The following is a 169,881-nucleotide window of genomic DNA, read 5'->3' as shown; positions in this document are numbered from 1 at the left end:
AAGTTATTGACTTCAGGTTTCACTCGATTCTTTAAATCTTATTTTGTGCTGTACAACATTATGTCAATGTACGTGTTGTTTCTTCTTGCAAGAGCCTTATCGTCTCATTTGCGGGTGCAAAGGTACGGCGTTTTTTTAATTCTGCAAATTTTTTGACAACTTTTTTTGAAGTTTTTTTGAGGGAAATTGTTAAGTGGTTGGAAATCAGTGGTTAGGGAAGTGAAGTTTTTTGGGAGGAATGGGAGGATTGAGAAGGCTGGGAGGGCTGGGATGCGAGACGCATAGGCGATTGTGGGACAGGTGGGACAGGTGGGACGGGAGGGACGAGTGGGAACAAAAAAAGCTGCTTTTAGTAAGGCAGCTTAATTCTTTATTATATACTAATTATTTAATTATTCATCATCTCCATCAAAGTAGTCTAAAAACTCTTTGATAAGTTTGGTAGGGTTGGCTTTTTTCGTCCAAAGGATAGGAGTTTCTTCAAATTCCTGTTGGTGAATAATAATAGGTATATTACGTGTGAAAACCTTCTCTATTTCTCCTTCATCTATAAGACGTTTGGCAAGTGCTATCACCTCTTTGATAAATTCTTTAGTGAATCTATCGCCTTTTTTGAGAATCTTTTCATATAACTCTTCGTCTTCCTCGATAGCACGGTCGTTTTCTTCGTCAGAATAAAAATAAGGTGTTTTAGCAAACCACTGTTTGAGTTGTTTATCTTTCTTACCTCCTATAGTTTCAATTTCAGTTTGTAACCAATAGTCATAATTCCACTTTGCATCTTCTTTTGATGCAGCATTATAGCTTTCTTCTTTTACATTTGAAAGGGTATTATAGCTCAGTGTAACCTTAGGAAATCGCAAGTCTTCATCATCACAAGTATAGCAGAGAGACAAAACGTATACATCTTTTCTATCTTCTTCATTTACAATTTCTTGAATTGCATTTTTCAGCTTCTCATAACTCTTCTCAGTAAAATTCTTTCTTTCCTTTTCCACTATTAATTTGTTATTTTAGTTATATTTTGGGACTGTGTTTTTCTAAAAATTGCCCGCAAAAGTAATTCTTTTATTTTAGATAGTGAAACTTTTTAAGCTATTTTTTTTCACTAAAGATAATGTGATAAGGAAACGAACTATTTATGACTGTATTCTATAGCTATTCGTAAGTTTTAGGGCTATAATGTTTTCGTATGAGGTATCGCTTTTTACTAACACTTGTCCGTCTTGGGTTTGCAAACTGAGTGAAAGTTGCAAGAAAGGATGAAGCTCTGGGTTGATGAGCGCCGTAAATTTTACATTGAGCATCTGGGTAAGCTGCAGTTGGTGACCTGTGATTTGCTCGGTGAGGTTTTTGACGATTTGCATCATACACACCCCTGGTGTAACGGGATTATTAGGAAAATGACCTTTGAATATAGGGTGCTCAGCATTGAGGGTTAGCGTACAAAGATAAGTGTTAGCTGCTATTTGTTGTAAGGTATTGAGGGTATAAAAATCTTTTAACATCTTTAACAATTGAAAGTTGGCAATTAATAATTATGAATGGGTTCTAAAACTATTTGAATCTTAAGGGTGTGGTGCTCTATAGTTATATTATCAGGGGTATAGGTAAAGGTTGTGTATAAGTTTTTGGCTTTCATATTAAGCTGCTTAGAAAGGTTAGTGCCTGAAGTAAACAGATAAACTATATCACTTCCAACGCTACACTGTTGTACCTCTGTAGTGCCATCAACATATTTTTGAATGACAACAAAATGAGTTTGCAGTAATTTCTGAAAATCGGCTGTAAGTGTATTGATTATAACTTTGCGATTGAGGTCAGGAAGGGCATAATTGACCTCTACCCTACCCTCTTTCTTTTCGAAATCAAAAAGAGTATTGCCAAAATCGGTAGTGAGAGCCACTCGCCAAGCGTTATCAGCAGTGATTTTAGCTGCTAAAAGTCCGCTAAAAGTATGTCCATATGCCGTTATAGTAGCACGATAGAGGTATTGTTCGCCTACTGAAAAATGCGGATTCTTGACCGTTTCTGTAGTTTTTGGTGCTAACTGGTATTGTGAGGGGAGTTGATAAGGCGTAGAACAGCCTACAAGTAACAGCAGACTATATTTTAAAATTCGCTTCATCAATAGAGGTATTTAGTTTTTTGTTAGTAAAAATAATTTCGGTATAATCGGCAGTAGGTTCGATGAGTTTCACGCGGTCTACTAAATATTGGGCATCAAAATAAAGGTTAATCTCGCGTATATACTTCAGCAGGGTTTTATCTTTAGGCAACAACTTCACAAGAGTATGCTTGCCTGATTGCGAAAGACTGATAGTAAACTCTTTCTCGTCAAACATATCACCGGTAACTGAGCTGATAATAAGATGATTAATTTTCTTAAAAACTTTGTTATCAGCTTTTATTTGTGATACTTTACCAGCATCATTCACCGTAATATTATCTTTCTGAAAGATAATACGATATTGGTAGGGCTTAGTGTATTGCCAATTGAGTTGTGAAGGTTTAGCAAAAGCCATTTTGCCAAAGGTCTCGATATCTTTGCTCATAAAATCGAGGTGTTTCTTCTGCTGGAAATCTGCTTGCATTGTTTGTAACGTACGAGTTTTAGCGATAAGCTGTGCTTTGAACTGGGCAGATTGTTCGGCAGTAAGGGGCTGGGCTATAAGGAAAAAAGGAGCGCAGAGGCTCAATAATAAGAAAAGAGTTTTCATCAGAAATCTGTAGTTATTGTATAATTGTTATCTTTGAGATATTGCAATAAGCGTTCCAAAACGTGCAGACTGCGCTCGAATTTATCGTGCATCAGTATAATATTGCCGGCACTGAGCTTGCGGGTGATACGCCTAAAAAGCCGGTCTTCATCAGTAATGACCGTATCTAACGAACGGATATCCCAGCCGATAGTTTTTTTATGAGTAGCGCGAATGGCACGAGCTAAAGGAGGATTGGTGATACCATAAGGCGGGCGAAAAAGAGGAGTGTGTATACCTAACTCTGCTAGGACAGCATCAGTGCGTTTAATCTCGTCTATAAGTCGTTGGGTATGCAGTAGGTTTCGCGGTTGGTGACTAAACGTATGATTCGCCACAAGATGTCCTTCGGTTTTCATATGATGCACCACTTCGGGGTATTTTTGTATTTGTTCGCCTACGCAAAAGAAAACGGCTTTGGTATTGTATTTCTTCAGTAAGTCTAAGAATTGAGGCGTAAGTGCTGAAGGACCATCATCGAAAGTGAGAACAACCGTTTTAGAAGGTCGCCCCTTTAGGCAGTATTTAGTAGGAATAAAGTAGGAAAGACGGATATCGAACACTCCCCACGAGAGCAAGCCCAAATATAAGAGGAGTCCCACACCATATATATAGATAGGAGCTTGCCACAGTACCGCAGCGAGTACTGCAAATACAAAAAAAGCCGTTATATAGAAATGTTTGTTCAAGATGATAAATTTGAATATGGGGCAAAAGTAGTATTTTTTTCTGTTTTTAAGCCTATTATTAGACACTTATTTTTCGCTTTTTCTTCGCTTATCCTTTGGTGTAGATGGCTTGTTCGTATATCTATTGTATAGGGTAAGTGGCTATAGAAAATTTTTCTATTACCTTTTTAAATATAACCAGCCTATCTGGCGTTGTAACTGCCGGTTTTCATCATAATATTCTATTAAATAAAAATAAGTGTCTTGAGGTAAGTGGGCTGTGTTAGACAGAGATACCTCCCCCTCGACAATTCCTTTGAAGACTCTTTGACGATTGTCGTAATGAGATATTGTGAAGACTTTTTCTCCGTTACGGTTATATATAGTCACTTGATTATCAGGATAATTCTCTATTCCTACGATATGGAAATAGTCATTTTTGTCATCACCATTCGCAGACATTGCATTATCTGGCACAACTCTGTGAGTAACTTTGATCGTAACGGTAGCAGTGGTGCAACTTTGAGAGGAGGGCGTACATAGCTCATAGATAAAATAGTCAGTACCTATAAAGCGCACACGGGGACGGTAGAGTATCGTGTTATCTTCTTTGACAAAAGCATCGCCATTTGTTGGAAAAATAACAATCTTTGGGGAGGTAGTATAGGGCGTATCATTATCCAACACGGCGATACGTATGGGGGTATTCATAGGAGTAGTAACACTGTCTGGCACCGCTATAGGCTGATTAGTAGCACTTTGGGTAGTAGAAGAAGTATCCGTTTCTACTGTGGCGGAGACTGTGGGGGTAACAGGAGTTTGTAAAATAGTAATGGTAATAGTCGCGGTTTGACAAATAGGTTTTGGGTTCTTGTTTTTTGAGTCACAAATACGGTAGTTTAAAGTGTAACGCCCTATAGGGGTTTGAGCTGGAACAATGATGTTGCCGTCCTTAGTGATAACAAAAGAGGTAGGTGTTGATTGCGGTAATAAGCTAAAAATTACTTTTTGGATATCAATAAGTTTTCCGTTTAGGCGGTCGTTAGTGAAGACACTACCGACAGTTGTAGCGGTAATAGTGGTGCTTTCGGTAGTAGTAAGGGTATAGGTATCGTCTGAAAGGGTGATAACTGTTGGAGTGACTATTGTAGGGGTAGTAGTAGTGGTGACGGTGGTGCTTGTTGCTGTGGTTGGGGTAGTAACTGATTGTAGCACTGCAATGGTTACAGTTGCCGTTTGACAAATAGGCTTGTGGTTCTTGTCCTTTAAGGTTTGAGAGTTGTCGCAGATGCGGTAATTTAAGGTGTAACGCCCTGTTGGTGTTTGGGCTGGAACAATGATGTTGCCGTCCTTAGTGATAACAAAAGAGGTAGGAATAGATTGTGGCTGCAAACTAAAAATTACTTTTTGAATATCAATGGGTTTTCCGTTCATACGATCATTACTAAAGACACTACCGACAGTTGTAGCGGTAGTAGTGGTGCTTTCGGTAGTAGTAATAGTATAGGTATCATCTGAAAGGGTAATAACAGTTGGGGTAACTACTGTGGGCGTAGTGGTAGTAGTGACAGTGGTGCTTGTTGTAGTGGTGGGGGTAGTAACTGATTGTAGTATTGCAATGGTTACGGTTGCAGTTTCACAAATTGGCTTTAGATTCTTATCTTTTAAGGTTTGAGAGTTGTCACAAATACGGTAATTTAAGGTGTAACGCCCTATTGAGGTTTGGGGTGGGACAATAATGTTGCCGTCCTTAGTGATAACAAAAGAGGTAGGTGTTGATTGCGGTAATAAGCTAAAGATTACTTTTTGGATATCAATAGGTTTTCCGTTTAGACGGTCGTTAGTAAAGACGCTGCCGACAGTTGTAGCGGTAGTAGTGGTGCTCTCTGTGGTTGTGAGGGTATAGGTGTCGTCTGAGAGGGTAATAACGGTAGGGGTGGCAGTAGTGCTTGTTGTAGTGGTTAGGGTAGTAACTGATTGTAATATTGCAATAGTTACGGTTGCTATTTGACAAACAGACTTTTGACTCTTGTTTTTTAAGGGTTGAGAGTTGTCGCAGATACGATAATTTAAAGTATAGCGTCCTATTGGGGTATGAGAGGGGACAATAATGTTGCCGTCCTTAGTGATGATGAAAGTATTAGGAGTAGATTGCGGTAATAAGCTAAAGATTACCTTTTGGATATCTATTGGTTTTTCATTCATACTATCATTGGTAAAGACACTGCCGACAGTTGTAGCGGTAGTGGTGGTGCTTTCTGTGGTTGTGATAGTATAGGTATCGTCTGAGAGGGTAATAATAGTTGGGGTAACTACGGTCGGGGTAGTAGTAACGGTAACAGTAGTATTTGTAATAGTGGTAGGGGTAGTAACTGATTGTAACACTGCAATAGTCACAGTTGCTGTTTGACAAACGGGCTTGTGATTTTTGCTTTTTAAGGTTTGAGAGTTATCACAAATACAATAATTTAAAGTATAGCGTCCTATTGGTGTTTGAGCAGGAACAATGATATTGCCTGCTTTAGTAATAACAAAATAGGTAGATGCAGATTGCGGTAATAAGCTAAAAATTACTTTTTGGATATCAATAGGTTTTCCGTTCATACTGTCGTTAGTGAAGACGCTGCCGACAGTTGTAACGGTAATAGTGATGCTATGTGTGGTTGTGATAGTATAGGTGTCGTCTGAAAGGGTAATAACAGTTGGAGTGACTACTGTGGGCGTAGTGGTAGTAGTGACAGTGGTGCTTGTTGTAGTGGTTGGAGTAGTCGTGGTGGGGGTAGTAACTGATTGTAATACTGCAATAGTCACAGTAGCTGTTTGACAAACAGGCTTTTGGTTCTTGTCCTTTGAGGGGTGAGAGTTATCACAAATACAATAATTTAAAGTGTAACGCCCTATTGGGGTATGAGGTGGGACAATGATGTTGCCGTCTTTAGTGATCACAAAAGTATTGGGAGTAGATTGCGGTAGTAGGCTAAATATTACTTTTTGAATATCAATAGTTTTTCCGTTTAGGCGATCGTTAGTAAAGACGCTGCCGACAGTTGTAGCGGTAGTAGTAGCATTTTCGGTAGTAGTGAGGGTATAGGTGTCGTCTGAAAGTGTGATAACTGTTGGAGTGACTACTGTTGGGGTAGTAGTAGCTGTAACAGTAGTATTTGTAGCTGTTGTTGGGGTAGTAACTGATTGTAGTATTGTAATGGTTATGGTTGCTGTTTGACAGATTGGTTTTTGAATCTTGTTCTTTGAGGTTTGAGAGTTGTCGCAGATACGGTAGTTTAGGGTGTAGCGACCTTTAGGGGTTGATGCTGGGACAATGATATTGCCGTCCTTAGTGATGATGAAAGTATTAGGAGTAGATTGCGGTAATAAGCTAAAGATTACCTTTTGGATATCTATTGGTTTTTCATTCATACTATCATTGGTAAAGACACTGCCGACAGTTGTAGCGGTAGTAGTAGCGCTCTCTGTGGTTGTGAGGGTATAGGTATCATCTGAAAGTATGATAACTGTCGGAGTGGTTGTGCTTGTAACAGTTGTTGGAGTAGTTGTAGTTGGGGTAGTAACTGATTGTAGTATTGCAATGGTTACGGTTGCTGTTTGACAAATAGGCTTTTGGTTCTTATCTTTTAAGGTTTGAGAGTTGTCACAAATACGGTAATTTAAGGTGTAGCGCCCTATAGGGGTTTGAGCTGGAATAATGATATTGCCGTCTTTAGTAATAACGAAAGAAATAGGAGTTGATTGCGGTAATAAGCTAAAGATTACGTTTCGAATATCAATAGGTTTTCCGTTCATACTGTCGTTAGTGAAGACACTACCGACAGTTGTAGCGGTAGTAGTGGTGCTCTCTGTGGTTGTGATAGTATAGGTATCGTCTGAAAGTGTAATAACGGTAGGGGTAATAGTAGCGGTGACAGTGGTGCTTGTAACAGTTGTTAGAGTAGTTGTAGCTGAGGGTGTTACTGATTGTAGTATTGCAATGGTTATGGTTGCTGTCTGACAAACAGGTTTAAAGTTCTTGTCTTTTGAGTTTTGAGAGTTATCACAAATACGGTAATTTAAGGTGTAGCGCCCTATTGGAGTATGAGGGGGGACAATGATGTTGCCGTCCTTAGTGATGACAAAAGTATTAGGTGCAGATTGCGGTAATAAGCTAAAGATTACTCTTTGGATATCAATAGGTTTTCCGTTTAGGCGGTCGTTAGTGAAGACACTACCGACAGTTGTAGCGGTAGTAGTGGTGCTCTCGCTAGTTGTGAGAGTATAAGTATCATCTGAAAGCGTGATAACAGTAGGCTCCTCTTTCGGATGAAGTAACTTTGTCTCCTCTTTCGTTTCATAAAAACGCAATGTATTATCGCCCCAATAAGTTGCATACTTTATAGGACAATTCGCTTGGCAATTTGCTACTATATAATGCTCATATATTACTATTCTATGTTTCTTTTCGTTAAAAAATGTCCCTTCTACCCTGTACAAAGGAGCTCCTGCATTAGCATAACCTGCAGGCACTACTCCTATAGGAAGTATCTTTTTCCCTTTATATTTTAAATCTATAAGAGACACTTCTTCAGGGTAATCTACTGAAAAATAAATATCTTTAACCCCTCCTATACCCGTATTGCTAAGTACGAAAAAATCATTATGTTCACCATCTTTTTTATCAAACACTATAGTCGAAGGTTGTAAAAGCAAAGATGGTGAGTGCAAGTAATAGCTATTAGAAAGCTTTGTGTCATACAAGCGCTCACCAACTTTTAATTTTACAGTATCTTTGAGTTCTCCTTTAAGAAGCAATGCCCGAGAAGTTACTTCCCTATTAAATTCAAAAGTAATAGTGTTACTCTTGTTAATAGTAACTACAAATGTAGGTTGAGAAAGTAAAGTTCCTGCTTTTTGTATTATTTTAGCCTCTCCTTTTGTTATAACAGCAGTACCTTCAGCGTATTCTACCCCTAAAGGGAGTGTAATTTCCACTTCTACTGTTGTTATACCTTCAGGCACTGACAAACGAACTATTTCCTTTTCTTGAAAATTATCTAATGCAAAATGTAAATTAGTGGAAGTAAGAACATTTTCTATAGTTTGTCCGTCAGCAAATTGAAAAAATATAATGGTTAATACAAATAAAAACCTTATTAATAGAATTCTATATAACTTTTCTATCTTCATCATCCTAATTCTGTTGGTAAATTTTAGGACAAAGATAATGCTTTTTTACAATAACAAAAAGTTTTTTATACTATTTTTTATATTTTTATTTAGAACCGCAACCCTACACCTATTTGAATTTGTTGTAAAGTTGCCTTTTCAGAAAGGGCTTTATTGATATCTGAATACCCCCACGCATACCTACCATACACATACAAAGGATTTAATATTTTCACCTCTAAGCCTGCTACTATAGAGAAGTCCGTGTCTTTAAAAAGCTTCTTACCGTTCTCCCAAGTGCTATCCTCACTATTAGTTAAAAAACTGAACTGAGGCCCTGCGTGTAACGACAGAAATTCATTAGGATTATACTTCAATAATACTGGCACACTCACATAATCCAGCGTTTTGTTCTTATTAAACTTTTCGTCCCACACTTGTTTGTAACTATTACGAATCTCTGTATTGCTTTGGTTAAAGAGCACTTCGCCCTGCAATCCCCATTTGTCAGTAAAGTCAAATTCTAGAAATCCTCCTATTTGATAGCCCAACTTAAAATTATCTTTATAAGCAACCCCTGCTATCTTTCCTAAGTTAGCCCCTGCTTTAGCTCCTATGTGAAACTCTTGAGCATAAGTTGCTGTGGTGAGTAGCATTAATGCAATAATAGCCGATAGTTTAACTAAGTTCTTTTTCATACATTATTATTGTTTTAAATATTTTGTACTGAATAAAGGACAAATAATATGCCAATTTTTCAAAATTACTGATTTACTAATTTGCTAATCAGCAAATTATTTGTACCTTTGGGGCGTAAACAATTAAAATATTAACAAGCCAATGATTATACACCATTTGGGTGAAGAACCCTCAGTACTTAATCGTTTTATCGCAGAACTCCGCGATGTAAATATTCAATCAGACCGTATGCGTTTCCGTAAAAATTTGGAACGAATAGGTGAAGTATTATGCTATGAGATGAGTAAGTTCTTGCATTATCGCAGTGAGATTATCACTACCCCATTAGGCGAGAAGAAAGTACAACTACCTAAAGATGAAATAGTGATATGCTCTATCTTGCGTGCTGGATTAGCACTCCATCAGGGGCTGATGAATTATTTTGACAATGCCGATAATGCTTTTATATCGGCTTATAGAAAACATACCTCTGAGACTGATTTCGACATAATGGTAGAGTATTTAGCATCGCCCTCTTTAGAAGGAAAAGTACTCTTCTTAGCTGACCCTATGTTAGCTACAGGGCGCTCATTTGCTAATGTGTACAATGCTTTAGCTCCTTTAGGAAAGCCTAAAGAAGTACACCTATTTGCTGTGATTGGTGCTCAACAGGGGATAGAATATTTAGAAGACAAATTCCCTGAAAGCACTCATCTCTGGATTGCCACTATCGACCCTAATCTAAATGAATACGGTTATATAGTACCTGGTTTAGGTGATGCTGGCGATTTAGCTTTTGGTGATAAAATGTAAGGTAAGTAGCGCAGCGGGTAGTAAGAGTAGTAGCCATAGCACAGTCTCTTTTAGCCACCATATACGTATTTTCTCCACGTAAAGGGCAAAAATAATAGCTATAGGCGCAAAACAGTAGAGCACTTCTTTAGAAACTATGGCTACTATTATGGCTACCCAAAGAAACTGAATTACTACAAGGGAGCTGATACTATGATAGGTAGTCTTGAAATAATACACTATCAGCGACACTACGAACAAAAGTCCTAAACAGCCTAATGCTACTAAAGTAGGCAAAGGGTATGAAGGAAAAACTAAAAGACGCTCTATATCTGTGTAGAGTTTCTGATAATAGTCACTCAAAAAAGAAGTGTAATCAAAAAGGATAAGCGTTGCTCCTAACAATATACCTACGATGAGAATAGCTAAAAGAGGTATAAACCAATAACGGCGCTTCTGAGCTCCGTAGAAAAGCAATGAAATCCAGATGTTTAATAAGAAAATAAGTGCCCAAGGGTGCAATATCCCAGCACAAACAATAAGTAAGGAGGTATCAAACAATTTCTGTGAGATACCTTCTCCTGTTTTTAGCGTAAGCACCCGCCATAAAGCAGCTATTATAAGGAAGTTAGCCCCTACTAGTTTTACTTCTTGAAAAAGAGATGGAAAAAGCACTACAAAAATACTAAAAAAAGCTATCGAATAACAGTTTTTTGTCTCCGTTAGCTCATTCCACCGGTCTATTTGGTGCAAAAGTAATAAAGAAAACCAAAATAGTACAAAAGTGATAATCAGTGTAGTAGTATGCGGACTATTAAAAGGAGCTATTTGTAAAATTTCATATTGATATAACCCATCACCTATCAACAGAGCCATAAGCACGATGATAAAAGTGATGGGTTTAGTATTTTCAAAACGTTCTGAAAGCATTAGTTACTAATAGTTAAAATATTACCTGCTACTGAAACATTATAATAGAGCATATGATAAGGTGAAGTCACTTTGTCTATCGCAATAGGGCTTCCATTCACAAGATTATACACAGTGCCATCACAAGGACATTGTACAAAAATAAACGAATGGGTATTAGTATCATCACAACGCTCAAAGGTATTCCCTCCTCCTGACTTCGAAGCACAATGCAACCGCTCGCAAGTATTAGCAACGTGATTAGGACAAGCTGCCTCCCAAGCGTAATACGAACTACCGTTATAAGTTACAAAAAAACCTTTAATACCTCCGTAAGGTACAAAAACTGTACTCATCGGTGTTTTTAACGAATTGTACAGAGGTAAGTTCATATTGATAGTGTAGGTAAAGTGAAATTCACCTAAATAAGGGTTTCTAGTGCGTTGTTCTTTTTCGCAACCTAATAAAACACCTAATACGAAAATGAAAATTATTTTTTTCAGAGCTTAAAATATATATCCTACTCCTAATGAGAGGGTTCTATTCTTAAAATTATAATCAGTACTGAAAGGTACGTGATTTAAACTACTATCACTTTCAAATATATTGGTAAGCCCTTGTACCCAGCGCAATTCAAAAAACCAACCCGATTGGGTAGTATAGCCTATACCAGCAGTCAGTGCTCCATCTATCATATCAATAGCATCGTCTTTTACACGGGTTACAGGGTCTGTACCATCAAAATAGAAGTTAGGTTTATCAATGCGATATTCTAATTGAGGCCCTACGTGCAGATTAATACCTTTCCCTACATTAAAGCGTGCCAATACAGGAGCTGATAGATAATCTAATGCTAATTTTGCCTTACCATAAGTACTATTTCTTATATTGGCGCCGCGTCTGTTATAGATGCCTTCTATCTGTAGAGAGAATAATTTAGAGAGAGGAAACTCAAGAGTAAGACCTGCATAATACCCGTGATAAGGATTTACACTACTATCGCTATTCACATTACCGCTTAGGGTAGCGTAATTATACCCTCCTTTGATGCCTATGTATTGTGCTTTTGCACTCCACAGTCCTAATAAACATACTGCTAATAATATTATTTTCTTCATTGGTTATATATTTTCGTTGATATTTGACTTATTATAAAAAAAACTCAAAGTTTCTTTGTAGTTATAATCTTCACAGGACAGGCTTTTTGGGCTTTCTCACAATCTTCATAAATACTATCATCATAACTCTTCAGTGTAAAGAACCCTTTCTTATCAGTAGAACGCAGTAGCACGCTCTTACCATCTTTCTTAGACATCTGAAACTGCTCAGGAGCCGCCTCCACACAGTAGTTGCAGCCTATACACTTCTCACGTTGTAAAGTTACTATTACCATTTATTAGTCGTTAGCCTTTAGTCGTTAGTCTCTAGTCGTTAGTACGTTAGTCTCTAGTCGTTAGCCTTTAGCATATTAGTTTTTAATCTCTAATCTTCAAGTCGCTTTCTAACGACTAACGACTAATTTACTAACGACTAATTCTTCACTATTTTATACAATTTATCTGATAAGCGTACTCTAAAATCAGTTTTGATGGTGCACGAATCTCCTTTTTTAGCGCGTTCGGCAGGGACGTCATTTACCATCATACTTGTTAGTTCAAGCTCTTGCACTCCTGTAGAAGGCCCTGTGATAAGCAGCTTGTCGCCTATCTTTATATCAAAAGCCTCAATAGCAAACTCAGCTATACCTGTTTTAGGAAAATAGTGCTTACCTTGGCCTATATACACTTTCTTTTGGGTAGCATTAGAGCCTGGGTTCTCGCTCCATTCGCCGAGTTTTTGTCCTAAATAATAACCACCCCAGAACCCGCGATTATACACTGTCTTAAGGGCTTCTATCCACCCCTCAAATTTATCTTTGCTATAAGTACCTGCGTAATAAGCATCTATCGCCTCACGATAGGTACGGATAACGGTAGCCACATACTCAGGCGCGCGCCCACGACCTTCTATTTTTAGCACCTTCGCCCCCGTATCGATTACTTGGTCAAGGAAGTCTATAGTGCAAAGGTCTTTAGGCGACATCATATACTCATTATCCAATTCTATCTCAAAACCGCTCTCTTGGTCAATTACGGTGTATTTCTTCCGACAGTTTTGCTTACAAGCCCCTCTATTAGCTGATGAGTTATGCGAGTGCAAACTTAGGTAACACTTGCCCGACACTGCCATACAGAGGGCTCCGTGTCCAAATATTTCTACTTCTACCAAATTGCCCGAAGGCCCCTTTATTTGCTCCTTTTCTATCTGCTCGCATATCTTTTTGATTTGTCGCAAACTCAGCTCGCGGCTCATCACCATCGTATCAGCAAACATCGCGTAGAAGCGTACGGTTTCTATATTAGTAATATTTATCTGGGTAGAAATATGCACCTCCATCCCTATCTGCCTTGCATAGGCAATTACAGCCTGATCCATAGCGATTACTGCTGTAAGCCCAGCTTTTTTAGCAGCATCGAGCAGCGTTTTGATGATAGAAAGGTCGTGATCGTAAATAATAGTATTGAGGGTGAGGTAAGTGCGAATACCCTTAGGGGCACAACGGCGTGCTATCTCATCAAGGTCAGCAATAGTAAAGTTGATGCTCGCCCTTGCCCTCATATTCAGCTGGTCTACCCCAAAATATACTGAGTCAGCACCGTTGTCTATCGCCGCTTGTAGCGACTCAAAGTTACCCGCAGGTGCCATTAGTTCAATTTTTCCTGTATTTGTCATTTTATAGTGAGTGAGGGTGCAAAGATACAACTTTTATTTATATAATAGGTATTTCTTTCTTATTTCTTTGAATTTATCGAGGTCTTTCTGCCAGCTTTGGCGTATTTCGGCCTCAGTTTTCCCCTCAGTGATTTGTTTCTTCAGTAGGTCGTTGCCAGCTATTTTGTTGAAAGAAGCAGTAAAAAAAGATGTTTTAACGCCTTTCCCTTGCTCAAATGCTTTTTTTAGCCACGTCAAATTCAGTTGTGATAAGGGGGCTGTCTTGCTCAGGTCTTCACCGTAACATACTTTGCCATTAAACTTCGGACTTTTATCGCCGGCATTGGGCTTAGGCGTAAAGTGAAACGCGGTCTTATCAAAGTAAGGAGCTCCGTATATTTGAAACTGCTTATTAGTGCCTCGCCCCATACTAACATTCGTCCCCTCGAAAAAACACAAACTGGGGTACAAATTAACTGAAGCCTCATTAGGCAAATTAGGCGATGGCTTCACCGGCAAACTATAAGCCGTTTGGTGGGTGTAATTAGCAAGCGATATAACTTTTAAGTCGGTTGTAACTGACTTGGCAAGCCATTTTTCGCCATTAATCATCTGCGCATACTCGCCTATGGTCATTCCATAGACTACTGGCACAGGGTGCATACCGATAAAGCTTTTGAAAGCGGGCTGCAACACAGGCCCATCAATGTAGTGTCCATTAGGGTTAGGGCGGTCTAAAACAATAAGCGGAATATGCGCCTCAGCACAAGCCTCCATCACATAATGCAAGGTAGAGATATAAGTATAAAAACGGGCTCCTACATCTTGCAGGTCAAAGAGCATCAGCTCAATACCTTTTAGCTGCTCGGCAGTAGGCTTCTTATTTTTGCCGTATAGCGATACTATTGGCAGCCCTGTGTGGGTATCTTTACCATCTTTTACCACTTCGCCAGCATCGGCTTCTCCTCTAAAACCGTGCTCAGGAGCAAATACTTTAGTTAGCTTTATTTTCTTTTTTAGCAGCGTATCAACCAAATGTACATACTTGCCTTTTTCGGTCTTTACGATGCCGGTTTGGTTAGTGACAACCCCTATATTTTTATCCTGCAAATCTTTAATATACAGATACATACGGTTAGCCCCCACCACTACTTCCTTACTGTGTTTCTCTGCTTTTTTCTCAATAGTAGTAGCCGACTGCTGCCCATTATTTTTGCACGAAATGAGCGTACATAAGAAAAAAAGTGTAATTTTGGCACTTCTAAAATTGATTATCGAATTGAATGTTGAATTTTTCATAGCGAAAAGAGTTATTTTCTCAAAAGGCGACAAAAGTACAATATCTTCACCAATTATCAAAATGGCAGTAGCTGCAATTGCCGTTGGAATGGTGATGATGCTCATCGCTATTGCCACTGGTATCGGTTTGCAGCGCAAGATTCGGGAGAAGTTAGTAGTCTTTCACGGGCATATACAAATTTTTAATTATGACAATAATGCCTCTGAAGTTTCTATCAAACCTATCTCTATCAACCAAGATTTTTATCCTAACTTTAAAAGCGTACCACAGGTTACCCACATTCAGGCGGTAGCTACTAAAGGGGGCATTATCCGTACCCCCGATACCTACGAGTCTATCCTTGCTAAAGGGGTAGGAAAAGACTACGATTGGTCGCTGATGCGCGACTTTATCACCCAAGGGCGTGTACCTAAGGTTGATGGTGCAGAGGTTACCGATGAGATACTGATGTCTACCTATTTAGCCAATCGTCTGCACCTAAAATTAGGCGACCGCTGTCAGGCTATTTTCCTAAAAGACGAGGCAGCACAAGCCCCTAACCAACGTAGCTTCAAAATAGTAGGCTTGTACAACAGTGGTTTCCAAGAGTTTGATGCGTCTTATATCTTCACCGACCTGCGTCAAATACAGAAAATAAACAAATGGCAAGCTGACGAAATCGGCAGTTTCGAACTCTTCATCAGTGATTTTAACCAAATAGAAAATATAGGTAAACAAGTCTATGCCCATACCAATTACCACCTCGATTCGCAGACCATTATTCAGAAATTCCCTTTTATTTTTGAATGGTTAGGAATGTTCGACTTCAATATCTACCTCATTATCGGCATTATGATTATCGTGGGGGGCTTCAATATGATAACGGCTATATTAGTACTTATCTTAGAGAAAACCCCTATGATTGGCACCCTCAAAAGTATGGGGGCTTCTGATAAAAGTATTCGCAAAATATTCCTCTATAACGCTGCCTATATCATTGGATTAGGACTGCTATGGGGCAATGTACTGGGCTTTGCACTGCTCTATCTACAGCAGCGTTACAGCCTTGTAAAATTAGACCCTGCCACCTACTACGTAAGCGAAGTACCTATAGCCTTTACCCCTATGTGGATTGTATGTTTAAACATTGGGGTGCTACTGCTCTGCCTGCTGATGTTGTTAATACCTACTTATATTATCACCAAAATTTCACCTACCAAATCAATGAAGTTTGCTTAAAAATAACTTTTTAGTAACAAATAAATATATCAATATGAAAAAACTTTTTCTTAGCCTTGCTTTTTTAACGCTGACCTCTTTGGCTATGGCGCAGAGTACTAACATCTTGTCGCCTGCTTACCAAAGTAGTGCTAACTCACCTATAACCTATGGCGGTAATGTAGGTATCAACTTTACCACTTACGGTTTGAGTTTAGATTTATCACCCCGTATAGGTTATAAAATCACGAATGATCTAGAGCTCGCCCTCAATGTAAACGGCTCTCTACAACACACTGAGTACTACCGCAGCCTCTCTCTGGGGGTAGGCCCTTCATTAGCCTATTATATCGGAAGAGCAGCCTATCTGAGTAGTTCTTTTCAACACTATTTTGTATCGCTCAAGAACAAAAGCACTAGTTACACCCATAACACCGAAGAAGACGCCCTTTACCTCGGCGGAGGTTATATGCAGCAATTGAGCAATAATACCTATTTGCAAATAGGTGCAAGCTATAACGTATTGTACAAAAAAGATAAAAGTATTTTCAGTTCGGGCTTAGTACCTCACGTAGGTATCGTTATCGGACTGTAATCGAGCAACTACTTTTTTTCTGAATAATGATAATTTGCTAATTATATACTTGCTAATTAGCAAATTATCATTATCTTTGCCCCGAAAATAATAACAAGAGGACAAATTTGTACTGATTGCAACCTCTTGGGGTACTCCCCAAAAAATGCTAAAACAGTAATCTTTTATTACTTCTTTTTTAGTAGTACCCCATTGATTAAGTGCTAATTATCCTCTACAAATCACATATAACAATGGGATATCTTTTTACCTCTGAGTCCGTTTCTGAAGGACACCCTGACAAAATCGCTGACCAAATTAGCGATGCTCTTATCGACAACTTCCTCGCTTTCGACCCCCACTCTAAGGTGGCTTGCGAAACCCTCGTAACCACTGGACAGGTAATTCTTGCTGGCGAAGTAAAATCAAACACTTACATTGATGTGCAGCAAATAGCGCGCAACGTTATCAAACAAATAGGCTATACCAAAAGCGAATATATGTTTGAAGCGAACTCTTGCGGGGTGCTATCAGCTATACACGAGCAGTCGCCTGACATCAACCAAGGCGTTGAGCGCGGCAAGCCTGAAGAACAAGGGGCTGGCGACCAAGGTATGATGTTTGGCTATGCGGTAAACGAAACCGACAACTATATGCCGCTTGCTTTAGACCTATCGCACGCCTTGCTAAGAGAGTTAGCCGAAATACGCCGCGAAAACCGCGAAATAACCTACTTACGCCCTGATGCTAAAAGCCAAGTAACCTTAGAATACAGCGATGATAACAAGCCTGTGCGCGTAAATACCATAGTAATTTCAACCCAGCACGACGACTTTGATACAGAAAGCAAAATGCTTAAGAAAATCAAAGAGGATATAGTAAATATACTTATCCCTCGTGTGATTAAGAAATACCCTCAGTATGCGCCTTACTTCGACGAAAACATCATCTACCATATCAACCCTACAGGTATTTTCGTTATCGGAGGCCCTCACGGCGACACCGGACTAACAGGACGCAAAATAATAGTCGATACCTACGGAGGTAAAGGTGCTCACGGAGGGGGTGCTTTCTCAGGCAAAGACCCTAGCAAGGTAGACCGTAGTGCTGCCTACGCTATGCGCCACATCGCCAAAAACTTAGTAGCAGCTGGCGTTGCTGATGAAATATTGGTGCAAGTCAGCTATGCCATAGGGGTAGCTGAACCTACCGGTGTGTACGTAAATACCTACGGCACAGCCAAAGTAAAGCTAACCGATGGCGAAATAGCTAAGAAGATACAAGAAATCTTCCCGCTACGCCCTTACGATATAGAACAACGCCTGAAACTGCGCAACCCTATCTATAGCGAAACCGCTTCGTACGGACATATGGGTCGCACCCCTAAGGTAGTAACTAAAGTGTTTTCATCACCTTACCACAGAACTAAGAAGATAGAGGTAGAACTCTTCACTTGGGAAAAGTTAGATTATGTAGATAAAGTGAAAGAAAAATTCTTCAACTAATTATCAATTGTCAATTAAAAAAAGACTGTCTGAAAACTTTTCAGACAGTCTTTTTTTCTTTTATCCCTTCCCTTTAGCTCAGATACAGGAACGATATAAGAACAATACAGAAACACCGAACAACCCACAAAGTAGAAACAACTAACTAACAGCCAAAAAACAGAAAAACTATCTACAAAAATCATAAAACTGTCATTTTGTCACCAAAAACTGTCATTTTGTCAGTTATTAAGCATTGGCACAACTATTGCCTTACCCTATGCGAGATTGTTGAACCCTAAAAAAGAATTTAATATGAACTTCAATACATTTACTATCAAAGCGCAAGAAGCGGTACAAACCGCTCAGCAAATTGCCCAACAATACGGGCATCAGGAATTGCAATGCGAACACTTCTTTAAAGCTATCGAGCAAGTAGACGAAAACGTGTTGCCTTTCCTCTTTAAAAAACTGAACATCAACCGCGAACAGCTCAGCAAAAACTTAGAAGCTGCCTTACAGTCTTTTCCAAAAGTAACGGGGGGTAGTATGGGCATCTCTCGCGAAGCCAATACTATGCTCAACGAAGCGGCTAACATCGCAAAAAAATGGAACGACGAATACGTATCGTTAGAGCACTTGCTTTTAGCTATCTTCAAAAGTAATAGCAAGATAGCACAAGCCCTCAAAGACCAAGGTGTAAGCGAAAAAGAAATGGAGAAAGCCATTCAAGAGCTGCGCAAAGGCGAACGAGTAACTTCCGCATCGGCTGAAGATACTTATAACTCGCTTAACAAATACGCTAAAAACCTCAATCAGCTGGCTGATAGTGGCAAGCTCGACCCTGTGATTGGTCGTGATGAGGAGATACGCCGCGTGCTACAAATCCTTTCGCGTAGAACCAAAAATAACCCTATGCTGGTAGGTGAACCAGGGGTTGGTAAAACTGCTATCGCCGAAGGTTTGGCACACCGTATCGTAAAAGGCGATGTACCCGAAAACCTTAAAGACAAAGTAATTTACTCGCTCGATATGGGTGCCCTTATCGCAGGAGCCAAATATAAAGGTGAGTTTGAAGAGCGACTCAAATCGGTAGTGAAAGAGGTAACCAGCTCTGACGGTAGCATCATCTTGTTTATTGACGAAATCCACACCCTTGTAGGGGCTGGTGGTGGCGAAGGTGCTATGGACGCTGCCAACATCTTAAAACCGGCTTTAGCTCGTGGTGAACTACGTGCTATTGGGGCTACTACCCTCGATGAGTATCAAAAGTACTTCGAAAAAGACAAGGCGCTAGAACGTCGTTTCCAAAAAGTAATGGTAGAAGAACCTGATACCGAAAGTGCTATTTCTATCCTTCGTGGTATCAAAGAAAAATACGAAACTCACCACAAGGTGCGCATCAAAGACGAGGCTATCATTGCAGCGGTAGAGCTTTCTGAACGCTACATCACCAATCGTTTCTTGCCCGACAAGGCCATCGACCTAATGGACGAGGCGGCTGCTAAACTGCGTATGGAAATCAACTCTAAACCTGAAGAGTTAGACGTACTCGACCGCAAGATAATGCAGCTCGAAATAGAGATTGAGGCTATCAAACGCGAAAATGATGAGGCTAAACTCAAAATACTCAACGTAGATTTGGCTAACCTGAAAGAAGAACGCAACGCTATTTATGCTAAATGGCAAGGCGAAAAGGGCGTGATTGATGAGGTACAAGCCACCAAAGAAGCTATTGAGCAGTACAAACTAGAAGCGAGCAGAGCCGAACGCGAAGGCGATTACGGAAAAGTGGCTGAGTTGCGCTACGGCAAAATAAAAGAAGCTGAAGCTAAATTGGCTGCTTTGCAAGAGAACTTAGACAACAAAAGTGAAGCTAATAGCTTAGTAAAAGAAGAGGTTACAGCTGAAGATATAGCTGAGGTAGTAGCTAAATGGACAGGCATACCAGTATCGAAAATGCTACAAGGCGAACGCGAAAAGTTATTAAAACTCGAAAGCGAATTGCACAAACGTGTAGTAGGTCAAGAGGAGGCTATAGAAGCGGTATCAGATGCCATACGCCGTAGCCGTGCAGGCTTGCAAGACCCTCGTCGCCCTATAGGTTCATTCCTTTTCTTAGGTACTACAGGAGTCGGTAAGACGGAACTTGCCAAAGCCTTGGCTGAATACCTCTTTGACGATGAAAACGCAATGACGCGTATCGATATGAGTGAGTACCAAGAGAAACACGCTGTAAGCAGATTGGTAGGCGCGCCTCCAGGATATGTAGGTTACGAAGAAGGTGGTCAGCTAACCGAAGCCGTACGTCGCCGTCCGTATTCTGTCATCTTGTTAGACGAGATTGAAAAAGCACACCCTGACACTTTCAATATTCTTTTGCAGGTGTTAGACGAAGGACGCTTAACCGACAATAAAGGTCGTACTGCCGACTTCAAAAATACCATTATCATTATGACCTCTAATATGGGTAGTCAGCTTATTCAAGAAGCGTTCGACAAGTACGCCAATGACACTGAGCGCGCTATTGAAACCTCTAAAAACGAAGTGCTACAACTGCTCAAACAGACAGTACGTCCTGAGTTTCTGAACCGTATTGACGACATCATAATGTTTACACCGCTCAACGCCAACAATATCCGCAGTATCGTGCGTTTACAACTCGATGCAGTTATCAAAATGGTAGCTAAAGAAGGTATTCTTATAGATGCCACCGACGAAGCGGTAGACTACTTAGCACAAAAAGGCTTTGACCCTCAGTTTGGTGCCCGTCCTGTAAAACGTATCATTCAGAAGGAAGTGCTCAACCGCCTTTCTAAAGAAATACTAAGTGGCAATATCCACAAAGACAGCACCATACTCTTAGACGCTTTCGACGGAAAATTGGTATTTAGAAATTAGTATTTAGTTATTCGTCACTTGTCATTCGTAGTTAGTATCTTGTCGCTTTCTAACGACTAACAACTAATCACTAACGACTAACTACTAAAAAATGACATTTTGTCAGTTTTTAGTGCTTTGGCACAATCATTGACTATCTACTAATGAAATTAAAAATAAATGTTGAACTAAAAACGATAATTAATTAATATGAGCAAGATTATAGGTATAGACTTAGGAACCACCAACTCGTGTGTTTCTGTTATGGAAGGTAATGACCCTGTAGTAATTACTAATGCTGAAGGCAAACGCACTACTCCATCAGTAGTAGCTTTTGTAGACGGAGGCGAAATAAAAGTAGGTGACGCCGCTAAACGTCAGGCAGTTACCAACCCTCACAAGACTGTTTATTCTATCAAACGTTTTATGGGGAACAAATTCTCTGAAATAGGAAAAGAAATAGCACGCGTACCTTACAAAGTAGTGCGCGGTGACAACGATACTCCTCGTGTAGATATTGACGGACGTTTGTACACTCCTCAAGAAATTTCAGCTATGATACTTCAAAAAATGAAGAAGACCGCTGAAGACTTCTTAGGGCAACCAGTAACTAGTGCGGTTATCACCGTACCTGCTTACTTTAATGATGCACAACGTCAGGCTACTAAAGAAGCGGGCGAGATAGCAGGTCTAAAAGTAGAACGTATCATCAACGAACCTACAGCTGCTGCCTTAGCTTACGGTCTTGACAAAAACCACAACGACCACAAGATAGTAGTATTCGACTTTGGTGGTGGTACTCACGACGTGTCTATCTTAGAGCTTGGTGATGGTGTGTTTGAAGTACTTGCTACCGATGGTGATACGCACCTTGGTGGTGATGACGTAGACGAAAAAATCATCAACTGGTTAGCTGAAGAGTTCCAAGCCGAAGAAGGTATCGACCTACGCAAAGACCCAATGGCACTACAACGCCTCAAAGAAGCAGCTGAAAAAGCTAAGATTGAACTTTCATCATCTACTGAAACTGAAATCAACTTGCCTTACATCACCGCTACTGCTTCAGGTCCTAAACACTTGGTGCGCAAACTCTCTCGTGCTAAGTTCGAGCAACTGATAGACGACTTAGTAAAACGCACTATCGAGCCTTGTAGAAAAGCACTACAAAACGCAGGTTTAAGCGTAGGTGATATAGACGAGGTTATCTTAGTAGGGGGTTCTACTCGTATCCCTGCTGTACAAGAAGCGGTAGAGAAATTCTTTAATAAGAAACCTAATAAGAGTGTAAACCCTGACGAGGTAGTAGCTATAGGGGCTGCTATACAAGGGGGGGTACTTACCGGTGATGTGAAAGATGTATTGCTCTTAGACGTTACCCCTCTATCATTGGGTATCGAAACTATGGGCGGTGTGATGACTAAACTCATCGATGCTAACACCACTATCCCTACTAAAAAGTCGCAAGTATTCTCAACTGCTGCCGACAATCAGCCAAGTGTGGAAATACACGTACTACAAGGAGAGCGCCCTATGGCTAACGACAACAAAACGATAGGTCGTTTCCACTTAGACAACATTCCTCCTGCTCCACGTGGGGTACCACAAATTGAGGTAACTTTCGATATCGATGCTAACGGTATTATCAACGTATCAGCTACCGACAAGGGTACTGGCAAATCGCACAACATACGTATAGAAGCCTCATCAGGACTTTCTAAAGAAGACATCGAAAAGATGAAACGCGAAGCTGAAGCTAATGCCGAAGCCGATAAGAAAGCTAAAGAGAAAGCTGATAAGCTAAACGAAGCTGACGCGATGATTTTCCAAACTGAAAAACAATTGAAAGAGTTTGGCGATAAGCTACCTGCAGACAAGAAAGGGGCTATAGAAGGCGCGCTAAGTGAGTTAAAAACAGCTTATGACAGCAAAGACCTTGGCAACATAGAAGCAGCGTTAAACAAAATCAATACTGTTTGGCAACAAGCTTCAGAAGACCTCTACAAAGCACAACAAGGCGGTGCTACCGGACAACCTAACGCTGGCGGACAACAACAGCAAGGCGGTAACACCGACAACGTCCAAGACGTAGATTTTGAAGAAGTAAAATAGTCCGTAGCACGGATAGGCAAATAATAAAAAGCACCCTCAGTAATGGGGTGCTTTTGTATATTTATAAGTTTGTATGTTTGAAAAAAGATTGTTACCTTTGCACGCTATAATTCTGTAGAAATAAATTAATAAGAGATAAAAACAAATGTTTTATAAACTTTTACAAAGAAAAAGAGATGAATGGTTAAGGCAAGAAAATTGTCCTGTAAATTCTCTACTATCTTATATACAAAATAGAGGAATGATGCGTGACGCTCAAATAGAAGCTATTAAAACGTATCTTTTTTTGAAAATAAGCTGCAATAATAAACCTTTGTGGAAGCTTTTTACCGAAAATAACTTCTTATCTATAGATGTTGATAGCATTAGTCTGACTTCTCTATGTCGAAATATTCTATTAGATAATAATGCAGCAGCAACACTTTATGAATATGCTTGCCTAAAAGATGAGAGAGGCAATACTTTGATGCCTTCGCTAAAAGATTTTATCGAAAAGAACCCCGACAAAATTGATTACGAACAAGTATTTAAAGCGTTATTTTACAATGTAAGCTATCCCGACTATATTTTTAGTCTTCCGATGGGGGCAGGAAAAACTTACTTAATGGCTGCCTTTATCTACTTAGATTTGTATTTTTCACTAAACGAACCTGATAACAAGGCTTTTGCTCATAACTTTATGATATTAGCCCCTTCAGGACTGAAATCATCTATTCTGCCAAGTATCAAAAATATTCAAGACTTTGACCCTACTTGGATTTTACCAGAACCTACTGCTTCTCAAATTAAAAATGAAATTCAGTTTGAAATACTCGATGAACAAAAAACAGCTAAAAAAAGTAATCTTGTAAAAAATCCTAATGCACAAAAAATAAGCAATCATCAACCTTTTGAATACCTTCGTGGTTTGGTAGCTATTACCAATGCAGAGAAAGTTATTCTTAATAAAATAGACAAAAGTGATGCTCAAAACTCTCTTTTTTCAGAAAAAGAGTTAGAAGAGATAAAAAACTCTAATGAGTTGCGCAATATCATTGCCAAAATTCCTAATCTTTCCATATTTATCGATGAGGTTCACCACGCTTCGGATGGAGATATTAAGCTCCGACAAGTAGTAAACAAATGGATGGAAACTGAAAGTTTTAACTCAGTCTTAGGCTTTTCGGGCACACCCTATTTAGCATCAGCAGAATCGGTTAAAATAAGTAATGAATTATCATTACAAAATAAAAACCTTTCTAATGTGGTGTATTATTATCCACTTATTGAGGGGGTAGGCAATTTCTTAAAAATACCTACTATTAAAATTTCGGATAGTGGTTATGACGATATTATACGAAAAGGCGTAACCGAGTTTCTCGATAAATATGCCAATACAATCTATGCTAATGGCACTTGTGCTAAATTAGCTATCTATTGCGGACAAATAGCCCATTTAGAAGAAAATATTTATCCCATCGTATCAGAGCTTATATCGGCACGAGGGCTTACCCCTCATACTGCTATTCTAAAATATCACGGAGGAAATAAAGAATACTCCGTATCACAAGAAGCTGCTACCGAATTTGCTTCGTTAGACACAAATTTATCAAAAATTAGAGTAGTATTATTGGCACAAATAGGTAAAGAAGGCTGGGACTGCAAGAGCCTTACCAGCGTTATATTGCCACAAAAAGGAGCCTGCCCGCAAAATATGGTGTTACAAACCTCTTGTCGCTGTTTGCGACAAGTGAAAAAAAACACAACTGAAACAGCACTTATTTGGCTAAATGAAGATAACGCAAAGATACTAAACAAAGAGTTAGCCCAGCAGCAACACACTTCTATAGAAGCTCTTAGTAATGCTAAAACTACTCATCTGTACACATTACAACGCTTCTCTCGTATGGAAAAACTACGTGTACCCCCTATTGACTTTTACCAGCTAAAAGTTTCTTATCAAACACTAATAGCAGAAGAGAAGCTTAATACTGCTGACGAACTTAAAAAAGATACCATCCTTAAGAAATCCGATGATATACTTATCAAACAGCAGGATTTAAAAGGAAAAATCACCCATAAGCAGCTCGAAATAGTACAAGATGAGGAGCAACATACCCCTATCACTTTCAGCAGTTGGCTACATTTAATTGCAAAAGAAAGTTTTGGTACACTGAAAAAAGATACACTTAGCCAGTACGCAGAGCTACTTAAAGGCACATTCGATAATATTACCGAAAAAAAAGAAGGTGTGTATTATCCTAAAGGAATATATAATCACAAAGAAATTCGAGCTAATATTCGCAAAGCATTTATACCCAATCGCTCTATAAAAGTAAAAGAAGAGGTAATCCCCGATAAAGCAAGGTTGTTAGCCATAGAAAAACTTACTTCGCCTATTGCTGTAATGAGTACCCAAAATTACTATCCCTCAGAAAATGAAGTGAAACAAATTATAGAAGCCGATAAAGGAAAGAAAACCTTGAAAGCTGCTATTAGCACCACTATACAAACCCTACAAACCTTAGGTAATCAGGGGCAAACTATTGAGAAATTACTCAATAATCCTGATAATTACGAAGCTATTGATGAGCAACTTTATAGTAAAACCTATCATTATCTGCCTTATAAGTTTGACAGTAGGTTTGAAATTGACTATTTCAGCACTTCGCTCCAAACCATCATCAGAGACAAACAATTGGAAATGTATTTCAATGGTGATGATGAACTTACCGAGTTTAAGATACGTTGCTACAAACAAAAAGGTAAAAATTGGAGCTATATAGGCGAATATGTACCCGATTTTCTTTTGCTAAACCGCAATGAAGAAAATAACATCAATCAAGTAATTATCATTGAAACCAAAGGAGAAGGATTTGCTCAAAAATTCGCAGAGCGAAAAGCTTTTATGAGTGAGTTCGTAAGGCTAAATAACGAAAAATTTGGATATAACAAATTTGATTTCCTATATATAGAAGATACCCTTAGCAAAACAGAACAAGACACTCTTACAATCAATGCAATTAATATTTTTTTTTAAAATAGAAAATAATTATGGCAATTAAATATATACCATATTACCCTACTACCCTTCAGGGGCAAGCAATGCTCGACAATTTTGTACGTACACAGCGTATCCTGCGCTATCGCGATAACGACAAAGTAATAGAACGTATAGAGCGAGGAATGCCTCTTTATGAGGTAGAAAAACAAGAAATAGTAGGAGAAAATCCACATAACAACACTATTATCAGAGGAGAATGCCTTTCAGCTTGTGCCTATCTAAAAGAAAAAGGCATAAAAGTAGATTTGGTATACATCGACCCTCCCTTTGCCAGTGGTGCCGATTATGCCAAAAAGGTTTACCTTCGTCGTAATCCCAAGGTAGCAGAAGCTATTAAGCAAGCCGAAACAGAGATAGACAGCGATGAAATTCGTGGCTTTGAAGAAAAAATGTATGGTGATGTATGGGATAAAGAGCGTTATCTCAACTGGATGTACGAAAACCTAATGGCTATAAAATCAGTGATGAGCGAAACTGCCTCTATCTATGTACATTTAGATTGGCATATAGGGCATTATGTAAAGATATTGTTAGACGAGATTTTTGGAGAAGATAATTTTATAAACGAGATTATATGGTGCTATACAGGACCAGGTTCTCCAGGTATGCAACAATTTAGCCGTAAACACGATACAATATTCTGGTACTCAAAAAGTGAATCACATATATTTAATGGAGATGATGTAAGAATCCCTTCAAATGTCCATTCAGGAGGTTTTAATGGAGAAATGAATAAAGATGATAGTGGAGCTTACTCCAATAAAGGTAAGATTCCTGAAGATTGGTGGGAATTTGCTGTTTCCTCACGCTTTAGAGTTGATGGGATTAACAGAGTAGAATACGCTACAGAAAAACCGTTCAAATTGTTAGAACGTATTATCAAAGCAAGCAGCAATGAAGGTATGCTCATTGCCGACTTTTTTGGAGGTAGTGGCGTAACAGCTACGGTAGCCCATAAGTTAGGCAGGCGTTTTATTCAGTGCGATATAGGTATCAATAGCATTGAAACTGCTCGCGATCGATTGCGCAAAGCAGGAGCGGTATTTGAGGTATTAGAGGTTAAAGACGGCGTTTCACTCTATCGCAATCCCGTACAGACAATGGATAAACTCAAAAGCCTGATTTTAGGGTTGCGCAATGAAGACCGTCTTGATAAGTTCTGGGAAGGAAGTATCAACGATACCAAAGAAGGGATGATGCCCGTATACCTGCCTAACCTAATGGATAGCAGTACCCGCTTGCTCGATACTGCCCTAATGAACCGTATCCTTAAAGAAGCTATGCCCGACTTGCCTGATGATACTAAAAAAGTGATTATATACTATATAGATATCACCAGTAAGGAAGAAATAGAACAATTTATCAAAGAACAAAACGATACTCTTATAAAAATAGAACTTAGAGACCTAAAAAACATACTCGACAATGTAGTTGTAGAAGACGAGGCAACATTTAAAATAAAACAAGTGCAGCCCGAAGGTCAGGTGTTTAAAGTATGGCAAGTATATATAGAACGTTTCTTTAGCGACCGAGTAAGTAGAAAGATTGACGAATATAACCTAAAAGGACAACAGCAAGCTCTTAAAGGAAATAAAGAATATGTTCCTATTACAATTAGTGAAGAAGGACTTGAAACGATTGAGTTTCTTAGTCTTGATTGTACAGCAGCTGAAGGTACTTGGCATAGTGATGCCGAAATTCTTATAAACAGATTAGGCTATGTTCGCAAGAATGGTATAGATACTAAAGAATTTTGGGACGGAGCTATAACTTCCGAAAATAAACCACTTCGCCTAAAGATACGCAATATTTGTGGTGACGAGAGTATTTATTTACTATAAAATAAAAAACAAGGAACTTATATTTAACATTATAAAAACATAATAACTATGAAACCTCCTTTTTTTAACCTAATAATTCATACAGAAGAGGCTACAATTCCTATTTTACATGGAATATGTGCGGGATTTGAAGCAGGAGAATGGAGAAAGGAAGAGTTGGTAAGACATTTGTTTACTTATCTACCTGAATTTGCTTTAACTTATCAGGAGTATTCTACTATTAAAGGTGAAGATGCTGTTGAGAAAATACAAAAAGCTGCTGCAAATGTATATCAAACTGGAAAATTTGAAAAAAGAGGTGAGTTTGGAGAGTTATTGTTGCACGCTATAATTAAAGAATCTTGTAATACAATTCCTGCTATTAGTAAGATTTATTATAAAGATGGTCCTAATGAAACAGTAAAGGGCTTTGACGCTGTACATGTCGTAGTAACAGATAATGACTTAGAATTATGGTTAGGAGAAGTTAAATTCTATGACAATATTAATAATGCTATTTCTGATGTTATAAAGGAATTAAATGCACACATAGAGATTAAATATATAAAAAATGAGTTTATTGCTATAACAAATAAAATAGATAACAGCTGGCCTTATGCCAATAAATTAAAGTCTTTGCTTCATCCTAACACCTCTTTAGATAATGTATTTTCAAAAACTTGTATTCCAGTACTTCTTACCTACGATTCAACTATCCTTGCAAAATATAATAATAAATCTAATGAATATATAGTTGAAATAGAAAAAGAGTTTAAAAAACTACATCAAACTTTTTGTCAGAAAATAGGTAGTTTTAAATTAACAATACATCTTTTCTTATTACCTTTAAATACAAAAAAAGATTTGATAAGATCTTTAGAGGAAAAACTTAAAACATGGCAAAATTTATGACAATAGAAAAATTACGAGATATATTAAGAAAAGATATTCCTACTAATATAGATAAATTTCAAGTTATAAAGGAAATAACAATTCTTGTTGCCTCAAATCAAATTGTGGGACAAGAGTTTGTTTTGCGTTTATTAGCTAAGAGAACAGAGTTTAAAGGATTTGACTCTATGATTGATACTTTGGTAAGACAGGTAGGTAGGTCTTTTTCCTTATTTAGATGAAGAGAAATTGTCTTTAAAAGATACAATAGCTTATGAAATACATCGACCTACAGGATTTAAAGAGAGTGTTGTTTTTCATCACGCTCAAGCTGAAGTGTATTACACTCTTTTAAAAGGAAAGAATGTTGTTTTAAGTGCCCCGACAAGTTTTGGAAAGAGCCTTATTATCGATTCAATTATAGCTTTTCAAAAGTATTTAAATATTATCATTATAGTTCCTACAATAGCATTGATTGATGAAACACGAAAACGTTTGTCTAAATTTAAAGATTTATACAAAATAATCACTCATCCAAGCCAATCTTATTCTAATAAAAACGTATTTATTTTAACTCAAGAAAGAGCAATAGAAATAATACCAAATATAGATGTAGATTTTTTTGTGATAGATGAGTTTTATAAATTAAATTTTCAAAATACAGATCAAGATAAGGAAAGATGTCTCGTTTTGAATCAAGTGTTTTATATGTTAGTAAAGAAAAATGCTCAATTTTATCTTTTAGGGCCAAATATTGAAGAAGTAACAAGAAAATTGTTAGATAATATTGAATTTAAATTTATAAAAACAGATTATAAAACAGTTATTTCAGAGCATCATAATGTAAATTTAAAGAAAAGAGAAGAGGCTATTACACGCCTTATTGAATTAGCTTCTTCTTTGGAAGAACCAACATTAATTTTTTGCCAATCTCCAGCAAGTGCTAATAAAGTTGCCAAAGCATTTTTAGATAGCAAAGGATTTGAAAAAACAAATAAAAATGACGAATTAGTTGATTGGTTAAAAAATAACTATCATTCTGAATGGATTTTACCAAATAGCTTAGGATATGCAATAGGTATCCATCATGGAGGTGTTCCTAGAGCAATAGCTCAAAAATGTGTTAATTTGTTTAATGAAGGAAAAATAAAATACCTTATTTGTACTTCTACTTTAATAGAAGGTATTAATACTAAAGCAAAAAATGTGATCATCTATGATAATAAAATAGCAAAAACTAAGTTTGATTATTTTACATTCAATAATATTTGTGGACGTTCAGGCAGAATGTTTTCTTATTTCGTAGGTCATGTATATCTTTTTTACGAACCACCTGTAGCAGAACTCCCTCTAGTAGAGTTTCCTATTTTTTCTCAACCAAAAGAAGTTTCTGAAAATCTACTAATCAATATTGATGAAAAGGATTTAAAAGAATCTTCAAAAGTTAAATTGAAAAAATATACTGAACAAGATATTTTATCTCAAGAAATATTAAAGAAAAACTCATATATAGATTTAAATAAGCAATTAAATCTAGCAACTTTCATTCATAGTAAGGTTGATGAAATACATAGTTCAATGTATTGGAAATCAATCCCTACAAATAACCAATTGAAATTTGCATGTGAGTTAATATGGGAATATTTTGTAAATTCAAAGAAAAAATATGGAATAATATCAGGGAAACAATTACATTTTAGAATAAATCAGTTTAGATATGCGAAAAATATAAAAAATTTTATTGCTGACGTTATTAAAACTGATAGAAATGTATTAGATGTTAATGAAGCAATTGAATTAGCATTTAATATTCAAAGGTATTGGATAAATTTTAAATTTCCACGTTACCTAATGACTTTGCAGGACATAGTCAATGATGTTTTTAAAAAATATAATCTTCAATTATGTGACTACTCATATTACGCTAGTTTAGTTGAATGTTATTTTATTTCTCCTTATGTTGTTCCATTAGATGAATATGGATTACCTATACCTATATCAGTTAAGATAGGCAAGACAGAAAATATTTCATCTAATATTGATGAGGCTTTAGAACAATTACGAAATTTCACTCCTTCACAACAGAATTTCTTAAAAGTGGAACGAGAGTTTATAAATGATTTTAAATTATATATATAATGTAACTCTCTATTTTCTAATGCACTAACTCCTAACTTCTAACTCCTATATTCTTTTTATACAAAAAAGTTTTGGTATTAAAAAAAATAGTTGTACCTTTGCGCCCTGAATATAAATAACATATTAATAAATAGAGAAAAAATGGCAAGAGTTTGTGACTTAACAGGCAAAAAAGCATTGGTGGGCAACAACGTGTCGCACGCAATGAACAAAACGAAACGTAAATTTAATGTAAACCTCCGTACCAAACGCTTCTTCATTCCTGAAGAAAACCGTTGGATTACCCTAAAAGTATCGGCAGCTGCTATCAAAACTATCGACAAAAAAGGTATCTACGAAGTGCTTAAAGAGGTAGAACGTAACGGATATATTAACTAAATTTTAAAAACAATAGTAAAATGGCTAAAAAAGGAAATAGAATTCAGGTTATATTGGAGTGCACCGAGCACAAAGAATCTGGCTTACCAGGAACTTCTCGTTACATCACTACCAAAAACAAAAAAAATACTCCAGATAGATTAGAACTTAAAAAGTTTAACCCTATCCTAAAGAAAGTAACTGTTCATAAAGAAATTAAATAATTAAAACGTTATGGCAAAGAAAACAGTAGCAACACTACAAGGTAAATCAAAAAAGCTTACTAAAGCTATCAAAATGGTGAAATCACCTAAAACAGGTGCCTATACTTTCGTAGAAAGCGTCATGGCTCCTGAGCTCGTTGATGAATTTTTGAAGAAGAAATAATTAAATTTTCTCTATTTTTATCATATCTGAAAAGCTGTCGTGAGACAGCTTTTTTGCATATATAAACCTTTTTTATTACCTTTGCCCGAGTTTTTAGATTATAGTATAGTTATGGCATTTGAGTTTTTAAAAAATATCTTTTCTAAAGAGAAGAAAGAAACCCTAAACAAGGGCTTAGAAAAATCAAAAAATAGCTTTTTCGACCGTCTCGGCAAGGCTATTATTGGAAAATCAAAGGTAGATGAGGAGGTGCTTGATGACCTTGAAGAGGTACTCATCGCCAGCGATGTAGGGGTTAATACTACCCTAAAAATTATTGACCGCATAGAGGCACGTGTGGCTAAAGACAAATATTTAGGCACTTCTGAACTTAATAAAATCTTACGCGAAGAGATTGGTAGTCTACTGTCGGAAACGCACACTGGCGAGGCTACCGACTTTTCTCTCCCTGCTGACAAAAAACCATACGTAATGATGGTAGTAGGCGTAAATGGGGCTGGAAAAACAACTACTATAGGCAAACTAGCTAGTCAGTTTACTAAAAAAGGACTAAAAGTAGTCTTAGGGGCTGCCGATACTTTCCGCGCAGCAGCGATAGACCAGTTGCAAGTATGGGCTGATCGCACGGGAGTACCGATGATTAAGCAGCAGCTGGGTAGCGACCCTGCCTCGGTAGCCTACGATACTCTCACTTCTGCTGTAAAACAAGAGGCTGATGTAGTAATCATAGATACAGCGGGACGCTTGCACAACAAGATAAACCTGATGAATGAGCTAAGCAAAATAAAGCGTGTAATGCAAAAAGTAGTACCCGATGCTCCTCACGAAGTGTTATTAGTATTAGACGGCTCGACAGGACAAAACGCTTTTGAACAAGCTAAAGAGTTTACCAAAGCGACTGAAGTAACCGCCTTAGCCGTTACCAAGTTAGACGGCACTGCCAAAGGCGGCGTAGTAATAGGCATTTCAGACCAGTTCCAAATTCCAGTAAAATACATAGGCGTAGGCGAAGGAATTGACGATTTGCAAATATTCAACAAATATGAGTTTGTAGACTCATTCTTCCAACAATAAATACTATTTTAAGAGATAAAAAGAATCACTTTAGGTTATTTTAATTGAAAATATTAACTTTTCAAGAAGCCATAAATATCTGAAGTGATTCTTTTTTATAAAATAAAATCACTACATTATTTTATATCCAAAAAATATTCGTATATTTGTCGCCAAATTTAACAAAACTAACTAATATTTTTTTAGATATGTCAAACGACATCCGCATTCGAAAAGGGTTAGACATACTGTTGGAAGGGAAAGCTGATAAGACTACTAAGCAGCTCCCTCTTTCGGCATTGTATGCCGTTAAACCCAGTGATTTTCACAGAGTTATCCCTAAACTTTTACTACGTGAGGGGAATGAAGTGAAGGCAGGTGAAGCATTGTTCTTTTCTAAGAGTGATGAGCGTATCTTGTTCCCATCTCCTGTAAGTGGTACTATCAAGGAGATTATACGTGGCGAAAGACGTAAGGTCTTAGAAATACGTATAGCACCCAGCGAGGAGCAATCGTTTAAGAGCTATGGTGAAAAGAATGTGAACGAAATGCAGGGCGAAGACATTAAGGCACACCTACTTAGCAGTGGTTGTTGGCCTTTTATTAAGCAGCGCCCTTATGACGTAATTGCCAATCCTGACACTACTCCAAAAGCAATATTCGTGTCGGCTTGCAAAACTAACCCGCTTGCCCCAGACTACGACTATGTGCTAAAAGGTAAAGAAGAGGTGCTACAAACAGCCCTTACTGCCCTTTCTAAGCTAACTTCTGGCAAGGTGCACGTATCAGTGTTTAAAGACAGCTCTCTTTCTCCTTTCCGCAACCTCAAAAACATTGTTCTTCACAATGTTTCTGGACCTCACCCTGCTGGTAACGTCAGCACCCAAATAGCACGCATTAGCCCTATCAACAAGGGTGAAGTGGTATGGGTGGTTACTCCTCAGGACTTGGTAGTTATTGGTGAGCTTTTCCTTACTGGTAAACTCAACCTTACACGCACTGTAGCGCTTACAGGTTCTCGTATTGAAAACCCTCACTACGTAACCGCTATTGCAGGCGCTCAAATTAGTGGCGTAGTAGGTAGCCAAGTGAAAGACGTTGCTAACACTCGTATTATCAGTGGTGATGTACTTACTGGCACTAAGGTAGGTGAGAATGATTTCTTAGGTTTTTATGACGACCAAATCACAGCTATCCCTGAAGGAAATGATTATGATTTATTCGGTTGGGCAAAACCTATAGCTAACAAAGTATCTCTTACTCGTTCGCTTACTTTCTCGTGGTTGAATCCTAAGAAAAAGTACGACCTTAACACCAACACCAATGGCGAACACCGCGCTTTTGTGGTAACAGGTATGTATGAAGAAGTTTTTCCTTTAGATATCTATCCTATGCAGCTACTCAAAGCCTGCCTATATAAGGATTTAGACGAATTGGAAAACCTTGGTGCTTACGAAGTAGCTCCAGAGGACTTTGCGCTTACTGAATTTGTATGTGTGTCTAAACAGCCACATCAGCAAATTATCAGAGACGGACTTGATTTAATGATTCAAGAATTAGGATAATAACTTATAAACAGTAATACATCAGAAAATGTCAAACTATTACAAGCCTTCAGGAAAATTTTCACCCATAGCTTTTGCATATCTTTTATTAGTGTGTGCTATAGTAATGCCTATTTTAGGTACTATTTATGCATATGCTACGTGGTATATACCTATTATATACGTAAACTTTCTCATTACCTTTGGTTTTGGAGTTAGTATCTCTTTTGCAGTAAGCCTTTTAGTCATCAGATTAGGTAAAGTGCGCAACTATGGGCTTTCAGCACTTTTTGCTATTATTGCCTCATTGGTAGCTTATTACAGCCAATGGGTAGTATGGGTAGACTTAGTGCTAAACGCAGGAGAGGTTTACGGCAATAAGCAAATAGGCATATCAGTAAGTAATGTTCAATTTGAGCAACTGCTTTACTTAGCCACCCACCCAAGTGATCTTATTGATTTGATAATGCTTATCAATGAAGAAGGTACTTGGGGTATAAAGAGTATGACTGTAAGTGGTATTTTCCTTAGCATTATTTGGTTAATTGAGTTTGGAGCTATTATGTTCTTTGGTTTTATGGCTGCAGGTCGTTCAAAAGTACCTTTTAGCGAAGTTACCGAAGAATGGTTTAAAGAAGAAGAGTTACCCGCTTTTACTTATATAGACAACCCTAATAGCTTTAAGCAAGCCGCTGAACAAGGTAATTGGGAAGCATTAGCTGAAACTTTGCAGTTAGCAGATAGACAAGCAAGTCATAGCCTTTTTACGGCATACGTATCGGGGAATGATTACTACCTTTCTGTATATAATGTAAAGGCCAAGACAAATAGTAAAGGCAAAGTAGAGTTTGATACTGATGAGTTTATGAAATACTTACATATCAATAAAACTATTTATGATATGCTGAAAGCAAAAGCCTAATTTTAAGCTTTTGTTCTAATTCACAAATCAAAAGAAATAATTAACTTATTCATTAAGAAAATGAGTTTAAAAAGTAAATTAAATACATTAAAAGAAAAGTATAAAGGAACGAAGATGGAGACAACTTTCAACGCGCTCCACACATTCCTCTATACGCCTAATGAGGTAACCCACGGGGGTACCCACATTAAGGCTGCTGACGACCTAAAACGAACTATGAATATGGTGGTAATGGCACTTATTCCTTGTTTGATTTTCGGTATTTTCAATGCTGGCTATCAGCACCAAGTCGCTTTCGGAACTATTGAACCTCAGGCAGGTATGGCTTTCTGCAGCGGCGATTTCTGGAACTGGGCTAACTTCAGTATTGGTATTACTAAAGTACTTCCTTTAGTGATAGTATCATACGTGGTAGGTTTGGGCATTGAGTTTATCTTTGCTACTATCCGCAAACACGAAGTAGAAGAAGGTTATTTAGTAACCGGTATGCTAGTACCTCTTATCGTACCTATTGACATTCCTCTTTGGATGCTAGCTGTAGCTGTAGCTTTTGGGGTAATTATAGGTAAAGAAGTATTCGGTGGTACAGGTATGAACATCTTGAACCCAGCACTAACTATTCGTGCGTTCTTATTCTTTGCTTACCCTACCTCTATGACAGGTGATAAAGTATGGGTAGAAGGAGCTGTACAACGCGCTAAAGACATAGCTGCTGGAGCTAATTTAGATGCCGTATCAGGAGAAACAGTTTTAGGTAATTTAGCACAAGGACAAACGGGTACTTACCAAGTATCAGACTTGTTTTTTGGTTTTATACCTGGTTCAGTAGGTGAGACCTCTACCCTACTCATTATCTTAGCTGGTCTATTCCTTATTTATACCAAAATTGCTTCTTGGCGTATAATGGTAAGTATGTTTGTAGGTGCTTGGGTAATGGGTGCTATCTTCAACTGTTTAGCCCCAAGTATGGAAGGCACACAGTTTTACGCTTTGTGGAGTTTGCCTGCATATGAGCACTTACTTATAGGAGGTTTGGCTTTCGGAGCTGTATTTATGGCTACCGACCCTGTAACAGCAGCACAAACTAATACAGGTAAATATATCTATGGATTCTTAGCAGGTTTTATAGCGATTGCTATCCGTTGTTTCAACCCTGCCTACCCAGAAGGTGTAATGCTTGCTATCTTATTGATGAACGTACTGGCTCCTACTATCGATCACTTCGTAGTACAAGCCAATGTGTCTCGTAGAAAAAAACGTTTAAAATTATCAACTGCTAAAACCGCATAATTATGGCAATCAAGACAGAAAGTAATTCGTATACAGTGATTTTCGCCATTATAATGGTGGTAATCGTAGGTGCGTTGCTCGCTGGTATCTCGTCAGCGTTAAGTAGCGATATCAGCAACAATAAAAAGTTAGAAAAGAAACAGAATATCCTCTACGCTATGGGCGTAAATCACAACGAAGGTGAGCTCGGAGGAGGTAAAGTAGAGTTTCTTTCTACTACCGATGCTGAAAAAGAGTTTCCTAACTATGTGAAAGAGCAATACCTTATCAAAGGAAATACCGCTGAAAAAGTAGAAGGTGCTAACGACCTTATCAACTTCAATGGTCATCGTGAAGGTTTACCTCTTTACGTAGGTGAAAAAGATGGAGCTACCCTCTATATAATTCCCGTAAGCGGACGTGGTTTGTGGGATGCTATTTGGGGATATATAGCTGTAGATAAAGACCTTATCGTACGTGGTGTTTTCTTCGACCACAAAGGTGAAACTGCTGGTTTAGGAGCTAACATCAAAGAACGTTTCTTTATGGACGACTTTATTGGGGAACATTTATTGGATGCCGCAGGTAACTTCCAAAGCATTCAAATTTCAAAAAGTAATGGTGACCCAGAAAACAAACGTAAAGAAGATGGGAAAATTGATGCTATTGCAGGAGCTACCCTTACTGGTAATGGAGTGCAAGCGATGATAAGCGATGGCATAGAGCCTTATATATCCTATATTAAAAGTTTAAACAAATAAGAGACTATGGGACTATCAAAAAAAGATACAAAATTAGTAACTGACCCTCTATGGGATAACAACCCCGTAACAGTACAAGTGTTAGGTATCTGTTCTGCCTTAGCGATTACAGCTCAGCTGAAAGCCGCTATCGTAATGAGCCTTTCATTTACCTTTGTGCTTGTAATGGGTAACGTAACCATTTCTTTGCTTAGAAATGTGATTCCACCAAAAATTCGTATCATCGCTCAGCTGATAGTAGCTGCTGCCTTAGTAATTGTGGTGGACTTTGTTCTGAAAGCTTATGTATATGACCTTAGCAAACAGCTATCAGTATACGTAGGGCTTATCATCACCAACTGTATTTTGATGGGACGCTTTGAGGCATTTGCTTTAGGTAACCCTCCAGGAAAATCGTTCTTAGATGCTATTGGTAACGCAGGTGGTTACTCTATCGCCTTGCTTATCGTAGCCTTCTTCCGCGAACTATTAGGTTCTGGCACTTTGCTCGGCTTCCAAATATTAGGAGACCCTATCAAGAAAACAGGAGCTTATGCCTTAGGCTACGAAAACAACGGTTTTATGTTGTTAGCTCCTATGGCTTTGGTAACCTACGGTATAGTAGTGTGGGTACAACGCTCACGCAACAAAGCCTTAATAGAAGACAGTCATTAATCATTTAAAAAGAAAAGAAAATGTTAGAATATTTAACACTGATTTTTAAATCAATATTCGTAGAGAATATGATTTTCGCTACCTTTTTAGGTATGTGTTCGTACTTGGCTGTATCTAAAAAAGTGTCGACTGCTATAGGATTAGGAGCTGCCGTAGTATTTGTACAAACCCTAACAGTACCTATGAACTGGTTACTCAATGAGTACATACTCAAAGAAGGTGCTTTGCGCTGGTTGGGTGAAGAATATGCTAATTATGATTTGAGCTTCCTTACCTACATTTTGTTTATCGCTACTGTAGCTACAATGGTACAGTTGGTAGAGATTATAGTAGAGAAGTTCTCTCCATCATTGTATAACTCATTAGGTATCTTCTTGCCACTGATAGCCGTAAACTGTGCTATCTTAGGAGGTTCACTCTTTATGCAATCGCGTGCTGAAGTGATTCACTCTTTCGGGCTTTCAGTAGCTTACGGGGTGAGTTCAGGATTAGGTTGGGCTATCGCTATCTTGGCGTTGGCAGCTATACGCGAAAAGATACGTTATTCGCACGTACCAGCTCCTTTGCGCGGCTTAGGTATCACTTTCATCACCACAGGGCTTATGGCTATTGGCTTTATGAGTTTTGGTGGTATGCTAACAGGTGGTAGCAGCAAAAAAGAAGAGCCTAAGAAAGAAACCACTATCCAACAAGAAGTTAAAACTGATAATTTAGCCAATAACACAAAAGATTTAAGCAATGATATTAGCAAGTGAAATATTAACAACTATTGCAGTAACGGTAATAGGGTTATTAGTAATAATCCTTCTGTTAGTAGCCGTTTTACTATATGTAAAGCAGAAACTAACCCCTTCCGGCCCTGTAAAAATCACTATCAATAAAGATAAAGTAATAGAAGTGCCTATCGGTGGTTCATTGCTTTCTACTTTGGGTAACGAGAAGATTTTCTTGCCATCAGCTTGTGGTGGTAAAGGGTCTTGCTTGCAATGCGAATGCCACGTATACGAAGGGGGTGGCGAAGCCCTCCCTACTGAAACCCCTCACTTTACTAAAAAAGAACTTAAAGAGGGAGTACGTTTGGCGTGCCAAGTGAAAGTAAAACAAGATATGCAAATAGGTGTACCCGAACAAGTATTTGGTATCAAAAAATGGGAAGCTAAGGTGGTAAGCAACTACAACGTTGCCTCTTTCATCAAAGAGTTTGTGGTAGAAATCCCTGAAGATATGGATTACAAACCTGGTGGATATATACAAATAGAAATCCCTGCTTGCGAGGTAAAATACACTGACATCGACATCACTGCACACCCTAAAGAACACCCAGGTGAGCCTGATAAGTTCAAAATGGAATGGGATAAGTTTAAACTATGGCCTTTAGTGATGAAAAACCCAGAACCTGCAGAGCGTGCTTACTCTATGGCTTCTTATCCTGCTGAAGGACGTAGAATTATGCTAAACGTACGTATCGCTACACCACCATTCGACAGAGCTAAAGGTGGCTGGATGGATGTAAACCCTGGGGTAGCCTCATCATACATTTTCTCTCGTAAACCAGGTGATAAGGTTACTATATCAGGCCCTTATGGTGAGTTCTTCATCAACGAATCTAATGCCGAGATGCTTTATGTAGGGGGAGGTGCTGGTATGGCACCTATGCGTTCGCACTTGTATCACCTCTTCAAAACCCTAAAAACCAATAGAAAAGTTACTTATTGGTACGGAGGTCGTTCAAAACGCGAGTTGTTCTATGTAGAGCACTTCCGCGAATTAGAGCGCGAGTTTCCTAACTTCAAATTCTTTATCGTACTTTCTGAACCGCTACCAGAAGATAACTGGAAAGTGAAGAAAGATATCAATGACCTTGAAGGTGATGGATTCTTAGGATTTGTACATAATGCTGTAATCAAACAGTATTTGAAGAAACACGATACCCCAGAAGATATAGAATTGTACTTCTGTGGCCCTCCGATGATGAACAAAGCTGTTCAGAAAATGGGACAAGACTTTGGTATGCCCGATGAAAATATTCGTTTCGACGACTTTGGTGGTTAATAACTATCTACATTATACAAAATCCGACTTAGTAATAGGTCGGATTTTTTTATGATATAGATAAGGTTTCTTTTCGTTCTTTTATAATTGTGGGGTGACTGATAATCTCTAAACTCATAACTTTATCTGCCAGATTAATACCAACGCTTAAAAGTCCTTTTCCTTCATTGATGTAATAATACCATATCTTTCGGTCAGTAAAAAGTTTTTCATCAGTATAGAAAGGGTGTCCTAAGGTAGATTCGACAAGAAGACTATCATCTCCAAAACGGATGGGAATATACAGTGTTTGTAAAATATGATTAGCTATTTCAGTAAGTTCTTTATGCGGTAAAATATCCTCAAAACTAATAGCAGAGAGAAAATCACTATTTCTTTCCTTAAAACAGATAATATAATACCCCAAACAATCGGCTATACCTTCTATGCTGGCATAATAAAAAGGGATAGTTTCAACAGAAGAAATGAAATTAATAAGACTAAAATCTTCAATATTTATATTCATAAAATGAATTGTTGTTTCCTATGAGAGGTCTTTTGAGTGCAAAAATAGGAATAATTGTTAGAATTAGAGGGATTTCCAAAAAATATTGTACCTTTGTCAATATTTTTAAATCATAGTGTTATGAAAAAGATATTTGCAATCCTTGTATGCGCCTTGGTGTCGTGTACCAATCCAGAAGAAGCAATAAAGGCTTATCTGCAACAAAAAGAAATCATAGGCTTACAATCAGCTGAAAAACAAAATGAACTCTTAGGGCAATCTCCTATGGCTTTTAAACAAAGTATGCAGGCAATAGCCCAACAATACACCGAAATACTCAAGAACTTGCCAGCAGATTTCGTAGCTAAAGAAGAGAAAGCTAACCGCTATCAACAGTTGGTTATAGTATCGGAATATCTGTTGAATCACCGTAAATATACTGAAGAAGAAGCTCCTGCTATCAAAGAGTTACAAGATTTATGTACTGCAGTAGATTTAGACAATGCTACTGATTTTAATGATTATCCTGAGTATCAAGCTTTAGTACACAATATTTTTAAGCTACGTATCTATTCTTATAAAGTACAATATGAGTTCAATGACCCTTGGGGAAAGATTTTAGCTGACTTCAAAACAATTAAATCAGAAAACATCAAGGAAGCACTAGCCCCTTTGCTCATAGAAGGGGTTTCACCTACTTCGGCAGCTACTACTAACGAAGAATTAATGGCTTTAATACCACAAATAATAAAAAACACTGAGCTTCTACAAGAACTCAACCAGCGAATAAATTTGGTTAATAAACTCAAATCAGGACAACCGTTCCCACCTTTTGAAGGAGTAGTAGATATGAATGATAAGTCCATAAATTTTGAGCAACTAAATCTAAAAGGAAAAATGCTCTTCATCGATATTTGGGCAACTTATTGTCCTGATTGCAGAAAAGAACTCCCTTTCTTAGAAACCTTACAGCAAACTTATAAAGGCAAACCCGTTACTTTTGTAAGTATTTCGGTAGACCGCGATAAAGAAGCGTGGAAAAAAATGGTAAAAGAGAAGAAACTAAGCGGTATTCATCTCTATGCTTCACCAGAAACAAAAGAATTATTCAAAAAACTATATGATTTGCGAAGTATTCCGCGTTATATGTTAGTAGATAAAGAAGGTAATATCATTTCTATCAATGCTCCAATGCCAAGTAAAAGTACAGCATTAGAAAGCCTCATCAACTTATAAGACAAATTTTAGGATTTTTTTTTGGTCTTTAACAAAATATTTTGTAATTTTGTTGCCGAAAAATAAGTTTATAGTCATAAATAAACCAACAGCTTTATGAAAAGATTGTTACTTTTATGTGGAATATGTTGTTCTACATTTGGTTTTGCACAAAGCAAACCTAACATTGTACTCATCGTATCTGATGACCATTCTTATCAAACCATTGGGGCTTATAACAACGGGCAAACCGATGCCACCCCTGCTATTGATAAGTTAGCTAAAGAGGGAGTTACTTTCAACAAAGCATTTGTAACCAACTCTATTTGTGGCCCTAGTAGGGCTTGTATCTTAACGGGGAAATACAGCCATAAAAACGGATTTATGGATAATGAAACCTCGCATTACAACTCGTCTCAGCAGCAGTTTGTTAACCTTCTACAACAAGGTGGCTATCAGACCGCTTGGATAGGTAAATATCATTTAGGTGATGACCCTAAAGGCTTTGACTTCTTCAAAATATTGGTAGACCAAGGCAGGTATTTCAACCCCGACTTTATCATTGAAGGTAAAAAACGTGTACGCGAGCAAGGGTACGTGAGCAATATCATAGAAGACGAAGCAGAAAAATGGCTTGATAGACGGGATATGAACAAACCTTTCTGTTTAGTAGTAGGACACAAGGCTGTACACCGCACTTGGATGCCTGACCTACCTGAATTAGGAGCTTATGAGCATGTTAATTTTCCCCTACCAGACACTTTCTTTGATGATTATGCTACTCGTGTGCCTGCAAGTATGCAAGAAATGGCTATTGGAAAAGATATGCGTATGGGTTATGATTTAAAAATGTTTAAAAATGAGAAAGATGTAGCACAAGACGCTAACTTCTCTCGAATGACAACTGCTCAATTTGCTGCTTATAACGATTTTTACAACCCTATCAGAAGTGAATACTTCAAGGAAAACATCAGCGGAAAAGAATTAGCAAAATGGAAGTTCCAACGGTATATGCGCGACTATCTTTCTACTGTAAAATCAATGGATAAGAACATTGGGCGTATGCTCGACTACCTTGAAAAACACAATTTAAAAGACAATACTATTATTATTTACCTTTCAGACCAAGGTTTTTATATGGGTGAACACGGATGGTTCGACAAGCGTTGGATGTACGAAGAATCTTTCCGTACCCCTATGATAGTTTCATACCCTAAGCTCTTCCCTAAAGGCACTACTAACGATGATTTTGTATTAAACATCGACTTAGCTCCTACTTTCTTAGAACTAGCAGGAGTAAAAGTGCCTGAAGATATACAAGGTAAATCTTTCTTGTCTTTATTTGCTAAAAAAGCAAAACCTATCCGTAATCAATTGTTCTACCACTATTACGAAAATGGAGAACATGCTGTATCACCACATTTTGGGGTTCGTACTGACCGCTATAAACTTATCCGTTACTACAAACGTTGTAATACTTGGGAATTATTTGACCTTAAAAAAGACCCTAAAGAATTGCAAAATGTATACGGACAAAAAGAATATCAGAAAATCACTAAAGAATTAGAAAACTTACTACTAAAAGAAATTCGCGATAAGAAAGATGACCTTGCTGAAAAAGTATTCTTCAACAAAGAATTCCCAATACAAAAATAACTATGCTGCGACAGTTTTTACTCTTGTTATTCCTATGGGTATGCGGCAACGGATATGCTCAGACCTTAGATTCTATTTTTGAAAATCCGGCAGTACAAGAAATAAACCGGATGCCAATGCGTGCCTCTTATTTCCCTTTTGATGAAATAAGTAAAGCAAAAAATGGGTTGCCTTCTAATTCTACACGCTATTTAAGTCTGAATGGCGAGTGGTCATTCCTTTGGAAAAACGATTATAAGCAACTTCCTAAAAATTTCTATAAGAAAGATTACAAGGAAGAGAAATGGGATAAGATAACTGTACCTGCCAATTGGGAGATGAAAGGTTATGGCATTCCTATTTACGTAAATGCTTCATATGAGTTTAACCAAAAGAATCCCACTCCTCCTGATATTCCTGATGATTTAGCTCAAAATGCAGGTGTATATCGCAAAGTATTTGAGCTACCTTCTGCTTGGAAAGACGAAAAGGTTTACCTACATTTAGGAGCTGTAAAATCAGCATTTAAACTCTATATCAATGGTACTTTTGTAGGAGTTGGCAAAGACAGTAAGTTAGCTTCGGAGTTTGATATCACTCCTTATCTAACCTCTGGAAAGAACCTAATAGCTATGGAAGTAAGACGATGGACGGATGCTAGTTATTTAGAGTGTCAAGATATGTGGCGTTTTTCGGGTATTTCGCGTGATTGCTACCTATATATGCGCCCTAAAACACACTTTTATGATCTTAATATACAATCAACCTTAAGCAATAATTACGCAGATGGACGACTCATTGCTTCGGTAGAGGTGTGGAATGAAACCATTCAAGATAAATCAAAATATCAAGCGGAACTATCTGTATACTACAAAGATAAGCTACTTTATCAGGAGAAGAAAAATACTACAGCCTTAAAAAGAGCTTTTGGCAAAACAGAGTTACAATTTCAAGCAGACTTTCCTCAAGTGAAAGCGTGGAGTGCAGAGTTGCCCCACTTGTATAGGTTGCAAATGGTGTTATACGATGCTGAAGGTAAAGTAAAAGAAGTCATTAGTCGCCCTATAGGTTTTAGAACTGTGGAAATAATAGGCGCTAACTTATTAGTAAATGGCAAGCGCATCTTGATAAAAGGTGTAAACCGACACGAAACAGACCCTTATACAGGTCAGGTAGTATCGCGTGAAAGTATGGAAAAAGATGTAATGCTAATGAAAGCTCTCAACTTTAATGCAGTACGTACTTGTCATTATCCTGATGACCCTTATTTCTATGACCTATGTGATCAATACGGACTTTATGTAATGGATGAGGCTAATGTAGAAAGCCACGGAATGCATTATGAAGTAGATAAAACACTTGCTAACGATACCCAATGGGAATACGCCCACCTATTGAGAATGCAACGAATGGTGATGCGTGACAAAAACCACCCTTCTATCATCATTTGGAGTATGGGCAATGAGGCTGGTAATGGATGGAATTTCTATAAAGGTTACAGAATGATGAAAGGGTTAGACCCTACTCGTCCTATCCATTATGAGTTGGCTCATTACGACTGGAATACCGATATTGAATCGCGTATGTACAGACGTATTCCTTTCTTATTAGAGTATGCTTTGAGTCATCATCAAAAACCTTTCTTACAATGTGAATACGCTCACGCTATGGGCAATAGTTTAGGAAACTTTCAAGAATATTGGGACGTTTATGAGCATTACCCTAAGCTACAAGGCGGTTTTATATGGGATTTCGTAGACCAAGGTATATATAAAACACTACCCAACGGGAAGAAAATACTGACATACGGAGGAGATTATGGGGATAAAGACACTCCAAGTGACAATAACTTTCTTATCAATGGAGTTATAGCTTCAGACAGAAGTTTACATCCACATTCTTACGAAGTACGAAAGGTACAACAAGAAATAGGATTTCAGTACAAGAACAATGTACTTACCCTGCGTAATAAGCACTTTTTCAAAGATTTGTCAAATTATGAAATACAATGGAAGTTACTAAAAGAGGGTAAAGAAGTACAAAAAGGTAGTATCACCAACCTTGTAGTCTTGCCTCAAACTGAAGCTACTATTGCAATGCCTAACAACTTATTGGTAGATAAACAAGCAGAGTATATACTACAATATACTGCTGCTTTGAAAGAAGATGAAGGGTTATTAAAAAAAGGAACTGAATTAGCCTTTGCTGAGTTTCCTTTGACAAGCTATCAGCCAGCAAAAGTAGAAGAAGATAGCACTCCTATTAATATAGAAGAAACATCTACTTATATCTTACTAACAAACAAGAATTTCAGTTCTAAAATTGATAAAACAACAGGTAAATGGACTTCTTTCAAAGTGAAAAAAGAAGAGCTTTTTGCACCCGAAGGTTTAGAAGTAAATCTATGGCGTCCAGGTACTGACAACGACTTTGGTGCTGGGCTACCTAAGAAATTACAATATTTACAAAATGCTGATAGTAAAGCAAAAGAAATAAAAGTTAGTGCTGAGTCTCTACCTTCAGAACAAGTAAAGGTAACCATTCAAAAACAATTAGTGGAAGGGAGTATCGCATACAAACAAGAGTTGCTTTTTGATGGAAAACCTTCTGTAATAGTAAGTAATACTTTTAAGCCTTTAAAAGATGATAAAACACTTACCTTTAAAATTGGGAATCACCTTACTCTATTGCCTTTTGAACGCATTCAATGGTATGGAAGAGGTCCTTGGGAAAGTTACCAAGACAGAAAAACCTCTTCTTTAGTAGGGTTATATGAAGGAAGTATTGAAGCGCAAGCACATCCTTATGTACGTCCACAAGAAACAGGAAATAAAACAGAGGTGCGCTGGGCAAAACTAATGAAAAAAGGCGTTACTCTTGCTATATATAGCACTGACAAGTTGCTAAATGTAAATGCTTTGCCTTATAGTCCTGAGCAATTATTTCCTGGTATTGAAAAAGGGCAAACACATTCAGGTGAACTTACTCTAAGCAAAAACACTCATTTAGACATTGATTTACAACAATTAGGTCTTGGAGGAGATAATAGTTGGGGCAACCTACCTATGGAACAATATTTATTGTATTTGTATAGACCTTATAGTTATTCTTACAGATTAGTCGCTGAATAAATTATTATCTTAACTCTATTCCCTAAAAATTAATATGGGGGTATTTCATAGTAAATATCTCCATTTTTTGTTGTAATTGTATTAAAAATTGCTGATGTTTTTCTGTATCAGGGTTAAACGGACGATGTAGAAAAGCCTTCTGAATACTTTCTGCTTGCTTCATATCCATTTGAGTAGCTGTATCTATATAAGTAGCTACCAAGCGCTCCCATATATAATTTATTGCCATTTCTGAAGGATGCACCATATCATTAGCATAAAATCGATAGTCGCGAAGTTCATCTAAAAGCAACTCATAAGCTGGAAAATAAGTATAATAACCAGAAGTAATTAGAGGATAAAGTGCCGAGAAAAGTTGCGACTTACTTACTTGGTTTTCTAAAAAACCATCTTTAATATGCCGTACAGGAGAAATAGTAATAACTAACTGCATTGAAGGATTAATTTGCTTTAGCAATTGAGCTATACGAATAAGACTCTCTCCTATTTCTTCTATTGATAGAAGCCTTTTAGAAAAATGTTGTTGAGGAAGTTTATGGCAGTTAGCTACTATTCTATCAGTACTATTATAGATATACACCCAAGCTGTACCAAGCGTAAGAAAACAGAAATTAGCTCTATGCAATGTATCATAAAGCAATGTCTGTTGCCTGTTAGCTAAAGATATTGACTCTTTGAGTGAAATATGACTCATATCCGAGTGAAAATCAAAACTATGCCATAGTTCATTATGAAGAAAAAAGTCTTCAGCTATATAAGGTATTGACTGTAGAGCTCGAGTAATAATATTCTCAATAGCCAAAGGATGAAAGAGAATGCCAAAGGGATTAAGTGTTATCGGAAACTTGTAATAAGCAAACTTCTCACCCATATTCACAGCAAAACAAGAGCCTAAACTCACAATACGACTATGATAAGTAATAGAAGTATCAACCTTAGAAATAGGAATAATTGTTCTAAAATCCACTGATATAAAAAATTATAAGTTTTGACGCTCAAGGTCTAATAAAAACTTCTTTCTATCAAGACCTCCTGCATAACCTGTAAGCGTTCCATTAGTACCAATCACACGATGGCAAGGTATTATTATAGAAATACGGTTCTTCGCATTAGCATTGGCTACTGCTCTTACTCCCTTAGGATTGCCTACTGCTATTGCCTGCTCTTTATAAGTACGAGTTTCTCCATAAGGTATTGTTTGTAGTACTCTCCACACTTCTTCCTGAAAAGAAGTACCAATAAGCTGTATAGGAAGCGTAAATTCCTTTCTTTCTTTAGCAAAATATTCATTCAATTGGTGTGCTAATTCTAAAAGCAATGGCGTATCTTTCTCCTCATCATCAGTAATTTTAAAATGTTGCATTGCTATAGTTTGGTCTATTAGTAATGTTTTACTATCGAAAAAATCAAGTAAGCAGATAGCTTCATCGGTTGCCATTGCTATCATCACTCCTATTGGAGTTATAATTTTCTTTTTATATAGTTTTTTCATTAACAGTTTAGGACACAATTCTTTCAACAATATCTCATTTCTAACTTATAAAACTCAGCAGTGCCAATTCGTAACTCTTCATACCAAAACCTACTATGCACCCTTTCACTACTGGCGATAGATACGAATGATGCCTAAAAGCCTCACGAGCAAAGGTATTTGATATATGCACCTCTACCACTAGTGTAGATACTGCTTTTACTGCATCTGCTAATGCCACTGAGGTATGCGTATACCCTCCTGCATTAAGTATGATACCATCATAAGTAAAACCTATTTCTTGTATTTTATCAATAAGACCCCCTTCACTATTGCTCTGGAAATAATGTAATGCTACTTCTGGGTATTGAGTTTGAAGCAGTGCTAAATAATCTTCAAAAGTCTGACTTCCATATACTTCTGGTTCTCTTTTACCTAAAAGATTTAGGTTAGGCCCATTTATAATCATTATTTTTTTCATATCTATTTATTTTTCTTCTTTATTTATTACTTCCCTCACTTTATTTAAAATTGCCTCTACTGTAATTGTTTCTATCGCTTTATCATATCCTTTAGGATATTTCTTGCCATAAACTGAAGTAGGAACAAGTGGAAAATGTGTTCTATCTGCCAAAAGAGCATTTTCTATCGGCTGAGCATACGGATAAAAACCAGCGTATGGATGGGTCACGCCCCAAATAGTAATAGTTGGTACTCCATACATAGCCGATAGATGTGCATTACCGCTATCCATAGCTACCATCACATCTAACCTAGAAATAAGTTCTAACTCTTGCTTAAATGATAGCTTCCCTACCATATTCTCAGCATTAGGTAAGCATATTTGCTTTACTTTTTCCTCTTCTTTCTTTCCTCCTCCGAATATATATATTTTACCATTAGGATATTGCGCTGAAAGTTGCTGAATCACTTCACACATCTTCTCAAAAGGGTACTGTTTCCCCTCATACGAAGCAAAAGGAGCCACCCCTATATTCACTGTTTCACTTAACATTCTTTGTACTGTTTCACTTATATCGGGCGGTGAAAGCAGATAATTTTCTGTTAGATCTATAGGAAATCCCAAAGTAGCAAACACATCAGCATAACGCTGATAAGAGGGCTTTAGAGGGTGAAATGACTTAAAGCGGTAACGAGTAAGTGCCTGTTTTTCTATGCGTCCCTTATTTATTTGGGCAAAAGGTATCCCACTTCCTTTGAAATACAATCTCAAAACATTAGTACGCAATACGTTATGAATATCAGCCACTCCATCTATTCCTTTAGCTTTCAACTCCTTATACAGTCTATAGAGTCCACATAGTCCTGCGTGTTTGCCATTTAGCTCAGGCGAAAACACTTCCAAATTAGGAATATGTGCAAACATAGGAGCAAAGAGTGGACGCGTAACATACGTAATTTTCACCTCTGGATATTGGTCAGCAAATGCAGTTACTATAGGTACACTGATAGCTACATCTCCCATTGCTGACATTCTAAAAATAGCGATATGTTCCATTTTGTTTTGGTATTAAATATTTTATTGTTACTTTTGGCAGCTGAAAAACACCTACTTGTAATCAAAAAAACAGGGTTAACTATAGTGCAAATGTAGTAATTATTTTTTAATTTTTATATATTATGAAGCATTTATTTTTAGTTTTTTTTATTGCTCAGTGCATCTGGGCACAAGAGCCAAGCGTTTTTGACTTTTCTAAGAGCCTACGCATCGACTTCAATTTGCTTACCGACGCCCAGCATACTGAAGTACTTTTTCAACAACTGAAGAAAGAACCATATTGGGGTGGCCCCACTCATCAGCTTATCGCACCTAACTGGGGTAGTTTCAGACTGCTGGTATTAGATGGTTCAAAAATCGTCTTTTCAAAAGGTTTTAACTCACTTTCTAACGAGTGGGCTGCTATCGATGAGGCTAAAAACGAAAAACGCCTCTTTTATCACGCTATTCAAATTCCGTTTCCTAAAAAAAATCTAAGGGTACAGATTGATCAACGTGACCGTGAGGGTGTTTTTCACCCACTTAGCAGCCGCGAAATACGCCCTGACGATTATTTTATTAAGGTAGAAATGCCTATCAATTACCCTTCAAAAGACCTACTAATAAACGGCTCCCCTTCTGAAAAAGTAGATTTGGTTATTCTTGCTGAAGGTTATACAGCTGCTGAAGCCGATAAGTTTTATGCTGATGCCCAGCGTATGACCGACTATATGTTCACTATTCCTCCTTTCGACAAACTCAAAAAAGACTTCAATGTGCGCGCTATTGCTGTACCTTCTGCTGAAAGTGGTACTGATGTGCCCGGTAAAAATGTTTACCGAAACACAGCGTTCAATTCTTCTTTTTACACTTTTAATCAGGAACGTTACCTCACTACCAACAGTCTGAAAGAAATAGCTGATGTAGCGGCTGCAGTACCTTATGACCAACTATATGTATTAGTCAATACCCCTATTTATGGCGGAGGTGGTTTTTACAATCATCTTAATTTAGGCACTGCCGACAACGAACTCTCTGAAAAGGTGTATATACACGAGTTCGGACACGGTTTTGTGGGACTTGCCGATGAGTATTACTACGATTGGGATCCTACTTTTCAGGATATGTACAACCAAAAAATAGAACCGTGGGAAGAAAACATCACCACTTTAGTTGATTTTGGTAGTAAATGGAAAGATATGGTGGAGAAAAATACCCCTATCCCTACCCCTCGTACTAAAAAATACAAAAAAGTAGTAGGTGCTTTTGAAGGAGGAGGGTACACCAGCAAAGGGGTTTATAGCCCTATGCAAGACTGCCGTATGAAGTCTAATGAGCCTAAAGGTTTCTGCCCTGTCTGCGAAAGAGCCATACAGAAAATTGTTAATTTTTACACCAAATAACAACAGCGTACAAATAAAAAACTTTGCCAAAGCCTTTTACATCCTTGGCAAAGTTTTTTATTTTATTTTATCTTCTAATCTTTTGGCAAAATGCCTTTACTATTTCTGCCGAAATCCTACCTGCTTCTTCTACAAATTCGTTATACGAAATAGCATTACCTTCGCCAGCTTTGTCTGATATAGCACGAAGCATCACAAAAGGGACTCCTAACAGATAACAAGTTTGAGCTATAGCAGCAGCCTCCATTTCTACCGCTTTGGCTTGCGGAAAAGTATTAGCGATCTGCTGCAAACGTTCAGGTGATGAAATAAAAGCATCACCACTCACTACTTGCCCATAATGTAAGCGATACTGATGTTGTGCTGCTACTTCTTTCAGTTGTGCTGACCATTGAACATCTGCTATAAAAGCGGGAGGCATCTGCGCCTGCTGCCCTATTTCATAACCAAAAGCCGTTACATCTACATCGTGATGACGTACTTCAGTAGCTAAAATAATATCGTGCACTGAGGTATCAGCTAATCCTCCAGCAGTACCTGTATTAATAATAAGTGAGGGGTTATATTTTTCTATTAACAAAGTAGTAGCCACTGCAGCACTTACTTTACCGATACCCGAAAGTAGCACTACAACCTCTGTACCACAGAGTGTCCCCTCATAAAATGCAAAACGCCCTATTTTTGTTTCCTTACAATCTATAATGGTAGCCCTGAGAGTATTAATCTCCAGCTCCATAGCGCCTATAATTCCTATCATTACAATAAATTAAAAAAAGGGACTGCTCAGTTTCAAAAGAACAGCCCCCTACTATAAATATGAACTTTATCTATTATTTCTTTTCTACCAATAGTGGTTTTAAGTTTTCAGTTATATATGTTTCTATCTTATTATCCTCTCCACTATATATTAAGAGTGCTTTTAATTCCGGATGTTTTGCTAAAAACTCCTTACTTTTTTCAAGACCTATAAGCATAAACATAGTAGCATACGAATCTGACTCGCGTGCAGATTTGGTAACTACGGTAGCACTTAGCATTTCACTTTCCAAAGGTTTACCTGTAGAAGGGTCGATAATATGCACAAAGCGTTTCCCTGTACCATCTATCCACACACGGCGGAAGTTTTCATCAGTAGAGACAGCTTCGTCTGTGAGTTTTAGAGTCACTTCAGAATAATTAGAGTCTAATTCGTAAGGGTCTATCACATTTACTACCCAAGGTTTTCCTTCTACAGTATTCTTACCACTTACTTTTATTTCACCGGCTACTTTTACCACATAGTCATTAATGCCTTTACTTTGTAAAAAGTCTCCAATTACATCTGCAGTATACCCTCTTACTACAGAGGTTAGATCTATCTGAATAGCTTGATAGTCTTTTTTAACATAGTCATCACTTCCTATTTGCACTTTATCAAAACCCACATATCGTTTTAGACTATCTAGTTCTTGATCTGTAGGTAGTTTAGAGATAGGCTGTACCATTTCACGACCAAATCCCCATACTTTTACAAGTATCCCCACTGTAGGGTCATATTTTCCTTCACTTTCTTTCCACACCTCACGAGTAGCTGTATATACTTTTTTGAAGTGCTCATCTGCTTTGATAGGCACATATCCCTTATTAATTTTTGAAACAATAGACTCTTCGTTATAAACAGAAATCGAGTTGTCTATAGTTCTCACAATTGAATCAATAGAAGACTTTAGACTAATGGTGTCTGTAGAGATGTACTTAACTCGGTATTCCACAGTTCCGGCTACACCTTCTATTTCTTGATATTTAGGAGTTCCTTTTTTCGAATCACAAGAGAATAATAGAAGTCCTCCTAAGCACAATGTTAAAATTCTTGTTTTCATATTTGCTTATTATAAAAAATTATTTAGTTTTTTTTATTAGTGAATTATTAATTTTTCAAATGATTTCGTCTTATAGATTGCTTCCTGATGCTTGTCATCACTATACACTAATAGAACTGCAAAATCAGGATGTTTTTCTAAAAAAGCCTTGCTTTTTGCGAATCCCATCACCATAAACATAGTAGCATATCCATCGGCTAACATTGTTGAGGGAGCAACTACAGTAGCACTTAGCACATCGCTCTGGGTAGCCCTACCTGTTATTGGGTTGATAGAATGTACGTATTTACGTCCATTGCTATCTATCCATACTTTTCTATAATTACCAGAGGTTGCTAATCCTTGGTTAGTAAACTGAATAGTAGCTACTAAATCGCGATCATCTAATGGTTTTAACGGATTCTCAACGCCTATTGTCCAAGACTTATCTTCAACTGTATTCCTACCTTTTAAGTACATTTCGCCGGCTATTTCTACTATGTAGTTCTTTATTCCTCTTGCACTTAAATAGTTAGCAACTACATCCGAGGTGTAGCCTTGGGCAATAGCGTTGAAGTCAAAAAGTATTTCAGTATATCGTTTTTTTATAAGGTTCTTTTCTGTAAGCGCCACTTTATCAAATCCTACGTATTTTCTAAGACTATCTATTTTTTTATCAGTAGGAAGGTCTGCTTCGCTTATTTTTTGTTTACCAAATCCCCAAGCATTTACTAATACACCCACTGTAGGGTCAAACAGTCCTTCACTTTCTTGCCATATCTGCTGCGAAGCTTCAAACACTTTTCTAAAATGCTCATCTACCACCACCGTAGTATCTCCCTGATTAATCTTCGAAATAGCCGAATCAGGACGGTAGGTAGACATTGAGCGGTCTATCACTTCAAGTATCGAGTCTATGGCTGGTTTGAGATTTTCATCGCGCTCAGCTATGTACTTGATGTGGTAAGTAGACCCTTGTGCCTCTCCTTCTATTAAGTATACTTTTTCGTTTACAGAAGGCTGGCAGGCCACCATTACCATAGTAAGTATAAACATTAAATATTTCATTGTTTAATCAATATTGTGCGCAAAGATATATTTTTTATTTATTCCCTCCAAACTTTTTGTTAATTATTTTTTAAAAATTAACACTCCTACTTATTATTGTTTTTTACATAGTGGTAAAATTTCTTGCGGTACTATCCGATAGCGTTCTATCTCCTCTGCTGTAAAATGCGTTGAATAGGCTATTTCTTCTACCTCAAACCCCACTTGTCGCAACTTATCAAAGTAATCTAACCCGTACACGCGCACGTGGTCGTACTGTCCAAAAATGCGAGTGCGCTCAGCAGGGTCGGTAATAGTATCATCTTCAAAAGTATGTATCCTATTTATATCTTGGGGTACCTGAAATATTCCCCAGCCTCCTTTTTTCATTACGCGGTACAATTCGCGCATTGCTTGTGCATCATTAGGGATATGCTCTAACACGTGATTGCAAAATATCACATCAAAACTATCGTCTTCAAAAGGCAAGGCACACAAATCAGCTTTTACATCTGCCAAAGGTGAATAAAGATCTGTGGTGATATAGGTCAGATTTTTCTGATTTTTAAAGCGCTTATAAAAAGCTTGTTCTGGGGCTACGTGTAGCACTTTCAAAGGTTTTGAGAAAAAATCAGTTTCTCGGGTAAGGTACAACCACAGCAAGCGATGCCGCTCTAACGACAAAGTAGAGGGCGAAAGCACATTGGCACGTGGACTACCATAACCATAGGGCAAAAACTTTCTAAATGTTTTTCCATCAATAGGATCTTCATATTTTTTACCTCTCAAATATAGTGCCAAAAAAGGACGTACCCAATAACTCATCTTTATTAGGTACGGACGTGGTATAGTGTTTAAAATGTATTTAATTACCGACAAATTCTAATAGTTTTTAGTTTAACGATACAAGGTAAGTCCAAAACCTTTCATTTCAGCAGAATAAACAGGATAACATACCATCTGAACAGAAGATTTTTCTTCAGCCGAAAACCATTTAGAAGTATAAGGCAAAAGCCAATAAGCGGCACGAGTACTAAGGATGCCTATTCCTGCTCCTACGCACACATCACCTGCCCAATGGCGATTATTATGCAGACGCATACCTGCTACTACAGCAGAAAGTGCATAGCCGCTGATTCCTATCCATACACTTTCGTCTTTATATTCCTGCCAAAGCATTTCCATTCCTGTAAAAGCTGTAGCTGTATGTCCCGAAGGAAAAGAATTATAGCTGCTATTGTCAGGGCGGCGTATGCGTGTAGTGTATTTTACTCCATTTACCAAAGCTGCCATAATAGCATAAGAGGTAGCACCTACTATCAACCGCTCTTTCACCGTGTGTTTGGGTTTAACTCCAAAATTGCTAAGCACAAAAGTAGTTGCTATAGGGGCATATTGCAGGTAATCATCAAAACGGCGTTTCTGTCCTCCCGAAAATCTATAAGCATGCCTTTGCACATACCTATTGATATAGGTAGCATTAGAAATAAGTCCTAATGATATAAGTGATGCAGGTAGCAATACTTGTTGTACACTTGGTTTTTCAGTTGTCAATAGCGAAGAGGGTAAGGCTATCGACAGACTATCGTTTTGTGCCTTTACTGAAGTGATGAGAATAAAGCAAAATGCTGTAATAAAAAACAATACTTTCATTGGCTATCAATCATTTTACTACCAGAAATAGTACAAAAGTACTGAACCTACTATTATACGGTAGATACCCCACACTTTAAAACCAAACTTAGTAAGTATATGTATAAAAAACTTCACTGCTATCATCGCCACTACAAAGGCTACCACATTGCCTATGATAAACAACCAAAAAGACTGGTCGCTTGCCATAATAAGCTCATAACCTTTTTGTTGTACCGTACCTTCAGCACCCCATTTTTTTAAGAAAAGCGAATAAACGGTTACAGCTAACATTGTCGGAACAGCCAAGAAAAAGGAGAACTCAGCAGCAGCCTTGCGCGAAAGCCCTTGGGTCATCCCCCCAATGATAGAAGCTGCCGAACGCGAAGTGCCAGGCATCATCGCCAAGCATTGCCAGAATCCTATTATAACTGCTTTCTTTACTGAAATCTCTTTTTCATTATCAATAACAGGATTTTTAAACCATTTATCTACAAATATTAGAATAATCCCCCCAATAATAAGCACGATAGATATTACTTTTTGATTGCCTAATACCGCTTCTATCTTATCATCAAAAAGTTTTCCTAATATCAAGGCTGGCACTACTGCACAAGCTAACTTAATATAAAAATTGAAGTTAGAAAAGTCAAAGAATTTGCGCCAATATAGCACTACTATTGATAAGATAGCCCCAAACTGTATAGATACCTGAAACATTTTCAGATATTCATCTTCAGGCATTCCCATCAAGCTGGCGGTAAAGCCCATATGGGCTGTTGATGAAATAGGAAGGTACTCAGTAAGTCCCTCTACTATAGCGATAATAATAGCTTGTAGTGTATTCATTATTTATTTTCTTCTTCTTGAGTTTCTTTTTTAGTAGGGTTGAGCAATATTGCGTATATTTCTATGGCAAAGCCCAAGAGCACTAAAGCGGGTGCTAAGTGAATACGTCTGAAGTCAAAAATTGACGCATCAAACACTGCAGGATTATCGCTCCCACCTCCACTCATCAGCAAAAAGCCTAGCGTTATCACTGCTAAGCCTATCGCCATAAAAATATAATTTTTCTCTTCAAAAATAAGGGTTGAATGATGTTTCATTATAATTGTAATTTTTCAATTTTGAATTATTCACTAATTAATAATACAAATCATTAGTATTTAGGTTCAAAAAACGCTGAGTAGCAAAAAAAGTACTACCCCAACTGATAAGAATACCCATCAGCAATACACCTGCAAATACTATCAATAGTACACTACTGTCTATCAGCACTCCAAACTCAGGATACGACCTAACAATAGCCAAAAGCGAAAGATAGAAAAAGGTCATCGCTATTAAGGCACTTAATATACCTAAGCGTACATTGGTGCGTATAAACGGACGGCGTATAAACCCACGCGTAGCCCCTACTAACTGCATTGTCTTGATAATAAAACGTTTAGAGTAAATAGAAAGCCTAATTGACGCATTGATGAGCAACACCGATACAAAGGTAAAAAGAGCACTAAAAACTAAAGTGATTAACCCTATTCTATTCACATTATCGTGAATAAGTGCTACTAATGATTGGTCATATATCACTTCGGACACAAACGAATTTTGCTCTAATTCGTGTTTAATTTCTTGCATTTTATCAGGTTCAGCAAACTCAGCTTTCAGACTGAGGTCTATAGCATTTCGCAGTGGATTGGTACCAATAAAAGTAACAAAATCCTCTCCTATATCCTTACTAAACTTCTCTGCTGCCTCATCTTTCGATATAAACTTCAGTTCTTTCACATAATCAGCTACCGATAGCGTTTTCTGCAGTTGGGTAATATCAGCTGCTTTAGCATTATCCTTTATTTGCACAGTTACTGTTACCTGCTCTTTGAAATGGTCAGCTAATTTTTTAGTACTGAGCACCAAAAAACCAAAGAAAGCCAACAAAAACAACACCAAGGTAATACTTACGATAACCGAAAAATAAGAGGTGAGTAGTCTTCTTCTGTTAAATGAATCTATCGAACGCGACATTATAATAAGTTTAATAACGGGGCAAAATTACAAAATAATTACAAATGACAAATGATAAAGCACAATTTTTTTCCCCGTTTCAATCAGGAGAGGAGGAGGTTGACGAAACGAGGAAAAAATAAATATGAATAATAATCTATGAGTTCTTTTCTGTTTTGCGGCGTTTTTTCTCAGCACTTAGCAGTGTAAGCTCGCGCCCTGTTTGTCCTGCCACTGAAGTATTCTCTTCAGCACGGCGTATCAAGTAAGGCATTACCTCGCGCACAGGACCGAAAGGCAAGTATTTAGCCACATTATACCCCTCTTTTGAGGCATTGAAGCTAATATGGTCGCTCATACCGTACAATTGGGCTATCCAAACACGTTTATCGTCTTTAGCAAGTCCTTTTTTAGCCATCAAGTCCATAATAAGAGCAGCACTTTCTTCGTTATGAGTACCTGCAAAAAGAGCAATACGATCGATATGCTCTATAATATAGGTAACAACTGCATTATAATTATCATCAGTAGCCTGTTTGCTAGCACATATAGGGGTAGGATAACCTTGTTCAGCAGCACGTTCGTTTTCTTTTTCCATATACGCTCCACGCACTACCTTCACCCCAATATAGAAACCATCAGCTACTGCACGCTCATAAAGTCCTTTTAGGTAAGGCAGACGATCGTGGCGATACATTTGTAACGTGTTGTATACGATAGCTTCTTCTTTGTTATATTTGCGCATCATCTCTTCCACCAAGTCATCAGCGGCAGTCTGCATCCAGCTCTCTTCAGCATCTACTAAAATAGGGAGTTTATACTCATAGGCTTTCTTACAAGCAGCATCAAAACGCTGCTTAATCTTTTCCCATTCTTTTTCTTCATCAGCGGTTAAGCTCTTGCCTTCAGTAATTTTTTGGAAAATAGCAAAACGCCCAAATCCTGTAGGTTTAAAAACTACGATAGGGATACCATCATTGCGGTGTTGGTTACCAAAATCAATGGTTTCCATCGTTTTCTGAAAGGTAGCTTCAAGAGAGGCTTCATCATCTTTCCCTTCTACCGAATAGTCAAGCACAGACCCCACCCCTTTGTTATGCATTTTTTGGATAACAGGTAGGCAGTCTTGCTCCGAAACGCCCCCACAAAATTGGTTAAACACCGTACTGCGAATCATTCCTTCTACAGGTAGACGGAGCTTTAGTGAAAAATTGGTAAGAGCAGTACCCATATTGATAAGGGCATTGTTACCGATGAGTTTAAAGAGCCAATAAGCCCAATTTAACTCTGATTGGCTTTTGAGTTCAAAAGCGGTCTTAGTGTCAGAAAAGCGATTTTCCATAATTGTCAATTATCAATTGTTAATTATTAATTGTTAATGTGAGGCAAAGATATTATTTATTTTTTTAACAAACAAATTTTTCTTTAATTATTTTTCTTTACCATATCTGTCGTTCAATATTAACAATCAACTATGTATTGCTCTGTTCTCGGTAGCTGCAAGAGCCGCTTCTTTTACAGCTTCAGTAAAAGTTGGGTGTGCGTGACTGATGCGCGCTATATCTTCAGCACTGGCTTTAAACTCCATTGCCGTTACAGCTTCGGCTATCATATCGGCAGCGCGCGCTCCTATAATATGTACCCCTAATACCTCATCGGTCTTAGTATCAGCCAATATTTTTACAAAACCATCAGTATCCATACTAGCACGAGCACGACCCAAAGCACGGAATGCAAATTGTCCTACTTTATAAGTTACTCCTTCGGCTTTTAGTTGCTCTTCGCTCTTGCCCACTGAAGCTACTTCTGGCCAAGTGTAAACAACGCCTGGTATAAGATTGTAATCGATATGAGGTTTTTGCCCTGCCAACTGCTCTACTACTAATACCCCTTCTTCCTCAGCCTTATGTGCCAACATAGCGCCGCGCACCACATCGCCTATAGCATAGATATTAGGCACATTAGTCTGCAAATGGTCATTTACCACTACCCTACCCCTATCATCTTTGTGTACGCCAGCCGCTTCGAGGTTAAGACCTTCGGTATAAGGACGGCGACCTACAGCTACTAAACAGTAATCGCCTTGCAGGCTAAGTTCTTCGCCCTTAGGAGTAGTTGCTTTTACTGTTACCGTAGCTCCTTCACGGGTTACTTCTTTCACTTGGTGACCGGTATAAAAATCAAAACCTTGCTTTTTGAGTACTTTAGTAAGTTCTCGCCCTAAACCTCTGTCCATTGTAGGGATAATACTATCGGTATACTCTACTACTGATACTTTTGCCCCTAAACGACTATATACTTGCCCTAATTCTAAACCTATCACTCCTCCTCCTATCACTATTAGATGTTTAGGAACTTCTTTTAGTTTAAGTGCCTCAGTAGAGGTAATTACTCGCTCTTTATCAAGGGTAATAAAAGGCAAAGAGGCAGGTTTAGAGCCTGTAGCTATAATAGTATATTTAGCTTCGATAAGCTGTTCAGTAGCATCGGCGGCTGTAATCTTTATTTGGGTAGGTGACACAAAAGAGCCTACTCCTGTAAAGACTTCTACCTTATTTTTGTCCATTAAGAATTTCACACCTGCACAAGTCTGCTCTACCACAGCCGCCTTGCGTGCTATCATTTTCTCTAAGTTGAGGGTTACCTCACCAGAGAGTTCAATGCCGTGTGCGTCTAAATGCTTAAGAGTATCTTCGTAGTGATGAGAAGAATCTAACAAGGCTTTAGAAGGTATACAGCCTACATTAAGGCAGGTACCGCCTAAAGTGTTATATTTTTCTACAAGGGCCGTTTTAAATCCTAATTGCCCTGCGCGTATAGCAGCCACATAGCCGCCTGGACCTGAACCGATGATAACGATGTCGTAGGTTTTCATACTATATTGGTTTTTTAGATTTTTTATTTTCACCGCAAAGTTAAACAAATAATCTGAATACACAAAATAAAGTAAATAAAAAAAAGCTGCCTTATCACTAAGGCAGCTTTTCCACTATGCAAATAAAGTTAAACTTTTACTTTTTATGCTCTTCTTTGTTATCAGAGCTCACCGATTCATCTTTTACAGTATCGTAAATGATTGGTGCTGCCACAAAGATAGATGAGTAAGTACCTACAAATACACCTATAATCATAGCGAACATAAAGCCTCTAAGGGTTTCACCACCAAAGATAAAGATGGTTACCAATACGGCTAAAGTAGTAAATGAGGTGTTCAAGGTACGGCTAAGAGTAGTATTAAGGGCGTGGTTAATCTTTTCGCGAGACCAATGTGGCTGACGCATTACCTCCCTAATACGGTCGTAGATAATCACGGTATCGTTAAGCGAATAACCTACTACTGTAAGGATAGCCGCAATAAACGCTTGGTCGATTTCCATATTAAATGGCATTATGCTGTAGGTTAGCGAGTAAATACCCAATACCAATAGCACGTCGTGAGCTGATGATACAATCGCACCCATAGAGAACTGCCATTTGCGGAAACGGAAGAGGATATACAAACCTATCACTATAAGCGAACCTATTACTGACCAGAAGGCACTACTCTTAATATCTTCTGCTATGGTAGGGCCTACTTTCATTGATTGCATAATACCCACCTTATCAGTAGAGGAAGCTTGTGCAAAACTTTCGTAAGAAAGCCCTTGTGGTAAGAAAGATTGCAAGCCTTTGTAAAGGAGTTGTTGTACCTCGTTATCTACTTCAGTACTTTCTTCTTGTACTTTGTATTTAGTAGAGATTTTCACTTGGTTAGGAGCTCCAAAAGTCTTCACCTCTACATTACCTAAGTCTTTTTTCAACGCTTCGGCTACCTGAGTAGGTACTACTTCTTTTTCAAAACGCACTTGGTAAGTACGCCCTCCTACGAAGTCGATACCTTGGTCAAGACCACGAGTGAAAAGTGAAATAATTCCTATTACAGAAAGGGTAATAGAGATAACATAACCCACTTTGCGGTTGCCTATAAAGTTCAAATTAACATTTCTGAACCAGTTTTTAGTAACAGAAGTTACGAATGTAAGCAAATGACGTTTTTCTACACTGTAATCTATAAGAAGACGAGTGATAAAGATAGCGGTAAAGAGCGTGGTAAGGATACCGATGAGCAAGGTAGTTGCAAAACCTTGGATAGGACCACTACCGAAGAACAAAAGTATCAACGCTGTCAGACCTGTAGTAATATTAGAGTCTAAGATTGATGATAAAGCGTGTTTAAACCCATCTACTACCGCTTGGTCAGTAGTTTTACCTTTAGCTAATTCTTCTTTCGAGCGTTCAAAAATAAGCACGTTAGCATCGACCGCCATACCTATAGTAAGCACGATACCCGCAATACCCGGTAAAGTAAGTACCGCACCTATACTCGATAGCACTCCAAAGATAAGGAGAATATTCACCAATAAAGCTATATCAGCATAAATACCCGCACGACCGTAGTAGAACACCATCCAAGCGAAGATAAAGATAGTAGCAATAAGGAATGAGTTCATACCGCTGTCGATAGCCTCTTGCCCTAATGAAGGTCCTACCACTTCAGACTGTACGATGTCAGCCCCTGCAGGCAACTTACCAGCACGAAGTACGTTAGCAAGGTCGATAGCCTCATTAAGAGTGAAGTTACCTGTAATTTCAGAACGACCTCCTGAAATAGCACCTGTGGTTACCCCTGGTGCTGAATACACTATATTATCAAGTACAATAGCTATATTGCCGCGTTCAGTAAAGGCTTTGCCAGTAAGGGCTTCCCATATACGAGCTCCTTTACCGTCCATTTGCATTGATACTGACGGTTGGTTGCGCATATCATACCCTTGGTCTGCTTGGGTAATCACGTTACCAGTAAGGGCAGGAGTGTTATCGCGGTTGCCTTTGAGCGCATACAACTCAATCATAGAAGTTTTCTTGTCTGGTTTGCCCCATACGAATTTCACATATTGCAAATCAGCAGGTAGCAAACGTTTAGCTTCTGGTGAATGCAAGTAGCTATTCACCTGCATTGTATCTTTAAGATTTGCTGTTAAAAGTACAGGACTTTCGTAACGAACAGGGCTAGCCAAATCGAAAAGAGGATTAACAGTGCCTTTAGCAGGAACTGAGTCTTTCTTCACATCAGTAAGAAGAGAGTCGATAGTGCTAGCTGTTTGTGTATTAACCGCTAAAGTATCTTTAGTAGAAGTAGTTTTAGCTACTTTAGTAGTTTTGAGTTGCTCGTTAAGAGCTTCTAAGTAAGGGTATACGTCTCCGTTCTTATAAGTTTCCCAAAATTCGAGTTGAGCAGTACTTTGTAAAAGGGCTTTTACACGGTCGATATCTTTAGCTCCTGGAAGCTCAATAAGTATACGACCAGAGGCACCCAAGCGTTGGATATTAGGCTGAGAAACCCCAAATTTGTCGATACGTTTGCGCAATACCTCAAAAGCTGATACGATAGACTCATCAACTTTGCGACGGATAATAGGGCGCACCTCGCTATCAGACATTTGGAAGTTGATTTGGTCACTAAGGGTTTTATTAGCAAACACATCAGGTGAAGCTAATTTACCACCGTTTTTAGCGTAAGCTTCGAAGAACAAATCCAAGTAGGTTTTGTCGGTTTTGCGCAGCTGAACATCCGCTTCGGCTAATGATTTGTTAAAAATGGGGTCTTTAGAATTGTTAGCCAACCCTCTAAGGATATCTTTTACTGAAATCTGTAGGATAACGTTGATACCCCCTTTGAGGTCGAGCCCACGGTTGAGCTCTTTCTCTTTAACTTCAGCAAAAGTGAACTTAGCTATACCGATGTTATAGACATCTTGCCCCAACATTGAGTCTAAATACTTTGCTTCGACTGCTTCGCGTTTAGCGATATAATCGGGCTGAGTATTAGACACTTTAGCCGCAGCAAACGCTTTGGCTTCGTCTTCCACTCTACCTGCCACATACGTAAATGAAAGCTGGTAAATACTTACCAACCCAAATAGTAGGGCAAATAGTTTAATAAGTCCTTTGTTTTGCATTTTTTTAAATGAATTACTTAACTTTTTATCTTCAAACGGCAAAGGTACATATTTTACACTAAATACAAAATATTTCTTAAAAAAAATTAGTATCTTTTTTTTGTAAGTATTATAAATCAGACAATTAGATAATTAGCAAATTTGTAAATTAGCAAATTAGTAAATTCGCAAGGTTTTGCCGTTTTTATTGTTAATTTGACAAAAGCGTTTCTTCAGTGTGTCTATATTCAAGCTGTATTCATTGTATATTCAACCTATAGCCAAGCTATCATTGCTGATTTGTCAATTTGCCGATTTGCCGATTTGTCAATTTGGCGATTTGCAAATTTGTAAATTATTCTTGCTTATTCAAAAATTATTCGTATATTTGTGCGATTTTTATAAAAACTAAAAACTAATATTATTATGGCAAAAGCAGGAAATGTATTATTAGGGCTTGCAGCAGGTTTGGCTGTAGGTGTAGCTGTTGGTGTATTATTTGCGCCCGACAAAGGTGAAGAAACCCGTAGAAAAATAAAAGACGGGGTGAGTGATAAGGCTGATAAGCTAAAACGCAAATTGGAAAAACTAACCCAAGAAGTTAGAGAAAAAACAGGAGAGGTAAAGGAAAACTTAGAAGAAAAAGTAGAAAACTTACTTTCTAAATCAAGCTATAAAGCTGATGATGTAATTACTTTCCTTGAAAAGAAATTGGCTGCCCTTAAGGAAGCTAACGCTAAGTTGCAGAAATAAGCTATTATGTCGTTTCACTCGATAAAAGAATCATTTGAGGAAGTTCCTACAAAAGCAACTGATGCTCTTGATGCGCAAGTGGCCTATTATAAGCTATTCCTTTTTAGGTTTATAGCCCAATCATCTACAGGCTTAATAACTTTTTTTATAGTAGCTTTTGCGTGTTTGTTGATGCTATTCTTCATATCAATTGCTGCAGCTTATGCAGTAGGTGAGGCTGTAGATAGCATAGCGTGGGGCTTTGTTATTGTAGGGGCTTTCTATATAGTAGTGGCTGCGGGGGTTTTCTTCTTCCGCAGGGTACTTATTGTGAAACCTTTGCTAAGAAAACTGTCGGAAATTTACTTTAAAGCAGCACCTGATGATGATGATGAAGAATAAAATATACGAGTCATTCGAGGCAATTGATAATGACCTGAAAATACTCAAACTCGAAAAGGATATTCACGCCCTTAAACTATCGCGTCAGCTTTCTGTTTGCAAAGAAGAGATGACGGTAAGCAACCTATTAGCAGGCACGTGGTTTTCTATCTTTTCCCCTAAAAAAAGATGGCTCAGTTTAGTGATGGAATACGCCCTATTTTTCCTATTTAGAAAAAGATGAGTAATAGTATTGTAAAGAACCTCGATTGGGTGTCGGTAATATTATACCTATTATTGGTAAGTTGCGGATGGATAGCTATTTTTTCAACTACTTATAGCGACCTGAAAGCTAGTTCTATATTCGACCTGAATCAGTTCTACGGAAAGCAGTTACTTTTTATTGCGCTTAGCTTCTTGCTTATCCTCTTTATCTTGGCTATAGATAGCAAGTTGTACATTAATCTGGCAGTAACTTTTTACTTGATAGCCATCGTATTGCTGGCGGGACTGTTCGTCTTTGGGAAAGAGACGAATGGGGCGCGGGCTTGGTATGCTATTGGTAGCATCACGGTGCAGCCGAGCGAGTTTGCCAAAGTAGCTACTGCTTTGGCTTTTTCGCGTTATGTGAGCGACATTCACACCGATGTACGGCGCATACCTGACTTACTGCGAGCAATAGCTATTATCTGTGTACCTTCTTTTCTTATCTTGCTGCAGCCCGACGTAGGGAGTCTATTGGTGTTCTTCTCACTATTATTTGTACTTTTTCGTGAAGGAATGCCCTCTGCCCTCTTATTCTACCTATTTTTGGCAGGGGTAGTATTTGTTTCCTCCTTAAAATTTGGTACGGGGCTCACTCTGTTGGCTTCGGCTTTGTGCATTGGCTTCTACGTTTTTTGGCATAAACGGCGCACCAATCGCATACCTTTTGCTAATCTGTTTATACTCAGCGGCATCTGTTTAGTAACCGCTTTGGCTACCCACCCTGCCTATGACAATGTGCTAAAGCAGCACCACCGCAACCGTTTAAGCCTATGGTTGCGCTTAGAAACTGACCCTCAGAAAATAGCTGCAATGAAACGCGACTTTGCCTACAACACCAATATGGCTGAATCGGCTATTACTTCGGGAGGTACTTTGGGCAAAGGTTTTTTACAAGGTACGCGCACCAAAGGTAGCTTTATACCCGAGCAACACACCGATTATATATTCACCACCATTGGCGAAGAGTGGGGCTTTGCAGGCACTACATTAGTGGTTGTTCTTTTTGCGTTGCTCCTTCTGCGGTTATTACAGTTAGCCGAACGACAGAAAACCAAATTTAACCGTGTTTATGGCTATTGCGTAGTGTCGATACTCTTTGTACACTTCTGTATCAATATAGGTATGGTTATCAGTCTTATTCCTACTATAGGTATCCCCCTACCCTTCTTTAGCTATGGAGGTTCGGGGCTATGGGCTTTCACTATATTGCTGTTTATTTTCCTCCGTTTAGATGCGAGGTAACTAATTCATAATTCAAAATTCATAATTATTAAGAGTGGACACTAAAGATATTGACGCAAAGAGTTTGCAAAAAGCATATCATCTTTTTGAAAGCGGGGCTATTGAGCTTATAGAGGTAGATACTACCAAAGGACTATGCGATATACACCGGTATCTGTTTGATGGTTTATATGACTTTGCAGGCAAAATACGTCAGTTAAACATCAGTAAAGGCGGTTTTAGATTTGCTAATGCTATGTTTTTACACGTTATTCTGCCAGTGATAGAGCAAATGCCTGAGAATACTTTTGAAGAAATTATTGCTAAATATGTGGAAATGAACATTGCGCACCCTTTTATGGAGGGTAATGGACGCGCCACTCGCATATGGTTAGACTTAATACTAAAAAAACGACTAAACAAGGTGGTAGATTGGCAAATAATAGATAAAACAGCTTACCTACAAGCTATGGAACGCAGCCCTATCAACGATTTAGAATTACGTTTCTTATTACAACCAGCACTTACCGACAAAGTAAATGACCGAGAGGTAATTTTCAAAGGAATTGCACAATCATATTATTACGAAAGCTAACAATTTGTCGATTTGCCGATTTGCTAATTTGCTAATTTAATTACTATGTACAAAGAAAAATTAGAGACCGCTACACAATTATATAAGCAGTACCACCAACAGTACAACGCTATTGCTTTTGCAAGACTGATAGACTTATTATTTGCAATAGTTGTTGGCTACAAGGCTATAAACGAAAGTTCGTGGTTATGGGGCTTTTTAGCAGCAGTGATGATAGTGCTTTTCTTTTTACTCATTGGCAAACACAAACAAATAGCCGTAAAAAGACGCATTGCTAAGGCAAAAATAGCCATCAATGAGCGCGAAATAGCCTTCATAGAACAAGGTATCTACCCTGCTGACAATGGCAAAGATTTTGAACCTGCCCAGCACCCTTACGCCTACGACTTAGATGTATTGGGTGAGAAATCATTGTACCACTACCTTAACCGTACCCATACTTACTTAGGGCGCAAACGCTTGGCTCAGAGACTATTGTATCCGGACACTACTGCTATACTCACCCACCAAGAGGCAATTAAAGCCCTAACCCCTCAATTAGCTTGGCGACAAACTTTTATGGCTCACGCGGAGCAAATAGACGACAGTCCTTCTTTTTACGACCGATTGCAACAATGGGCTGCAACTCCTACCCCACCAATGGGCAAATTTATGCGTGTTTTTACGGTCATTTCACCTATAGTCTTCACTCTTTCGGCAATCATAGGCTACATATACGACTACGAAGTACTAAAAAGTATCGCTAAACTACTACTCACTATAAATTTATCGGTATTTTTCTTCTACATCAGCAAAATAAACAAAGAAAAACTCGGTTTTGAGCGCACTTATGCGATGCTTTATGCTTTCAAATCGTGTATATCTTTAATAGAAGAGCGTTTCCCTGAGAAAAACCTGCAAGCTAGCAGACCTATAGCACAACTTTCGCGCTTATTAGACGATTTAGATAGCGTAAGTAACATATTGGTATCTATTCCGCTCAACGCTTTCAGCTTCTACCACCTACATCGTTATAGCGCTTTACAAACGTGGAAAGCTACCTACGGCAAAGAGGTATTGCCATGGCTTGAAACCGTAGCTGACACCGAAGTGCTGTGTAGTTTTGCTAATTTTGCTTACAACCATCCTCACTTTGTATATCCTACCCTAAATGAAGCATATCGGATAACTTTTGAAGAGGTAGGACACCCTCTTATAGTAGAAAAAGAGCGCATAACCAACGATATAGTGTTAGATGAAGCGCATTTTGTACTCCTAACTGGCTCGAACATGTCGGGTAAGAGTACTTTCCTACGTACATTGGGTATAAATATGCTACTTACACAGCTTGGATTACCCGTTTGTGCTAAAAAAGCTGATGTACACCCACTGCCACTATTAGTATCAATGCGGTTATCAGACTCACTAAGTGATGGTAAGTCGTATTTCTTTGCTGAGATAAACCGTATAGAGCAAATTATGGCAGTTCTAAAACGCGAACGCTGTATGGTATTATTAGATGAGATACTACGCGGTACTAACTCTGAAGACAAGCAGTACGGTACTATAAAAATTATTGAGCGACTGCTGTCATTACAAGCTATAGGTATTGTTGCCACTCACGATATTGAGGTATGTCGCCTGAGCGAACAGTACCCCGACCGCTTAGTAAACAAATGCTTTGAGTCAGACATCAGCCAAGGAGTATTACACTTCGACTATAAACTACGCGAAGGTATCTGCCAAAACAGAAATGCTACGTTCTTAATGCGCGAAAGAGGAATCATTGCATAACGAGAGGTAAAACGCTTAAATTTTGCTAATTCGCAATAGTTTTATATCTTTGCAAAACATTGACCACTAACTATTAATAATTTATTCACTAAAAATCATTATTTTCTATGAAATGGGAAGGAAGAAGACAGAGTAGCAATGTAGACGACCGACGCGGTATTAGCGGTAAGGGAGGTCTGTTGGCAGGCGGTGGTATCGTGGGTATCATCGTAGTTTTATTGCAGCTTTTTGGCGGCGAAACAGGGCAACAGGTAGCTTCAGTGGTCAATCAGGTAGCTGGTGGCAACCAAACTCAGCAAACAGAACGCGTAGAGCTAACTGCTGAGCAGAAGAAAATCGGCGAATTTACTGCTACTGTGCTTGCTGATACTGAAGATGTATGGGAAAAAGTCTTTGCCGAAAACAGACTCGGAACATATGAAAAGCCGACCTTAGTACTCTTTACTGCTAGCGTAAATACAGGTTGTGGGCAAGCCTCATCGTCTGTAGGGCCTTTTTACTGTCCCGCAGACCATAAGTTATATATGGATATGGATTTCTTTGAGGAGCTAAAAACGCGCTTTGGAGCCAAAGGAGGAGACTTTGCTATTGCCTATGTAATGGCTCACGAGGTAGGACACCATATACAGACACTTTTGGGCACTTCGCAACAAGTTAGACGACAACAGCAAGGGCTTAGCCAAGCGGCTGCTAACAAATGGTCGGTAGCCCAAGAGCTACAAGCTGACTTCTACGCAGGAGTGTGGGCACACCATAACCAGAAGTATTTAGATGTAGATGATATTGATGAGGCACTAAGTGCTGCCAATGCGGTTGGCGATGACGCTATTCAGAAACGTATGCAAGGGCACGTAGTACCCGATTCATTCACTCACGGTACTTCTGAGCAACGCAAATACTGGTTTACTAAAGGATATAAAACTGGTGATATTAACGAAGGTAATATCAAAACTATCTATGAACAAACAAATAATCGTTAAGGATTTAGGTCATAAAGACTATAAAGAAACGTGGGACTACCAAGAAAGTCTCTTTGAAGAAATAGTTGAGCTGAAACGCAAGAATAGGGCTGAAAACACTAACCTCCCTACTCCTAACTACTTTCTTTTTGTAGAGCATCCACACGTATATACGCTTGGCAAAAGCGGTCATATAGAGAATTTACTAATTGATGAGGCTGCTTTAGCTAAAAAAGGGGCTTCTTTTTATAAGATAAACCGCGGAGGCGATATTACTTATCACGGTCCTGGACAGATAGTAGGCTATCCTATCATAGACCTTGAAAACTTCTTCACTGATATTCACAAGTATTTGCGCTCGCTAGAAGAGGTAATCATCAGAACCTTAGCCGACTATGGCATCAAAGGGGAGCGCAGCGAAGGAGAGACAGGTGTATGGCTAGATGTAGGTACGCCTTTTGCTCGCAAAATATGTGCAATGGGGGTACGCGCCTCGCGGTGGGTAACAATGCACGGATTTGCGCTGAATGTCAATACTGATTTAGGCTATTTTGATAACATTATCCCTTGTGGGATACGGGGTAAAGCCGTAACCTCACTCAATGTAGAGTTATCAAAAGAAAAGGTAGATACTGAAGAAGTAAAGACACTTATACTAAAGCATTTCGAAGAGATTTTTGGAGTTACCATAAAGAAATAAGCACAAAAAAGCTGTCAGTAAGAATATTGACAGCCTTTTTTGTATCTATAGCAACAAAAGAAAAATAAAAAAACATTTGTTTTATAAAAAGAAAGTTGTATCTTTGTAGCATTCTAACCTAATAAATCTACTTAGTTATGGACAAAAAGAAATTCATTACATTGGAGTACTGTACTTTGGCATCACGCTTCTGCTTTCTATCAGAAGTGTAGATGAAATCATACATTACGCTGGTTATCTGTTAGACTTTTCGTACCCTATCACCATCGCGCTCACTCTGTTTGTGCTTTTCTTTGGCAAGCGGGTGCAGAGCAACGCTCCTTATATAGTAGGGGTAACGCTTACAGCTGTATTATCAGCTCTCTTCATCATAGGTGATTTGCTACATATAGATTGGATTAACAATTTCAAAACATTGCTACCTTTAGCTAACTACCGAATAGAGTGGTTTTTACCCGCTTTTCTATCGTTTGGAATAACGGCAGTATTAGTTAAAAATAAATAATAAAAAGGGCTGTCCGGCAAGAAGATTTGTATGGACAGCCCTTTTCAGAATTAATTAGCTATATGGGTATTTTTAACCTATGATAAATTATCGTTTTTCTCTAAGAGACCAACCGGTTTTCAGACCGATAATGAAATATACCAATAGCAATTCGCCTATAGCTAAAAGCGTATCGCCAGGTACACGCAACCAACGAATAATCTGCATTGTGTCGGTATGCATAAATTCTTCAGAACGCGCTGACCAATAGCCATTTTGGATAGCTTCTACCGCTTGTAAAATTCCTATAGGCAATAGACTGCCTACTAACATTACAAACAGCCCTATATTGATAAGCCAAAATGACCAACCTAGAATCTTGTAGTTCCAATGACGGTCGGCATACAATCCGCGCAATACAAAGAGAATCAAACCGATACCAAGGATACCATATACCCCAAACAAGGCAGCGTGACCGTGAACGGCAGTGGTATTGAGCCCTTGAATATAGTATAAAGCAATAGGTGGATTGATAGCAAAACCAAAGATACCTGCCCCTAGGAAGTTCCAGAAGCACATAGCTATAAAGCAGTAAATAGGCCATTTATAAGCTTTAATCCACTCGGTAGTTTTAGACAATTGGTAGTTGTGGTATGCCTCGTAACCGATGAGTACCAAAGGCACGATTTCGAGCGCACTAAAGGTAGCCCCTAATGCCAATACCCCTGTAGGTGTAGCACTGAAGTATAGGTGGTGGAAAGTACCCAATATACCTCCTGCCAAGAATACAATAGTAGAGAAAAGTACGGCTGTACTTGCTACTTTGATGCGCAACAAGCCCAAACGAGAGAACAAGAAGGCTGCCACTACGGTAGCAAATACCTCGAAGAAACCTTCTACCCAAAGATGCACTACCCACCAACGCCAGTATTCAGCTATTGCCATATGCGTTTGGCGACCATACATTAGTCCCGCACCGTAGAAAGCTGCAATTGCTACTGATGAAAGTACGAACAACAACAATAAGTGGCGGCTTTCGTCTTTGCGTTTGAGAGCAGGAATTAAAGCTCTAACTATTAGGAACAACCATAAGAACAAACCTACAAGCAATAGGATTTGCCAGAAACGACCAAGCTCGATATACTCATAACCTTGGTGACCAAAGTAGAAGTTTTCTACTAAGCCTAATTTTTGCATTACTCCCATCCACTGACCGGCTAATGAGCCTAATACTACAATAAGTAAAGCCACGAAGAGTACATTCACCCCAAGACGTTGGTATTTAGGTTCGTAGCCAGATACAGCAGGTGCTATATACAAACCTGTAGCCAGCCAAGAGGTAGCAATCCAGAAAATAGCCAACTGTACGTGCCAGCTACGAGAAATAGCCTGTGGCAATACTACATCGAGAGGAATGCCAAAGAAGCCGCCTCCTTCTACACCATAGTGAGCTGTAATAACCCCAGAAATCATTTGTACAATGATAAGCAATGAGACAATCCAGATGTATTTGAGGGTTGCTTTCATTGAAGGGGTAGGCTTCATATTGCGCAAAGGATCTTCAGTAGGGAAAGTCTCGCTGGTTTCCTCTTCTTTGTTGCGAGCGTGGTAATACACAAGCAGCCCCACACCAAAGAGAAGCATTAGCACGCTGAAGCCAGACCACATCTGCAAAGAAGTAGAAGGGTGGTTACCAATGAGCGGGTCGTAAGGCCAGTTATTGGTATAAGTAACATCGTCATTAGGGCGATTGGTGCTGCACACCCAAGACGTCCAAGTAAAGAAAGCGTTCATCTGTGCCATACGGGCAGGGTCTTTTATCGCATTCTTAGGGATGGCGTAATGGGTACGCGTTTGCTCGAGTGCAGGGTCATCCATAAAGAGTTTGCTATAATAGTTAGCTAACTCTTTAGCTACTTGTGCGCGCTCGGGCGAGAAAGTGATAACCCCCGTTTGCTGATTGAAAGTATTGGCACGAAGCTCTTTGCGCAACTGTACCTGATACTTAGCTTGCTCTTCTTCGGGCAGGTCTTTATAGACCTTGCCGTCTTTTTGAGCATACAAATCTAATAAGAGCATAGACTCGCGGTGGAGGTAATCGGCGTTCCAGTCGGGAGCGATGTAGGCTCCGTGTCCCCAGATACTTCCTACGGTCTGACCGCCCATAGATTGCCAAGCGTTCTGACCGTCTTTGATGTCTTGCCCTTCATAGAGCGTTTCCCCATCGGTAGTTACGATTTTTTCGGGGAAAGGAGGTGCCGTACGATATATTTCTACACCGAAAAAAATCAGCACCAAAAAAGAGGCTGCCACTGTAGCCCCTAACCAAATCCACAATTTTTTTGCTGTCATAATAAAATTGTTTAGTGTTTTTAATTTCGGGTGCAAAGATATAAAAGATATTTTTATCTTCTATAAAAAAGGGAGAATTTTTTTTTATTTTTCTATGAAGCCATTAGTATTCGCTCTGGTAGAGAAGGTTTATTCTTCGCTTAGCCTTCGCTCATCCTTCGCTTATCTTATACTCATCTTACACAGTTTTATATCCTAAAATAGATTTACGCTAAAATAGAAAAAATATGACAAAAAGGCGGACAGTGATAGTTCGGTACAGTGATTGCTGTAAGAGAACTATTAGAGAAAAAAGGCTTAAAAAAGGTTTAACTCCTGAACAAGCTAATAAGTTCTTACAAGAAGAATTGATTCCTGATTTAAAGGAAAAAATTATCAAAGCAAAAGACTCAGGAATGAACTTAAATGAATATTTTTAAAAATATAAACAAAAAAAATAGGTATTAAGTAATGTATTTTAATTTAGGAACATCAGAAAACCTATATACCATAGGTTCTTATCCACAAATTTCACAAACTGAGAATAACATTTTTAACTCTCCTTTTTCTACACAAAGAATTAATTATGGGAACATTCCTAATGAAATTCCTTATTTAGAGTTAGAGTTTTATAAGAATGCTAAAATTACAGATATGTTGAGCAGTACAACACCTTATTTTGGTCTAATTATTAATGTAAAGTTAAAAAATCTTTTAGAACAGTTTAATATCCCTAAATATATAATCCGCAAAACGAAATGTACCAAAAATTAAAACGAAATGTACATTTTTTGAGCGGTGGTTGAGCGGGACAAAAGTAATAAAAAACACGGATATGCGGTATAGCTATCCGTGTTTTTTTTATGTACTATGCCTTTATAACCTATCGGGTAACATTAATAGATCGGGTTTGTAAATGTCTTTTACTTCAGTACTTGGTTCAAAGGTGTCTACATCTTGGCGTTGGGGTATTTTGGTGTATATGCCATTGGCTACTTCGGTGAGGGCTTTGTCCATTAGGCGTATGCCCATTGGTAGTAGTTCTTTCTGCCATAGTTCCTTTGCAGCTTCTTTGGGTGGTTTGGCGTATAGCTTGGGTGGTATCCAACACCAGTCTTGGCATAGTATATCGCCTCTATCTATACCCGCATTGAGCCAATAAACGCTCCCACCAGCTACTATATCACGCATTCGGATTGCCCACTCAATAGCTGAGCGTCCTCGATGTCGGGGTAAAAGGCTGGGGTGATAACCTATCCACCCTAAGCGAGTTTTGTAGCGGGTTCGCTTGCCTATATAGTCGAATGAATGAACGGTTATGCCTAAATCTACCCCAGTGGGCATAGTGTCGTAGGTAAGCATCCCCGCAGGTAATATAGGTATGTTGTGTAGCTTAGCCAAACGCCCGATATACTTATCGTCTAAGGGGCAACATACGCCTACTACTTCATAGCCTTTGGCAAGGCATAGGGATAGAATTTCCTGCCCAAAATACTTTTGTCCGCTGATAAATACTTTAAACTTTTGCTTCATTTTTATTATCTTCTATTGTTTTTTCTGTGATTTGCCCTAAGTATTTAAAGCCTTGTACGGCTCTGAAATGACCTCCGTAGCCTGCTACCATTACCTTTTCACCTTGAATAGGTTTGCAGGTTTTTATCATTGAGGCTCGGCTTCGGGCTTTGTTATCTCCGTGCAATTTAGCGGAGGTTTGTTCCCATTTATTAGAATGGCGAAGGTAGTTGCACAGTTGGGGGTGTGAGGTATGAAAAAAAGTGTGTAGTTTGCGATTACAACGCCCGTTGCCCTCCAAATGGTACTGCATTACAAAGTTGAGAAATTGGGTACCTACGCCCGCTCCTTGCCATTCGGGCATTACTACTAATCGGGTAGCACGGTAGGCATTGGCTGTGAATAGTGGAGCGACAGCAACGTGGCAAACAAGTTCACCATTGACTGTACCGACAAAGTATTCAGCACAAGGAGGATGTGGCAAATCTAAATAGTAATGCTCTTTAAAATAACGCCAGTAACTTCCGTTTGCCTTCCAAACTTGGAGTTCAATAGGAGGTCGTTTTTGGACTTTTTTTTTACTTCTGATACTCTCGTATCATATACCCAATCGGGTTGCAGCCATTCGATTATATCATAATGACAGGATAACAGAATGATTTGTCGATTAGGCACGCGTCTCCACGCTTTGGCAAATGCCGAAGCCCCTATTTTGGCGATTTGGCGGTCGATTACAGAGGTAAATTCGTCTACTATTACCTTGTTGGGGGCATCACAAATGAGGCGCGCTAAACCCGCACGAAACTGCTCGCCATTACTGAGGACTTTGAATGGGCGCAACCAAGCGGGTACATCGCCGAGCCCTACAGCTGAAAGAGCAGAGGTTACTTCGTTCATTGACTTATCGGGGGCAATATCCTCAATAATGGGTAGGCTCGGGTTCCATCCTTCGGTGAGGTTGGTTATACCGCTATCCCATATTTGTTTGCCTATAGAAGTTTTGCCGCTTCCTGAGGGGCCTACGATAAGCCCTATTTGCCAATCTTTGTCTTCTATGGGTAGGTTGGCGGTGTGTTCCCATGTGTGCCCATTTTCGGCATTGAAAAGGGACTTTACTTTTTCGGCGCGAAAGGTTTTGAAGTTTTCGCTGGTGTGTTTGATTTTGATTTCCATTATACGCTTACTACTTTAAGGTTAGTAAACCCCATTTTTTGGAGTTTCTCGAATAGTTCTTTTTGTTCTTGTTCGCTACTTACTTTGATGATGATAGCGTGCTGTTCTTTGTACTTGAATTTTGCCATTTGTTATTTTGTTTTTGTAATTCAGAAAATAGTTGTACTTTTGCAACTCTCACCTCATAAAACATAAAAGCCCACTGGTACAGAAGACATATTGTCCTCCGTAGCCAGTGGGCGTGTTTTTAAATGGGGTGAGAGCCTTTAAAAAGCGGAGGACATTTTTTTTACCGCTTGTCCTCCTATTTTAGCAGTGCTTTAAAAGCGTTTTAAAAGCTGTTTAATTTGTTATTAAATCTTCCACCGAAACGGCTTAAACTTCCAAATGATAAATACTAAAACTGCAATAAGCAATAGCCAAAGGATGTGCCTTACGGGGTTTTTGTTTACTTCTTTGCTTACTTGCTTATGTTGGGTATATTTGTGCTTTTGTGCTTCGGTTTTTGTCTGTATCTTCGTATTATATAAAAGGGCACTGTCAGCCTGCTGGTAGCTCTTAGAATGGGTGTTTGTAGCTTTAATCTTTACCTTTCCGTTGAGTACTCTTATAACTTCATTATCACCGTCACGAATGCGGGTGTAGATGAGTTCACGGGGGTTGCCTATACTATCGGTAAGGCTTTCTAATTCAAGCTCAAAGGATGAGTCTGACAGGTCGGACAAGTCCGTTTTGCGACCCTTATAGGCAAAGAGCTGTGAACTATCCTTATAATGAATGAAGTGCTCTTTCTGTACTTGCTTTTGCTCGTGGCTTTCTACCTTGCGGGTACGACAACCTACCAAGGAAAGGAACGCCAATAATAATAGGGCTAATTTTCTCATTTGCTAATTGATTTATATTCGTCTTTGGCATTAAAACACGGACAAGCTTTAGCTACACCAGGGAAGTCTCTATGACCTAAGATTTCAGCTTGTGGGTACAAAGCCTTTAACTCTTTTAGGAGCTTTTTTAAGGCTTCTTTTTGGGCTGGCGTACGGGTGTCTTTGGGTTGGAGGGTGTTTTTGTCGATACCTCCAATGTAGCAAATGCCGATGCTGTCCTTGTTGTGGTTGGTTACGTGGGCAGGTATCTTGTTCACGTCTCTACCCTCTTCCACCGTGCCGTCGAGGCGTACGATGTAGTTATAACCTATCTCATTAAAGCCGCGTTGGCGGTGCCAAAGGTCGATGTCTTGGGCGGTGTGCTCTCTGCCCTCTGGTGTAGCGGAGCAGTGAACGACAAGGTAGTGAATGTTGCGGGTACTTTTTTTCATTGCTTATAGTATTAAAGTGAATAATAAGACAAGAGCTATAGCTATAGCCAATGGGTTTACCCATACTACCCAACGGGCGTTGTATTGTGTAGGTGTATTGCTATTATCCCCTAAGAGTTGCTGGTACTGCCAGCATTGGGTGCTATCCATTAAGGGTATATCAGCTTTGGTAAGAGGTGAAAAGTGAAAATACCCAAAGCCAAAGAAACAAGCTACAGCTAACAAAGGCAATACCACGTAAAGCCAGCTATAAAGCTCGGCACAAACAATAAGTCCTCCGATAAGAATTAAGGGTAAGATGATGTTAGCGGAGCGGGTAAAACTTCTTGTTTTACCTGCAAATGGCACTATATAACTGAGTGCAAATAATTTGATGATGTGTTTTCTGATTTCCATAGTTTTTAGTCATTAAGGTTGCTGAATTATATATCCCGCATTCATCAATGTATTTTCAATTGCCTCAATCTTTCTATTAATCTCTTCTGCGTTGAAATCGCCTAAACTGTTTAACTTAGAGGACAAATCTTTACCATTGACTAATAGCTTATTAGCTCTAATACTTAATTCTTCGGCATAAATATCCATTTTTTTTCCTGCGTGAGAATACTCTTCAGAACTTTGTTGTAGATTCTTAGCTCTAATAGATGTAGTTTCAGAGTTGATATCTACGGTTTCCTCACTCACAATAAGGTATTCCCCTCTCTGTCCATTAGCTCCTGTTATATTAACACCTCCTCTATTTCTAATATTTACTAAACTCTCTGCAAATATCTCTACACATTCCCCATCAAAGCGAACCCCCTTATTTGTTTTGTTTGGGAGGTTATAAAAGTAAATAGCTTCCTTGATGCTTGACCAAAGGCTATCTTTTTTATCTACCTTCCCTATAAGCAACTGCTCCAAGTTCTTATTGTTCTTCACTTGGGCAGCGATTTCCTGCAAGGTATCAAAGTCCGTGTCATCTACACTTAAGGTAGTTTCTACTTGTTGCATTTTGGTTTGCAAGCCATCAATAGCCTCTTTCAGTTGTTGCCCTGTGCCATCATACCCCCCTTTTGGCAATAAGCCCGATACATCAGTAGGCTGCAACTCTTCTAACTTCTGCTTGTGCTCGTTGGTGAAGTCGTTCGCCGACAAGCCTTTGCCCTCCTCCTTATCTACTTTTTTGTCGAATAGATTGCGGTGGGCATTGCTGTCCTCTAAATGGTTGAGCAGCTGCTTTGCCGATGCGGTGTTCTCAATGGCTTTGCTAAGTCCATCGATGCTGCTCATAGGAATTTGCTCGCTTTTGTGCCAATAGCTGTCAATCCAAGCAGCGAAATGTTCTTGTGCGGGTTTCATAAAGTTAGAAAACCACTTTTTTAATGTCTTTTTTTGTGTTATCATATTGTTTAGTTTTAAAAGTTACTTATTTAAGGTGCTACCGATTTAAAGCCTACATACTTTATAAATTGCACTACGTGATAGGGAGGCATATTGTTGTGAGGCCTATCGCCGCCAGAGGGTTCTATCCTCATTAAATTTCGTCTATTATAATTTATCTCGTCTGTGTCCATTGTAAAAGCACTCCCGTATCCTTTACTATCTCTATCACTACCTGACGCATCATTCACAGTCTCGTGTTTGTGACTAGGCATTTCCTCAACAGAGAGTTTGTGCGAGCGTTCGCCTCCCTGCTTCAGTAGGCTGTTGAGCTGATAGTCTTGGGCGTCATCTTTTGTTTTATTGTAGTAAGGGTCTAAACCGATAGGCATTCTACCACGTAGGTCGGTGTACTCTTCCCATCCTTCAGGTATTTCGTTAGCAGGTTTGCCCCAGATAGCGATGAGCCCAACGGGTATAGCTTGTTTCTGTTTCTTGAGTATTTCTACTTCGTCTTTTAACTCTTTCAACGCTTTATTTTCAGCTTTATTTTTGTATAACTCTTGTAGGTTATTAATACGCTTAAAGTCTTCCCAGTTGAAGGTCTTATCAGGTGACGAATAGCCAAATACAACGGTGCGTATTGTCTCTAAGGTGCGAGAAAAACCGTCCTGAAAGGTTACTTGTGTGGTGTCTTCCCGTATCCATACGGTGTCGTCTTTGGTACCACCTTCAAAGGGTAATAGCTCGCCATTTATATAGACAGTACCAGGGGTGATAGTGTTGCCTATCTCCTCACAACCCGAAATAATCGCCTTATTACCTGCAAGATGTCCAAAGTGGTTAAATAGGTTATAGGCGTTCTGCATAAAGGCAAGAAATGCCACATCAAAGGGATAGCCTGCATTGTGTTCGGTATGTAACTTATTCATAATCCTCTCCCCGTTCCCCTCCCCGAAAGGGAGGGACAATCCGCACGGGGTAACGGTTTTAGTTATGATTTATCTCCCATCGTTTACCAGCTAATTTATAGAAGTTCACGAGGGCTTCTAACTTATATTTGTCGTATTCTAAACCTTGTGGCAATACCACTATAAAGTCCACACCTCCGTCGATATAGTCGCCTCGTTGATAGAGGAAGACTTTGCCTAAGAATAGGGGCTTATTGGCACTGCGGGGGTATATATAGAGCCGCTCGTTCTGCTTGCCGTCTTCTATACGTATGCGCCGCTGCTCGCTGTCGAACTCATCATTGAGAGCCTTTCGAAGGTAGCATACTTGGCTATTATGGGCGAGGTTGTACAAGTCGGCTTGGCGAGCTCGCTGAAAGTCGTACAGCAACTTGTGCAGGGGTGTTGCCAGCATTCTTAACCAGGCTATGAGCTTGGGCTTGCGCAGAAAGGTAGGAGTTAGCAGCACGAGCAGTTTGTCGATGTTTAGGTTATACATTGCTGGCATAAGTGATATCGTTAAAGTTGTCTATCGTAAAGTAGCCTGCTGTGGGTATTTTGCTTATTTCTATCGTTTCAAACGCGCCGTAGCTTCCACCGCTGGTGATGTTTTTGCTTTGGGCGAGAACTAAGTGCGGTATCTTCACCCCCTCTGCTTGTTGCAGCGTATCAATAAGGTGTGCTAAGACCAATTCGCCGTTAAATGGCAGGCGTTTTAAATAGTCTTTAATAGCCGTTTCTACTGGGTGTGTAGCGTGAATGATACTTTGTCCGTTGCCGTCCAATACAAGCGGATCATATACTATCTTCATTTGCAGGTGCAGTATATCGGGTTGGTAGTTCACCACTGATAGGCGTACCCCTGCATCTTTTATCTCTGATAAATAGGCTTCAAAGGCTTGCTTTTGAGCATCGGTGATAGGTTGCAACTGCTCACCTTGTTCGCCTGCTATCTTCACTATCAAACGGCCTTCGTTTTTGCTTTCTATCACTGCCGAGTACTTCACTATCTTGCTGGCTTCTATCTGTTCCTCTGTATGCCCTTGGTTGTTGAACTTATCGCTGTCAGTTAAAAGGTCAAAACCATACTGAAAGGCAAGGGCTTTGCTTCTGTACCAACGAGCGGTGTGGGGTTTGAGTTCTGCCAAACGCTTGTCAATATCTGCCCTATGCTGGTCGAACAGCTTCTCTAAGCTCCATATTGCTACGGCTATGATGTACACCCACAAGCGCCATATAGCTACTTTGGAGGTGCTATTGAGCTCGTTCAGAGCAGGCTCTTGGGCTTTGGCTTGTAGGATAAGGGTTTGTATTTCTTGTATAGTGCGTGCCATAATATTTAGTCGTTAGTCTTTAGTTATTAGTCGTTAGATTGTGTCGCTTGCTAACGACTAACTACTAACGACGAAATCAAGATTTATTGCCCATATACTGATGCCCTCAAGGCGTTCAAACACTTGTTCGTCTTCTTTGGTGAAAGCCGTTGCGGGCTGTAAGTTCTTAGCAGTGTAGTAGCTTAGTATTTCGTTCCTCACCTCCAACCCCTCTCCCAAGTAGAGGGGAGCTCCTGCCTGCACATCATCGGTGATGTTAAGGCTGTTAGCTTCTGCCAACTCAAATACGCTTTCTATAGCGCCAGTGTGTTGTAGGGCGAGGTCTAATAGCGACTGATTATGTAGGGCGGTGATTGTCATTTTGCTTTACCGTTGAGTTGCTTGTACTTCTTAAGTTCGGTAAGAAGCTCTTCTACTGAGGCTTCTAAGTCCTTAATGCGTTGGTTAGCTTTCTTTAGCTCATCGATAGCGTTGGCGTACTTGGTGCCTAAGTCTTCTATCATCTCTCGGTATATCTTCACAGCCTTGTCTACATTGTCAAGTTCGGAGGTTTGTAGCTCCATTTGTTGCTTAGGTCTGCCGAAAAACCAACCCGCTAAGCCCGATAATACCATACCGATAAACGAACCAAAATGCTCTTTAAGTACTTCTGTTATCCATTCCATTGTGATATGTGTTTTTAAGTTATTTTCCCTTTTCCTTCACCTGTAGTTGCTCCTGTTTGGGCGGTGGCTGTACCTGCCGTGCCTACTTGTATACCTGGTGCTACTGTTACCTCGCCACTTCTGACAAAGGCATCAATAAGTGAGGCTAAGCGTTCGGCATACTCTTCTGGATTTGCCTCTGTTTTGGTAAGCATATCCTGCTGCAGGGTGATAATGCCTTGTTTTAGGGCTTGTTTGTTTAGCATAATGTTAATTGTTGTTATAGGTTCCGTCAATTAGTAATTTGCCGCCCTCTTGTAGGGCTACATCGTTAATCTGCATACCGTCATACTCCAACTGTTTCTTTATTTCAATGAGGGTTTCGGTATAGAGGTCATCGGCGAGCATTTGAGATATTCCTACCCCTACTTCGGGGTGCTCTTTCCACTCTCCCTTCTCGGTAGTAAGGATAGCCTTTTGCTGTTGGTTATCGGAGTACCCCACCTCAAAATCACCTGCTAATAGGCGCAAATCGTTTCCCTCATCTATTAGTATATCTTTCATTAGGCTGTCTGCATTTGGTTTATACTATTAACAACTCTTAGAAGTTCCTCTTTCACCATTTCTCCAAAGTTCTCTACTCCCTCGCGTACGGACGATACATACACCTTAGTATCAGTACCTACATTGCCTATCTGTATATTGATATGCGTTTGTCGGGTACCTCCTGATACGATGTTGTCTTTGGTTTTAGTGCCTTCTCCCGTGGTGGCGGTAGTTTCTCCCATAATAGGACTCACCCCTGGTGCGGGACTGCTTTCGGTTTTCATACCCAGCTTGCCCATTAGCCCGTCTTTTACCTCCTTAAAGCTCTTGAACTCTAAAGAGTCCCACGCTTTACCAAAGGCTTCTTTGGCTTTTTCTCCTGCCTCATTTGCTTTCTTATACCCCTCTGTTACCGATTTGGCACGCTCTTGCAAGTCATTTTGTATCTTGTTAATCATTGCTTGGTTCTCGGTACTATCACCTAAGCCAACCGCTTCTTTAAACTTATACCAAGCGAGCTTACAAGCATCTATACCTGCCATAAAAGTATTTTTTGCAACAGTCCAAAGCAATTGAAAATTTTCTACAAAAGCCTCCCAACTGTATTTCATACCTTGCACAGTATATTCCCACGCCTTGCCCCAACCGCTTACACCTACAATACAATAGGCTATGATAGCAATAAGGGCTATAATACCCACTATTATCCACGTTATAGGGTTTGCCAAAAAGGCAAGGTTTGTCTTTATCACTGCCCAAGTGAGCCTATTTTGCCAAGCAGTAGCAATAGCCGTATAGGTATTGTGTAGTATCAATGCAGTGGTGAATATACCTATAGCTCCTGCAATACCCCATATAATGGGATTCCCTTCTTGAAACTTCTCAATAAGCCACCCTATACCTCCACCTATGCTTGAAAATATAACTGCTGCCAGGTCTACTAAGGGACTAAGCACAGGGCTGATGGCTTCATATACTTTTAGAGCAAGTTCGGTGATAGAGTCCATCATCTTGTTGAACTTACCGCTGAGGGTTTGCCCTGCTTTTTCTGCACCTTGGTAGAAAAGCCCTTGTTTATCGGTTGCCCATTCAAAGGCTTGTGCCAACTCTTGCGCCGAAATACCTCCTTTACTCATTCGTTCTTTGAGCTGTGCCATACTCTCGCCCGTGCGTTCGCTAATCACCTGCAAGGGGTTGAAGCCCGCGTTAATCATCTGCATTAAGTCTTGCCCTTGCAGCTTGCCTGCCGAAGTAGCCTGCGCAAAAGCAAGTGATAGACTTTGCATTTTCTGCACATCGCCCATAGCAATATCGCCGATGTTCTTGAGCTTGCCAAAAGCAAACTCAGAGGAAAGCCCGAAGGACATCATCGTCTTCTGTGCTTCAATAAGCCCTGCCTTGTCGTAGGGTGTTTTTACCCCATAATCAGAGAGCTGAGCATATAAGGCTTTGGCTTTTTCTACATCACCACGAAGCAAAGTAGTAATGTTAGCTTGTTGTAAGTCGGCTTCCATACCCTTTCGGATACTCATACCTATACCCGCTCCCGCCAATATAAGAGGGTTGGTAGCCAAACCAGGCAGACTGTTCAAAGCCTCCGAAAACCACGTTTTTAGCTTACTCCCATTGAGGGTTTGCAATTTAGAAACACTGTGCTCTAACTTATTAATCTCGCTGTTGTACTTACGAATAGCCGAAAGGCTACCTATAGGCAATAAATCTCGTTCGGCTTTTAGCAAGGCTATTTTTTGTTGCAAAGTATGTACAGACGTACCCATTTGAGCAAAGCCACGAGAGACTTTTTTCTGTACTTTTTCTAATTCGGCAAATTTTTCTAACATTGTATCGTTATTTATGCCGATTTTTTGTAACTTTGCACTTACAAAGTCTTTAAGCGTTAATGTATATTCTAAAATATTTGCCACAATGAGAGTATTATTATTTTTCTTTAACCTACTTGCCTCTATAGGCTTATTATTACTTATTGGTGCGGGATTTTTCTATGGAGCTGCCCTTTTCTGTGTGCCCTTCTATGCTACTTATAGGGCTTTTACTGAGAAGGAGCCCACTACTAAGAGGAGATACACCACTACAGCTATTGCAAGTACAATTTCCTTTTTCCTTATAGCGATACTTGCCCTTATGCTCTCCAAAGGAGCCAAACAAGCAAGAGAGCGTGAAAGACTACAACAAACTACCTATACTACTTGTATTGTTCCTTCTCTTTTTGTCTAAGCCATTCTAATTCTTTTACTCGCATAGCCCACTGGGTATCGGTGAGGTCGTCGGGATTGGCAATGTGCATATAGTAACGCAGTGAAGCGTTAGTGATACGAAGCCAATCCCGCCCCTCGTCTATCTCCGCATCACTTAGAGCTTTTCCAAAATTGCCTCTTTTATCTGTATAAGGTCTGGCAGCTTGCTACTGGCGGCGAGAAACAGCGCATCGTCTGTTTTAATCTCCTCATCACCACCCAACCAACAGTTGTTGAGTACTACCTCATTAAACTTTAGCGGATCTTTAGTTGCCAAGGTCGAGGCATAACTAAGGGTTTGTCGGTCAGGCGTACGCAAGTATGCCTTTTTGTCTTCTACACTAATTACAAAGATGTCTTTGTACTGTTGTTTCCATTCTTGTATTTGTTCTTTAGTTATCATTTTAAACTGCTTTTAAAAGGTTTTTAAAGTGCAAGCTGCACAGGCATTTTCTTATTGTTTAATTTGTTAGGCTTGTCTTTTTATATCAGTGAAGATAATAGGAAGCTCCATAATCATATTCTTATCGCCTTGCTTCATTCCTTTTTTCACTTCGGTAAATTCCACGTTCTTGAGAATATCGGTAACTATCTGTCCGCCGTCCAAAGGTACGTAGGAAGCCACAAGGTCAAAGCTAAGGCTAAGTATATCGTTGTTTGGGGCATCGCGGGTCATTGCTTCTGCCTCACTTTGCCAAAGGCTTATTTTACCCTCATAACTACGGTTGCCCGCCACCACTCCGTGAGGTTTGCACCCGCGCCCGTAAAGAAAGTCTTTCTCGCGTTTCTCGGTGTACTCCAACTCTGTAACTCCTATGATAATGCGCCCACCAAAGACGATAGAGAGGTTACACCACGCATATTGTTTGCTGTCGAATGTTGCCATAATTTGCTAATTTTCTAATCTACTAATTGACTGTTGTAGTAAAACCGATGTTTACTTCTATAAAGTCGGCATAGCCCACGGGTAACAGTTTGATACCTATCACCACTTTACCTGTTTGTAGTACACGTTGCTTTGGATCTATATCAATCTTTACAGCCGAAAGCTCGCCCTGCGATACCATTTGGCTTTGCAGGGTACTCTCAAGTTTGGTTTGCCAACCCTTGATAATCGCGGGGTGAATACTGCCGTCTTCGGATAGTAACACCTCGTCGCTGAGTTCCTCTACCAATACCCCATAACTTAGAAGCATTGCTTTGTCCATTACAAGCCCGTTGCATAGGCTCTTAAAGTCATCAGTGGGTTTAGTAAGGGTATTATCGCCCGAAAAGTAGTATCCCGAACGCCCTACAAAGGTGCGAAAGAAGATATACCCTTTGTCGTCAAGCGCGTCCCATTGGTCGGCTTTGCTGTCGATAGTGGTGCCGTCAGTGAAGTATGCTACCAAGGGTAATACGCTGCCGTCCTTCACGCGGTGAATTTTGCGCTGTACGGGTATTTTGGTTATTTTTCCTAAAAATAAACCAACTGATGCTTCTTTCTCCTTATCGTCATTCCCAATAAAACAAGCTACTTTGTTAAGTTCGTTTTCGGAGAAATTAGTAAGGTCGGCTACTTTGCCGTTCCAACTGTTGCCCGATACAACTATCCTAAAAGGCATATATTTCTTTTCAAAGTGCTGGGCAAGGGCTTGCCCTTTCACTACAGCTGTCTGCAAATCAACGTCTAAGCCTGCGGTGATAGTCTCGCTACCAGTTGCTTTTTTTACTACCCCAAGCACGCGGATAGCCCCTTTGGCATCAGCTATGAGAGTTGGGGCAAAAGCACCGTCTTTGTCGAGCATTGCCGTCATAGTAGTGGCATCCGATACGAGCATTAGCCACAGAGGGGTACCCGTAGGGGCTTGGTCATAAAACGCTTTGATATGCTTGTAGGCAAAGGCGTTTTCAGTTTCTGAAATTCCCAAAGCTATGGCTTCTTTTAATGAGAAAACTTGATACGACTTGCCCAACTCTACTTTGTTATTCACCGTAACTCCCGTTGTGATGAGCCCAGTAGTTTTTTGTATAGCCGTTGTCCTGCCTAAGCCGTCTTTGGCAATATTGAATAATACTTTAGGTAATGCCATTATTTTTTAGGTTTAAAAAAGTTGATTTTTGAAGTGTCTTTTACAGTCTCACCTTCTGACTCGTCAGACTCGTCAGAGTCTTCAGATTGTTCAGTTTTGTCTGGTGTTTCTGTTACTACTTTATCTTCTACCTCATTAGTATAGCTCTCCACTGTGCTATCTTCTAAGGTTTGTGCGTGGTTTTGTGCATCTTTTTTTAGTAAGAAGAGGAAACCATCGGAGGTAGCAAAGAGCTCTTTTGTCGCTTTGTTTTCCTCAAAATATTGTTTTGCTTTTTCTGCTGTTGTCATTGTATTCTGTTTTAAAGTTAATATAGGAGTAGGGTGAGGTATGGATACCATTGAACTCGTCCGCTCACCCTACTATATTCCTATAAGATAGCTCCCAAATATTTAGGTTTTTTAGCGCGGATAACTCCTACTAAGGCACGTTGTGCAAAGGAAATAGTATCGGCTTGCAACCCAGAATCACGTAGGGTTGCATACATCTTTACATCGCCAAAGCAACGGAACACCTCGTCTGTAACCCATACGAAAGACGATTGTTTGTCTTCAGTATCTTTGGTAGCTCCGAAAGGTTTCTTTTCGCCCGTTTTGGTGTAGAGTGGGGTTTGGTTATATTGGAATACCTTAATACCATACATTTGGTTTTCGTTCATAATATCCTTATAAAGACGCTTGTCTTCTTTGCGGATACGAGCAAAGTGGTCAGCATTAAGGCAGATGTTAATACCATTATAGATGTCTTTACCCTCCAAAAAGGACTTGATGTCGATAATAGCATCTATTACCGAGTCGCTGGCTGATAGGAGGCACACCTTATTCCAATCATCATTTTTTTGGGGAGCCCAAGCATATGCTGCACGTTTCCCTAAGTTGTTTTCTAATGATAAACGGTGGCGTCCGATAATACTGGAGCGTTTGTCGTAGGAAAGCTCAATATCTTGTAACTCTCTGTGGCGTGTTTGTTCGGTAGAATAGGTGTGTAACACTACCTCATTACCTATATCGGTAATATCGGTAACGGGCAATGGGTTATTAGCTGTAGCAAAATAATCTTCGTGTACGGCAGGTTCCACACCCGCTTCAGCAAGGTGTAACTTGTTATGCTCTACATATTGTGACAAGTCCACACTTTGGTATATAAACGAGTTATTAGGTACAGGGTTTTCTTTGATACCTGCTATCCATACCTCGGTTTGAAGCCCCTCCATTGCAATACCCTTAAAGAGTTCTGGGGCTATGTACTGGGTTACGGTGGAAGTTGCTACGATAGTTGTAGCCACCAAGGGTACTGAGGCACCCAAAGCTGGGGCGATAAAAAGGGAGGCAAGGAATGCCAAAACCACATTAATACATAATGCTTTTAATGATAATTTCATACTGTTTTAAATTGTTTTTAAAGGGTTATTAAATTACTTTTCGGTGTAGCGTACCCCATTGGCGTACTCTTTAGCTAAGCGGGCATACTCTTCGGGTTCCTTGTCTCGGAGAGCTCGGAGCCTTTCGGGGTTTTTCTTTTGCAAGTAGTCAAAGCTTTCATTGGCTGTACCTGTTGGTTTTGCTCCTGCTCCCAACACTACCTCACGTACGGTGTTAGCCTTCCCTTGCTGTGTATTCTCAGCTTCTTTGTCGGCTACAAGTTTAGAGAGTACGGCTTTTTGCCCGTCAAAATCGGCTTCAAACTGCTTTAGCTGACTTTCTTTGAGGGCCTGTGGGATAAGCCCTAATTGTACGGCTTTGTCTACTAAGGTAGTGGCTTCGGCAGTGCGATTTTCTCTAATTGTTTTTTTCAGAGCCACTACTTCGGTTTCTGCTTTTTCTTTGGCGGTTTTTAGGTTATGTAAGGCGCTTAGTACTGCCTCTTCTTTCACATTCTCGCCCATACCAAGGGCAAGGGCTATCACTTTAATGTCCATATTGTTTGATGTATTAGTTACTATTTTTTTGAGTTGAAAGGGCTTGCCGTCTTTTGATAGCTTCAAAGCGTTGTCGTTGCCTCCTATATCTACAATGGAGATTTCCACGAGCTTACAAGCGGTTACAGTCTCATATACTTGCCCTTCTAAGATGTGTTGAGGCTGGGTAGATACTTCTTGTATTTCCGCAAACATTGAAGCCATACGTATATAGCCACGTTCCACCTTTCCTGCTATCTTCTTAGCGAACTCGTCTTGCTCGTCAAACTCCACTTCTGCTATAAGGGTAGTCCCTTCTTTGTAAAGCCTTGTACAACGCCCGATGACTTCACTACCCTTATAAGCATTGACACCTCTTTCGTGCATAAAGAGTACAACAGGGTTTCTCATATATTGGGTGTAGTCAATACCATCTGTAAGGATGCGGTAGCCATAGCTATTTACATTTTCGGTATTGATGATAAATTGGTGTTTCATTAGCAAATTGGTGTTAGTTCGTCACTTAATTCTGGTGCAAAATTCAGTAGGTTTTGGCAGGTATAAAAATCGGCAAACAAGCCTTGTAGTGAATTTGCCCAAACCTTGTACTCATTTAGCCCAAGCGTTGGGAGCTAATTTCGTTACCTACTTTATATGTATGACCTTTGCACTGATAAAAACAGAGTACACAATGGAATTTGACCTCAAAGAACTTACTGCACGAGCATTTTTAGACTATGTAGGCCCTGCTTTTCCCGCTTGGTGGGCTAATAACAAAACAAAATATGTGTTACCAAGCCTATCGAATATAAGTGAGGCTCGCAGCAACGGAAGTCAGTATTTTATGACACTGAAAGTAGCCGATAAAGCAGGCGTGCAAACGCTCTTCCCTAATGAACCTTTGGTGAGCTTTTCACTCACTAAAACCATTGTAGAGACAGCAACCGTAGGTAAGCACCGCAGGGGCAAGGTAAAGGAGTACATAGCTACCGAAGACTGGCAGATTACCATTAAGGGGCTTTGCATAGACACTAATAACCCCGACTTGTACCCTACTGCACAAGTACAAAGCCTTAACCGCTTGTTTGAAAAGAACGAAAGTTTGGAGGTTGTAGGTAATAAACTCTTTACCCTCTTTGATATTCGTAACATTGTGCTGAAAGACATAAGCTTTGAGGCAATGGAGGGTAAAGAGGGCATACAGAAATACACCATCAAAGCCGTGTCAGATATGGACTTCTATGCTGAGTTAGACGAAAAACGAACCCAACTTAACAACTTATACTAATGTTTATATTACAAGCAATTATCAAAATAGGGGACTATACTTTTAAGGCTGTGCATAGTGTGAAAATCACCAAATCGGTAGACGAATTAGCCGACACCTGTACTATTGAACTTCCTACCCATTTTAAAGTAGCTAAAGGAGGTGATAGCCTCTATACAGAAAAGGCTATCAAAGCAGGCGATAAGGTGAGCGTGACCCTTGCTTATGAAGGGGTATATAGCGGGGTAGAGTTTGAGGGCTATGTAAAGAAGGTCAAGCCAAGCATTCCTGTAAGCATAGAGTGTGAAGACGCTATGTACTTACTTAGACGAAAAAACATCAATAAATCGTGGCAAAAGACAACACTTAGAGAAGTATTGCAGGAGGTAGTGAAAGATACACCTATTGCCTTGGCTGATAATATACCAGAAATGCAGTTAGACCAGTGGCTCATTCGCAATGCCAATGGTACGCAGGTGTTGGATAAACTCAAAGAGGAGTTTCGCCTAAGTATCTTTATCAACGATGAGGGCAAGCTGTACGCAGGACTTTCAGAACTTACTAATATAGGACAAACAGCACGCTATAACCTCAATTATAACATTGTGGCGAACGACTTGGAATATCGTACCAAGGACGAACGTAGGCTAAAAGTACAATATACCTACATTGACAAAAACAATAAAAAGAAAACTGTAGAAGAGGGCGACCCCGATGGTGAGCTAAGGACTTTTCATACTTCGGTAGTAAGCGATGAGAGCAAGCTACGAGCTATGGCAAGAGCGGAAATGGAAAAACTAAAGTATGACGGCTTTGACGGCACGCTAACGAGCTTCTTAGTACCCTATGCTACACGTGGTATGCAGGCGCATATTATTGACAAAGAACTGAAAAACATAGAAGAGCGTTATTTCATTAAGAAGGTAGAAACTACCTTTGGACGTAATGGGGCACGCCGACAAATAACCATAGGAGCACGATTATGAGCATAGATAGAGAATTAGTCGAGGGAATTAGACAGATAGGCAAACGCAAAACCCCTACCATAGCCGTAGAAGTGGTATCAGTAGAGAAAGGAAATGGCACGTGTGAGGTGAAAGACGACGAGCTACAATATACCGTGCGCTTAGCCTCGGTGATTAACGATAATGCTGAGCGGTTTTACCTGTTCCCAAAGGTAGGAAGTAGCGTGCTGATTGCCTCGATTGGAGAAGATGAGAACCGCTACTATGTAGTTGCTTATAGTGAAATTGAAAGCGTGAGCCTACGGATAGAAGACACACAACTTACCATAGACAAAGCAGGAGTACACCTACAACGGGGTGAAGTAGATTTTAAAAGCCTTTTAAATGAGCTTTTAAACGAACTTAAAACGGCAGTGATACAAACTCCTGCAGGGCCTGGTAACTTCGCTCCTAACAACGTGGTGAAGTTTGATGAGATTAATAACAAGATAAATGAATTACTACAATAAGATATGGCACGATTGACAGCTGTAGAGGCAGATTATAAGAGGTCGCAAGGCAAAGAACTTTTTACTAAGGGCTTTAGTATTGCCAATATATCGGAAATGATAGGTATAGGTGTAAAGACTTTAGGCAAATGGCGAGAAGATGGAAAGTGGGACGAGGAGAGAGAACTACAAACACTCAAACCTTCCAATATTCGCAAACTCACCCTCAAGTGTGCGCAGGCTATTGAGCGAGGCGAACCCTTACCTTATAAAGCAGACGACATTACTAAAATCGTTGCTGCCTTTGACCGTATCACTGACCATAATAAGATTGCAGTATACACTATGGAGAGCCTTGACGGCTTCTCTAACTTTATCTTAGAGAAAGCAGGGCAAAGTAGCGGTAAAAAGCGTGAAACTTATATGAGCACCATCAAAGAGATACGCCCTTACTTTGATATGTATATAACCGAATTATTACAGAAAGGAGATGACTAAAACAGAACTCAAAGAAGCCAAAGAACGCTATTTTGCGAAGTCGAAAATGATTAGAGAGCTTACCTACGAGGCTATACAGAAGGAAACAGCCGACGAGCAGGAAGCACGTATCAAACGACTTTTAAAGCCAGAAAACTATGGTGAGTTTTTCGACTACTATTTTGGCTTAGACAGTGGTTTGCCCTTGGGTGATGCCAAGACTCCTAAGTTTCATATTGACGATTATATAAGGCTATACAAAGACCCTTATGTCCGTCAGTTTAGAAAGAAGTTTAGGGGGGCGGGTAAGTCTATACAGTCGAACGTGGGCAATATATGCCACCTCAAGCAGAATAACCTTACCTTCTTTCCTATCCTCATAGGAGCTAACGAGGGCTTGGCTAAAATACTACTATCCGACTTACAAGCACACCTTGAGAACAATCAGAAGTTTATCAAGGACTTTGGTTTGCAACTCTCTTATGGGGATTGGTCGGATGGCGACTTTCAAACTACTGACGGCAAGCACTTCAAAGCCTTGGGGCTTAACCAACCTTTCAGAGGGTTGCGCTTTGGTATGTATCGCCCTGACTTGGCTATTTTAGACGATATAGAGGACTTGGATAGAGCCAAACGCCCCGATATGATAGAGAAGTACGGCAAGAAGATAACAGGCGACTTGGTGAAAGCCTTTCACCGAAAACGGGGCAGGCTCATCATCAACAACAACTATATTGTCAAAGACGGCATATTAGACTATCTATACGACAAGTGGAAAGATAGCCCACACCTGCACGATTCAGTTACGAATCTTGCTACTGTGAATATCACCCGCGAGAACTATATGGATGTAGAGTGGGAGCCCTCGTGGATAGAACGCGATACTAAGGAGGATATTATTCGTATCCTAATGAATGATGACTACTATACCTCTCAGCGGGAGGATTTCAACAACCCTATTGAGGAGGGCAAACTCTTTAAGGCGAAAGATATTGCCTTAGTACGCATAGCAGATAATGAGGCGTGGGACGGTTTGCTCGACCATTGGGACTTATCCTACACCGCTACGGGCGACTATAAAGCGGGGGTACTCATTGGCATCAAAGGTATTAAGCTGTACGTGTTGGAGGTATTTTGCCAAAGGTGTGAACTTAATGCAGCTATGGAAGTGCGTGCCCAATGGGTGAAAAAGTACCTTAAAAAAGGATATAATACTATAGGCTTCTTTGATGCTACTATGGCGCAGAAAGCCGTCTACACCCCTATTATTATGCAAAGTGCCGAGGACAACGCTTGCCCTAATATCCCTATTGGTCTGCACCAGGAGGGCGACAAGCACAACCGTATCTCGGCAGGGATTACAAATGCGCTCTTCCGCAAAATATTGTACTGGGACGAGACTTTGCCAAAACGTTCGGAACGCGACTACAACGCCTTTAATAAACAGCTACTTTCTTTTGAAAAAGGAACGGCTTCAAACGATGACGCCCCCGATACCTTAGAGCGTGCCATTACCCTTGCCCAACAGTATTTTGGCTATACCGAAAACCCTTTACAAAGCGGGCGACCTTTTATTGCCAAACACAAAAGGCGTAACGTATAACCTTATTATTCTCTAAAATTGTACACTGATGACTCCAAGAAAAGAACTATTTGTAAAAGTAAAACAAGCCCTTGCAACTATTGAAGGCATTGAGCTGATAGACCTGCAACGCGGGCAGTTTGACAACCCCGAAAACGGCTACCCCGAAATATGGACAGCTGCACTCATACAAGTAATGCCTATTACATACGAGACGATGACCCAACACGTACAAGAGGGCGAGTGTGAGTTTCATATTGATTTCTATTGCAAAGACGGATGGACAGACCAACACTTAGGCACTGCTGATGCTGAAGAGGGGCTTATGGAACTGGATATATTGGACAAAATCACCGATACGATACAATTCCTACAAGGTGAACAGTTCAAACCCGTACAGCAGGTGCGAGAGGAGGAACTACGCTTAAGTGATGACGGCATTATGAGCTATCGTATTACCTTCACCACCCGCATTTATAGACAAACACCCTACCCTTATACAGGCAGACGATTGCAAATCGCAAGCAATTAATCTTTAATCATTAACAATTAATCATTAGTAACGTGTATTTAACCAAAGACGAACTCAAAACCGTAGCCACTAAAGAGGTAATAGACCTTATTACCCAAGGCGATGAGCAGATAGTAACAGAAATCATTGCCGAAAGCATAGACCTAATGGCTTCTTACCTCTATAAGTATTACGATACAGAGGCTATTTTTGCCAAAGAGGGAGACGAGCGTAGCAAAATACTACTGAAATACCTTAAGGATATTGTTATCCACGAGATCTATATAAGGCGAAGTAAAACCCTCAACCAAGTGGTAAAGCTCCGCTATGACGAGGCTATGCTATGGCTTGAAAAAATAGCCAAAGGCGAAATAGAAGTCGCCCTACCCAAGCGCCTCAAAGATACCGATGGCGACGGCACCCCCGATACGCCCACCCCTTTTATGAAGCTCGGAGGGCGCAAAACCTATAAAAACCACTGGTGATTATGCCTAACAACAACTTACAAGAACTCCGCCAAAAGCTCGAAGCTCTCGCACGCTTGGTGGCTAATGATATCCCTATTGTACTTAAAACAGAGGGGCTCAAGTTTATTCAACAGAACTTCCAAGACGAAGGCTTTAATGATGAGGGCTTACAAAAGTGGCAACCTCGCAAAACTACCGATACACGTGGGAGAGACCTTACTCGTTACCGCTCGGATAGGGTAGGTAAAAAGGGCACCCTTACCCCCTTTGGCAAGCGTAACCAAGGACGTGCTATCCTCACAGGGCACAATTCAGGAGGCAACAAGCTGCGCAATTCATTTAGGGCGCGTGTAGAGAAAATGCAAGTTACCTTCTACACCCATAAGGAGTATGCCTTAAGACACAACGAGGGCTTAAAAGGTATGCCTAAACGACAATTTATAGGCGACTCCAAAACCTTATTTAATAATATAAAAAAGGAAATAGACCGTTTATTCAATCAACTACAATAATGGCAAAGCAACTCCATAAACAACGTATAGAAAAGAGTGTCACCCTTAGTGGTAATGCACTTAATAAAAAGGTACATTTGGGCAAAAACACAGCCCAAAACATTCAGCAGGTAACTAATCTAATGGTAGACATCATCAAGCGCCAACGCAGACTATGGCGTACCGAACTCAACCATTGGCACTCGGCACGTTATGCCCGTTATAGTGTGGACTACCCTCGTACTTACCCATTGGAGGAGGTATACCAAGATGTACTCCTCGATGGACACCTTACCGGTATCACCGAAAACCGTACCCTACGAACTACCAATAAGGACTACATTATCGTCATCGATGAGATTAAGGACGACACCCTAACCGAGTATATCAAGGACAAACAATGGTTTGAGGACGTAATCGAGTTCGCTCACCAAAGCATCTATCACGGGCATTCTCCTGTATGGATCAAAGAGGTAACCAAAGGCGAAATCAAAGCTGTAGAACTTATTGATAGGGGCTTGGTAATCCCCGAAAAGCACGTACTTTTAAAAGACTACGATGCTACCACTGGCATAGACCTACGAGATGTGCAAGAGGTAGTATTAGTAGCACAATTCTACAAGCATTCGGGGTTGCTCGAAAAGGCTACTCCTTATGCAATCCTAAAGCGCCATTCGTGGGGTTCGTGGGACGAGTTCGAGGAGCTCTTTGGCATTCCTATACGTATAGCTAAAATTGCTTCGCAGAGTGATAGTGTGAAAGAGGAAGTTGCCCAGTGGTTAGAGGAAATGGGTTCAGCTTCGTATGGTGTTTTTCCTATTGGTACTGAAGTAGATATTAAGGAGAACAGCAAAGCCGATGCCTTTCAAGTGTTTTACCGCAAGATTGAAGCCTTAGACAAGGAGTTATCAAAACTCGTACTTCACCAAACAATGACTACCGAAAACGGCAGTAGCAAGGCACAAGGCATAGTACACGAGAACACCTTAGAAGAGGTAGTCTATGCCGACGAAAAGAAGATGTTAGCTTTCCTCAATAACCAGCTTTTGCCCGCTATGCGTGCCATTGGCTACCCTATCCCCGACAATGCCAAAATAGCGGTAGAGAAAACCACAGACCCTAACAAGCAAATCACTATAGACGGGGTACTCTTAGGGCGTGGCTATATCCTTACCCAAGACTATATAGAGCGTACTTATGGGGTAGAAATAGAAAGTATGCCTACCTCCTCCCTTTCTCCTAAACCAGATGATAACCCCCAGCACTAAGCCTACTCAAACTATATTATCACACCCATTGTTGCTCCGATCACGAGACTATCAGGCTCAGCAAGGAAGACAACAACTTGAGTAGGCTCATAGAGGGGTACATACGTGAGGCTTTTGAAGAGCGTAGTATTAGTGAGGCGCAAAGCAAAGAACTATGGCAATACTACTACAAGCATTTAAATAAAGCCTTAGTAGAGGGCTACAACCCTACTATTGAGGAAACCAATACCGAACTCGTAACCTCACTAAAGCACAACCTTGCACGCTTTTCGGCTTTTAAAGAAACGAGCTTTAAACAGCAAATAGAAGCCTCTTTAACTAAAGACGGTAAGGTGCTTTCGTGGCAAGAGTTCAAAGCCGAAGCCAACAAACTGAATATAGAATACAATAGGCGTTGGTTGCAAGTTGAGTATAACCAAACAGTAGCCAATGCACTCTCTGCACAAAAGTACGAGGAGTATATAGCCAATAAGCGCATATACCCTAACCTTACTTATCACGCGGTGCACGATGAGCGAACTCGTGAAACACATCGCGCCTGGGACGGGCTTACGCTACCTGTGGAGCATTCTTTTTGGAAAACACACCTACCTCCTAATGATTGGGGCTGTCGTTGCTATGTAGAGCCTACTGCCAATCCTATAACCGAGGGCATTCGTACGGAAGACGTCCCTATAAAAGAAGCCTTTGCTAACAATCCCGCTCTTTCTGGTGAGATATTTCCAGTAATACCTTATACCAAAGGAATGAGTGAAAAAGCCGTAAAAGAGGTAGAAAAGCAGGTGGAAAAACGTCTTAAAAAGGAGAAGGCTAAAGCTAAAAGAGCAGAGGAAACGTGGCAAACCATACCTACTGAAAAGGGTACGGTGAGGGTAAGCTCATTGCACGGTAAGGATGAGAAAGCCGAAAATGTAGAAATAGCTTCTTACTTAGCTAATAAATATGGCTATGAAATAGACCTTATAGAAAAATCAAACATATCAGGGGTGAAAAGTGCCGATACGTTTAATAAAACATTGGATATAAAGCAGGAGTATAAACGTATTCATAAGCCTACTAAAAGTGCTGTTGATAATGCCTTGAGGGGTACAAAGGAACAAGCCAAACACATTGTATTGGATATAAAAACAGATTTTATAGATGGGGATTTAAGAAGTGCTATAAAAAGCCGTGTTTATAGGTCTGAATGGATAGAAGAGATAATTGTAATTAGGAATGGTGAGGATATAACCTATTTAAGGGAAGATATACTTAAAGAAGACTGGACTCTGTAAAATAAAACAGGCAGGTAAATAATAAGTTATTTACTTGCCTGAGTTGGGGTCGAGAGTTTTCTTATGTAGCCTCCCAACCAATTTGTACTGCAAAAGTACAACTATTTTTTAAACTACCAAAACTTTTTTCAACTTTCTGCATATACACCCTCATAAGAGAGGATAGCTTCTACAGTACGAGGGGATAAAAATACCCTACCTGCTACCTCCTCAATTACGGCATCTATACGCCATTGAGGGTACTTGTTTGTGAGCTCACCAAAAAGCTCACGTATCTTTTCATTACGCCTCTGTAGGCGTTGTTTGCGTTGTTTCTGACTTATAAGTTGCATAGCCACTAAGAGAATAGAATATTATGGTGCAAAAGTATAAAAAAGTCCGCTTATATGCAAGCGGACTTTTTTATACTATTACTCCCATCGCTTTTGGTTTAGGTAGGTCTCGGCGTAGGGCATTGCTGTACCGTCAAGTTTCTTTTTAGACTTTTCTTTGTCAATTCCTATGAAGGCTTTGATAACCTCTTCGGGCTTGAGCTTGTCGAACTTGCGTTTGGCAACTGCCTTAGTGCCGATTTTACCGTATTCGTTCCAAAAGTCTTCAAAGGTTACTGAGGCGGGCGTCTTCTCAATGCTGAAGTACTTTCGGAGGTTGGCGTCGCTTGCTAATATAGCAATACGCTCTTCATTATAGGGAAAGTAGCGCACAAGCCAATGCCACTGTTCGTTTGTTGGGGGTTCCCCTGTGCTCTGTAAAGTAGTTAGGTTTCCCTCTAAATCATATTTAAACAAATACTCAATTCGAGTGTTTTTCGATTTAAAAATATAGGTTGTTTCCATTAGGCTAATTGTTCGTTAATTGCATATGTTATTTGTAATAGGGTTTGGCGTTCGTATTGTCCGTAGTGTTCCATTGTAAGGATATATCCTAAGAACTTTTCTAACATATCGGCTTCGTAGAGCTTAAGCCAAAACCTGCGTTGTTTTTGTGTGGCGAAACCCATATAAAAGCGAGTGGCTTTGATAGTTACTTCTCGCATTATGCTATAAAGTACACGTTGCTCACGGTTGTTGAATAGGGGTTGCCCTATGAAGGTAGCGCGGGCAAGGACTTCGGCTTGGTCTCGTGATAAGGTAAGGGCGATTTTCATAGTGTTTGTGTTAAAATGATGATACTTCTATTATCTCTTTAATTGTTAATTTCCTTTCTACACTTAAGAAAAAGTTTATTATTGCATCAATACTACAAACGGAGGGAGTTATATCCGAAATTCCTAAGTCAATATATAAAGCTAAACCATCTTTTTCAGAATAACCCACATAAAACAAATGTAGTTCGACTTCATTATAATTACTAATTACTTCATTTTTGAGAAAGATTGCCATTTTAGCGCAATAGTTATCGTATTTTTCATAGGATTTATATATTTTTTCGGCTAATTCCCTATGTTTATGGTATAAATCGTTTGCTTTCATTGGCTTTTGTTTTTATAAAGGTCTATTAGTTTGATGAGTAAGGACTGGCGGGCGGCTTGGTAGGTTTGCAGGTGTGCAAAATCCCAAGAGGTACCGCTATCTATAAAAGGGGTAAAGATATAGAGGGAGGTGCCCGCAGGGGTGCTTTCGAGATTGCCGTAATAGCCGTGAGCTTCAAACCATTGAAAGGCTTGCTCCCAAGTGGGAAGGGGTATATCAAAGCCTATATCTTCAAGCTGTTTGACTATTTCGGGAGGTACAAGACAAATAGGGTATCGTTCTGTTTCCATTGGAGCCTATAATTTAATTAAGTAAGCGGGCATAAGGATAAAGTTGTCAAACTCAAAACCGCATAGGTGATGCTTGTTGTTATCAAAGTATTGCGTAAAAGTGACGCTAAGGGGTTTGCATCGGGGGTACTCTTGGTTGAGTTCGTTAGCTTTTTCAATGATGTATTGCTTTATTTTGGTTAAATCATCTGCCCGATATAGTTCTCCGTTCATTCCTCTTAGAAAACAAGAGAATTGGGCTTGTAGCTTGTTTTTTGTTTGTATACCATTACCTAAATAACAGTAATAGTGTGTAGGTATTTCTTTCATTTTAAATGCTGTTTAAAAGGTTATACTTCCCATTATTCTTTTTTCTTTGTCCCTTTGCTGTTCTTTGAATATTTCGATGAGTGCTTCCATACAGTAAAGGCGGGCATTTTCGTAATCGAATGACATTCCTTTTCCTTTTTCAATGTCAAAGCGGTTATAAATTCGATAAGAATACCAATCCATTGCCCCCATATTTGGGCGTATGTAGGAAAATAGTCCGCGTACTCTAAACCATTCAAAGACTTGTTCGTAAGTTGGAATATCTGTAAAAGGGCTTCCAGGTGAATTGCCACTTAACACAAAATCTTTTATTGAAAACTCTGTTTTCCCCTTTAAACTGCCCCATACCATTGCAGTAATACCAACACCTTCTGAGTATGAGAATAAACAAGGCTCTTTAAAACCTATATCTTTGAGTTCTTTGGCGATGTCAAGTGGGACAAACCAAGTGAGGTAATTTTCTTTATTCATTTTCTTTCTGTTTTTTTAAGGTTATTCTTCTTCAGCCTCTTCATCTTCAGCTTCCTCTGAAAATTCTAAGCTGTCAATTTCGTAGGTGTAATGAGATGGTACTCCGTTATAGCCTACATCGGCAACGAGTTCTATAGCTTGTTTGTAGGGGTGATTGGTTAGAGGGTCGTTATCCTCACTATATACCATTTCTTTTTTGTACATAGCTTGTAGTTGCTGAGCGACTTTTTCAGTAACTTCACCACTAAATCTAACTTGGTATGTTACTGTTATACCTAATTCGTCAATTGTTACTGTTTTATTTTCCATTGTTTTTTGTGTTTTAGTAATTAAAAACTTTCTTTTTCAATATTTATTGTAATGTTATCTTCATCGAAGTACTTAATGATGTATATCGTCTTTCCTTCACGGAGGATAACAGAGGAGGGTAGTTTGCCAATTTGGTTGCGGAAGTAATGAAAGGTGTTGTATATACCTTTTTTAAAAAATCTCACATCAGTTTTTGCCTCACTTAGTTCCTCTTCTAATTTTTTAACTTTTTCTTCTGCTTTTATGGTCATATTGCACAAACGCAATAGCTCTTTTTTTGCTGCTTGAGGGTTTCCATTAATTCTATCGCATATTGAGGAGTAACTTATATCATAATCGTCTATTTCCATTATATTTTGTGTTTAAAGGGTTATACATTCCACTCTTCTTTAGTGAGTTGCGCGCCACAGTCTTTACAGAATAAGGCTGTTACTTCTACTGTAACGTAGTGGGCAAGGGTGCGGAGCTCTTTATGCTTGTGGGGGCAGGTGCGAGCCGCACAGGCAATTAATTTGCTAATTTTCTCATTGGCTAATTTTCTAACTTCTTTCATAGCGTTGCTCGTTCATTTTCTCGAATATGTTATTGACCCTGCCTACTTCACTGGGGGTGAGGTTTTGGAGCTTTTTTTTGAATGGGTTTTTGCTTGAGCAGAACCATTTGCCAAGGCGTTTGATGTCGGCGTATTTGGGGTTGGCTTCGTCTCGCCAGCCGAGTTCGTGGCATAGGGCTAATAGCTTGGCGTGTTGCTTGTTTTGGGCATCGAAATAGGCGTGCATCTCGAAATGGTAACCAAGGTGCTGGGCGAGGGTGAAAAACTCGTCTTCGGTGAGGTTTTTGGTACTGGGGAGGTCTCTGCCAATAAAGCTGCATACAAAGTGCAGGCGGGCTTCTCTGTCCTTAAAGCGTTTGCCTAAAAGGCTTTGAAGGATACATATTTGGTGGGGTTTTATTGTGGGCATATTATTCATTTTTAACTGTTACTTTTACATAGTCGCCTACGTTATACTCTTTGTAGTCGTTTTCGTATATTATTATTTTGTTAGTACCTTCTTTGTTGGCAACATACATATAATATTTTGCGGGGTGATAGGTGCTTGTGCGTACTTTTCCAACAAAGTGGAAGGTTGTATGGGCTGTTATCATTTCTTTGTCTACTACAAAGCCTATAATGACCTCTGTTTTGTTTGTTTGTTCATTGTTCTTTTTTCCACAAGAGAAAAATAGTAATGATAGTCCTAAAAATATAAGTGCTTTTTTCATTTTAAATGGTGTTTAAACGTTGTTTAAAAATAGCTCCTCGCCTTAGTGGATCTCCTATGGGCGTCCCCTTAGTGCCAGCGACCGAACTAAGGGCGGAGGAGCTTCTTTTAGCTACCGAGATAGCTAAAAGTTTATTCGGCTTCTTTTTTGACTTCGACAAAGAAGGTTTCGTCTTGCACGACTGATATACCTACTTTTGGGAAGAGGGTGGCTATTTGCTCGTCTTCACGGTCAGCAAGAAGCTTATCTTTAGCAGGCTCTTCGGTGAGGCGTACGTACTGGGGTAGAAACTCTTTGAGGAGGTTGGTAACAGCTCCCCAAGTGAAGCCTTTGAGAGTTTTGAGTTTTGGCGTGCCTGTGCGGAAGCCGATAGTTCCGTGAAGGCTGTCGAGAGACTTTTTCTTGGTGAAAAGGGTGTCGCGGTTCTCGAGGGCGTAGGCTTGTAGTACATCGAAGTTGTCATCTTTGATTTGCTGCAAATTAGTGATTTTGTCGGCGTACTTGTCGCGTATTTTGGTTACTTCTACATCAATAGTAGCATTGATTTTGGCGATTTCGGCTTCTGCCTTGGCATAGTCTGAAAATGAGGTTTCCATTTGTTCTTTGGTAACACCTGTTTGTACGATTTTTTTGGTTCTTGTTGCCATTTTTATATGATTTTTAATTGATTACTTTGTTATTTTCCATTTACTTCGGCTTGGTATAGGGGGTGTACGGCTAAGGGTAGCCATTGGGCGGTGCTGTCTTGCCATAGGAGTTCAAGGGTTTCGGGCTCGTAGCGAAAGGCTGGGGGTTGCCAGCGCTTTCGCTCTGTCCAGTCTTGTAACTTCTGCACTAAGGCGGGTACTTTGTCGGTTTTACCTGCGCGGTATTGGCAGGTGGCAAGCCGTTGCTCGAAGGTAAGCACTTGTAAAAAAGTGTCGAGGGCAAGGGCTTCTGTGTATGCTAAAAATCTACTATTCATTGTTTTTTTGTATTAGTTTGCCGTATTTTTTGAGGTCTGCCCACCAAGTTACATTATTGCCGCTAATGCCTTGAGGTAGATAGCGAATGGGGCGTTTTTGTTTTTTGGCGGTTTTGAGCAGCTCTTGTGCGTGCTCTCTGAGCTTGCGGTTGATGTAGTCGTAATCGCTGATTTCGTTAGGTTCTAATCTCATCTTGTGTTCGGTTTATCTTCGGTTAGTGTTAGCTTGGTGTTCGCTTCGAGCCGCACGGGCAGTTATTTTTTTGAGTAATATACTGGGGTAATATTGCAGGATATTTTCTGCGTAGATAGTGATGAGCAGGAGGACGTCGTCGGCATTGAATAGGGTGATGTCGTTGCCGTAAAGGCGTTCGATGGTTTTCTCCACCTCACTGTACCACTGATCGTCATACCAATTGAGTAGGGTATCGTGGGTGATGAGGGTTTTTAAGTGCAGCCCTCTACCTATGGCGGTGTTACATAGATTGGTGCACCATTCGTTGTAGAACTCATAGCGGAGGTTTTCGTACTGTAAATAGGTGAGCCCTAATTGGCGGGCGAGAGCGTGGCGATAGGTGATTTGTTGGGCTATTGTATTCATTGTTAGGGTGTTTTTAAGAGTTTAAAATCGCGTTCTTGGGCTTTTTCGGCTGAGATGAGATAGGGTTCTAACTCATTGGCTCCTGTACGTGTCTTTTCGATGTAGGCTCGGAAGTCTTTGACGAATATACGGTTTTGACTAAGCCAGTAGAATTTGTTGGCAACGGCTCCTTTGGGGTTTCCCTTACTATCGGTTTGTGATATGCCAATAAAAAGGGTGTTAGGAAATGCTTCTATGAGTTTGTTGTATAGGCTTGCGGGCTTGCCGTCGAAACACTCTTGTATACTGTCAATAAATACTATTTTAGGTTGTTGTGGACGGTCCAGGCGTAGCATCATTTTGTCTACATATTCTTTTTGTACGCTGTAGCGTTTTCGGTGCTGTTTGAGCCCGTAGCGGTCGAGGTTTTCAATGAGTGATAGGCTGCCACACTCTTCTAAGGAGTTGTATAGTACCTTTTCTTTTTGGCAGAGTTCTTTCATTAGCTGTAGGGCGTAGGTGGTTTTGCCGTGCCCTGAGTCGCCATAGATAAGGAGGCTGCCGCTTCGTTCTACCTTGCCGAGATGGTTTGCCCATTGGGGTGATAGGTCGATTGTTTTGTACTTTTTGCGCGCTAAATCTTCGTAGGTATAGGCGCGGGGTATGATTGTTTTTTCGTTATTTTCCATCATTGAGTTGTTGTAGGCGTTGCTTTTCAATTTCGGTGCGTACTTTTCTGAGGCTTCCTGCGGTGTTAGCGTACATTTGTGCAGGGCTGATAGTTGAGCCATTGGCTTGGCTTACTTGTGCTATTTGGCTGAGTAGGAAGGCTTCGATAGCTTCTTTATCAGAGGGTGGACTTACACGGCTATACTTGGAGCCATAGCGGTCGAATATTTCGGCATAGCCTACTTTTTTGATACCCTTATTACGGTCGATTTTAGCTTGTAACCCGTCGGCCCCCATCATATACCAACCGCAAACATATTCGGTGGCATTCCAAAGGCTTTTGAGTTCCAAAAAGGCGTGGTATTCGAGGTCGCCAGCTTCGTCTAATATCACTAAAGGGGTTTCAAGCTGTTTTAGATAGTAAACCAAATCTTCATACACTTCGGCATATCGTCCTGTATAGGTAATGCCAAACTCTTGTGCGATTTTGCGTATAAGTTTTTGTTTGGTTTTTACTTGTGAGCAGTCGATATATACGGCGTTTTTATTTTTGCTTACATATACTTTGGCGGTGTGTGTTTTGCCTATACCTGCACGGTCACATAGGATAGCCGAAAGCGAGCGTGTTTGGCAGGCGGTAAGCTGGCTGTATATGTACTGAAAGGTTTCGGTCTCTACGGTTACCCAAGGAGCCTCATCGCGGAGTTGTACTTGTAGTTTGCGGGCGATGCTTATCCATTTGGCATCGGATAGCACGCCATCGCGTTCGCCTTTCATTACACGGTTGTACTGGGCACCATTGATGCCAAGACTTTTGGCGTGATGGGTGTCATAGCGGTAGTTTTGTCGGTTTTCGGCAATTGCTTGTACGATTTTTTCTTTTAAAACTGTGGTTATCATAAGTCTAATAATGCTTTATTTATGGTTTCTACTTTTGTTTTGCTGTACTCTTGATAGTTGAGTGCGGGTGTCTCGGTGTAGTCTACTGGTGTGTAGTCTACTTCGGTAGCGGTGGGTATGGGCGCGGTGAGGCTTCCTAAGCGGTTGAGCTTTTGCACTGATTGGGTACGTACCATTTGGTCGAACTTGGTAACATAACTCATTGCTTCGGCATATTGTTGCTCATCGTGCTGAGTCCATTCGGCATTAGCACGGTTGAAGGTAGGCACAGGGCTACAGGTGCAGAGGAAGGCTCCGTTTTGGTATAGATACACTTCGGTAATGCCGTCCTTATTAGGCAAGTAATAGGCTTCTACTTGGTAGTTGTTGGGGGCTAATAAGGTAAGTACTTGTGGGTTGGGTAGTTGGTATTTTTGGTATTGTACGGTTACATACTGACTACGGCGTATGGTAGTAGTGGTACATTTGCCTATGTATTGGGCTAAAAGGGCTCGGTTGAGTTGTGGCAAATTAGGGTTTACGTTCTCTAAAAATACCTCCAAACGTGTCTTCCCAGGGAAGCGTTGTTGGTCGGGGTGGGGTTGGTTGTTGTATAGGGTTTGCTCTTGGAGTTCCATTGCTACAATATCATCATAAGAGGCTTTGGCTTCTTTGTAATTATTGTTGAACTCATCGAATATCTTTTGTTGTGTGGTTCGGTTACTATCACGGCGGGCATAGTGGCGACCTACGTTTTGGTGTCTGTTTTTCTCAATACCGTATTTTTTACCTCGTATCATTGTCTCGGCATACTTCTCTTGTGAGTTTGTAGGGTTACAGAAGCGTACAAACGGAAATAGGTTGTTAGCTTTCAGTAGCCCGTCGGCAAATTCTCCCGTTAGGTGTCGTTCTACTTCTATCTGCATTGGGGTGCCCAAGCCATAGGAGGTAGTGAACTGAAACATTGAGCGGAAGCAGTCTAAGAACAGCTGGGTGTCTTTCTTTTTGCTGTGTGCGATACCTATTAGGGCAGTGCTCATCACATCGTAAGCATAGTATGCCATTACTTTGGTGCCGTCGGGTAGCTTGGTGTGCATTATATCGCGGTCATCAAGGGTTATTTTACTCATTGAGTAGAGCGGTGCGTGGCGGTGAACGTGTGGGCGCAACTTGTGGCTAAAATCGTACTCTCCGTTGCGGGCTTTGGCTATGATAAGCTGATTTTCGGCTTTGCTAAGCCATAGTTTTACAGTGCTTTCAGATACTTCTAACAGGTTGCCATTCTCATCGCAAAAATCGTCTACGTTAAAGAGTTCGCCCGTAGCACGGTCAAAAAGTTCTATTTCGCCGTATAGAAACTGCTTGTAAATATCATATACCGAACTAATGTAAGGTTTATTAGGCATACAGCAGATGGATATAAATAGGCGTTCCATAGTAGGGGTTACTACCTTGGCGTTGTCGGAGCCTTCGCCCTTGTGAATGAAAGTGGCGTAACGCTCGGTAAGGTACTGGTTATATTTGCGCTGTAGGCTTCGTGGGTTGTTAGGTAATGAGAAGCTCCACTTTTCGGGGTTTAGCGCATTCACTGCTTCGCTGATGTTTTGCCATATTTGGGTTTTGCGTTTACCAAAGGCTTTGGCAGTGAGCGGACGGCTTTTAAGCAAGATTTCGATGGCACCCAGTATCATAGCGGAGGTGGCTTTCTCTCGCTGTTGTGAGAGGGGGAGTGATTTGCCGTTAGGTTTGCGGTGCTCAGCAAAGAAGTTGATAGCTTCGGGGTCGGGCACGATGTACTCTTCTAATACATTGGTAACGATGTGAGCCTCTTCGGGCTTGCCGAGCATACGCACGCAAAATTCTTTTGTATTCACACCTTTCACTACGGGGAGGCTATCAAAGGCTACCCACGCTTCATTACCTTGCCCTTTGCCTGCTTGGGTAACTTGGAGCTTACCACGCTGACTGTACGATTTGTAGGTGTTGTAGCTCATTACTTTCCAATCGTCATACAATAGGCGTGCGGGGATAGATAATATGTTATTTTGGAATGCGTACATAGTTTTGTTTTTTTGGCGTTTGCCTTGCTCCCCAGTGCAGTTGCGAGCTGCGCTTAATGCTGTTGGTCATACCAACCACTGGGGAAAACAACAATAAAATCAAAATATAAAAAACGTGATGTGGTGTTATTAGTGGTACTTCACTGGCTTGTGGTACTCTATTTTTTCTCTTTTTACGACGATACCTAAGAAGGTTGTGCGTATCTCTCTGCCGATAATGAGAAAGTCCTCATTAATTAGGTAAATGGTTTTTACTTTCATTTTAAATAGGGTTTAAAAGGTTTTTAAATGCTTCCCAAGGCGGTTGCGAACCGCTGCAAACTTTCTTGCCGTTGGTCGTACCAACCTTGGGAAATAATTACTAACTTTGTGGCGTCTAATTTTAATTTTAGTAATTATGTTCATTAGAATTACAACCACACTGGAAGGTGAATTTTTAGTGGTGAATACTCACCATATTATCACCGTAAGAAGAGGAAGTGACTTTTGTATGATTACTCTCATTAATGGCGAGAAAATCTATACTAATGAGTCTTTTGAGTCTTTAATGAATAGGCTCTCCTCTAAATGATAGTTACTAAGTTTCTATCTTTGGGGTATGCTGTGCAGTATGCCCCTTTTTACATTCCTAAAGAGCTTTCTTTCTTAAATATGAGTAACCCTAAGAAGCGGACTGTTTTTATTACTTTACGCTCTTTTTTCTCTTCACTTTCTATGAGCACTACTTGTGTTTTTACTTGTATCATTGTATTATTCATTTATGGGTTCTAAACATTCTACGTCGTAGATACCTACACTGTTATCGGCAAAGGTTATAATGCCTAATGTATAATCTTCATAGGTGCGTATATCGGTTAATTTGCCTACTTTTCCTTTTTTACCGTAAGGGTCTGTGGTGATAAAAGGTGATACTCTTACTTTGTTTCCTACTTTCATAGCTTAATCATTTAAAAATTCTTTTACTTTCTTTTCAGAAGGGGCAATCATACTATGATAGTCCTTTCTGATTTTGTCGGCTGAGAGGCTTGTGCGCTCGCCGCTTACACACTGGCGAATGTATCGCCCAGAGAAACCGTGTTTCTCAATTAATGCATTTATTACGCTTGCATTGTACTTGTTATACTTTTTTTTCTTACTTTTGTCCATTGTTACTTATTGTTCCAATTCTGGCGCAAAGGTATGTCAAAATTTTATCGCTACAAAATATTATGGACAAAATTTTAGCACCTATTAAACAAAGAATACTTCAATTTGTTGATTATAAACAGATTGAGAGGAAAAATTTTTTCGGCGAATTGAATGTTGCCACTTCAAATTTTAGAGGAAATGCTCTTTATAGCGAAGTAGGAGGTGATGTTATCGCCAAAATTTTGTCAAACCATCCTAAATTAAATGCAGAATGGTTGCTCACTGGAAATGGCGAAATGCTTAAAAGTGAAGGGGCTACAGAAGTAATAAAGACACCTCGTGTAGAAATTATTGAGCCTATAAAGGTAGAGGGGCGTAGTTTAATGCCTAAAGTAGTCGTAGTAGATGATGACGATAATGACCGTATTCCATTAGTTTCAGTAAAAGCCCAAGCGGGCTATCTTGAGGGCTATGATGATAGCAATTACATTGAGGAACTACCTACATATAGTCTTCCTGAAATGCGAAATGGCACATATCGTATGTTTCAGGTCAGCGGTTTTTCTATGTATCCCACCTTACAGGATGGTAGCTATGTAATAGGTAAATTTGTTGAAGATTGGGAGTGGTTGGGTGATAATAGGGTATGTGTAGTAGTCACAGAACGCGATGGGGTAATCGTAAAGAGGGTAACAAATAGAGCAAGAGAAAAAGGGTTCCTTTATTGTAAGTCTGATAATAGAGATTACAAACATATTAAGGTAATGTTAGAAGATATAAAAGAGATATGGGAGTGTCAAGCTCATATATCTTTTGAATTCCTTGACCCAGTTACCAACTATCAGAAAATTGCAGAACTTGAAGTGAACTTATCGGAATTGCAGGACAAGGTGAAAAACTTGGAGACACAACTATTGCCCGCACATACATAATATATAGAGGAAAATGGAATAAAAGGTGTAGAAAGCGGGTATTTGTGCAGGAGAAACTATACCCTTTTTGCTTGTTTTTAATACAAAATGCTAAAAATCAGTATTTTATATAAAAATAAACTTTAAAAAGCACTACAATACACCCCCCTTTACTCTACAAAAAAGCCCATTGGTTGCACTAAAAAGAATATACAACCTACTTTACTACCCTAAAAATAGCCCAAAAGTGCACCCCTAACTGCACCCCTAAGTGCACCCCTAATGCTAAAAATAGGGTGTTTTTAGTCTTTGCTGGGTGAGTGTCTTTTGTGGGTATTTTCTGGCCCTCTGGAGGTGGCTTTTTGGTAGCTATAAGACACAAAAAAACGCCCAAAAAGGGCGTATTTATAAGGTTTTTGGCAATTATAGAGGTATATATGCCTGCCAATAGTAATTACTTCTATTTAAATGGTAGTTATCGGGTAATTACTCGGTAATTAAATGGCAATTAAAAGTGGTTTTTTGTACGTTTTGTTTTACCTGCCTTTTTGGGCTTTTTTATTGTAACTACTTGTATTTTAAGGATTTTAGGGCTTTTTTGATTATGATAGTATTGTATATTTCATATTACTGCCTATAAATATAAATTTTATCCAATAGTTTTATTTCGTAATAAAATTAATGTAAAAGACTATTATTGGTTCAATTTCTATGATGATATTTTCCAATATATAGATATGAAAAAATCCAAATTCATACTAGAATGGAGAGATGTCATCCAAGAATTCTGTTTTACATCAAAGGAATTTTATTTAAGCAAAGAACAAGAAACCTTTGGAGATTTTGAAAAAAATCTTATCATTAAAGAAGTTTACCTATTAAATTCTTTTCCTAAATATGATATATTTCATTTTGAGGGAAGAAATATTATATCCGAAAAACTATTGAATGCTTTTCAAGAAAACAATATAACAGGCTATGAAGTATCAGAATACGATGTTCTGAAAACGGAATGAAAATTTAGGTGATACCCAATGGATATTTGCAAGAACAGATAATATTAGAGACCTTAATATTCTAAAATCAAAAGTATTACAAGCTCTTAAAACAGCTGACGGAAAACCTATTAAGGAGTTAGAAAAAATTTCTACAGAACAAACTAAGAAATTATTTCCTGAATTTAAAGATGTTATTAATAACAATAATAAAAATAGATTTCTTTTAGAAAAACTAAATGAAGATGATTTCTTTAAGAAAATTTTCCAAATAGCAGAATAATGTATAAAAAGAAAAATAAAATAGAGGCTACATACTTTATTTGTAAGGAAAATAAAATATTTGTCTTACAAAGTGATAGAAGTTTTCTCTATATATATGACCTATCCTCTATGCTTTTATTAAAAATAATAAACGTCAATTATGGTGGAGGTTTATATGATTTAGGGGATGTAATTATAGATGAACATTGTAGAGGTGTTTCTATTAAGGATTTAACCTTAATAGATTTCTTTCCTAACGAAAAATATTATTATTCAGTTTCTAATAAGGAGTCAATGATAGTAAGATTTTTTGTGGAAGAATTTAACGTAATTTTTTTCTTAGCAAGAATAACAAAAAATATTGTTTTAATAGATAAACAATTAAATCTGTTAGGACAGATACGTTTTTTCACGGATTCCTTTTTGGTTACAAATTCTAATATATATATTTATGTATATAAAAAAAATGACTATTCTTTACTAAGGCAACAAAATATTCAAGATTTTTTTCCTGAGGAAGAAATAGAGATATATTCTGTGCATCCTTATAAAAATACCTTTATAGTAATTGCTAAAATGGGCATTGTTTGTCTTTCTCAAAAGGATGGTTCTCTTATTTGGAAGTGTGATCATTATGCACGGACTATGGAAATTGTAGGACATTATGGTTATGTGTGTACCAGCTTGTCTTTTTATCGTGTTGATTTAGATACGGGAGAGTTCTATAATTATAATAGAAAATATTCTCGTTTGCCTGATTTTGAGTATAATGGAGAGAATCATTGGCCTTCAGGTCATAAAGTAGTATACCATAATGGCTTGTTGTGGTATGATGTCTACACTTCAAAGCACCCTTTTATAATAGCCATAGATCCTGAAACAGCAACATATCAATGGATTTATGAAATCAAAGATACTTATGAAGATATAGAAGAAATACGATTTTATGACAATAAAATGTTTGTTACCGATACAGGCTATAACCTTTTTATCTACGAAGAGGAATAGGGTAACTATTGAATGCTTTTATAGAAAACAATAACAGGCTATGAAGTATCAGAATATGATATTCTGAAAATGGAATAAAAATCTAGGTGATACCCAATGGATATTTGCAAAAACAGCTGACGGAAAACCTATTGAAGAGTTAGAGAAATTGTTTGAAGAACCCAGTGGCTTTACAAGAAAAATATCAAAATGGTTGAAAGTAGATGATATTTCTTCAGAAGCCTTTTTGCAATGGTTGGATAACCCAGAAAATTTTAAAAAAATATTTGAAATTGTGAATTAGTTATGTATAGACAAATTGAAAAATGGGAAAATATATTTAGCTATTTTTATATAGACGGAAAAATATATGTTAAAACAGAAGAAAATTGTATATTAAAAGAATTATCTTTAACAGGAGAAGTTCTCTGGGAATCAGAAGAGACAGAGATTAGGTACAATTATGTAAACAACGATGTGATTATCTTCAACTTAGAAAGTTTAGAAGATAAATATACATATGATAGAACATTTATATATGATAGAAGAAAAAAAACTTTGATTTTCAAAGGGGAGATAAAATTAATTTTGTATAAGGAAGAATGTTTTGATGGGAATATATTATATAGTAGTACAAATGAAAATATTATTATATTTGATATATTGAAAGGGGAAATTCTAAAGAAAATAGATAAACCAATTATAGGAGTAACACTCTTAGTGACAGAAAAATATGTTATTAAGGGATATGATCCATATATTTATATATATGTAAAAAGTGACTATTCTTTACTAAGGCAACAGAATATACAAGACTTTTTTTCTAAGGAAGAAGAAATAGAGATATATTCTGTGCATCCTTATAAAAATACCTTTATAGTGATTGCTAAAAGGGGCATTGTTTGTATTTCTCAAAAGGATGGTTCTCTTATTTGGAAAAGTGATTACTATGCACGGACTATGGAGATCGTAGGAAACTTAGGCTATGTCTGTACAGGGCTCTCTTTATATTGGGTGAATTTAGATAATGGAGAAAAGTATGGTTATGGAAGAAAATACGATCGCCTACCTGATTTTGAATATAATGGAGAAACATACTGGCCTGCTGGTCATAGGGTAGTATATCATAAAGGATTATTATGGTATGAAGTCTTTATATCTGGATACGCTTTTATCCTTGCCATTGACCCCGAAACAGGCGAATATAAGTGGATTCACAAGGTAGAAACCTATGAAAGAGTTATGGATATAAAGTTCTATGATGATAAAATGTTTCTTCTGGACTCCGGAAATACGTTGTTTATCTATGAGGAAAAGAATTAGCTCTAAACGCCTCTATTATTGAAGTACATCAGATAATACCTTGTGAGACAGGAGGACAACATATCAGGGAAAATGAAGGAAATTTCTATATTTTTAGAGATTCCTATAAATAATACATATGGGGGGGTACTTATAATAGTGAAACACATAATGACTATAAAGGATGAAATACCAAATAAAATTAAGCATTTTTATTAGTTTTCTACTTATAAATTGTAGTGTTAAAGAAACTGAGTTTGAAATTATCTGTACAAAAAAAGTAAGTAAAGAGTATTCTTATAATTCTATAGGTTTTATAGAAAATAGCTACGGAAAGTTAAATATAAAAACCATTTCTCACTACGATAAGGAAGGAAAGTTAAAAGAAGTTTTTTGGAATAGATCTAATGGTTTTTTGAAATATACATTGTCAGAACTAAAAAATGATGTAGCCTTATTAAATAGCTTTGATATTGATACTATATATTCCGATAAAAAATATGTCAGTTATATAAAAGAGAAAAAGAATGATACTATATTTTATTTATCTAATGATGAAGTAATTATAGAGATAAAGAAGAAAGGATTAGATTAGTAAACTGTTAAATAACAATGTCTATTTTAGTTTTAATAGATAGGCTATCGTATAAATATCATCGATAATACAAAAAATTGATGTAATTTTGTCTTTGCAAAGCATTGGAGTTGTTTTTATTTTTTTAACTTTTCAACTAGCAAGTTGAATTATTTAAATCTTAAGCATAATGAAAAAAGCAGTATTAACACTATTTTTATTACTCAGCTTACAAAGCTGTTCACAAAAAACTATGATAACACAAAATCCAAACATCACTGCCAACAATCTTGTAGAAGAGATTGCAAAACAAGTTAGTCATTATAATTATGAACCTATCTACCAAGTAGATTTTGAGTTTGGTCATTGTTACATTGAATTGTATATAAATGATATCTTAGCCTATAAAAACTATGGAGAAGGAGGGTCTAGTAGTTTTACAATAAATCCATATCTTTTGAATTTTTCAAATCAAACGATAAAACTAAGGATGTATGCTACAGAAGAATTTGGAGAATTTTTGAACAATTCAGCTGTTAAATTAGGAATAGGTAGCTATGACAACCAAAATGAATTCGCAATAGAAAAACAACAAAGTAATTTATTCATATATCAGACTCCAGAGGATGAGAACGGTTTTTTCAAATATGCTGGTAAAGAATATTTTGAGCAAACAGTAACCTTTACGCTCCCCGAAGTGCCTTATAAAATAGAAGGTTGGAAAGATAGTCAAGATTTGAGAAATTTTGACAAGAAGCTCTTGGAACAAAAAGTGTTACAAGCTTATCAAATGATTCAAAAATCATTTAAAGAGCGAGATTTAGATGGAATTGCTCAGTTTTCATTTAATAAAATGAAAGACCAAGCCATTGCCCAATATTTTGATGAAGAAGAAGTGCAAGAGGGGTGGGAGGAACTTATTTCTATTGCAGGAGCAGACAATTTAGAGTTCTATCCATTGGAAAATTATGAGTTAGTTTTTTATGGAGAGGGTAGATTAGTAGGCTTAAAAAGCAAAAAGAAAGATGGTTTTCAAGGAGCTTCTGCATTATTGTGTAAGTTTAAAAGAGAAGGAAAATGGGTAGAGGCTAAATTAGATTATCTTTTACATATCCCAAAAGGTAAAACTGAATTTGAAATTTATTAAATAATTCAACTTGCTAGTTATTTAAAATAATCAATAACTAGCAAGTTGAATTATATAGATTTTGATGATTAACCTAAACTTACAGAAAAAAAAGATACTCAAAATTTAATATATAATGCTTAATTAAAAATTATTTTTTACCTTTGCCGTTGGAATGATACAAAAGAAATCTGTACATATACGCTTAATTGCCTCTTTGCTGCTGCTATGTATGCTAAAAGTGGCTTTCCCTGTGGGTGAGTTTTTTCATAACCACCACACAAATAAGGAGTTATGCGCTATTGCTACAGGTAGTGAATGTAAGCACGAAGCACACTTTTCGGCTATAGATACTCACCACGATTGTATCTTTCTACAACTTCACCAGTTCTTTGCTCCTTCTTTCTTTACTTATCATTTATGGGAGCAGAACGTTTCAACTATTTTCTTCTTTATTGAAAAAGACATTCCGCAAACTGTCTTTACTATCTTTTCAAGAGGACCGCCTGTTAATTTGTCAATGAGTCAATTTGCCAATTAGCAAATTGAGAAATCAATTAATTTTCAAATTAAATTCTTATGCAAAAGATATTATCTCTTCTGCTACTGTTGTGTGCGTTTTCGGCTTTTGGACAAGGACGCTTACAACTGCAAGTAGAAGATACTCAACAATTGCCGTTGGCAGGAGCGGTGGTGCACTTTATGGGCAAACACTATCTAACGGACTCTGACGGCAAGGTAGCTATTGAGAAAACTCCTAAAGGGTCTTATCCTATCAAAATTACTTATCTCGGTTATCACGATTACGAAGCAACGCTTACGCTGCCTATCGCTCAACCTTACAAGGTAGTAATGAAAGAGACTGTTAATCAGTTAGATGCGGTAACAGTGGTAGGACATAATACTTCTGTGATAGAATGTAGGTTGCCTTATAGGGTTCAGGTTATTAAGCAAGATGGTTTTCTAAAGCATTCGGGAGACGAACTGTCTAAAATACTTACCCAAGTAGCAGGTGTTTCGATGATACAAACGGGGGGTACTATAGCCAAGCCTGTGATTCATGGTTTGCACGGCAATCGTATTTTGATACTCAACAACGAGGTACGCCAAGAGGGACAACAATGGGGGGCTGACCACGCTCCTGAAATAGACCCTATGGTGGCTGACCAGATAAGCGTAGTGAAAGGAGCTGAGGCTGTGCGCTATGGTTCGGATGCACTGGGTGGGGTAATACTCATCAGCCCAAACAAACTGCCTTACGGCGATGGACTGCACGGTAAGTTATTGCCCTCATTTGCTTCAAACGGTAGAAAGACTGCCCTAACGGCAAGCGTAGAGGGGTCTGTACCTAAGCTGCATTCGTGGGCATGGCGGGTGCAAGGTACCCTAAAACGTTCGGGCGACCTCAGTACCGCTAACTATCTGCTGAACAACACCGCAGCCCGTGAGGCGAACTTTTCGGTAGCGACAGGCGTACAGAAAAACAAAGGTACTGCTGAAGTGTTTTACAGCCGTTATGAGAATGAGAGCAGTGTATTCTACGGGTCGCATATAGGGAATTTAGACGACCTATTAGGCAGGTTTGAAATCGGTAGACCGCTGACTACCTATCCGTTTTCGTACTCTATCAATGCTCCTAAGCAAAAGGTAGTACATCACCTGCTGAAAGCCAAAGCGTTTTACCTTTTGCCTTTAGGCAGTAAACTGACGGCACAATACGCTTTTCAGAAAGATATACGCCAAGAGTTTAGTTTGCGTAGGATGGATAGGACGCGCATCCCAGCCCTGAATATGGAGCTCACCACTCACACCCTTGATGTAGATTGGGAACACTCTTACCGCTACCGTTGGGGAACGATGATAGGGGGTAGCTTTAGCAAGCAGGACAACTACAACCAACCCGGTACGGGGGTAGTGCCTGTAATCCCTAACTTTGCTTCGCTTAGTTACGGCATTTTTGGGATACAACGTTACTCTTATATGAAATGGCAAGCCCAAGCAGGGCTTAGGTATGACTACAAATACCTAAACGCTGATGGCTACGATATGTACTCGCAACGCTACGGAGGAGAACACCAGTTTCACAACCTGACCTACAGTATAGGAGCCTCGCACCACCTCTCTAGTTGGATAGACGTAGGCAGCTATATAGGTTTGGCGTGGCGTGCCCCTCACGTAAACGAGCTGTACAGCAGTGGCTTGCACCACGGAGCAGGTACCTATGATTTAGGCGATGAGACGCTGCAATCGGAAACAGGGCTTAAGTGGCTCACCAGCTTTACTTTTAACAACCGCAAGATACGTGTAAATGTAGATATGTACCTACAATGGATACAAAATTATATTTACGACTACCCTACAGGTGAAACGCGTACCTTGTTTTCGGGGGTGTACCCTATCTTTCAGTACGCCCAAGCTGATGCTTTCTTTAGAGGCGTAGACCTTGATGCAAAACTACCTTTGCTGAAGTGGCATAGCCTAAGCGACCAAGAGCTGAACTATGAACTGAAGGGCTCTGTAGTTTTTGCTAATGAAATGCAGACTAAGCGATACTTCCCTTTTATACCTGCTCCGCGCATAAATCAGCAGTTAAAATGGAACGTAGAGCGCAATAGAGGGTTGGTAAGAAATTTTGCTGTGGGTATAGGACACACCTTTGTAGCCCAACAAACCCGCTTTGAACCTGCCCAAGAGTTAGTGCCTACTACCCCTGATGCTTATCACCTTTTTGAGGCTAACATAGGAACAACGCTGAAGATAGGAGGACAACAAACTTTAGGGATAAGGCTTTCTGCCGAAAACCTTTTGAACACAGAATACAAGGAATACACCAATCGGTTTAGGTATTACGCCCACGATTTGGGTAGGAATGTATTCGTGAGATTGATTTATAATTTTTAAAAGACATCAAAAAAAATGAAAAAAATATCATATTATTTAAAAGCTATCAGTATGATAATTTTAGTGTGTTTTGCCGTAAGTGGCTGTAGTAAGGACGATAGTAAACCAAAACCACCTACTGACGAGACTAAAGACAGAGGACACGATATGCCCGACAAGGTACAGTTTATCATCACCGATAAAGGCACTAAGGCAGTACAAGAGCGTGCCGCTAACAAGTCGCCTAAGGGAATAGTGTACGACATCAATAGCCCTATACAATGGCAAGTAGGGCACGAGTACCTGTTCGAGATAGTGTATTACAACAACGGAGTGCGTATGAACCACGAGTTTGTAACTGCTGAAATGGCACCTATTCACCAACACTTCTTTCAGTTATTTCAAGGAAATTACCCTGAAAATAAAGAAGGAAGAGATGCGATGGTAACCGCTATGAACAAGGTAGTAAGTTATGAATATCAGGACACTGACCCTGAGAATAGCACTTACGGCACACAAGGGGTAAAATTGCGCCTGCGCACTTGGGACAAAAAGCACCCAGAACTACGCGACCCTGTGGGACTGAAAGGTATTTTCCACATTAAAGACGAAGCGACTGCCGGCAATTATACCTTGCGAATTAAGTTAGCACACTTTCTCACTGCTAACAAGCTCAACCCACAAAACCAAGAAGAGCGCCCTTATAATGTAGTGGAATACTCTAATGCGTTTCAATTAGATTCGGATATGACACTACCCATAGAAATTAAACAATAACCTTTTTAACATTAAAAAAACGATGAAAAATATATATCAATTTTTAAAATACACTTTTCTTTTAGTAGTGATGGCTACTGCTTTTAGCGCTTGTAGCAAAGATGATAATAAAGTAACCCCTCTTACTACTCAAACTTCTACTACTACCGTTACCACAACTTCTACCACCACAGTTACTACTGAAGAGTTTATGGCTAAGTGGAGCCAACTTGAAGTGCGATTTACCAAAGGGCATTCTCACGGCTATTTCCACGGTAACCCCGACTATCCCGTGAAATACCTCAAAACAGTACAACATTTCTATTTTGAGAACAAAAATGGCGTTATTACCCCCGCAAGCAACAATTCTACCGCTATCCGTTGGGAAGGAAGTAATGATGAAGCTGGAGTATCACTATCTGGAATAGAACTTATCTTCTATGATAAAGAGGGCAAACGTATAAACTCACTCTTGACTACTGGTCAGGCTCCTAATCACTATCAATTCTTCTTTATCGCCGATAATTTCACAGCAGTAGCTAGTAATACTACAGTGCCTACCCAAGCTGAAGCCTTGCGATACAAATACCGCGATACCAATCCTGAAGAGTTGTATATCAAAGGAGGGGCAGGTATAGACAATAACCCCAATGCCCCCAAAGGTGTGCTCCGTAAAGAGCAAATAGGCTTAAAAGGCTTTTTTGAAATCAAAAGAGCTTATGTAAATTTCGATTTGCAAATTGTGTTAGGCTATTTCGCTACCAAACCCGCTGGATTAACTTATAGTACCCTTCCGGCTAATAAAGTTATGGAAGTGAAAATCCCTATTCATATCTATACAGATATCATAGCAGAAGATGAACAAATAGAAGATGCAATGCGCGAATTTGGCGCGACCAAAGCTGAAATCGAAAAAGACCGAAACGATATTCTCTCATCAACCCTCAATCCTGAAAGTAGTGGTACCTTTTTGTAAAGAGGAGAGACAAAATACAAAGAACAAAAGAAGAACTTTGCCAGAGGTTATGCCTTTGGCAAAGTTTTTTCTTTTTAAATTTTGGTGGTTCAAATAATTGTTGTATCTTAGCCGAAAATTTTTAATACATCAACAAACTTAAAACACAAAATAACAATGGGAAAAGGATTTTTTAGAGTACCTAAGGCTGTAAATGAGCCTGTAAAGAGTTATGCACCAGGTAGCCCTGAGCGCGAAGCGGTGCTAAAAGCCTACAAAGAATTATGGAACACCCGTGTAGATGCTCCGCTATACATTGGCAGTGAGGAAGTACGCACTGGCAACACGAGCGAGATACACCCTCCACACGACCACAAGCACTGCCTGGGCGTTTACCACAACGCTAGCAAAGCAGAGGTAGAAAAAGCGATAGCTGTAGCCCTTGAAGCACGTAAGAAATGGGCTGCTCTTGCGTGGGAAGAACGCGCCGCTATCTTCTTGAAAGCTGCTGACCTTATCGCAGGACCTTATCGCGCTAAAATGAACGCTGCCACAATGATTGCACAATCTAAAACTGTACACCAAGCTGAAATAGATTCTGCTTGCGAGTTGATAGACTTCTTGCGTTTCAACGTGGAATTTATGGCTAATATCTACAACGATCAGCCTAACTCGTCAGAAGGGGTATGGAACCGCGTAGAATATCGCCCATTAGAGGGATTTGTATATGCCGTTACTCCATTTAACTTCACCGCTATCTCGGGCAACCTACCTGCAAGTGCTGCCCTAATGGGTAACGTAGTAATTTGGAAACCAAGTGCTTCGCAAGTATTTTCGGCTAATATGATAGTAGAAGTATTTAAGAAAGCAGGTTTGCCAGATGGGGTTATTAATGTACTGCACGGTGATGCAGCGATGATTACTGATGCGCTACTGGCTAGTCCGCATTTTGCTGGTATCCACTTTACAGGTTCTACCAATGTTTTCCAAGATATTTGGAAGAAAATAGGCAACAACATTCATAACTACAGAACTTATCCTAAGATAGTAGGTGAAACAGGCGGTAAAGACTTTATCCTTGCCCACCCAAGTGCTTGTGCAAAGCAAGTAGCTACGGCTATCACTCGTGGCGCATTTGAGTACCAAGGGCAAAAATGTAGTGCTGCCTCTCGTGTATACTTACCTAAATCGAAGGCTGAGGAAACATTGGAATTGGTAAAAAAAGACGTATTGTCTTTCAAAATGGGTTCTCCTGAAAACTTAGAGAACTTTATCACGGCTGTTATTCACGAAAATTCTTTTGACAAATTGGCTAAATACATAGACCAAGCCAAGAAAGATAAAGATGCAGAAATATTCGTAGGCGGTAGTTACGACAAGAGCAAAGGGTACTTTATAGAACCTACCGTAATTGTTACCTCTAATCCGCATTACACCACTATGGAAACTGAGCTTTTTGGGCCTGTGGTAACCGTGTATATATACGAAGATGCTAAGTGGGAAGAAACGCTAAAATTAGTAGATGAAACCTCGGCTTACGCCCTTACAGGAGCGGTATTTGCTACTTGCCGTTACGCGATAGACGAAGCGGTGAAAGCCCTTGAAAATGCGGCAGGTAACTTCTACGTAAACGACAAACCTACAGGAGCTGTAGTAGGACAACAACCTTTTGGTGGCGCACGTGCCTCAGGTACTAACGACAAGGCAGGTTCGGCACAGAACTTATTGCGCTGGGTATCGCCTCGCCTTATCAAAGAAACTTTTGTACCACCAGTAGATTATCGTTATCCGTTCTTGGGGTAATAAAGGAATAGTAAAGCTGTCCAAAAAGTTTTTTTCACCTTAAAACATTAATACAAATTAGATTTTCATAACTCTATGATTATTAACATCCCCCCTCCCCCTTCGAAGGGGGAGATGTGATGGTCAGCATACACGAAAAACTTTTTGGACAGTCTATTTTCAAAGTAAAAAATTAGCAAAATAGAATAACAAAATCAATCAAATTAAACATTAAAAATGGAATGGCTTTGGAACTTGATGGCCGACCACGAGAGTGTGGCTTACACTGTGATAGTGTATAGTGTGGTCATCGCGATAGGAGTTGCCTTAGGAAAGGTTAAATTTTTCGGCATCTCATTTGGTATTGCTTGGGTACTTTTCGCGGGCATTGCTATGGCTGAAATGGGTTTTACGGTAAACACTCACATTCAGCACTTTATTAAAGAATTTGGGCTTATACTCTTTGTCTATACCATTGGGCTACAGGTAGGGCCAGGATTCTTTTCCGCCTTTAAGAAAGAAGGCATTAAGCTCAATCTGTTGGCAGTAATATCAATAGCCACCTGTGTGGCTACGGTAATTGCCATTCACTACCTTACGAATACCGATATGAGTACCTTAGTAGGGATAATGTCGGGAGCCGTAACTAATACGCCTGGTTTGGGAGCTGCCAATGCTGCGTTGGCTGAGAGGTTTGGCGAAGATGCCCCCTCGCTTACTACTATGTATGCAGTAGCTTATCCGTTTGGGGTATTTGGTATTATCATTGTGATGTTGGGCTTAAGAGGTATTTTCAAAGTAAATATTGAAGCTGAAAAACGATTAAACTCACTACGGCATTCTAAAGACCAAGTAATTATCAATCGTTTTGCTATCAAAGTATCCAATCCATCTCTATTTGGCAAAAAACTAAGCGTTATTAAGAAGACGCTCGATTTTGATTTTACCATTTCGCGTATGTGCCGAAAAGGTGAAATACTCTTAGCTGATGCTGACACCCTAATAGAAGAAGGCGATGTGGTATTAGTAGTAGCTAACCAGAGAGAGAATGAAAAGTTCTTCACGCTAATGGGCGATAGTGTAGCTATGACTGATTATTTTCCTGATGAAAAAGATATGCGCTACACCTCGCGCCGTATCAACGTAACACAACGTGCTATTTTCACTAAAACTTTAGGAGAATTGGATGTGCGCAGACGCTTTGGGGTGACTATAACCCGCGTATTTCGTGCGGGAGTGGAGTTCGTACCTTCAGCCCACACTAAGTTGCAATTTGGTGATACTATCACCGTAATAGGCGATGAAACCCACATACAATTAGTAAGTAAAGAATTTGGCAACTCTAAACGCCGCCTACAGACCCCACATATAGCAGAGCTCTTTATGGGTATTACTCTTGGGGTGTTATTGGGCTCTATCCCCTTCTCAATACCAGGTATACCAGGTGCTGTACGCTTAGGTTTGGCGGGAGGGCCTCTTATTGTTGCTATACTTATCAGTAGATATGGTGGAAAATTCTCAGTGACCCATTACGTATCGCAAAGTGCCAACCTAATGGTGCGCGAAATAGGTATTGTGTTATTCCTTGCTAGTGTAGGTTTAGATGCTAAAGCTAAATTTATAGAAACTTTATTGCACGGCGATGGACTTTACTGGATGGGCTTGGGAGTACTTATCACTCTAATACCATTATTAGTAACTTCGCTTATTGCGCGTATAAAAGGCAAATTAGACTATTTGGAAATCTGTGGATTGCTTTCAGGAGCTTCTACTGACCCCCCAGCATTGGCTTTTGCTAATGATATGTCGAACTCTGAAATACCAGCCCTTACCTACGCAAGCGTATACCCTCTTACTACTTTCTTACGAATAATGGTAGCACAATTATTGATTGTATTTTTTGTGTGATGTTAGAAAAAATGCTTACTTTTGCACCCTCAAAAAAAACAGAATACTATGTTTGGAAATATGATGGATATGATGGGTAAGCTCCAAGAGATTAAACAAAAAACTGACGAAGCTAAAGAGCAACTCAGCAATGTACTCTTGGAAGAATCTACCGCTGATGGGAGCGTAAAAGTAACCATCACTGCTAACAGAGAAATTAAATCAATTAGCATAAGCGATACGCTTTTGGAAGACAAAGAAGCCTTAGAAGACTTTTTGATACTTACACTAAACAAGGCTATAGCCAAAGCTACAGAAAAGAACGAAGCCACACTGGCTGCTGTAGCCAAACAAGGGCTTCCGTTTAACTTTTAAAACACAAAACAAATGGGTAAAATAATTGCTATTGCAAACCAAAAAGGAGGGGTAGGAAAAACTACTACCTCAGTAAACTTAGCAGCCTCATTGGGGGTGTTAGAGAAAAAAGTATTGCTTATTGACGCTGACCCTCAGGCGAATGCTACTTCGGGTTTAGGCATCAATGTAGATTCGATAGAACACGGCACCTATGAACTACTTGAGCATACTATGGACGCTAAAGATATGATTATACATACTAGCTCTCCTAACCTTGATTTGATAGCTGCCCACATCAACTTGGTAGCCATTGAAATAGAGTTAGTAGACAAACAAGAGCGCGAGTATATGCTTAAAAAAGCCTTAGCGCCCATACGCGACCAATATGACTATATACTAATAGACTGCGCTCCGTCATTAGGGCTCATCACCCTAAATGCACTAACAGCTGCTAACTCGGTAATCGTGCCTATACAGTGCGAATACTTTGCTTTGGAAGGATTGGGCAAGCTGTTGAACACTATCAAAAGTGTACAAAAGTCGTTTAACCCTAATTTAGACATCGAAGGGCTATTACTGACTATGTATGATGCACGCTTGCGCCTATCAAACCAAGTGGTAGAAGAAGTGCAAAAACACTTTAGCAATATGGTGTTTAAAACCATTATACAACGCAATGTGCGCCTAAGTGAAGCCCCCAGCTTTGGTGAGACTATCATCAACTATGATGCTACTAGCAAAGGGGCAACTAACCACATCAACTTAGCTCAAGAAATCATAGATAAAAACAAGACAGCCTAATGACGAAACCTGCTAAAAAACAATCCTTAGGAAGAGGAATATCTGCTATCTTCGGCAACAGTCCTGAAGCTACGATTAGCTCTATCAACGACAAGAATGCCGATAAGATAGTAGGAAATATTATAGAATTAGAGCTCGACCTGATTGAGACAAACCCTTTCCAACCACGTACCTCTTTCAACGAAGAAGAGTTGCAAGGGCTCGCTTCGTCTATAGAGGAATTAGGGGTAGTACAGCCTATCACCGTTCGCAAATTAGAAGAAGGGAACAAATATCAACTTATTTCGGGTGAACGCCGTTTTCGCGCCTCTAAATTGGCAGGACTTAAAACAATACCCGCCTACATCAGAATAGCCGATGACAACGACTCGCTGACAATGGCATTGGTAGAGAATATACAGCGTCAGGATTTAGACCCTATAGAGATAGCCCTTTCGTACCAACAGCTAATAGAGCAAGTAAACCTAACCCAAGACCAAATGAGTAAGCGCGTAGGGAAAAAACGCTCTACCATCACCAACTATTTGCGGCTACTGAAGTTAGCACCTATTGTGCAAACAGGTATACGCGATGGTTTTATAAGTATGGGGCACGGACGCGCTATCATACCAATAGAAAACCCTGAACAACAGGCTGAAGTATATGAACGCATCATAGCAGATAATCTTTCGGTACGCGATACCGAAGAATTAGTACGCCGCATTCAAAACCCTGAAACTACTGAAGTAGCTAGTGTAAGTCTGCCCAAAAACAGTAGCAAAACTGAAGTGCCTTCTTATATAAAGGAGCACATCAGTACTTTCAACCACTTCTTTGGTACAAAAGTTGCCGTAAAAATGAGTAAAGACGGAAAAGGTAGCCTAACGATACCTTTTAACTCTGAAGAAGATTTTAAGCGCATACAAAGATTATTAGACAAAAGAGATGAATAAAGTTATTTTGATAATGGTTCTCCTATTAGGAGGGCGTATGGCGTATGCACAAAAGGAGGAGGTTGCGACAATACCTTCAGACTCGATGCAGGTAGCCGTTATGCAAAACAACCTAAACAAAATAACGTGGAATACAGACCCTTTATCACCTGCCAAAGCTGCCTTTTACTCAGCTGTAATACCTGGGTTGGGGCAGATATACAACAAAAGCTATTGGAAAGTACCCTTAGTGTATGCTGCTATTGGCACACCTATCTATTTCTATATACGAAATTCTAAAGAGTACGACCGCTATTTAACTGCCTACAAACGACGACAGCAAGGGTATACTGATGACGAGTTTTACCTTGATGGACAACCGCTTCTGAGCACTGATGGGCTACGCCGCGGTATACAGTTTTACAGGCGTAACAAAGAACTTTCGATACTTATAGGGATAGGTATGTATGCCCTAAACGTGATAGAGGCAAACGTTGATGCCCACTTGAAACAATTTAACGTAGATGAACGGCTTTCTTTAGAGCCCTATATACAGACCGACTACCTCACTCAACCGCAATTTGGAGTAACACTCACCTATAAATCAAAAAAATGAATACACAAAACTTATTGAGTACCTTGCGCAACATAGTAGGCGCAAAGTACGTAATGACCGACCCTGCACAAACCGAAAGATTTCGTACTGGTTACCGCTTTGGGACGGGAAATGCCATAGCAGTAGTACGTCCGGCGACCTTGTGGGAACAGTGGCAAGTATTAGAAGCTTGTGTGGCTGCTGATGTAATCGTCATCTCGCAAGCTGCTAATACCGGCATCACAGGTGGGTCTAACCCTTTTGGGAATGACTACGACCGCGATGTAGTGATTATCAACACTATGCGCAATGACAATGTACAACTAATATTAAACGCTGAACAAGCCGTATGCTTGCCAGGTTCGACCCTAAACCACCTTGAAGCAGAACTTAAGCCTTACGGACGCGAACCACACTCGGTGATAGGTTCGTCTTGCATAGGAGCCTCAGTAATTGGAGGGGTATGCAACAACTCAGGAGGTTCGTTAGTACAACGAGGTCCTGCTTATACCGAAATGGCACTATTTGCCCAGCTAAACGCTGAAGGTAAGTTAGAGCTTATAAACCACTTGGGTATTGACTTAGGCGAAACCCCCAAAGAGATACTGACCAATCTGCAAGAAGGAAAATACCAGACTAAAGACATTAAGAATACTGGTAAAAAAGGACACGACCACCACTATTGCGACCACGTACGCCAGATAAATGCCGATACACCAGCACGTTTTAACGCTGACCCTGCTCGCCTATATGAAGCTTCAGGAAGCGCCGGTAGGTTAGCTATCTTTGCCGTACGTGTAGATACTTTCGCTGCTGAAAAAAATACAGCCGTATTCTATATAGGTACTAATGACACAGCTGTACTTACCAAGCTACGCCGAGATATGTTGGGTTCGTTTGAACAAATACCTATCTCAGGAGAGTATATACACCGCACCGCTTTTGATATAGCTGCTAAATATGGAAAAGATACTTTCTGGTATATCAAAAATGTAGGGACAGAATACTTACCGCGTCTTTTTGCTATGAAAGCGTGGGCTGACCGTGTAGCTAAAAAACTGCCTTTTATGCCTAACCACTTCAGCGAGAAGTTTTTGCAAGCAACTTCTAAACTGATGCCTAAACACTTGCCCCAAATACTATGGGACTACCGCAATCAGTACGAGCATCATCTTGTATTGAAAATGGGAGGTAAAGGAGTAGAAGAGGCTCGCGAATATCTAAAAAAAGAGTTTGCTGACAGTAGTAAAGGGGCTTATATAGAGTGTGATGCTAAATTAGCTCAAGCCGCTATGTTATTGCGCTTTGCAGTAGCTTCAGCCGCTATACGCTATCGCTCAGTACACGAAAAAGAGGTGGAAGATATTGTAGCTTTAGACATTGCTTTGCGTCGTAACGACGAGGATTGGTTTGAGAAACTACCGCCCGAAATTGACAACAAAATCTTGCACAAGTTATACTACGGACACTTTATGTGTCACGTATTTCACCAAGACTACGTAATAAAGAAAGGGTATAACTGCGAAGAGATAGAAGAAGAGATGCTCAAACTATTAGACAAGCGCGGCGCTCAATATCCTGCTGAACACAATGTAGGACACCTCTATCACGCTAACGATGACCTTAAGAACTTTTACAACAGTCTTGACCCTACCAATACCTTCAACCCAGGTATAGGTAAAACATCGAAGAAGAAAGATTGGAAATAAATATATTATCTTAAAACATTTTATCATACTATATTAGGCTGCTCATTTGTATTGAGCAGCCTTTTTTAACACTGATAACCAGACTATTAAACTGAATTAGACATTTTCAAACCTTTTTCAGACGATAGTGAACCCACTATTTACATCTCTTTTGTACCTTTGAGCCATCAAAATACAAACAAACGACCATTGTATGAAAAGAAATCTATTTTTATTAGTTTTGCTCTTATGGGTGATAGGCGGATATGCCCAACAACGCACCTTGCGCGGAACTATTAGTGATGCTACTACTAAAGAGCCCCTTATGAGTGCCTCAGTAGTAGTAAAAGGAACTACCAAAGGAGTCAGTACTGATATAGATGGTAAATACACCATAGAAGTATCAGTAGGACAAACTTTAGAAGTATCGTTTATGGGGTATATCACCCAGAATGTAAAAGTAAGCATTAACACACCCGCTACTCTAAACATCGCACTTGCTGATGAACAAAAGAAACTTGAAGAAGTAGTAGTGGTAGGTTATGGTGTTACTAAAAAGCGCGACTTGGCAGGAGCTATCACCTCTATCAAGACAGATGATGTAAAAGCAGGGGTAGTAGCCGATATGTCGCAAATGCTTAAAGGACGTGCCTCAGGAGTACAAGTGCGTCAAAACTCTTTAGAACCTGGTGGCAATGTGTCTATACGCGTTCGTGGAGCTTCATCAGTAAGTGCAGACAACGAACCGCTATATGTAATAGATGGATTTCAAACTGACAATATGTCGCAAATCAGTATTGACGACATTGCGTCTATCGAAATCTTAAAAGATGCCTCGACTACTGCTATTTACGGGGCACGCGGTGCTAATGGAGTTATTCTTATCACTACTAAAAGAGGTAAAGAAGGGGTCTTCAATGTAGAATATTCTAATCAAACTTCATATAAGAATATGTATAATCCTTGGGACTTACTTGACGCTGGAGAGACTATTGCTCTTACTCGCCGTCTGTACGAACAAACAGGCGATGCTAAATACAACAAATGGACAGCCCAACAGGCTACGTATCGGGGTAAGGGTACAGATTGGCTCAAAGAGACAACTCACGATGCCTTTACGGTGCTACATCAGCTTTCTGTTTCAGGAGGTACAGACCGCCTTTCAGCCTTTATGTCGGCTAACTACTTAGATGAACCTGGCATTCTACTCAACACCAATTACAACCGCTACGGAGGACGTACTAATCTGCAATACAAGATAAGTTCTAAAGTAAAAGCAGGAGCTAACCTCAGTTTTTCGCAATCTAAAAAGAAATTCTTAGATATGGGTACTATCTCTTCTGATAAAAATATTATGTATCGTATCTTTAACTTAGAGCCTTGGAAAAATAAAGAAGGTTATGATGTATTTGGCATTAAGGCACGCCGTCCAGCTGTATTTGAAGAGATGAGCGGAGCACAGCTCTACCGCCATTTCAACACTATGTATGCTACTGCTTATGCTGATATAGAGTTATTACCTTCACTCACTCTCAACGGTCGTTATACTTATGCCTACGACCATTTAAAAACAGAAAAATACTACGACCGTTCTACTTCTATCGGTCAGTCTTACAAAGGGCAAGCCTTTTTGAGCCACGAAGAAAATGTAAAACACCAAATAGAAGGCGTAGCTACTTATCACCCTAAAATGGAAGGTAAACACGATATAAAAATAACAGCAGGTACTTCTTATATATATCAAAAAGGAAAAGGCGATGAAGTACAAGCCTACGGTTTTGCCTCTGACGTATTCTCTTTTAAAAATATAGGAGCAGCACAACACTTAGATTGGATAGGCTCAGGAGAATCTTCAGTTAAAAAAGCCTCAGTATTTGGTCGTGCAGAATACATTTTCAACAATCGTTATATTATCAACGGGTCAGTACGTGCTGATGGCTCTTCAGTATTTGGTGCTGATTATCGTTGGGGTATTTTCCCTGCTGGTTCTTTAGCTTGGCACTTAGGAGAAGAATCATTTATGGCTTTTGCTAAGCCGCTGTTCAGTCGTATTAAATTACGCACTAGTTATGGACTTAGCGGTAATGATGGTATACGCTTCGGTCTTTCACAATATCAATATTCAGTACGTGATGTATATATAGGAGGCGGAGAAGGCACTAAAGGTATGTACCCTTCTAACCCTTACAACCCAAAACTACGTTGGGAAACTACAGCTCAGTGGAATGCAGGTATAGATTTGAGCATTGGCAGAGTGGAAGCTAGCTTTGACTATTACATCAAGCGTACTAAAGACCTACTAAACCCTGACCCTATACACCCTTCAGGAGGTTTTCCTAACTACGTGAATGACGGTAGGCGTTTTGAATATACCGCTATGATGGTAAACGATGGAGAGATAGAGAATCGCGGTTTTGAAATAGCTATCAAATCTACTAATATAGACAAGAAAGGTTTTGTATGGAGTACAGCCTTCAACTTAGCCAATAACGACAGCAAAGTACTTAAGCTAAACAATGGTAAACCACGTTTTCAGTACATACGCCCTCACGGTTCATACGAAGAAAAAGAATATATGATGCTTAAAGAAGGTGAACCGCTAAGTGCAATCTATGGTTATGTATTTGACGGCATTATACAACAAGGCGAAAGCTATGCCCCCCAAAGTAAATCGGCACCTGGAGACCCTAAATTTAGAGACCTAAATGGCGATGGTAAAATAGACGAAAACGACCGTACTGTATTAGGTACAGGTATTCCTAAAACTATCATAGGACTCAATAATAGTTTTACTTACAAAGATTTTGATTTTTCATTTTTCTTTGAAGCTTCGTTAGGTGCTAAAATGCTAAACCTCACCCGTATTTACTTAGAAGACAACAACCGTTTGGCAGCCTCTGCTGACCGTTGGACACGCGCATACGCCTCTAATAGTGTACCCCGCAGCGGTTATCAAAAGAATGACAAGCTCTTATACGGTTCGTACGTAAACTCTCGTTTCGTAGAAGATGCTGACTTTCTAAAACTACGCAACATAGAGTTAGGCTATACTTTTGCAGGTGAAAAATGGCATTTAAAAACCCTTAAAACGATGCGTATGTTTGTAGGAGCACAAAATCTACTTACCTTTACCAAATATCAAGGGTTTGACCCCGATGTTAGTACCAATGGTAGCAGTGCTATAGCACAAGGATTAGATTTAAACTCATATCCTGCTTATCGTACTATCAACTTTGGTGTAAAATTAACTTTTTAATACAGAAAAGGAATGAAAACGAATTATATATCATACACATTAGTAGGTATTTTAGGAATATCGTTTACAGCTTGTGAACTAAAAGAAGACTTAAGCTCTGTTTACAATGCTGATAATGCCTATACTACCGAAGAAAACGCACAAGAAGGGGTAAATGGTATCTATCGGTACCTCAATTCAGCCACTCACCCTAGTACTTTTTATATCAATGACCTCCCTACCGATGATGGATTTAAAGAAGGTAATGATTTTGAGATTCTAAACAATAATGGTCTGACCAATAACGTACAGCTACTGACAAGTTATAACGGCAATTGGCAAATGATAGGTTGTGCCAATTCAGCTATCGACAATATTAGCCAGATGCCCGATAGCCGCTTTGCTAATGCTGAAAAGAAAACAGTTTTATTAGCCGAAGCACACTTTATGCGTGCCTTTGCCTATTATCAGCTCACTAATACTTTCTACCGTGTACCATTGATTACAAACGGTTTTTACGCCTCGACAGCTAATCCTACCCTATCGACAGTTGAGGCTTTAGACCAGCAAATAGAGCGTGACTTACTTATAGCAGCTAACCATTTGCCTTTAGAATGGGATATAAACGGTAGCGATGCAGGTCGCCCCACTAAAGGAGCTGCTTATGGCTATCTTATGCGCTTATATATGCGACAAGCGGGTAGATTGCGCGAGCAAGGCTCTGATGCTACCTCTGCTTGGCAAGCAGCTTTAGTATATGCTAACCAAGTAATCGCCACTGGCAAATACGTCCTAAAAGCGCATGCTTTCGACCCCTTTAATCCTCGCACACGTGCTGCTCTATACAATAACGAGATTATTTTTGCGGTGCGCAGTAGCGAAACTGTACCAGCAGGAGCTTCTGACTTAGCTCTTTATTTCACTTCTTGGGATTACAATAAGGGCTGGGATATTTTTAACATCCCTTTGGAACTCTATTGGCAGTTTGACCATAGTGATGAACGTCTTACCCAATTTATCAAAGGAGAGTTTATCAATATTAATAATGCTGACCAGAAGTACGTAGCCCCTACCCTTGCCCAAATGGGTACATTAGACAATGAGGCATCAAGCCCGCGTATCACTGAGTTAGCTAATGTATATACCGACAAGTATTTCTACGAAAAAGCAGGTACTTATAACTACAATACCCCTAATAACTTGCCACTATTACGCTATGCTGATATATTGCTTTGTAAGTCCGAAATCTTAAATGAGCTAAATGGAGTTAATCAGGAGTCAGTAGACCTACTTAACCAGATACGCCAAAGAGCTTTCCAGAATAGCAACCACAACTACACCTTAGCTCAGTTTGCTTCTAAAGACGAATTTCGCAGCAAGCTATGTGATGAACGCCTATTTGAGTTTAATATGGAAGGCCTACGCCGTATTGACCTTATACGTATGGGCTTGTGGAAAGATCGCTTAGACAAGTATATGGACGTTATCAAACAGAAGTTAGAAACTAAGCAAGCTAATATGAATGCGCGTAGAGACCCCAATGTAGTACCCAATCCTTACGACTTAAGTCCTCAGTGGAGAGTATACCCTAAATTCAACAGTCCGCTGAAAGTGTACGACCAACGCCGTTATTACCCTATCCCTAGTGTATATAGCAATAAGTACCCCGACCTACAAAACAACCGTTCTTTTAGAGAACAATAACCCTAAACGTAGAAATAAATATGAAATTATATACTAAACCCCTACTAATAACAGCTGCTGTACTTAGTATGGTAGGCTGTAGCAAAAGCGATACTGATGGACGCTTTAGCGATACCCCTCAGAGTCATATCGATACCCCTAACAAGGCCACTCTTAGCACTGCACAAGAGCTCAAATGGCAGTTTACTAATACTGATGAGTGGCTAAATGCCAGCCAAGGAGAAAATGCAGATGTTTCGCAAACCTCTGTAGAAAACAACTCTGAAGCTGAAGATGGCAAAGTAATAAAAATCTACACTGAAGCCAACACCCAGCAACGCAAAAAGCTAAAGAGCAAAAAACAATATGGCGCTGGACTTTACACTTGGCGTACCTATATATCTGACTTAGGAGTTACCGAGCGCGTAAGCATAGGTTCTTGGCTTTGGAATAGCGATAAACATGAACTCGATTTTGAAGTAGGTTCAGGCACTGCCAAAGAACGTGAAACACTAGCTACTGCTGATGATGAGGTGATAGCCTATATTACCAGTCAGAATAACCCTTTTGTACAACAAAAGGTGAAAATAAAAAAGAATGCTTGGCATACTTTTAAGATTGACCTGCAGTTAGTAGGCGACAAGTATTTTGCTACGTGGCTTATTGATGATGTAAAATGTGCTGCCCAGCAGCTAAACTACGGTCAGGAGCATCCTTTCCATATATTCTGCAGCACTGAGAATCTGAAGTTTATAGGTGATAACTGGCCTTATCAAGACCACTACGGTTTATGGGATTATGTGTCTTACACCCCTTATCCTTATGCAATAACCCCTGTAGAACCAACCACGCAAGTAAACCCAATAGACGAAACTCCTGAACCCGATAAAGGAGAAGTAAAACGATGGACTTTCAACACTTTCCCTCACGACTGGATAGCTAGTACTAACGTAGGAAGTAATGGGGTAGGCTATAACAAAATACAAAACGGCAAACTCGTACTTTCGGTTGATAATTATTGCGGTGATGCCAAAATAAGATACAAAAATGCCGTAGGTTATGGCAAATACACTTGGTCAGTAAAATTACCGCAACTAATAGGTATTACAGAAGCTACCAACTTTCAGATAGGAGGCACTCTCTACACTACCAACGAAGATAATGGGGCACACTGCCTTACAATGATGGCTTGGTATGGTAACGAAAGCGATCGTACACGGTTAGGAGCTAAAGCAGGACAATACCTCTTACGTTTATACTCTGAAATACCTGGTTATGAGGCCTATGTAGCAGTACTAGACCCAGACAAAGAGTACAAGTTTACTATAGAACTGAAAAAAGCAGCTGATAAATATGTAATTGTGTATTACCTTGATGGTCGCCCACTTAAGAGCCTACAAGCCAGCTATGGTGCAGAATTAGTGAAATTTGACTTTATCATATCGGCCGAAGCTAATAAAGGGTGGATGAAAAAGAAACCTTTATCAAGCCGATTAGATGCTTCTTTCAACTTTATTGAATACACAGCTTATTAGTAGTTAAAATAAGTTTTTCATAAGTAAATAGCAAATTGATTTTTACAATAAAAAAGGGGCTATTCTTTTGCATAGCCCCCTTTTTATAACTTTCATCTTAAAAATATAGCTAATATATGAACCGCTCGATACTTTCTCTACTTATAGTATGCTGTCTTCTTTTTTCTTGTCAAAAAGAAGATGACCATAACAGTACACAGGGTACCATTAGCACTTTCGGTGTAAGCCTAAGCCCTACAAATTATCTACGAGCCGAGGTTAGGACTACTTTTAGTACCCAAACTTCCTACCATATCGCTTATTGGGAAACTGCTACCCCCGCACAAGTAAAATACACCGATACCTATCAAGCTACTGGCAGTACACAACGTACCCTCTTACTACTCAAACCCGACACCGACTATAGCTGCCAAATCATTACAGAAGCAGGAGACAAATCAGTAGTAAAAACATTTAAAACTAAGAGTGTAGAGGCATTCTTGCCTAATGCAATTCTACTGAAAGAAGAGCTTAGCGAGAAAATAGAGGGCTATCTGCTAGCGAACAACAGAAATAGTAAACATATCTACTTAATGGATATGAACGGGAATGTGGTATGGTATGAACCTGTAGCCGATACCCCAGCCGTAGTAAATTACGACCCACATAGCCAACGCTTCTATATGCTGACTGATGCCCCTTCGGAAGGACTCTTTGTATTTAATGCTAAAAAACTGAAAGTGATTGACCTTTTGGGTAACCTTACTCTTGAGAAAAACTTTAGCACCATACCTGAACTACAAAACTGCCACGTACACCACGAATGTAGACCTATGCCCAATGGTAATATAGGGCTAGTGACCTATATAGACAAAACTGTAGACCTTAGCACGAAAGGAGGCTCTCAAAGCGATACCGTACGCGGTGATGGTTTTGTAATTATGAACTCTAAAGGCGAAATAACCTATCAGTGGAGTTGTTTTGACCATCTAAATCCGGTTGAGTATCCTACTATTAATTCTAAAAAAGTAAGAGAAGATTGGATACACGCCAATTCTATAGACCAAGATAGTGAAGGCAATTATTATATGACTACTAATCGGGATAGTGAACTGTGGAAAATAAATGGAAGAACAGGCGAGTTAATCTATCGTGTGGGTGAAAAAGGTACTATTACGCCTACCACTCACTATGTTTCGCATGGCATTCACTGCGCTATAGTGCAAGCCCCTGATGAGGTATTGGTGATAGACAATGCTCGCGAGAACAAGAGCACTGGTTCGCGTGCCCTTATATACAAAGTAAACCCTACAACAAAAACAGTAAGTGTACCTACAGAAATAGCTTTGCCTAAAGGTAACTTTTCAGCTACTCGTAGCAATGTACAGCTGATAGGCAAACAGTCAGTACTCTTTGCCTTGAGCAGTAGCAAACAAGTATTGATTACTAACCGTAGCACCACTGCCCAAATACAGCGACACCTACAGCTGCCCTACACTTTTTACCGAGTACAATACATCTCAACTATCAAATATTAAACACCATACTACCAATGAAAAAACTACTATACAGTATACTGACCTTATACCTTATCGGCTGTTGCAAACAAGTGCAACCGGTAATTAATTACAATGTAATACCTCAACCGCAATCTATAGACTACACCCATCAGAGTCCGTTTGTGTTAGATACGCAGACCTTTATCACCTATCCGCAAGGAGACTCATTACAACAACAAAACGCCATCTTTCTGGCTTCGTATCTAAAAACCCTTACAGGGCTTACGCTCTATACTAAAGCAGCCCCTTTTGACGGTAAACAAATCGCTCTTAGTGCTACCCTTCGCAATACTAATAAAGAAGCCTACCAGCTAACAGTTACTGAAAAGCAAATCAGTATTAATGGGGCAAGTGCAGCAGGCACTTTCTACGGTATTCAGACCCTACGCAAGTCAGTAGAGGTTAGCCAACCACAGCTATTGGTTTTCCCTTCTGCAGTAGTTAATGATGCTCCACGTTTTGCTTATCGTGGTATGCACTTAGATGTTGCACGCCATTTTTTTAGTATCGACTTTATAAAACAATATATAGATATTCTGGCATTGCATAATCTTAATACCTTTCATTGGCATCTGACAGACGACCAAGGTTGGCGCATAGAAATTAAGAAATACCCACGCTTAACTGAAATAGGAGCTACCCGCCAACAAACACTTATTGGGCATTTACACAAGGACAAGCCCCACCGGTTTGATGGCAAACCTTATGGAGGGTTTTATACCCAAGAACAAATAAAAGAGATAGTGAAATACGCACAAGACCGCTACATCACCATTATACCTGAAATAGATATACCAGGACATACCCTTGCGGTACTCACGGCTTACCCTGAGTTAGGCTGTATAGGCAAAGACTATGCGGTAGGTACTAAATGGGGCGTATTTGACGATGTACTTTGCGCTGGCAACGAAGCCTCTTACACTTTCTTAGAAGATGTAATGACTGAAATAACGGCTCTCTTCCCTTCTAAATACATACATATAGGCGGAGATGAATGTCCTAAAACACGCTGGAAGGAATGCCCTAAATGTCAAGCTAAAATAAAGGCATTAGGTTTAAAAGCTAAGGGAGAACACACCCCAGAACAGCAGTTACAAGGCTATATAGTACAACGTGTAGAACAGTTTCTGAAGAAGAAAGGACGCGAAATTATAGGTTGGGACGAGATATTAGAAGGTGATAACATTTCAGAAGATGCTATTGTGATGTCGTGGCGCGGCACTGAAGGAGGTATAGCAGCCGCTCAACGTCATAATCGCACTATTATGACGCCTCATTACAGTCTTTATTTTGATTATAACCAAGGTGAAGACCCCAACAAAGAACCCCTATCAATAGGCGAATACCTTCCTGTAAAAAAAGTATATGATTACGAGCCTATAGACCCTAAACTCAGTCCAGCACAAGCTAAGTATGTATTAGGAGCACAGGCTAACCTTTGGACAGAATACATAGCAACCCCTGCCCACGCTCAGTATATGCTATTACCCCGCTTGGCAGCACTATCAGAAGTACAATGGACAAATCCTACCCAAAAGGATTTTGCTAACTTCTTACACCGCTTAGGCAATCTGCTTGAGCTTTACCAAAAAGAAGGTTATCGGTATGCTAAACACATATTAGGAGTCACCCCTATTATTACTCCCGCCCCTGCTAAAGACGGTATTTTGGCATACTTGCTAACGGTAGGCAACGGCAAGATATATTACACTATAGATGGTAGCGAGCCTACCCCTAAGAGCCAACTTTACACTCAGCCTATTAAGTTAGACAATGATGTATTATTAAAAGCTATAGCCGTGCATAACGATACCATAAGTGGCGTATTTAGCTATCAATCGCATTTTAATAAAGCTACTTACAAGACGGCAAAACTACTAACTACTCCTAACCCTAAATACACTTTTGGAGGAGCGGCTGCCTTAGTAGATGCCCAAATAGGAGAAGCCTCTTATATTGATGGACATTGGGTAGGTTTCCCTGGTAGAACAGGTGCAGAAGTACTTATTGATTTAGGCAATACACAAGAGATTAGTAGCCTTAGCACAGGCACACTTGCTGACACCCCTAACTGGATATTCCCTGCCAGTGAGGTTGCTATCTACGGTTCAACCGATGGACAGACATTTAACCTCATCGCACAGCAAGCCCTTAGCACAGCTACCAAAAGTGACCCTATAGCTCGTATTCCTACAACATTACACTTTACTAAAACCTCTGTACGCTATGTAAAGGTAGTGCTCAAAGGTACTATTATACCTGACTGGCACGAAGGAAAGGGTACCCCTGCCCTATTATTCGTTGACGAAATACAAATAAAATAGTTATAAAAAAATCTTCTATACATTCCCTTTACTTTAGATATTTTTACTTTGCTCATTTTTCGGAGATCCTTCGGTGTAGGTGGCTCGTTTGTATATCCAAAGTAAAGGGAAGGTATGAAGAGAATATTTTTCTAAAATTTCGTGATTTTGAGTGAATTTGCTAATTTGCTAATTACACAGTATCTTTGCCGCGTAATTATAAGGAAGATGAAGGTTAGAATTCTACTCATATATTTGTGTTTAGTATGCAGCTGGGTGTGTAGTGCACAAAAGTCGGCTACTGAATACTATTTTAAGCGTATTTCTATAGAGCAAGGACTATCGCAGTCGGGGGTAACGGCTATCTTACGCGACTACCAAGGTACGCTGTGGATTGGTACAAGGCAGGGTATCAACCGTGTGGATAGAAACCATATACAGAAGTATACCGACTTATATATCTTTCATTTAATAGAAGACAAACAGCATCAACTATGGGCAGTGACTGACAAAGGCGTGTGGTGCTATAATCCCTCAGAAGATATTTTTCAACCTAAAATAGATACCCCTCTTTTTGCTATCTGTGCAACCGATAGAGGGGTGTATTTCGGTGGTTATGGGGCTATCTTTGAGTATAACTACAGCCATAAACATATCCGTAGGTTACCACTACAAAAAGCCTCTTATGCCAAAAGTAGGGAGTGCCTTATCAACCATCTATTGCCTTTTGATGCTCATACATTGTTAGTAGGTACTGAAGCTGATGGCATCTATCTGTACGACTTTCAGACGCAACAACTTCGCCCTTTCATCACCGAAAATACACGTCCGCTAACCGCCTTATACTACGATGCTCAAAAACACCAAATATACTATGCTTCTTTTCAGAAAGGACTATATTGCTACCAGCTAACGACCCAGCAAACTTCGCACTATAGCACAGCTAATAGTGCTCTGCCTAATGACATCATCTTAGACATCAAACCTTATAAAGGACAGATATGGATAGCCACTGACGGAGGAGGTGTATCGGTATTTTCGCCAGATAAGGTGCAATTTGAAAATCTACAACACCGTGCAGGCGATGCACACTCGCTACCGGTCAATTCGATTACTACCCTATACGAAGACCCTAACCACAATCTTTGGGCTGGCACGGTAAGAGATGGTGTTTTTCTCTTCAAAGAAACTTATATCAAAACCTATACAGATAGTGCCTTAGGTGCCAATAACGGACTTTCAGAGCGTGCCGTAATCAGTTTATACGAAGCCCCTGATCATACCCTCTGGATAGGCACTGATGGGGGTGGTATCAATGCGTTCAATCCACATACTGAGCAATTTACCCATCACCTTAATACCTATAACGATAAGGTATCATCTATCACCTTATTTTCGCCTAATGAGCTGTTAGTATCATTATACGGCAAAGGACTTTTTATCTACAACACTCATACCCGTAGCTATACCCCATTTATACTACGTGACCCTACTACTGACCAGCAAGAATGCCATAGTGGTTTTACTCCTTTCGTATACCGTATAAATGATGCGCAGATACTCATCACCGCTAAGAACACCTATCGCTACCAGCTGAAAAGCCAGCAGTTTGAACAAGTTGCTTTTGCACAAGGTACTGCTGCTAAAAATGCTCTACAACTACAAGCTATACAAGGTGATACGCTTTTGCTTTCAAAAGGAAATACTCTCTACAAGATAAGCGGTAAGGGTGGCACTATCAGCACGTATTTAACACTACCAACAGAGGGCGCTATCACCGCTCTTTGTTACGATACTCATCAGCAGCTGTGGATTGCGACTACCAACGGACTTTTTAATTACACCCCTACAACTGGAAAACTATCGGCTATATCTACTGACAATATGTTTCGACAAATCAGTTATATGCAAATAGACGATGCCCAACGGCTGTGGATAAATGCTTCGAATGTATTGTTTTCGTACTATATACCCAGCAAAAAGATACTGATATACGATGCATCTGATGGCTTTCTAGCCAACGATATGCTCACCGGCTACGTACAAGCCTCCACCACTCCTTATATTTATATGGGCGGCGTAGGCGGATTGGTAAAAATCAATTACAATATACAGTCTTATCAGAGTGCCCCTCCACAGATTTTTCTGCACAACATAGAGTTAAACGGCAAAATCTACACTCACGAGAATTTTCCTAAGGAAATACCCCCTTACTTTCATTCGCTGAAGATAAACGTAGGGCTTAATGAGAAAGATATGTTTAGGCGCATTCTCTTCCGCTTCAAAATAAAGAATAACGCACAGACTTCGGTTATAGAAACCTACGATAACCAGTTGGACATCTCTTTACTTTCGGTAGGAAAGTATCAAGTGAGCGTAGCATGTATGACTAAAAATGGCTTTTGGACAGCGGAGACCCCTCTGTTAGACTTTGAAGTGCTACCGGTTTGGTATAAGCGTACTTCTTTTCTGATAGCGGTAGTACTATTAGTAGTAGCCATAGCAGGTGGGGCTATATGGATATATTTACGCCGTAAGAAACAGCAACTAAAATGGCAAATTGCGCTTCATCAGCAAGCCTTAAACGAAGACAAAATACAGTTTTTGACCAATGTAAGCCACGAGCTTCGCACCCCACTAACCCTTATCTACGCACCACTAAAACGACTGCTAAGCAATACTGAAGAGAAGGCTATTAGTCCTACGGCAAAATCTTTATTAGAAAGTGCTTTTCGGCAAGCCAATGCGATGAAAAACATTATCAATTGGATTTTAGATTACAACCGAAATACGACTTTAGAAAACAGCCTTTCTAAAACTCATACCGACCTGAACCACCTACTGACCGATTGTAGCAATGATTTTGCACAAGAGTTAGAGAGTAAGCATATCGGGCTACAGTTATGTCTTGACAAAAACCTACCCATTATACCCCTTGACCCTGCTAAAATAAGAGTAGTTATCTCTAATTTACTGATGAATGCCCTAAAATTTAGCAATGAGCACAGCACTATCTATCTACGCTCTTTTGCTAACGCTGATAACGTGCGTTTTCAGGTAGAAAATACAGGTATTAGCTTGCAGAATATTGATACTGAAAAGCTCTTTATGCGTTTTCAGCAGGGGAAACATCAGCAAAAAGGCAGTGGTATAGGCTTAGCATATTGCAAAGAGTTAGTAGCTATGCACTCGGGCACTATAGGGGCTTATGACGAAAATGGGCATACTGTATTTTATGTTACCTTGCCTTATACCCCTTCTGCTATACTCGATAAGTTTGAAGGTGAAGCCTCGCAAAGTCAAGCTCCTACTCATAACCTCAGCCCTATGGACACTACTGGTTATAGTATACTATTAGTAGATGATAATACCGACTTTTTAAATTATTTACACAGCGAACTACGCCCCTTATTCAGAAACGTACTTAAAGCTGTAAACGGAGAAGAAGCCCTACTACTACTGAAAACTCACCAGCCCGACCTTATCATCAGCGATGTGATGATGCCTGTAATGAATGGCTATCAGTTCTGTCAGCAGGTAAAAGAGCAACTGCCCATTAGCCATATACCCGTAGTGTTACTGACTGCTAAAAGCGATAGCGAAAGTCAGAAAATAGGCTATAAATTAGGTGCCGATGCCTATTTGTCTAAACCTTTTGATATAGACCTACTACTGTCGGTTACCAATAATCTGTTAAAGCAGCGCGAACTTATCAGACAAAGATATCAGCAAGAATTGCCCTTACCTGCCCCTACTATTACTACTATTAGCAATGCTGATGAGGTATTTTTGGTAAAGCTAAACGAACTTATAAAAAACAACTATAGTAAAGCTGATTTTGAGGTAGCTGATATAGCTGCCAAAATGGCAATGAGCCGTGCCACTATATACAGCAAGATGAAGCAAATAACAGGCTTAGGCATTAGTGAATACGTAAATAAATATCGCATAGAGGTAGCCTCTGCCCTACTACGAAACACTGATAAAACAATAGCTGAGATTGCTTTAGAAGTAGGGTTTAATTCGCAAAAATACTTTAGTACTGCCTTTAAGACTGCTATAGGCAAAACGCCCAGTGAGTATAGAAATGCTTAGAGCAAACAATAATGGCATACTTTTTGCTGGGTAAATTAGTTACAACCATTAAACTATTAATATATCAAATGTTAATGAAAAGAATCTTATTTATAGCTATGTTAGGTGGTATAGGTTTTACCACTGTACAATGTACTAAAACTATTGAGGAACGTGTAGAAGTAATTCGTGAACGCGGCAATGCTATTCTTTCAGGCAATGGAGTTCCTGATGCCTCTTTAGGGAAAGTTGGGGATTATTACTTAGACCTTAGCGGAGTAAACCTTTATGGAGCTAAAACTGCTGAAGGTTGGGGTAATCCTATCAGTTTGCGCGGCTTGAAAGGCGACAAAGGTAATGACGGACAAAATGGAACTGACGCCCCTGTACCAAACATCAAAGGAGGTTACTGGTACATTGGAGAAACTAATACAGGCATCAAGGCCGAAGGAAAAGACGGCTCTAATGGCAGTAATGGTTCTAACGGAACTAATGGTAAAGATGGAAAGGACGGAAAAGATGGAAAAGATGGCATTACTCCTACCATTTCAGCTGACGGCTATTGGGTAGTAAACGGACAAAAAACAGATATCAAAGCTAAAGGAACTGACGGAGCCAACGGACAGAATGGTTCTAATGGAACTAATGGCAAAGATGGAAAGGACGGTAAAGATGGTAAAGACGGTAAAGATGGAGCCGCTCCTACGATAACTATTAATAGCGATGGTTATTGGGTAATAAATGGTGAAACTTCTACTACTAAAGCTAAAGCTGAAAATGGTAAAGATGGAAAGGATGGAAAGGATGGAAAAGACGGTAAAGATGGAGCCGCTCCTACGATAACTATTAATAGCTATGGTTATTGGGTGATAAATGGAGAAACTTCTACTACCAAAGCTAAAGCTGAAAATGGTAAAGATGGAAAAGACGGAAAGGATGGAAAAGACGGTAAAGATGGTAAAGATGGAAAAAAGGGAGACAAAGGTGCTGATGGAGCAAAGGGAGATAACGGAAAAAATGGGGAAACTCCCCATATTGGAGACAATGGAAATTGGTGGATTGGAAACAATGATACTAATATAAAAGCAAAAGGTGACCCCGGAGCTACTGGTGCTCAAGGAGAGAGAGGAGAAAGAGGTCTCCCCGGTAAAGACGGTTCGGTAATCTATGCTGATAAGGGAAAACCTACTACCCAAGGTAAGGACGGAGATTATTATATTGATACAGAAACTAAGATATTCTACGGCCCTAAAGCAAATAGCTCTTGGCCTACTACGGGTATTTCATTGACTAATGAGAGTATCAACAATAGTGATTATGAATTAAGTGGAGATGGTAAGACCTTATTAAAATGGAAAAATCTTAATACTCGTTTCATAGATATGAATGCCGATCCTAAACTAAGAGAAGTAACTAAGATTGATAAAGCTTTTAATGGAGAAACTATTGGACGTGGGCTACAACTCACTACTATCATTGTAGGAGATAAGGTTACAGAAATTAATGATTATGCTTTCTATCTTTCTGAAAAGCTAAAAACAGTAGAATTACCTGAAAACATCACCAAAATAGGTAGATTTGCTTTTGCTAATTGTACTAATCTAAGAAACATCAATATTCCTGATGAACTTGCTAAAATAGAAACTAGGGTGTTTTTTAACTGTACAAGGCTTACGCATATCACATTACCTGAAAAGGTAGGAGAAATAGAGGCAGCTGCTTTTCAAAATTGTAAAAGCTTACATACTATAACTATTTTGAATCCTACTGCTTTTCAAATAAAAGCTATGAGCAACACTAATTTCCGTAATATCTATGTACCTAATGGTAGTGCATCTGCTTATAAGACTGCTAATCCTATATACAAAGATATTATAAGATAAAAACATTGTTGATATTATTAGCAAAAAGACTTTGTCAGAGTTTTAGGACTTTGACAAAGTCTTTATCTCAAAAAAAAATGAATAAAAATATAATCCTTAGAAAAACGGTTGCGAATGAAGCCCTATTATTTGGGAGATATTAGCTGCTGCCATAGAAAGGCGCAAAGCTTTTGAGAAATACAGCGGCTAACCTATTGCTTAAAAAACAAAAAAATGTTATTAACCTATTTAGAAAGATTTATAACCGAAGAGCGCAAAGAGCGTTTTCGCGAGATTATTGGACAACGCACTAATCATTTCACTGTCGCTATGGAAGATGTTTTTCAGATGCACAACACTAGTGCGGTGGTGCGCACTTGCGAGGTATTTGGAGTGCAACAAGCCCACAGCATAGAGGGGCGCTTCGGCAAACGCCTTGATGCTAAAATAGCAATGGGTGCTCAAAAGTGGGTAGATGTGTTTCGCTATGACAACACTCAGCACTGTATAGATACCCTCCGTGCTAAAGGCTACCAGATAGTAGCTACCACTCCGCACAAAGACGCTTACTTTCTGAATGATTTTGACATCAGTAAAAAGAGTGCTTTCTTCTTTGGCACTGAAAAAGAAGGTCTCTCTGAACAAGTACTCTCGCAGGCTGATACTTTTTTGAAAATACCAATGGTAGGCTTTACCGAAAGTCTGAATATATCAGTAGCAGTGGCCATTGTATTACAACAACTAACCGATAGACTTAGACGCAGCGACCTACGCTGGCAACTGACTGAAGAAGAGCGTTATGATACCTTAGTACATTGGACGAAACAATCTATCAGAAATGTGAATGATGTATTAAAACGCTATGAAGAAATAAAGGATACGCTATGAAAAAACTGTTAATCTACGTTTACTTATTTGTCGGCCTCATACCCTCCTTATGGGGACAACAGACTGCTACCCTTGTGAATGCTGAGGCAAATCTCTATAAGGTAGATGAACTACTATACCGTAGCGAACAGTTAGTAAGCGAGGATAAGGCTATTATCAAGCGTATTCCTATCAAATCGATTATCAACTTGCGATACTTCACCCGATCAGGCGATAGAAAGCTGTTTGCCCCTTCAGAAGGCGTAAAGCTAATAAACCATCCGTTACTAACGTGGCGCATCAAAGCTCCTGAAATAGCCCAAACGCTGAAACTTATACGGCAGCATCAACAAGAAGGGGCTGTACTCATACATTGTTATCACGGGGCTGACCGTACAGGTATAATGGTAGCTATGTACCGCATTATCTACCAAAATTGGAGTATAAAAGACGCTAAACAAGAAATGCTAAATGGCCCTTATGGCTACCACAGTGTATGGAAAAACTTAGAAGCTCTCTTTACCGAACAAACTGTAGCTGAAGTACGCCAACACTTAGGTATCAAATAAATAACACAATGAAAGTAAAAGATATTATCGTACCCTTAGAAGAGCTTGCTCCGCTAAACTATGCTGAAAGTTTTGACAATGTAGGTCTATTAGTAGGCGATGCTGAGCAAGAAGTGACTGGAGTGCTCATCACCTTAGACACGTTAGAGCCAGTAATAGACGAAGCTATCGCTATAGGTTCAAACCTAATTATCAGCTTCCACCCTATTATCTTTAGCGGACTCAAATCGCTGACAGGTAAGACATATGTAGAGCGCGTAGTAATGAAAGCTATACAGCACCATATTGCTATCTACAGTATGCATACTGCTTTAGACAATCAGTTTGAGGGGGTAAACGCCTCTATTTGCGACCGTTTAGGGCTACAAAACAGACGTATTCTTATACCTCAGCCTCATACTATTCAGAAACTTATCACCTATGTACCTAAAGCCGATGCTGAAATGCTCCGCAAGGCACTGTTTGCTGCAGGAGCTGGCAATATAGGCAATTACGCTGAGTGTAGTTTTAATATTGAAGGTAATGGCACTTACAAGGGCAATGATGCCTCTCACCCTACTATTGGCACACCAAATGTATTTCACACTGAAGCTGAGACTCAAATAGGTGTTATATTTCCTAAACATCTACAAAGTGCTATACTAAAAGCTCTGCTACAAAATCACCCTTATGAAGAGGTAGCTTATGAGATTTACTCTCTTGAAAACAATCACCAACATATAGGAATGGGAATGATAGGTGAACTGAGCGAAGCTATGAGTGAAACTAACTTTTTGGCATTACTACAAGAACGTATGCAAGCAAAGGGTATCAGGTATAGTGCTTTAAGAGGAAAACCTATAAAAAAAGTAGCTGTATTAGGTGGTAGCGGTGCATTTGCTATTGAAAATGCTAAACGAGCAGGTGCTGATATTTTTGTGTCGGCAGACTTTAAATACCACGATTTTTTCAAGGCTGAAGGGCAAATATTATTAGCTGATATAGGACATTATGAAAGCGAACAATACATAAAATTACTTTTATTTGAGTTTCTTTCAAAAAAAATTCCTACCTTTGCAGTCTCAATATCAAAAGTGGACACCAATCCTATCAAATATTATTCGTAAATATGGCACAAAAAGTGGATATTACCGTAGAAGAAAAGTTAAGAGCTTTGTATGATTTACAGCTTATTGACTCAAAAATTGATGAACTACAGAACACACGTGGCGAGCTTCCATTAGAAGTATCTGACCTTGAAGATGAGGTAGAAGGGCTAAAGAAACGACACGTTAAATTCAAAGAAGAATTAGATGCCTTGCAAGCAGGTATTGCGGAAAAGAAGGCAAAGATAGAAGAGGCAAAGGCACTGATAAAGAAATACAGTACCCAGCAGAAAAACGTGCGTAACAACCGTGAATACACCTCTATATCTAAAGAAATAGAATTCCAAGAATTGGAAGTACAATTAGCAGAAAAGCGCATCAAAGAAGGAAAGGTGTTGGTAGACCAGAAAAAAGAAGCTATTAAGCAGGTAGACGAACGTAAAGCTCAGCGCGATGCTCACTTAAAACAGAAAAAAGCTGAATTAGGTTCAGTATTAGCTGAAACAGAAAAAGAAGAAGCTTTCTTAAGAGAAAAAGCTGAAGAGTATGCTGCTAAGATAGAAGAGCGCTTATTAAAGGCTTATCAACGCATACGCGAGAGTGTAGTCAATCGTTTAGCAGTAGTACCTATACAACGTGGCGCTTCAGGGGGTTCTTTCTTTACTATCCCTCCTCAAGTACAAGTTGAGATAGCTTCTCGCAAGAAAATCATCACTGATGAACACAGTGGGCGCATATTAGTAGATGCAGCCTTAGCTGATGAAGAAAAAGAGAAAATGGAAGCTCTTTTCAAGAGTTTTCAATCTCAGCCATAATTAATGTATTTTTTGAAAAAGACGCTGTTTAACCTTCCAAAATTTCTAACAGCGTCTTTTTTTTATTTCAATCTATCTCCTATAATAACTTTATTGTTCTACCTCTTCGAGATGTACAAGCTCAACTCCTGCTTTTTCTAAGAATGCTAGACCTTCATTATCGCGGTACCCCTCTTTATAAACTACACGCTTAATACCCGATTGGTAAATGAGTTTGCTACACTCTTTGCAAGGAGACATTGTAATATAGAGCGTAGCTCCTTGTGAAGATTGTGTAGAAGCTGCTACTTTCATTATAGCATTTGCTTCAGCGTGTAACACAAACCAATGGGTATTGCCCTCTTCATCTTCACAGCAATTATCAAAACTAGTAGGCGTACCATTATAACCATCAGATATTATCATACGGTCTTTTACCATTATAGCTCCCACTTGCTTGCGATGAGAATATGAGAGTTTAGCCCACTCCATAGCCATTCGCATATAAGCTTTATCATAGCGCAATTGCTTTTCTTGCTGCTGTTTCGTCATCTTGAATTTGTTTTTTAAGAAGTGATACTGATGAAAACTTCCGTTCTTCACGGAGATATTTCACAAAATATATAGTCAAATCTTGCCCATAAAGGTCTTGATTAAAATCAAAGAAATAAACCTCAATAGAAGCTCCTTTTCCTTGAATAGTAGGGTTCTTACCTATACTCATCATACCGTATACTTTTCGCCCCCCAATAAGACTATACACTACATATACCCCATCTTTAGGTATCAGCTTATAAGAAGCCTCTACCTGAAGATTAGCGGTAGGAAAGCCTATAGTTCTACCTAATTTGAGCCCGTGTACTACCTTACCTGTAAAACTATAAGGTACTCCAAGATAATGTTCAGCTATCTCTACCCTCCCCTCATTGAGGGCTTGCCTTATCTTAGTAGAACTAACAGATACCTCATCTACTTCTTGCACCGGAATTTCTTCTACTGAAAAACCATATTGTTCCCCAAAAAGACGCATATTATCAATATTAGCAGTGCGATTTTTACCAAAATGGTGATCATAACCTATAATTACCTTTTTGGCACGGAGATGCTTTACTAAAAGCTCAGACACAAAAGCTTCAGCAGAAAGGTTCGCAAAAGCCTCATCAAAAGGCTGTACGATAAGCAAATCAACTCCCAGCGACTGTAAAAACTGTTTCTTCTCTGCCAGCGTATGGATAAGCTTCAGCTGTTGGTCGTGCTGTATTATCATACGCGGATGAGGAAAAAAAGTAAAGACTGTCGCCAATAGTCCGTTTTTGTGTGCTGTTTCTACCACCCTTTTGATAATTTTCTGATGCCCCAGATGTACACCATCAAAAGTACCAATAGTAATGACAGTTGGCTTTTCAGAGGTAAAAGTAGTAATATCGGTTATTTCTCTCACTTGTCGTAAAACTTATTATAGATATCAATATATTTTTCTTTTATAACGCGGCGCTTAAGCTTGAGCGTAGGTGTGAGAAGTCCTTCGTCAATCGTCCATTCGTCAGGGGTAAAATCAAAGAGTTTTACCTGTTCCCATTTTCCCAAATGTCTATTTACCCTTTCTACCTCTTGGGCTACACGATTATGAACCTCTTCACTCTTAGCTATTTCGGCATTTGTATTACCTATTTTCAGGTTATGGCGTCTTGCCCATTCCCTCACAAAAGGAAAGTTAAGCTGAATAATAGCAGCAGGCATCTTCTCTCCCTCACCCACTACCATTGCATTTTCAATAAAACGAGAGAGCTTCAACTGGTTTTCAATAAGCTGAGGGGATACATATTTTCCTCCTGAAGTTTTAAAGATTTCCTTTTTCCTATCTGTTATTTTTAAGAAACCTTCCGCATCAAGCTCGCCAATATCGCCTGTATGAAAGAAGCCTTCTGTAATATTTTCAGCGGTTTGTTCTGCATTTTTATAATAGCCTAACATCACATTTTCTCCCTTAACAAGAATTTCTCCATCTTCAGCTATTTTAACCTCTACATTATTCACAGGCTTTCCTACGGTACCAATCTTCCAATACCTACCTGATTCGCGATTGACAGAGATCACAGGCGAAGTCTCAGTGAGCCCATAGCCTTCCATAATAGTAAGCCCTGCTGCCGAAAATACTTTTGCTAAACGCGGAGAAAGTGCAGCACTACCACAGACTATCATCTGTATACGTCCTCCTAAGGCTTCACGCCACTTACTAAAGATAAGCTTGCGCGCTATTTTCAATTGAATTTCATACCAGAAGCCATTGGCTCCATAAGGTTCATAACGAAATCCTAAACCGAGTGCCCAGAAGAAAAGCCTTTTCTTAATCCCCTTAAGTTCTGTACCTTTAGCAAATATTTTATCATAAATCTTCTCTATAAGACGAGGTACTACTGTAAGGATATTCGGTTTAACTTCTTGAAGATTTTCACTTATTTTTTCGATAGACTCAGCAAAATAAATACGCAATCCATCATACTGATAAAGATAAGTAAGCATCCTCTCAAAAACGTGGCACACCGGCAAAAAACTAAGTGCTGTAGAGCCTGGTAAAATTGGAAGCCTATCTTGGCAGTTGATAATATTAGAAATAATATTCCAATGAGAGAGCATTACTCCTTTAGGACGGTTAGTAGTACCTGAAGTATAGATAATAGTAGCTAAATCATCTTTTTTAATGCTATTTTTAAGATCTTCTACCTCTTGTTGATTGCTTTCATCTGCTCCTAAATCAAAGATTTCTTGCCAAGAGTGAGCTAACTCCACTGTATCAAAGGTAAAAATAGTAATTAAATGCGGTAATTTATTTTTGATAGAAGTAATTTTATCTAATAACACCTTATCAGAAACAAAGCAATACTTACATTCAGAGTGGTTTAGTATATACTCAAAATCTTCTAAAGTAATGGTAGGATAGATAGGTACATTTTGCGCCCCTATTTGTAGGATACCAATATCTAAAATGTGCCATTCAGTGCGATTAGTACTCGAAATGACAGCTATTTTATCATCTTTTTTAACTCCTAAGCGCAATAGTCCTCTACTTACGCAGTTAGCTTTCTGAATATAAGTTTGTGTTGAAGTCTTTTCCCACTTCCCATTGTATTTGGTTGCAAAAGCATCGTCCAATGGGTATTTAGTTTGTTGATAATAAGGAATATCAAACAAACGAGTAACCGTATTCATTGTTCTTTTGTTTTTTATTTTTGGTTATGCCTGCAAAAGTAATAAAATTTTGTTAAATGACAAATAAAACAATGAGTCAATTCACTTCTTTTGCGCAAACTGACTCATTCCTATTTAAAAAATTAACAAATTATCTCTACTCAACAGTTACTGATTTGGCTAAATTGCGAGGCTGATCTACATTACAACCGCGTTTGATAGCAATGTAATAAGAGAGCAATTGCAAAGGGACAGAAGCCAAGATTGGCGTAAGAGCCTCACTAATTTCAGGTATCTCAATCACGTGGTTAGCCAAACCTGCCATTTGGGTATCCCCTTCTGTTACTACGGCTATAATTTTGCCTTTTCGTGCCTTAATCTCCTGAGCGTTAGATACTACCTTATCATAATGCCCTTTGTTGGGTGCAATAAATATTACAGGCATATTCTCATCAATAAGGGCTATAGGCCCGTGCTTCATCTCTGCAGCAGGATAACCTTCGGCGTGAATATACGATATTTCTTTCAGTTTCAATGCCCCTTCTAAAGCCGTTGGGAAGTTAAAACCACGTCCTAAATACAAACAATTAGTAGCGTGCTTATAGCTTTCTGCTATTGCTTTCACATTATCGTGCACTTTATTGAGGGTAACCTCCAAAAGCGAAGGAATTTTACCCAAATCTTCGCATAAACGCTGATATGTCTCGTCAGAAATAGTGCCTTTTTTATGTCCTAAGTGCAAAGCGATAAGAGTAAGCACTGTAAGCTGTGTAGTAAAGGCTTTGGTCGAAGCCACTCCTATTTCAGGACCTGCGTGGGTATAAGTGCCCGAATCGGTAATACGAGCTATCGAAGAGCCTACTACGTTGCAAATTCCATAGATAAAAGCGCCTTTCTCTTTTGCCAATTTAAGGGCTGCCAAAGTATCAGCGGTCTCTCCCGACTGCGAAATAGCAATAACAATATCATCTTTATTGATAATCGGATTGCGGTAGCGGAACTCCGAAGCGTATTCTACTTCTACAGGAATGCGTGCGTACTCTTCTAAGAGATACTCACCTACCAGCCCAGCGTGCCACGAGGTACCACAAGCCACAATAATGATGCGTTTAGCATTGAGAAAACTTTCCAAATGCGCTTCAATTCCTAAGAGTTTAGTAGTATGGTCAGGCAACAACCTACCTCTCATTGTATCTTGTATAGACTTAGGTTGCTCGTAAATTTCTTTGAGCATAAAGTGGTCATAACCTCCTTTTTCTATAGCATCAAGGTTTAACTTCAGCTGCTGTACAAAAGGACTCACAGCCTCATTACTACCTATTTTAATCACCTTTAAAGGCTCATTTAGGCGAATAGTAGCCATTTCGCCATCTTCTAAATACACAGCATTTTGGGTGTATTCAATAAATGGTGAAGCATCCGAAGCAATAAAAAACTCATCAGTACCTACACCGATTACCAGCGGACTCCCTAAGCGTGCCACTACTATCTCTTGCGGATTACCTTCTTCCATTACGGCAATAGCAAAAGCTCCTACTACCTCATTAAGGGCGTAGCGTACCGCTGTAGCTAAGTCTGTTTGTTCTTTTTGTTTGAAATATTCAATAAAATTCACTAATACCTCAGTATCGGTGTCAGAATGAAAGGTAAATCCTTCTTTGATAAGGTTTTGCTTAATACTCGCATAGTTCTCAATAATACCGTTATGCACGATAGCTATCTTGCCCGAATTAGACAGATGAGGATGCGAATTAACATCATTAGGCACTCCGTGAGTAGCCCAACGCGTATGCCCCATACCGCTACCATAAGCAGGCACATCAGCTCCTGCTTTAGCCACCAAGTCAGATACTTTACCTTTAGTTTTCTCAGTATGAAAAGTTGTGGCGTTTAGTATAAAGCCAGCACTGTCATAGCCTCGATATTCTAAACGTCTAAGCCCATCAATCACGATAGGGAAAGCGGCACGTTTGCCCAAATAACCTACGATTCCACACATATTTTTTATTTTTTAAGTTTTCTTTTTTCATTTTATACTCTTACGCTCTCGGGCACTAATACCGTATAATCACCGTTATTGCGAATCACATCGCGTACAATAGACGATGATATAAAAGAGGTGCGCGCTGCCGTAAGCAAAAAGACAGTTTCTATCTTAGATAGGGTGCGATTAGTATGTGCAATAGCTTTCTCAAACTCAAAGTCGGCAGGGTTGCGAAGACCTCTTAAGATAAATTGGGCATCGATTTCTCTGCAATAATCAACTGTCAGTCCCTGATAAGTACTTACCTTCACTTTGGGTTCATCGGCAAAGGCTTTTTCTATAAACTCTTTGCGCTGTTCAACGGTAAACATATAATTCTTATCACCATTTACACCTATAGCTACTACTATTTCGTCAAATAGAGCCAAAGCGCGACGTATAATATCAAAATGTCCTAACGTAATAGGGTCAAAAGACCCAGGAAATAAAGCTCTTTTCAATGGTTAATTGTTTAGTTAAGTACTCGTTCTATTTCGCTTTCAAATAAGTCTGCCAAACTAATCCCCGCTACTTTGGCTTGCTGTGGCAGTAAGCTTGCTTCCGAAAGACCTGGGGTCGTATTCATCTCTAATAAATAAGGGGTATCCCCTACTATAATGAACTCACTTCTACTAAAACCTTCCATTTTCAACAGTCGGTACACGCGCTCTGCCAAAGCGTTAATTTTAGCCGTCATCTCTTCCGAAATACGCGCAGGGGTTATCTCTTGCGATTTGCCGTTATACTTAGCATCATAATCAAAAAAGTCATTTTCTGACACTATTTCAGTCATTGGCAACACCTTTATAGCTCCGCGATACTTAATCACGCCTATAGAAATCTCTGTTCCTTTCAAGAAACTTTCTATAAGTATCTCATCATCTACGGCAAAAGCTTTATCAATAGCTTCTCTCAGAGCAGCTTCTTCATTTACTTTGCTAGCGCCTAAGCTACTACCCGCCTTATTAGGTTTTACAAAGCAAGGCAATCCTACTTTAGCTACTATATCGGCAGTGCTATAGCTTTCCCCTTTGTTCAGATAATACGACGGAGCTGAAAGAATACCAAAAGGTTTTAGCACCGATAACATATCGCGTTTGTTAAAGGTCAATGCCGAAGCATACATACTACAGCCTGTTAAGGGCAAGCCTATCAGATTAAAATACGCTTGTAGATAACCGTCTTCCCCTGGGGTACCGTGAATAGCGTTAAACACCGCCTCGAAAGTAATCTTTTGCCCGTTTATTACTACTGAAAAGTCATTGCGGTTGATAGGGTATTCAGTATTCTGTTCATCAACATACACCCATTTATCTCTATCGATACGCACTAAGTAAGGTGTGTATTTTTCTTTATTAAGGTGATTAGCTACCACCCTTGCACTTTTTAAAGAAACAGGAGCTTCTTCAGAGTAGCCCCCCATTATTATTGCTATATTTTTTTTCATATCGCTTTTTTTAATTTATAGACACCCTTTTTTATAGATATCATTTTCCCAAACTGGGCTTTTTGTCCTAAAGGCACAAGGGTACCATCGGGTTTTCCCTCTACCAATTCACCGTCTATTACCGTGATATTGCTAAGCCCTAAAGCACGGTTTTCGCGCCGTGCTCTCTACATCGCATTATAAAATATTTCATTTAAAGCCGCTGCCGGTATCTCTTGTTTCATACAAAAACTTTTTTATTCTTCTAAAGAACATTTCACTCTTCTAATAAGTTAGAGACTTCTTTTTGAAGTACTGGTATATACTGCCATACTATTGCCCAAATAATTTCATCAGAAACAGTATCATAACCGTGTATAATTCTATTGCGAACATCTACTATCTGACGTGCTTGTGTTATCTGAATCTCACTATCTTTCTTCAAAATACGATTCATAGCTTCTCCTATTATCTCAATATTTCTTTCTATAGCTCTTTTAGTTTTCAAATCACTTTTAAATTCTTCAAAAGTAGTATGTTCTTCAAAATAACTTTCTATCTCAACAATAGCATTAAGCACATCATATAACCAAACCTTTACTTCAATCTGCATAAATAAGTCGTTTTTTTGAATTAATATGCGCTAAAAAATAAGGATTTTTAACCGCTTTTGCCTCTAATAAATCAATCTCTCGGTTGAAAATAGCTTGTAAAGCAAATTTTAAATTGAAATAGTTAGCCGCGTATTCCGATACATCTTGCTGTTTAAAATCCACTATCAAATCTATATCGCTATTTTCATTAAACTTTGGAGTAAGTACCGAACCAAAAGCGTATAAGGTCTTTACCTTGTGGTTTTGGCACAAAGCATCTATCTTTAGCTTATTATCTTCTAAAAGATGATTCATTACTTCTGTCTGAAATACACATCAATAGGAACTCCTTTAAAATCAAAGTTTTCACGGAGTTTATTCTCAATAAAACGCCTATAAGGGTCTTTTACATACTGCGGCAGATTAGCAAAAAAAGCAAACTGCGGCATCGGTGTAGGCAATTGGGTACAGAACTTTATCTTCACATATTTACCTTTGATAGCAGGTGGCGGATAGTTCTCTATTATTGGCAACATCACCTCGTTAAGCTGACGAGTAGGAATGCGCTTAGTGCGGTTGTTATACACCTCTACTGCCGTCTCTATCGCCTTGTAAATACGCTGTTTATTAAGGGCTGACACAAAGATAATAGGCACATCAGTAAAAGGTTCTATCTCTTTGCGAATGGCAGCCTCGTAAGCCTTAGCCGTATTGTTCTCTTTCTCTACCAAATCCCATTTATTAACTAATATCACTATACCTTTGCGGTTGCGTTGGGCAAGCCAAAAGATATTAGCATCCTGACTCTCAAAGCCGCGTGTCGCGTCGAGCATCAGTATACACACGTCAGAGTGCTCAATAGCGCGAATAGAGCGCATCACTGAGTAAAACTCAAGGTCTTCTTTAACCTTCGATTTACGGCGAATACCAGCCGTATCTACCAAGTTAAACTCAAAACCAAAGCGGTTGTATCTCGTATCAATAGCATCGCGAGTAGTCCCTGCTATATCGGTCACTATATAGCGGTCTTCCCCTATAAGCGCATTGATAAATGACGATTTACCCGCATTAGGTCTCCCCACTACAGCAAAGCGTGGCAAATTTTCCTCTTCTTTCTGTTCTTTTTCAGGTAGGCTCTTCACCAACTCGTCTAACAAGTCGCCTGTCCCACTACCATTAATGCTCGATATAGAAAACAAATGCTCAAAGCCTAAAGCGTAAAATTCGTGGGCATCATCGCGGCGGTTATTGCTATCCACCTTATTAACTACCACAAAAACAGGCTTTTTACTTTTGCGCAATAGGGCAGCTACCGATTCGTCCATACCGGTCAAACCATCTTCTACATTCACCATAAAGATGATGGCATCAGCTTCGTCAATAGCCAGATTTACCTGTTTATCAATTTCTTTCTGAAAGGTATCATCGCCACCGGCCAAATACCCTCCTGTATCGATAACCGAAAACTCCACACCATTCCAATCCGTTTTGCCATAATGGCGGTCACGGGTTACGCCGCTTACGGCATCAACTATCGCCTCACGGCGTTTTATCAAACGATTAAAAAAGGTCGACTTACCTACATTAGGGCGCCCCACTATTGCTACAATAGCACTCATATTAGTTAATTTATTTTTGCAAAGATAGTAAATAATTATCAAATAACAAATGACCACAGCAGAAAATATTTCTTTTACTCCTTCCCTTTACTTCAGATATACTTACAATATACGAACACCGAAAGATAAGCGAAGGTTTACCGAAAAATAAACGTCTATTAAACCACCCTAACCCATAAAAATATCCTACTCCCAGCCCTCTCAGCCCTCCTATACCTCCCAGTCTTCCCTGCTTGTCATTCAAAAAATCCCCAAAAATAACTCTCAATTCAAAAAAAAGTCGTACTTTTGAGCCCTCAAAATACATCAAAATCAGAAAAGACTTTGCAACAGTATAAACGCACCATAACATTCATTATTAGCTTATTAGTAATTACTTCTTGCTTTTGGTACGCTGAAACTTTTGCCTTTAGAAAGGGCAGTTTTCAGTATGAATATCCTTTTTCTATAACCGATACTCTCAAAAAAGATAGCTTAACTCCTAAGTTGCCTGTCCAACTGCGCGGCAGGAGACCCAAACCTCAAAAGCCTAAGGCTAAGGTTGATACCCTCAAGAAAAAAGACACTATCAAAAAACCTAAAGGTGCTTTAGAGGATGTGGTAAAATACAAGGCTAAAGATAGTATCGTCTTCAACAAAGCTACCCACGAAATCATCTTGCACAACGAAACCAATGTGCAATATACTGATATTGATATTACTGCAGGGATAGATGTTATCAACTTCCAAAAAGGTGAAGTATATGCGGGGCGACTAAAAGATAGTCTTGGTGAGTACAGCCAGCACCCTGTATTCAAGCAAGGGAATGATGTTATTGAGCCGGACTCTATCCGCTTCAACTATCGCAACCAAAAGGCGATTATCCGCAATGCCTACACTAAGCAGGACGAAAACAACGTAAAGGGCGAAATCATCAAGAAAGAGAACGACTCTACTTACTTTATGCGCAACGCCATCATTACTACGGCCGAAGACCTCGACGACCCTGATTATTACATCAAAGTATACAAAGCTAAGTTCGTACCTAAAAAGAAGATTATCGCAGGCTTCAGCAATATGTATATAGTCGATATCCCTACCCCTATCGCCATTCCGTTTGCTTATTACCCTATGGTATCGGGGCGCTCTTCAGGGCTTATCTTTCCTACCTTTGGCGAGGTGAATAACCGCGGTTATTTCCTTCAGAACATAGGCTATTACTTTGTAGTTAGCAATAATTTCGACCTTGCTCTCACAGCCGATTATTACACTAATGGTAGCTACGGATTGCGAGCTCAATCGGCCTATGTGAAGCGCTATCGATACACAGGTAGTTTCAACCTTACTTATGAGAATAACATCTACAGTATGAGGGGCTTACCCGACTATTCGGGCAGCCAGATGTACAGCATACAGTGGACGCACAGCAAGGACAGCAAGGCAAACCCTAACTCTAACTTTTCAGCCTCTGTAAACCTGTCGAGCAATAGTAGGTACTACCAAGAGTCGTATAACCAAGCCAATACCTCTAACTTCCTAAACAACACGATGATGTCGTCAGTGTCATACTCTAAGACTTTCCCCTCATCGCCTTCGGTGAACTTGTCAGTATCGGCATCGCACTCACAGAATACGAATACCAAAAGTATAGATATGACCCTGCCTTCGCTGCGCGGAAGCGTAGAGCGTATTTACCCTTTTGCCAAAGAGGGCGAAACCAAAAAAGGACTTATCAAGAGTTTGAACTTACAGTATAGTATGCAGGCTGACAACCGTTTTGCTACCTACGATAGCCTTTTCTTTTCAAAGAAAATGTTCAACGAGGCGCGCAATGGGGTGCAACATTCTATCCCGATTAGCACTACTGCTAAACTGATGAAATACATCACCTTAGGGCTCAACTCATCTATTAACGAAACTTGGCAATTCAAAACCATACGCAAAAACAACTTCAATAGCACTATTGGCAAGGTAGGTATCGATACCCTTAGCGGCTTCGACCGTTTTATGACGTACAACTTAGGGGCTAGCTTAGGAACTACCATTTATGGTACTTTCCGCTTCAAAAAAGGAGCAGCCATACAAGCTATCCGTCACGTGATGCGCCCTTCAGTAAGCTATGGCTACACCCCATCATTCGACCAGTATTACGATTATTACATAGCCGATGCGTACGGCAATCGTATGCAATACTCGCGCTTCGAAGGGGGTATCTATGGCACCCCAGGACTACACGAATCGCAGTCAATAGGCTTTTCGCTTGCTAACACTTTCGAGGCTAAGATGAAGCAAAAAGACAGTGCCGAAACAGCTCCACGAAAGGTTATGCTGCTAAACAGCCTCAACTTCAGCTCTAACTACAATGTGATAACCAAGCAATTCAGTCCGGTGAACGTTACAGGAGGTACTGCTTTGTTCAATGGCAAGTTAGGGGTTAATTTTGGTGCCACTCTCAACCCGTACGCTATCGACAACAACGGGCGACAAATGGAAAAGTGGAATATCAACAATGGCGGTAGTCTCTTTAGGCTGACCAATGCCAATATTTCTACTAACTATTCTTTCTCTAACAAAGACAAAAAGGACAAGAAAGACAAAAACAGCAAGGATAAAAAGAGTACCGGTAATGTATCGGGCGGACGTACTGACGACCTATTTGGGTCTTCTAAGCCGCTAAATGATGTGCAGCATATTGGCGATAAGAAAGAGGAGAAAGACGGAGACGAAAAGCAAAAGTTCTATCAGGCTACTATCCCTTGGGATTTAACGCTTGCGCACTCGCTCACTTACAGCAATCAAGCGCGCGAAAGTATGATTTCTAATAACTCGCTGATGTTCTCGGGCAATGTGTCGCTCACCCCTAAGTGGCAAGTAGGACTCTCAAGCGGTTACGACTTTGTAAACAAAGGTTTTACATACACCCAGCTCCGTTTCGAGCGCGACCTGAACAGTTTCAAAATGAGTTTTCAATTCACCCCTTTTGGTTACCGCACCTCTTGGTACTTCTTTATTGGTATCAAAGCCTCAATGCTTTCTGACCTAAAATGGGAGAAAAACAAAGAACCAGACCGTATCTTACGATAAAATTGGTTAGCTTTGATATACATCATTACCAAATCTGAATTTGAAAGTATTAATAATGACGCTAATGAAAGAAAAAATACAGCAGCTTCGCGAGGAGCTTAATCAGCATAATTACAATTATTACGTGCTCGACACGCCTACTATTTCCGACTTTGAGTTCGACCAAAAACTCAAAGAGCTACAGGCATTAGAGCAAGCGCACCCCGAGTATTACGACGAGAACTCGCCTACGGTACGCGTGGGGGGTACTATCACCAAAAACTTCCCTACAGTGGTGCACGAGTATCGTATGTACTCGTTAGACAACTCTTATTCTAAAGAAGATTTAGAAGAATGGGAACAACGTATCATCAAGACTTTAGGCAGTGACCAAATCAACTTCACTTGCGAACTAAAGTATGACGGTGCTTCTATTGATTTGCTCTACGAGAATGGCAAACTCAAGCAAGCTACTACCCGTGGCGATGGTATTCAAGGCGACGATATCACTGCCAATGTGCGTACTATCGGTTCAGTGCCTCTACAGCTAAAAGGCGATTATCCTGAGCGTTTCTATATCCGCGGCGAAATAGTAATGCCTAAAAAGGCTTTTGAAGCACTCAACAAAGAGCGCGTTGCTGCAGGCGAAGACCCTTTTATGAATCCGCGCAATACCGCCAGCGGAAGCCTCAAACTGCAAGACACTGCCGAAGTAGCTAAACGCGGCTTAGACTGCTTGTTATACTTTTTAGTAGGCGACACAGGCATAAAGAGTCAGTTTGAGGGCTTAGAAAAAGCACGTTCTTGGGGGTTCAAAGTGCCCAACATCTCTAAACTATGCCATTCAACTGCCGAAGTTATGAACTTTATCAACGAATGGGATAGCAAGCGCCATACCCTACCCTACGAAACCGACGGTGTAGTGGTGAAAGTAGACAGCATAGCACAGCAAGAAGAATTAGGCTACACCTCTAAATCACCGCGCTGGGCGATGGCTTACAAGTTCAAAGCCGAGCAAGTAGATACCCTTTTAGAGAGTATCTCTTACCAAGTGGGGCGCACAGGGGCTATTACGCCTGTAGCCAACTTACAGCCCGTACTTTTAGCCGGTACTATCGTGAAGCGGGCCTCGCTGCACAATGCCGACCAAATAGAAAAACTCGACATACACATAGGCGACTCAGTATATGTAGAAAAAGGCGGAGAGATTATCCCTAAAATAGTAGGGGTGAATTTAGAAAAACGCGAAGCCAATGCGGAAAAAGTCCAATACATCACCCATTGTCCTGAGTGTGGCACAGCTTTAGTGCGCAACGAAGGCGAAGCACAGCACTACTGCCCCAATAGCAATAGCTGTCCGCCCCAAATCACAGGTAAGATACAGCACTTTATTTCGCGCAAAGCAATGGACATAGAGGGCTTGGGCGAGGAAACAGTAGAACTACTCTTTAGGGCTGGTATCATACACACTTACGCCGACCTCTACGAAGTAACTGTTGCCAAACTGCTACCTTTAGAGCGTATGGCACAAAAGAGTGCTGAAAACATAGTAAAAGGCATTGAAAAGTCAAAAGAAATACCGTTTGAGAGGGTGCTTTTTGCCTTAGGTATCAGATATGTAGGCGAGACTGTTGCCAAAAAATTGGCACGCCACTACAAAACCATAGAAGCCCTCGAAGCAGCTACGGTAGAACAGCTAATAGAAGTAGACGAAATAGGCAACCAGATAGCTAGCAGTGTAGTGAGTTTCTTTGCCGATGCCTATAACCGTGCCCTTATAGAGCGTCTAAAAGGCTACGGACTACAGTTTGCCCTAAGCGAGCAGGCTACCGAAGGGCAGACCGACAAGCTAAAGGGTCTCACTTTTGTAGTGTCAGGGGTATTCCACTTACATTCACGCGATGAACTCAAAACCCTTATAGAGCAACACGGTGGCAAAGTAGGTTCGTCTATCTCATCTAAAACCAGCTATGTAATAGTAGGCGATAATATGGGGCCTAGCAAAAAAGAAAAAGCCGAAAGTTTAGGGGTAAAAATGATAAGTGAAGAAGAATTTGAAGCGTTAATAATCAGTTAAATATGTAGGGAAGTTTGGCATTGTAAGCTAAAACCGTTATCTTTGCCCCCAATTAAAACAAAAAACTAATTGATGAAACTTTTACGCCTCATACTTTTCTGGTTATGCTGGGCTATTCCCCTAAGTGGGTATGCTCAGAAGACACCTGTTTTCAAAGTAGTTTTAGACGCAGGGCACGGAGGAAAAGACCCTGGTAAGGTAGTCAATAAAACTATTTATGAGAAAGACGTAGTGCTAAAAATAGCCCTTCTGGTAGGAAAGAAATTAGAAGCTCACCCTGACATCAAGGTTATTTACACCCGCAAAACCGATGAGCTTATCGACCTATACGAGCGAGGAGCTATCGCCAACAAAAACAAAGCAGATGTATTCGTATCGATACACTGCAACGCCCACGAAACACAAGTAGAGGGAACTGAAACTTATGTATTGGGGTTGAATGCTAACGAACAAAACTTCGAGGTAGCTAAGGCTGAAAACTCAGTAATCTATTTAGAAGATGATTACAAGAAGAAGTATGCCCAGTACAATATCAACTCTCCCGAGTCGATTATTGGGCTCTCTATTATGCAAGAAGAGTTTTTAGAGCAAAGCATACAATTGGCTAAGATAGTGCAAAGTCAGCTAACAGGGGTTATGAAGCGCGCCAACAGAGGAGTGCGCCAAGCAGGCTTCATAGTGCTGCACCAAACCTATATGCCAAGTATACTTATCGAGACGGCCTTTCTTACTAGTAACGAAGAGCGAAAGTTCTTAACCTCAGAAAAAGGGCAAGAAGAGTTTGCCGAAAACATTGCTACAGCTATCCTAACCTATAAAAAATGGATACAAGGGCAAAGTTCATACGTAGCGCCTAGCGACACTGTATCAGTACACGGCACAGGCAGAAAACAGCCTGCAAACCACCCTACCGAAAAGGGGAGTGTATCTTACAAAGTGCAAATTTCGTCTAGCCCCAAACGCTTGGAAGCTAAGCCGTTTAACTTCAAAGGGCTCTCGCCTATTTCAACAGAAAAAGACGGTAAGGTATATGTGTATTATTACGGCAATGCTAAACGACACAAAGAGGCTCTTACCCTACTGAGCAATGCTAAAAAAAAAGGCTACAAAGATGCTTACATAGCGGCTTTTTATCTTGGGAAACGAATCACTATAGAGAAAGCTAAACAAATAGAAAAATAGAACCTATAAATAAAAACTGATGAAATTATCAAAAGAAGTAAAAACAGCCATTATAGTAATAGCAGGTATTGCTGCTTTTTTCGTAGGATTTAACTTCCTAAAATCAAAATCTATATTTAAGAAAACCAATATCTATTACGCTTACTTTCCTCATTCAGGCGGACTAAAAACAGGTACTCAAATAACTGTAAACGGAGTTAAAGTAGGTAGTGTTGAAGCTGTTGATTTAGAAGAGAAAACAGCAAGAATCAAAATCACTATGGAGTGTTCTGACGATTTTTCATTCTCTAAAAATAGTGTAGCCGAGCTGTACAACAGTTTATTAGGCGGCGCTGGACTTCAGATTATCCCTGCTTTTGACAATGCCCCTATAGCGGTATCAGGCGATGTACTCGAAGCGCGTATTCAAGAAGATATGCTTGCGTCTATCTCTTCTTCTATTAAGCCTACTCAAGAAAAACTAAACCACTTACTCAATCAGGCTGACACTACCCTTACCGGTGTAAATAAGATTTTAGATGCTAAAACCTCTAACGACCTAAAAGTAGCTATAGCCGAAATCAGTACTACTATGCGCAACCTCAACCAAGCATCAGTTACCCTCAATAAGTTGTTAGCTGATAGCCAAAGCAACCTGCGCTCTACCCTACAAAACGCTAATAAAATCACTACTGATTTAGCTAAAGTATCTGGCGAACTATCAGAAGCTGAACTTAACAAGGTTATAGCTGATGCTCAAACTACTCTCAACAACCTTAATACTCTTTTAGCCGATATAGAAGGGGGCAAAGGCACTATAGGCAAACTGATGAAAGACGAAGCGCTATACAAAGACTTAGACAAGTCTGCTAAACAGTTAGAGCTATTGCTACAAGACTTCCGTCTAAACCCTAAGCGCTATGTACATTTCTCTATCTTTGGCAAAAAAGCTAAAGTATACGAACCTCAAGACGAAGAAAAATCAGAATAATATAAACGTATAATGAGCTTCCTCCCTAACATAGTATTTGCGATACTTCTCTGTATAGGAGGAGGCTTTTTCATTTATAATATACGCAAACTCATACGCAACATACGTTTAGGTCGCCCTGAGGTAGTAACCGACCACAAACGCGAACGCCTAAAGAATATGCTGCGTATAGCCTTTGGGCAACAAAAGATGTTAGTGCGCCCCATAGTAGCCGTACTACACCTTATAGTATATGCAGGCTTCTTGATTATCAACATAGAGCTTTTAGAAATCATCATTGACGGACTTACAGACTCTCACCGTATATTTGCTAGCTTAGGAGTTTGGTACTACTTCTTAATCACTGCTTTTGAGGGGTTAGCTCTTTTAGTTATCATAGCTGTTATCACTTTCTGGATACGGCGTAATATATTAAAACTACCTCGTTTTCAGAAAACTGAACTAAAAGGGTGGGCTAAGAAAGATGCTAACAACATTCTCTACGCCGAAATGGTGATGATGAGTCTGTTTCTGCTAATGAACGCTGCCGATACCCAACTACAAGCCCTACACGTTCCTCACTACGTTTCTACAGGAGCTTTCGGCATCAGCCAATACATAGTACCTCTTTTCCGATACGCCTCTGTACCTACTCTTATAGCGATAGAGCGCAGCTGTTGGTGGTTGCATATCATCGGAGTTTTGTGCTTCTTAAACTACTTATACTACTCTAAACATCTACACATATTATTAGCATTTCCTAATACCTACTACGCCTCTATTCAACCTTTAGGAGCGCTGAAGGTAAATCCTACGGTAACACGTGAGGTAAAACTAATGTTAGACCCTACTGCCGACCCTTTTGCTGCCCAAGACACTACCCCTCCTGAAAAGTTTGGGGCTTCAGATGTAGCCGACCTTACGTGGGTACAGCTGATGAGTGCTTACACTTGCACTGAGTGCGGACGTTGCACTGATGAGTGTCCGGCAAACCTTACCGGCAAGAAGCTCTCCCCTCGTGCCATTATGATGAAAACCCGCGACCGCTTAGAAGAAGTTGGTAAGAACATCGATAAGCATGGCAAGTTTGAAGATGATGGCAAACAGCTATTAGGCGATTACATCACGGCGGAAGAGCTATGGGCTTGTACCACTTGCAATGCTTGTGCTGAAGCCTGCCCTGTGAGCATCAGTCCGGTGAGTATTATTATGGAGCTGCGCCAATACTCAGTAATGGAGCAATCAGCTGCTCCTACCGAGCTAAATGCTATGATGACCAATATAGAGAATAACGGAGCACCGTGGGCTTATAGCCAAGCCGACCGTGCCCAAATAGTAAATATATGACCTTCTTACGCTACTGCTTACTATTTAACCTACTGTGCCCCCTCCTACCCTTGCGCGCACAGATTATATTTACCGAGAGTCTCGCTACGGTAATTGATACCACCCGCTCTTGGCAAGGCTCTGTTGCGCCTGAACTCAACTTCAAAACTGAAAAAGAAAACTTCTTCAGTTTTAAAAATAACGCGAATGTTAGTTGGCTACTTCAGAAGAAAAAAGCTATTACCCTTATCAACCAATTAGAGATTACTGCTTTTGGCAATACTGTAAACGTCAGCAATGGTTTTCTACATATGGAATATCGCTATTTAGTAAAACCACGCTTAGAGGTTTATCCGTTTGCCGAAGTGGTATGGTCGCCTACACGGGGGTTGCTGTTGCGGATAGCCTCGGGTATGCAGTCGAGGTATAGACTTATACAATCAGAGCATTTTATCCTGACTAGCGGACTCGGTTTTTTTTATGAATACGAAAAATGGAATATGGACGGTGTACCTAAGTATACAGGCGAAAATATCACTCTGCACCATCGCTCCCTCAAATCCCGCTTAGCTATAGGCTTCAAAATACTCTTCAGCGAGAAGTGGCAGCTTACCACCAGCGGTTATATGCATTCGCGCTTAGATAGCAATATCGCAAATCCACGTTTTGCCTACGATTTACAACTAAAGCATCATATCACTAAAAATCTTGGTATATGGCTTTCTTACCAACTCATTCAGCATACCAAGCCTATCGTGCCTATAAAAAAGATGTACTTAGTGACCACTGGGGGCGTATTTATTTCGTGGTAATGCTAATGATTATGATACAAAAAATAGGCTGCCCTTGTTATTAGGACAGCCTATTTTTCTATTATGATTACAAAAATCTTACAACACGCCAGCTAACGCTTTGTTTACTTCGCGTACAGCGGCAGTACTTTCAGCAAATTTTGCTTTTTCAGCATCGTTGAGTTTTACTTCTACAATCTTCTCAATACCGTCTTTACCTATAATTACAGGTACACCTACGCATACGTCTTTTTCGCCGTATTCGCCTTCGAGTAATACTGAGCAAGGGAAAAGTTTCTTTTGGTCGCAAGCAATAGCTTGTACTAAAGCTGAAACTGCTGCTCCTGGTGCATACCAAGCTGAAGTACCCAATAATTTAGTAAGGGTAGCTCCTCCTACTTTAGTATCTTCGGCTACTTGGTTGAGGCGGTCAACTGAAAGGAATTCGGTAACAGGCACTCCGCGGTAGCTTGCCAAACGAGTAAGTGGTAGCATACCACTATCGCTATGTGCAGCGATTACCATACCATCTACGTCTGAAATAGGACTGTTTAGCGCTTCAGCCAAACGATATTTGAAGCGAGCACTATCAAGTGCACCACCCATACCGATGATGTGGTTTTTAGGCAAGTTAGTAGCTTTGTGTACCAAATAAGCCATAGTGTCCATAGGGTTGCTCACTACGATTACAATGACGTTTGGTGAATATTTCACCAACTGTTCTACTACTGATTTTACGATGTTAGCATTGGTACCGATAAGCTCTTCGCGTGTCATACCAGGCTTGCGAGGAATACCAGAGGTAATCACTGCTACATCACTACCAGCAGTTTTAGCATAATCATTAGTTACCCCTACGATACGAGTATCAAACCCGTTAAGAGAGGCAGTTTGCATCAAATCCATAGCTTTACCTTCAGCAAAACCTTCTTTGATGTCAATTAATACTACTTCAGAAGCAAAGTCCTTAATAGCGATGTACTCTGCACAGCTGGCACCTACTGCACCAGCTCCTACTACTGTAACTTTCATATATACTGTTATTTAGGTCGGGAAATGCTCTTCCCGAAGGTTATTTTCGAGCTACAAATGTAGGAACTTTTACCAAATCTTGCAAATTATATTTAAAATATTTTTAACATTTTTTTGTACTGACGATGGTTATTTAATTTTTTACTACTAATTTTGCTTTCTGAAAAATCAAAAAAAACAATCAAAATGAAGAAAAAAGACACTTATTTTGTAGTAGGTATTTCTACCGAAGTAGGAAAAACCATCGTTTCGGCTATCCTTACCGAAGCTCTTGAAGCTGACTATTGGAAGCCCATACAGTCAGGTGATTTAGACAATTCAGACACCGACAAAGTACGCCGACTTATCTCTAACACACGCACTGTTTTCCACCCCAATAGTTATGCTCTTCATACCCCTGCCAGTCCGCACCTTTCAGCTGAATTGGATGGCATTCGCATAGAACTATCTAAGATAGTGCGCCCTGAGACCGACAACCACTTGGTGATAGAGGCTGCTGGTGGGCTTTTTGTACCGCTAAATGAAGACGACACGATGCTAGACCTACTCCGCCCTACCGATAAAATCGTACTAGTATCGCGCCATTACTTAGGCAGTATCAACCATACGCTACTCACTTATGAAGCCTTAAAGCACAGAGGTTTAGATGTGTATGGCATTGTATTCAGCGGTACGCCTAACCCTTCAACTGAGTCATTTATTCTGCATAAAACCCAACTACCAGTGCTACTGCATATAGATGAAGAACCTTATTTCGACAAAAATGTTATCGCAGAATACGCGGGGAAATTTGTCAATTAGCTGATGCTAAATTGATGCTTATTGTTCGCTTATCCTTCGCTTATTGTTCGCTCATCCTTCGGTGTAAGTGTATATAAAAAATATGGGAGAGCTGGGAGGGCTGGGAGGATTGGGAAGGCTGGGAAGAATGAGCAGACTTTTGTGTGTTTGAACTGATTGACCAATCGACAAATTGACAAATTGGCAAATTATTATTACCTTTGCACCTTTAAAACAAAGACAATATCGATGCTTACTTTACAAGACACTTTAAAACAGCATATTATTCAAGCAGTACAGCAGTTGTACCACATTGATTTAGAAACCGTTGAACTACAGCAGACTCGCAAAGATTTCACCGGTGATATTACCCTTGTGATATTCCCTTTATTGCGCCATATCAAAGGAAATCCTGTGCAGATTGGCGAACAAATAGGTGATTATCTGAAAAAACACGCTGGCAATTTAGTTAGCGATTTCAACGTTATTAAAGGTTTTTTGAACCTTGTGATAGCCGACAGTTATTACATCGATTTCTTAAATCAAATCAGAGAAAATAAGCACTTTGGTTTGGCTACCCCCAACAGTAAAGAGGCGATTTTGGTAGAATATTCATCGCCTAACACTAACAAACCGCTGCACTTAGGGCATATACGCAACAACCTTTTGGGGTATTCGGTAGCTGAAATACTAAAAGCTGCTGGACACAAAGTGTACAAAACCCAAATCATCAACGATAGAGGGATACACATCTGCAAATCGATGATTGCGTGGCAACGCTTTGGCAACGGCGAAACCCCTGAAAGCACTGGTTTAAAAGGCGATAAGCTGGTAGGCAACTACTACGTGGCTTTTGACAAGGCTTATAAGGAGGAAATTCAGCAACTGATAGCCGAAGGAAAAAGCAAAGAGGAAGCTGAAAAGCAAGCCCCTATATTTGTAGCCGCTCAGGAGATGTTGCGCCAATGGGAAGCCGGCGACCCTGAAGTAATATCGCTTTGGAAAAAGATGAACGGCTGGGTGTACGATGGTTTTGCGGTGACTTATAAGAATTTAGGGGTAGATTTCGACTCGTATTACTACGAAAGCAACACCTATTTATTAGGGAAGGACATTGTAGAGAGAGGATTAGCACAGGGTGTTTTCTTCAAAAAAGAAGACGGCTCGGTATGGTGCGACCTTACCGCTGATGGATTGGACGAGAAGTTGGTACTACGTGCTGATGGCACTTCGGTATACATTACCCAAGATATGGGAACTGCTACCCAACGCGTGAAAGACTACCCCGATGTAAAGGGAATGGTATATACGGTAGGTAATGAGCAGGATTATCACTTCAAAGTACTTTTTCTGATACTCAATAAGTTAGGATACGATTGGGCTTCGCACTTATACCACCTCAGCTATGGTATGGTAGACCTGCCAAGCGGTAAGATGAAGAGTCGCGAGGGCACTGTAGTAGATGCTGACGACCTTATAGCCGAAATGGAGCAAACCGCCAAAGAGATTTCGCAAGAACTCGGCAAACTCGACGGCTATACCGAAGCGCAAAAAGAAGCTCTATACCACACCATTGGCTTAGGGGCACTAAAATATTATATACTAAAGGTAGACCCTAAGAAGCGCATTCTCTTTGACCCTAAAGAGTCTATCGACTTCCAAGGGAATACAGGTCCTTTTGTACAATACACTTACGCGCGTATACAGTCGATTTTGCGCAAATACACCGAAATGGGAGTCGCAGACAGCACAGCTATGCCTGACACTCTGCACGAAAAAGAGAAAGCTCTGCTAAAAAGTATTACCCTTTTCCCTGCTATTGTACAAGAAGCAGCCGAAGAATACAGTCCTGCTGTGATAGCTAATTACGTATACGACTTGGTAAAAGACTTCAATTCTTTCTACCAGAACGTATCCATCTTAGGTGAAAAAGAGTCGGTGAAGTTGCACTTCAGAGTAGTTTTATGCGAGAAAATAGGCGAAATTATAGCCGCTTCGTTCAAAATGTTAGGAATACAAGTACCTGAAAGAATGTAAGTTAGCTTTTTGAAGCAAAAAAAGTTGTAAAAAAAGTAAGAAAAAATTTGCAGGTATTGAAATTTGTTGTACCTTTGCACCGCAAATGAGAAACAAATCAGCTGCAAACTTACTGAAAAACACAAGCGAAAATAGCTCAGTTGGTAGAGCGCAACCTTGCCAAGGTTGAGGTCGCGGGTTCGAACCCCGTTTTTCGCTCTTTTTTTGTTACTTACATATAACGATGATGCTCGGATGGTGGAATCGGTAGACACGCTGGACTTAAAATCCAGTGGGCAGCAATGCCTGTGCGGGTTCAAGTCCCGCTCCGAGTACGAACAAACAATCATTACTTTCTAACGAGAGTAATGATTTTTTGCTTTTACATAACCTTTAAAAATATTTGACTATGGAAACAGCTGTAACATTTGCTACCTCTGATGTAGGTAAATTAAATCGCCTATTCCAGTAGTAAGTGCAATTTTTCAGGTATAAATTTGCAGGTATTAAATTTTGTTGTACCTTTGCAGCATAAATAAGCGAAAATAGCACAGTTGGTAGAGCGCAACCTTCCCAAGGTTGAGGTCGCGGGTTCGAGACCCGTTTTTCGCTCTTTTTTAATGTGCAGTTATTAATTGTTAAATGAACACCTTTAAGAATATGAGTCAGTTAGCACTCTTTAGTGCTTTGATAGGCAGTACTCGAAAGAGATACGCAGGGCAACAATATTCTTTATTATTATAGTAGCTATATTTTTCTTTTGAAAGATGTAGCTATTTTTTTATGAGGTATCCGAAAAGTTTTATTTCTCCTTTAAAAAGGCTTGTTAATATAATTTAGATTTTTATAACTCTGATTATTAACATCCCCCCCTGCCCCCTTCAAAGGGGGAGAAGTGACGGTCAGCATACACGAAAAACTTTTTAGACAACCTCCAATTCAAAAACAAAATATTTAATTACTATGGATGCTGGAAAAAGAACCATTAATGATATTTTCAATGGGAATCGTGTTTTAGAGATTCCTTTTTTTCAAAGAGCCTATGTATGGGGGCAACCTCAATGGGAACGATTATTAGAAGATATGAAAGATATTACTGAATCTAACAAACCTTACTTTTTAGGATCTGTAATATTAAAACAGCAGGAAACTACCACTGGGGCAAGAATTGGAGACAAAAGAACTGTGATAGATGGACAACAAAGGCTCACTACACTTAATATTTTTTTTAAAGTACTATGCTTAAAAACAAATGAAAATTCTACATTCGATAGAAGTTTTAAGTTAAGAGATAATAGCAATGCCTTATTACATAACCACAATGATATTAAGGCATTCAATGAAATATTAGCACTAACAGAGTTAAAAGATTTAGAAGGTGAAAGCAACATTACTCAAGCCTATAATTACTTTAAAGATAATTTAGTTCCAAATAAACTCAATTTAGATAGTATCCTTTCAAACGTATTGTTTGTAGGAATAGACCTAAGCCAAGATGAAGATGAGCAACAAATTTTTGACACAATCAACTCGTTAGGAGTTAAACTTACTACTGCAGAACTCCTTAAAAATTATTTTTTCAATAGAGATGATATTGAAAAATATAATGAATATTGGAAAGAAGTTTTTGAGAAAGACGAGGAAACCAAAAATTATTGGGATAGAGAAATAATTGCAGGTCGGTTAAGAAGAACATTTATTGACCTATTTTTCTTTGCCTATCTACAAATAAAAATTCAAGAGACTGATTTTAAAGTAAAAGCAGAAGATAAGGATGCATATGCAAAAGTAGAGCATCTTTTTGAATCTTATAAAAACTTTATAAAGAGCTATCTTAATGATAATAAGGAAGCTATTTTATCAGAGATAAAAGAATATGCTTTGCTATTTAAGAAAAACTTCAACTACGAAATATTAGGAGAAGAGCTTACCCAAGATTTTGGAATAGACCGTATTAATACTATTATTTTTGGGTTAGACACCACTACATTAATACCTTATACTCTTTATATTCTTAGAAACATTTCGGATGAGACAACTAAGAATGAGTTATTTGGTATTATTGAAACCTACATAATGAGAAGAATGATTACTCATTCTAACACTAAAAACTACAATCAGTTATTTACTGATAAGTTGATAAATAATAGAGTTTTATCTAAACAAGAGTTTTTAGATTATATAGAAAAAAGAGATGATAAAGTAAACTTTCTTCCTACTGATGATGAACTTGAAAAAGGCTTTAACACATCTATATTGATTAACAAACAATCAGCAGGTATACTCTATCTTATAGAATCTAAAATTAGAAATGAAAAAGATTCTACAGCTCTTTTAGGAATAAACAAGT

General features: G+C 39.5%; 170 protein-coding genes and 3 tRNA genes (1 of these 173 cut by a window edge). 88 read left to right on the top strand and 85 right to left on the bottom strand.

Annotated elements, in window-relative coordinates:
• Positions 1–392: 392 nt before the first annotated feature.
• From C8P65_RS04010 to C8P65_RS03980, 7 genes are all read right to left on the bottom strand, one after another.
• Positions 393–998: a hypothetical protein gene (locus C8P65_RS04010; RefSeq protein ID WP_107781514.1), complete on the bottom strand. Its 606-nt coding sequence runs from the start codon at positions 996–998 to the stop codon at positions 393–395.
• 141 nt (positions 999–1,139) lie between these two features.
• Positions 1,140–1,508: an ApeI family dehydratase gene (locus C8P65_RS04005; RefSeq protein WP_107781512.1), complete on the bottom strand. Its 369-nt coding sequence runs from the start codon at positions 1,506–1,508 to the stop codon at positions 1,140–1,142.
• Between the two features lie 23 nt (positions 1,509–1,531).
• Positions 1,532–2,128 (bottom strand): flexirubin biosynthesis protein LolB2, encoded by a 597-nt coding sequence (gene lolB2, locus C8P65_RS04000; RefSeq protein WP_107781510.1) that lies wholly within the window; start codon positions 2,126–2,128, stop codon positions 1,532–1,534.
• The gene (gene lolA2, locus C8P65_RS03995) at positions 2,106–2,720 is read right to left on the bottom strand and encodes a flexirubin biosynthesis/transport protein LolA2 (protein WP_107781508.1); all 615 of its coding nucleotides are present in this window, start codon (positions 2,718–2,720) and stop codon (positions 2,106–2,108) included. Before lolA2 ends, lolB2 begins: the two co-directional genes overlap by 23 nt.
• On the bottom strand, positions 2,720–3,391 hold the full coding sequence (locus C8P65_RS03990; RefSeq protein ID WP_425430558.1) for a polysaccharide deacetylase family protein: 672 nt from the start codon (positions 3,389–3,391) through the stop codon (positions 2,720–2,722). The genes lolA2 and C8P65_RS03990 overlap by 1 nt, the downstream gene beginning before the upstream one ends.
• 216 nt (positions 3,392–3,607) lie before the next feature.
• Entirely contained in the window at positions 3,608–8,410 is a 4,803-nt protein-coding gene (locus C8P65_RS03985; RefSeq protein WP_146162912.1) for a T9SS type B sorting domain-containing protein, read from the bottom strand.
• 284 nt (positions 8,411–8,694) lie between these two features.
• The gene (locus C8P65_RS03980; protein ID WP_107781503.1) at positions 8,695–9,282 is read right to left on the bottom strand and encodes a porin family protein; all 588 of its coding nucleotides are present in this window, start codon (positions 9,280–9,282) and stop codon (positions 8,695–8,697) included.
• A gap of 142 nt (positions 9,283–9,424) precedes the next feature.
• Between C8P65_RS03980 and upp the strand changes: the two genes are divergently transcribed.
• A complete protein-coding gene (gene upp / locus C8P65_RS03975; protein ID WP_009391347.1) occupies positions 9,425–10,075 on the top strand; it encodes a uracil phosphoribosyltransferase in 651 nt (216 codons plus the stop codon).
• Here the strand turns inward: upp and C8P65_RS03970 are convergent.
• The 6 genes from C8P65_RS03970 to C8P65_RS03945 all read right to left on the bottom strand — a co-directional run bounded on the left by C8P65_RS03970 (position 10,052) and on the right by C8P65_RS03945 (position 15,118).
• The gene (locus C8P65_RS03970) at positions 10,052–10,984 is read right to left on the bottom strand and encodes a DUF6427 family protein (RefSeq protein ID WP_107781501.1); all 933 of its coding nucleotides are present in this window, start codon (positions 10,982–10,984) and stop codon (positions 10,052–10,054) included. The genes upp and C8P65_RS03970 overlap by 24 nt on opposite strands.
• Positions 10,984–11,466, bottom strand: coding sequence for a hypothetical protein (locus tag C8P65_RS03965; protein ID WP_107781500.1), 483 nt, complete (start codon positions 11,464–11,466; stop codon positions 10,984–10,986). The genes C8P65_RS03970 and C8P65_RS03965 overlap by 1 nt, the downstream gene beginning before the upstream one ends.
• Positions 11,467–11,469: 3 nt before the next feature.
• A complete protein-coding gene (locus tag C8P65_RS03960) occupies positions 11,470–12,081 on the bottom strand; it encodes a porin family protein (protein WP_107781498.1) in 612 nt (203 codons plus the stop codon).
• A 44-nt stretch (positions 12,082–12,125) separates the two neighbouring features.
• Positions 12,126–12,356, bottom strand: a complete 231-nt coding sequence (locus tag C8P65_RS03955; protein WP_009391339.1) for a ferredoxin — start codon at positions 12,354–12,356, stop codon at positions 12,126–12,128.
• Between the two features lie 137 nt (positions 12,357–12,493).
• The gene (locus tag C8P65_RS03950; protein WP_107781496.1) at positions 12,494–13,735 is read right to left on the bottom strand and encodes a peptidase U32 family protein; all 1,242 of its coding nucleotides are present in this window, start codon (positions 13,733–13,735) and stop codon (positions 12,494–12,496) included.
• A 33-nt stretch (positions 13,736–13,768) separates the two neighbouring features.
• A complete protein-coding gene (locus C8P65_RS03945; protein WP_245887311.1) occupies positions 13,769–15,118 on the bottom strand; it encodes an exo-beta-N-acetylmuramidase NamZ family protein in 1,350 nt (449 codons plus the stop codon).
• Between C8P65_RS03945 and C8P65_RS03940 the strand changes: the two genes are divergently transcribed.
• The 21 genes from C8P65_RS03940 to nqrF all read left to right on the top strand — a co-directional run bounded on the left by C8P65_RS03940 (position 15,075) and on the right by nqrF (position 40,150).
• Positions 15,075–16,232, top strand: coding sequence for an ABC transporter permease (locus C8P65_RS03940; RefSeq protein WP_107781494.1), 1,158 nt, complete (start codon positions 15,075–15,077; stop codon positions 16,230–16,232). The two genes, C8P65_RS03945 and C8P65_RS03940, sit on opposite strands and share 44 nt — an antisense overlap.
• A gap of 34 nt (positions 16,233–16,266) precedes the next feature.
• Positions 16,267–16,806: a hypothetical protein gene (locus C8P65_RS03935; protein WP_107781536.1), complete on the top strand. Its 540-nt coding sequence runs from the start codon at positions 16,267–16,269 to the stop codon at positions 16,804–16,806.
• A gap of 233 nt (positions 16,807–17,039) precedes the next feature.
• The gene (metK, locus tag C8P65_RS03930; protein ID WP_107781492.1) at positions 17,040–18,290 is read left to right on the top strand and encodes a methionine adenosyltransferase; all 1,251 of its coding nucleotides are present in this window, start codon (positions 17,040–17,042) and stop codon (positions 18,288–18,290) included.
• 294 nt (positions 18,291–18,584) lie between these two features.
• Positions 18,585–21,170: an ATP-dependent chaperone ClpB gene (clpB, locus tag C8P65_RS03925; RefSeq protein WP_107781534.1), complete on the top strand. Its 2,586-nt coding sequence runs from the start codon at positions 18,585–18,587 to the stop codon at positions 21,168–21,170.
• 189 nt (positions 21,171–21,359) lie between these two features.
• Complete coding sequence (gene dnaK, locus C8P65_RS03920) at positions 21,360–23,258, top strand: molecular chaperone DnaK (RefSeq protein ID WP_095913089.1); 1,899 nt, start codon at positions 21,360–21,362, stop codon at positions 23,256–23,258.
• Positions 23,259–23,499: 241 nt separating this feature from the next.
• Positions 23,500–26,277 carry a DEAD/DEAH box helicase family protein gene (locus tag C8P65_RS03915; protein WP_211305879.1) on the top strand — a complete coding sequence of 926 codons (2,778 nt, stop codon included), beginning with the start codon at positions 23,500–23,502 and terminating at the stop codon, positions 26,275–26,277.
• A gap of 14 nt (positions 26,278–26,291) precedes the next feature.
• Positions 26,292–28,142, top strand: coding sequence for a DNA-methyltransferase (locus C8P65_RS03910; protein WP_107781487.1), 1,851 nt, complete (start codon positions 26,292–26,294; stop codon positions 28,140–28,142).
• Positions 28,143–28,190: 48 nt separating this feature from the next.
• Complete coding sequence (locus C8P65_RS03905; protein ID WP_107781485.1) at positions 28,191–29,033, top strand: HamA C-terminal domain-containing protein; 843 nt, start codon at positions 28,191–28,193, stop codon at positions 29,031–29,033.
• The gene (locus C8P65_RS03900; protein WP_146162911.1) at positions 29,030–29,254 is read left to right on the top strand and encodes a hypothetical protein; all 225 of its coding nucleotides are present in this window, start codon (positions 29,030–29,032) and stop codon (positions 29,252–29,254) included. The genes C8P65_RS03905 and C8P65_RS03900 overlap by 4 nt, the downstream gene beginning before the upstream one ends.
• Positions 29,255–29,261: 7 nt before the next feature.
• On the top strand, positions 29,262–31,151 hold the full coding sequence (locus tag C8P65_RS03895; RefSeq protein ID WP_107781481.1) for a DEAD/DEAH box helicase: 1,890 nt from the start codon (positions 29,262–29,264) through the stop codon (positions 31,149–31,151).
• Between the two features lie 141 nt (positions 31,152–31,292).
• A complete protein-coding gene (gene rpmB, locus C8P65_RS03890) occupies positions 31,293–31,529 on the top strand; it encodes a 50S ribosomal protein L28 (protein ID WP_009391324.1) in 237 nt (78 codons plus the stop codon).
• A gap of 20 nt (positions 31,530–31,549) precedes the next feature.
• Positions 31,550–31,732, top strand: coding sequence for a 50S ribosomal protein L33 (rpmG, locus tag C8P65_RS03885; RefSeq protein ID WP_002672545.1), 183 nt, complete (start codon positions 31,550–31,552; stop codon positions 31,730–31,732).
• A gap of 10 nt (positions 31,733–31,742) precedes the next feature.
• Positions 31,743–31,895, top strand: a complete 153-nt coding sequence (locus C8P65_RS03880; RefSeq protein ID WP_002680984.1) for a DUF4295 domain-containing protein — start codon at positions 31,743–31,745, stop codon at positions 31,893–31,895.
• Positions 31,896–32,006: 111 nt separating this feature from the next.
• Entirely contained in the window at positions 32,007–32,969 is a 963-nt protein-coding gene (gene ftsY, locus C8P65_RS03875) for a signal recognition particle-docking protein FtsY (RefSeq protein WP_107781479.1), read from the top strand.
• 188 nt (positions 32,970–33,157) lie between these two features.
• Positions 33,158–34,513 (top strand): Na(+)-translocating NADH-quinone reductase subunit A, encoded by a 1,356-nt coding sequence (locus C8P65_RS03870; protein WP_107781478.1) that lies wholly within the window; start codon positions 33,158–33,160, stop codon positions 34,511–34,513.
• 28 nt (positions 34,514–34,541) lie between these two features.
• Positions 34,542–35,414 (top strand): hypothetical protein, encoded by an 873-nt coding sequence (locus C8P65_RS03865; RefSeq protein WP_107781476.1) that lies wholly within the window; start codon positions 34,542–34,544, stop codon positions 35,412–35,414.
• A gap of 60 nt (positions 35,415–35,474) precedes the next feature.
• The gene (locus C8P65_RS03860; RefSeq protein ID WP_009391315.1) at positions 35,475–36,704 is read left to right on the top strand and encodes an NADH:ubiquinone reductase (Na(+)-transporting) subunit B; all 1,230 of its coding nucleotides are present in this window, start codon (positions 35,475–35,477) and stop codon (positions 36,702–36,704) included.
• A 2-nt stretch (positions 36,705–36,706) separates the two neighbouring features.
• Complete coding sequence (locus C8P65_RS03855; RefSeq protein ID WP_107781474.1) at positions 36,707–37,444, top strand: Na(+)-translocating NADH-quinone reductase subunit C; 738 nt, start codon at positions 36,707–36,709, stop codon at positions 37,442–37,444.
• Between the two features lie 6 nt (positions 37,445–37,450).
• Positions 37,451–38,098, top strand: a complete 648-nt coding sequence (locus tag C8P65_RS03850; protein ID WP_107781472.1) for an NADH:ubiquinone reductase (Na(+)-transporting) subunit D — start codon at positions 37,451–37,453, stop codon at positions 38,096–38,098.
• Positions 38,099–38,118: 20 nt separating this feature from the next.
• Positions 38,119–38,853 (top strand): NADH:ubiquinone reductase (Na(+)-transporting) subunit E, encoded by a 735-nt coding sequence (gene nqrE / locus C8P65_RS03845; RefSeq protein ID WP_107781470.1) that lies wholly within the window; start codon positions 38,119–38,121, stop codon positions 38,851–38,853.
• Complete coding sequence (nqrF, locus tag C8P65_RS03840; protein ID WP_107781468.1) at positions 38,837–40,150, top strand: NADH:ubiquinone reductase (Na(+)-transporting) subunit F; 1,314 nt, start codon at positions 38,837–38,839, stop codon at positions 40,148–40,150. Before nqrE ends, nqrF begins: the two co-directional genes overlap by 17 nt.
• Positions 40,151–40,199: 49 nt before the next feature.
• On the opposite strand, the gene C8P65_RS03835 is transcribed toward nqrF, so the two are convergent.
• Entirely contained in the window at positions 40,200–40,655 is a 456-nt protein-coding gene (locus tag C8P65_RS03835) for a hypothetical protein (RefSeq protein ID WP_107781466.1), read from the bottom strand.
• 120 nt (positions 40,656–40,775) lie between these two features.
• On the opposite strand from C8P65_RS03835, the gene C8P65_RS03830 reads away from it, so the two are divergent.
• From C8P65_RS03830 to C8P65_RS03820, 3 genes are all read left to right on the top strand, one after another.
• Positions 40,776–41,870, top strand: a complete 1,095-nt coding sequence (locus C8P65_RS03830) for a TlpA family protein disulfide reductase (RefSeq protein ID WP_107781464.1) — start codon at positions 40,776–40,778, stop codon at positions 41,868–41,870.
• A 96-nt stretch (positions 41,871–41,966) separates the two neighbouring features.
• Positions 41,967–43,505 carry a sulfatase family protein gene (locus C8P65_RS03825; RefSeq protein WP_107781462.1) on the top strand — a complete coding sequence of 513 codons (1,539 nt, stop codon included), beginning with the start codon at positions 41,967–41,969 and terminating at the stop codon, positions 43,503–43,505.
• 2 nt (positions 43,506–43,507) lie between these two features.
• Entirely contained in the window at positions 43,508–46,615 is a 3,108-nt protein-coding gene (locus tag C8P65_RS03820) for a glycoside hydrolase family 2 TIM barrel-domain containing protein (RefSeq protein WP_107781460.1), read from the top strand.
• 22 nt (positions 46,616–46,637) lie between these two features.
• On the opposite strand, the gene C8P65_RS03815 is transcribed toward C8P65_RS03820, so the two are convergent.
• Genes C8P65_RS03815 through C8P65_RS03800 form a run of 4 tightly spaced genes read right to left on the bottom strand, consistent with a single transcriptional unit; the run spans position 46,638 to position 49,605 of the window.
• The gene (locus tag C8P65_RS03815; RefSeq protein WP_107781458.1) at positions 46,638–47,582 is read right to left on the bottom strand and encodes a GSCFA domain-containing protein; all 945 of its coding nucleotides are present in this window, start codon (positions 47,580–47,582) and stop codon (positions 46,638–46,640) included.
• A 12-nt stretch (positions 47,583–47,594) separates the two neighbouring features.
• Positions 47,595–48,107 carry a methylated-DNA--[protein]-cysteine S-methyltransferase gene (locus C8P65_RS03810; RefSeq protein ID WP_107781456.1) on the bottom strand — a complete coding sequence of 171 codons (513 nt, stop codon included), beginning with the start codon at positions 48,105–48,107 and terminating at the stop codon, positions 47,595–47,597.
• A gap of 40 nt (positions 48,108–48,147) precedes the next feature.
• Positions 48,148–48,567, bottom strand: coding sequence for a type II 3-dehydroquinate dehydratase (gene aroQ / locus C8P65_RS03805; protein ID WP_107781454.1), 420 nt, complete (start codon positions 48,565–48,567; stop codon positions 48,148–48,150).
• Positions 48,568–48,573: 6 nt separating this feature from the next.
• Positions 48,574–49,605 carry a glycosyltransferase family 9 protein gene (locus C8P65_RS03800; RefSeq protein WP_107781452.1) on the bottom strand — a complete coding sequence of 344 codons (1,032 nt, stop codon included), beginning with the start codon at positions 49,603–49,605 and terminating at the stop codon, positions 48,574–48,576.
• Positions 49,606–49,727: 122 nt separating this feature from the next.
• Here C8P65_RS03800 and C8P65_RS03795 point away from each other — a divergent pair, with 122 nt between their 5' ends.
• On the top strand, positions 49,728–50,987 hold the full coding sequence (locus C8P65_RS03795) for a M64 family metallopeptidase (protein ID WP_107781450.1): 1,260 nt from the start codon (positions 49,728–49,730) through the stop codon (positions 50,985–50,987).
• Between the two features lie 67 nt (positions 50,988–51,054).
• On the opposite strand, the gene C8P65_RS03790 is transcribed toward C8P65_RS03795, so the two are convergent.
• From C8P65_RS03790 to secDF, 11 genes are all read right to left on the bottom strand, one after another.
• The gene (locus C8P65_RS03790; RefSeq protein ID WP_107781448.1) at positions 51,055–51,744 is read right to left on the bottom strand and encodes a 5'-methylthioadenosine/adenosylhomocysteine nucleosidase; all 690 of its coding nucleotides are present in this window, start codon (positions 51,742–51,744) and stop codon (positions 51,055–51,057) included.
• A gap of 73 nt (positions 51,745–51,817) precedes the next feature.
• Positions 51,818–52,846, bottom strand: a complete 1,029-nt coding sequence (locus tag C8P65_RS03785; RefSeq protein WP_107781446.1) for an FAD:protein FMN transferase — start codon at positions 52,844–52,846, stop codon at positions 51,818–51,820.
• A 36-nt stretch (positions 52,847–52,882) separates the two neighbouring features.
• Positions 52,883–53,893 (bottom strand): FAD:protein FMN transferase, encoded by a 1,011-nt coding sequence (locus tag C8P65_RS03780; protein ID WP_107781444.1) that lies wholly within the window; start codon positions 53,891–53,893, stop codon positions 52,883–52,885.
• 93 nt (positions 53,894–53,986) lie between these two features.
• Entirely contained in the window at positions 53,987–54,697 is a 711-nt protein-coding gene (locus tag C8P65_RS03775) for a class I SAM-dependent methyltransferase (RefSeq protein WP_390881025.1), read from the bottom strand.
• Positions 54,698–54,769: 72 nt separating this feature from the next.
• Complete coding sequence (locus C8P65_RS03770; protein WP_107781440.1) at positions 54,770–55,525, bottom strand: phosphatase PAP2 family protein; 756 nt, start codon at positions 55,523–55,525, stop codon at positions 54,770–54,772.
• An 18-nt stretch (positions 55,526–55,543) separates the two neighbouring features.
• Positions 55,544–56,353 carry an undecaprenyl-diphosphate phosphatase gene (locus C8P65_RS03765; RefSeq protein WP_009391289.1) on the bottom strand — a complete coding sequence of 270 codons (810 nt, stop codon included), beginning with the start codon at positions 56,351–56,353 and terminating at the stop codon, positions 55,544–55,546.
• Positions 56,353–56,610, bottom strand: coding sequence for a DUF3098 domain-containing protein (locus C8P65_RS03760; RefSeq protein WP_107781438.1), 258 nt, complete (start codon positions 56,608–56,610; stop codon positions 56,353–56,355). Before C8P65_RS03760 ends, C8P65_RS03765 begins: the two co-directional genes overlap by 1 nt.
• A gap of 37 nt (positions 56,611–56,647) precedes the next feature.
• The gene (locus C8P65_RS03755) at positions 56,648–57,526 is read right to left on the bottom strand and encodes a cell division protein FtsX (protein ID WP_107781436.1); all 879 of its coding nucleotides are present in this window, start codon (positions 57,524–57,526) and stop codon (positions 56,648–56,650) included.
• Between the two features lie 136 nt (positions 57,527–57,662).
• On the bottom strand, positions 57,663–58,847 hold the full coding sequence (locus tag C8P65_RS03750; RefSeq protein ID WP_095913111.1) for a proline dehydrogenase family protein: 1,185 nt from the start codon (positions 58,845–58,847) through the stop codon (positions 57,663–57,665).
• A 126-nt stretch (positions 58,848–58,973) separates the two neighbouring features.
• Positions 58,974–60,380, bottom strand: coding sequence for a dihydrolipoyl dehydrogenase (gene lpdA, locus C8P65_RS03745; protein ID WP_107781434.1), 1,407 nt, complete (start codon positions 60,378–60,380; stop codon positions 58,974–58,976).
• Between the two features lie 136 nt (positions 60,381–60,516).
• Entirely contained in the window at positions 60,517–63,504 is a 2,988-nt protein-coding gene (gene secDF / locus C8P65_RS03740; RefSeq protein ID WP_107781532.1) for a protein translocase subunit SecDF, read from the bottom strand.
• 405 nt (positions 63,505–63,909) lie between these two features.
• Here secDF and C8P65_RS03735 point away from each other — a divergent pair, with 405 nt between their 5' ends.
• From C8P65_RS03735 to C8P65_RS03695, 9 genes are all read left to right on the top strand, one after another.
• Entirely contained in the window at positions 63,910–64,236 is a 327-nt protein-coding gene (locus C8P65_RS03735; RefSeq protein ID WP_107781432.1) for a YtxH domain-containing protein, read from the top strand.
• Positions 64,237–64,242: 6 nt separating this feature from the next.
• Complete coding sequence (locus tag C8P65_RS03730; RefSeq protein WP_107781430.1) at positions 64,243–64,617, top strand: hypothetical protein; 375 nt, start codon at positions 64,243–64,245, stop codon at positions 64,615–64,617.
• Positions 64,598–64,840 (top strand): DUF6327 family protein, encoded by a 243-nt coding sequence (locus C8P65_RS03725; RefSeq protein ID WP_245887309.1) that lies wholly within the window; start codon positions 64,598–64,600, stop codon positions 64,838–64,840. Before C8P65_RS03730 ends, C8P65_RS03725 begins: the two co-directional genes overlap by 20 nt.
• Positions 64,837–66,105, top strand: a complete 1,269-nt coding sequence (gene rodA / locus C8P65_RS03720; protein ID WP_107781428.1) for a rod shape-determining protein RodA — start codon at positions 64,837–64,839, stop codon at positions 66,103–66,105. Before C8P65_RS03725 ends, rodA begins: the two co-directional genes overlap by 4 nt.
• A gap of 34 nt (positions 66,106–66,139) precedes the next feature.
• The gene (gene fic, locus C8P65_RS03715) at positions 66,140–66,679 is read left to right on the top strand and encodes a protein adenylyltransferase Fic (RefSeq protein WP_107781427.1); all 540 of its coding nucleotides are present in this window, start codon (positions 66,140–66,142) and stop codon (positions 66,677–66,679) included.
• A gap of 45 nt (positions 66,680–66,724) precedes the next feature.
• On the top strand, positions 66,725–68,452 hold the full coding sequence (locus C8P65_RS03710; RefSeq protein ID WP_107781425.1) for a MutS-related protein: 1,728 nt from the start codon (positions 66,725–66,727) through the stop codon (positions 68,450–68,452).
• Between the two features lie 107 nt (positions 68,453–68,559).
• Positions 68,560–69,432 (top strand): KPN_02809 family neutral zinc metallopeptidase, encoded by an 873-nt coding sequence (ypfJ, locus tag C8P65_RS03705; protein ID WP_095913117.1) that lies wholly within the window; start codon positions 68,560–68,562, stop codon positions 69,430–69,432.
• On the top strand, positions 69,410–70,111 hold the full coding sequence (gene lipB / locus C8P65_RS03700) for a lipoyl(octanoyl) transferase LipB (RefSeq protein ID WP_107781423.1): 702 nt from the start codon (positions 69,410–69,412) through the stop codon (positions 70,109–70,111). The genes ypfJ and lipB overlap by 23 nt, the downstream gene beginning before the upstream one ends.
• Positions 70,112–70,232: 121 nt before the next feature.
• Positions 70,233–70,616, top strand: coding sequence for a branched-chain amino acid transport system II carrier protein (locus C8P65_RS03695; RefSeq protein WP_342747617.1), 384 nt, complete (start codon positions 70,233–70,235; stop codon positions 70,614–70,616).
• Between the two features lie 87 nt (positions 70,617–70,703).
• Here C8P65_RS03695 and C8P65_RS03690 read toward each other — a convergent pair whose 3' ends face one another.
• Complete coding sequence (locus C8P65_RS03690) at positions 70,704–72,947, bottom strand: nitric-oxide reductase large subunit (protein ID WP_107781422.1); 2,244 nt, start codon at positions 72,945–72,947, stop codon at positions 70,704–70,706.
• A gap of 227 nt (positions 72,948–73,174) precedes the next feature.
• Here C8P65_RS03690 and C8P65_RS03685 point away from each other — a divergent pair, with 227 nt between their 5' ends.
• Positions 73,175–73,366 carry a hypothetical protein gene (locus tag C8P65_RS03685; RefSeq protein ID WP_107781420.1) on the top strand — a complete coding sequence of 64 codons (192 nt, stop codon included), beginning with the start codon at positions 73,175–73,177 and terminating at the stop codon, positions 73,364–73,366.
• A gap of 436 nt (positions 73,367–73,802) precedes the next feature.
• On the opposite strand, the gene C8P65_RS03675 is transcribed toward C8P65_RS03685, so the two are convergent.
• The 16 genes from C8P65_RS03675 to C8P65_RS03610 all read right to left on the bottom strand — a co-directional run bounded on the left by C8P65_RS03675 (position 73,803) and on the right by C8P65_RS03610 (position 83,603).
• Positions 73,803–74,459, bottom strand: coding sequence for a formyltransferase family protein (locus tag C8P65_RS03675; protein ID WP_107781416.1), 657 nt, complete (start codon positions 74,457–74,459; stop codon positions 73,803–73,805).
• The gene (locus C8P65_RS12160) at positions 74,443–74,922 is read right to left on the bottom strand and encodes a GNAT family N-acetyltransferase (protein WP_211305878.1); all 480 of its coding nucleotides are present in this window, start codon (positions 74,920–74,922) and stop codon (positions 74,443–74,445) included. Before C8P65_RS12160 ends, C8P65_RS03675 begins: the two co-directional genes overlap by 17 nt.
• 2 nt (positions 74,923–74,924) lie before the next feature.
• Positions 74,925–75,611 carry a hypothetical protein gene (locus tag C8P65_RS12155; protein WP_211305877.1) on the bottom strand — a complete coding sequence of 229 codons (687 nt, stop codon included), beginning with the start codon at positions 75,609–75,611 and terminating at the stop codon, positions 74,925–74,927.
• Positions 75,611–75,739 carry a hypothetical protein gene (locus tag C8P65_RS12345; protein WP_281260395.1) on the bottom strand — a complete coding sequence of 43 codons (129 nt, stop codon included), beginning with the start codon at positions 75,737–75,739 and terminating at the stop codon, positions 75,611–75,613. The genes C8P65_RS12155 and C8P65_RS12345 overlap by 1 nt, the downstream gene beginning before the upstream one ends.
• Positions 75,740–75,964: 225 nt before the next feature.
• On the bottom strand, positions 75,965–76,495 hold the full coding sequence (locus C8P65_RS03665; RefSeq protein ID WP_107781414.1) for a hypothetical protein: 531 nt from the start codon (positions 76,493–76,495) through the stop codon (positions 75,965–75,967).
• Positions 76,492–76,926 carry an N-acetylmuramoyl-L-alanine amidase gene (locus C8P65_RS03660; RefSeq protein WP_107781412.1) on the bottom strand — a complete coding sequence of 145 codons (435 nt, stop codon included), beginning with the start codon at positions 76,924–76,926 and terminating at the stop codon, positions 76,492–76,494. The genes C8P65_RS03665 and C8P65_RS03660 overlap by 4 nt, the downstream gene beginning before the upstream one ends.
• A gap of 3 nt (positions 76,927–76,929) precedes the next feature.
• On the bottom strand, positions 76,930–77,322 hold the full coding sequence (locus C8P65_RS03655) for a hypothetical protein (RefSeq protein ID WP_211305876.1): 393 nt from the start codon (positions 77,320–77,322) through the stop codon (positions 76,930–76,932).
• A gap of 12 nt (positions 77,323–77,334) precedes the next feature.
• On the bottom strand, positions 77,335–78,312 hold the full coding sequence (locus tag C8P65_RS12150) for a hypothetical protein (RefSeq protein ID WP_211305875.1): 978 nt from the start codon (positions 78,310–78,312) through the stop codon (positions 77,335–77,337).
• A 26-nt stretch (positions 78,313–78,338) separates the two neighbouring features.
• Positions 78,339–79,220, bottom strand: coding sequence for a phage baseplate protein (locus C8P65_RS03645; protein WP_107781410.1), 882 nt, complete (start codon positions 79,218–79,220; stop codon positions 78,339–78,341).
• A 58-nt stretch (positions 79,221–79,278) separates the two neighbouring features.
• Positions 79,279–79,737, bottom strand: coding sequence for a hypothetical protein (locus C8P65_RS03640; RefSeq protein ID WP_107781408.1), 459 nt, complete (start codon positions 79,735–79,737; stop codon positions 79,279–79,281).
• Entirely contained in the window at positions 79,730–80,572 is an 843-nt protein-coding gene (locus C8P65_RS03635) for a nucleotidyltransferase (RefSeq protein ID WP_107781406.1), read from the bottom strand. Before C8P65_RS03635 ends, C8P65_RS03640 begins: the two co-directional genes overlap by 8 nt.
• A 57-nt stretch (positions 80,573–80,629) precedes the next feature.
• Positions 80,630–80,932, bottom strand: coding sequence for a hypothetical protein (locus C8P65_RS03630; protein ID WP_107781404.1), 303 nt, complete (start codon positions 80,930–80,932; stop codon positions 80,630–80,632).
• A complete protein-coding gene (locus C8P65_RS03625) occupies positions 80,929–81,237 on the bottom strand; it encodes a cell wall anchor protein (protein ID WP_107781402.1) in 309 nt (102 codons plus the stop codon). The genes C8P65_RS03630 and C8P65_RS03625 overlap by 4 nt, the downstream gene beginning before the upstream one ends.
• Before the next feature lie 14 nt (positions 81,238–81,251).
• Complete coding sequence (locus C8P65_RS03620; protein ID WP_107781528.1) at positions 81,252–81,485, bottom strand: hypothetical protein; 234 nt, start codon at positions 81,483–81,485, stop codon at positions 81,252–81,254.
• A 1-nt stretch (position 81,486) separates the two neighbouring features.
• Positions 81,487–81,780: an oxidase gene (locus C8P65_RS03615; RefSeq protein ID WP_107781400.1), complete on the bottom strand. Its 294-nt coding sequence runs from the start codon at positions 81,778–81,780 to the stop codon at positions 81,487–81,489.
• Positions 81,780–83,603 carry a tape measure protein gene (locus C8P65_RS03610; RefSeq protein ID WP_245887304.1) on the bottom strand — a complete coding sequence of 608 codons (1,824 nt, stop codon included), beginning with the start codon at positions 83,601–83,603 and terminating at the stop codon, positions 81,780–81,782. The genes C8P65_RS03615 and C8P65_RS03610 overlap by 1 nt, the downstream gene beginning before the upstream one ends.
• 85 nt (positions 83,604–83,688) lie before the next feature.
• On the opposite strand from C8P65_RS03610, the gene C8P65_RS03605 reads away from it, so the two are divergent.
• Positions 83,689–83,997, top strand: a complete 309-nt coding sequence (locus C8P65_RS03605) for a preprotein translocase subunit SecG (RefSeq protein ID WP_107781398.1) — start codon at positions 83,689–83,691, stop codon at positions 83,995–83,997.
• 135 nt (positions 83,998–84,132) lie between these two features.
• Here C8P65_RS03605 and C8P65_RS03600 read toward each other — a convergent pair whose 3' ends face one another.
• The 6 genes from C8P65_RS03600 to C8P65_RS03575 form a co-directional block, all read right to left on the bottom strand.
• A complete protein-coding gene (locus C8P65_RS03600; protein WP_107781396.1) occupies positions 84,133–84,420 on the bottom strand; it encodes a hypothetical protein in 288 nt (95 codons plus the stop codon).
• Positions 84,421–84,486: 66 nt separating this feature from the next.
• The gene (locus tag C8P65_RS03595; RefSeq protein WP_107781394.1) at positions 84,487–84,903 is read right to left on the bottom strand and encodes a hypothetical protein; all 417 of its coding nucleotides are present in this window, start codon (positions 84,901–84,903) and stop codon (positions 84,487–84,489) included.
• A 22-nt stretch (positions 84,904–84,925) separates the two neighbouring features.
• Positions 84,926–86,089 (bottom strand): DUF2586 family protein, encoded by a 1,164-nt coding sequence (locus C8P65_RS03590; protein ID WP_107781393.1) that lies wholly within the window; start codon positions 86,087–86,089, stop codon positions 84,926–84,928.
• The gene (locus tag C8P65_RS03585) at positions 86,089–86,379 is read right to left on the bottom strand and encodes a hypothetical protein (RefSeq protein WP_245887302.1); all 291 of its coding nucleotides are present in this window, start codon (positions 86,377–86,379) and stop codon (positions 86,089–86,091) included. The genes C8P65_RS03590 and C8P65_RS03585 overlap by 1 nt, the downstream gene beginning before the upstream one ends.
• 80 nt (positions 86,380–86,459) lie before the next feature.
• Entirely contained in the window at positions 86,460–87,470 is a 1,011-nt protein-coding gene (locus C8P65_RS03580; RefSeq protein WP_107781389.1) for a hypothetical protein, read from the bottom strand.
• Positions 87,471–87,503: 33 nt separating this feature from the next.
• Positions 87,504–88,484 (bottom strand): HK97 family phage prohead protease, encoded by a 981-nt coding sequence (locus tag C8P65_RS03575; RefSeq protein WP_107781387.1) that lies wholly within the window; start codon positions 88,482–88,484, stop codon positions 87,504–87,506.
• Between the two features lie 193 nt (positions 88,485–88,677).
• Here C8P65_RS03575 and C8P65_RS03570 point away from each other — a divergent pair, with 193 nt between their 5' ends.
• The 10 genes from C8P65_RS03570 (at position 88,678) to C8P65_RS03525 (ending at position 96,776) form a co-directional block, all read left to right on the top strand.
• Entirely contained in the window at positions 88,678–89,274 is a 597-nt protein-coding gene (locus C8P65_RS03570) for a DUF6046 domain-containing protein (RefSeq protein WP_107781385.1), read from the top strand.
• Entirely contained in the window at positions 89,274–90,239 is a 966-nt protein-coding gene (locus C8P65_RS03565; RefSeq protein ID WP_107781383.1) for a late control protein, read from the top strand. Before C8P65_RS03570 ends, C8P65_RS03565 begins: the two co-directional genes overlap by 1 nt.
• Entirely contained in the window at positions 90,236–90,727 is a 492-nt protein-coding gene (locus C8P65_RS03560; RefSeq protein WP_107781381.1) for a hypothetical protein, read from the top strand. The genes C8P65_RS03565 and C8P65_RS03560 overlap by 4 nt, the downstream gene beginning before the upstream one ends.
• Positions 90,728–90,730: 3 nt before the next feature.
• Positions 90,731–91,204, top strand: coding sequence for a terminase gpP N-terminus-related DNA-binding protein (locus C8P65_RS03555; RefSeq protein WP_107781379.1), 474 nt, complete (start codon positions 90,731–90,733; stop codon positions 91,202–91,204).
• Positions 91,197–92,786: a hypothetical protein gene (locus C8P65_RS03550; RefSeq protein ID WP_107781377.1), complete on the top strand. Its 1,590-nt coding sequence runs from the start codon at positions 91,197–91,199 to the stop codon at positions 92,784–92,786. Before C8P65_RS03555 ends, C8P65_RS03550 begins: the two co-directional genes overlap by 8 nt.
• Positions 92,787–92,814: 28 nt before the next feature.
• Complete coding sequence (locus tag C8P65_RS03545) at positions 92,815–93,297, top strand: hypothetical protein (RefSeq protein ID WP_245887298.1); 483 nt, start codon at positions 92,815–92,817, stop codon at positions 93,295–93,297.
• 32 nt (positions 93,298–93,329) lie between these two features.
• Positions 93,330–93,761 (top strand): phage protein Gp36 family protein, encoded by a 432-nt coding sequence (locus tag C8P65_RS03540; RefSeq protein WP_107781373.1) that lies wholly within the window; start codon positions 93,330–93,332, stop codon positions 93,759–93,761.
• Between the two features lie 2 nt (positions 93,762–93,763).
• A complete protein-coding gene (locus tag C8P65_RS03535; protein WP_107781371.1) occupies positions 93,764–94,255 on the top strand; it encodes a phage morphogenesis protein in 492 nt (163 codons plus the stop codon).
• Positions 94,255–95,502 (top strand): phage portal protein family protein, encoded by a 1,248-nt coding sequence (locus C8P65_RS03530; protein WP_107781369.1) that lies wholly within the window; start codon positions 94,255–94,257, stop codon positions 95,500–95,502. The genes C8P65_RS03535 and C8P65_RS03530 overlap by 1 nt, the downstream gene beginning before the upstream one ends.
• Positions 95,503–95,579: 77 nt before the next feature.
• Positions 95,580–96,776 (top strand): phage minor head protein, encoded by a 1,197-nt coding sequence (locus tag C8P65_RS03525; RefSeq protein WP_107781367.1) that lies wholly within the window; start codon positions 95,580–95,582, stop codon positions 96,774–96,776.
• A gap of 128 nt (positions 96,777–96,904) precedes the next feature.
• On the opposite strand, the gene C8P65_RS03520 is transcribed toward C8P65_RS03525, so the two are convergent.
• The 20 genes from C8P65_RS03520 to C8P65_RS12340 all read right to left on the bottom strand — a co-directional run bounded on the left by C8P65_RS03520 (position 96,905) and on the right by C8P65_RS12340 (position 106,303).
• The gene (locus C8P65_RS03520) at positions 96,905–97,108 is read right to left on the bottom strand and encodes a hypothetical protein (RefSeq protein ID WP_107781365.1); all 204 of its coding nucleotides are present in this window, start codon (positions 97,106–97,108) and stop codon (positions 96,905–96,907) included.
• A gap of 78 nt (positions 97,109–97,186) precedes the next feature.
• Positions 97,187–97,612, bottom strand: coding sequence for a hypothetical protein (locus C8P65_RS03515; protein WP_107781363.1), 426 nt, complete (start codon positions 97,610–97,612; stop codon positions 97,187–97,189).
• Positions 97,612–97,923, bottom strand: coding sequence for a hypothetical protein (locus tag C8P65_RS03510; protein ID WP_107781361.1), 312 nt, complete (start codon positions 97,921–97,923; stop codon positions 97,612–97,614). Before C8P65_RS03510 ends, C8P65_RS03515 begins: the two co-directional genes overlap by 1 nt.
• A gap of 10 nt (positions 97,924–97,933) precedes the next feature.
• Complete coding sequence (locus tag C8P65_RS03505; protein WP_107781359.1) at positions 97,934–98,248, bottom strand: hypothetical protein; 315 nt, start codon at positions 98,246–98,248, stop codon at positions 97,934–97,936.
• Positions 98,245–98,538 (bottom strand): hypothetical protein, encoded by a 294-nt coding sequence (locus C8P65_RS03500; protein WP_107781357.1) that lies wholly within the window; start codon positions 98,536–98,538, stop codon positions 98,245–98,247. The genes C8P65_RS03505 and C8P65_RS03500 overlap by 4 nt, the downstream gene beginning before the upstream one ends.
• Positions 98,539–98,544: 6 nt before the next feature.
• Complete coding sequence (locus C8P65_RS03495) at positions 98,545–98,847, bottom strand: hypothetical protein (RefSeq protein WP_107781355.1); 303 nt, start codon at positions 98,845–98,847, stop codon at positions 98,545–98,547.
• 12 nt (positions 98,848–98,859) lie between these two features.
• A complete protein-coding gene (locus tag C8P65_RS03490; protein WP_107781353.1) occupies positions 98,860–99,318 on the bottom strand; it encodes a hypothetical protein in 459 nt (152 codons plus the stop codon).
• Positions 99,319–99,339: 21 nt separating this feature from the next.
• Positions 99,340–99,627 carry a hypothetical protein gene (locus C8P65_RS03485; RefSeq protein WP_107781351.1) on the bottom strand — a complete coding sequence of 96 codons (288 nt, stop codon included), beginning with the start codon at positions 99,625–99,627 and terminating at the stop codon, positions 99,340–99,342.
• A 20-nt stretch (positions 99,628–99,647) separates the two neighbouring features.
• The gene (locus C8P65_RS03480; protein WP_107781349.1) at positions 99,648–99,977 is read right to left on the bottom strand and encodes a hypothetical protein; all 330 of its coding nucleotides are present in this window, start codon (positions 99,975–99,977) and stop codon (positions 99,648–99,650) included.
• Between the two features lie 20 nt (positions 99,978–99,997).
• Entirely contained in the window at positions 99,998–100,180 is a 183-nt protein-coding gene (locus C8P65_RS03475; protein WP_107781347.1) for a hypothetical protein, read from the bottom strand.
• Positions 100,167–100,589, bottom strand: a complete 423-nt coding sequence (locus tag C8P65_RS03470; RefSeq protein WP_245887296.1) for a hypothetical protein — start codon at positions 100,587–100,589, stop codon at positions 100,167–100,169. Before C8P65_RS03470 ends, C8P65_RS03475 begins: the two co-directional genes overlap by 14 nt.
• 1 nt (position 100,590) lies before the next feature.
• A complete protein-coding gene (locus C8P65_RS03465; RefSeq protein WP_107781343.1) occupies positions 100,591–100,890 on the bottom strand; it encodes a hypothetical protein in 300 nt (99 codons plus the stop codon).
• A gap of 131 nt (positions 100,891–101,021) precedes the next feature.
• Positions 101,022–101,537 carry a host-nuclease inhibitor Gam family protein gene (locus tag C8P65_RS03460; RefSeq protein ID WP_107781341.1) on the bottom strand — a complete coding sequence of 172 codons (516 nt, stop codon included), beginning with the start codon at positions 101,535–101,537 and terminating at the stop codon, positions 101,022–101,024.
• Between the two features lie 29 nt (positions 101,538–101,566).
• On the bottom strand, positions 101,567–101,854 hold the full coding sequence (locus tag C8P65_RS03455) for a hypothetical protein (RefSeq protein WP_107781339.1): 288 nt from the start codon (positions 101,852–101,854) through the stop codon (positions 101,567–101,569).
• Positions 101,847–102,047 carry a hypothetical protein gene (locus C8P65_RS03450; protein ID WP_107781337.1) on the bottom strand — a complete coding sequence of 67 codons (201 nt, stop codon included), beginning with the start codon at positions 102,045–102,047 and terminating at the stop codon, positions 101,847–101,849. Before C8P65_RS03450 ends, C8P65_RS03455 begins: the two co-directional genes overlap by 8 nt.
• Before the next feature lie 12 nt (positions 102,048–102,059).
• A complete protein-coding gene (locus C8P65_RS03445) occupies positions 102,060–102,455 on the bottom strand; it encodes a hypothetical protein (RefSeq protein ID WP_107781335.1) in 396 nt (131 codons plus the stop codon).
• Positions 102,456–102,457: 2 nt separating this feature from the next.
• The gene (locus C8P65_RS03440; protein ID WP_107781333.1) at positions 102,458–103,123 is read right to left on the bottom strand and encodes a DNA repair protein RadA family protein; all 666 of its coding nucleotides are present in this window, start codon (positions 103,121–103,123) and stop codon (positions 102,458–102,460) included.
• The gene (locus tag C8P65_RS03435) at positions 103,113–104,003 is read right to left on the bottom strand and encodes an AAA family ATPase (protein WP_107781331.1); all 891 of its coding nucleotides are present in this window, start codon (positions 104,001–104,003) and stop codon (positions 103,113–103,115) included. The genes C8P65_RS03440 and C8P65_RS03435 overlap by 11 nt, the downstream gene beginning before the upstream one ends.
• Complete coding sequence (locus C8P65_RS03430) at positions 104,000–106,042, bottom strand: hypothetical protein (RefSeq protein ID WP_107781329.1); 2,043 nt, start codon at positions 106,040–106,042, stop codon at positions 104,000–104,002. The genes C8P65_RS03435 and C8P65_RS03430 overlap by 4 nt, the downstream gene beginning before the upstream one ends.
• A gap of 129 nt (positions 106,043–106,171) precedes the next feature.
• A complete protein-coding gene (locus tag C8P65_RS12340) occupies positions 106,172–106,303 on the bottom strand; it encodes a hypothetical protein (protein WP_281260394.1) in 132 nt (43 codons plus the stop codon).
• A gap of 136 nt (positions 106,304–106,439) precedes the next feature.
• Here C8P65_RS12340 and C8P65_RS03425 point away from each other — a divergent pair, with 136 nt between their 5' ends.
• Positions 106,440–106,613 (top strand): flagellar FlbD family protein, encoded by a 174-nt coding sequence (locus tag C8P65_RS03425; RefSeq protein ID WP_107781327.1) that lies wholly within the window; start codon positions 106,440–106,442, stop codon positions 106,611–106,613.
• A 49-nt stretch (positions 106,614–106,662) separates the two neighbouring features.
• On the opposite strand, the gene C8P65_RS12335 is transcribed toward C8P65_RS03425, so the two are convergent.
• The 3 genes from C8P65_RS12335 to C8P65_RS03415 are packed head-to-tail and all read right to left on the bottom strand — an operon-like array spanning position 106,663 to position 107,188.
• Positions 106,663–106,788: a hypothetical protein gene (locus C8P65_RS12335; protein WP_281260393.1), complete on the bottom strand. Its 126-nt coding sequence runs from the start codon at positions 106,786–106,788 to the stop codon at positions 106,663–106,665.
• Between the two features lie 4 nt (positions 106,789–106,792).
• Positions 106,793–106,978 (bottom strand): hypothetical protein, encoded by a 186-nt coding sequence (locus C8P65_RS03420; RefSeq protein ID WP_107781325.1) that lies wholly within the window; start codon positions 106,976–106,978, stop codon positions 106,793–106,795.
• A 3-nt stretch (positions 106,979–106,981) separates the two neighbouring features.
• Positions 106,982–107,188 (bottom strand): hypothetical protein, encoded by a 207-nt coding sequence (locus C8P65_RS03415; protein ID WP_107781322.1) that lies wholly within the window; start codon positions 107,186–107,188, stop codon positions 106,982–106,984.
• 62 nt (positions 107,189–107,250) lie between these two features.
• Here C8P65_RS03415 and C8P65_RS03410 point away from each other — a divergent pair, with 62 nt between their 5' ends.
• The 28 genes from C8P65_RS03410 (at position 107,251) to C8P65_RS03265 (ending at position 145,507) form a co-directional block, all read left to right on the top strand.
• Complete coding sequence (locus C8P65_RS03410) at positions 107,251–108,102, top strand: S24 family peptidase (protein WP_107781524.1); 852 nt, start codon at positions 107,251–107,253, stop codon at positions 108,100–108,102.
• A 716-nt stretch (positions 108,103–108,818) separates the two neighbouring features.
• Complete coding sequence (locus tag C8P65_RS03400; protein ID WP_245887294.1) at positions 108,819–109,097, top strand: hypothetical protein; 279 nt, start codon at positions 108,819–108,821, stop codon at positions 109,095–109,097.
• A 261-nt stretch (positions 109,098–109,358) separates the two neighbouring features.
• Positions 109,359–110,348, top strand: a complete 990-nt coding sequence (locus tag C8P65_RS03390; protein WP_211305874.1) for a hypothetical protein — start codon at positions 109,359–109,361, stop codon at positions 110,346–110,348.
• A gap of 285 nt (positions 110,349–110,633) precedes the next feature.
• Complete coding sequence (locus tag C8P65_RS03385) at positions 110,634–111,650, top strand: hypothetical protein (RefSeq protein ID WP_107781320.1); 1,017 nt, start codon at positions 110,634–110,636, stop codon at positions 111,648–111,650.
• Between the two features lie 163 nt (positions 111,651–111,813).
• Entirely contained in the window at positions 111,814–112,224 is a 411-nt protein-coding gene (locus tag C8P65_RS03380) for a hypothetical protein (RefSeq protein ID WP_107781318.1), read from the top strand.
• A 169-nt stretch (positions 112,225–112,393) separates the two neighbouring features.
• The gene (locus C8P65_RS03375) at positions 112,394–113,350 is read left to right on the top strand and encodes a hypothetical protein (RefSeq protein WP_107781316.1); all 957 of its coding nucleotides are present in this window, start codon (positions 112,394–112,396) and stop codon (positions 113,348–113,350) included.
• A gap of 154 nt (positions 113,351–113,504) precedes the next feature.
• The gene (locus tag C8P65_RS03370; protein ID WP_425430557.1) at positions 113,505–113,870 is read left to right on the top strand and encodes a hypothetical protein; all 366 of its coding nucleotides are present in this window, start codon (positions 113,505–113,507) and stop codon (positions 113,868–113,870) included.
• Between the two features lie 38 nt (positions 113,871–113,908).
• The gene (locus C8P65_RS03365; protein WP_107781314.1) at positions 113,909–116,230 is read left to right on the top strand and encodes a TonB-dependent receptor; all 2,322 of its coding nucleotides are present in this window, start codon (positions 113,909–113,911) and stop codon (positions 116,228–116,230) included.
• Between the two features lie 15 nt (positions 116,231–116,245).
• Positions 116,246–116,986, top strand: a complete 741-nt coding sequence (locus C8P65_RS03360; RefSeq protein WP_107781312.1) for a hypothetical protein — start codon at positions 116,246–116,248, stop codon at positions 116,984–116,986.
• A 22-nt stretch (positions 116,987–117,008) separates the two neighbouring features.
• Positions 117,009–117,941, top strand: coding sequence for a hypothetical protein (locus C8P65_RS03355; RefSeq protein WP_107781310.1), 933 nt, complete (start codon positions 117,009–117,011; stop codon positions 117,939–117,941).
• A 156-nt stretch (positions 117,942–118,097) separates the two neighbouring features.
• Positions 118,098–119,723, top strand: a complete 1,626-nt coding sequence (pruA, locus tag C8P65_RS03350; RefSeq protein WP_107781308.1) for an L-glutamate gamma-semialdehyde dehydrogenase — start codon at positions 118,098–118,100, stop codon at positions 119,721–119,723.
• A 216-nt stretch (positions 119,724–119,939) separates the two neighbouring features.
• On the top strand, positions 119,940–121,610 hold the full coding sequence (locus C8P65_RS03345) for a putative transporter (RefSeq protein WP_107781306.1): 1,671 nt from the start codon (positions 119,940–119,942) through the stop codon (positions 121,608–121,610).
• Positions 121,611–121,658: 48 nt separating this feature from the next.
• Positions 121,659–121,964 carry a YbaB/EbfC family nucleoid-associated protein gene (locus C8P65_RS03340; RefSeq protein ID WP_034540558.1) on the top strand — a complete coding sequence of 102 codons (306 nt, stop codon included), beginning with the start codon at positions 121,659–121,661 and terminating at the stop codon, positions 121,962–121,964.
• 12 nt (positions 121,965–121,976) lie between these two features.
• On the top strand, positions 121,977–122,747 hold the full coding sequence (locus C8P65_RS03335) for a ParA family protein (protein ID WP_009391241.1): 771 nt from the start codon (positions 121,977–121,979) through the stop codon (positions 122,745–122,747).
• Positions 122,747–123,679 carry a ParB/RepB/Spo0J family partition protein gene (locus C8P65_RS03330; RefSeq protein ID WP_107781304.1) on the top strand — a complete coding sequence of 311 codons (933 nt, stop codon included), beginning with the start codon at positions 122,747–122,749 and terminating at the stop codon, positions 123,677–123,679. The genes C8P65_RS03335 and C8P65_RS03330 overlap by 1 nt, the downstream gene beginning before the upstream one ends.
• Positions 123,672–124,274 carry a DUF5683 domain-containing protein gene (locus tag C8P65_RS03325; RefSeq protein ID WP_095913131.1) on the top strand — a complete coding sequence of 201 codons (603 nt, stop codon included), beginning with the start codon at positions 123,672–123,674 and terminating at the stop codon, positions 124,272–124,274. Before C8P65_RS03330 ends, C8P65_RS03325 begins: the two co-directional genes overlap by 8 nt.
• On the top strand, positions 124,271–125,962 hold the full coding sequence (gene dld / locus C8P65_RS03320; protein WP_107781302.1) for a D-lactate dehydrogenase: 1,692 nt from the start codon (positions 124,271–124,273) through the stop codon (positions 125,960–125,962). Before C8P65_RS03325 ends, dld begins: the two co-directional genes overlap by 4 nt.
• Before the next feature lie 193 nt (positions 125,963–126,155).
• A complete protein-coding gene (locus C8P65_RS03315) occupies positions 126,156–129,197 on the top strand; it encodes a SusC/RagA family TonB-linked outer membrane protein (protein WP_107781300.1) in 3,042 nt (1,013 codons plus the stop codon).
• A 12-nt stretch (positions 129,198–129,209) separates the two neighbouring features.
• Positions 129,210–130,880: a RagB/SusD family nutrient uptake outer membrane protein gene (locus tag C8P65_RS03310; protein ID WP_107781298.1), complete on the top strand. Its 1,671-nt coding sequence runs from the start codon at positions 129,210–129,212 to the stop codon at positions 130,878–130,880.
• Between the two features lie 20 nt (positions 130,881–130,900).
• Positions 130,901–132,394, top strand: a complete 1,494-nt coding sequence (locus tag C8P65_RS03305) for a toxin-antitoxin system protein (RefSeq protein WP_107781295.1) — start codon at positions 130,901–130,903, stop codon at positions 132,392–132,394.
• A 116-nt stretch (positions 132,395–132,510) separates the two neighbouring features.
• Positions 132,511–133,911: an aryl-sulfate sulfotransferase gene (locus tag C8P65_RS03300; RefSeq protein ID WP_107781293.1), complete on the top strand. Its 1,401-nt coding sequence runs from the start codon at positions 132,511–132,513 to the stop codon at positions 133,909–133,911.
• Positions 133,912–133,925: 14 nt separating this feature from the next.
• Positions 133,926–136,256, top strand: coding sequence for a glycoside hydrolase family 20 protein (locus tag C8P65_RS03295; protein ID WP_107781291.1), 2,331 nt, complete (start codon positions 133,926–133,928; stop codon positions 136,254–136,256).
• Positions 136,257–136,463: 207 nt separating this feature from the next.
• Positions 136,464–140,330 (top strand): two-component regulator propeller domain-containing protein, encoded by a 3,867-nt coding sequence (locus tag C8P65_RS03290; protein WP_107781289.1) that lies wholly within the window; start codon positions 136,464–136,466, stop codon positions 140,328–140,330.
• A 74-nt stretch (positions 140,331–140,404) separates the two neighbouring features.
• Positions 140,405–142,192 (top strand): leucine-rich repeat domain-containing protein, encoded by a 1,788-nt coding sequence (locus tag C8P65_RS03285; RefSeq protein ID WP_245887292.1) that lies wholly within the window; start codon positions 140,405–140,407, stop codon positions 142,190–142,192.
• 213 nt (positions 142,193–142,405) lie between these two features.
• The gene (locus C8P65_RS03280) at positions 142,406–143,059 is read left to right on the top strand and encodes a TrmH family RNA methyltransferase (protein WP_107781285.1); all 654 of its coding nucleotides are present in this window, start codon (positions 142,406–142,408) and stop codon (positions 143,057–143,059) included.
• A complete protein-coding gene (locus tag C8P65_RS03275; RefSeq protein WP_107781283.1) occupies positions 143,056–143,607 on the top strand; it encodes a tyrosine-protein phosphatase in 552 nt (183 codons plus the stop codon). The genes C8P65_RS03280 and C8P65_RS03275 overlap by 4 nt, the downstream gene beginning before the upstream one ends.
• Before the next feature lie 8 nt (positions 143,608–143,615).
• A complete protein-coding gene (locus C8P65_RS03270) occupies positions 143,616–144,713 on the top strand; it encodes a Nif3-like dinuclear metal center hexameric protein (protein WP_107781281.1) in 1,098 nt (365 codons plus the stop codon).
• A gap of 2 nt (positions 144,714–144,715) precedes the next feature.
• A complete protein-coding gene (locus C8P65_RS03265; RefSeq protein ID WP_009391232.1) occupies positions 144,716–145,507 on the top strand; it encodes a zinc ribbon domain-containing protein in 792 nt (263 codons plus the stop codon).
• Between the two features lie 90 nt (positions 145,508–145,597).
• Here the strand turns inward: C8P65_RS03265 and C8P65_RS03260 are convergent, their stop codons facing one another.
• From C8P65_RS03260 to der, 9 genes are all read right to left on the bottom strand, one after another.
• On the bottom strand, positions 145,598–146,038 hold the full coding sequence (locus C8P65_RS03260; RefSeq protein WP_107781279.1) for a deoxycytidylate deaminase: 441 nt from the start codon (positions 146,036–146,038) through the stop codon (positions 145,598–145,600).
• The gene (locus C8P65_RS03255; RefSeq protein WP_107781277.1) at positions 146,001–146,927 is read right to left on the bottom strand and encodes a bifunctional riboflavin kinase/FAD synthetase; all 927 of its coding nucleotides are present in this window, start codon (positions 146,925–146,927) and stop codon (positions 146,001–146,003) included. The genes C8P65_RS03260 and C8P65_RS03255 overlap by 38 nt, the downstream gene beginning before the upstream one ends.
• Positions 146,924–148,696 carry an AMP-dependent synthetase/ligase gene (locus C8P65_RS03250; RefSeq protein ID WP_107781275.1) on the bottom strand — a complete coding sequence of 591 codons (1,773 nt, stop codon included), beginning with the start codon at positions 148,694–148,696 and terminating at the stop codon, positions 146,924–146,926. The genes C8P65_RS03255 and C8P65_RS03250 overlap by 4 nt, the downstream gene beginning before the upstream one ends.
• A 136-nt stretch (positions 148,697–148,832) precedes the next feature.
• Positions 148,833–150,674 carry a glutamine--fructose-6-phosphate transaminase (isomerizing) gene (gene glmS / locus C8P65_RS03245; RefSeq protein WP_107781274.1) on the bottom strand — a complete coding sequence of 614 codons (1,842 nt, stop codon included), beginning with the start codon at positions 150,672–150,674 and terminating at the stop codon, positions 148,833–148,835.
• 32 nt (positions 150,675–150,706) lie between these two features.
• Positions 150,707–151,159 (bottom strand): pantetheine-phosphate adenylyltransferase, encoded by a 453-nt coding sequence (coaD, locus tag C8P65_RS03240; RefSeq protein WP_009391227.1) that lies wholly within the window; start codon positions 151,157–151,159, stop codon positions 150,707–150,709.
• An 11-nt stretch (positions 151,160–151,170) separates the two neighbouring features.
• Entirely contained in the window at positions 151,171–152,145 is a 975-nt protein-coding gene (locus C8P65_RS03235) for a D-alanine--D-alanine ligase (RefSeq protein WP_107781272.1), read from the bottom strand.
• Between the two features lie 256 nt (positions 152,146–152,401).
• Entirely contained in the window at positions 152,402–152,737 is a 336-nt protein-coding gene (locus tag C8P65_RS03225; RefSeq protein ID WP_107781270.1) for a HepT-like ribonuclease domain-containing protein, read from the bottom strand.
• Positions 152,727–153,032: a nucleotidyltransferase family protein gene (locus C8P65_RS03220; protein ID WP_107781268.1), complete on the bottom strand. Its 306-nt coding sequence runs from the start codon at positions 153,030–153,032 to the stop codon at positions 152,727–152,729. Before C8P65_RS03220 ends, C8P65_RS03225 begins: the two co-directional genes overlap by 11 nt.
• Positions 153,032–154,336, bottom strand: coding sequence for a ribosome biogenesis GTPase Der (gene der, locus C8P65_RS03215; RefSeq protein ID WP_095913139.1), 1,305 nt, complete (start codon positions 154,334–154,336; stop codon positions 153,032–153,034). Before der ends, C8P65_RS03220 begins: the two co-directional genes overlap by 1 nt.
• A gap of 324 nt (positions 154,337–154,660) precedes the next feature.
• Here der and C8P65_RS03205 point away from each other — a divergent pair, with 324 nt between their 5' ends.
• From C8P65_RS03205 to C8P65_RS03180, 6 genes are all read left to right on the top strand, one after another.
• Positions 154,661–157,399 carry a putative LPS assembly protein LptD gene (locus C8P65_RS03205; RefSeq protein WP_107781264.1) on the top strand — a complete coding sequence of 913 codons (2,739 nt, stop codon included), beginning with the start codon at positions 154,661–154,663 and terminating at the stop codon, positions 157,397–157,399.
• 64 nt (positions 157,400–157,463) lie between these two features.
• On the top strand, positions 157,464–159,455 hold the full coding sequence (ligA, locus tag C8P65_RS03200) for an NAD-dependent DNA ligase LigA (protein ID WP_107781262.1): 1,992 nt from the start codon (positions 157,464–157,466) through the stop codon (positions 159,453–159,455).
• 72 nt (positions 159,456–159,527) lie between these two features.
• A complete protein-coding gene (locus tag C8P65_RS03195; protein ID WP_107781260.1) occupies positions 159,528–160,637 on the top strand; it encodes an N-acetylmuramoyl-L-alanine amidase family protein in 1,110 nt (369 codons plus the stop codon).
• A 19-nt stretch (positions 160,638–160,656) separates the two neighbouring features.
• Positions 160,657–161,607, top strand: coding sequence for an MlaD family protein (locus C8P65_RS03190; RefSeq protein ID WP_107781258.1), 951 nt, complete (start codon positions 160,657–160,659; stop codon positions 161,605–161,607).
• 12 nt (positions 161,608–161,619) lie between these two features.
• Positions 161,620–162,933, top strand: coding sequence for a 4Fe-4S dicluster domain-containing protein (locus C8P65_RS03185; RefSeq protein ID WP_107781256.1), 1,314 nt, complete (start codon positions 161,620–161,622; stop codon positions 162,931–162,933).
• A complete protein-coding gene (locus C8P65_RS03180) occupies positions 162,930–163,724 on the top strand; it encodes a DUF481 domain-containing protein (RefSeq protein ID WP_107781254.1) in 795 nt (264 codons plus the stop codon). The genes C8P65_RS03185 and C8P65_RS03180 overlap by 4 nt, the downstream gene beginning before the upstream one ends.
• Positions 163,725–163,802: 78 nt before the next feature.
• Here C8P65_RS03180 and C8P65_RS03175 read toward each other — a convergent pair whose 3' ends face one another.
• Positions 163,803–164,735 carry a malate dehydrogenase gene (locus C8P65_RS03175; RefSeq protein ID WP_107781252.1) on the bottom strand — a complete coding sequence of 311 codons (933 nt, stop codon included), beginning with the start codon at positions 164,733–164,735 and terminating at the stop codon, positions 163,803–163,805.
• Between the two features lie 186 nt (positions 164,736–164,921).
• On the opposite strand from C8P65_RS03175, the gene bioD reads away from it, so the two are divergent.
• The 6 genes from bioD to C8P65_RS03145 form a co-directional block, all read left to right on the top strand.
• Complete coding sequence (gene bioD / locus C8P65_RS03170; protein ID WP_107781250.1) at positions 164,922–165,536, top strand: dethiobiotin synthase; 615 nt, start codon at positions 164,922–164,924, stop codon at positions 165,534–165,536.
• Positions 165,537–165,764: 228 nt separating this feature from the next.
• On the top strand, positions 165,765–167,552 hold the full coding sequence (argS, locus tag C8P65_RS03165; protein ID WP_107781248.1) for an arginine--tRNA ligase: 1,788 nt from the start codon (positions 165,765–165,767) through the stop codon (positions 167,550–167,552).
• Between the two features lie 125 nt (positions 167,553–167,677).
• Positions 167,678–167,750, top strand: a tRNA-Gly gene (locus C8P65_RS03160).
• 30 nt (positions 167,751–167,780) lie between these two features.
• A tRNA-Leu gene (locus C8P65_RS03155) sits at positions 167,781–167,866 on the top strand.
• A 204-nt stretch (positions 167,867–168,070) separates the two neighbouring features.
• Positions 168,071–168,143 (top strand) — tRNA-Gly (locus C8P65_RS03150).
• A 351-nt stretch (positions 168,144–168,494) separates the two neighbouring features.
• Positions 168,495–169,881, top strand: partial view of a DUF262 domain-containing protein gene (locus C8P65_RS03145; RefSeq protein WP_107781246.1) — the 5' portion only. The gene runs 323 nt beyond the window's last position; 1,387 of the gene's 1,710 nt are visible here — the first part of the coding sequence; it begins with the start codon at positions 168,495–168,497; the stop codon falls past the right edge of the window.

This window comes from Capnocytophaga leadbetteri, from assembly GCF_003054025.1.
In the GTDB taxonomy this organism is placed as follows: Bacteria; Bacteroidota; Bacteroidia; order Flavobacteriales; family Flavobacteriaceae; genus Capnocytophaga; species Capnocytophaga leadbetteri.
This window is presented reverse-complemented; position numbering and strand designations above follow the sequence as displayed.

Bases quoted from the DNA above. Each gene is read 5' to 3' on its own strand.
- C8P65_RS03530 (WP_107781369.1), top strand. From the start codon at position 94,255: ATGGCAAAGCAACTCCATAAACAACGTATAGAAAAGAGTGTCACCCTT.
- clpB (WP_107781534.1), top strand. From the start codon at position 18,585: ATGAACTTCAATACATTTACTATCAAAGCGCAAGAAGCGGTACAAACC.
- C8P65_RS03635 (WP_107781406.1), bottom strand. From the start codon at position 80,572: ATGGCACGCACTATACAAGAAATACAAACCCTTATCCTACAAGCCAAA.
- C8P65_RS03905 (WP_107781485.1), top strand. From the start codon at position 28,191: ATGAAACCTCCTTTTTTTAACCTAATAATTCATACAGAAGAGGCTACA.
- C8P65_RS03190 (WP_107781258.1), top strand. From the start codon at position 160,657: ATGAAATTATCAAAAGAAGTAAAAACAGCCATTATAGTAATAGCAGGT.
- ftsY (WP_107781479.1), top strand. From the start codon at position 32,007: ATGGCATTTGAGTTTTTAAAAAATATCTTTTCTAAAGAGAAGAAAGAA.
- C8P65_RS03455 (WP_107781339.1), bottom strand. From the start codon at position 101,854: ATGAATAGTAGATTTTTAGCATACACAGAAGCCCTTGCCCTCGACACT.
- C8P65_RS03915 (WP_211305879.1), top strand. From the start codon at position 23,500: ATGATGCGTGACGCTCAAATAGAAGCTATTAAAACGTATCTTTTTTTG.
- C8P65_RS03300 (WP_107781293.1), top strand. From the start codon at position 132,511: ATGAACCGCTCGATACTTTCTCTACTTATAGTATGCTGTCTTCTTTTT.
- C8P65_RS03980 (WP_107781503.1), bottom strand. From the start codon at position 9,282: ATGAAAAAGAACTTAGTTAAACTATCGGCTATTATTGCATTAATGCTA.
- C8P65_RS03630 (WP_107781404.1), bottom strand. From the start codon at position 80,932: ATGACAATCACCGCCCTACATAATCAGTCGCTATTAGACCTCGCCCTA.
- C8P65_RS03275 (WP_107781283.1), top strand. From the start codon at position 143,056: ATGAAAAAACTGTTAATCTACGTTTACTTATTTGTCGGCCTCATACCC.
- C8P65_RS03535 (WP_107781371.1), top strand. From the start codon at position 93,764: ATGCCTAACAACAACTTACAAGAACTCCGCCAAAAGCTCGAAGCTCTC.
- C8P65_RS03410 (WP_107781524.1), top strand. From the start codon at position 107,251: ATGGACAAAATTTTAGCACCTATTAAACAAAGAATACTTCAATTTGTT.
- C8P65_RS03425 (WP_107781327.1), top strand. From the start codon at position 106,440: ATGTTCATTAGAATTACAACCACACTGGAAGGTGAATTTTTAGTGGTG.
- C8P65_RS03360 (WP_107781312.1), top strand. From the start codon at position 116,246: ATGAAAAAAATATCATATTATTTAAAAGCTATCAGTATGATAATTTTA.
- lipB (WP_107781423.1), top strand. From the start codon at position 69,410: ATGAACAAACAAATAATCGTTAAGGATTTAGGTCATAAAGACTATAAA.
- C8P65_RS03420 (WP_107781325.1), bottom strand. From the start codon at position 106,978: ATGAAAGTAGGAAACAAAGTAAGAGTATCACCTTTTATCACCACAGAC.
- ligA (WP_107781262.1), top strand. From the start codon at position 157,464: ATGAAAGAAAAAATACAGCAGCTTCGCGAGGAGCTTAATCAGCATAAT.
- C8P65_RS03795 (WP_107781450.1), top strand. From the start codon at position 49,728: ATGAAGCATTTATTTTTAGTTTTTTTTATTGCTCAGTGCATCTGGGCA.
- C8P65_RS03685 (WP_107781420.1), top strand. From the start codon at position 73,175: ATGACAAAAAGGCGGACAGTGATAGTTCGGTACAGTGATTGCTGTAAG.
- C8P65_RS03315 (WP_107781300.1), top strand. From the start codon at position 126,156: ATGAAAAGAAATCTATTTTTATTAGTTTTGCTCTTATGGGTGATAGGC.
- C8P65_RS03580 (WP_107781389.1), bottom strand. From the start codon at position 87,470: ATGAAATTATCATTAAAAGCATTATGTATTAATGTGGTTTTGGCATTC.
- C8P65_RS03710 (WP_107781425.1), top strand. From the start codon at position 66,725: ATGTACAAAGAAAAATTAGAGACCGCTACACAATTATATAAGCAGTAC.
- C8P65_RS03785 (WP_107781446.1), bottom strand. From the start codon at position 52,846: ATGAAAACAAGAATTTTAACATTGTGCTTAGGAGGACTTCTATTATTC.
- C8P65_RS03955 (WP_009391339.1), bottom strand. From the start codon at position 12,356: ATGGTAATAGTAACTTTACAACGTGAGAAGTGTATAGGCTGCAACTAC.
- C8P65_RS03560 (WP_107781381.1), top strand. From the start codon at position 90,236: ATGAGCATAGATAGAGAATTAGTCGAGGGAATTAGACAGATAGGCAAA.
- C8P65_RS03385 (WP_107781320.1), top strand. From the start codon at position 110,634: ATGTATAGACAAATTGAAAAATGGGAAAATATATTTAGCTATTTTTAT.
- C8P65_RS03755 (WP_107781436.1), bottom strand. From the start codon at position 57,526: ATGTCGCGTTCGATAGATTCATTTAACAGAAGAAGACTACTCACCTCT.
- C8P65_RS03725 (WP_245887309.1), top strand. From the start codon at position 64,598: ATGATGATGATGAAGAATAAAATATACGAGTCATTCGAGGCAATTGAT.
- C8P65_RS03475 (WP_107781347.1), bottom strand. From the start codon at position 100,180: ATGAAAGAAGTTAGAAAATTAGCCAATGAGAAAATTAGCAAATTAATT.
- C8P65_RS03480 (WP_107781349.1), bottom strand. From the start codon at position 99,977: ATGGAAATAGACGATTATGATATAAGTTACTCCTCAATATGCGATAGA.
- C8P65_RS03495 (WP_107781355.1), bottom strand. From the start codon at position 98,847: ATGAAAGAAATACCTACACACTATTACTGTTATTTAGGTAATGGTATA.
- C8P65_RS03500 (WP_107781357.1), bottom strand. From the start codon at position 98,538: ATGGAAACAGAACGATACCCTATTTGTCTTGTACCTCCCGAAATAGTC.
- C8P65_RS03605 (WP_107781398.1), top strand. From the start codon at position 83,689: ATGAGAGTATTATTATTTTTCTTTAACCTACTTGCCTCTATAGGCTTA.
- upp (WP_009391347.1), top strand. From the start codon at position 9,425: ATGATTATACACCATTTGGGTGAAGAACCCTCAGTACTTAATCGTTTT.
- C8P65_RS03970 (WP_107781501.1), bottom strand. From the start codon at position 10,984: ATGCTTTCAGAACGTTTTGAAAATACTAAACCCATCACTTTTATCATC.
- C8P65_RS03860 (WP_009391315.1), top strand. From the start codon at position 35,475: ATGAGTTTAAAAAGTAAATTAAATACATTAAAAGAAAAGTATAAAGGA.
- C8P65_RS03595 (WP_107781394.1), bottom strand. From the start codon at position 84,903: ATGGCAACATTCGACAGCAAACAATATGCGTGGTGTAACCTCTCTATC.
- C8P65_RS03655 (WP_211305876.1), bottom strand. From the start codon at position 77,322: ATGGAAATCAGAAAACACATCATCAAATTATTTGCACTCAGTTATATA.
- C8P65_RS03250 (WP_107781275.1), bottom strand. From the start codon at position 148,696: ATGAATACGGTTACTCGTTTGTTTGATATTCCTTATTATCAACAAACT.
- lpdA (WP_107781434.1), bottom strand. From the start codon at position 60,380: ATGAAAACCTACGACATCGTTATCATCGGTTCAGGTCCAGGCGGCTAT.
- C8P65_RS03690 (WP_107781422.1), bottom strand. From the start codon at position 72,947: ATGACAGCAAAAAAATTGTGGATTTGGTTAGGGGCTACAGTGGCAGCC.
- C8P65_RS03375 (WP_107781316.1), top strand. From the start codon at position 112,394: ATGAAAAAAGCAGTATTAACACTATTTTTATTACTCAGCTTACAAAGC.
- C8P65_RS03945 (WP_245887311.1), bottom strand. From the start codon at position 15,118: ATGAGCATCATCACCATTCCAACGGCAATTGCAGCTACTGCCATTTTG.
- C8P65_RS03325 (WP_095913131.1), top strand. From the start codon at position 123,672: ATGAATAAAGTTATTTTGATAATGGTTCTCCTATTAGGAGGGCGTATG.
- C8P65_RS03380 (WP_107781318.1), top strand. From the start codon at position 111,814: ATGAAATACCAAATAAAATTAAGCATTTTTATTAGTTTTCTACTTATA.
- dld (WP_107781302.1), top strand. From the start codon at position 124,271: ATGAATACACAAAACTTATTGAGTACCTTGCGCAACATAGTAGGCGCA.
- C8P65_RS03280 (WP_107781285.1), top strand. From the start codon at position 142,406: ATGTTATTAACCTATTTAGAAAGATTTATAACCGAAGAGCGCAAAGAG.
- C8P65_RS03545 (WP_245887298.1), top strand. From the start codon at position 92,815: ATGACTCCAAGAAAAGAACTATTTGTAAAAGTAAAACAAGCCCTTGCA.
- C8P65_RS03625 (WP_107781402.1), bottom strand. From the start codon at position 81,237: ATGGAATGGATAACAGAAGTACTTAAAGAGCATTTTGGTTCGTTTATC.
- C8P65_RS03675 (WP_107781416.1), bottom strand. From the start codon at position 74,459: ATGAAGCAAAAGTTTAAAGTATTTATCAGCGGACAAAAGTATTTTGGG.
- C8P65_RS03220 (WP_107781268.1), bottom strand. From the start codon at position 153,032: ATGAATCATCTTTTAGAAGATAATAAGCTAAAGATAGATGCTTTGTGC.
- C8P65_RS03730 (WP_107781430.1), top strand. From the start codon at position 64,243: ATGTCGTTTCACTCGATAAAAGAATCATTTGAGGAAGTTCCTACAAAA.
- bioD (WP_107781250.1), top strand. From the start codon at position 164,922: ATGAAGAAAAAAGACACTTATTTTGTAGTAGGTATTTCTACCGAAGTA.
- rpmB (WP_009391324.1), top strand. From the start codon at position 31,293: ATGGCAAGAGTTTGTGACTTAACAGGCAAAAAAGCATTGGTGGGCAAC.
- C8P65_RS03765 (WP_009391289.1), bottom strand. From the start codon at position 56,353: ATGAATACACTACAAGCTATTATTATCGCTATAGTAGAGGGACTTACT.
- C8P65_RS12155 (WP_211305877.1), bottom strand. From the start codon at position 75,611: ATGGAAATCAAAATCAAACACACCAGCGAAAACTTCAAAACCTTTCGC.
- der (WP_095913139.1), bottom strand. From the start codon at position 154,336: ATGAGTGCTATTGTAGCAATAGTGGGGCGCCCTAATGTAGGTAAGTCG.
- C8P65_RS03615 (WP_107781400.1), bottom strand. From the start codon at position 81,780: ATGAAAGATATACTAATAGATGAGGGAAACGATTTGCGCCTATTAGCA.
- C8P65_RS12335 (WP_281260393.1), bottom strand. From the start codon at position 106,788: ATGATACAAGTAAAAACACAAGTAGTGCTCATAGAAAGTGAAGAGAAA.
- C8P65_RS03335 (WP_009391241.1), top strand. From the start codon at position 121,977: ATGGGTAAAATAATTGCTATTGCAAACCAAAAAGGAGGGGTAGGAAAA.
- C8P65_RS03855 (WP_107781474.1), top strand. From the start codon at position 36,707: ATGGCAATCAAGACAGAAAGTAATTCGTATACAGTGATTTTCGCCATT.
- C8P65_RS03175 (WP_107781252.1), bottom strand. From the start codon at position 164,735: ATGAAAGTTACAGTAGTAGGAGCTGGTGCAGTAGGTGCCAGCTGTGCA.
- C8P65_RS03830 (WP_107781464.1), top strand. From the start codon at position 40,776: ATGAAAAAGATATTTGCAATCCTTGTATGCGCCTTGGTGTCGTGTACC.
- C8P65_RS03660 (WP_107781412.1), bottom strand. From the start codon at position 76,926: ATGAAAAAAAGTACCCGCAACATTCACTACCTTGTCGTTCACTGCTCC.
- C8P65_RS03330 (WP_107781304.1), top strand. From the start codon at position 122,747: ATGACGAAACCTGCTAAAAAACAATCCTTAGGAAGAGGAATATCTGCT.
- C8P65_RS03570 (WP_107781385.1), top strand. From the start codon at position 88,678: ATGGAATTTGACCTCAAAGAACTTACTGCACGAGCATTTTTAGACTAT.
- C8P65_RS03185 (WP_107781256.1), top strand. From the start codon at position 161,620: ATGAGCTTCCTCCCTAACATAGTATTTGCGATACTTCTCTGTATAGGA.
- C8P65_RS03515 (WP_107781363.1), bottom strand. From the start codon at position 97,612: ATGGAAACAACCTATATTTTTAAATCGAAAAACACTCGAATTGAGTAT.
- C8P65_RS03400 (WP_245887294.1), top strand. From the start codon at position 108,819: ATGAAAAAATCCAAATTCATACTAGAATGGAGAGATGTCATCCAAGAA.
- C8P65_RS03835 (WP_107781466.1), bottom strand. From the start codon at position 40,655: ATGAATATAAATATTGAAGATTTTAGTCTTATTAATTTCATTTCTTCT.
- C8P65_RS03285 (WP_245887292.1), top strand. From the start codon at position 140,405: ATGAAAAGAATCTTATTTATAGCTATGTTAGGTGGTATAGGTTTTACC.
- C8P65_RS03485 (WP_107781351.1), bottom strand. From the start codon at position 99,627: ATGGAAAATAAAACAGTAACAATTGACGAATTAGGTATAACAGTAACA.
- C8P65_RS03390 (WP_211305874.1), top strand. From the start codon at position 109,359: ATGTATAAAAAGAAAAATAAAATAGAGGCTACATACTTTATTTGTAAG.
- C8P65_RS12340 (WP_281260394.1), bottom strand. From the start codon at position 106,303: ATGAAAGTAAAAACCATTTACCTAATTAATGAGGACTTTCTCATTATC.
- pruA (WP_107781308.1), top strand. From the start codon at position 118,098: ATGGGAAAAGGATTTTTTAGAGTACCTAAGGCTGTAAATGAGCCTGTA.
- C8P65_RS03235 (WP_107781272.1), bottom strand. From the start codon at position 152,145: ATGAAAAAAAATATAGCAATAATAATGGGGGGCTACTCTGAAGAAGCT.
- nqrE (WP_107781470.1), top strand. From the start codon at position 38,119: ATGTTAGAATATTTAACACTGATTTTTAAATCAATATTCGTAGAGAAT.
- C8P65_RS03760 (WP_107781438.1), bottom strand. From the start codon at position 56,610: ATGAAACATCATTCAACCCTTATTTTTGAAGAGAAAAATTATATTTTT.
- C8P65_RS03820 (WP_107781460.1), top strand. From the start codon at position 43,508: ATGCTGCGACAGTTTTTACTCTTGTTATTCCTATGGGTATGCGGCAAC.
- C8P65_RS03770 (WP_107781440.1), bottom strand. From the start codon at position 55,525: ATGAAAGTATTGTTTTTTATTACAGCATTTTGCTTTATTCTCATCACT.
- C8P65_RS03640 (WP_107781408.1), bottom strand. From the start codon at position 79,737: ATGTATAACCTAAACATCGACAAACTGCTCGTGCTGCTAACTCCTACC.
- C8P65_RS03790 (WP_107781448.1), bottom strand. From the start codon at position 51,744: ATGATAGGAATTATAGGCGCTATGGAGCTGGAGATTAATACTCTCAGG.
- C8P65_RS03950 (WP_107781496.1), bottom strand. From the start codon at position 13,735: ATGACAAATACAGGAAAAATTGAACTAATGGCACCTGCGGGTAACTTT.
- C8P65_RS03415 (WP_107781322.1), bottom strand. From the start codon at position 107,188: ATGGACAAAAGTAAGAAAAAAAAGTATAACAAGTACAATGCAAGCGTA.
- C8P65_RS03750 (WP_095913111.1), bottom strand. From the start codon at position 58,847: ATGGAAAATCGCTTTTCTGACACTAAGACCGCTTTTGAACTCAAAAGC.
- C8P65_RS03555 (WP_107781379.1), top strand. From the start codon at position 90,731: ATGGCACGATTGACAGCTGTAGAGGCAGATTATAAGAGGTCGCAAGGC.
- C8P65_RS03305 (WP_107781295.1), top strand. From the start codon at position 130,901: ATGAAATTATATACTAAACCCCTACTAATAACAGCTGCTGTACTTAGT.
- C8P65_RS03460 (WP_107781341.1), bottom strand. From the start codon at position 101,537: ATGGCAACAAGAACCAAAAAAATCGTACAAACAGGTGTTACCAAAGAA.
- C8P65_RS03345 (WP_107781306.1), top strand. From the start codon at position 119,940: ATGGAATGGCTTTGGAACTTGATGGCCGACCACGAGAGTGTGGCTTAC.
- C8P65_RS03880 (WP_002680984.1), top strand. From the start codon at position 31,743: ATGGCAAAGAAAACAGTAGCAACACTACAAGGTAAATCAAAAAAGCTT.
- C8P65_RS03870 (WP_107781478.1), top strand. From the start codon at position 33,158: ATGTCAAACGACATCCGCATTCGAAAAGGGTTAGACATACTGTTGGAA.
- C8P65_RS03825 (WP_107781462.1), top strand. From the start codon at position 41,967: ATGAAAAGATTGTTACTTTTATGTGGAATATGTTGTTCTACATTTGGT.
- C8P65_RS03565 (WP_107781383.1), top strand. From the start codon at position 89,274: ATGTTTATATTACAAGCAATTATCAAAATAGGGGACTATACTTTTAAG.
- C8P65_RS03295 (WP_107781291.1), top strand. From the start codon at position 133,926: ATGAAAAAACTACTATACAGTATACTGACCTTATACCTTATCGGCTGT.
- C8P65_RS03910 (WP_107781487.1), top strand. From the start codon at position 26,292: ATGGCAATTAAATATATACCATATTACCCTACTACCCTTCAGGGGCAA.
- C8P65_RS03550 (WP_107781377.1), top strand. From the start codon at position 91,197: ATGACTAAAACAGAACTCAAAGAAGCCAAAGAACGCTATTTTGCGAAG.
- C8P65_RS12345 (WP_281260395.1), bottom strand. From the start codon at position 75,739: ATGGCAAAATTCAAGTACAAAGAACAGCACGCTATCATCATCAAAGTA.
- C8P65_RS03225 (WP_107781270.1), bottom strand. From the start codon at position 152,737: ATGCAGATTGAAGTAAAGGTTTGGTTATATGATGTGCTTAATGCTATT.
- rpmG (WP_002672545.1), top strand. From the start codon at position 31,550: ATGGCTAAAAAAGGAAATAGAATTCAGGTTATATTGGAGTGCACCGAG.
- C8P65_RS03735 (WP_107781432.1), top strand. From the start codon at position 63,910: ATGGCAAAAGCAGGAAATGTATTATTAGGGCTTGCAGCAGGTTTGGCT.
- C8P65_RS03450 (WP_107781337.1), bottom strand. From the start codon at position 102,047: ATGAGATTAGAACCTAACGAAATCAGCGATTACGACTACATCAACCGC.
- metK (WP_107781492.1), top strand. From the start codon at position 17,040: ATGGGATATCTTTTTACCTCTGAGTCCGTTTCTGAAGGACACCCTGAC.
- rodA (WP_107781428.1), top strand. From the start codon at position 64,837: ATGAGTAATAGTATTGTAAAGAACCTCGATTGGGTGTCGGTAATATTA.
- C8P65_RS03935 (WP_107781536.1), top strand. From the start codon at position 16,267: ATGAAAAAACTTTTTCTTAGCCTTGCTTTTTTAACGCTGACCTCTTTG.
- C8P65_RS03665 (WP_107781414.1), bottom strand. From the start codon at position 76,495: ATGAGAAAATTAGCCCTATTATTATTGGCGTTCCTTTCCTTGGTAGGT.
- C8P65_RS03960 (WP_107781498.1), bottom strand. From the start codon at position 12,081: ATGAAGAAAATAATATTATTAGCAGTATGTTTATTAGGACTGTGGAGT.
- aroQ (WP_107781454.1), bottom strand. From the start codon at position 48,567: ATGAAAAAAATAATGATTATAAATGGGCCTAACCTAAATCTTTTAGGT.
- C8P65_RS03310 (WP_107781298.1), top strand. From the start codon at position 129,210: ATGAAAACGAATTATATATCATACACATTAGTAGGTATTTTAGGAATA.
- C8P65_RS03800 (WP_107781452.1), bottom strand. From the start codon at position 49,605: ATGGAACATATCGCTATTTTTAGAATGTCAGCAATGGGAGATGTAGCT.
- ypfJ (WP_095913117.1), top strand. From the start codon at position 68,560: ATGAAATGGGAAGGAAGAAGACAGAGTAGCAATGTAGACGACCGACGC.
- C8P65_RS03355 (WP_107781310.1), top strand. From the start codon at position 117,009: ATGAAAAATATATATCAATTTTTAAAATACACTTTTCTTTTAGTAGTG.
- C8P65_RS03440 (WP_107781333.1), bottom strand. From the start codon at position 103,123: ATGGAAAATAACGAAAAAACAATCATACCCCGCGCCTATACCTACGAA.
- C8P65_RS03260 (WP_107781279.1), bottom strand. From the start codon at position 146,038: ATGACGAAACAGCAGCAAGAAAAGCAATTGCGCTATGATAAAGCTTAT.
- C8P65_RS03600 (WP_107781396.1), bottom strand. From the start codon at position 84,420: ATGATAACTAAAGAACAAATACAAGAATGGAAACAACAGTACAAAGAC.
- C8P65_RS03775 (WP_390881025.1), bottom strand. From the start codon at position 54,697: ATGAGTTATTGGGTACGTCCTTTTTTGGCACTATATTTGAGAGGTAAA.
- lolB2 (WP_107781510.1), bottom strand. From the start codon at position 2,128: ATGAAGCGAATTTTAAAATATAGTCTGCTGTTACTTGTAGGCTGTTCT.
- C8P65_RS04005 (WP_107781512.1), bottom strand. From the start codon at position 1,508: ATGTTAAAAGATTTTTATACCCTCAATACCTTACAACAAATAGCAGCT.
- C8P65_RS03370 (WP_425430557.1), top strand. From the start codon at position 113,505: ATGATACAAAAGAAATCTGTACATATACGCTTAATTGCCTCTTTGCTG.
- C8P65_RS03900 (WP_146162911.1), top strand. From the start codon at position 29,030: ATGACAATAGAAAAATTACGAGATATATTAAGAAAAGATATTCCTACT.
- C8P65_RS03810 (WP_107781456.1), bottom strand. From the start codon at position 48,107: ATGAAAAAACTATATAAAAAGAAAATTATAACTCCAATAGGAGTGATG.
- C8P65_RS03585 (WP_245887302.1), bottom strand. From the start codon at position 86,379: ATGACAACAGCAGAAAAAGCAAAACAATATTTTGAGGAAAACAAAGCG.
- dnaK (WP_095913089.1), top strand. From the start codon at position 21,360: ATGAGCAAGATTATAGGTATAGACTTAGGAACCACCAACTCGTGTGTT.
- C8P65_RS03940 (WP_107781494.1), top strand. From the start codon at position 15,075: ATGGCAGTAGCTGCAATTGCCGTTGGAATGGTGATGATGCTCATCGCT.
- C8P65_RS03365 (WP_107781314.1), top strand. From the start codon at position 113,909: ATGCAAAAGATATTATCTCTTCTGCTACTGTTGTGTGCGTTTTCGGCT.
- C8P65_RS03590 (WP_107781393.1), bottom strand. From the start codon at position 86,089: ATGGCATTACCTAAAGTATTATTCAATATTGCCAAAGACGGCTTAGGC.
- C8P65_RS03195 (WP_107781260.1), top strand. From the start codon at position 159,528: ATGAAACTTTTACGCCTCATACTTTTCTGGTTATGCTGGGCTATTCCC.
- C8P65_RS03430 (WP_107781329.1), bottom strand. From the start codon at position 106,042: ATGTACGCATTCCAAAATAACATATTATCTATCCCCGCACGCCTATTG.
- nqrF (WP_107781468.1), top strand. From the start codon at position 38,837: ATGATATTAGCAAGTGAAATATTAACAACTATTGCAGTAACGGTAATA.
- C8P65_RS03470 (WP_245887296.1), bottom strand. From the start codon at position 100,589: ATGCCCACAATAAAACCCCACCAAATATGTATCCTTCAAAGCCTTTTA.
- C8P65_RS03610 (WP_245887304.1), bottom strand. From the start codon at position 83,603: ATGTTAGAAAAATTTGCCGAATTAGAAAAAGTACAGAAAAAAGTCTCT.
- C8P65_RS03520 (WP_107781365.1), bottom strand. From the start codon at position 97,108: ATGCAACTTATAAGTCAGAAACAACGCAAACAACGCCTACAGAGGCGT.
- lolA2 (WP_107781508.1), bottom strand. From the start codon at position 2,720: ATGAAAACTCTTTTCTTATTATTGAGCCTCTGCGCTCCTTTTTTCCTT.
- C8P65_RS03510 (WP_107781361.1), bottom strand. From the start codon at position 97,923: ATGAAAATCGCCCTTACCTTATCACGAGACCAAGCCGAAGTCCTTGCC.
- C8P65_RS03505 (WP_107781359.1), bottom strand. From the start codon at position 98,248: ATGAAAGCAAACGATTTATACCATAAACATAGGGAATTAGCCGAAAAA.
- C8P65_RS03850 (WP_107781472.1), top strand. From the start codon at position 37,451: ATGGGACTATCAAAAAAAGATACAAAATTAGTAACTGACCCTCTATGG.
- C8P65_RS03490 (WP_107781353.1), bottom strand. From the start codon at position 99,318: ATGAATAAAGAAAATTACCTCACTTGGTTTGTCCCACTTGACATCGCC.
- C8P65_RS03445 (WP_107781335.1), bottom strand. From the start codon at position 102,455: ATGAATACAATAGCCCAACAAATCACCTATCGCCACGCTCTCGCCCGC.
- C8P65_RS03180 (WP_107781254.1), top strand. From the start codon at position 162,930: ATGACCTTCTTACGCTACTGCTTACTATTTAACCTACTGTGCCCCCTC.
- argS (WP_107781248.1), top strand. From the start codon at position 165,765: ATGCTTACTTTACAAGACACTTTAAAACAGCATATTATTCAAGCAGTA.
- C8P65_RS03435 (WP_107781331.1), bottom strand. From the start codon at position 104,003: ATGATAACCACAGTTTTAAAAGAAAAAATCGTACAAGCAATTGCCGAA.
- C8P65_RS03265 (WP_009391232.1), top strand. From the start codon at position 144,716: ATGGCACAAAAAGTGGATATTACCGTAGAAGAAAAGTTAAGAGCTTTG.
- C8P65_RS03290 (WP_107781289.1), top strand. From the start codon at position 136,464: ATGAAGGTTAGAATTCTACTCATATATTTGTGTTTAGTATGCAGCTGG.
- C8P65_RS03865 (WP_107781476.1), top strand. From the start codon at position 34,542: ATGTCAAACTATTACAAGCCTTCAGGAAAATTTTCACCCATAGCTTTT.
- C8P65_RS12150 (WP_211305875.1), bottom strand. From the start codon at position 78,312: ATGATAACACAAAAAAAGACATTAAAAAAGTGGTTTTCTAACTTTATG.
- C8P65_RS03780 (WP_107781444.1), bottom strand. From the start codon at position 53,893: ATGAAATATTTAATGTTTATACTTACTATGGTAATGGTGGCCTGCCAG.
- C8P65_RS03465 (WP_107781343.1), bottom strand. From the start codon at position 100,890: ATGAAAAAAGCACTTATATTTTTAGGACTATCATTACTATTTTTCTCT.
- C8P65_RS03270 (WP_107781281.1), top strand. From the start codon at position 143,616: ATGAAAGTAAAAGATATTATCGTACCCTTAGAAGAGCTTGCTCCGCTA.
- secDF (WP_107781532.1), bottom strand. From the start codon at position 63,504: ATGCAAAACAAAGGACTTATTAAACTATTTGCCCTACTATTTGGGTTG.
- C8P65_RS03645 (WP_107781410.1), bottom strand. From the start codon at position 79,220: ATGAATAAGTTACATACCGAACACAATGCAGGCTATCCCTTTGATGTG.
- C8P65_RS03340 (WP_034540558.1), top strand. From the start codon at position 121,659: ATGTTTGGAAATATGATGGATATGATGGGTAAGCTCCAAGAGATTAAA.
- C8P65_RS03575 (WP_107781387.1), bottom strand. From the start codon at position 88,484: ATGAAACACCAATTTATCATCAATACCGAAAATGTAAATAGCTATGGC.
- glmS (WP_107781274.1), bottom strand. From the start codon at position 150,674: ATGTGTGGAATCGTAGGTTATTTGGGCAAACGTGCCGCTTTCCCTATC.